183 protein-coding genes, 2 other RNA genes and 1 pseudogene are annotated in these 205,118 nt (G+C 64.6%); 118 read left to right on the forward strand and 68 right to left on the reverse strand.

The window, feature by feature from the left end; translation table 11 throughout:
* Nucleotides 1-173: 173 nt before the first annotated feature.
* Entirely contained in the window at nt 174-1,625 is a 1,452-nt protein-coding gene (locus AC0L3S_RS10540; protein ID WP_473279137.1) for a FecR domain-containing protein, read from the reverse strand.
* A gap of 272 nt (nt 1,626-1,897) precedes the next feature.
* The gene (locus AC0L3S_RS10545) at nt 1,898-2,677 is read right to left on the reverse strand and encodes a DUF2147 domain-containing protein (protein ID WP_473262951.1); all 780 of its coding nucleotides are present in this window, start codon (nt 2,675-2,677) and stop codon (nt 1,898-1,900) included.
* 609 nt (nt 2,678-3,286) lie between these two features.
* Here AC0L3S_RS10545 and AC0L3S_RS10550 point away from each other — a divergent pair.
* The 7 genes from AC0L3S_RS10550 (at nt 3,287) to AC0L3S_RS10580 (ending at nt 10,925) form a co-directional block, all read left to right on the forward strand.
* Complete coding sequence (locus AC0L3S_RS10550) at nt 3,287-3,715, forward strand: DUF2147 domain-containing protein (protein ID WP_473279000.1); 429 nt, start codon at nt 3,287-3,289, stop codon at nt 3,713-3,715.
* A 306-nt stretch (nt 3,716-4,021) separates the two neighbouring features.
* Nucleotides 4,022-5,212 carry an extensin-like domain-containing protein gene (locus AC0L3S_RS10555; protein ID WP_473279001.1) on the forward strand — a complete coding sequence of 397 codons (1,191 nt, stop codon included), beginning with the start codon at nt 4,022-4,024 and terminating at the stop codon, nt 5,210-5,212.
* 320 nt (nt 5,213-5,532) lie between these two features.
* Nucleotides 5,533-6,831 carry a M20 family metallopeptidase gene (locus AC0L3S_RS10560; protein ID WP_473279002.1) on the forward strand — a complete coding sequence of 433 codons (1,299 nt, stop codon included), beginning with the start codon at nt 5,533-5,535 and terminating at the stop codon, nt 6,829-6,831.
* Nucleotides 6,828-7,667 (forward strand): ABC transporter permease, encoded by an 840-nt coding sequence (locus AC0L3S_RS10565; protein WP_473279003.1) that lies wholly within the window; start codon nt 6,828-6,830, stop codon nt 7,665-7,667. The genes AC0L3S_RS10560 and AC0L3S_RS10565 overlap by 4 nt, the downstream gene beginning before the upstream one ends.
* Before the next feature lie 29 nt (nt 7,668-7,696).
* Nucleotides 7,697-8,707, forward strand: coding sequence for a taurine ABC transporter substrate-binding protein (locus AC0L3S_RS10570; protein WP_473279004.1), 1,011 nt, complete (start codon nt 7,697-7,699; stop codon nt 8,705-8,707).
* 62 nt (nt 8,708-8,769) lie between these two features.
* Complete coding sequence (locus AC0L3S_RS10575; RefSeq protein ID WP_473279005.1) at nt 8,770-10,149, forward strand: amidase family protein; 1,380 nt, start codon at nt 8,770-8,772, stop codon at nt 10,147-10,149.
* A 47-nt stretch (nt 10,150-10,196) separates the two neighbouring features.
* Nucleotides 10,197-10,925: a Crp/Fnr family transcriptional regulator gene (locus AC0L3S_RS10580; protein ID WP_473279006.1), complete on the forward strand. Its 729-nt coding sequence runs from the start codon at nt 10,197-10,199 to the stop codon at nt 10,923-10,925.
* 36 nt (nt 10,926-10,961) lie between these two features.
* Here AC0L3S_RS10580 and AC0L3S_RS10585 read toward each other — a convergent pair whose 3' ends face one another.
* The 4 genes from AC0L3S_RS10585 to AC0L3S_RS10600 form a co-directional block, all read right to left on the reverse strand.
* Nucleotides 10,962-11,339, reverse strand: coding sequence for a response regulator (locus AC0L3S_RS10585; protein ID WP_473279007.1), 378 nt, complete (start codon nt 11,337-11,339; stop codon nt 10,962-10,964).
* Nucleotides 11,340-11,354: 15 nt separating this feature from the next.
* Nucleotides 11,355-11,753, reverse strand: coding sequence for a response regulator (locus AC0L3S_RS10590; RefSeq protein WP_063996857.1), 399 nt, complete (start codon nt 11,751-11,753; stop codon nt 11,355-11,357).
* A 557-nt stretch (nt 11,754-12,310) separates the two neighbouring features.
* Nucleotides 12,311-12,646, reverse strand: a complete 336-nt coding sequence (locus AC0L3S_RS10595; protein ID WP_473262942.1) for a DUF6665 family protein — start codon at nt 12,644-12,646, stop codon at nt 12,311-12,313.
* 53 nt (nt 12,647-12,699) lie between these two features.
* On the reverse strand, nt 12,700-13,335 hold the full coding sequence (locus AC0L3S_RS10600; protein ID WP_473279008.1) for a TetR/AcrR family transcriptional regulator: 636 nt from the start codon (nt 13,333-13,335) through the stop codon (nt 12,700-12,702).
* A 194-nt stretch (nt 13,336-13,529) separates the two neighbouring features.
* Between AC0L3S_RS10600 and AC0L3S_RS10605 the strand changes: the two genes are divergently transcribed.
* The 4 genes from AC0L3S_RS10605 (at nt 13,530) to AC0L3S_RS10620 (ending at nt 20,048) form a co-directional block, all read left to right on the forward strand.
* Nucleotides 13,530-14,849 carry an HlyD family secretion protein gene (locus tag AC0L3S_RS10605; protein WP_473279009.1) on the forward strand — a complete coding sequence of 440 codons (1,320 nt, stop codon included), beginning with the start codon at nt 13,530-13,532 and terminating at the stop codon, nt 14,847-14,849.
* Between the two features lie 25 nt (nt 14,850-14,874).
* A complete protein-coding gene (locus AC0L3S_RS10610) occupies nt 14,875-16,461 on the forward strand; it encodes a DHA2 family efflux MFS transporter permease subunit (protein WP_473279010.1) in 1,587 nt (528 codons plus the stop codon).
* A 325-nt stretch (nt 16,462-16,786) separates the two neighbouring features.
* Nucleotides 16,787-18,586, forward strand: coding sequence for an ABC transporter ATP-binding protein (locus AC0L3S_RS10615; RefSeq protein ID WP_473279011.1), 1,800 nt, complete (start codon nt 16,787-16,789; stop codon nt 18,584-18,586).
* Between the two features lie 55 nt (nt 18,587-18,641).
* On the forward strand, nt 18,642-20,048 hold the full coding sequence (locus AC0L3S_RS10620; RefSeq protein WP_473279012.1) for an MATE family efflux transporter: 1,407 nt from the start codon (nt 18,642-18,644) through the stop codon (nt 20,046-20,048).
* Between the two features lie 71 nt (nt 20,049-20,119).
* Here AC0L3S_RS10620 and AC0L3S_RS10625 read toward each other — a convergent pair whose 3' ends face one another.
* The gene (locus tag AC0L3S_RS10625; protein ID WP_473279013.1) at nt 20,120-20,863 is read right to left on the reverse strand and encodes a sulfite exporter TauE/SafE family protein; all 744 of its coding nucleotides are present in this window, start codon (nt 20,861-20,863) and stop codon (nt 20,120-20,122) included.
* 230 nt (nt 20,864-21,093) lie between these two features.
* Here AC0L3S_RS10625 and AC0L3S_RS10630 point away from each other — a divergent pair, with 230 nt between their 5' ends.
* Nucleotides 21,094-21,360 carry a hypothetical protein gene (locus tag AC0L3S_RS10630; protein ID WP_473279014.1) on the forward strand — a complete coding sequence of 89 codons (267 nt, stop codon included), beginning with the start codon at nt 21,094-21,096 and terminating at the stop codon, nt 21,358-21,360.
* Between the two features lie 7 nt (nt 21,361-21,367).
* On the opposite strand, the gene AC0L3S_RS10635 is transcribed toward AC0L3S_RS10630, so the two are convergent.
* Entirely contained in the window at nt 21,368-22,738 is a 1,371-nt protein-coding gene (locus tag AC0L3S_RS10635; RefSeq protein WP_473279015.1) for an aminotransferase-like domain-containing protein, read from the reverse strand.
* A 49-nt stretch (nt 22,739-22,787) separates the two neighbouring features.
* Between AC0L3S_RS10635 and AC0L3S_RS10640 the strand changes: the two genes are divergently transcribed.
* Complete coding sequence (locus AC0L3S_RS10640) at nt 22,788-23,252, forward strand: DUF983 domain-containing protein (protein ID WP_473279016.1); 465 nt, start codon at nt 22,788-22,790, stop codon at nt 23,250-23,252.
* Nucleotides 23,253-23,324: 72 nt separating this feature from the next.
* The gene (locus tag AC0L3S_RS10645; protein ID WP_473279017.1) at nt 23,325-24,038 is read left to right on the forward strand and encodes an alpha/beta fold hydrolase; all 714 of its coding nucleotides are present in this window, start codon (nt 23,325-23,327) and stop codon (nt 24,036-24,038) included.
* A 227-nt stretch (nt 24,039-24,265) separates the two neighbouring features.
* Here the strand turns inward: AC0L3S_RS10645 and rnpB are convergent.
* Nucleotides 24,266-24,746, reverse strand: an RNA gene (gene rnpB / locus AC0L3S_RS10650) — RNase P RNA component class A.
* 148 nt (nt 24,747-24,894) lie between these two features.
* Between rnpB and AC0L3S_RS10655 the strand changes: the two genes are divergently transcribed.
* Nucleotides 24,895-25,248, forward strand: a complete 354-nt coding sequence (locus tag AC0L3S_RS10655; RefSeq protein ID WP_473262934.1) for a YciI family protein — start codon at nt 24,895-24,897, stop codon at nt 25,246-25,248.
* A 22-nt stretch (nt 25,249-25,270) separates the two neighbouring features.
* Nucleotides 25,271-26,503 carry an RNA polymerase sigma factor gene (locus AC0L3S_RS10660; RefSeq protein ID WP_473279018.1) on the forward strand — a complete coding sequence of 411 codons (1,233 nt, stop codon included), beginning with the start codon at nt 25,271-25,273 and terminating at the stop codon, nt 26,501-26,503.
* Nucleotides 26,504-26,622: 119 nt separating this feature from the next.
* On the opposite strand, the gene AC0L3S_RS10665 is transcribed toward AC0L3S_RS10660, so the two are convergent.
* On the reverse strand, nt 26,623-27,405 hold the full coding sequence (locus tag AC0L3S_RS10665) for an N-acetylmuramoyl-L-alanine amidase (protein WP_247358645.1): 783 nt from the start codon (nt 27,403-27,405) through the stop codon (nt 26,623-26,625).
* A gap of 525 nt (nt 27,406-27,930) precedes the next feature.
* Between AC0L3S_RS10665 and rsmH the strand changes: the two genes are divergently transcribed.
* From rsmH to recN, 18 genes are all read left to right on the forward strand, one after another.
* On the forward strand, nt 27,931-28,920 hold the full coding sequence (gene rsmH, locus AC0L3S_RS10670) for a 16S rRNA (cytosine(1402)-N(4))-methyltransferase RsmH (protein ID WP_473279019.1): 990 nt from the start codon (nt 27,931-27,933) through the stop codon (nt 28,918-28,920).
* 3 nt (nt 28,921-28,923) lie between these two features.
* Nucleotides 28,924-29,316, forward strand: a complete 393-nt coding sequence (gene ftsL / locus AC0L3S_RS10675; protein WP_027570696.1) for a cell division protein FtsL — start codon at nt 28,924-28,926, stop codon at nt 29,314-29,316.
* On the forward strand, nt 29,313-31,067 hold the full coding sequence (locus tag AC0L3S_RS10680; RefSeq protein WP_473279020.1) for a peptidoglycan D,D-transpeptidase FtsI family protein: 1,755 nt from the start codon (nt 29,313-29,315) through the stop codon (nt 31,065-31,067). The genes ftsL and AC0L3S_RS10680 overlap by 4 nt, the downstream gene beginning before the upstream one ends.
* Before the next feature lie 84 nt (nt 31,068-31,151).
* Nucleotides 31,152-32,624 (forward strand): UDP-N-acetylmuramoyl-L-alanyl-D-glutamate--2,6-diaminopimelate ligase, encoded by a 1,473-nt coding sequence (locus AC0L3S_RS10685; protein WP_473279021.1) that lies wholly within the window; start codon nt 31,152-31,154, stop codon nt 32,622-32,624.
* On the forward strand, nt 32,621-34,000 hold the full coding sequence (locus AC0L3S_RS10690) for a UDP-N-acetylmuramoyl-tripeptide--D-alanyl-D-alanine ligase (RefSeq protein WP_473279022.1): 1,380 nt from the start codon (nt 32,621-32,623) through the stop codon (nt 33,998-34,000). The genes AC0L3S_RS10685 and AC0L3S_RS10690 overlap by 4 nt, the downstream gene beginning before the upstream one ends.
* Nucleotides 34,001-34,164: 164 nt before the next feature.
* Entirely contained in the window at nt 34,165-35,268 is a 1,104-nt protein-coding gene (mraY, locus tag AC0L3S_RS10695) for a phospho-N-acetylmuramoyl-pentapeptide-transferase (protein ID WP_007600847.1), read from the forward strand.
* 7 nt (nt 35,269-35,275) lie between these two features.
* Nucleotides 35,276-36,676: a UDP-N-acetylmuramoyl-L-alanine--D-glutamate ligase gene (gene murD, locus AC0L3S_RS10700; protein WP_473279023.1), complete on the forward strand. Its 1,401-nt coding sequence runs from the start codon at nt 35,276-35,278 to the stop codon at nt 36,674-36,676.
* Between the two features lie 87 nt (nt 36,677-36,763).
* The gene (ftsW, locus tag AC0L3S_RS10705; RefSeq protein ID WP_473250435.1) at nt 36,764-37,915 is read left to right on the forward strand and encodes a putative lipid II flippase FtsW; all 1,152 of its coding nucleotides are present in this window, start codon (nt 36,764-36,766) and stop codon (nt 37,913-37,915) included.
* Nucleotides 37,916-38,098: 183 nt separating this feature from the next.
* Nucleotides 38,099-39,199: an undecaprenyldiphospho-muramoylpentapeptide beta-N-acetylglucosaminyltransferase gene (gene murG, locus AC0L3S_RS10710; protein ID WP_473279024.1), complete on the forward strand. Its 1,101-nt coding sequence runs from the start codon at nt 38,099-38,101 to the stop codon at nt 39,197-39,199.
* 137 nt (nt 39,200-39,336) lie between these two features.
* The gene (murC, locus tag AC0L3S_RS10715) at nt 39,337-40,740 is read left to right on the forward strand and encodes a UDP-N-acetylmuramate--L-alanine ligase (RefSeq protein WP_473279025.1); all 1,404 of its coding nucleotides are present in this window, start codon (nt 39,337-39,339) and stop codon (nt 40,738-40,740) included.
* A gap of 193 nt (nt 40,741-40,933) precedes the next feature.
* Nucleotides 40,934-41,854 (forward strand): UDP-N-acetylmuramate dehydrogenase, encoded by a 921-nt coding sequence (gene murB / locus AC0L3S_RS10720; RefSeq protein WP_473279026.1) that lies wholly within the window; start codon nt 40,934-40,936, stop codon nt 41,852-41,854.
* Between the two features lie 22 nt (nt 41,855-41,876).
* Nucleotides 41,877-42,863, forward strand: a complete 987-nt coding sequence (locus AC0L3S_RS10725) for a D-alanine--D-alanine ligase family protein (protein ID WP_473279027.1) — start codon at nt 41,877-41,879, stop codon at nt 42,861-42,863.
* A gap of 350 nt (nt 42,864-43,213) precedes the next feature.
* Entirely contained in the window at nt 43,214-44,254 is a 1,041-nt protein-coding gene (locus tag AC0L3S_RS10730) for a cell division protein FtsQ/DivIB (RefSeq protein ID WP_473279028.1), read from the forward strand.
* Nucleotides 44,251-45,573: a cell division protein FtsA gene (gene ftsA, locus AC0L3S_RS10735; protein ID WP_007613530.1), complete on the forward strand. Its 1,323-nt coding sequence runs from the start codon at nt 44,251-44,253 to the stop codon at nt 45,571-45,573. The genes AC0L3S_RS10730 and ftsA overlap by 4 nt, the downstream gene beginning before the upstream one ends.
* Before the next feature lie 87 nt (nt 45,574-45,660).
* Nucleotides 45,661-47,466, forward strand: coding sequence for a cell division protein FtsZ (gene ftsZ / locus AC0L3S_RS10740; RefSeq protein WP_473262922.1), 1,806 nt, complete (start codon nt 45,661-45,663; stop codon nt 47,464-47,466).
* A 360-nt stretch (nt 47,467-47,826) separates the two neighbouring features.
* Entirely contained in the window at nt 47,827-48,789 is a 963-nt protein-coding gene (gene lpxC, locus AC0L3S_RS10745; RefSeq protein WP_473262921.1) for a UDP-3-O-acyl-N-acetylglucosamine deacetylase, read from the forward strand.
* 296 nt (nt 48,790-49,085) lie between these two features.
* Complete coding sequence (locus tag AC0L3S_RS10750; protein ID WP_354172752.1) at nt 49,086-49,991, forward strand: outer membrane protein assembly factor BamD; 906 nt, start codon at nt 49,086-49,088, stop codon at nt 49,989-49,991.
* 13 nt (nt 49,992-50,004) lie between these two features.
* Complete coding sequence (gene recN, locus AC0L3S_RS10755) at nt 50,005-51,678, forward strand: DNA repair protein RecN (protein ID WP_473279029.1); 1,674 nt, start codon at nt 50,005-50,007, stop codon at nt 51,676-51,678.
* 90 nt (nt 51,679-51,768) lie between these two features.
* On the opposite strand, the gene AC0L3S_RS10760 is transcribed toward recN, so the two are convergent.
* The gene (locus AC0L3S_RS10760; RefSeq protein WP_007613521.1) at nt 51,769-52,056 is read right to left on the reverse strand and encodes a GIY-YIG nuclease family protein; all 288 of its coding nucleotides are present in this window, start codon (nt 52,054-52,056) and stop codon (nt 51,769-51,771) included.
* Between the two features lie 120 nt (nt 52,057-52,176).
* Here AC0L3S_RS10760 and ligA point away from each other — a divergent pair, with 120 nt between their 5' ends.
* Nucleotides 52,177-54,330: an NAD-dependent DNA ligase LigA gene (ligA, locus tag AC0L3S_RS10765; RefSeq protein WP_473279030.1), complete on the forward strand. Its 2,154-nt coding sequence runs from the start codon at nt 52,177-52,179 to the stop codon at nt 54,328-54,330.
* A 158-nt stretch (nt 54,331-54,488) separates the two neighbouring features.
* On the opposite strand, the gene AC0L3S_RS10770 is transcribed toward ligA, so the two are convergent.
* Both AC0L3S_RS10770 and AC0L3S_RS10775 read right to left on the reverse strand, forming a co-directional pair.
* Nucleotides 54,489-55,763 carry a multidrug effflux MFS transporter gene (locus AC0L3S_RS10770; protein ID WP_473279031.1) on the reverse strand — a complete coding sequence of 425 codons (1,275 nt, stop codon included), beginning with the start codon at nt 55,761-55,763 and terminating at the stop codon, nt 54,489-54,491.
* A 328-nt stretch (nt 55,764-56,091) separates the two neighbouring features.
* Nucleotides 56,092-57,921 (reverse strand): aminopeptidase P family protein, encoded by a 1,830-nt coding sequence (locus AC0L3S_RS10775; protein WP_473279032.1) that lies wholly within the window; start codon nt 57,919-57,921, stop codon nt 56,092-56,094.
* A gap of 188 nt (nt 57,922-58,109) precedes the next feature.
* Between AC0L3S_RS10775 and AC0L3S_RS10780 the strand changes: the two genes are divergently transcribed.
* Nucleotides 58,110-58,289 carry a hypothetical protein gene (locus AC0L3S_RS10780; RefSeq protein WP_473250447.1) on the forward strand — a complete coding sequence of 60 codons (180 nt, stop codon included), beginning with the start codon at nt 58,110-58,112 and terminating at the stop codon, nt 58,287-58,289.
* Nucleotides 58,290-58,313: 24 nt separating this feature from the next.
* Here the strand turns inward: AC0L3S_RS10780 and AC0L3S_RS10785 are convergent, their stop codons facing one another.
* Nucleotides 58,314-59,198 (reverse strand): 50S ribosomal protein L11 methyltransferase, encoded by an 885-nt coding sequence (locus tag AC0L3S_RS10785; protein ID WP_473279033.1) that lies wholly within the window; start codon nt 59,196-59,198, stop codon nt 58,314-58,316.
* A gap of 163 nt (nt 59,199-59,361) precedes the next feature.
* Here AC0L3S_RS10785 and AC0L3S_RS10790 point away from each other — a divergent pair, with 163 nt between their 5' ends.
* Nucleotides 59,362-59,517: a Flp family type IVb pilin gene (locus tag AC0L3S_RS10790; RefSeq protein WP_085395715.1), complete on the forward strand. Its 156-nt coding sequence runs from the start codon at nt 59,362-59,364 to the stop codon at nt 59,515-59,517.
* 278 nt (nt 59,518-59,795) lie between these two features.
* Here AC0L3S_RS10790 and AC0L3S_RS10795 read toward each other — a convergent pair whose 3' ends face one another.
* Nucleotides 59,796-61,433 (reverse strand): phytoene desaturase family protein, encoded by a 1,638-nt coding sequence (locus AC0L3S_RS10795; protein ID WP_473279034.1) that lies wholly within the window; start codon nt 61,431-61,433, stop codon nt 59,796-59,798.
* Nucleotides 61,434-61,581: 148 nt separating this feature from the next.
* Here AC0L3S_RS10795 and AC0L3S_RS10800 point away from each other — a divergent pair, with 148 nt between their 5' ends.
* Nucleotides 61,582-63,858: a fused MFS/spermidine synthase gene (locus AC0L3S_RS10800; protein WP_473279035.1), complete on the forward strand. Its 2,277-nt coding sequence runs from the start codon at nt 61,582-61,584 to the stop codon at nt 63,856-63,858.
* A gap of 88 nt (nt 63,859-63,946) precedes the next feature.
* On the opposite strand, the gene AC0L3S_RS10805 is transcribed toward AC0L3S_RS10800, so the two are convergent.
* On the reverse strand, nt 63,947-64,930 hold the full coding sequence (locus tag AC0L3S_RS10805; RefSeq protein WP_473279036.1) for a glycerophosphodiester phosphodiesterase: 984 nt from the start codon (nt 64,928-64,930) through the stop codon (nt 63,947-63,949).
* Nucleotides 64,931-65,088: 158 nt separating this feature from the next.
* Here AC0L3S_RS10805 and AC0L3S_RS10810 point away from each other — a divergent pair, with 158 nt between their 5' ends.
* Genes AC0L3S_RS10810 through AC0L3S_RS10820 form a run of 3 tightly spaced genes read left to right on the forward strand, consistent with a single transcriptional unit; the run spans nt 65,089 to nt 68,464 of the window.
* Nucleotides 65,089-66,048, forward strand: a complete 960-nt coding sequence (locus AC0L3S_RS10810) for an acyl-CoA desaturase (RefSeq protein WP_473279037.1) — start codon at nt 65,089-65,091, stop codon at nt 66,046-66,048.
* Between the two features lie 45 nt (nt 66,049-66,093).
* Complete coding sequence (locus AC0L3S_RS10815; protein WP_473279038.1) at nt 66,094-67,476, forward strand: MBOAT family O-acyltransferase; 1,383 nt, start codon at nt 66,094-66,096, stop codon at nt 67,474-67,476.
* A 25-nt stretch (nt 67,477-67,501) separates the two neighbouring features.
* The gene (locus tag AC0L3S_RS10820; protein WP_473279039.1) at nt 67,502-68,464 is read left to right on the forward strand and encodes a hypothetical protein; all 963 of its coding nucleotides are present in this window, start codon (nt 67,502-67,504) and stop codon (nt 68,462-68,464) included.
* A gap of 6 nt (nt 68,465-68,470) precedes the next feature.
* Here AC0L3S_RS10820 and AC0L3S_RS10825 read toward each other — a convergent pair whose 3' ends face one another.
* Nucleotides 68,471-70,171, reverse strand: a complete 1,701-nt coding sequence (locus tag AC0L3S_RS10825; RefSeq protein WP_473279040.1) for a fatty acyl-AMP ligase — start codon at nt 70,169-70,171, stop codon at nt 68,471-68,473.
* Between the two features lie 24 nt (nt 70,172-70,195).
* Nucleotides 70,196-70,450: an acyl carrier protein gene (locus AC0L3S_RS10830; protein ID WP_106945368.1), complete on the reverse strand. Its 255-nt coding sequence runs from the start codon at nt 70,448-70,450 to the stop codon at nt 70,196-70,198.
* A 221-nt stretch (nt 70,451-70,671) separates the two neighbouring features.
* On the opposite strand from AC0L3S_RS10830, the gene AC0L3S_RS10835 reads away from it, so the two are divergent.
* Together AC0L3S_RS10835 and AC0L3S_RS10840 are read left to right on the forward strand one after the other, a co-directional pair.
* A complete protein-coding gene (locus tag AC0L3S_RS10835) occupies nt 70,672-73,863 on the forward strand; it encodes a CHAT domain-containing tetratricopeptide repeat protein (RefSeq protein WP_473262906.1) in 3,192 nt (1,063 codons plus the stop codon).
* 60 nt (nt 73,864-73,923) lie between these two features.
* A complete protein-coding gene (locus AC0L3S_RS10840) occupies nt 73,924-75,180 on the forward strand; it encodes a zinc-binding metallopeptidase family protein (RefSeq protein WP_473279041.1) in 1,257 nt (418 codons plus the stop codon).
* Nucleotides 75,181-75,182: 2 nt separating this feature from the next.
* Here the strand turns inward: AC0L3S_RS10840 and AC0L3S_RS10845 are convergent, their stop codons facing one another.
* A complete protein-coding gene (locus AC0L3S_RS10845) occupies nt 75,183-75,953 on the reverse strand; it encodes a L,D-transpeptidase (protein WP_473279042.1) in 771 nt (256 codons plus the stop codon).
* A gap of 317 nt (nt 75,954-76,270) precedes the next feature.
* Between AC0L3S_RS10845 and AC0L3S_RS10850 the strand changes: the two genes are divergently transcribed.
* Nucleotides 76,271-76,594, forward strand: a complete 324-nt coding sequence (locus AC0L3S_RS10850; RefSeq protein WP_473279043.1) for a hypothetical protein — start codon at nt 76,271-76,273, stop codon at nt 76,592-76,594.
* Between the two features lie 49 nt (nt 76,595-76,643).
* Here the strand turns inward: AC0L3S_RS10850 and AC0L3S_RS10855 are convergent, their stop codons facing one another.
* On the reverse strand, nt 76,644-77,405 hold the full coding sequence (locus tag AC0L3S_RS10855) for an ABC transporter permease (protein ID WP_473262903.1): 762 nt from the start codon (nt 77,403-77,405) through the stop codon (nt 76,644-76,646).
* Nucleotides 77,402-78,325, reverse strand: a complete 924-nt coding sequence (locus AC0L3S_RS10860) for an ABC transporter ATP-binding protein (RefSeq protein ID WP_473262902.1) — start codon at nt 78,323-78,325, stop codon at nt 77,402-77,404. Before AC0L3S_RS10860 ends, AC0L3S_RS10855 begins: the two co-directional genes overlap by 4 nt.
* Nucleotides 78,326-78,603: 278 nt before the next feature.
* Between AC0L3S_RS10860 and AC0L3S_RS10865 the strand changes: the two genes are divergently transcribed.
* Together AC0L3S_RS10865 and AC0L3S_RS10870 are read left to right on the forward strand one after the other, a co-directional pair.
* Complete coding sequence (locus AC0L3S_RS10865) at nt 78,604-79,317, forward strand: hypothetical protein (protein WP_473262901.1); 714 nt, start codon at nt 78,604-78,606, stop codon at nt 79,315-79,317.
* Between the two features lie 402 nt (nt 79,318-79,719).
* Nucleotides 79,720-80,709, forward strand: coding sequence for a zinc-binding metallopeptidase family protein (locus AC0L3S_RS10870; protein ID WP_473262900.1), 990 nt, complete (start codon nt 79,720-79,722; stop codon nt 80,707-80,709).
* A 22-nt stretch (nt 80,710-80,731) separates the two neighbouring features.
* Here AC0L3S_RS10870 and AC0L3S_RS10875 read toward each other — a convergent pair whose 3' ends face one another.
* Nucleotides 80,732-81,583 (reverse strand): alpha/beta fold hydrolase, encoded by an 852-nt coding sequence (locus AC0L3S_RS10875; protein ID WP_473279044.1) that lies wholly within the window; start codon nt 81,581-81,583, stop codon nt 80,732-80,734.
* Between the two features lie 127 nt (nt 81,584-81,710).
* Here AC0L3S_RS10875 and AC0L3S_RS10880 point away from each other — a divergent pair, with 127 nt between their 5' ends.
* Both AC0L3S_RS10880 and AC0L3S_RS10885 read left to right on the forward strand, forming a co-directional pair.
* Nucleotides 81,711-82,328, forward strand: coding sequence for a CGNR zinc finger domain-containing protein (locus tag AC0L3S_RS10880; RefSeq protein WP_473279045.1), 618 nt, complete (start codon nt 81,711-81,713; stop codon nt 82,326-82,328).
* Nucleotides 82,329-82,456: 128 nt separating this feature from the next.
* Nucleotides 82,457-83,389, forward strand: a complete 933-nt coding sequence (locus tag AC0L3S_RS10885; RefSeq protein WP_473262896.1) for a LysM peptidoglycan-binding domain-containing protein — start codon at nt 82,457-82,459, stop codon at nt 83,387-83,389.
* Between the two features lie 66 nt (nt 83,390-83,455).
* Here AC0L3S_RS10885 and AC0L3S_RS10890 read toward each other — a convergent pair whose 3' ends face one another.
* From AC0L3S_RS10890 to AC0L3S_RS10915, 6 genes are all read right to left on the reverse strand, one after another.
* On the reverse strand, nt 83,456-83,734 hold the full coding sequence (locus AC0L3S_RS10890) for a hypothetical protein (protein ID WP_473262895.1): 279 nt from the start codon (nt 83,732-83,734) through the stop codon (nt 83,456-83,458).
* Complete coding sequence (locus AC0L3S_RS10895; RefSeq protein ID WP_473262894.1) at nt 83,731-83,970, reverse strand: hypothetical protein; 240 nt, start codon at nt 83,968-83,970, stop codon at nt 83,731-83,733. The genes AC0L3S_RS10890 and AC0L3S_RS10895 overlap by 4 nt, the downstream gene beginning before the upstream one ends.
* Nucleotides 83,971-83,996: 26 nt before the next feature.
* Nucleotides 83,997-84,314, reverse strand: a complete 318-nt coding sequence (locus tag AC0L3S_RS10900) for a hypothetical protein (RefSeq protein WP_473262893.1) — start codon at nt 84,312-84,314, stop codon at nt 83,997-83,999.
* Nucleotides 84,315-84,430: 116 nt separating this feature from the next.
* Complete coding sequence (gene hspD / locus AC0L3S_RS10905; RefSeq protein ID WP_473279046.1) at nt 84,431-84,886, reverse strand: small heat shock protein HspD; 456 nt, start codon at nt 84,884-84,886, stop codon at nt 84,431-84,433.
* A gap of 233 nt (nt 84,887-85,119) precedes the next feature.
* On the reverse strand, nt 85,120-86,193 hold the full coding sequence (locus AC0L3S_RS10910; protein ID WP_473262891.1) for a tartrate dehydrogenase: 1,074 nt from the start codon (nt 86,191-86,193) through the stop codon (nt 85,120-85,122).
* Nucleotides 86,194-86,214: 21 nt separating this feature from the next.
* Nucleotides 86,215-87,513: an MFS transporter gene (locus tag AC0L3S_RS10915; protein WP_473279047.1), complete on the reverse strand. Its 1,299-nt coding sequence runs from the start codon at nt 87,511-87,513 to the stop codon at nt 86,215-86,217.
* Nucleotides 87,514-87,666: 153 nt separating this feature from the next.
* Between AC0L3S_RS10915 and AC0L3S_RS10920 the strand changes: the two genes are divergently transcribed.
* Both AC0L3S_RS10920 and AC0L3S_RS10925 read left to right on the forward strand, forming a co-directional pair.
* Entirely contained in the window at nt 87,667-88,584 is a 918-nt protein-coding gene (locus AC0L3S_RS10920; protein WP_473279048.1) for a LysR substrate-binding domain-containing protein, read from the forward strand.
* Nucleotides 88,585-88,621: 37 nt separating this feature from the next.
* Entirely contained in the window at nt 88,622-89,446 is an 825-nt protein-coding gene (locus AC0L3S_RS10925) for an aspartate dehydrogenase (protein WP_473262888.1), read from the forward strand.
* A 223-nt stretch (nt 89,447-89,669) separates the two neighbouring features.
* On the opposite strand, the gene AC0L3S_RS10930 is transcribed toward AC0L3S_RS10925, so the two are convergent.
* The 9 genes from AC0L3S_RS10930 to AC0L3S_RS10970 form a co-directional block, all read right to left on the reverse strand.
* Nucleotides 89,670-90,980 (reverse strand): PQQ-dependent sugar dehydrogenase, encoded by a 1,311-nt coding sequence (locus AC0L3S_RS10930; protein ID WP_473279049.1) that lies wholly within the window; start codon nt 90,978-90,980, stop codon nt 89,670-89,672.
* Nucleotides 90,981-91,121: 141 nt separating this feature from the next.
* Entirely contained in the window at nt 91,122-91,331 is a 210-nt protein-coding gene (locus tag AC0L3S_RS10935; protein WP_007613466.1) for a hypothetical protein, read from the reverse strand.
* Nucleotides 91,332-91,609: 278 nt separating this feature from the next.
* Entirely contained in the window at nt 91,610-92,236 is a 627-nt protein-coding gene (locus tag AC0L3S_RS10940) for a methyltransferase family protein (protein WP_007600907.1), read from the reverse strand.
* 30 nt (nt 92,237-92,266) lie between these two features.
* Nucleotides 92,267-93,298, reverse strand: a complete 1,032-nt coding sequence (locus AC0L3S_RS10945; RefSeq protein ID WP_473279050.1) for an NAD-dependent epimerase/dehydratase family protein — start codon at nt 93,296-93,298, stop codon at nt 92,267-92,269.
* A gap of 29 nt (nt 93,299-93,327) precedes the next feature.
* Nucleotides 93,328-93,864, reverse strand: a complete 537-nt coding sequence (locus AC0L3S_RS10950; protein ID WP_473260644.1) for an Mpo1 family 2-hydroxy fatty acid dioxygenase — start codon at nt 93,862-93,864, stop codon at nt 93,328-93,330.
* A 154-nt stretch (nt 93,865-94,018) separates the two neighbouring features.
* A complete protein-coding gene (locus tag AC0L3S_RS10955; protein ID WP_473279051.1) occupies nt 94,019-94,690 on the reverse strand; it encodes an OmpA family protein in 672 nt (223 codons plus the stop codon).
* A complete protein-coding gene (locus tag AC0L3S_RS10960; protein ID WP_473260640.1) occupies nt 94,690-95,106 on the reverse strand; it encodes a hypothetical protein in 417 nt (138 codons plus the stop codon). The genes AC0L3S_RS10955 and AC0L3S_RS10960 overlap by 1 nt, the downstream gene beginning before the upstream one ends.
* Nucleotides 95,107-95,194: 88 nt before the next feature.
* Nucleotides 95,195-95,485: a type II toxin-antitoxin system HicB family antitoxin gene (locus AC0L3S_RS10965; protein ID WP_473279052.1), complete on the reverse strand. Its 291-nt coding sequence runs from the start codon at nt 95,483-95,485 to the stop codon at nt 95,195-95,197.
* Nucleotides 95,486-95,492: 7 nt separating this feature from the next.
* The gene (locus AC0L3S_RS10970; protein WP_473279053.1) at nt 95,493-98,048 is read right to left on the reverse strand and encodes an ATP-dependent helicase; all 2,556 of its coding nucleotides are present in this window, start codon (nt 98,046-98,048) and stop codon (nt 95,493-95,495) included.
* A gap of 241 nt (nt 98,049-98,289) precedes the next feature.
* On the opposite strand from AC0L3S_RS10970, the gene AC0L3S_RS10975 reads away from it, so the two are divergent.
* The gene (locus AC0L3S_RS10975; RefSeq protein ID WP_007613448.1) at nt 98,290-98,463 is read left to right on the forward strand and encodes a DUF1328 domain-containing protein; all 174 of its coding nucleotides are present in this window, start codon (nt 98,290-98,292) and stop codon (nt 98,461-98,463) included.
* 61 nt (nt 98,464-98,524) lie between these two features.
* Here the strand turns inward: AC0L3S_RS10975 and AC0L3S_RS10980 are convergent, their stop codons facing one another.
* The gene (locus tag AC0L3S_RS10980) at nt 98,525-99,031 is read right to left on the reverse strand and encodes a thioesterase family protein (RefSeq protein WP_473279054.1); all 507 of its coding nucleotides are present in this window, start codon (nt 99,029-99,031) and stop codon (nt 98,525-98,527) included.
* An 87-nt stretch (nt 99,032-99,118) separates the two neighbouring features.
* Between AC0L3S_RS10980 and AC0L3S_RS10985 the strand changes: the two genes are divergently transcribed.
* Both AC0L3S_RS10985 and AC0L3S_RS10990 read left to right on the forward strand, forming a co-directional pair.
* Nucleotides 99,119-100,543 carry an FAD-binding oxidoreductase gene (locus AC0L3S_RS10985; protein WP_063995261.1) on the forward strand — a complete coding sequence of 475 codons (1,425 nt, stop codon included), beginning with the start codon at nt 99,119-99,121 and terminating at the stop codon, nt 100,541-100,543.
* 50 nt (nt 100,544-100,593) lie between these two features.
* Nucleotides 100,594-100,956, forward strand: coding sequence for a hypothetical protein (locus AC0L3S_RS10990; protein ID WP_473279056.1), 363 nt, complete (start codon nt 100,594-100,596; stop codon nt 100,954-100,956).
* A gap of 171 nt (nt 100,957-101,127) precedes the next feature.
* Here the strand turns inward: AC0L3S_RS10990 and AC0L3S_RS10995 are convergent, their stop codons facing one another.
* Together AC0L3S_RS10995 and AC0L3S_RS11000 are read right to left on the reverse strand one after the other, a co-directional pair.
* Nucleotides 101,128-102,795, reverse strand: a complete 1,668-nt coding sequence (locus AC0L3S_RS10995; RefSeq protein ID WP_473279057.1) for a SulP family inorganic anion transporter — start codon at nt 102,793-102,795, stop codon at nt 101,128-101,130.
* A 275-nt stretch (nt 102,796-103,070) separates the two neighbouring features.
* Nucleotides 103,071-104,558 (reverse strand): caspase family protein, encoded by a 1,488-nt coding sequence (locus AC0L3S_RS11000; protein WP_473260626.1) that lies wholly within the window; start codon nt 104,556-104,558, stop codon nt 103,071-103,073.
* Nucleotides 104,559-104,614: 56 nt separating this feature from the next.
* Between AC0L3S_RS11000 and AC0L3S_RS11005 the strand changes: the two genes are divergently transcribed.
* The 4 genes from AC0L3S_RS11005 to AC0L3S_RS11020 are packed head-to-tail and all read left to right on the forward strand — an operon-like array spanning nt 104,615 to nt 108,893.
* A complete protein-coding gene (locus AC0L3S_RS11005; protein WP_473279058.1) occupies nt 104,615-104,953 on the forward strand; it encodes a hypothetical protein in 339 nt (112 codons plus the stop codon).
* A 33-nt stretch (nt 104,954-104,986) separates the two neighbouring features.
* Nucleotides 104,987-106,018 (forward strand): TRAP transporter substrate-binding protein, encoded by a 1,032-nt coding sequence (locus tag AC0L3S_RS11010; protein WP_473260621.1) that lies wholly within the window; start codon nt 104,987-104,989, stop codon nt 106,016-106,018.
* A gap of 7 nt (nt 106,019-106,025) precedes the next feature.
* Entirely contained in the window at nt 106,026-107,903 is a 1,878-nt protein-coding gene (locus AC0L3S_RS11015; protein WP_473279059.1) for a TRAP transporter large permease, read from the forward strand.
* A gap of 12 nt (nt 107,904-107,915) precedes the next feature.
* Nucleotides 107,916-108,893 carry an NAD(P)-dependent oxidoreductase gene (locus AC0L3S_RS11020; RefSeq protein ID WP_473279060.1) on the forward strand — a complete coding sequence of 326 codons (978 nt, stop codon included), beginning with the start codon at nt 107,916-107,918 and terminating at the stop codon, nt 108,891-108,893.
* A gap of 6 nt (nt 108,894-108,899) precedes the next feature.
* Here AC0L3S_RS11020 and AC0L3S_RS11025 read toward each other — a convergent pair whose 3' ends face one another.
* On the reverse strand, nt 108,900-110,066 hold the full coding sequence (locus tag AC0L3S_RS11025) for an ABC transporter substrate-binding protein (protein ID WP_473279061.1): 1,167 nt from the start codon (nt 110,064-110,066) through the stop codon (nt 108,900-108,902).
* A gap of 316 nt (nt 110,067-110,382) precedes the next feature.
* On the opposite strand from AC0L3S_RS11025, the gene AC0L3S_RS11030 reads away from it, so the two are divergent.
* The 5 genes from AC0L3S_RS11030 to AC0L3S_RS11050 all read left to right on the forward strand — a co-directional run bounded on the left by AC0L3S_RS11030 (nt 110,383) and on the right by AC0L3S_RS11050 (nt 119,015).
* Nucleotides 110,383-112,773, forward strand: a complete 2,391-nt coding sequence (locus tag AC0L3S_RS11030; protein ID WP_473279062.1) for a bifunctional diguanylate cyclase/phosphodiesterase — start codon at nt 110,383-110,385, stop codon at nt 112,771-112,773.
* A 136-nt stretch (nt 112,774-112,909) separates the two neighbouring features.
* Nucleotides 112,910-114,202 carry an MFS transporter gene (locus AC0L3S_RS11035; RefSeq protein WP_473279138.1) on the forward strand — a complete coding sequence of 431 codons (1,293 nt, stop codon included), beginning with the start codon at nt 112,910-112,912 and terminating at the stop codon, nt 114,200-114,202.
* 152 nt (nt 114,203-114,354) lie between these two features.
* Nucleotides 114,355-116,940: an EAL domain-containing protein gene (locus AC0L3S_RS11040; RefSeq protein ID WP_473279063.1), complete on the forward strand. Its 2,586-nt coding sequence runs from the start codon at nt 114,355-114,357 to the stop codon at nt 116,938-116,940.
* A gap of 127 nt (nt 116,941-117,067) precedes the next feature.
* Nucleotides 117,068-118,441, forward strand: coding sequence for an HD-GYP domain-containing protein (locus AC0L3S_RS11045; protein ID WP_473279065.1), 1,374 nt, complete (start codon nt 117,068-117,070; stop codon nt 118,439-118,441).
* Between the two features lie 118 nt (nt 118,442-118,559).
* Nucleotides 118,560-119,015, forward strand: a complete 456-nt coding sequence (locus tag AC0L3S_RS11050) for a hypothetical protein (protein ID WP_473279066.1) — start codon at nt 118,560-118,562, stop codon at nt 119,013-119,015.
* Nucleotides 119,016-119,090: 75 nt separating this feature from the next.
* Here the strand turns inward: AC0L3S_RS11050 and AC0L3S_RS11055 are convergent, their stop codons facing one another.
* From AC0L3S_RS11055 to AC0L3S_RS11070, 4 genes are all read right to left on the reverse strand, one after another.
* Nucleotides 119,091-119,516 (reverse strand): hypothetical protein, encoded by a 426-nt coding sequence (locus AC0L3S_RS11055; RefSeq protein WP_063995279.1) that lies wholly within the window; start codon nt 119,514-119,516, stop codon nt 119,091-119,093.
* A 16-nt stretch (nt 119,517-119,532) separates the two neighbouring features.
* Entirely contained in the window at nt 119,533-119,886 is a 354-nt protein-coding gene (locus AC0L3S_RS11060; protein ID WP_007600942.1) for a hypothetical protein, read from the reverse strand.
* A gap of 60 nt (nt 119,887-119,946) precedes the next feature.
* Entirely contained in the window at nt 119,947-120,483 is a 537-nt protein-coding gene (locus AC0L3S_RS11065) for a hypothetical protein (RefSeq protein WP_473279067.1), read from the reverse strand.
* A 188-nt stretch (nt 120,484-120,671) separates the two neighbouring features.
* Entirely contained in the window at nt 120,672-121,277 is a 606-nt protein-coding gene (locus tag AC0L3S_RS11070; protein WP_473279068.1) for a TetR/AcrR family transcriptional regulator, read from the reverse strand.
* 129 nt (nt 121,278-121,406) lie between these two features.
* Here AC0L3S_RS11070 and AC0L3S_RS11075 point away from each other — a divergent pair, with 129 nt between their 5' ends.
* From AC0L3S_RS11075 to AC0L3S_RS11090, 4 genes are all read left to right on the forward strand, one after another.
* Nucleotides 121,407-122,636 (forward strand): cytochrome P450, encoded by a 1,230-nt coding sequence (locus AC0L3S_RS11075; RefSeq protein ID WP_473260595.1) that lies wholly within the window; start codon nt 121,407-121,409, stop codon nt 122,634-122,636.
* Between the two features lie 139 nt (nt 122,637-122,775).
* Nucleotides 122,776-126,420 (forward strand): AsmA family protein, encoded by a 3,645-nt coding sequence (locus AC0L3S_RS11080; protein WP_473279070.1) that lies wholly within the window; start codon nt 122,776-122,778, stop codon nt 126,418-126,420.
* Between the two features lie 365 nt (nt 126,421-126,785).
* Nucleotides 126,786-127,904, forward strand: coding sequence for a DUF2336 domain-containing protein (locus AC0L3S_RS11085; protein WP_473279072.1), 1,119 nt, complete (start codon nt 126,786-126,788; stop codon nt 127,902-127,904).
* Nucleotides 127,905-127,962: 58 nt separating this feature from the next.
* The gene (locus tag AC0L3S_RS11090) at nt 127,963-128,214 is read left to right on the forward strand and encodes a hypothetical protein (protein WP_473279073.1); all 252 of its coding nucleotides are present in this window, start codon (nt 127,963-127,965) and stop codon (nt 128,212-128,214) included.
* A 206-nt stretch (nt 128,215-128,420) separates the two neighbouring features.
* On the opposite strand, the gene AC0L3S_RS11095 is transcribed toward AC0L3S_RS11090, so the two are convergent.
* On the reverse strand, nt 128,421-128,918 hold the full coding sequence (locus AC0L3S_RS11095) for a GNAT family N-acetyltransferase (protein ID WP_473279074.1): 498 nt from the start codon (nt 128,916-128,918) through the stop codon (nt 128,421-128,423).
* Nucleotides 128,919-129,079: 161 nt separating this feature from the next.
* On the opposite strand from AC0L3S_RS11095, the gene soxC reads away from it, so the two are divergent.
* The 5 genes from soxC (at nt 129,080) to AC0L3S_RS11120 (ending at nt 133,191) form a co-directional block, all read left to right on the forward strand.
* Nucleotides 129,080-130,351 carry a sulfite dehydrogenase gene (soxC, locus tag AC0L3S_RS11100; protein ID WP_473279076.1) on the forward strand — a complete coding sequence of 424 codons (1,272 nt, stop codon included), beginning with the start codon at nt 129,080-129,082 and terminating at the stop codon, nt 130,349-130,351.
* On the forward strand, nt 130,338-130,886 hold the full coding sequence (locus AC0L3S_RS11105) for a c-type cytochrome (RefSeq protein ID WP_473260574.1): 549 nt from the start codon (nt 130,338-130,340) through the stop codon (nt 130,884-130,886). Before soxC ends, AC0L3S_RS11105 begins: the two co-directional genes overlap by 14 nt.
* A gap of 10 nt (nt 130,887-130,896) precedes the next feature.
* Nucleotides 130,897-131,367 (forward strand): DUF302 domain-containing protein, encoded by a 471-nt coding sequence (locus AC0L3S_RS11110; protein WP_473260572.1) that lies wholly within the window; start codon nt 130,897-130,899, stop codon nt 131,365-131,367.
* 45 nt (nt 131,368-131,412) lie between these two features.
* Nucleotides 131,413-131,766 carry a hypothetical protein gene (locus AC0L3S_RS11115; protein ID WP_473260570.1) on the forward strand — a complete coding sequence of 118 codons (354 nt, stop codon included), beginning with the start codon at nt 131,413-131,415 and terminating at the stop codon, nt 131,764-131,766.
* A gap of 249 nt (nt 131,767-132,015) precedes the next feature.
* A complete protein-coding gene (locus tag AC0L3S_RS11120; protein ID WP_473279077.1) occupies nt 132,016-133,191 on the forward strand; it encodes a GAF domain-containing sensor histidine kinase in 1,176 nt (391 codons plus the stop codon).
* Between the two features lie 225 nt (nt 133,192-133,416).
* Here the strand turns inward: AC0L3S_RS11120 and feoB are convergent, their stop codons facing one another.
* The 7 genes from feoB to ssrA all read right to left on the reverse strand — a co-directional run bounded on the left by feoB (nt 133,417) and on the right by ssrA (nt 138,985).
* Nucleotides 133,417-135,288, reverse strand: coding sequence for a ferrous iron transporter B (gene feoB, locus AC0L3S_RS11125; protein ID WP_473260566.1), 1,872 nt, complete (start codon nt 135,286-135,288; stop codon nt 133,417-133,419).
* 20 nt (nt 135,289-135,308) lie between these two features.
* The gene (locus AC0L3S_RS11130; RefSeq protein ID WP_473260564.1) at nt 135,309-135,584 is read right to left on the reverse strand and encodes a FeoA family protein; all 276 of its coding nucleotides are present in this window, start codon (nt 135,582-135,584) and stop codon (nt 135,309-135,311) included.
* Between the two features lie 140 nt (nt 135,585-135,724).
* Nucleotides 135,725-135,979: a ribbon-helix-helix domain-containing protein gene (locus tag AC0L3S_RS11135; RefSeq protein WP_007600962.1), complete on the reverse strand. Its 255-nt coding sequence runs from the start codon at nt 135,977-135,979 to the stop codon at nt 135,725-135,727.
* Nucleotides 135,976-136,164 (reverse strand): DUF4169 family protein, encoded by a 189-nt coding sequence (locus AC0L3S_RS11140; protein WP_063995290.1) that lies wholly within the window; start codon nt 136,162-136,164, stop codon nt 135,976-135,978. The genes AC0L3S_RS11135 and AC0L3S_RS11140 overlap by 4 nt, the downstream gene beginning before the upstream one ends.
* Before the next feature lie 276 nt (nt 136,165-136,440).
* Nucleotides 136,441-137,898, reverse strand: a complete 1,458-nt coding sequence (gene fumC / locus AC0L3S_RS11145) for a class II fumarate hydratase (RefSeq protein WP_473279140.1) — start codon at nt 137,896-137,898, stop codon at nt 136,441-136,443.
* An 87-nt stretch (nt 137,899-137,985) separates the two neighbouring features.
* A complete protein-coding gene (locus tag AC0L3S_RS11150) occupies nt 137,986-138,504 on the reverse strand; it encodes an SspB family protein (RefSeq protein WP_473260562.1) in 519 nt (172 codons plus the stop codon).
* Nucleotides 138,505-138,618: 114 nt separating this feature from the next.
* Nucleotides 138,619-138,985: a transfer-messenger RNA gene (gene ssrA / locus AC0L3S_RS11155) on the reverse strand.
* An 84-nt stretch (nt 138,986-139,069) separates the two neighbouring features.
* Between ssrA and AC0L3S_RS11160 the strand changes: the two genes are divergently transcribed.
* From AC0L3S_RS11160 to AC0L3S_RS11210, 11 genes are all read left to right on the forward strand, one after another.
* Nucleotides 139,070-139,687, forward strand: a complete 618-nt coding sequence (locus tag AC0L3S_RS11160; RefSeq protein WP_473279078.1) for a chromate transporter — start codon at nt 139,070-139,072, stop codon at nt 139,685-139,687.
* Nucleotides 139,684-140,214: a chromate transporter gene (locus tag AC0L3S_RS11165; RefSeq protein ID WP_027519544.1), complete on the forward strand. Its 531-nt coding sequence runs from the start codon at nt 139,684-139,686 to the stop codon at nt 140,212-140,214. The genes AC0L3S_RS11160 and AC0L3S_RS11165 overlap by 4 nt, the downstream gene beginning before the upstream one ends.
* Before the next feature lie 95 nt (nt 140,215-140,309).
* Nucleotides 140,310-141,071, forward strand: coding sequence for a tripartite tricarboxylate transporter TctB family protein (locus tag AC0L3S_RS11170; RefSeq protein WP_473279079.1), 762 nt, complete (start codon nt 140,310-140,312; stop codon nt 141,069-141,071).
* 7 nt (nt 141,072-141,078) lie between these two features.
* The gene (locus AC0L3S_RS11175; protein WP_275173492.1) at nt 141,079-142,644 is read left to right on the forward strand and encodes a tripartite tricarboxylate transporter permease; all 1,566 of its coding nucleotides are present in this window, start codon (nt 141,079-141,081) and stop codon (nt 142,642-142,644) included.
* Nucleotides 142,645-142,868: 224 nt separating this feature from the next.
* Nucleotides 142,869-143,663, forward strand: a complete 795-nt coding sequence (locus tag AC0L3S_RS11180; protein ID WP_007613362.1) for a thymidylate synthase — start codon at nt 142,869-142,871, stop codon at nt 143,661-143,663.
* A gap of 5 nt (nt 143,664-143,668) precedes the next feature.
* On the forward strand, nt 143,669-144,154 hold the full coding sequence (locus AC0L3S_RS11185) for a GNAT family N-acetyltransferase (RefSeq protein WP_473260551.1): 486 nt from the start codon (nt 143,669-143,671) through the stop codon (nt 144,152-144,154).
* Complete coding sequence (locus AC0L3S_RS11190) at nt 144,154-144,663, forward strand: dihydrofolate reductase (protein ID WP_473260549.1); 510 nt, start codon at nt 144,154-144,156, stop codon at nt 144,661-144,663. The genes AC0L3S_RS11185 and AC0L3S_RS11190 overlap by 1 nt, the downstream gene beginning before the upstream one ends.
* Nucleotides 144,664-144,816: 153 nt before the next feature.
* Nucleotides 144,817-145,953, forward strand: a complete 1,137-nt coding sequence (hflK, locus tag AC0L3S_RS11195) for an FtsH protease activity modulator HflK (RefSeq protein ID WP_007600977.1) — start codon at nt 144,817-144,819, stop codon at nt 145,951-145,953.
* Complete coding sequence (gene hflC / locus AC0L3S_RS11200; protein ID WP_473260545.1) at nt 145,950-146,846, forward strand: protease modulator HflC; 897 nt, start codon at nt 145,950-145,952, stop codon at nt 146,844-146,846. The genes hflK and hflC overlap by 4 nt, the downstream gene beginning before the upstream one ends.
* Nucleotides 146,847-146,917: 71 nt before the next feature.
* Complete coding sequence (locus AC0L3S_RS11205) at nt 146,918-147,124, forward strand: DUF2065 domain-containing protein (protein WP_007613351.1); 207 nt, start codon at nt 146,918-146,920, stop codon at nt 147,122-147,124.
* Nucleotides 147,125-147,268: 144 nt separating this feature from the next.
* Nucleotides 147,269-148,768 carry a Do family serine endopeptidase gene (locus AC0L3S_RS11210; protein WP_473279081.1) on the forward strand — a complete coding sequence of 500 codons (1,500 nt, stop codon included), beginning with the start codon at nt 147,269-147,271 and terminating at the stop codon, nt 148,766-148,768.
* A gap of 138 nt (nt 148,769-148,906) precedes the next feature.
* Here the strand turns inward: AC0L3S_RS11210 and serB are convergent, their stop codons facing one another.
* Nucleotides 148,907-149,812 carry a phosphoserine phosphatase SerB gene (serB, locus tag AC0L3S_RS11215; protein ID WP_473279082.1) on the reverse strand — a complete coding sequence of 302 codons (906 nt, stop codon included), beginning with the start codon at nt 149,810-149,812 and terminating at the stop codon, nt 148,907-148,909.
* An 11-nt stretch (nt 149,813-149,823) separates the two neighbouring features.
* Here serB and miaA point away from each other — a divergent pair, with 11 nt between their 5' ends.
* The 11 genes from miaA to AC0L3S_RS11270 all read left to right on the forward strand — a co-directional run bounded on the left by miaA (nt 149,824) and on the right by AC0L3S_RS11270 (nt 161,517).
* A complete protein-coding gene (gene miaA / locus AC0L3S_RS11220) occupies nt 149,824-150,780 on the forward strand; it encodes a tRNA (adenosine(37)-N6)-dimethylallyltransferase MiaA (RefSeq protein ID WP_473279084.1) in 957 nt (318 codons plus the stop codon).
* A gap of 330 nt (nt 150,781-151,110) precedes the next feature.
* The gene (locus AC0L3S_RS11225; protein ID WP_473279085.1) at nt 151,111-152,886 is read left to right on the forward strand and encodes an acetolactate synthase 3 large subunit; all 1,776 of its coding nucleotides are present in this window, start codon (nt 151,111-151,113) and stop codon (nt 152,884-152,886) included.
* A 4-nt stretch (nt 152,887-152,890) separates the two neighbouring features.
* Nucleotides 152,891-153,874, forward strand: coding sequence for a threonine dehydratase (locus AC0L3S_RS11230; protein WP_473279087.1), 984 nt, complete (start codon nt 152,891-152,893; stop codon nt 153,872-153,874).
* 23 nt (nt 153,875-153,897) lie between these two features.
* A complete protein-coding gene (gene ilvN / locus AC0L3S_RS11235; RefSeq protein ID WP_007613340.1) occupies nt 153,898-154,440 on the forward strand; it encodes an acetolactate synthase small subunit in 543 nt (180 codons plus the stop codon).
* A gap of 3 nt (nt 154,441-154,443) precedes the next feature.
* Nucleotides 154,444-155,133: a class I SAM-dependent methyltransferase gene (locus AC0L3S_RS11240; protein ID WP_473279089.1), complete on the forward strand. Its 690-nt coding sequence runs from the start codon at nt 154,444-154,446 to the stop codon at nt 155,131-155,133.
* Nucleotides 155,134-155,202: 69 nt separating this feature from the next.
* Nucleotides 155,203-156,099 (forward strand): EamA family transporter, encoded by an 897-nt coding sequence (locus tag AC0L3S_RS11245; protein WP_473279090.1) that lies wholly within the window; start codon nt 155,203-155,205, stop codon nt 156,097-156,099.
* A 2-nt stretch (nt 156,100-156,101) separates the two neighbouring features.
* Complete coding sequence (locus AC0L3S_RS11250; protein WP_473260531.1) at nt 156,102-156,704, forward strand: LysE family translocator; 603 nt, start codon at nt 156,102-156,104, stop codon at nt 156,702-156,704.
* Between the two features lie 146 nt (nt 156,705-156,850).
* Nucleotides 156,851-157,870, forward strand: a complete 1,020-nt coding sequence (ilvC, locus tag AC0L3S_RS11255; RefSeq protein WP_007600992.1) for a ketol-acid reductoisomerase — start codon at nt 156,851-156,853, stop codon at nt 157,868-157,870.
* A 475-nt stretch (nt 157,871-158,345) separates the two neighbouring features.
* A complete protein-coding gene (locus AC0L3S_RS11260) occupies nt 158,346-159,197 on the forward strand; it encodes an SDR family oxidoreductase (RefSeq protein WP_473279092.1) in 852 nt (283 codons plus the stop codon).
* Nucleotides 159,198-159,259: 62 nt separating this feature from the next.
* Nucleotides 159,260-159,550, forward strand: a complete 291-nt coding sequence (locus AC0L3S_RS11265) for a DUF1330 domain-containing protein (RefSeq protein ID WP_018454346.1) — start codon at nt 159,260-159,262, stop codon at nt 159,548-159,550.
* 254 nt (nt 159,551-159,804) lie between these two features.
* On the forward strand, nt 159,805-161,517 hold the full coding sequence (locus AC0L3S_RS11270; RefSeq protein ID WP_473279094.1) for a sulfatase-like hydrolase/transferase: 1,713 nt from the start codon (nt 159,805-159,807) through the stop codon (nt 161,515-161,517).
* A gap of 56 nt (nt 161,518-161,573) precedes the next feature.
* Here the strand turns inward: AC0L3S_RS11270 and AC0L3S_RS11275 are convergent, their stop codons facing one another.
* Together AC0L3S_RS11275 and AC0L3S_RS11280 are read right to left on the reverse strand one after the other, a co-directional pair.
* A complete protein-coding gene (locus AC0L3S_RS11275; protein WP_473279095.1) occupies nt 161,574-163,133 on the reverse strand; it encodes a glycine betaine ABC transporter substrate-binding protein in 1,560 nt (519 codons plus the stop codon).
* Nucleotides 163,130-163,912 (reverse strand): ATP-binding cassette domain-containing protein, encoded by a 783-nt coding sequence (locus tag AC0L3S_RS11280; RefSeq protein ID WP_473279097.1) that lies wholly within the window; start codon nt 163,910-163,912, stop codon nt 163,130-163,132. The genes AC0L3S_RS11275 and AC0L3S_RS11280 overlap by 4 nt, the downstream gene beginning before the upstream one ends.
* Nucleotides 163,913-164,054: 142 nt before the next feature.
* Here AC0L3S_RS11280 and AC0L3S_RS11285 point away from each other — a divergent pair, with 142 nt between their 5' ends.
* Both AC0L3S_RS11285 and AC0L3S_RS11290 read left to right on the forward strand, forming a co-directional pair.
* Nucleotides 164,055-164,873: an ABC transporter ATP-binding protein gene (locus tag AC0L3S_RS11285; protein WP_473260515.1), complete on the forward strand. Its 819-nt coding sequence runs from the start codon at nt 164,055-164,057 to the stop codon at nt 164,871-164,873.
* Nucleotides 164,873-165,658 (forward strand): ABC transporter permease, encoded by a 786-nt coding sequence (locus tag AC0L3S_RS11290; protein WP_473260513.1) that lies wholly within the window; start codon nt 164,873-164,875, stop codon nt 165,656-165,658. Before AC0L3S_RS11285 ends, AC0L3S_RS11290 begins: the two co-directional genes overlap by 1 nt.
* A gap of 39 nt (nt 165,659-165,697) precedes the next feature.
* Here the strand turns inward: AC0L3S_RS11290 and AC0L3S_RS11295 are convergent, their stop codons facing one another.
* Nucleotides 165,698-166,147 (reverse strand): cupin domain-containing protein, encoded by a 450-nt coding sequence (locus AC0L3S_RS11295; protein WP_247288096.1) that lies wholly within the window; start codon nt 166,145-166,147, stop codon nt 165,698-165,700.
* A gap of 137 nt (nt 166,148-166,284) precedes the next feature.
* Between AC0L3S_RS11295 and AC0L3S_RS11300 the strand changes: the two genes are divergently transcribed.
* The 10 genes and pseudogenes from AC0L3S_RS11300 to AC0L3S_RS11345 all read left to right on the forward strand — a co-directional run bounded on the left by AC0L3S_RS11300 (nt 166,285) and on the right by AC0L3S_RS11345 (nt 178,927).
* Complete coding sequence (locus AC0L3S_RS11300; RefSeq protein WP_473279099.1) at nt 166,285-167,310, forward strand: ABC transporter substrate-binding protein; 1,026 nt, start codon at nt 166,285-166,287, stop codon at nt 167,308-167,310.
* Nucleotides 167,311-167,339: 29 nt separating this feature from the next.
* Complete coding sequence (locus AC0L3S_RS11305) at nt 167,340-168,044, forward strand: NUDIX hydrolase (protein ID WP_473279100.1); 705 nt, start codon at nt 167,340-167,342, stop codon at nt 168,042-168,044.
* A gap of 95 nt (nt 168,045-168,139) precedes the next feature.
* Nucleotides 168,140-169,462, forward strand: a complete 1,323-nt coding sequence (locus AC0L3S_RS11310; RefSeq protein WP_473279101.1) for an ABC transporter substrate-binding protein — start codon at nt 168,140-168,142, stop codon at nt 169,460-169,462.
* 31 nt (nt 169,463-169,493) lie between these two features.
* The gene (locus tag AC0L3S_RS11315) at nt 169,494-170,261 is read left to right on the forward strand and encodes an ABC transporter ATP-binding protein (protein ID WP_473279102.1); all 768 of its coding nucleotides are present in this window, start codon (nt 169,494-169,496) and stop codon (nt 170,259-170,261) included.
* 3 nt (nt 170,262-170,264) lie between these two features.
* A complete protein-coding gene (locus AC0L3S_RS11320; protein ID WP_473279104.1) occupies nt 170,265-170,969 on the forward strand; it encodes an ABC transporter ATP-binding protein in 705 nt (234 codons plus the stop codon).
* Nucleotides 170,970-170,982: 13 nt separating this feature from the next.
* Nucleotides 170,983-171,864 (forward strand): branched-chain amino acid ABC transporter permease, encoded by an 882-nt coding sequence (locus tag AC0L3S_RS11325; RefSeq protein ID WP_473279105.1) that lies wholly within the window; start codon nt 170,983-170,985, stop codon nt 171,862-171,864.
* On the forward strand, nt 171,861-172,880 hold the full coding sequence (locus AC0L3S_RS11330; protein WP_473279106.1) for a branched-chain amino acid ABC transporter permease: 1,020 nt from the start codon (nt 171,861-171,863) through the stop codon (nt 172,878-172,880). Before AC0L3S_RS11325 ends, AC0L3S_RS11330 begins: the two co-directional genes overlap by 4 nt.
* On the forward strand, nt 172,840-173,790 hold the full coding sequence (locus AC0L3S_RS11335; protein ID WP_473260493.1) for a polyphosphate kinase 2 family protein: 951 nt from the start codon (nt 172,840-172,842) through the stop codon (nt 173,788-173,790). The genes AC0L3S_RS11330 and AC0L3S_RS11335 overlap by 41 nt, the downstream gene beginning before the upstream one ends.
* A 957-nt stretch (nt 173,791-174,747) precedes the next feature.
* Nucleotides 174,748-177,078 carry a mechanosensitive ion channel domain-containing protein gene (locus AC0L3S_RS11340; RefSeq protein ID WP_473279110.1) on the forward strand — a complete coding sequence of 777 codons (2,331 nt, stop codon included), beginning with the start codon at nt 174,748-174,750 and terminating at the stop codon, nt 177,076-177,078.
* Between the two features lie 297 nt (nt 177,079-177,375).
* A pseudogene (locus AC0L3S_RS11345) lies at nt 177,376-178,927 on the forward strand (winged helix-turn-helix domain-containing tetratricopeptide repeat protein).
* Nucleotides 178,928-179,080: 153 nt separating this feature from the next.
* Here AC0L3S_RS11345 and AC0L3S_RS11350 read toward each other — a convergent pair.
* Nucleotides 179,081-179,425, reverse strand: coding sequence for a DUF1127 domain-containing protein (locus tag AC0L3S_RS11350; RefSeq protein WP_473279111.1), 345 nt, complete (start codon nt 179,423-179,425; stop codon nt 179,081-179,083).
* 112 nt (nt 179,426-179,537) lie between these two features.
* On the opposite strand from AC0L3S_RS11350, the gene AC0L3S_RS11355 reads away from it, so the two are divergent.
* The 6 genes from AC0L3S_RS11355 (at nt 179,538) to AC0L3S_RS11380 (ending at nt 185,796) form a co-directional block, all read left to right on the forward strand.
* Nucleotides 179,538-181,088: a winged helix-turn-helix domain-containing tetratricopeptide repeat protein gene (locus AC0L3S_RS11355; protein ID WP_473279112.1), complete on the forward strand. Its 1,551-nt coding sequence runs from the start codon at nt 179,538-179,540 to the stop codon at nt 181,086-181,088.
* A 276-nt stretch (nt 181,089-181,364) separates the two neighbouring features.
* The gene (locus AC0L3S_RS11360) at nt 181,365-182,363 is read left to right on the forward strand and encodes a Bug family tripartite tricarboxylate transporter substrate binding protein (protein ID WP_473260488.1); all 999 of its coding nucleotides are present in this window, start codon (nt 181,365-181,367) and stop codon (nt 182,361-182,363) included.
* Nucleotides 182,364-182,403: 40 nt separating this feature from the next.
* Nucleotides 182,404-182,850, forward strand: coding sequence for a hypothetical protein (locus tag AC0L3S_RS11365; RefSeq protein WP_473279114.1), 447 nt, complete (start codon nt 182,404-182,406; stop codon nt 182,848-182,850).
* A gap of 270 nt (nt 182,851-183,120) precedes the next feature.
* Nucleotides 183,121-184,773 carry an NAD-dependent malic enzyme gene (locus tag AC0L3S_RS11370; RefSeq protein ID WP_473279115.1) on the forward strand — a complete coding sequence of 551 codons (1,653 nt, stop codon included), beginning with the start codon at nt 183,121-183,123 and terminating at the stop codon, nt 184,771-184,773.
* Nucleotides 184,774-185,012: 239 nt separating this feature from the next.
* The gene (locus AC0L3S_RS11375; protein ID WP_473279117.1) at nt 185,013-185,528 is read left to right on the forward strand and encodes a septal ring lytic transglycosylase RlpA family protein; all 516 of its coding nucleotides are present in this window, start codon (nt 185,013-185,015) and stop codon (nt 185,526-185,528) included.
* A gap of 112 nt (nt 185,529-185,640) precedes the next feature.
* Nucleotides 185,641-185,796: a hypothetical protein gene (locus AC0L3S_RS11380; RefSeq protein ID WP_014493103.1), complete on the forward strand. Its 156-nt coding sequence runs from the start codon at nt 185,641-185,643 to the stop codon at nt 185,794-185,796.
* Between the two features lie 21 nt (nt 185,797-185,817).
* On the opposite strand, the gene AC0L3S_RS11385 is transcribed toward AC0L3S_RS11380, so the two are convergent.
* The 3 genes from AC0L3S_RS11385 to AC0L3S_RS11395 form a co-directional block, all read right to left on the reverse strand.
* The gene (locus AC0L3S_RS11385) at nt 185,818-186,123 is read right to left on the reverse strand and encodes a hypothetical protein (protein WP_473260468.1); all 306 of its coding nucleotides are present in this window, start codon (nt 186,121-186,123) and stop codon (nt 185,818-185,820) included.
* An 88-nt stretch (nt 186,124-186,211) separates the two neighbouring features.
* A complete protein-coding gene (locus tag AC0L3S_RS11390; RefSeq protein ID WP_473260466.1) occupies nt 186,212-186,484 on the reverse strand; it encodes a hypothetical protein in 273 nt (90 codons plus the stop codon).
* Nucleotides 186,485-186,614: 130 nt separating this feature from the next.
* Nucleotides 186,615-189,305 (reverse strand): flavin-containing monooxygenase, encoded by a 2,691-nt coding sequence (locus AC0L3S_RS11395; RefSeq protein WP_473279118.1) that lies wholly within the window; start codon nt 189,303-189,305, stop codon nt 186,615-186,617.
* A 261-nt stretch (nt 189,306-189,566) separates the two neighbouring features.
* Between AC0L3S_RS11395 and AC0L3S_RS11400 the strand changes: the two genes are divergently transcribed.
* On the forward strand, nt 189,567-189,743 hold the full coding sequence (locus AC0L3S_RS11400) for a hypothetical protein (RefSeq protein WP_245286308.1): 177 nt from the start codon (nt 189,567-189,569) through the stop codon (nt 189,741-189,743).
* An 80-nt stretch (nt 189,744-189,823) separates the two neighbouring features.
* Entirely contained in the window at nt 189,824-191,284 is a 1,461-nt protein-coding gene (locus AC0L3S_RS11405; RefSeq protein ID WP_473279120.1) for a carboxylesterase/lipase family protein, read from the forward strand.
* A gap of 17 nt (nt 191,285-191,301) precedes the next feature.
* Here the strand turns inward: AC0L3S_RS11405 and AC0L3S_RS11410 are convergent, their stop codons facing one another.
* Nucleotides 191,302-191,481, reverse strand: coding sequence for a hypothetical protein (locus AC0L3S_RS11410; RefSeq protein ID WP_027519499.1), 180 nt, complete (start codon nt 191,479-191,481; stop codon nt 191,302-191,304).
* A gap of 158 nt (nt 191,482-191,639) precedes the next feature.
* On the opposite strand from AC0L3S_RS11410, the gene AC0L3S_RS11415 reads away from it, so the two are divergent.
* The gene (locus tag AC0L3S_RS11415; RefSeq protein ID WP_473279123.1) at nt 191,640-192,434 is read left to right on the forward strand and encodes a DODA-type extradiol aromatic ring-opening family dioxygenase; all 795 of its coding nucleotides are present in this window, start codon (nt 191,640-191,642) and stop codon (nt 192,432-192,434) included.
* Nucleotides 192,435-192,529: 95 nt separating this feature from the next.
* Here the strand turns inward: AC0L3S_RS11415 and AC0L3S_RS11420 are convergent, their stop codons facing one another.
* From AC0L3S_RS11420 to glgC, 3 genes are all read right to left on the reverse strand, one after another.
* A complete protein-coding gene (locus AC0L3S_RS11420) occupies nt 192,530-192,790 on the reverse strand; it encodes a SemiSWEET transporter (protein ID WP_247500855.1) in 261 nt (86 codons plus the stop codon).
* A 244-nt stretch (nt 192,791-193,034) separates the two neighbouring features.
* On the reverse strand, nt 193,035-194,489 hold the full coding sequence (gene glgA / locus AC0L3S_RS11425; protein ID WP_473279124.1) for a glycogen synthase GlgA: 1,455 nt from the start codon (nt 194,487-194,489) through the stop codon (nt 193,035-193,037).
* Nucleotides 194,486-195,748 (reverse strand): glucose-1-phosphate adenylyltransferase, encoded by a 1,263-nt coding sequence (glgC, locus tag AC0L3S_RS11430; RefSeq protein ID WP_473279125.1) that lies wholly within the window; start codon nt 195,746-195,748, stop codon nt 194,486-194,488. Before glgC ends, glgA begins: the two co-directional genes overlap by 4 nt.
* Before the next feature lie 334 nt (nt 195,749-196,082).
* On the opposite strand from glgC, the gene AC0L3S_RS11435 reads away from it, so the two are divergent.
* Nucleotides 196,083-196,538 carry a hypothetical protein gene (locus tag AC0L3S_RS11435; RefSeq protein ID WP_473279126.1) on the forward strand — a complete coding sequence of 152 codons (456 nt, stop codon included), beginning with the start codon at nt 196,083-196,085 and terminating at the stop codon, nt 196,536-196,538.
* Nucleotides 196,539-196,742: 204 nt separating this feature from the next.
* Here the strand turns inward: AC0L3S_RS11435 and AC0L3S_RS11440 are convergent, their stop codons facing one another.
* Nucleotides 196,743-196,922: a hypothetical protein gene (locus AC0L3S_RS11440; RefSeq protein ID WP_473279128.1), complete on the reverse strand. Its 180-nt coding sequence runs from the start codon at nt 196,920-196,922 to the stop codon at nt 196,743-196,745.
* A gap of 202 nt (nt 196,923-197,124) precedes the next feature.
* On the opposite strand from AC0L3S_RS11440, the gene AC0L3S_RS11445 reads away from it, so the two are divergent.
* The gene (locus AC0L3S_RS11445; RefSeq protein WP_473279129.1) at nt 197,125-200,196 is read left to right on the forward strand and encodes an ATP-binding protein; all 3,072 of its coding nucleotides are present in this window, start codon (nt 197,125-197,127) and stop codon (nt 200,194-200,196) included.
* An 8-nt stretch (nt 200,197-200,204) separates the two neighbouring features.
* Here the strand turns inward: AC0L3S_RS11445 and AC0L3S_RS11450 are convergent, their stop codons facing one another.
* Entirely contained in the window at nt 200,205-201,299 is a 1,095-nt protein-coding gene (locus AC0L3S_RS11450) for a catalase family protein (protein ID WP_473279131.1), read from the reverse strand.
* Nucleotides 201,300-201,681: 382 nt separating this feature from the next.
* Complete coding sequence (locus tag AC0L3S_RS11455; RefSeq protein ID WP_473279132.1) at nt 201,682-202,662, reverse strand: ABC transporter substrate-binding protein; 981 nt, start codon at nt 202,660-202,662, stop codon at nt 201,682-201,684.
* Nucleotides 202,663-203,138: 476 nt separating this feature from the next.
* On the opposite strand from AC0L3S_RS11455, the gene AC0L3S_RS11460 reads away from it, so the two are divergent.
* Nucleotides 203,139-204,242: an ABC transporter substrate-binding protein gene (locus tag AC0L3S_RS11460; RefSeq protein ID WP_473279134.1), complete on the forward strand. Its 1,104-nt coding sequence runs from the start codon at nt 203,139-203,141 to the stop codon at nt 204,240-204,242.
* A partial coding sequence (locus AC0L3S_RS11465; protein ID WP_473279135.1) for an ABC transporter permease occupies nt 204,220-205,118 on the forward strand: 899 nt, incomplete at its 3' end. The genes AC0L3S_RS11460 and AC0L3S_RS11465, both read left to right, overlap by 23 nt.

The raw sequence follows: 205,118 nt of genomic DNA on the forward strand, positions 1-205,118 counted from the left end.
CCTTGGCCGGTGGCCACCGGCCAAGGCGCTAAGTCACTTCCATCGCACAAATGCTGGCCGTGCAGATACAAGGGGTTCTCTCCGCGCACGAATCTGTTGCAGTTGAGTTCGCTGAAGCAACCCCTCATCCGGCGCTTCGCGCCACCTTCTCCCACAAGGGGAGAAGGAAGAAGTCACCGCCGCTCCTTCTCCTTCGGGACCGGCGCTGGCCTTCGCGGCGCTGCGGGGCGTTGTGCGGCGGGGAGGCGTTGCTGGAATCCGCCCGGGCGCTGCAGGCCCGGCTGTTGAACTGCGGGCGGCTGGCCGGGCTGCATGCCGGTGCGCGGAAGTTGCGGCTGCACGTGGGGCTGCTGCTGCGTTCCGCCCGGCTGCGGCGGTACGACTCCGCCGGGCTGCGTCGGAAGCTGCCCACCGCGTTGCGGCCGGGTTTGCGGCGTGCCGTCAAGCTGCGTGCCTTGACCGGCGCGCGGTAGGCCTGCCGGACGTCCCGCGCCTTGCTTCTGGCCTTGTTGCTGCTGACCCTGACCCGCGTGCGGCGTACCGGGCTGCACGGCGCCGCCTTGGCCCTGCCGCTGCGGCGGCTGCGCGCCTTGACGGCCTGGCGTGCCTGGCTGTTGCGTCCCCGGACGGTTGTTCTGGCCGGGCTGACCGTTCGGCCGCTGCGGCTGTTGCGGCTGTTGTCCTGGCGCCGTGTTCGGCCGCAATTGTTGCTGTTGCGGCGGCTGGAACGGCCGCGGAATGCGCGGGCTCGCGGTCGGATTGGCCCGGCGGAAGTCGCGCTGCTCGGTGACGATCTGCCGGCCCGTGGTCTGCGCCAAATGCACCTGGCTGACGAAGCCGCGGTCGCGCGCGATCTGTTGTGGTGCGATCGTGATCGGCACCGCGGCAAACCGCATGACGCCGGCAGCGGCTGCGCCCGGGCGGATCGCAAAACCGCTCGCGCCTTGCGTCAGAGCGCCGAGCCGCGTCCCGCTCGTGCGGTCGTCGACGTCGATGTGTCCGACCCGGCCGTCGGCGTCGGGATAGAGCTTGATGTTGACGTTGTTGGTCTTGTTCGCGGCCGCGCCTTCCGGCACGTCGACGACGCCCGTGGTGCCGCGGATGCCCAGCGTCGCCGTCGGCGTCGTGATCTTCATGTCGCCAGTCTTTGCCACCGCCGCCGCGACGAAGGCGACCGTGCCCTTGCCGATGTCGAAGATGCCTGCGTTGTGCTTGCCGCCATCTTCATAGACGTAAGTGTCGATGGTGATCTTGGCGCTGGCCGAGAGGTTGAACGTGGTGGCGTCGTTGAAGGTGATGCCGAGCGAGGAGTTCGACGAAGTCTGCACGATGTCGTTGAGATAGATGTCGTCGCGCACCCGCAGCGGATAGGAATTTTTGTCCCGGATCACGGTCGCGATGCCCGTCACCGTCGCGACGTTGCCGATCGGCTCGACGGCGGCGGGCTGCGCCTCGGCCGCAGGAGCGGGTGAAGTCGATGGCGTCGGAGAGGGGGCGGGCGACGGCTGCGCTTGTGGCTGCGCCTGCGCAAACTCGATCGCATCGGATGCGAACGCAACGCTCGCGCCAGCCGGCGGCAACGCCAGCAGCACAAGCGCGAACATGAAGCGGCGCCAGGCCACGATAAAATTCACGAGGAGGTTCCGGTGAGAAACGCGAGGCGAGATCGACCGATATCAGCCTGATGCAGGTGAACGGCGGATGAATGTCTATCGCACGGAGGCCGTGAAGGTTCAAACGGTACGCGATGCTAGCTTGTGGCCAAGCCTGTCCATCGTCATGGCCGGGCTTGTCCCGGCCATCCACGCCTTGAAGCGCGGGACCAAGAACGTGGATGCCCGGGACAAGCCCGGGCATGACGAAGAATGTGGATGTGTTGGAGACGACACCTTTGGCTTCAGCTCACGCGCTTCCAGGTCTGGCCGCCGCAGAACATGCCGCCGAAGGCGCAACCCTGCACGCGCATCGCATTCGGGCCCTTCATCGCGATCGTCGAGTCGTAGTTGCGGCCGGAGTCGGGATCGTGGATGCGGCCGCTCCACTTCGCGCCGTCGGGCTTCATGTTGATCAGGATGCGCTCGTTGGTCTTCGCGGCGTAGCCGCAGAGATTGACGCCGCACTGTTCGACGCGAACATTGCCCTTGTTCTCTTCGGTGGCCCAGACGCCGATCGGCGTGTTGGCAGCCGCGACAGGCGCGGCGGGCACCGGGGCCGGAGCAACCGCGACGGGCGCGGGCGCAGCAGCGGGAGCGGGAGCCGCAACGGGCGCGGTCTGCGTCGTGGCGTCGTAGCCGGCGGACGGAGCAGCGGCAACCGTCGTTGCTGGAGCCGTGATGGCGGGCGCTGCCGGTGCGGTCGCCTGCACGGGGGCCTGCTGCACGGGCTGCTGCTGCTGCACCGGAGCCGGCGCGGGCTGCGCGGTCGTGGCCGGAGCCGGGGTGGTGTCGATGTCATCGTCTTTGGAGCCAAGGCCCTTGAGGTTGATGTTGTTCAGCTTGATCGGCTTGTCCGACAGGCCCGGCGCCACGATGGTCACGCAATTGAGCGAGGCGCAGTTGCGCGGCGTCTCGATGCGGATGTGCTGGCCTTCGATCTGGAACGAGAGCGAATTGCCGGCATGCGCGGCGGCGGTGGACGCGAGGAAGAGGGCGGTGGCGGCGATGGTGAGCTTGTTCATGACAACCTCCGAAAAATGTGCGGTCCCGATATGGACTGAAGTCGCGGGTGGATGAAGCGTGGTTCGACCCTACGCCGGCCTGGTCGGACCTTCTGTGATAGACGTCACAACGGCTCGCCGCCGCTCGGTGACGCAGCGCACATTCAGCCGCGATTGCATCTGCGTAACGTCGTCGCCACAGAGAGGGAGGCGCCGATGATGCGGCTTGTGACTTCGCTTGGCACATTGATCGCGCTGATGGCGATTGCGCCCGCAGCGGAAGCCGGCTCGTACGCGTTCTCGATCGGCGGTCATCGATTCCGGGTCGACTCGCCCAGTCATTGCCGATCGGCTTCCTGTCTCTCGGTTTCCTCCCATCGCAGCTTTCGGCCAGACGGCGATACGACACCGGCGCCGGTGCTTCCGCCGCCGCAACCGCTCTATCCCGTGGCTCCGGTCAGGCCGGCGCCAGCCATTGCGGTCGCGCCTCCACTGGCGCCGGCGGCTCCTGTCCTTGCCTTAGCGACGTCGCAGCCAATTGTCTTGCCGCAGGCGCCAAGCTCCAATCCGCCTCGGGTCGAGCTACCGCGGACGGATCCGCCGAAGACCGTCGCGCTCGATCCGCCGCGCATGGAGGCACCCGTCGTCGCGCCGAGGCCGGAGCTCGAGCAGGCCGTGACCAGCCCAGAGCGCGGCGACGACGAACTCGCCTATTTACCGCTCGGCGAGTGGGAGAGCGCAGGCGCCAAGGGCACGGTCCGCATCGAACGCTGTGGACCGGCCCTGTGCGGCTTCGCGGTGACGGAAGCATCGACCCGGGGCGAGAGCGTGCTCGTCAACATGAAGCCGAAAACCCACGACGTCTGGACTGGCAACATCTACAGCCGCTCCAGCGGCAGCACCTATTATGCCACGATGACGCTGAAGAGCTCCGGCAAGCTTCACGTTGAAGCCTGCGCAGTCGGCCATTTCTGGTGTTCCGGAAACGACTGGACGCGAGCCGAAGAGCGGCCGGAGAAGCTGATCACGACGTCGCGGCAGTGGAGCGCGCGGTCGTGAGGGAAGCGTTCGATACTTCCGACTGAAGCCGCTAGATCATGCCGAGCACGATGGCACCAACAAAGGCCATGGCGAGGTACGCGGTGATAACGCTCAGTCTCCCGGCGAACGTCATGATGTCGCTCCCGCTGTCGCGCCGCCTTGCGCGAGAGCGTCATGGTTAACAGAAAGTCGCTTTTCGAAAAAGTCAGCCTTGCTGTCACTCGTCACCGGCAGGGGCTCCTGCCGGCGCGGGCTGACATGGTTAAAGAATACTGAAATCAACACGTTGAAGAGTCTTTAAGTAAATTCACCGAACGTGCGTGCATGACGCGCGGAGTTCGTTTGTATCTCGTCGGCTCCATCGTCCTTGTTTCGTTAGCGGGTTGCGGACGCGGCGTCTTCCAGGCCGAACGTGAACCGTGGCGGGCCGAGGCCGAAGCCGCATGCCTGAAATCGGGCGCGGTGAAAGAAGGGCCGGATCTGGTTCGCATCGACCCGATCTCCGGGCCGGGCATGTGCGGCGCGGAGTTTCCGCTCAAGGTCGCCGCCCTCGGCGAAGCCTCGAGCAGCTACGGCTTTGCCGATGAGGATTTGCGTCCGCCCGGGAGCATCGGCAGCCAGCCGCGCTGGCCGGTGACGCAGCCACGATCGAATTACCCGCAGAGCCAGAACTATCCGCAACGCTCAAACTATCCCGAGACCGCGGTGCGCCAGCCGTCCGGCTATGGCGCTCCGCCCGGCCCAATGCCGTTGAATGCGCCCGGCGTGGCGCAACAGGAAGACGAGATCGACCTGCCGCCCGAGGGCACCGATGCCGCGGGCGCCTCGCGCTACATGAATGCGCCGAGCTATCCGGCACGGCCGGCGCCCTACTCGCAGGCGCCCGCGCAGCAACCGCTGCCGCGGCTCGGTCCGGCGCAGGGCAATCCCGTCACCGCCGTCGGCCCCGTTGCGATCAAGCCGGTTGCGACGCTGGCCTGTCCGATCGTCTCCGAACTCGACCGCTGGCTCGCCGACACCGTGCAGCCCTCGGCGATGCGCTGGTTCGGCACCCGCGTCGCGGAGATCAAGCAGATCTCGGCCTATTCCTGCCGCGGCATGAACGGCAATTCGCATGCCCATATCTCCGAGCACGCCTTCGGCAATGCGCTCGACATCGCCGCCTTCGTGCTCGCCGACGGCCGCCGCGTCACCGTGAAGGATGGCTGGCGCGGCATGCCGGAAGAGCAGGGGTTCCTGCGCGACGTGCAGTCGGGCGCGTGTGTGCATTTCACCACGGTGCTGGCGCCGGGCTCGAACGTCTATCATTACGATCACATCCACGTCGATCTGATGCGCCGCGCCAGCCGTCGCCTGATCTGCCAGCCCGCCGCCGTCTCCGGCGAAGAGGTCGCCGCGCGGGCGGGCGGGCGCAATCCCTATGCGAATGCACGCGATCCCTCCGTGACCGGCTCGCTGGGTACGCGCAAGAGCATGGCGCGCAAACACGAAGAGGACGAGTACGCCGACGATTGAGGATTGCGCATGATCCGTAGCCTGGATGGAGCGAAGCGCAGTCCGGGAAAGGCGTTCCCGCATTCCGCTTCGCTCCATGCGGGCTACGACCCCACGCCGGCCGGGCTCGCGCTGAGCCTTACCTGTTCAGCTGACACCGCGTCTTCGGCAGAGCGCATCTCGGGTGCAAAAATTTGCGCACGCGCAAATCTCACCTAAGTCATTGAAGTCAGAAAGACAATTGTGCTGCTGCGGGCTTTTTCGGCGGTTGGCACGGTCGCTGCAATGAGGAGGCTGCCACGAAGCGGCGCTGCCGGCGCCGTGAGCCAGCGGATCCCGCCATGCAGATGCCTGTCACCCCTCCTTATTCGGATCTCGAACAGCGCGTGCTGTCGCGCATCACGGAGGAGCGCTGGCTTGAACTCGCGTCCGAGCTGATCCGCACCGGCCAGCCCCGTTCCGGCAATCCGCTGGATCCCGATTTGCCGCCTGCCGAGGAAGAGGCGATCTCGATGCTGGTCGCGGGCAAGCTCGAAGCGCTCGGCATGGAAGTCACCAAGCACAGCGCGCAGCCGCACCGGCCGAACGTGCTCGGCGTGCTCAAGGGACGGGACGGCGCCCCCTCGCTCATTCTCAACGACCATCTCGACACCTATCCGGCGGTCGAGCCCGAGAAATGGCACATGACGGATTTCGATCCGTTCAAGGCGACGCGCCATGGCGATCTGCTCTATGCGCGCGGCACGTCCGACACGCGCGGCAACCTCGCTGCATCGTTGCTCGCAGTGCAGGCCCTGACCGAAGCGGGTGTGAAGTTCGATGGCACCCTGATGTGCTGCTACACCGTCGATGAAGAGCGGAACGGCACCGAGGGCTCCATCTACATGCTGAACAAGGTTGGCCTGACCGCCGACTACGAGATCACCGCCGAGCCGACCGCCTGGGGTGACGTCAACACGGACTGGGGCATGAACCTCTCGGTGGCCAATTCCGGCCACTGCCTGATCGAGCTCACCGTTCACGGGATCAAGTCGCACATCTGGCGACCGGACATCAGCGTCAACGCCATCATGGAAGCGGCAAAGCTGTTGCCGAAACTGAAGGACATGGCGTTCACGCATGTCCCCAGCAAGTTCATGGGACATACGCCGCCCTGCTGCGCCGTGGTGCGGATTCGGTCCGGCCTGCCCGGCGAGATGCAGTTCTCGCCGGATGCCTGCACCATCACGCTCGCCGTGGTCGGCATCGTGCCCGGCATGACGCTATCGAGCGTGATTGCGGATATCGAGCGCCTCGGGCGGGACACTTTTGCGGGCGTGAACGACGTCAGGGTCGAGGTGCGCCAGGTGCCCGGCTCGCTGTTCGTCAACGCGACCGAACCGGTGCCGGTCGAGGAGGAGCCCTGCCGCTCCTTGCGCGCGGTTTACCGGCGTCTGATGGGCCGCGAGCCCGGGGTCAACCGCAAGAACGCCTTCAACGACACGATCCGCTTCCGCGAAGCCGGCATCAATGCGGTGACGTTCGGTCCCGGAGAAGACGGCTGGGCCGTCGACAACGAGAACATCTCGATCACCAAGTCGGTGATGGCGACGCGGATCTACGCGCTGACCATCATGCAGATCCTGGGAGTGCGGACATGAGCGTCGAGGCGACCCACATGACGATTCCAATCCCGCCGGATCGCACGCGACGCGGCAGCTTGCGGCTGCGGCTTCCGAAGGTCTCGCGATCGGTGCTGCTCTCGACGCTGACCGTCGCCGTGCTGCTGGCCGGCTGGGCCATCGTCACGGAGATGGGCTGGGCCAACGAGCTGTTCCTGCCGAAGCCGCAGGCGGTCTGGGCCGCGTTCGTCAAGACGATGACGAAGGGTTATCAGGGCGCGACGCTGCTTCAGCATCTCGGCGCAAGCCTCTATCGTATCCTCACGGCCTTCACGCTGGCCTGCCTGATCGGCATCCCGCTCGGCGTCCTCATGGGCGTGTCGCGCAACGCCCGCGCGCTGCTCAATCCGTTGATCGAGTTCTACCGGCCGCTGCCGCCGCTCGGCCTTTATACGCTGCTGGTGATGTGGCTCGGCATCGGTGAGAGCTCGAAGCTGTCGCTGCTGTTTCTTGCCGGTTTGCCGGGCATCGTCATCTCGACGATCCAGGCCGTCACTAGCGTGGACCCGGTCTATGTGCGCGCCGCCCAGTCGCTCGGCGCGACCCGGCGCCACCTGCTCTTCCATATCTATTTGCCGGCGGCGGGACCGCTGATTCTCGCCGGCATGCGCATCTCGCTTGGATTCACCTACACCGTTCTCGTCGCCGCCGAAATCGTCGCGGCCTCCGCCGGCATCGGCTGGATGATCTGGGACGCCGCAAAATTCCTGCTCTCCGACGTTGTGATCATGGGGCTGATCGTGCTCGGCCTGACCGGCGTCGTGCTCGACCTCATGATGCGCGGCATCGCGAAACTGTTGATGCCGTGGGCCTGAATCCAATCCTGATCCTAGGGGAGACCTCCATGATGAAGAGACTGATTGCGACGCTCGCGGTTACCACGCTGGCGCTCACGGCCGCAGTCCGCGCCGAGGACAAGCCGGCGAAGGTGACCGTCGGCTATTTGAACCTCGTCAACGCGCAGCTGGTCACCAAGCATCTTGGCCTGCTCGCCAAGGAGATGCCGGGCGTCGACATCAAATACGTCAAGATCGGCGGCGGCGGCGACATGCTGCGCGCGATCGCCGGCAACGACGTCGACTTCGGCGGCCTCGGCAATCCGCCGACCGCGATCGGCGCGACGCGCGCGCTGCCGATCAAGGGCATCCTGGTGATCAACATGCTCGACTACGTCGAGTCGCTGGTGGTTCGCACCGACAAGAACATCACCTCGCTCAAGGACCTCAAGGGCAAGACGGTGGCCGCGCCGTTCGGCTCCACGACACACTACCTCCTGCTCCAGGCGCTCAAGGACGAGGGTGTCGATCCCGCCTCGATGAAGATTCTGGATCTCGCGCCGTCGGACATCGCGGCGGCCTGGCTTCGCGGCGACATCGACGCGGCCTGGTTCTGGGAGCCGAATCTCGGCAAGGCCGTGAAGAACGGCGGCAAGATCCTCGTCACCTCGGGCGAGATGGCCAAGCGCGGCTATCCAACCTGGGACATCGGCGTCGTCATGAACGCGTTCGCGGAGAAGTATCCGTCCTACGTCGACAAGTTCATCAAGGCGGAATGCGAAGGCATCGACTTCTGGCTGAAGAACCCGGAGAAGACCGCCGAGATCATCGCGGAAGAGCTTTCGCTGCCCATCGAGGACGCGCAGCGAATGATGAAGGGGACCGGAATGATCCCCTGCAACAAGCAGCTCACGGAAGAGTATCTCGGCACGTCCGCGAAGAAGGGCAAGTTTGTCGACACGCTGATCTCGACCGCCGATTTCCTGGTGAAGCAGGAGCGCCTGCCGAAGCTGCTGCCGCGCGCCGACTTCGAAGCCTTCATTCAGCCCGCCTATCTGGAGAAGGTGATCGGCCGCTAGGATCGGTGCCGGCGGGCTTGTCCCGCCGGCGCATTGCCAATTCCCGCAAGCACGTGACCGACATGAATCTCGCCCCTCGTCAACTCCGTGCCGCCTATCGCAGCGGCGAGCTCAAGCCGTCCGATGTTGCCGCGCATGTGTTGTCGCGCCTTGACGACGCCGACCAGAGCGGCGTTTGGATCTCGACGGCAAATCCCGAAGGCGTCATGGCAAGGGCGCGCGCGCTCGATGCCCGCATTGGCGAGATCGGGGAGCTGCCGCTCTACGGTCTCGTGTTCTCGGTCAAGGATTGTATCGACGTGGCCGGCGAGCAGACCACCTCGGCCTGCCCGGAATTCGCCTACACCGCGAAAGACACGAGCCCGGTTGTCGCCGACGCCGTCGCCGCCGGCGCGATCTATCTCGGCAAGACCAATATGGATCAGTTCGCGACCGGCCTCGTCGGCGTGCGCTCGCCCTATGGCATCGCCCGCAACCCGCACAATCCGGACTACATCCCCGGCGGCTCCAGTTCGGGCGCCGCGGTATCGGTCGCGACGGGCACATCGTCCTTTGCGTTCGGCACCGATACCGGCGGATCGGGCAGGGTGCCGGCGTCCTATTGCGGCGTGACCGGCTTCAAGCCGGCGCCCGGCGCCTTCAGTCAGCGCGGCATGGTCTACGCGTGCCGTAGCTTTGATACCATCTCGCTCTACACGCGCGACCCCCGCGATGGCCACGAGATCTATCGCGTGTTGGCGCGGCGCGATGTCGAGGACTGTTTTTCGCCGGAAGCTTTCGCCGGATGGACGGAGCAGGCTCCTCCAGCGCGGCCGCTCAACATCGCAACGACGCGTCCGGATCAGCTCAGCTTCTTCGGCAATGCGGAGACGGAGGCGCTGTTCGGCGACGGGCTTCGCAAGCTGCGGCAGCTCGATCTGTCGGTCGCATCGGTCGACTTCTCGCCGTTCATTTCGGTCAACGATCTGATGTTTTTCGGACCGTTCCTCGCCGAGCGGGACGTCTCGGTCGGCGCGTTCCTCGACGCCAATCCGGAGGCGGGCGTGAAGATCGTGCGCGACCTCGTCCTCGGCAGCCGGAAGTTCACGGCGGCCGACGCCTACCGTGCGCTCTACAAGGTCAAGGAGGTCCAGCGATCGCTGCGCGACTTCTGGCAAGTACACGACGCGCTGGTCGTGCCGACGGTCGGCACCGTGCTGAGCATCGATGACGTTGCGCGCGACCCGCTGACGGCCAACTTCAACAACGGCTATTACACCAATTACGCCAACCCGCTGGGCCTGGCCGCCATCGCCGTTCCGAACGCCGTCACCGCAGCCGGCGTGCCCTATGGCGTCACGTTCCTGGCGCCGGCCGGCCGGGAGCGCCTGCTCACCGATCTGGCTTGCGCTTTCATGGAGGCTTCGGCCGAGCCCGACCATCTGCGCCGCGTTGCAATCTGAGCGGAGACCTCCTAGCCTTCGAGCCGTCACTCGAAGGGAGACCGATCGTGGGGCGCAGCGATGCGCATGAGGTGGCCGATCCAGCTGAGCCGCGCGCCGAACTGCCACGGCCCGGGACCGGACGTTATGTGCTGAAGGCGTTGGACAAGCCCGATCTGGAGCTGGTGATGCGAACCGGCAGGCTCGCGACCTACCAGAACCGCGAATATCTGCTGCGGGAGGGCGAGCCCGCAAATGGCGTCCACATCATCCTGAACGGGATCGTCGAAAGCACCCATGCCGGCACGCAGGGGCGCGAATTGATGCTGTCCACCTGGGAGACCGGCGATTTCGTCGGCGCGCCCTATATCCTCGGCGATCACCGCCACAGCTGGTCGGCCCGCGCGCTCGGGCGGGTCGAAGCACTGCATCTCGACCAGGATGCGGTCCGCCGGTTGATCGCGCAGTCGCCGTCGTTCGCAGTCGCGCTGATCGAGTGTCTCGGCTTCAAGGGCGAGACCTATTCGATGCTGGCGCAGACGCTGGCGGGACAGAAGGCGGCGGAACGGTTGGTGCTGCTCCTGGTCAAGCTGTGCGAGAACGCGGCCCAGGACGAGAGCGGCCCGATCTCGCTCGGCCGCATCACGCAGGCCAATCTCGCGCGCATGATCGGCGCGACGCGCCAGTCGATCAGCCTGATCCTCAGCCGCCTCCAGGACGACGGCATCATCTGGACCGGCCCGACCAAGATGGTCGTCAACGATCTCGCCGCGCTCCGCAAGCAGGTGACCGACTAGGCGTGTACTCATACGATACCAGGCCGGCGCAATCGGCTAGATCGGCGCCAGGCTTTTGCTCGGCACTTGCGACAGTGCTGCATCAATGGCGGTTTGCAACTCTGCCAACAAGCAAGGCTTTGTCACAACTGGAGTGCCCCTGAATGCATCCGGCACTCCCGACGATCCGTATCCGCTCACGAAGAAAAAGGGCTTGCCTCGTCCCGCAAGTGCCGAGGCGATTGGCTCGATGGTGTCGCCGCCGAGATTGATGTCCAGGATCGCGAGATCGAACTCAGCATCCGTCGCTAGAACGGCACCTTTGGCGACGTTACCCGCTTCCGCAACAACTGAATGACCCGCCTCTTCAATCATCTCAACCAACATCATTCGGATGAGGGCTTCATCTTCGATGAGGAGAACTGAAGCAGACACGGATCTCGCCGTCTCTCAGGCGGGGCCCGTCTGCTGCGAGGCCGCGTTCAGGAGCTGAGAAACAGCCGAAACGACTTGCGCAGGCGCAAATGGTTTCTGAAGCAGAATGCTGTTTGGTACACCGAGTACCGGCCACTTATCGGCCGCGCCGCCTGTCATGTAAACCACGGGAAAGTGCGGGTCGATCTCACGGGCGGCTCTCGCGACTTCCCAGCCGTCAAGGCGACCCAGCAGATTGACGTCGGTGACGAGAGCTCGGTAAGGCTGACCACCCTTCAGAAGCGTGACGGCTTCCTCGCCCGTTTTCACGGTCGCGATTTGAAAGCCTCCCTCCGAGAGAGCCTCTTCGACGATAAGTTGGATCGTATCCTCGTCTTCGATCAACAGAATGGATGGAAGTTCCGTGGTGTTCACATCTTCCCCCTGCTTCACCCGCAACGTTACAAAGTGCACACAAGGGTCTTTGTTCCATTCACGGAACGCGAAAAGCGAACCAATTCAAGCGACACCCGGCACTCAGACTAGTACGTGCCATTCCGCCTGCGGCACCAATTCCTCTTCGAAATTTAATGCAGGAACATTCCTGCCATTGCCAAGTTTTCCCGATACCCTTCCCCAAGGGTGACCCCAATGGCCCCAGCTCATGCCCCCCAAGCCCCCCCCCGCGAGCTGGGGCCTATTTTTCCCTGCACTTGAGCTGATGCCGGGAAGAGCAGCCACTTCTTAAGTTGAGGATTATTCGCGCCCACGCCTCGACGACGTGTTGCCGACACACGGAGGACCTCAGCTGGTCTAGCCCCGAGTTGTGGTCCTTTTATCAGGCTCGTGCACTGTTATACCGAACTCGGAACGAATATTCGGCGCTTGAATCATTCCAAGTCAGCTAAGTGTCGGATGCCCCATCGTGTCGCGCTTCAACCAGCAGCTCACTGAGTGCACGCCCAAGCGCCGGGCACCGTAGCAAATCATTCTCACGCCGACTTGGACGGTGCCGGGACCAGGCCCATGCACAGCTGCACCTCGGCCGGGACATTGTAGGTTCGCATGATGTGCCGGCTGTCGCGCAGGCCGGTCGCCTCACGTTGCACCACGAACATCCAGAGCGCGTGGCCGGCTTCCATCACCAGCTTGCGCCTGGCTGGCTGCATCGAGGCCGGCACCTCGGGGAGGGCGTGGGCGGCGTCGAACTCGCGCAGGCGCGTCAGCGCCTGTTCGAGCGTGCGGCCCATCCGTCCGAGCGCGGAGGCCTGTTCCTGGACAATCTCGTAATGGAGGATATCGACCGGCGGGCGGAGATCACGGGACATGAGCTCAAATATAATGCTGCCGGAACGGCCTGCAACGCAGGCCCGGCTTGCCGCTACTTCGCCCGATACGCCGCCAGGAACATCCGCGTCGCGCTGTCGACGACTTCGCTCATGCGCTCTTCCGACGGCGCAGGTGCGGCCTGGAAGACGAAGGGCAGGAACAGCGTGGCCTTGCACAGTTCCATGAACTGCGACGCCGCCAGATCGCAATCGTCGATCGCGAGATCGCCGGAGGCGACATGAGTGTTGAGATAGTCGGAGAGGCGGTTGATGGATTTGTCCAGCACCCGCGCATAGTAGCGGCGGCCGAGATCGGGCATGCGCTCGGCGATCGCCATCACGGTGCGGATCGCGGATCCGCCGCCGGGCCGGCACAGCAGACGGTTGTAGGCCCGGCCGAAATCCTTCAGCGTGGTTTCAACATCGCGCGCGGGATCGAAATTGAACGCGACCTGCCCGTGCTGGAGCGCCTCCTGCTCGAGGATGGCTTCGAACAGCGCGCACTTGTCCGCGAAGTAGACGTAAAGCGTCCCCTTCGAGACCTGCGCCGCGCGGGCGATCTCGCCCATGCTGGCACCGTCAAACCCGAGATCCATGAACACCTTGCGGGCCCCGTCCAGGATCTGGCGGCGTTTGGAGCTGTCCTCCTCCTGGATGACGTGCACATGTTCGCGGCCGGCTACAACCATTGGTTCAGTGTCTCGGAAGGTTTTTGCATCGGTCCAGGATCATGAAACCGAAATAAAGGATTCGGGCCAGTAGGGTCCAACCGGGAATATTATCTATATTGACCGAACCGTTCGGTCAATGATATTTGGGATATGTGAGAGGGAACCGGCCGTGGGGCGGTTGTCCCTCATCGCGCTTTTTTGGGGAGGCCTCCATGGCCGTAGTGAGAGACCAGGCTGCGCGCGTCCTTCGCCCGGACGCCGTGGAGACGCCGACGCCCGCGGGTGGTGACGCTGCCACTGAGACGTCTGTGGCTCTCGCCGAGCAGTTGCGCTCTCATGTGGCCGAGGAAACCAAGCGCCGTCCCAGCGAGGCGCCGGAGAAGCCCGTGACCGACAAGCCGGCCGCAGCCCCAGACGCGCCCGCCGCCGCCGGCGCGCCGAAGTCCGGCAAGCGCAAATTCGTGATGATGGGAGTAGGGCTGGTGCTGGCGCTCGCGGCCGCGAGCTATGCCGGCTATTATACGCTGATCGGCCGCTTCTATGTCGCGACCGACGACGCCTATGTCCGCGCCAACAACACCATGCTGGGCGCGCGCGTTGCCGGCCACGTCTCCTCGATCCTCGCCGGCGACAACACGACGGTGCGCGCCGGCGACATCGTCTTTCGTATCGACGACGGCGACTACAAGATCGCGGTCGACGCCGCCGCGACCAGGATCGCGACCCAGCAGGCCACCATCGATCGCATCGGCCGCCAGGTCGCGGCGCTCGACAGCCAGGTCGCACAGGCCAAGGCGCAGCTCGTCTCCGCCGAAGCCGGCCTCAAGCGCGCCGACCTCGATTATGAGCGCCAGCAGGCGTTGAGCAACAAGGGTTTTGCCTCGCGCGCCACCTTCGAGAGCTCCGAAGCCGGACGCGACCAGGGCGCCGCCGCGGTCAAGGCTGCGCAGGCCGCCTACGATGTCGCGCTCAGCAATGTCGACGTCGCCAAGGCGCAGCAGGCCGAAGCGCAGGCGCAGCTCGCCGAGCTCAAGACCACGCTCGCCAAGGCCGAGCGCGATCTCGCCTTCACCGCGGTGCGCGCGCCGATCGACGGCACGTTCTCGAACCGCCTCGTCAGTGCCGGCGACTTCGTCGCGGTGGGCCAGCGGCTCGGCAATGTCGTGCCGCTCGACAACGTCTATATCGACGCCAATTTCAAGGAGACCCAGCTCAAGCGCATCCGCCCCGGCCAGCCGGTGACGATCAAGGTCGATGCCTACGGCATGCGCAAGTTCTCCGGCGTCGTCGACAGCATCGCGGCGGGCGCGGGCTCGGTATTCACGCTGCTGCCGCCCGACAACGCCACCGGCAACTTCACCAAGATCGTGCAGCGCGTGCCGGTCCGCATCCGCGTGCCGAAGTCGGTCGCAAAGCAAAACCTGCTCCGTGCCGGAATGTCGGTCACTGCGACCGTCGACACCAACAAGGGCGCGGCCGACGCCGACAGCGAGGTCGATCTCGACGACGCCACCATGATCCATCCGCAGTAGCGCGCCTGCGCCGCGAGGTCAGACCATGGCGAACGCCACGACCGCTTCACCTGCCATGATGGCGGATCCCGCTTCGGAGCGCATCGCGCCGAAGCGGTTGTTCGCTTTCATCATCATGGTGTTCGGGATGTTCATGTCGATCCTGGACATCCAGATCGTCTCGGCGTCCCTGAGTGAGATCCAGGCCGGCCTTTCAGCAAGCTCCAGTGAAGTCTCCTGGGTCCAGACCGCCTATCTGATCGCCGAAGTGATCGCGATCCCGCTGTCGGGATTCTTGTCGCGCGCCTTCGGCACGCGGCTGTTGTTCGCGATCTCGGCGGCCGGCTTTACCGTATCGAGCCTGCTCTGCGGCTTCGCCACCACCATCGAGGAGATGATCCTCTGGCGCGCGCTGCAGGGTTTTCTCGGCGCCGGTATGATCCCGACGGTGTTCGCCTCCGCCTACACCGTTTTCCCGCGCACCAAATTCCACATCGTCGGTCCCATCATCGGGCTCGTCGCGACGTTGGCCCCGACCATCGGGCCGACCGTCGGCGGCTACATCACCGACCTGATGTCCTGGAACTGGCTGTTCTTCATCAACATCGTGCCCGGCATCGGCATCACCATCGGCGTGCTGGCGCTGGTCGATTTCGACGAGCCGCATTTCGAATTGCTCGATCGTTTCGACTGGTGGGGGCTGCTGTTCATGGCCGGCTTCCTGGGCACGCTGGAATACGTGCTGGAGGAAGGCCCGCAATATGAATGGATGCAGGACCCTTCGGTCGCGATCTGCGCCTGGATCTGCGGCATCTCGGCGATCGCCTTCTTCTGGCGCGTCTTCACGGCGGCCGAGCCGATCGTCAATCTACGCACCTTTTCCAACCGCAATTTCGCGATCGGCTGCGTCCTTCAGTTCTGCATCGGCATCGGCCTCTACGGCCTGACCTACATCTATCCGCGCTACCTCGCCGAAGTGCGCGGCTATAGCGCACTGATGATCGGCGAGACCATGTTCGTCTCGGGCATCACCATGTTCCTGGTCGCGCCGGTGGTCGGGCGTCTCATGGCGAAGTACGACATGCGCTACATGATCGCGTTCGGGCTCGTCGTCTTCGCGCTCGGCTCCTACCAGATGACCTGGATCACGCGCGACTACGATTTCTACGAGCTGCTGATTCCGCAGATCCTGCGCGGCATCGGCATGATGTTCGCGATGGTGCCGACCAACAACATCGCGCTCGGCACGCTCGCGCCCGACCGGGTGAAGAACGCCTCGGGACTCTTCAACCTGATGCGCAATCTCGGCGGCGCGGTGGGGCTTGCCGTCATCAACACCGTGCTCAACGACCGCACGGACCTGCACATCACGCGCCTGCAGGAGCGCGTGACCTGGGGCAACGCGACCGCGACCGAAACCCTGACCATGTTCATGCAGAAGTTCCAGGGGCTTGGCGATTCCACCCTGATGGCGATGAAGCAGCTCAGCCAGATCGTGCATCGCCAGGCCGTGGTGATGGGCTTCGGCGATGCATTCTTCATCCTGACGCTGTTCTATCTCGGACTGACCCTGCTGGTCACGCTGTTGAAGAAGCCGGCCTCACCGTTCGGCGCCAGCGGTGACGCGCACTAATTTGCAACACTCGTGCGTGATCTCGCGCGAGCCCCGTTGCAAATCACCAATGACACATCTATAAAGCGCACCTCATTCAATCGAACCGGGAGGATTTGCATGATTTCGTCGCATTCGCAGATCGCACGCCCGCGCTCGATGATGTTCTGGCTCGGTATCTGCTCGGCCTCCTAGAGGCCTCTTCCGCCAGCTTCGATTGGGTTTCCAGTCCCGATCGCTCCGCTCCCCAAGTAAAGCCAATTTCAGGTGACGCCGTCTCGGCCCTCGCGGCTGGCCTGCGTCCATCAATGGAGCCGGCCCGCGCCATAAGCGGCCGGATGATGCCATGACCGCTCTGTCAAAAAGGCCCGCGGCGATACGCGTGGTGCTGCCCTTCGTGTTCCGGCACTGGCTGAAGCAGCCGGGGCGTACCCTCGTCGTGGCCGGCGGCTTGTTGGGCGCAACCATCGCCGACCTGTTCATGCCGGTCTTCTCCGGACATCTGGTCGACGCCCTGACGCGCGGCCCATCCGATCCCGCCGCGCGTCACGCGGCGCTGATGGCCCTGGGCGGTATCGTGGCGTTGGGCGCTGCCTCCATGGTGCTGCGGCTGACCGGCCTCCAGGCCATCGTGCCGTTCTCGCTGAAGATCATGTCCGAGGTCGCGCAGGAAGCCTTCATGCGCGTGCAACGCTTCTCGACCGACTGGCACGCCAACTCCTTCGCGGGATCCACGGTGCGCAAGGTCACCCGCGGCATGTGGGCGCTCGACCTGTTGAACGACACGATCTTGATGGCGCTGGCGCCGTCGCTGCTGGTGCTGATCGGGTCGATGATCCTGCTCGGCGTGCACTGGGCCTCACTCGGCGCGGTGATCGCGCTGGGCGCGCTGGCCTATGTCACGATGACGGTGCTGTTCTCGACGCGCTACATCGCGCCGGCCGCGCGCGTCTCCAATGCCTGGGACACCAAGGTCGGCGGCACGCTGGCGGATGCGCTGACCTGCAACGCGGTGGTGAAATCCTTCGGCGCGGAAGCGCGCGAGGATGCGCGGCTTGCCCGTGTCGTCAACCGTTGGCGCGTGCGCGTGCGGCGGACCTGGCTGCGCTACAACTACACCAATCTGGCGCAGCTCTCGGTGCTGCTGGCCCTGCGCGCCTCCGTGATCGGCGGCGCCGTGCTGCTGTGGATGTCGGGGCGGGCCTCGCCCGGCGACGTCACCTATGTGCTGACGAGCTACTACGTCATCCATGCCTATTTGCGCGACGTCGGAATGCACATCAACAACCTCCAGCGCTCGGTCAACGACATGGAGGAGCTGGTGGCGATCCACGACGAGCCGATCGGAATTGTGGATGCGCCGGACGCGCGGCCGATCGCGATCGAGCGCGGCGAGTTGGTGTTCGACGACGTCACGTTCCACTATGGCGGCGATCCCGTGCCGCTCTATGACGGACTGTCGGTCACGATCCGCGCCGGCGAACGCGTCGGTCTCGTCGGCCGCTCCGGCTCCGGCAAGACCACCTTCGTCAAGCTGGTGCAGCGGCTCTACGACGTGACCGGCGGCCGCGTTCTGATCGATGGGCAAGACATCGCCAAGGCCACGCAGCATTCGCTGCGCAGCCAGATCGCGATCGTGCAGCAGGACCCGATCCTGTTCCACCGCTCGCTCGCCGAGAACATCGCCTATGGCCGGCCCGGCGCCAGCCTGGAGGCGATCGAGCAGGCGGCACGGCTGGCCAACGCGCACGACTTCATCGTGCGGCTGCCCAAGGGCTACGGCACGCTGGTCGGCGAGCGCGGCGTCAAGCTCTCCGGCGGCGAGCGGCAGCGGGTGGCGCTGGCGCGCGCCTTCCTGGCCGATGCGCCGGTGCTGATCCTGGACGAAGCGACCTCGAGCCTCGATTCGGAATCCGAGGCGCTGATCCAGCAGGCGATGGAGCGGCTGATGCGAGGTCGTACCTCGATTGTGATCGCGCACCGGCTGTCGACGGTGCGCAGCCTCGATCGCATCCTGGTGTTCGACCACGGCGAGATCGTCGAGCAAGGCACGCATGCCAGGCTCGCGGCCAAGCCCGGCGGCATCTATCGCGGCCTGTTCGAGCGCCAGGTGGTGGAGCTCGGACAGATCGCAGCGGCGGAATGAGCGGCGCGGCCGACGGGACGAAAGTCCGCCGTCGCGCCGCCAGAGGATGGATGACATGAAGGACCTGACACGCGGCTCCATCGTGGGCCACATCCTGAGCATGGCGCCCCCGATCGTGGTTGGCATGATCACGATCATGATCTGCCAGCTCGTCGACCTGTATTTCGTGTCGGGACTGGGCGATGCGGCGATCGCGGGCGTCGCCGCGGCCGGCAATGCCGGCTTTCTCGTCAATGCACTGATGCAGGTGCTCGGCGTCGGCACGGTGGCGCTGATGGCGCACGCCGTGGGGCGCAAGGACCGGGGCGACGCCAACCTCGTCTTCAACCAATCGGTCGTCCTATCGGTGCTGTTCGGGCTCCTGACCCTGGTCGCAGGCTTCGCATTATCGCGCCCATATATGCGCGCGATCGCAGCCGATGAGGCCACGGTCGAAGCCGGCGCGATTTATCTGCTCTGGTTCATGCCGGCTTTGGCGCTGCAGTTTGCGTCGCAAGTCATGGCATCTGCGTTGCGGGCAACGGGCATCGTGCGACCGAGCATGGTGGTTCAAGCGCTTGCAGTGGCCATCAACATCGCGCTGGCGCCGGTCCTGATCTCGGGGTGGGGCACCGGGCACGCGCTCGGTGTTGCCGGAGCGGGCCTCGCAAGCTCGATTGCCGTCTTCATCGGTGTGCTCATGCTGCTGGTGTATTTCCTGAAACTGGAACGCTATGTCGCCCTTGATCCCGCGCAATGGCGGCCGCAGCTTCGACAGTGGAAGAGGATCCTCAATGTCGGCCTGCCTGCAGGCGGCGAGTTCGCGATGGTCTTCATCATCATGGCCGTGGGCTATTACGTGCTGAGCGTTTTCGGCTCGGCGGCACAGGCCGGATTTGGCATCGGGACGCGTCTCCTCGGTCTGATGCAGATGCCGGCGCTCGCTATCGCCCTTGCGGCAGGGCCGATCGCCGGCCAGAACTTCGGCGCCGGCAATGGAGCGCGCGTGAGGGAGACCTTTGTCAAGGCGGCGCTTGTCGCGACCGCCGTGATGATTGTTTTCCTGATCCCGGCGCAGCTCGTGCCTGGTCTGTTGCTTACCGGCTTCTCGAAGGATCAGGAGACGATGGCGGTTGCGTCGCTTTTTCTGCGTATCGTCTCGCTCAACATGGTGGCGCAGGGACTGATCTTCACTTGCTCAAGCCTGTTTCAGGGGCTCGGCAATACCAAGCCGGTATTGTTGACCTCGGCAACGCGGGTCCTCACCTATTCCCTGCCGTCGATCTGGATCTCGACGTGGCCGGGCTTTCGGATGGAGCATGTCTGGTATTTGTCGATCGCCACGACCACGCTGCAGGCTGCCCTGAGCGTGTGGCTGTTGCGCCGCGAGTTCGGAAAGCGCCTTGTGGTGCTCCGGGACGAGGAATCCCCGGAGCAGGCTGCGCCCGAGCCCGTGGCGTCTCCTGTACGCGCGCCCGCGTAGCGATCGCTTATCTGCGTGCTTGGGGTCGGGGTTGCCGGCGGCGTGGCGCTCACCGTGAAGAAAACACGGAGTTAGTGCGTGCCCAAACTGTTCCAGACGAGGCCGAGGCCCGACAGGAACAACAGACCGAGCACGACATCGCCGAAATGCTTGTCGCTCAGCGCGTGATAGACGCGCGCGCCGGCCCATGCGCCGATCAGCGTGCCCGGAAATGCGACCACCGCGAGCCACACCACCTTGAACGCGACGAGGCCCGAGGCGGTCTGCAACACCAAAGCGGTGGCGAGCACGGTGAAATTGAAGAGCTGGAAGATGCCGCGCCGCTCGTGCTTGTTCCAGCCGCGGATGTTGGCCCACAGGATCGGCAGCGGCCCCGACAATCCGGCAAGGCCACCAAGAATGCCGCCGGCGAAGCCGATCGCGCCGTCGGCAATGCGGCCGCCGAAGGTGATGGCGAGCGGCTTCTTGTTGAGGTACAGCGCGGTCGAGAAGATCAGCAGCAGCACGCCGACGCTCAGCTTGAACACTTTTGGATCGGCAGAGGCGACCAGCATGGTGCCCAGCGGCACGCCGATCAGTCCTCCAATCAGGAACGGCCAGACCAGCGAGAGATCAAAACTCTTCCACATCGACGGCAGCGTCGAGCTCTGCGCGATCACCGAGCAGATCAGCACCAGCGGCACCGCGAGCGAGGGCGGCAGCACGTAGAGCCAGATGCCGAGTGCCATCAGCGCCGTGCCGAAGCCGGCAAGGCCAGAGACGAAGCCCCCGGCGAGTGCGCCGAGCAGCAGCAGCGCGTAGGTGAGCATTTCCAACAGATTGTCCCTGTCGCCTGGGCGATCCCGAACTGTTGATCGCCATCGCTCGCATAGCACAGCTGCGGCCGTGCAGGTCAATTTCAAAACCGCACGCAAGCGTGATCCCCAATGGCGGGCGTTCGCGAAAGACAGGCCTACATGATGCTCGTACTTCAAACTGGGGTCCGCTCGACGCCATCATGCGGTTCGATCGGCCAGTCTCCCGACTGAACATATGGAGAAGGACGATGACCCGCAGGAAGATTGCCGTGGCAGCCGCGCTGGTCTCGGCGGCGGCCTTGATGCCGACAATGGCGCAGGCTCAGTTTTCCGAGCCCGCGGCCTATCAGGCCGCCCATCCGGACCGCGACGTTCTGAATGGCGGCCAGCTCACGCCCGCCGCGCGCGGGGCCCGCGGCCAGCAGGGAACGCCTGCTGATGCCTATGCATCGCAAGCTTATCCATCGGCTGTCGCGCCAGTCGTGCGCTCGCGGCATCGCCGTCAGCATCGATAGCTATTTGCTAGACGATCTGCCGGGTGTCGGCGGGCCTGTGCAGCGCGCTCACGAGGATGCGCAGCGCTTCCGTCAATTCCGCCCTGTTGCGCGCCGCGCCAAGCGAGACGCGTGCTGCATGTGGCGGTGGTCCGTCCACGGTGAAGGCCTCGCCGGCGACGAGTGCGAGTCCGTTCCGCAGGAGATGCGCCGCTAGGTCGGGTCGGCCCTCCGGCAGCCGCAGCCATAGATGATGAGCTGCGGGCTTGGCCTGGAACTCAAAGCCTTTGAGCGCCCGTTGCGCAAGCTGCTGCCGGCCGATCGCCTCGCTCCTGATGGCGGTGATGATGCGGTCGGCGATGCCGGTCTCAATCCAATGCGTCACCAGCGCGACCATCAGCGGCGCCGGCATCTGCACGGTCGCCTGCAAAGAGCTGCGCATCTCCCGCTGCGAGCTGCTGTCGGGCGTCACCAGATAGGCAACCCGCAGCGCGGGCGCGATGCATTTTGACAGCGTGGTCGCGAGATATGTCCGTTCCTGAATGAGATTGGCGATCGGCGATGCCGAGCGATCGAGCAGCCCGTAGGCGTCGTCCTCGATCAGAATCGTATTGGCATCGTTGATGATCTTCGCGATGGCGCTGCGGCGCTCGGGGGCAAGCGTCGCGGTGGTCGGATTGTGCAGCGTCGGAATGAGATAGACGGCTTTCGGCTTATGCGTGCGGCAAGCCTTTGCCAGCGCGCCGGGCAGGATGCCGCCGTCGTCCATGGCGACGCCGACGAGCTTGACGCCGAGGCGCGCGGCGGCGGCCTTGATTCCGGGAAAGGTGAGGGCCTCCGTGAGGATCACGTCGCCGGGGCGTGCGAGATGGGCGAGCAGGTTGAACAGGATCGTCTGCGCGCCGGGAAAGATCACGAGCCTGTCGGCGTGCGCATGCGGCACGCGTGCGCGCATCCAGCGCGCCGCGACCTCGCGCTCGTGTGCGCTGCCGCCGGGCGGCTGGTAGTTGAGATGCGCCGTCAGGCCCGATTGCGCGCGGATGGCTTCCATCCCGGCGATGATGCGCTCGTCGAGCTGCGCTTCGAGTGGCTGCGGCGGCACGTTCATCGAGAGGTCGATCGCGACGGGATGCGGCAGATCGACCGCGCGGCGCGCGCTGGTCTCCGACACGAACGAGCCCTGGCCGACCCGGGCTTCCATGATGCCGCGGCGCCGCGCCTCGGTGTAGGCGCGCGTCACCGTGGTGAGGTCGATGCCGAGCGCCTTTGCCAGCGCCCGCTGCGTCGGCAATTGTTGGCCGCGGACCAGCCGGCCGGCGGCGATATCGGCCTCCATGGCCTCGACGATGCGCTGATAGCGCGGCCCGCTCAGCTCCGAGATTGTAGGGGTCCAATCCATGCAATTAGCGCCCATATCCTTTGAATGTATGGATGCGAGATATTATTGTATGGATCGTAGAAAAGGAAGAGGTGGGGTCATGGCGACCGGTTCAGTCTCTCTGGCAAAAGCGATGTGGCGCGGATTTCGCGGGAAGTGCCCGAACTGCGGCGAAGGGCATGCGTTCGGCCGTTTCCTGAAGGTGGCGGATACCTGCGACCATTGCGGCGAGGAGCTGTTCCACCAGCGCGCCGACGATTTTCCGGCCTATCTCGTGATGGTCGTCGTCGGTCATCTCGTGGTGCCGGCAATCCTTGCCGTCGAAACCGCCTATGCGCCGGCCGTCTGGCTGCAACTGGCGGTGTGGCTGCCGGTGACCTTGTTCGCTTCGCTCGCGCTGCTGCAGCCGACCAAGGGTGCCATCGTCGGGCTGCAATGGCAGATCGGCATGCACGGTTTTGAGCCGGGCAAGCTGCGGCGCGAAGCTGGTCGGCCTGCACCCGCCCTCGTGAAGGTGAACGCGCGCGCGGCTTAAGGAGCCATAGCGTTTACATCGCGCGGTCGCCCGCTACACTCCATCGTACAAACAAGAACGACGGAAACGCCGATGGCCGCACGCTCAAAAACCTTCCTGCTTTGTCACGGCGCGTGGTCCGGCGGGTGGGCCTGGAAGAAGATGCATCCGCTGATGGCGCAGGCCGGCCACCGCCTGATTGCGCCGACCTATACCGGGCTCGGCGAGCGCGCGCATCTGGCCAGTCCCGCGATCGATCTCGACACGCACATCCAGGACATTTTCAACGTCATCAGGTTCGAGGATCTCGAGGACATCGTGCTCCTCGGCCACAGCTATGGCGGCATGGTCGCCACCGGCGTCGCCGATCGCGCGCGCGAGCGGGTGACGCAATTGATCTATCTCGACGCCTTCGTGCCGCGTGACGGCCAGTCGCTGTTCGATCTCAATGAGGGCGGGCGCGAGCCGATGCGCAAGGCTGCAAGCTCAGGCGACGGCTACCGCATCCCGCCGAACCCGCCGCCGCCGGATACGCCGCAGGCCGATCTCGACTGGCTCAACGCGCGCCGGATCAACATGCCGATCAAATGTTTCGAGACGAAGCTGAAGCTCGAACATGGCGAGCCGGCGATGCCGCGCAGCTACATCTATTGCACGCGCATTCCGCCGGGCGACGTGTTCGGGCAGTTCGCCAGGCGCACCAAAAGCGAAGATGGCTGGCGCACTTTCGAGCTCGATGCGAGCCATGCGCCGAACGTGACGGCGCCGGAGGCGTTGATGGGTGTGTTGGAGGAGATCGTCGGATAACTCACAGTGGTCATTCCGGGCCGTGCGCAGCACGAGCCCGGAATCCATTTCTCCAGAAACTTTGTGGCTTGATGGATTCCGGGTTCTCGCTTCGCGAGCCCCGGAATGACGAGAGCCCAAATGGTGAGGGGCTCGATGCGGTCAGCATCGAACCCCTCGTCACTTCTTGGTAAGACGCGTTTTCTTCACGCGAACCGGAAAGCCCACTTCGCTCGAAAACGCTTTAGGATATCAGCCGGCCTGTAAGCCGGGTTCTGTAAGGCACCGTCCGCTTGCGCGAACGATACGTGACGGCCATTCCTCTGGGACCATGTTTGCACATGGCCTCGAGCAACCTACCCGGACGGCGGGCCTGACATCGCCCCGCGGCGTTATCGCTTTCGCGAACAGCCCGCTACGCCGTCCCTATTCGGTTTTGCTCCCGGTGGGGTTTACCATGCCGGCTCCGTTGCCGGAGCCGCGGTGCGCTCTTACCGCACCTTTTCACCCTTACCCGTCTACGCAGCTGACGCTGCTACGACGTGGCAAGCCTTGCGGGCCTGCCTCGCCGAAGCCCCGAAGGGGCGAAGGCGGGCGGTTCGTTCTCTGTGGCACTTTCCCTGGGGTCGCCCCCGCCGGACGTTATCCGGCACCGTATGTCAAGGGAGCCCGGACTTTCCTCCCCGGCGGCCTTTCGGCACTTGCCGGAGCGGCCGTCCGGCCGACTGACGGCTTACGCATGAAGCATTTGTGTCGGTTCCGCAAGCTGATAACGCCATGCACGGTTCGCACGAAATAATTTATCCTGAAGATGTCGTTGGAAGCGTGGCCCGTTCGACTGGTTGTCGGTGATCCCAAGTGCAACAGGAGTTAAGCGATGCAGTATTTGCTGATGATCTACCAGAACGAAGCCGAGTACGCGAATATGCGTCCGGCTGCCGGCCAACAGATGACGGCGGAATATCAGACCTTCACGCAAGACATCATCCAGAGCGGCAATTTCAAGGCCGGCGACCGTTTGCAGCCGACCACGACCGCGACGACGGTTCGCGTGCGCGATGGCAAGACCCTGACGACCGACGGCCCGTTCGCCGAAACGCGCGAGCAGCTCGGCGGCTATTACCTCGTGGAGGCCAAGGATCTCGACACTGCGATCGAGATCGCGGCGCGGATTCCGTCGGCGCGCATCGGCTCGATCGAGGTGCGGCCGATCTGGGTCTACGACAAGTGATGGCGCAGCCGCACACCGTCACATGACACTGTCCGAGATCGACAAGATCTTCCGCGACGAGGCGGGGCGGGCGCTGGCCACGCTGATCCGCCTCGTCGGCGATTTCGATCTCGCCGAGGACGCGCTCCAGGACGCGTTTGCGGTGGCACTGGCGCGTTGGCCGGCGTGCGAGGTCCCCGACAATCCGCGTGCCTGGCTGGTCAATGTCGCCAGGCACAAGGCGATCGACCGTATCAGGCGCCAGGCCGTCTTCCGCGGCAAGGAGCAGGCGCTCGTGCACGAGCTCGAGCTGAACGCGCAAGCGCCCAACGAGCCGCCGGCCATGCTCGACGACGACATGCTGCGGCTGATCTTCACCTGCTGCCATCCTGCATTTGCGCCCGAAGTCCAGGTCGCGCTGACGTTGCGCACCGTCTGCGGGCTCTCCACGGCGCAAGTCGCGCGCGCCTTCCTGGTCAGCGAGGAGGCGATGGCGCAGCGTCTGGTCCGCGCCAAGCAGAAGATCAGGCTCGCCGGCATTCCCTATGAGGTTCCCGAGCGCGACACACTGGTGCCGCGGCTCGATGGTGTGCTTGCCGTGATCTATCTGGTCTTCACCGAAGGCTATGTGGCGACGTCGGGTGCGGATTTGATGCGGCCCGATCTTGTGGCCGAGGCGATCCGGCTTGGCCGCTTGCTCGACCGGCTGGTACCCGATCGCGCGGGGATCAAGGGCCTGCTGGCGCTGATGCTGCTGCACGATGCGCGCCGCGCAGGGCGCCAGACCGCCGCCGGCGACATCGTGCTGCTGGAAGAGCAGGATCGTTCGCGGTGGGAGCATGCGCAGATCGAGGAGGGGCTGCGTCTGGTGGACGACGCACTGCGCGTGCCCGGCCGGCCGCAGCCCTACGCCGTACAAGCCGCGATCGCTGCGCTGCATGCGCGTGCGCCGAGCTATGAGCAGACAGACTGGCCGCAGATTGCCGGGCTCTATGAAGTGCTGCTGCGGATCAATCCGTCACCGGTGATCGAACTCAACCACGCGGCGGCGGTGTCGATGATCGATGGTCCCGCGCGCGCACTCGATCTCGTGGATGCGATTACGGCGCGCGGCGGGCTTCATGGTTACGAGCTGCTGCCAGCGGTGCGGGCGGATTTGTTGCGGCGGCTCGGCCGGAACGAGGAGGCGCGCGAGGCCTATCGCTCGGCGACGGAGGCGACGCAGTTGGAGCCGCTGCGCCGGCTGTACGCGCGAAGGATGAGGGAGATGGAGTAGCTAGTTCCTCATACTCCGTCATTGCGAGGAGCACTTGCGACGAAGCAATCCAGACTGCTTCCGCGGAGGCAGTCTGGATTGCTTCGCTTCGCTCGCAATGACGGGGGTGGCAGTCGCCGTCACTTCGTCGCGACGGTCGTTGCCTCCTGAGGGAGACTCCCCAACAGCGCCTGCAAGGTCGACAGCGTCGAGTGATCCGCGACTCCATCCAGTCGCGCCGGGCGGAAATGGCGTTGGAACGCGGTGACGACTTCCATGGTCGCGGCGTCGTATTTTCCGGTGAGGGGAACGCCGTAGCCGTATCTGGCGAGCGCCTGCTGCAGGCTCAGCACTTCGTCGCTGATGGTGCCGAGCATCAGGCTCTCGCCGCGCACCACCGGCGCCGGCGTGACCCAGTGGCCGACACCGGAATTGGCCAGCGAATGCCACGGAAATTTTTCGCCGGGATCTTTCTTGCGCGCGGGCGCCACGTCGGAATGGCCGAGCACCCGGTGCGCGGGCACCTTGCGGCGGAGCATGATGCCGCGGCACAGCGCGATCACGGCGGCGATCTGGCGCAGCGGAAACTCCGGATAGCCCCAGTCGTGGCCGCGATTGACGATCTCGATGCCGATCGAGCAGGAGTTGATATCGTCCTCGCCGGCCCAGGCGGACACGCCGGCATGCCAGGCACGCCTGGCCTCCGGCACGCATTGCACGATGCGGCCGTCTTCCAGCACGACATAATGTGCCGACACCTCGGTGCCCGCGGAGCAGAGCCGCGCCAGCGCACCTTCGACGTCGGGCATGCCGGTGTAGTGCAGCACGATCATGTCGGGCTGCCGGCCCTTGTTGCGGTCGCCGTGGTTCGGTGAGGGGATGATGTCGGAGACGATCGAGGAGTCCGGCTCGAACGTCCGCATGCTCGCGGCGGCCTTGGGAACCGGGAGAACACGTTGACGCTTCGAATCAGATCCAGACGGCGTGGACGAACCGGACGACATAGACAGCTCGAGATAGAGAGAGTGTGTGGGCCAAGCCCTTCTCTTTACTATTCCTTTACCCTCGACCGTGCGCAATCGCGCGACGCGGTTAACGGATGCATTTTGGCGCATGTGTGTGGATGAAGCATCACCGCCGCGTCAGCTTTTCGACTTGTCGCGAGCCGATCAACGCTTTCTTAACGCTAAGGGCCGTTACTGAGAGATGAAGAGCCGACCCGCGTCCGGAGGCGGCCAAAGCGTATTTTGGCTCGAAATCCCATGGCTGCCCGACAAGTTCCAAGGGGAATACTGGGTTGGTGGCCCGGGGCGACCGGGCTCGGTAACCATGCTGGACGGGGATTGGGTCGTGGAACCGCCGCGACGCGGAATCATTCGAGGCGTTATGAGCTTGTTCGTCCCCGATCTCATTTGGGAGTCCGGCGGGGCGATCGGCAGGCTTGGCGCATGAGCTCGGCTCCGCATATCCCCGTTCTTGGCCGTGAGGCCATCGACCACCTCGCCCCACGCGAGGGCGGCGTCTATATCGACGCGACCTTTGGTGCCGGTGGCTACAGCCGTGCGATTCTCGACGTGCCGGGAACCCGGGTGATTGCCATTGATCGCGACCGTACTGCGATCGAGGGTGGCGCCGAGCTGGTCGCCCGCTCCGCGGGCAGGCTGACCCTCGTTGAAGATCGTTTCTCCAACCTCGCCGAAATCTGCGCGGCTCAAGGCGTCGATGGCGTCGACGGCGTCGTGATGGACGTCGGCGTGTCCTCGATGCAGCTCGACCAGGCCGGCCGCGGCTTCTCGTTCCGCCTCGATGGTCCGCTCGACATGCGGATGGGGCAGGCAGGCCCGACTGCGGCCGATGTCGTGGCGCGCGCGTCGGAAGGCGATCTCGCCGACATCATCTATCTCCTCGGCGAAGAGCGGCAGTCGCGCCGCATCGCCCGCGCCGTCGTCGCGGACCGTCAGGAGACGCCGTTCACGACCACGCGCGCGCTCGCCGATCTCGTCGGCAGGGTGGTTCGTTCCAAGCCCGGCGATATTCATCCGGCGACGCGGACGTTCCAGGCCCTGCGCATCTTCGTCAACGAAGAGCTCGAGGAACTCCAGAACGCACTCATCGCTGCCGAGCGTGTGCTCAAGCCCGGTGGTCGCCTCGTGGTCGTCTCGTTCCATTCGCTGGAAGACCGCATCGTCAAGAATTTCCTCGCCGAGCGCAGCAAGACGGGTGGCGGCTCGCGCCATCTGCCGGAAATGTCGCAGGCGGTGCCGAGCTTCCAGCTCCTGACGCGGCGGCCGGTGATCGCAGGCGAGGACGAAGTCGGCCATAACCCGCGCGCGCGCTCTGCAAAACTGCGCGCCGCCGAGCGCACCTCGGCGCCTGCACATGACGATCGCGAGCAATCGAACTGGCCAAAACTCTCCGACGTCATGAGAGGTGGCTAGCGCATGCGCTTCATCCACCTCCTCGTCATCGGCGCGCTGATCTTCGCGGCGGCCCATGTCTACCGGATCAAGATGGACTCCACGGCGCGGACCGAAAAGGTGCTGCGGCTGCATGCGGAGATCCGCGAGCAGCGCGATGCGATCGCGGCGCTGCGCTCCGAATGGGCCAAGCTCGATGCGCCCCTGCGCCTGCAAGGTCTGTCCGACCGGCATCTGCAGCTCAAGCCGGTCAACGGCACGCAATATGATTCACTGAAGAATTTGCCCGAGCGTCCGCCGCGGATGTTCAGGCCGGGCGAGCCGGATCCGATCGGGGCCATGCTCAACACCATCGAAGCCGCGAGCGATCCCGATAATGTGACGGGCTCCGTGCCTCAGCCCGAGGACAAGCCATGAGTGCTGTGACCCCGGCCAAACCGGCAGAAAAGCCGACCGAGCCTTGGCGGCAACGGCTGATCCGCAGCCTGCTTTATGGGCGCAACGTCGATCGCGCGGCCAAGGCGCGGGCGCGCGTCGGCTTGGCGATGCTGGCCTTCGGCGCGGTCTACGCCTTGATCGGCGGCCGGCTCGTGATGTTCGCGATCGGCGCCGACGCCCACGGTGCGCGCCGCGCCGCGGCGCAGGAGGTGGTCGCGACCGCGCGGCCCGACATCGTCGATCGCAACGGCGCGATCCTCGCGACCGACGTCAAGGCGTCGAGCCTGTTCGGCGAGCCGCGCCGCATCATCGACAAGGACGAGGCAATCGAACTTCTGACCGCCACCGTGCCCGACCTCGACGAGGCCGAGGTGCGCGAGCGCCTGAAGACCCGCAAGGGCTTCGTCTGGCTCAAGCGCGAGATTACGGCGAAGCAGCAGCAGGACATCCACAAGCTCGGCATTCCCGGCATCGGCTTCCTGCGCGAGAACAAGCGCGTCTATCCGACCGGCAACGAGGTCGCCCACCTCATCGGTCTCGTCAACATCGACAACCAGGGCATCGCCGGCATGGAGAAGTGGCTCGACAATCAGGGGCTCGCCGATCTCCACCGCGCGGGCTTTGCCACCGACCGGCTGCAAAAGCCGATCGAGCTCTCGGTCGATCTGCGCGTCGAGCACGCCCTGCGTGACGAGCTCTTGAAGGCCAAGGAGAAATACCACGCCAAGGCCGCCTCCGGGATCGTCTCCAACGTCAAGACCGGCGAGATCGTGGCGATGGTCTCGCTTCCGGACTTCGATCCCAACAATCCGAAGGAAGCGCACGACCCCGACCGCATCAATCGCCTGACCACCGGCGTCTACGAGATGGGCTCGACCTTCAAGGCGTTCACGCTGGCGATGGCACTGGATTCCGGCAAGATCAATTTGAACTCGATGTGGGATGCACGGGGAAACCTGCACTACGGCAAGTTCACCATTCACGACAGCCACGCGCTTGGACGCTTCATCAACACCAAAGAAGTGTTCACCTATTCGTCCAACATCGGCGCGGCGCGGATCGCGCTCAGCCAGGGCGTCGAGGCGCACAAGGCATTCCTCGCCAAGATGGGCCAGTTGACGCGGCTGCGCACTGAACTGCCGGAAAGCGCGGCTCCGCTGATACCGCGCCGCTGGGGCGAACTGAACACGGTGACCATCGCGTTCGGCCAAGGCATGTCGGTGGCGCCGCTGCAGGCTGTGATGGGCATCAACGCGCTGGTGAACGGCGGCTATTTGATTCCGCCGACCTTCATGAAGCGCACCGAATCCGAAGCGGCGGCGATGGCCAAGCGCGTCATCAAGACGGAGACCAGCGACAAGATGCGGTTCCTGATGCGGCTCAATGCCGAAATCGGCACCGCCAAGACCGCCGACGTCAAGGGTTACTATGTCGGCGGCAAGACCGGCACGTCCGAGAAAGTCATCAACGGCCGCTATGCCAAGAAGCGGGTGCTCAACTCCTTCACCGCGATCATGCCCTGCGACGATCCGAAATATCAGATCCTGATCATGCTGGACGAGCCCCAGGCGATTCCCGAGACGAAGGGTTTCATCACCTCGGGTTGGAACGCGGTGCCGACCGGCGGCAAGGTGATCGAGCGGATCGCGCCGCTTCTGGGTGTCGAGCCGCGGTTTGACCTGCCGCCGTCCGAGCGCCTTATTCTTGCAGCATCCAGGACAACCCAGTAATCAACCGGGTGGGCCGTTGCCGCTGCTGAGTCGGGATTTCCCGGCAGATTCGGTGTTCCGGTCCGGCATGTCGACTGGAAGACCATGAAGCTGCGCGACCTCCTCGATCAGGACGTTCAGGGCAACGACGCCGCAATCGAGCCCGCCGTCGCGGCGCTCGACGTAACCGGCGTTGCCCTCGACAGCCGCGCGGTCAAGCCGGGTCATCTCTTTTTCGCACTTGCGGGCAGCAAGACCGACGGTGCGCGCTTCATCGATGCGGCGATTGCCGCCGGCGCGGTGGCGGTTCTCGGCGACCATGCGCCTGATGGCTGCAAGGTGCCGTTCATCACAGTCGCCAATCCGCGCCGCGCGCTGGCGCTGGCCGCGGCAAAATTCTACCCCGCGCAGCCTGCGACCATCGCGGCGGTGACCGGCACCAGCGGCAAGACCTCGGTGGCGGCATTCACCCGGCAGATCTGGGAGCGGCTCGGGCACGCCTCCGCTAGCATCGGAACCATCGGCCTGGTCTCGCCCAAGCGCACCGTCTACGGCTCCCTGACGACGCCCGATCCGATCGCACTGCATCGGCAGCTCGACGAGATCGCGCGTGAGGGCGTCACGCATCTCGCCTTCGAGGCCTCTTCTCACGGGCTCGACCAATATCGCCTCGACGGCGTGCGCGTGTCCGCCGGCGGCTTCACCAATCTCTCGCGCGACCACATGGATTACCATCCGACCGTCGCGCATTATCTCGCGGCCAAGCTCAGGCTGTTCCGCGAACTTGTTCCGCCGGGAGGCGCGGCCGTGATCTCGGCCGATCATGATTGCTCGGCGGAGGCAATCGACGCGGCAAAGTCGCGCGGCTTGCGCGTGATGGCGGTCGGTCGCAACGGCGACGGGGCCGGCGAAGGCATTCGTCTCGCCGGTGCGGAGGTCGAAGGGTTTTCGCAAGTGCTCGCGCTCGAACATCGCGGCAAGCGGCATACGATCCGGCTGCCGCTGGTCGGCGAATTCCAGATCGAGAATGCGCTGGTGTCGGCCGGTCTCGCCATCGGCACCGGCAGCGACGCCGCAAACGTGTTCGCGAGCCTCGAAGGTCTCGAAGGCGCCAAGGGGCGGCTCGAGCGCGTCGGCGAGCGCAACGGTGCGCCGATCTTCGTCGACTACGCGCACAAGCCCGATGCGCTGGCGAAGGCGCTGCAGGCGCTCCGTCCCTACGCGAAGCGCAGGTTGGTCGTCGTGTTCGGTGCCGGCGGCGACCGCGATGCCGGCAAGCGTCCGATCATGGGCGAGATCGCGGCCGGCAACGCCGATGGAATCATCATCACCGACGACAATCCGCGCAGCGAGAAGCCGGAGGCCATTCGCGCCGAAATCCTCGCCGCCGCCAAGGGCGCCCGCGAAATCGGCGACCGGGCCGCGGCGATCCGCACAGCGATCGAGGAATTGCAAGATGGCGATGCGCTGCTCATCGCCGGCAAGGGCCACGAGACCGGGCAGATCGTCGGCGGAGAGGTGTTGCCCTTCAGTGATCACGAGGCGGTCGCCGCCGCATTAGCGTCGAGGATTGCATGAGCGCGCCCATATGGACGGTGGCCGAAGTGGCGCGCGCGCTGGGCGCCGCCGGATCGTTCCCGGACACGCCGATCGATCTCGTCACCCAGGACAGCCGGCTGGTGAAGCCGGGCAGCCTGTTCGTCGCGCTGAGCGGCACGCCGAGCGGCGGCTTCATCTCGGCCTTCGCCAGCGCGCGCGACGGCTGGGAGTTCGCGGACAAGGCGGAAGCCTCAGGCGCGGTCGCGATGATCGTGCCGCACGAGATCGCGGGCATCCGCGTTCCCCAGATCGTCGTCAAGGACACGCTGATGGACGGCCTCTGGGGCCTTGCGCGCGCGGCACGTGCGCGCTTCAACGGACCGGTGATCGGGCTCACCGGCAGCGCGGGAAAGACCAGCACCAAGGAATTCCTCGCGGCCTACCCCAATGCCTATGCCAGCCCGTCGAGCTTCAACAATTTCTGGGGCGTGCCGCTGACGCTGTGCAATGCGCGGCCCGATGCCAGTCTCTGGGTCGTCGAGATGGGCATGAACCAGGCCGGCGAGATCGCGCGGCTCAGCGAACTGACGCGGCCGACGGTCGCGCTGGTCGTCAACGTCCAGCCGGTGCATCTGGAGAAGCTTGGCTCGCTCGAAGCCATCCGCCGCGAGAAAGTGTCGATTGCACTCGGCCTGCCTTCGGAAGGCGTGCTGGTGCTGCCCGCCGGGATCAAGGCGCCGGACTGGAAGGGCAAGATCATACGCTTCGGCGACAAAGCCGAGGTGCACGAGGTCGCGCACGCGCCGCATGGCGACAGCTGGCAGGTCGTGGCCGCGCTTGGCAAGAAGGAGATCGCGTTCAGCCTGACGCCGGGCGCGCCGCACCGCGTCCAGAATGCGCTCGCCGCGCTCGCATCGATCCGTGCGGCGAACCTCGATGCGGCAACGCTTGCGATCAAGCTCGACCGCGTCGGCATCATGACCGGCCGCGGCGTCGAGCAGGCGGTCGGCGGCGTCACCGTGATCGACGACAGCTTCAACGGCAATCCGGCCAGCGTGGCCGCCGCGCTGCAAAGCCTGCAGGCGCGCAACACGACCGGCGGCCGCCGCATTGCGGTACTCGGCGACATGCTGGAGCTGGGTGATGGCGCGCCGGCCTATCACACCGAACTCGCCAGGCATCTCGACGGCATCGACGGCGTCTATTGCGTCGGGCCCCTGATGCGTCACCTGTTCGAGGTGCTTCCAACCGGCAAGGGTCTCGGCTGGCACGACGACCCCGTGACGCTGAAGCCGGGCGAGGTCGCAAATCTGCTGAGGGCAGGCGATGTCGTGGTTGTCAAGGGCAGCAAGAAGATGTTCTGGGTCAACAAGTTTGTGCCGGGCCTAGTGGCCGCCTTGCAGGCAAGGGCGTAAACTGCTTGGAAGGCGCTGTTCCCGAATCCCACCCTTTCCGGCGCGAAGCCGTTCGTTTTCTTTAGAGGTCGCCCGACCCCAGGATGAAGACCAGCGAATGCGCGTGAGGCAGGTTGACAAGGCCAAGATCAAGGCGCGTGCAAAGGCGCCATAGGACCGTCTGAATGTTTTACTGGCTGATCGAGCTCTCCAACACATTTCCGGGCTTCGGTGCCGTTCGCACCTTCCTGAACGTCTTCCGTTACATCACCTTCCGCACCGGCGGCGCCGTCGTCACCGGCGCGCTGTTCGTGTTCCTGTTCGGGCCCTGGATCATCGACCATCTGCGCATCCGACAAGGCAAGGGCCAGCCGATCCGGGCCGATGGTCCGCAATCGCATCTCGCCAAGAAAGGCACGCCCACCATGGGCGGGCTGATGATCCTGTCCGGCCTCACGGTCGGCACGGTGCTGTGGGCCAATCCGCTCAATCCTTACGTCTGGATCGTGCTGGCGGTGACGCTCGGCTTCGGCTTCGTCGGCTTCTACGACGATTATCTCAAGGTGACCAAGCAGACCACGACCGGCTTCGGCAGCAAGCTCCGCCTGCTGATCGAGGCGGCCATCGCGCTGGTTGCCTGCTACGCGCTGGTGCGGCTGAACCGCGATCCCGCGTCGACGGCGCTCACGATTCCTTTCCTGAAGGACACCGTGCTGCATTTCGGCTGGTTCTTCGTCGTGTTCGGCGCCTTCGTCATCGTCGGCGCCGGCAACGCGGTGAACCTCACCGATGGTCTCGACGGCCTCGCCATCGTGCCCGTGATGATCGCGACCGCGAGCTTTGCGATGATCGCCTATCTCGCCGGCAACGCGGTGTTCGCCGATTATCTCCAGATCAAATATGTCGCCGGCACCGGCGAGCTGGCCGTGCTCTGCGGCGCCCTGCTGGGCGCGGGCCTCGGCTTCCTCTGGTTCAACGCGCCGCCGGCCTCGATCTTCATGGGCGACACCGGCTCGCTCGCGCTCGGCGGCATGCTGGGTGCGATCGCGGTCGCGGTGAAGCACGAGATCGTGCTCGCGGTGATCGGCGGTCTGTTCGTGCTGGAGGCGGTCTCCGTCATCGTGCAGGTGGTGTCGTTCAAGATGACGGGAAAACGCATCTTCCGGATGGCGCCGATCCATCACCATTTCGAGCAGCTCGGCTGGACCGAGCCGCAGATCGTGATCCGGTTCTGGATCATCTCGGTGATGCTGGCGCTCGCCGGCCTGTCCACGCTGAAGCTGCGGTGAGCACTCGATGATCCCCGTCACGTCCTTTGCCGGCAAGACGGTCGCGGTGTTCGGCCTCGGCGGCTCGGGGCTCACGTCTTGCCACGCGCTGAAGGCCGGCGGCGCCGAGGTGATCGCCGCCGACGACAGCGCCGAGAACGTCGCCAAGGCCGCGCAAGCGGGCTTCATCACGGCTGACTTGCGCAACGTCTCCTGGGCGAATTTCGCCGCGCTGGTGCTCGCGCCCGGCGTTCCCCTGACCCACCCGGTGCCGCATTGGAGCGTGCTGAAGGCGCGCGAGGCCGCTATCGAGGTGATCGGCGACATCGAGCTGTTCTGCCGCGAACGGCGTCGGCACGCGCCGGATGCGCCGTTTGTCGCCATCACCGGCACCAATGGCAAATCGACCACGACGGCGTTGATCGCGCACCTGACCAAGGTCGCCGGCTACGACACCCAGATGGGCGGAAATATCGGCACCGCGATCCTGTCGCTGGAGCCGCCGGGCATGGGCCGCGTCCACGTCATCGAGATGTCGTCCTACCAGATCGACCTCACGCCCTCGCTCGATCCCTCCGTCGGCATTCTGCTCAATGTCAGCGAGGACCACATCGATCGTCACGGCACCATCGCGCACTACGCCGCGGTGAAGGAACGCCTCGTTGCCGGTGTGCAGGCCGGCGGTACCGCGATCGTCGGTGTCGACGACGGTTTTTGTCGCGACATCGCCGACCGGCTCGACCGTGCCGGCAAAAATGTGGTGCGCATCTCGGTCAGGAATCCGCTGGCCAGCGGCATCCATGTCGAGCATGGCAATATCGTGCGCAATTCGGGCGGCGCGCGCAGTGAAATCGCGGCGCTCGGCGGCATCGGTTCTCTGCGCGGTCTGCACAATGCACAGAACGCGGCGTGCGCCGCCGCCGCCGCGCTCGCGATGGGCATTGGCCTCGATGTCTTGCAGAACGGCCTGCGCAGCTTTCCAGGCCTTGCGCATCGCATGGAGCAGGTCGGCCGCCGCGGCAATGTGCTGTTCGTCAACGACTCCAAAGGCACCAATGCGGACGCCACCGCGCACGCACTGTCGTCCTTTTCGGACATCTTCTGGATTGCGGGCGGCAAGCCGAAGGCCGGCGGCATCACCGGCCTCACCGGCTACTTCCCGCGCATCCGAAAAGCCTATCTGATCGGCGAGGCCGCGCAGGAATTTTCCGGCACGCTCGGCACGCAGGTGCCGCACGAGATCAGCCAGACCCTCGACGTCGCGGTGGAGCAAGCCGCACGTGATGCGGAGGCGTCAGGCATCACTGATGCGGTCGTCCTGCTGTCACCCGCCTGCGCCTCCTTCGACCAGTACCGCAATTTCGAAATCCGCGGCACCAGGTTCCGCGAGCTGGTGCAGGCGCTGCCGGGCGTGAAGCCGGTGGTGTGAGGCAATTCCAATCATCCGCGTTTCCTTAACCCCCCGGTAACCAACCTCGGCGACCAATGGACCGACCTCTGTCCGAAAGCGGCCGCCATGCTCTCCCGTGAAGAACGCACCCCCTTTTCCGAGTGGTGGTGGACCGTCGACAAGCCGCTGATGGGTGCCATCCTGGCGCTGATGCTGACGGGCGTGATCCTGTCGCTGGCGGCGAGCCCGCCGGTTGCGACCCGCATCGGGCTCGATCCCTTCCACTTCTTCAGCCGCCACGTGCTGTTCCTGCTGCCGTCCTGCATCGTGCTGCTCGGGGTGTCCTTCCTGTCGCCGCGGGCGATCCGTCGCTCGGCGCTGATCATCTTCGCGGCCAGCATCATCCTGATCGTGTTGACGCTCGCGATCGGTCCCGAGGTGAAGGGCTCGCGGCGCTGGATCACGCTGATCGGCGTCAACATCCAGGCCTCCGAAATCGCAAAGCCGTCGTTCGTCGTCATCGCCGCCTGGCTGTTTGCCGAGTCCACCAAGCGGCCGGAGATGCCGGCGACCTCGATGGCGCTCGCGCTGCTCCTGATGCTGGTCTCGCTTCTCGTCATGGAGCCCGATTTCGGCCAGACCATGCTGATCCTGATGGTGTGGGGCTCGTTGTTCTTCATCGCGGGCATGCGGATGATCTGGGTGTTCGGGCTCGCCGGCCTCGGCGCTGCCGGACTGTTCAGCGCCTATCTTTTTGTTCCCCACGTCGCCGGCCGCATCAAGCGCTTCATGAATCCGGCTTCGGGCGACACCTTCCAGGTCGATACCGCCATGGAGGCCTTTTACAATGGCGGCTGGTTCGGGCTTGGACCGGGCGAGGGCATTGCCAAGCGCAGCCTGCCGGACAGCCACACCGACTTCGTGTTCGCGGTTGCCGCCGAAGAGTTCGGCATCATCCTGTGCCTCGCGATGCTGGCACTGTTTGCCTTCGTCGTCATCCGCACGCTGTCGCGCGCCTATGCCAATGAGGACATGTTCTCGCGCTTTGCGGCCTCGGGTCTTGCGATCCTGTTTGGCGTGCAGGCTGCGATCAACATGTCGGTCAATCTCCAGCTCATCCCGGCCAAGGGCATGACGCTGCCCTTCATCTCCTATGGCGGCTCCTCGATCGTGTCGCTGGCCTATGGTGTCGGCATGATGCTCGCGCTGACGCGGCTGCGCCCGCGCACCGAAGTCGAGGCGAGCGGCCACGCCGAGGCGATGCGCAGTTACGCGTGATTGCGTGTCCCGGACAAGCGCAGCGAAGCGGAGCGCAGAGCCGGGTCCCAGAATGTCGCAGCAATGGGCCCCGGTTCAGCAGCGCACCACGCCGCGAGGGGCGGCGCGTTGCACTGCGCCCGGGGCACGAGCATTGTGTGGGCGGCTCGCAATGACGGGGGAGACACTGTAAAACTCCTCCCCATGGACACCTCCCCCCTGATTCTTCTCGCCGCGGGTGGCACCGGCGGCCATCTGTTTCCGGCCGAGGCGCTCGGCGTCGAGCTGATCCGGCGCGGCTTCCGCGTCCGCCTCGTCACCGACGAGCGCGCGCTGCGCTACAGCGGCCTGTTCACCAAGGACATGATCGACGTCGTCTCGAGCGAGACTGCGCGCGGCCGCAATCCGCTGCAGCTCGCCTATGCCGGCCTGACGCTCGCGGCCGGCACGCTGTCCGCCTACAGCCTGATCAAGCGATTGAAGCCGGTTGCCGTCGTCGGCTTTGGCGGCTATCCGACGCTGCCGCCGCTGGTCGCCGCAAAATTCGCGGGCGTGCCCGGCATCATCCATGACGCCAATGCGGTGCTCGGCCGCGCCAACCGGTTTCTGTCGAGCCGCGTCCGTGCCATCGCGACGTCGTTGCCTGGCGTGCTCGACCGCGATCCGGCGCTATCGGGCAAGACAACGACGGTCGGCACGCCGATGCGCCCCGCAATTCTCGCTGCAGCCGGCGTGCCATATGCTGCGCCTGAAGTGAACGGTCCGCTGCGCCTGCTCGTCGTCGGCGGCAGCCAGGGCGCGCGCATCATGGCCGATATCGTGCCGGGCGCGATCGAACGCCTCGAGCCCGCGCTGTGGAGCCGGCTCATCCTCACCCAGCAGGTGCGTGACGAGGACATGGCGCGCGTGCGCGCGGTCTACGACAGACTGAAGATCAAGGCCGAGCTTGCGCCGTTTTTCACCGATCTGCCGGCACGGCTCGCCTCCAACCATCTGGTGGTGTCGCGCTCAGGCGCCGGCACCGTGGCCGAACTCGCTGCGATCGGGCGGCCCTCGATCCTGGTGCCGCTCCCGGGCGCGATCGACCAGGACCAGTTCGCCAATGCCGGCGTGCTGGCCAAGGTCGACGGTGCGATCCGCATTCCGCAAACCGAGTTTTCCTCCGATCGCCTCGCCGCCGAGATCTCCGCCTTCGCCGCCGAGCCCGCGCGTCTTGCCGCCATGGCGCAGGCCGCCCGCGGCGCCGGCCGGCTCGACGCAGCGGAGCGGCTGGCCGATCTGGTGGCCAAAATCGCGGGAATCTGACGCGAAATCAGCCAGAATTCCTACTTTTGCCGTCATGGCCGGGCTTGTCCCGGCCATCCACGTCTTGCAAGAAGTGGTAAGGATTCGTGGATGCCCCGGACAAGCCCGGGCATGACGAGGGAACTGCGGGATACGCCATGAGACTGCCGCGCGAGATCGGACCCATCCACTTCGTCGGGATCGGCGGGATCGGCATGAGCGGCATCGCCGAGGTGTTGCTCAATCTCGGCTATTCCGTGCAGGGCTCGGACGCCTCCGACAATTACAATCTCGACCGTCTCCGCAAGAACGGCGCGAAGGTCTCGGTCGGCCACAAGGCGGAGAACGTCGACGGCGCCGAGGTCGTCGTGGTTTCTACCGCGATCAAGCGCGACAATCCGGAACTGACGGCGGCGCGCGAACGGCGGATCCCGGTGGTGCGCCGCGCCGAGATGTTGGCCGAGCTGATGCGGCTGAAGAGCTGCGTCGCCATCGCCGGCACGCACGGCAAGACCACCACGACCACGATGGTCGCGACGCTGCTCGACGCCGGCGGCCTCGATCCCACCGTGATAAACGGGGGCATCATCAACGCCTACGGCTCCAACGCGCGTCTCGGTGCGGGCGACTGGATGGTGGTCGAAGCCGACGAGAGCGACGGCACGTTCCTGAAGCTGCCGACCGAGGTCGCGATCGTCACCAATGTCGATCCCGAGCATCTCGATCACTTCAAGACATTCGAGGCGGTGCAGGACGCGTTCCGCCATTTCGTCGAGAACCTGCCGTTCTATGGCTTTGCCGTGATGTGCATCGATCATCCCGTGGTGCAGAATCTTGTCGGCAAGATCGAGGATCGGCGCATCATCACCTATGGCGAGAATCCGCAGGCCGATGTGCGCTTCGTCGACCTGGCCCCGATGGGCGGCGGATCGAAGTTCAAGGTTACGTTCCGCGACCGCAAGACGGGCGCCGTGCATGAGATCTCCGATCTCATGCTGCCGATGCCGGGACGGCACAATGCCTCCAACGCAACGGCCGCGATTGCGGTCGCGCGCGAGCTCGGCGTGTCGGACGAGGCGATCCGCAAGGCGATCGCCGGCTTCGGCGGCGTCAAGCGCCGCTTCACCAAGACCGGCGAGTGGAACGGTGTCACCGTGATCGACGATTACGGCCATCATCCGGTCGAGATCGCGGCGGTGCTGAAGGCGGCGCGGGAATCCACCAACGGCAAGGTCGTCGCCGTCGTGCAGCCGCATCGCTATACCCGCCTGCAGTCGCTGTTCGAGGAATTTTTAACCTGCTTCAACGATGCGGACGTGGTGATCGTCGCCGACGTCTACGCCGCAGGCGAGGCGCCGATCCAGGGGATCAATCGCGATAATCTTGTCGCCAACCTGCGCGCCCACGGCCACCGCGAGGTGATCCCGCTGCCGGCGGCCTCCGATCTCGCCGGCATCGTCAAGGGCGTGGCGAAGTCGGGCGATCTCGTCGTGTGCCTAGGGGCCGGCAACATCACGCAATGGGCGTATGCCTTGCCGGATGAATTGAAGGCGCTGGGGTAGGCGCTCTCATGAGAGTCTCACATATAGCAACAAGGCAAACTGCGCTCCCTCCCCCCTTGTGGGGGAGGGCGGGGGAGAGGGGTGGCCGCGAACTCCGATCTCGCTCGGGGCTACCCCCCTCCCTGACCCTCCCCCACAAGGGGGGAGGGAACGGAAGAAGTGTGCGCTCTTCACCTGCAGTGAGCGTGCTCGCATGAGCTTCCCCGACATCACACCCTCGCTCAAAGCCGCGATGCCCGATCTTCGCGGCCGATTGCTCGCAAATCAGTCGCTCGCCGAGCTCACCTGGTTTCGCGTCGGCGGTCCCGCGCAGGTGTTGTTCACGCCGGCGGACGAGGACGACCTCGCTTATTTCCTCGCGCATCTCGCAAGCGACATTCCCGTCTACGTCGTCGGCGTCGGCTCCAACCTGATCGTGCGCGACGGCGGCATTGCGGGCGTGGTGATCCGTCTGGTGCCGCGTGCCTTCGGCGAGGCGAGCGCGAGCGCCGATGTCGTCACCGCGGGCGCAGCCGCGCTCGACAAGCGCGTGGCGGAAGTCGCCGCGTCGGCCAATATCGGTGGGCTGGAATTCTACTTTGGCATTCCCGGCACGATCGGCGGCGCGCTGCGCATGAATGCGGGCGCCAATGGCGGCGAGACCAGGGACGTTTTGATCGAGGCGCGAGGCGTCGGTCGCGACGGCACCAAGCACGTCTTCTCCAATGCCGACATGAAGTTCGTCTACCGCAACAGCGGCGTCGATCCCTCCATCATCTTCACCTCCGCGCGTTTCCGCGGCGAGATCAGGGATGTCGAGGCGATCCGCGCGCGCATGGCGGAAGTGCAAACCCATCGCGAGACCGCGCAGCCGATCCGCGAAAAGACCGGCGGCTCGACCTTCAAGAATCCGCCCGGCCATTCCGCCTGGAAGCTGGTCGACGCCGCCGGCTGCCGCGGTTTGCGCGTCGGCGGTGCCGAAGTCTCCGAGATGCACTGCAATTTCCTGATCAACACGGGCAATGCCACCGCGCACGACATCGAAGCGCTGGGCGAGACCGTGCGTGAACGGGTGAAGACGAATTCCGGAATTGAGCTACACTGGGAAATCAAGCGGATCGGAATTCCCGGCTAATTTGGACAAGCGACGAGAGAACATGCGCATCACCATCCTCTTCGGCGGCTCCAACCGCGAACGTCTGGTTTCGGTCGCTTCAGCCCAGGCGCTGCATCAGACGCTGCCCGAGGCCGATCTCTGGTGGTGGGACATCGAGGACAAGGTGCATGTCGTGCAGTCGAAGCAACTGCTCGAACATGCCCGCCCGTTCGAGGACGAGTTCAAGCCGGGCACGTCGGGCATTCCGCTGGAGCAGGCGCTCGACCAGGCCAGGGCGGAGAACCGCGTGCTGGTGCTCGGCCTGCATGGCGGGCGTGCCGAGAACGGCGAATTGCAGGTGATGTGCGAGGCGCGCGGCGTGCCTTTCACCGGATCGGGCTCGGCCTCCTCGCACCTCGCGTTCGACAAGTTCGCGGCCAAGCATTTCGCCGCGCTCGGCGGCGTGACGCCGCCGGCCAACATTGCGCTGGACCAGATCGATGAGGCCTTCGCCGAATACGGCCGGCTGATCGCAAAGCCTGCGAGGGATGGCTCGAGCTACGGCCTGATCTTCGTCAACGCCAAGCAGGATCTCGTCGCCGTCCGCAATGCCGCGAAGCACGAAGAGTACGTGGTCGAGCCTTACATCGCCGGCGTCGAGGCGACCTGCGGCGTGCTGGAGCGGCCGGACGGCACGATCATCTCGCTGCCGCCGATCGAGATCATTCCCGGCGAGGGCAGTTTCGACTACGCGGCGAAATATCTTTTGAAGTCGACCCAGGAGATATGTCCCGGCCGTTTCGCGCCCGAACTCACCGCCGCACTGAAGCAGCAGGCGATGCTGGCGCACCGGGCGATGTCCTGTACCGGCTATTCCCGTTCGGATTTCATCGTCTCGGACAAGGGGCTGATCTATCTCGAAACCAACACGCTGCCCGGCCTGACCAAGTCCTCGCTCTACCCCAAGGCGCTGAAGGCCGAGGGCATCGCGTTCGTCGACTTCCTGCGCGGCCTGGTCGAGCTCGCTGTGGCCGGTGTGCGAAAATAATTAGGACTGGTTAACGGCCGAACTGGCGAAACGGCCGGTTTTGGAACCCAAAACCGGTAAAATGCCGGATATTGCGGCATAAATGCCTCACAGGCCTGGGCAAAAAGCTCACGTCGTTAACGAACTTTACCTTTTGTTTACCAGGACGTCCGAAGGTTAACGCTGGCGGCGCATATGACGCTTTGGCTGCCGGCGCGTGGACCGTTGCGGGTGTTGTCACCCCTAGCGAACGCTCTGAAGGGGAGAGGTTTTCTTCTGCTGAAGACCAGCACCCGGCCCGGCAAGTCCGAGACGTCATGTTCGCCAGGACCCGCGCGATGTCGCGGGCAAACTGTTGACGAGCTCGTGCAATGGATGGAGCAGGAAGCCTCACTCGGTCGCTTTTCAGATCGCTGAGGCCCCAAGCTGACCTGAAGGCGGCCGCTATCGGAGCGGTCGTGCTTCTGCGCGAGTGGATGCAGGACAAGCGTCTGGAACGAGTTCACGGCGCGCGTGCTGCAGCCGAGGAAAAGATTAAAACCAAAGCCCGGGCCAAAGCCGTCATCGAGCGCGAGCCGCCGCCGCGGCTGGTCGCGCTGGTCGAGCGCTATCTGCCGCGCCGGGTCGGGATCAGCATGACGGTGCTGCTCCTGATCGGAAGCTGCGGCTTCGGTATCGTCAAGGGCGGCCATCTCCAGGATTTCATCACGGCGGTCAACGACACCCGTAACGCGCTGGCCAATTCCGCCGGCTTCCGCATCACCTCCGTCGTGATCAACGGCCGCAAGCAGCTCAGCCAGGACGAGATCCTCGCGATCGGCGGCGTCAGCGGCCGATCCTCGCTGCTGTTCCTCGACGCCGACGCCGTGCGCGACAAGCTCAAGGCCAATCCCTGGATCGCGGATGCAACCGTGCTGAAGCTCTATCCGGGCCAGCTCATGATCGAGCTCACCGAGCGCAAGGCGTTCGCGCTGTGGCAGGAGGCCGGCCGGCTCTCCGTCATCGCCGATGACGGCGCCGTGCTCGAACCCTATGTCTCGCGCCGCTTCCTGTCGCTGCCGCTCGTGGTCGGCAAGGGTGCCGAGACGCAGGCCCGCGATTTCCTCGCTTTGCTGGCGCGCTATCCGCAGGTTAATTCCATCACCAAGGCCGCGATCTTCGTCGGTGAGCGGCGCTGGAACCTGAGGCTCAAGGACGGCCTCGACATCCGCCTGCCCGAGCAGGACGTCGGCAACGCGCTTGCGATGCTGTCCAGGCTCGACAAGGAGGACAGGCTGTTCTCCCGCGACATCGTCGCGGTCGACCTGCGCCTGCCGGATCGGCTGGTGGTGCAGCTGTCCGAGGACGCCGCCAAGGCGCGCGACGATTTGTTCAAGGACAAGAAGAAGAAAAAGGCCGGGGACGCTGCATGACCGGTCTTGATCGCACCCAGACACCGAAGACACGCCCGATGCCGCACAAGCGCGGCGGCCTCGTCGCCTGCCTCGACATCGGCACCAGCAAGATCGCCTGCATGATCGCGCGGCTGAAGCCGTCGGCGCCGAGCGAAGCCCTACGCGACCGGACCCATGCGGTGGAGCTGATCGGCTACAGCCAGATCCAGTCCCGCGGCATGAAAGCCGGCGCCGTGATCGATCTCGGCGAATGCGAGCAGGCGGTGCGACAGGCCGTCGGGCTCGCGGAGAAAATGGCCAAGGTGCGGGTCGAGTCCGTGCTGCTGTCGGTCTCCGGCGGCCGGCTTTCCGGTCAGCTGGTCGAAGCTGCGGCCGACATCCGCGGCGGCGCCGTGACGCCGGCCGATGTCAGCCGCGTCACCTCCACCGGCATGCGCCACGCCACCGGGGAAGGCCGCACCGTGCTGCACGCGCTGCCGGTCGGCTACACGCTCGACGGCGTCAAGGGCATCCGTGATCCCCGCGGCATGGTCGCGCATCAGTTCGGCATCGACATGAACGTCGTCACCTGCGACGCCACCGTGGCGCGGAATCTGATGCTGGCGGTCGAACGCTGCCACATCAACGTCGAAGCCATGGCGGCAAGCCCCTATGTGGCGGGTCTGTCGGTACTGACCGACGACGAGGCCGATCTCGGCGCTGCCGTGGTCGAAATGGGCGCGGGCACCACCACGATCGCGGTCTTTTCCGGCGGCCGCTTCGTGCATGCCGCGGGTTTTGCGGTCGGCGGGCAACACATCACGATGGATCTGGCACGCGGACTCTCCGCGACCATTGCCGATGCCGAGCGAATCAAGACGTTATATGGGACCGTCATCACCGGCGGATCGGACTCGCGTGAGCTGATGTCTGTACCGACGGCCGGTGACGAGCAGGATCTGCCGCAGATCGTCTCCCGCGCTACCATCGCCAACATCGTCAAGCATCGTGCCGAGGAAGTCTTCGAAATGGTTCGGGACAAGCTGAAGGATTCGCCCTTCGCCTCGGAGCCCAACGGCCGTGTCGTGCTCTCGGGCGGGGCCTCGCAGCTCACCGGTCTCGTTGAGCTCGGAACGCAGATTCTCGGCCGGCCCGTGCGGGTCGGACGTCCGCTCGGTTTCGGCCGGCTGCCCAACGAGGCGAAGAACGCCGCCTTCGCGGTGCCGGCCGGACTGCTCGTCTACCCGCAATATGTTCACCACGAACATGTCGAACCGCGGCATACGCGGCAGCAGGTCAGGACGGGGACCGGCGGGTATTTCGGAAAGGTCGGACGATGGCTACGCGAGGGCTTCTGATGACTCCTTCCCGCAATATTCGATTTTCACCAACTCCCGCGGCCGCCGGCCGGGGCGAACCCACGCGCGCGTGATCGAGAGGCAAACATGACCATCAGCATCAATGTTCCTGATATTCACGAACTGAAGCCCCGCATCACCGTGTTCGGCGTCGGCGGCGCCGGTGGTAACGCCGTCAACAACATGATCACGGCGGGCCTTCAGGGCGTCGACTTCGTGGTCGCCAACACCGACGCGCAGGCGCTGACGATGTCGAAGGCGCAGCGCATCGTGCAGATGGGTACGGCCGCCACGCAAGGGTTGGGCGCAGGTTCGCAGCCGGTCGTCGGCGCGGCCGCAGCCGAAGAAGTTATGGACGAGCTCCGCGACCATCTCTCGGGCGCCAACATGGTGTTCGTCACCGCCGGCATGGGCGGCGGCACCGGCACCGGTGCAGCTCCCGTGATCGCCAAGATCGCGCGCGAGATGGGCATCCTCACCGTCGGCGTCGTGACCAAGCCGTTCCACTTCGAGGGCGGCCGCCGCATGCGCACCGCGGAAGCGGGCATCAACGAGCTGCACAAGGTCGTCGATACGCTGCTGATCATCCCGAACCAGAACCTGTTCCGGGTCGCCAACGAGAAGACCACCTTCGCCGACGCCTTCGCGATGGCCGACCAGGTGCTCTATTCGGGCGTTGCCTGCATCACCGACCTGATGGTCAAGGAAGGCCTGATCAATCTCGACTTCGCCGACGTCCGCGCCGTCATGCGCGAGATGGGCAAGGCGATGATGGGCACGGGCGAGGCCTCCGGCGACAAGCGCGCGCTGACCGCCGCCGAAGCCGCGATCGCCAACCCGCTGATCGACGACAGCTCGATGAAGGGCGCCAAGGGCCTCCTGATCTCCATCACCGGCGGCAAGGATCTCACCTTGTTCGAGGTCGACGAAGCTGCGACCCGCATCCGCGAGGAAGTCGACCAGGACGCCAACATCATCGTCGGCGCCACCTTCGACGAAGCCCTCGACGGCCTGATCCGCGTCTCGGTCGTCGCCACCGGCATCGAACAGGCCGCGATCGCCCGCAACAGTCAGGCGACCAGCGCTCCCGTCGCGAATCCTGCTCCGCAGGCGCAGCAGGCTCCCGCTGCTCCGGCCGCGGCTGCCGAGAGCCGTCTTGCCGATTTGACCGCGCGGCTGCGCGCCGACAATCAGCGCATGGCCGAGCGCGCCCAGAAGTTCGAAGCGCAGACCCCGGCCGCAGGATCGGGCCAGTTTGCTGCCGCTCCCGCGACTCCGCGTCCGAACGTGGAGCGCGCTGCGCTTGCCGCCATCGCCGCCGCCGTTGCGGACGTTCCGCAGGCTCCCGCGCCGATGCAGACCTATGGCGACGTCACCGTGCGCCCGATCGCGCAGAAGCCCACGCTGTTCCCGGAGCCCGAGCAGGCGCCGATGGCCATGCACGAGCCGATGACGCCGGAAACCTTCATCCCGCCGCAGGCCGAGCGTGCGCCGGTTCGCACACCGCGGATGCCGCGAATCGAGGAACTTCCGATGCCAGCCCAGGCCGAGCTTCGCCAGGCCCGCGGCGAGGTCGAGGAGGAGACCCCGCAGAAGACCCGGCTGTCGCTGCTGCAGCGCCTCGCCAATGTCGGCCTCGGCCGTCGTGACGAGGAGAGCGAGGCGCCGATCGCTGCCCGCACCGCCGGTCCCGCGATGCCGCCGCTGCCCGATCGCCGCCCCCAGAAGACCGTGGCGCAGCAAATCGCTTCCGCCGAGCCGGTGTCCGAGTATGCCCGTCGTCCCGCGCCGCAGGGCCTGGACATGCATGGCCGTCCCGCGCCTGTTGCCCCAGCGCCACAGGGAGACGACCATCTTGATATCCCGGCCTTCCTGCGGCGGCAGGCGACCTGAGGATTGTTACAATAAGGCAGACGAAAAAGGTCCCGGCGGGAAGCTTGCCGGGACCTTTTCTTTTGCCCCGTGCAGATCCGGATTGCGTAGCCAACCAACTGATTTTAAATAATTAATTACATATTCGATGGTTCAGTAAAACTACCGAAAACGGCCCCGAACTCTGCTCCAATTTGGTTAAGCCTTGGCGCGAATACGGCGGGTTTGGGGTAACAATCGGTAAAAAAGCGTGAGTTGGCGCTGTTTGAGGCAGTGACTATGGTTTGCCGTGACTTGGGGATACGGATTCGGAAGCGAGCGGTCTCAGCCGCTCAGTCGAGTTCAGTATAAGTCGCGGTGGTCGTAGTGGGGCGGTTCCTGATGAAATTTAGCCGGCAAACAACGCTTCGTGCGCAAGCCAGTGTGGCAGGCGTCGGCGTTCATTCCGGTCTTCCCGTCACGCTCACGCTTGGACCCGCGCCTGTCGACGCGGGCTTTGTTTTTATCCGCACCGGGCTTGAGGGAAGCGACCGCGAGGTTCAGGCCACCGCCGAGCAGGTGATCGCGACCGATTTCGCCACCGTCCTTGGTGATCGCGACGGTCCGCTGGTTTCCACCGCCGAGCATGTGCTTGCTGCACTGCGGGGCATGGGCGTCGACAACGCCATCATCGAGATCGACGGGCCGGAAGTGCCGATCATGGACGGCAGCGCCGCGGCCTTCGTTGCGGCGATCGACCAGGCCGGCATCGTGACCCAGCCGGCACAGCGCCGCTTCATTCAGGTTTTGAAGCCGATCTCGGTCAAGATCGGCGACTCCTTCGGCGAGATCAGGCCCTATGCCGACGGGTTCCGCGCCGAGGTCGAGATTAACTTCACCAATCCTGTCATAGGCCAGCAGAGCTACGCCTTCGACCTCAACCCGGAGCGTTTCCGCCGCGAAGTCGGCCGGGCCCGGACTTTCGGTCTGATGTGCGACGTTGCGCGGCTCTGGAGCGCCGGCTATGCGCTCGGCGCCTCCTTCGACAATACCGTCGTGTTCGACGAGGAGCGGCTGCTCAACACCGAAGGCCTGCGCTACGCCGACGAATGCGCCCGCCATAAGGTGCTGGACGTGATTGGCGACCTCGCGCTGGCCGGTCTGCCGCTGCTCGGCGCCTACCGCTCGGTACGTGGCGGCCACAAGCTCAACCACGCCGTCCTGACCGCGCTGCTCGCCGACCGCACCGCCTGGCGGGTGGTCGAGGGCGAGGCAGCCCGCCGCACCACGCGTCCGGTGGCCGAAACCGGTCGCGGCATCGTCGGTGGCCGGATCGCCGCGGTCTACGGGCCCGACGTTTCCTGAAGCGATACCTTCCCGAAGAGAGACGTTTCCTGAAAGAGAGACGGGTCCTGAAGAGACCCGTTGCGATGGCCGTTCGGCGGCGGCTTTCCCCGCGAAACTCCTGGTAACGATGATCGGCTAGGATTGCGGCGCGTTCGCCTTAATCCGGGCGGAATGCCTGCCTATCCGGTTGGTTGAAGATCGTTTTTCGGTTACATCGGCGTGGTCGCACGGCAGGCACCACGGTTATATTTCGCGCCCAGGACGGGGTTCATGGGCTGGCGGAAACCGCACCACAGGGCGTCAGGGCAATACTCATGTCGGCACAGCGTATGACGCGCGGATATCTTCAAGTCCCGTCTCGAGAGGTCTCGTCTCGAGTCCGTGGGCTGCTTCAGGTTGTCGCCCTCTTCGTGCTCGCGCTGCCGCTGGCCGGCTGCGGCACCGGCGCGCTTTGGGACAAGTTCACCGCCAAGGACGACACCTTCGTCGAGGAGCCCGCCGACAAGATCTACAATGAGGGCCTGTACCTCATGAACGAGAAGAAGGACATGAAGGCGGCGAACAAGAAGTTCGAAGAGGTCGACCGCCAGCATCCTTATTCCGACTGGGCTCGCAAATCATTGCTGATGTCGGCCTACGCGTCCTACCAGGGCGGCGACTATGATAGTTGTATCGGCGCGGCCACCCGCTACGTCACGCTGCATCCCGGCAGCCCGGATGCGGCCTACGCGCAATATCTGATTGCCGCCTCGCATTACGACCAGATTCCGGACATCAGCCGCGACCAGACCCGCACCGAGAAGGCGATCGCCTCGCTGGAAGAGGTGGTTCGCAAATATCCGACGTCCGAATACGCGACCTCGGCCAAGGCCAAGATCGAAGGTGCGCGCGACCAGCTCGCCGGCAAGGAAATGAATGTCGGCCGTTACTACGCGCAGAAGCGCGACTACACGGCGGCAATCAACCGCTACAAGGCCGTGGTGACGCAGTACCAGACCACCCGCCACGTCGAAGAGGCGCTGTACCGCCTGACCGAGGCCTATATGGCGATCGGCATCGTTGGCGAGGCCCAGACGGCCGCTGCCGTGCTCGGGCACAATTTTCCTGACAGTCGCTGGTACAAGGACGCCTATAATCTTGTAAAATCAGGCGGTCTCGAACCGAGCGAGAATCAGGGGTCCTGGATTAGCAAGACCTTCAAGAAAATGGGTCTCGGCTAGGAAATAGAATTCCATGCTGGCGCGTCTGTCGATCCGTGACATCGTCCTGATCGAACGGCTCGATATCGAATTCGCAACGGGCCTCGCGGTTTTGACCGGCGAGACCGGTGCGGGCAAATCCATCCTGCTCGATGCCTTTGCGTTGGCGCTCGGCGGCCGCGGCGATGCCGGCCTCGTGCGGCATGGGGCGGAGCAGGGGCAGGTCACTGCCGTATTCGATATCCCAAAAAACCATCCCGCGGCCAAAATCCTCGCGGAGAACGGGCTGGAGGATACCGGCGAGATGATTCTCCGCCGGGTCCAGCTGGCCGACGGCCGCACCCGCGCCTTCATCAACGACCAGGCGATCAGCGTGCAGACGCTGAAGGCGGTCGGGGCCGCCCTGGTCGAGATCCACGGCCAGCACGACGAGCGCGCGCTTGTCGATGCCGCCACCCACCGCCGCCTGCTCGACGCCTTCGCCGGTCTCGAAAAGGACGTCTCGGCGGTCGAAGCGCTCTGGGACGCGCGCCGCACCGCCAACAATGCGCTGGAGGAGCATCGCGCCGGCATGGAGCGCGCTGCGCGCGAAGCCGACTACCTCCGTCACGCCTCGGACGAATTGAAGCAGCTCGCGCCCAAGGACGGCGAGGAGACCTCGCTGGCTTCGAGGCGCACGACCATGATGCAGGGCGAGAAGATCGCCTCCGACCTGCGCGAGGCGCAGGAGGCGGTCGGCGGCCACCATTCGCCGGTCGCCTCGCTGTCGGCGGCGGTGCGCCGGCTGGAGCGTCGCGGCGTCAACTCGCCGGCGCTGGTCGAGCCCGCGGTCAGGGCGATCGACATCGCGATCAACGCGCTGGAGGAAGCCGACCAGCATCTCCAGGCGGCGCTTGCCGCGACCGATTTCGATCCCTCGGAGCTCGAACGCATCGAGGAGCGGCTGTTCGCGCTTCGCGCAGCGTCGCGCAAATATTCGACGCCGGTCGACGGGCTCGCCGCGCTTGCCGCCCGATATGCCGCCGATGTCGTCCTGATCGATGCCGGCGCCTCACGGCTGAAGAAGCTGGAGCAGGCCGCGATCGAAGCCGATGCGCGCTATGCGGCGGCGGCCAAGAAGCTGTCGATGGCGCGGCAGAAATCCGCGGAGAAGCTCAACAAGGCCGTCAATGCCGAACTCGCGCCGCTCAAGCTCGAACGCGCCAAGTTCATGACCCAGGTCCAGACCGACGAGGCAGCTCCAGGCCCGCAAGGCTTCGACCGCGTCGAGTTCTGGGTGCAGACCAATCCGGGCACCAGGCCGGGGCCGATGATGAAGGTCGCCTCCGGCGGCGAGCTGTCGCGTTTCCTGCTGGCGCTGAAGGTCGTGCTGTCCGACCGCGGCTCGGCGCCGACCCTGGTCTTCGACGAGATCGACACCGGCGTCGGCGGCGCGGTCGCGGACGCGATCGGCGGGCGGCTGGCGCGGCTCGCCGGCAAGGTCCAGGTGATGGCCGTGACGCACGCTCCGCAGGTCGCCGCCCGTGCCGACCAGCATCTGCTGATCTCCAAGGATGCGCTGGACAAGGGCAAGCGCGTCGCCACCCGCGTCAACGCACTCGCCGCCGACCACCGCCGCGAGGAGATCGCGCGGATGCTCGCCGGCGCCGAGATCACCGCCGAGGCCAGGGCTGCCGCGGACCGGCTGCTCAGGGCGGCGACGGCTTGATTGCCACCGTCATTCCGGGGCGCACGAAGTGCGAACCCGGAATCTCGAGATTCCGGGTCTGGTCCTTCGGACCATCCCGGAATGACTCTTTCAATTGCAGATCGACTCGTAACGATCATCCCAATTCGGATTGTCTTTCTCGATCAGTTGAATCTTCCATGCGCGCTTCCACTTCTTCAGCTCTTTTTCGCGCGTTATCGCCGAGACTGGGTCATCATAAGTCTCGAACCAAACCAGCCGCGTGATGTTGTATTTCGCCGTGAAGCCCGGAACGGCTTTGATTTGATGCTCATAGACGCGCCGTATGAGGTCGTTGGTGACGCCCACATAGATTGCTCCGTCGCGTCGGCTTGCTAGGATATAGACGTAATACGCCATGACTCCCGAGCCTTTCTCAACTGTCATTCCGGAGTGTACGAAGAGCGAGCCTGGAATCTCGAGGTTCCGGGTCTGGTCCTTCGGACTATCCCGGAACGACGAGGCACAACCATAAGTATAATGACAAGAGCAGCAAAATCGAAACCAACACCGCTTCGCGACGTCGCCGACCTCACCAAGGCGCAGGCCAAGGTCGAGCACATGCGGCTCGCGCTCGAGATCGAGGGGCATAACGAACGCTACTACCAGGACGACGCGCCCACCGTCACCGACGCCGATTATGACGCGTTGCGCCAGCGCTTCAACTCGATCGAGAAGCGTTTTCCGGAATTCGTCAGTGCGGACTCGCCGTCGCAGAAAGTCGGTGCGGCACCATCAGGCCGCTTCAAGAAGGTGCGGCATGCCGTTCCCATGCTGTCGCTCGACAACGCCTTTGCGGAAGAGGATCTGCGCGATTTCGTCGGCCGCATCGTGCGCTTCCTGAAGCTCGACGACGACAGGATCGATTTCTCCGCCGAGCCGAAGATCGACGGCCTCTCGATGTCGCTGCGCTATGAGGGCGGCGAACTCGTCACCGCGGCGACGCGCGGCGACGGCGCGGTCGGCGAGGACGTCACTGCCAATATCCGCACCCTCGAAGACGTGCCGCAAAAGCTGAAGGGACGCAACGTCCCCGATATCTGCGAGGTGCGCGGCGAGGTCTACATGACCAAGAAGGCGTTCCTGGCGCTCAACGAGCGGCAGAAGGCGGAAGGTGGCACCATCTTCGCCAATCCGCGCAACTCGGCCGCGGGCTCGCTCCGGCAGAAGGATCCGACCATCACCGCCTCGCGCCCCCTCGGCTTCTTCGCCTATGCCTGGGGCGAGATGAGCGCGATGCCGGAGGGCACGCAGAGCGGCATGATCGGTTGGTTCGAGCGCTGCGGCTTCAAGACCAACCCGCTGACCAGGCTCTGTCACTCCGTCGAGGAGCTGCTCGCGTTTCATCGTGCGATCGAGGAACAGCGCGCAAAGCTCGACTACGACATCGACGGCGTCGTCTACAAGGTGGACCGCATCGACTGGCAGGAACGGCTCGGCTTCGTCTCGCGCACGCCGCGCTGGGGTATTGCCCACAAATTCCCGGCCGAGCGCGCCACCACGGTGTTGCGCGATATCGAGATCCAGGTCGGCCGCACCGGCTCGTTCACGCCGGTGGGCAAGCTCGAACCGGTCGGCGTCGGCGGCGTGATCGTGCAGAACGTCACGCTGCACAACGAGGACTACATCAAGGGCATCGGCAACAAGGGCGAGGTGCTGCGCGAGGGTCGCGACATCAGGATCGGCGACACCGTCGTGATCCAGCGCGCCGGCGACGTCATCCCGCAGGTGGTCGACGTCGTCCTCGATAAGCGGCCGAAGTCTGCCAGGGAATTCCAGTTTCCGAAGAAGTGCCCGTGTCCGCTGCATACCGACGTCGTGCGAGGAGAGACGGCCGCTGGCGAAGAGGAAGCACGCGCCCGTTGTACCGGCGAGTTCGCCTGTCCCTATCAGAAGATCGAGCATTTGAAGCTGTTCGTGTCGCGGCGCGCCTTCGACATCGACGGCTTGGGCGAGAAGCAGCTGCAGTATTTCTTCGACGAGGGTTTTGTGAAGGAGCCAGCCGACATCTTCACGCTGGAAAAGCGCAATTCGAAACTCAAGCTGGAAGACATCGAGGGTTACGGTGCGACCTCGGTGCGCAATTTGTTTGGCGCGATCGAGAGCCGTCGCAAGATCGCGCTGGAGCGCTTTATCTACGCGCTCGGCATGCGCCATATCGGCGAGACCACGGCGCTGGCGCTGGCACGCGGCTACGGCTCCTGGGACGCCTTCCACGATGCCAGCCTCAAGGTTGCCCAAGGCGACGAGGAGGCGATGGCCGAGATGGATGCGCTCGACCAGATCGGCGAGACCGTGATCAAGAGCATCGCCGACTATTTCGGCGAGAGCCACAATCGCGGCATCGTCGAGCGGCTCACCAGGGAGGTCGAGATCATCGACGCCGAGAAGCCGAAGAGCAACTCCGCCGTCGCCGGCAAGACCGTGGTGTTCACGGGCTCGCTGGAGAAGATGACGCGCGACGAGGCCAAGGCCACCGCTGAGCGGCTAGGCGCAAAAGTGTCCGGATCGGTGTCCAAGAAAACCGATCTCGTCGTCGCCGGCCCCGGCGCGGGTTCGAAGCTCGCGGAAGCCAACAAGCATGGCGTCAAGGTGCTGACCGAGGACGAGTGGCTGGCGCTGATCGGGGAGTGAGGAGGGCGCGCTGGCGCGTCTCGCTCCGCTGTCATTCCCCGCGAAGGCGGGGAATCCAGTATTCCAGAGATTGTACAAGGGTACGGAGAAGCCACGGCGTACTGGATCCCCCACTTTCGCGGGGGATGACACTGAGGTCGTTGCGACCGTCCCGCTCCTCACATCATCCCGCTCTCTTCCTCCTCCGCCTGCCCGATCAGTGTCTCGCTCACCAGCACCTCGCGGCGGGGGACGACGAAGATCATCGTGCAGGCGCAGAGCAGGGAGACCGCCAGCACCGCGGCGGTGAGCGGCAGCGTGGTCGCGGAATGGCCGCCGAGATAGGCGCCGAATTGTGACATCAGCGCGCCGATGCCCTGCTGGAGAAAGCCCATCGCACCTGATGCGGTGCCGGCGGCCTCGGGACGGACGCTGATCGCGCCGGCGGCGGAGTTCGCCATCACGAAGGCATTGCCGACCATCACGATCATCTGCGTGCCGAACAGCCAGGCGGGCGCCTCGTTCCAGCCGGTGAAGCTCCACAGCAGGTTCAACAGGCTGCCGCAAAGCTGGAGCGCGAGGCCGAACCAGATCAACTTCTCCAGCGAGTGCCTGGGCGCGAAGCGCACGCAGAGCAGATTGCCGACCAGATACGCAAAACCCGTCGTCGCGAACCACGCGCCGTATTCGGCGCTTGTCCTGCCCATCTGCGTCACCACGATATAGGGGCCGCCGCCGGCGAAGGTGAAGATGATCTGCGAGGCCAGCACCTGGCACATCACGTAGCCGACGAAGGCGCGGTTGCGGATCAGGATGCCGACATCGCCGCGAAAGCCGCTGCCGGCGGCGCGGTCTCGGCGCGTCTCGGGCAGCGCGAATGCGATGCCGACGGCGACGATGATCGCGGCGATGGTGATGGCGTAGAAGATCGCGCGCCAGCCGAATGCGGTTTCGATCAGGCCGCCGGTGAGCGGGGAGACCATCTGCCCGATCATCAGCGCCGCGACCACGAGGCTGATCATCGAGGCGACGCGATCGCGCTCGTAGATGTCGCGGATGATGGCGCGGCTCACCACCATGCCGGCGGCGCCGCCCAGCGCCTGGAAGAACCGCGCGGCGATCAGCTGCGGCAGGGTTTCCGCGAAGATGCAGCCGACGCTGGCGACCACCATCAGCGCCAGTCCTCCGAGCAGCACCGGGCGCCGCCCGAAACGGTCCGACAGCGGGCCCATGATGAGTTGCGACAGCGCGATGCCGACCATGTACAGCGACACCGTCATCTGCGCGACCGAGATGTCGCTACCAAATGTCGTCGCCAGCACCGGCAGCGCCGGAACCAGCATGTAGAGCGAGATCGGCGCGATCCCGGTCATGACGACGAGCAGCAGCAACACCAGGCGCGAGGTCGCGAGGTTCTTCGCCGTTTCCGGCGGCTTGCTGATCATGCCGTGCATTGCGTGTCCGTCTCGTAGAAATTCGAATCGGACTGTAGCGTGCGCGCGCAAGACGGATATCGGCGTTTCGGAATGCGGCTATACGGATTCCGGGACGGTTATGATCACAGCGCGACGGTGGCGAATTGGGCGCGGTGCGCGCGTCAAAAACTCGGTGTCATCGCCCGGCTTGACCGGGCGATCCAGTATTCCAGAGGCAGTCGTGATTGAATCGAGAGGCCGCGGCGTACTGGATGCCCCCGCTTTCGCGGAGCATGACAGCTGTGGTGGAGAAGCAGCCTTGCGCAAATCGCGTGGTGCTATGCGTCGAGCCCGTGTAATGACGCGCTTACGCCTTCAGTTCTGCCGTGGCCTGGTCCAGCCAGGCCTTCGTCGTCGCATCCAGCGCCGGCCGCACCTCGGCCCTGACGCGCGCGTGGTAGGCGTTGAGCCAGTCGAGTTCGTCCTTGCCCAGCATGCCGACATCGATCAGCCGGCGGTCGATCGGCGCCAGGGTCAGCGTCTCGAACGCGTTCATCGATTTTTCCGCGCCCTTGATGTCGGCAGCGACCACCAGTTCGAGGTTCTCGATGCGGATGCCGAAACCGTCGGTCTTGTAGTAGCCGGGCTCGTTGGACAGGATCATGCCGCGCTTCAGCGGCGTGGTGCCGAGCTTGGATATCCGCGCCGGTCCTTCGTGCACCGAGAGATAGCTGCCGACGCCGTGGCCAGTGCCATGCTCGAAATCGACGCCGGCGGCCCAGAGATATTGCCGTGCCAGCGTGTCGAGCTGCGCGCCGGTGGCGCCGTCGGGAAAGATCGCCCGCGCGATCGCGATGTGGCCGCGCAGCACACGCGTGAAACGGTCGCGCATCTCGTCGGTCGGCTCGCCCACGGCCATGGTGCGGGTGACGTCGGTGGTGCCGTCTTCATATTGCGCACCTGAATCGATCAGCAGCAGATCGCCGGGCACGATCCGCCGGTTGCTCTTGCGGGTGACGCGGTAGTGCACGATGGCGCCATTCGGGCCGGTGCCTGATATGGTCGGGAACGACACATCCTTGAGCGCGCCGGTGTCGCGGCGGAATGTCTCCAGCGCCTCGACCGCATCGATCTCGGTGAGCTTGCCGCTTGCCGCCTCGCGGTCGATGAAGGCGAGGAAGCGCGCCAGCGCCACGGCGTCGCGCCGGTGCGCCGTTTGCGTGCCCTTGATCTCGGTCGGGTTCTTGACCGCTTTGAGCAGCGCGATCGGATCGCTGCCGCGCACCGGCTTGCCGCCGGCGCCCGTGATCAGCCGGCTAAGCGCGTCGGCCGCGGTCGCATTGTCGAGCGCAATCGATCCACCGCTCTTGGCGAGCGCCATCAGCGTCGGCGCCATTGCATCGGGCTCGCGCACGTCGGCGGACTGCTCGAGATGGTCGCGGGTCAGATTGGATAGCTTGCGGTGATCGATGAAGATGGTGGGACGGCCGTCCTTCGGTACCAGCGCATAGGACAGCGGCAGCGGCGTATGCGCGACGTCGGCGCCGCGGATGTTGAAGGTCCAGGCCACGGCATGGCTGTCGGATAGCACCAACGCATCGACGCCGAGCTTGCCGATCTCGCTCCTGATCTGCGTCAGCTTCTCGGCTTCAGTCACGCCGGCATGTTGCATCCCGTGCACCGTGACCGGCGCAATCGGCGGCTGTGGCCGGTCTTGCCAGATCGCGTCGACCGGATTGCTGTCGACGGCGACCAGCTCGGCACCGGCCTTGGTGCAGGCGGCGGACAAACGCTCGGCTGCCGCAAAAGTGTGCAGCCACGGATCAAATCCTAGGCGGTCTCCGGCCTTCAGGTGTGCCGACATCCAGCTTTCCGGCGGCGGATCGATCAGAGATTCCACGGCCCAGGCCCTTGAATCGACCTGCTTGGCCGCCTGGATCGTGTAGCGGCCATCGACGAACACCGCAGCCTCGTGCGTCAGCACCACCGCCAGTCCCGCCGAGCCCGTAAAACCGGTCAGCCAGGCCAGGCGCTCTTCCGACGGCGGCACATACTCATTCTGCTGCTGATCGGCGCGTGGAATCACGAAACCGGTCAGCTTGCGGCGGGCGAGTTCTTCACGGAGCGCGGCCAGCCGCGCCGTCAATGCGACGCCGGCCTCGGGCTCCTCGAATGTCTGGAAGTGCGCTTCGAACATGGTGGATCACTTTAGGATCATGCGGATCGCTCCGCAATGTAGACGCATTTGAGGTCGCATCTGGCATGGACTGTGCTTGAACAAGTTCCATTCGAATTGAGTGGAGTACAGGATGCGGCACTTGCGCTTCGTCCGGATAACAGGGAAATTCGAGCAAGTTGTTCATCTCAACGACGAGGGGACACTCGATGCCAGCGTTCACGTTTGAGAAGATTACGCCGCCGGTGCGCCGCGCTCCGACTGCGGCAACACCGAAGAAACCGCGCGGCCTCATCAACCAGATGATCGACCGTTTCGCCGAACGCCGCGCGAGGCGCGCCTCGCAGGCCGAGCGCACGATGCGCCGGGACGAGAAGGCGTCAAAGTAGCGGCATCTACGGCAGCACCCGTACTCACCCCATCTTCCGCAGCAACAGGCTGCTCCACCCCTCGATCCGCAAGTGCTTCAGAGGCACGAGGCCGCGTGCGCGGTAGGCGGCGATCACGGCGGGCACCTGGGGCGTCAACAGGCCGGATAGGATGACGCGCCCGCCAGGGGCGAGGTGTCGCGTCAACGGGCCCGCCAATTGCCGTAACGGATTGGCAAGGATGTTCGCCAGCACCAGGTCGAACGGGCCGCATCTGCCAAAATCAGCCGCTGCGAAGCCGGTGGCGCGGATCACGCGCACATTGTGACCGACCTCGTTCAACAAGGCATTCTCGGCTGCCACCTTGACCGAGGCCGGGTCGATGTCGGAGGCCAGCACCGCGCGATGCAGCGCCTTCGCCGCCGCTATCCCCAGCACGCCGGTCCCGGTGCCGAGGTCGAGCACGCGGCCGGGCCGGGTGCTTTTCAGGACATGGTCAAGCAGGAGTAAACAGCCGCGTGTGGTGCCGTGATGGCCGGTGCCGAAGGCGAGAGCCGCCTCGATCTCGATGGCGAGCTTGTTCGGCGCCACGCGATCGCGGTCATGGCTGCCGTGGACGACGAAGCGCCCGGCCGGCACCGGCACGAGATCTTCCAGGCTCGACTTGACCCAGTCCCTGGCTTCGACGGTGTCGAAGGCCAGCGTGTCCGCGATCTCATTTCCTGCTGAGGTTGCAACGAGTTCGCGCAGCCACGCCCGGTCCGGCGCGTTCGCGAAATGCAGCGCGACGTCCCACTGTCCGTTCGGCTGCTCGAACGCGGCGACCGCCGCATCGTCCTCGAAGAACATTTCGGTGAGGACGTCGACAATGCGCTTGGCGGCGATCTCGCTGCCGATCGAAAAACTGACGCGATGGGTGGAAGGCTGCATTCTCAGGGTTCCGTCCGGTTCAATTTTTGGAACTTTTGTTCCCAATTTTTCGCATAACTTGGGTTCAGGAGATTAACCCGCCCGCAGGTTGTATCCCGTACATTTCCGGGTGTTGGGCAACCCACACAGCTTGAAATAGAATAGGAGGCGAGACTTGAAGCGCATGATTTTGAAGTTCTGGACCGACGATTCAGGTGCAACCGCAATCGAGTACGGTCTGATCGCAGCCGGTATCGCGCTGGCGATCATCACCGTGGTGAACGGCCTGGGCACCACCATGAACGACAAGTTCACTTCGATTAGCAGCTCCTTGAAGTAATTTCCGCCTTCCATTTCCCGGCGGGGCCAATTCTCCATACGACTGCTTCCGAGCCGCGCCCGTCGGGGGAATTGCCCCCTGGCGGGCGAAGTCGTTTTTGGGGATTGGCTTGCAATAGGGTGCCCACAGGCTATCCGCGGGTTTGTCCGGACTTTGTCCACGGATTATCCCGCCGTTCATCCCCGGATTTTCCACCAATTTGCACCAGGCTTGGAGGGGCGTAACCCACCGCCCTTTCACAGCTCTGCCAACAGTCTGTCCACAGCTTATCCACGGGCTTATCCACGGGTTCCGAACAGCGACCGGTGATCCCTCAGGATCGCCTGCGCGGCGTTGTGGCCGGGGGCGCCGGTGACGCCGCCGCCGGGGTGGGCGCCCGAGCCGCAGTGATAGAGGCCCTTCAGGGGCCCCCGATAGTCGGCGTGGCCCAGCATCGGCCGGGCCGAAAACAGCTGGTTCAGCGAGAGCGCGCCGTGGAAGATGTCGCCCCCGAGCAGGCCGAACTGCCGTTCGAGATCGAGCGGTGACAGGATCTGGCGGCCGAGCACGCTCGTCGCAAAACCCGGCGCGTATTTGTCCACCGTCGCGATCATGAGGTCGGCGACCTCGTCGCGATGGTCGTCCCACGACTTTCCATCGGGAAGCTCCGGCGCGACGTGCTGGCAGAACAGGCTCGCGACATGGTGTCCTGCGGGCGCGAGCGTGTCGTCGAGCGTCGATGGGATCAGCATTTCCACGACGGGCTCTCGGCTCCAGCCGTGCGCCCGGGCATCGAGGAAGGCGCGGTCCATGTAGCCGAGATCAGGGGCCAGGATGATGCCCGAGGTGAGATGATCGCCGTCGCCCGGCAGCGCCATGAACGAGGGCAGGCGGTCCAGCGCCACGTTCATGCGGAAGGTGCCGGAGCCGTTCTTCCAGTGCCGGATGCGGTCGAGGAAGGTTTGGGGAAGCGCATCGGCGGCGACCAGCCGCGTATAGAGCAGCTTCGGATTGACATTGGCTGCGACATATTTCGCGCGGATGGTCGTGCCGTTCTCCAGCGCCACGCCGACCGCGCGGTCGCGCTCGACGACGACCTCGCGCACGCCCGCGTCGGTGTCGATCACGACGCCGCGGTCGCGTGCGGCGCGTGCCATGGCCTGCGTGATCGCGCCCATGCCGCCGATGGCGTGACCCCAGACCCCCTTCTTGCCGTTCACCTCGCCGAAGGCGTGATGCAGCATCACATAGGCCGAGCCCGCGGCGTAAGGGCTGGCATAATTGCCGACGATGGCATCGAAGCCGAACAGCGCCTTGACCAGATCATGCTCGAAACGTTCATCCAGCATCTCGCCGGCCGAGCGGGTGAAGAGATCGAGCAGACTGCGGCTCTGCTCCAGCGACAGCCCACGCAGGATGTTGGCGCTCTGGAATGCATTCACGGCTTCGCGGATCGAGGCCGTGCCGAAGCCATCGAGCAAATTTGGCGGCGCGCGCAGCACGAATTGCCGGAGCACGTCGGCGATATCTTCCAGGTTGCGCGAAAACCCGTCGAGCGCATTTGCGTCATGCGCGCTCAGCCGTGCGACGGACGCCTGCGTCCGCCCCTCGCCGGTGAGGAGATAGCTGCCGTCGGGGGCGGGCAGAAAATTCTGCGCGCGCCGTTCAACGATCCTGAGGCCCTGTTCGGCCAGCTTCAAGTCGCGGATCACCTGCGGATTGAGCAGGCTCACGGTGTAGGCTGCGACCGAATTGCGGAAGCCCGGATGAAACTCCTCCGTGACCGCGGCCCCGCCGACCACCTTGCGGCGCTCGACCACGCGCACACGCAAGCCGGCCATCGCGAGATAGGCCGCGCAGGTGAGGCCGTTATGGCCAGCGCCGATGATGACGACGTCGGTTTCGGTCATGAAGGGGTCAAGCTGCTCCACGCTCATTCCGGAACGGTCGGAACGACCCGGCCCAGAATGACATCTGTATATCAAGCATTTCCCGCTGCAACATCAGGAGACCCTTTATTGCCCGTTCAGGCGCCTTGTGCTCCATTGCGCGCGCCCGGCGCCCGCCGGAGATGCTGGAGCTTCCATGGATTCGATCGTGCAACCCGCCACGGAGCTGCCGTCCTCGTCACGCAACCGGCTGCTACTGACGGTCTACACCGCCGCGATCTTCGTCAGCGCGCTGTTGCTATTCTCGGTGCAGCCGCTGTTCACGAAGATGGTTTTGCCGCGGCTCGGCGGCTCGCCGGCGGTGTGGTCGGTGGCGATGGTGTTTTTCCAGTCGCTGCTGCTCGCGGGCTACGCCTATGCGCATGTGTTGATGCAGGTGAGGAACCGCATCGTTCCCGTGGTGGTGCATCTCCTGCTGCTGATCGCGGCCTTCGCCACGCTGCCGCTCGGCATCGCCTCGGCCTATGGCGATCCGCCCGCTTCGGGCTACGCAATCTGGCTGCTCGGCCTGTTCGTGATCTCGATCGGGCTGCCGTTCTTCGCGCTCGCCGCCAACAATCCGTTGCTGCAGGCCTGGTTTGTCCGCACCGGGCATCCCGCCGGACATGATCCCTATTTCCTCTATGCGTCCTCCAACATCGGCAGCTTCCTCGCCCTGCTGTCCTATCCGTTCCTGCTGGAGCCGATGTTCACGCTGCACACGCAGAACCGGCTCTGGACCGGCGGTTACGGCATTCTGATCGTCCTGATCGCCGCATGCGGCGTGCTGCTGTTGCGCTCGCCGAAGCTCGCCATGGTCGATGCGCGAACCGAGGATTTGAATGCGCCGGCGCCCGGTTTCATGACGCGGCTGCGCTGGATATTCCTCGCCGGCGTGCCGTCCGGCCTGCTCATCGCCGTCACCGCGCACATCTCGACCGACGTTGCGGCCGCGCCGCTGCTGTGGGTGCTGCCGCTGTCGCTGTACCTCTTGACCTGGGTGGTGGTGTTCCAGTCGCGGCCGCTGCTGCCGCACAAATGGATGCTGATGCTGCAGCCGGTCGCGATCGCGGGCGTCGTCTTCCTGCTGGCGTTCGGCGGCGAACAGAATTTGCTGCTGACGCTCGGCGGGCATCAATTGTGCTTCTTCGTCATCGCGATGGCCTGCCACGGCGAATTGGCGCGGACACGGCCGGCCGCGAAATATCTCACTGGATTCTATGTCGCGCTGTCGTTCGGCGGCATGGTCGGCGGCCTATTCGCGGGGCTCGTCGCGCCGTTCACATTCTCCTGGATCGCCGAATATCCGATCCTGATCGCACTGGCCGCGCTGTGCCGGCCGCCCGCGAACGAGCGGCTGGCGGGCATCGTCAAATGGTACTGGCTGGCGCTTGCAGCGCTCGTCATAGTGCTCGTTGCGCCGTCCTTCACGACGGGCGGGCTGTCGAGTTGGTTCGAGGATCACCGCGTCTGGGCGGCCGGCGGCGTCGGCGTGCTCGCCGCGCTGCTGGCGCTGACGGTCAACGCCGGCCGCTGGAAGATATTCGCCACCATCGCGCTCGCGCTGGCGTTGATCCGGGTTTATCCGGCGGACGAAGGCCGCGTCACCACGGTGCGCAGCTTCTTCGGCGTGCACAAGATCGTGGTAACGCCCGGCGGCTATTTCCACGTGCTGATGCACGGCACCACGATCCACGGCGCCGAGCGCTTCCTCAACAATGACGGCACGCCGGTCACCGGCCGGCCCGAGCCGATCACCTACTATCACAGGGATGGCGGCATCGGTCAGGCCGTCAGCGCGATTCGGGAGCGCAAGGGCGCGCCGTTGAAGGTCGCGGCTATCGGCGTCGGATCGGGCACGCTCGCCTGCGCCGCCGAGCCAAACGAGAGCTGGACATTCTTCGAGATCGATCAGTCGATGGTCGACGCGGCAAGCGATCCGAAGAATTTCCGCTACATCTCGAGCTGCATGCCGGGCCTGAAGCCGGTGATCGGAGATGCCCGTCTCACCTTCGCGAAGGAGCCGGACGGCGCTTATGATCTCGTCATCGTCGACGCCTATTCGTCGGATGCGATCCCGATCCATCTTGCGACAGAAGAGGCGATGAAGATCTACAAGGACAAGCTCGCTCCGCACGGCGCCGTGGTGATGCACGTCTCCAACCGCCACCTCGATCTCGAGACCGTCGTGGTCGGCATCGCCGATGCCAACGATCTCAAGAGCTGGGTCTACAACGAGGATTCGGGGCGCGATGGCGACTACATCTTCTCGACCGACGTCGTCATCTCCGCCCGAGAGGATGCCGACGTCGGCAGGCTCGCATCGTCCAAATCTTGGGAGCAGACCGAAGCCGACGACAGGGTGCGGGTCTGGACCGACGATTACTCCAACATTCTGGGCGCGCTGTACCGGCGTTTGCGGGATGGGGAGTAGGGACGACATGGCAACACTCTCGTGCTCCGGACGCAGCGCAGCGCTTCTTTAGCGATGCGCTGCAGAGCCGGGGACACGAGACTTGCTTCTACGGCTCCACCGGGCTCCCCGCGGGCAACGCAATTGCCTTCTCGCCCGCGACTTGCCGCAACAAATCGGGCCTGTCGGAGATGATCCCGTCGACGCCGATCTCGATCATGCGCACCATGTCTTCACGCTTGTTGACCGTCCAGACCACGACCCGCAGCCGGAGCGCATGGGCCTCGGCGATCAGCGCCGCGGTCACATCGCCGAAATAGGGCGACCAGATCGCGCCGCCCGCAGCCTTGATGGTTCGGGGCAGCGACCCGCCGTGATCGGCCGGGCTGAATCCCGCCGTCCAACCGGTCGCCTTGTCCAGCGCCACCGTCTGGCCCGAGCCGCGCTGGAGCGTCAGGTACACCGTCGGCATCTTCGGGGCCCGCTGCTGGACCAGCAGCAGGGTCCGCCAGTCGAACGACTGGATCATGACGCGGTCGGAGAATTTTTCGGCTTCGATCAGGGCGAGCAGTCTGGTGACGAAAGCTTGGGGATCGAGCGTTTCGTCGGGATGGTTCGGATCGATCTTGGTCTCGATGTTGAAGCGCACGCGCGTATTGCCGGATTTGCGCACCAGCGCGAACAGCTCGCTCAAGGTTGGAATGCGGGTCCCCGGCATGGCGCGTTGGTCGGGGAATTGCTTCGCGTAAGGACTGTCTGGCCGGATCTGGCCGACGTCGTAGGTCCTGACGTCGGCGAGCCGCAGTTTTACGAACGGCGTGCCGGGGGCCGCGACATAGGCGCCGCTCGCATCCCGTGTGATATCGGGATTAAGCCCGCGCTCATGCGACACGACGACTTCGCCGTCAGCGGTGATGCCGACGTCGAGCTCCAGCGTGTCCACGCCCATCGACAGCGCGTTGGCGAAGGCCGGAAGCGTGTTTTCCGGCAGCAGTGCCCGCCCGCCGCGATGAGCCTCCGAATCGAATGCCATGGCGGGTCCCGCAATGAGAGGTAATAGCACGATCAAGATCGTCGCAGCACGTGACGGCATGGCGGCTCGTGGGGCAAGCGGAAAGGGATATTTGAACGCATTTGGGCGTGTCCGGCCCATAGTATAGGCTTTCGGGGCTGTTGAAAGCTTCGGCGGTGACTTGGGTTGCGGCCGCCGCGGGGGTATGTACTCATAGTCGGCGCCCTGGAATCCCGCCCGTGCAGCAGCAACGCGATCATCGAATTATCCGTAGCCGGCATTTTCGCCGGATGCAGCGCCGGCATTTCATCATCTTCGACGTTTTGCCCTTCCTCGGCACGCTGCTGGCGCTGGCGCTTCTGCTCTACCGCCCGATCGGCGCGATGGAGCTTGGCCTGTTTGTCGGCTTTTGGCTGGTCACCGGCCTCGGCCTCACCGTCGGCTATCACCGGCTCTTCACCCACCGCGCCTTCGCGACCTCCACGGCGATGAGTGCGATCCTGGTCGTGATGGGATCGATGGCTGGCCGCGGTCCCATGCTGTCCTGGGCGGCAATGCACCGCCGGCACCACGAATTGTCCGATCACGACGGCGATCTGCATTCGCCGCGGCTGCACGGGGAGGGCGCGTTCGGCCGCCTGCGCGGCTTCCTGCACGCGCATTTGACCTGGATGATCGAACACGATTATCCCAACGTTGCGCATTATGTCCCGGACCTGATGGCGGATCGCAGGCTGGTTGCCGTCAACAGCTACTACTACACTTGGGTCGGTCTTGGCCTGGTGCTGCCGGCCGCGATCGGCGGCCTCGCCACCATGAGTCTTTGGGGCGCACTGACCGGCTTGCTCTGGGGCGGCGTGGTGCGCATGTTCGTGGTCGAGCAGACCATGTCGGCCATCAATTCCGTGATGCACAGCTTCGGCGCGCAGCCCTTCGTCACCCGCGACGACAACAGCCGCAATCTCGGCGTGATGGCCTGGCTTGCCTGGGGCGAGGGCTGGCACAACAACCACCACGCCTTTCCCTATTCCGCGGCCTTCGGCCTGCGCTGGTTCGAGTTCGATCCCGGCTTTGTCTTCATCCGCGCCCTGGAAGCGCTCGGATTGGCCTGGGACGTCAAGGTGCCGAGCGAGGAAAAGATTGCGCGACGCATGCTGCGGCAGCCGGGCGACGCTGCGCCCGACCTCGAAACGGGCTGAGCATCATCCGCCGGCTCACGCCGGCGATGGCGCGGCTGTGAACCGATGCTGTTCAACGACTATCCCTTTCTCCTGGTCTTCCTGCCCGCGGCGCTGCTGATCTATCGCCTGGCCGATCCCTATCCGCAGTTGCGCATCGGTGTGCAGGTTGCGCTGTCGCTCACCTTCTATGCCTGGGGCAGCCCGTCCTTCATCCTGCTCCTGATCGGCTCCATCGCGATCAACTGGCTCGCTTCGGTCGCTTATGGGCGCGTGAAATGGCCGGCGGTGCTGACGCTGGTGATCATGCTTGATCTCGCGCTGCTGGCGCTGTTCAAATACGCCAACTTCCTTCTCGCCAATCTCGGTCTCGTGCTGGGTACGAGGTTGCCGGTGCTCGAGGTCGGGCTGCCGCTCGGTATCTCCTTCTTCACCTTCCACCACATCATGTATCTGGTCGACCTGAAGCGCGGCAGGGCGCCGCTCTATGCGCTCGACCGCTACGCGCTCTACATCGCCTTCTTTCCGCAGGCGATTGCCGGCCCGCTGGCGCGCTGGTCGGAGGTGATGCATCAGTTCGGCAGGCAGGTCTACGTTCCGGGCTGGCAGCGCCAGTTTTGCGTCGCGACCTGTTTCATCGCGATCGGCCTGTTTGAAAAAATCGTGATCGCCGACGGCCTCGCGCATCTGCTCGATCCCATCTACGTGCAGGCAGCGAACGGGCCGCTCGCGAGCGGTGACGCCTGGCTCGCCTTCTGCTTCTCCTTCCAGATCCTGTTCGATTTCTCCGGCTATTCCGACATCGCGATCGGCCTCGGCCTGCTGTTCGGCGTGCAGCTGCCGTACAATTTCAATGCGCCGCTGCGCTCGACCAACATCCAGGATTTCTGGCAGCGCTGGCACATCACCCTGATGCTGTTCCTCCGCGATTACGTGTTCTATCCGCTGGTCAATCTGCGCCTGTTGCCGCGGCGCTGGCTGCCCGTGCAGTTCTTCGGCGCGATGATGATCACGATGGCGCTGTGTGGCCTGTGGCACGGCGCGAGCTGGACCTTCGTGCTGTGGGGCCTGCTGCACGGGCTTGCGCTGGTCGCCTGCACGCTGTGGCGTCGCTATGGCCCGGAGTTCCCGTCATGGCTCGGCTGGGCGCTCACCGTGTTGTTCGTACTCGCGACCGGCGTGATCTTTCGTGCGGGATCGGTGGAGGCGGCCTGGCACGTCTTCTGCGGACTGGTTTCGCCGCTGCCGCTCGAGCGCGGAAAGCATTTGTGGCCGCTGATTGTAGCGCCGCTGTTCGCCTTCCTGCTGCCGGCGAGCCAGGACATCGTGGCGGTGCTCACGCGCCGTCCCAATCCGTGGCTCGCGGGCCTGCTCGGTCTCGGGCTGTTCGCACTGCTGCTTCACATGGGTGGTCGGGATCTCCATGACTTCGTCTACTTCAAGTTCTGAGACCGACCCCGGCTGGGGCCGGAGCTTGATCGCTTGTCTGGGCACGCTGATCGGGGCTGCGCTGCTGGTGCTCGCACTGATGGTGGCGGTCGATCCCTATGACAGCGGCAAGCTCGGCCTGCTCGGTATCGACGGCGTCGATAATCGCCTCACCCAGATCACGGCTGCGAGCCGCGCGCGGAATCCGGATTTCAATGCTGCGATCCTGGGCAACTCGACGGCGCAGATGATCGAGCCGACGGAATTGTCGCGCGTAACCGGCCTGCGGTTCGTACAGCTCTACATGACCGGTGCGTTTCCCCGCCAGGAGCTCGCAGTGCTGGACTTCTTCCTGCGGAATCACCGGGAGGTCGGCGCACTGGTGATCGTAACCGACCCCGGCTGGTGCGTGCATGCACGGGCCAAGGAGGAGGGCGGCGTCCCGTTTCCCGACTGGCTCTATGACAGAAGCGTCGTCACCTACGCAGCACGGCTGATCTCCTGGCAGGCGGTCGAGCACGCTTTTCAGCGGATCAGTATCGGGCTTGGCCGGCGACCACGGATGAACCCGGACGGCTTTGTCAGCTATGAGGACATCTGGCCGCCGGGTCAATTCAAGGAAGTCGGCTGGCCCAGGGATCCGGCGCCGTCACTTTCAGCCGAGATGCGGGCGGCATTTCCCGAGATCGCTGCGCTGGCAGCTACCGTCAGGACATTGCCGGCCGATGTGCCCGTCGTCATCATCGTGCCGCCGACCTTCGCAACCACCGTGCCGAAGCCCGCCACGGAAACCGCCCTGGAGCGCAGCGCCTGCGACGCCGCGCTCAAAAAAGTGGTCGCGGGCCGACCGCGCAGCAATTTCATCAGCTATCGCGTTGACAATGATCTCACGCGCGACCGCGCCAATTTTGCCGACTTCATCCACTATCGCCCAATCCTCGCGCGCAAGATCGAGCAGGGGATCGCTGCGAGCCTGCGCGATGGAGAGAGCGCGAAGATCGATTTCTGAATCGTCTCAGCCGAGCTGCTCGAATCCGCCATCGAGCCAGAGCTTGCGTGCGAGCTTGCGCTGGATCTTGCCGCTGGTGGTCTTCGGCAGAGTGCCGGGCCGGATCAGCGCGATGTGACGCGCGGAGAGCTCGTGGTTGTCGGCGACGGCCTCGCGAATCCGGCCCTTGATGGCTTCGGTGTCGATTGAGTGGCGCGCGGTGCGCTCGATTTCCTGGACGATGACGAGTGCCTCCTCGCCGCTCTCGTCGGGCACCGAGAACGCCGCGCCGCAGTTTTCGCGCAAAGCTTGGTCGAGGGATTGCACCGTGCGCTCCAAATCCTGCGGATAATGGTTGATGCCACGGATAATGATGAGGTCCTTGATCCGTCCGGTGACGAACAATTCGCCGGTGGCGTCGAGGAAGCCCAGGTCGCCGGTGCGCAGCCACGCCCCGTCTTCGCCGGCAATCTGCGCATTGAGCCCCTCGCGCGTCGCCTCGTCGTTGCGCCAATAGGCGCGTGCGACATTGGGGCCGTTCACCCATATTTCACCGACCCGGTCGGCCGGCAGGCGCGTCTGGTCGTCCGCGTCAACGATGGCGATCCGTTCGGCGGTCAGCGCGCGGCCGCAGCCGACGGCGATCTGGGTATCTTCGGCGCTGGAGGGCGGCTGCGCCGCATGCGCCTGAAGCGCCGTGCGGCTCACGCTGCGCGTGACATGATCCTCGCCACGGCGTCCGCCGGAAATCAGGAGCGTCGCTTCCGCCATTCCGTAGGCGGGATACATCGCGCGCGGATCGAAGCCGTGCGGCGCAAATGTCTGGACGAACCGTTCGATGGTTTCCGCATGCACCGGCTCTGCGCCGTTCAGCGCGATCCTGAGCGAGGACAGGTCGACGCCCTCCATCTGGTCGGCGCGATAGCGGCTGACGCAGAGGTCGAAGCCGAAATTCGGGCTGCAAGCCACTTCCGCGCGAAAATGCGAGATCGCGCGCAGCCAGCCGAGCGGCCGCTGCATGAACGCATTCGGTGCCATCAGCACGCAGGTCGCCCCAACATAGAGCGCCTGCAGTGCGTTCAGGATCAGCCCCATGTCGTGATAGAGCGGCACCCAATTGACGTAAGTCGATTGCCGGGTGTTGCCGAGCGCGAGCCGGATCATCTCGAGATTGGCGAGCAGATTGGCGTGGCTCACCATCACGCCTTTGGGCGCGGACGTCGAGCCGGAGGTGTATTGCAGGAAGGCGATGTCGTCCGGCGCCGGCTCGGGCAGTTCGATCGTCTCACCGTCGGCCGCCGCGAGATCGGCCTCGATCCAGCGAATGTGCTCGTGCGCGAAGCGTGCCCTCAGATCACCACGGAGCGAGGCGGCCGAATTGGTCAGCGCCACCGTCGGCGTGCAATTGGCGAGGATCGCGCCGCTGGCATCGCGCGCGCTGTTTCTCCGCGGCATCATCATCGGCACGGCGATGATGCCGGCCATCAGGCAGCCGAAGAACGCCACCATGAACTCGATGCCGGGCGGAAACACCAGGATGGCGCGGTCGCCGGGCCGCGCCGCGGCGTTCAGGCGCGCCGCGAGCGTGGATGCGAAGTCATGCAACTGGCGGAAGGTGAGGACAGCTTCCTCCGTTCCGCGATCGGAGACGAAGACATAGGCGCGGTCGTCGGCCTGCTCCGCCGCACGCCGGGCCAGCAGTGCCACGAGCGAGCGGAAGGTTTCCATTGGCAACGCCGGCTTCAGCCGCCCTCAGGCGGCGGGGCGGATTGCGCGCTTGTCGGTGAGAAATCGCGACAGCGCCTCAACGGTCGGATGGTCGTAAAAGTCGTCGGTCGATAGTTCGAGGTCGAGCTTCTCTTCGAGTTCCATCATGAGGTAGACCAGCATCGCCGAATCGAGCCCGAGACGGCTGAATTTCGTGCCGATGTCGACGCGGTCCTTCGAAATTCGCAGGATATTTGCCAGGGCGGTAACGCAGAAATCCGAAATCTGCTCGCGTGTCATGTCATGTCCCAGAAACAATGGGAACGACAATACGGGCGACGCCAAGGTTGTCAATTTGGTCGAAACCCCGCCGCGTTGAAGGTTGTGGACTGTTGCTTTCCTGCGTCGCCCGGTTGCTCAATCCATGCCCATAGTGGCGCGATTTCCCGCGGTCGACAGCGGCCGCCGCGACCCGTATGCTTCCAAAATTGCAAGTACGACGCGCGTGACGGGATTTTCGCATGAGCCGTGCCCGCTTGTTCGTCCCATTTTTTCTTGTGGTTCTTTTGGCTCCGGGACTGGCTTCTGCACAGCGCGGCGATGATTTCGATTCGCTGCTCGCGCAGATGAACGCGGCGACGCAGACCGCGCGCTGGGCCGACGGGCTCGCGGCCGCCCAGAAGCTCGAAAACCTGGTGCGCCGCGGGCAGGGTGCCGGCAGCATGAACTATGCCGGCGTGCTGCACAACGAGGGCATGTTCCTGCACAACCTCGGCCGCTACCCTGAGGCCATCGACAGGCTGAATGCGGCGCTCGCCATCAAGCTGCGCAACAACGACGTCGCCTCGACGCTACGCACCTCGCACATCCTGGTCGGATCGCTCGGCATGCTCGACCGCCGCGCCGAGGCGACCAATGTGGCCGAACGCGCGCTCGCGCTGGGCACCGGTGCTTTCGGCGCCAATGACGTGCGCCTCGCGGACACGCTGGCCGCGCTCGGTGGCCTCGCGCGTGACAAGGAGAATTTCAAGGAAGCGACCGGCTATTTCGAGCGGGCGCTCACCGCACTGCAAGCCGCCAATGCGCCGCCCTCCGACGTCGCCTCGGCAATGGACCATCTCGGTGACATCTATGGCCTGCTCGGTCGCTTCGACGACGGCGAGCGGCTGCTGAAGCAGGGGCTCGATCTGCTGGACCGCAGCCTTGGCAGAGGCGCCGAGGCCGCGCCGAACTACGACAAGATGCTCAACGATCTCGGCAACCTTTATTCGGACGCAGGCCGCCTGACGGAAGCCGAGGCGGTGATGCGGCGCTCGCTCGCGATCAACCGGGCGCGCAACGGTGATGCGCATCCGAACGTCGCGGCCGTCACCGGCAATCTCGCCACCGTGCTCGAGCACGAAGCGCGCTACGCCGAGGCGGAAAAGCTCTACCAGCAAACGCTTCAGGCCTATGAGCGGATCTACGGCCCGAACCATCCGACCACCGCGGTCGGGCTGAACAATCTCGCCAATGCCTATTCGGCTCAGGGCAGGAACGAGGCGGCCGCAGGCCTTCGGGAGCGTGTGCTCGCGATCTACGAGAGGGCCTTTGGCCCCGACAGCCCCGATGTCGGTCGGGCCCTGAACAATCTCGCCAACAGCTATGCCAGCCTCGGCCGCAACGATCAGGCGCTTGGTCTCTACCGCCGCTCTCTGGCCGTGATCGAGCGCAAGTTCGGCGAAGGCAGCGGCCCGACCGCGCTTGCCGCCGGATCGCTCGGGCAGGCGCTAATGGACGCCGGCCAGATCGACGAGGCACGGCCATATCTGCTGCGCTGCCTCGAGATCGACGAGCGCGTGCCCGGTGGCAAACATCCCCAGCTCGTCAAGGATCTGCGCGCCGTCGCGCTACTGGATCTCAAGACCGGCAATTTGATCGACGCGCGCAGCCGGCTCGACCGCGCGCTCGCGATTGCGCGGGACAGGCTCGGGCCGCGCCATCAGGGCACCATCGTAACCCTGATCAACCTCGCCGACGTCGATCGCCGCGAAGGCAAATGGCCGGACGCCCTGGCGCGGCTGCGGTTGGCAGCCGCCGCGCTCAACGCGCAGCGGAATACGCAATTTACCCGTTTCACTGAGCTCGATCCCTGGCTGATCGAGGCGATCTGGCGCGTTACAGACGGCAAGCCCGACGACGCGGCAAAGGACGAGGCTTTTGGCGCCGTGCAACGCGCGCATGAGACCAGCGCGGGCGCCGCACTGGCGCAGATGGCGGCGCGGTTCGGCGCCGGCAATGACGCGATCGCAGGATTGGTGCGACGGCAGCAGGACCTGAAGGCGAGCCTGGCGGCACTCGACAAGCGTGTGACGTCCGAACTCGGACAGGCGGATGGCAAGCGCAACGACGCACTGATCGCGAGCCTGCGCACGCAAACGGCTCAGATGCAAAAATCGCTTGACGATGTCACGGCCCAGCTCGATCGCAGTTTTCCGGCTTACGCCGATCTGGCGAGCCCGCAGCCGCTTCCGATCGCGCAGGCGCAGAGCCTGTTGAAGCCGGACGAGGCGCTGCTGACATTCATCGCGCTCAGTGACAAGACCTACGCCTTGGCCGTGACGCGCGAGACGAGCGCGTTGCGCCAGATCGCACTCGGCAACCGCGAGATAGGCGACCGTGTCGCGCATCTGCGGCAGGGGCTCACCGATCCGGAGGCGGCAAAGGCGTCGTTCGACCTCGATGCATCCTTCGAGCTCTACACCGCGCTGTTCGGCCCGATGTCGGTCGATATCGCCGGCAAGCCGAAACTGCTGATCGTCCCGGTCGGCGCGCTCACCAGCCTGCCGTTTCACGTGCTGGTGACGAAGAAGCCGGACACTATGTCCGCCGATCGTTACCGGCAGGCGGCGTGGCTGCTCGACGAGCGCGCCATCACGGTGCTGCCGTCGGTGCCGAGCCTGCGCGCGCTGCGGAGCTTTGCCAAGGACTCGCGGGCGCAAAAGCCGTTCATCGGGTTCGGTGATCCCGTGTTGCAGCGTTCGCCGGGTGACAAGCGTGCTGGGCGCAACGTGCAGCCGTATCAGAGCTATTATGACGGCACGGCCGTCGATCTCGATCGGCTGCGCACCGGCCTGCCGGCATTGCCGGAGACGGCGGGCGAGCTCCGGGCCGTGGCGCGCGCGCTCGGCGCTTCGCCGCAGGAGGACGTCAAGCTCGGCCCGGCGGCAACCGTGACCAACGTGAACACCTTGCCGCTCGATCAATATCGCGTCGTCGATTTTGCCACCCACGGCCTTGTCGCCGGCGAGGTCAACGGCCTCAGCGAGCCGGCGCTGGTTCTGACGCTTCCCGAAAAGCCCACCAGCGACGACGACGGTTTGCTCACCGCGAGCCGCATCGCCAAGCTCAAGCTCGACGCTGACTGGGCGGTGCTGTCGGCCTGCAACACCGCCGCCGGCGACAGGCCGGGCGCGGAGGGTCTCTCAGGCCTTGCGCGCGCATTCTTCTATGCCGGCGCACGCGCGCTGCTGGTCTCGCACTGGCCGGTGGATTCCGATGCGGCGGTGCGCCTGACAACGGGAGCATTCTCGGAGCTCACCGCGCATCCCGGCATCGGCCGCGCCGAGGCGTTGCGCCGGTCGATGAAGGCGCTGATTGCCGACCGGTCGTCGCCGCGCAACGCCGATCCGGCGGTGTGGGCGCCGTTCGTGCTGGTCGGCGAGGGTGGTTGACGACGGCCGTGGAAGGCGGAAACTGCCCCTCAAGAAGCATTGGTTCCGGGAGCCATTTGCATGCGGCTTATCTTCATCGCGACGATGGCGGTTCTCATGGTTGGTCAGGCGGCAGCCGAGGATGTGCTTTCGGGCGCGAGCCTCTACGCCGACGTCGCGCGCTACGCCTCGTTCGGCCTGCATCGCTTCGGCTCGCCCGGCGACCGCGCCACCGCCGACTGGATCGCCGCTGAGCTCAAGACCGCCGGATTCGAGGTCAGGTCCCAGCCCGTCGTGCTTGGCCGGCAATATGTCGTCGAGCAGGCCAGCGCCGAAGCGGCCGGCACGTCTGTCGAGGCGACGCCGTTCTGGTGGCCGCCGGTGGACAAAGCGAGCTTTCATCTCGCCACGCCGCTGGCGCGAGACGGTGATGTCGCCGGAAAAATCCTTCTGCTCGATCTGCCGTTCGATCGCGGCGCCTATCTCGGCCCTGCCCATCGCGCGGCGATCGCGGAGGCCGTGGCGAGGAGGCCGGCGGCCATCCTGCTGACGATCGGCAATCCCGCGGATGACCGTTTCGCCTACAACGTCACGCAGGAAGATGCGCCCTGGCCGGTGCCGGTGATCGTGGTCGGCGCCAAGACGCGCGGTACATTCGAGCGGGCGCTTGCGTCGGGCGCGCCAGTGACACTGGACGTCAAGGGCCATTACGAGCGCGATGTCGCCAGCCGCAACGTCATCGCCGAGGTCGGCGCGGGGCCGACCATCGTCGTCTCGACGCCGATGACCGGCTGGTACACTTGCGTGTGCGAACGTGGGCCCGGCATTGCCAACTTCCTTGCGCTGGCGCGCACGATCGCCGCCGAAAAATGGCCGGCGCATTTCGTCTTCATTGCGACCGCAGGCCATGAGATCGGCCATGGCGGCATGGAGCTGTTTCTGAAGAACGGGGCGCCGGCGCCGAAGGAAACGCTGGCGTGGATTCATTTCGGTTCCTCGAACGCCTGCTACGCCTTCGCTGAGGGCGCCCGCACCGATCGGCCTGAGGAAGAGCGATATCTCGTGCTGAGCAAATCCGCCGTCGCGCTGACGGATGAGGCCTTCGCCAAGGTCGACGCAAAACGGTTGGTGACGGAGAAGCAGGCGGTCGGCGAACTGCGCGACGTGCATGCGGCGGGCTACGCCAATTTCCTCGGCATGGCCGGCCGCCATCGGACTTTCCACACACCGTCCGACGATCTCGCCGCGACCGGACCCGAGATTCTCGAGCCGGTCGCCCGTGCCTTCGTCCAGGCTGCGCGAAAAATCGTCGAGCCCGGCAACGCCGCGTCCAGATAGCGTCAGTTCTGGTAGTAATAGCCACGCGGTTGGTAAACCTGCCGGGGCTGCGGCTGATAATAGGTGCCGTTGCCCTGGTTGTAATATTGCTGCGGCTGCTGCTGATAGACCTGTGCGTCATAGAGCGGGCGGCTGCCGCGCGGCGCGGGGTAGCGCGCGCCGGTGTCGCTGCCGTCGGCCGGATAGATGTAGTTGTCGTCCTGCGGCATGTAGCGGCGGGCAGGTGCGGCCGGAGGCGTCAGGTTCACGGGATCGCTTGATGTGGCGTATTGCTCTTCGGCGGGCAGCGGCGCGCGGGCCACTGCCGTCGGGTTGCGGCCACGCGGATTGCGCGCCAGCGCCACCTGCGCCGAGCCGGTCAGCGTCACCGTGGTGTTGAGCACGCCCTGCTGCTGCACCAGCGCGTAGAGCGTCGTGGCATTCTGGCGCGACAGCCGCACGCAGCCATGCGAGGCGGGCGTGCCGAGCCGACCGACCGAGTCGGTGCCGTGGATGGCGTGCCCGACCTTGGTGAAGAAGATCGCGTGCGGCATCGGCGCGTCGTCGAATTCCTTGGAATAGTGATCCTCTTCCATGCGGAAGGTGCGGAACGCGCCGTTCGGCGTCTCCCGCGACGGGATGCCTGTCGACACCGGCCAGTGGTAGCGCGCGACGCCGTCGACGGCGACGGTCATCTGCTGATTGTCCTTGTCGACGGTGATCTCGACCTTGGCCTGCGCGGTGCCCGCGCTCAAAAGCATCAGGGAGGTGAAAGCAATAAAAAACGAACGCATCTGACTTCTGGCCTCCGGCCTGTTCACACTAGGCGCCGCGGCTCTCCGTCCCCCGGCGTGCACTATGCCTGCAATCCGGCTTTCGTTCCAGCGGGCTGCAAAGCTAACCTTATTGCCATCGTTAACGGGACGCCCGGCGTAAGCAAGGCCGCTTAGCGCCGCAAAGCCAGCGGCGGCGCTGACATTTTCGCGAGCGGAGATGCGTTCACAACGCCGACAATTCATCACAATGGTGCAACCATTTGGCTGCATCGGCATTAGAAGTAACCTGCCTCGACCGGCGGCTTCCGCGGCCGGTTTTACCTTTGGGAATGAAGATGAACAAAGTTTGCGTCGCCGCCGCTTCACGGCCGGCTGGTCTGCCTTTCCGTCTGCTCTTCGCCGGCGCCGCCGTTCTGGCCGCGCTGTCCTGCTTCCCCCAGCCTGGCCATGCCCAGGGCATCGTTCGGGGCGCACAGGAAGGTTCTTATGAAGGCAACCGGATCGCCGGCCCCGTCGGCGGCGTGGTGGGTGGCGCGGTCGGCGCGGGTGTCGGCGGTGCCGTGGGCGCGGTCGAGGGGGTGTTCGGCATTCCCCATCGCGGCCACCGTCGCTGCCGCGGCTATTACGACGGATACAACCGCTTCCACTGCTATCGGTAACCCCTGGCGATTCCGGGGCGCGCGCGTGCCCCCGGAATGACGGCAAGGATCAGTTCTTCAACCGATACCCCGTGCGGAAAATCCACCAGATCACGACCAGACAGATCACCAGGAATGCCGTCGTCATGCCGATGCTGACGGCCACGCTGACGTCCGCGATCTCGTAGAAGCTCCAGCGGAAGCCGGAGATCAGATAGACGACCGGATTGAGCAGCGCCACCGTGCGCCAGGCGGGCGGCAGCATGTCGATGGAATAGAAGCTGCCGCCGAGGAAGGTCAGCGGCGTCACCACCAGCATCGGGATCATCTGCAGCTTTTCGAACCCGTCGGCCCAGATGCCGATGATGAAGCCGAACAGGCTGAACGTTACCGCCGTCAACACCAGGAAGGCCAGCATCCAGACCGGATGATGGATGTGCAGCGGCACGAACAGTCCGGCGGTGGCGAGGATGATCAGGCCGAGGATGATCGATTTGGTCGCGGCCGCGCCGACATAGCCGAGCACGATCTCGAAATAGGAGATCGGCGCCGACAGGATCTCGTAGATCGTGCCGGTGAATTTCGGGAAGTAGATGCCGAACGAGGCGTTGGCGATGCTCTGCGTCAGTACCGAGAGCATGATCAGGCCCGGCACGATGAAGGTGCCGTAGCTGACGCCCTCGACCTGGCTAATGCGCGAGCCGATCGCGGCGCCGAACACCACGAAATACAGCGAGGTCGAGACCACCGGCGAGACGATGCTTTGCAGCAGCGTGCGCCAGGTGCGCGCCATTTCGAACAGATAGATGGCGCGGACAGCCCGGTAGTTCATGACGCCCTCACGAGATCGACGAAGATGTCCTCGAGCGACGATTGCGTCGTGTCGAGATCGTTGAAGCGGATGCCGGCGGTGCGGAGGTCGCCGAGCAGACTGGTGATGCCGGTGCGCTCGCCCTTGGTGTCGTAGTCGTAGACCAGGGTCGCGCCGCCGTCGCAGAGGTCGAGCTCGTAATGCCTGAGGCTCTCCGGCAGCGCATCGAGCTTGGCCTGCAGATGCAGCGTCAGCCGCTTCTTGCCGAGCTTCTGCATCAAAGTGGCCTTGTCCTCCACCAGCACGATCTCGCCCTTGTTGATGACGCCGATGCGGTCGGCCATCTCCTCGGCTTCCTCGATGTAATGCGTGGTCAGGATGATGGTGACGCCGGATTGCTGGAGCGTGCGCACCACCTCCCACATGCCCTTGCGCAGCTCGACGTCGACGCCGGCGGTCGGCTCGTCCAGGAACAGGATCTGCGGCTCGTGCGACAGCGCTTTGGCGATCATCACGCGGCGCTTCATGCCGCCGGAGAGCGTGATGATCTTACTGTCCTTCTTGTCCCACAGCGAGAGGTCCTTCAGCACCTTCTCGATATGATCGGGGTTCTTCGGCTTGCCGAACAGCCCGCGGGAGAAGCTCACCGTCGCCCACACGCTCTCGAAAGCGTCCGTGTGCAATTCCTGCGGCACCAGCCCGATCAGCGAGCGCGCCTTGCGATAGGAGGTCTGGATGTTCTCGCCGCCGACGAGGACCTTGCCTTCGCTCGGATTGGCGATGCCGCAGATGATCGAGATCAGCGTGGTCTTGCCGGCCCCGTTGGGGCCGAGCAACGCGAAGATTTCGCCGCGCTTGATGTCGAGATTGACGTTCTTGAGCGCCTTGAAGCCGGACCCATAGGTCTTCGACAAACTGGCGACGGAAATGATGGAGGACATGATGGCCGCAAGTCTGAGGGGATAAGGCTGGGAGGGGGGCTGGAACCAGCCGTGAGGGGCGGGTCAGCGGAGCCCTGAGATAGGAAGGGCCTCGCGCGGCTGCAATTAGCTGGAGAAGAATGGCCTCAAAACAGGCCCTTCCGTGGCAGGTTTCGGGCAAGTGTTGCGCGATGGTCACGGCTTGCTGCTAAGATCGTCGTTCACGCGGCTCTTTGTTGCGTCTGCGAGCAGGCCATGGCTACGATTCCGGCCGAAGCATATTCCCAGGGAAAAGATCGATGACACCGAACGGCCGTCACACCGCTGGCGCCAGCCAGTTGTCCGCCCTCCGTGCGTGGGCGATGGGCCTGCTCCTGCTGTCAGCTGTTGCCATCAGCCCGACCACCGCCAAGGCGGCGCCGAGCCAGGCTGCGGTCGCGACCACGCATGTCTATCTGCTCCGCGGCGTGCTCAACATCTTCTCGCTCGGGCTCGACACGATCGGCGCCCGGCTCCAGGCGCAGGGCATCCCGGTGACCGTCGCGAATTTCGTGTCCTGGTCCTCGCTCGCCGATGAGGCCGCAACCGCCTACAAGGCCGGCCGGCTCAAGACCATCGTGCTGGTCGGGCACTCCTCCGGCGCGACCGCGCTGCCGGACATGATCGCCAAGCTCAACCGTCTCGGCGTGCCCGTGAAACTCGCGATCGGGCTCGACTCCGTGTTCAAGACCAAGCTGTCGACCGGCGCGGAGCGCTACATCAACATCTATATCGGCGACGGCCCCGGCGAGCCGGTGAAGCGCGCGGACGGTTTTCGCGGCAAGCTCGACAATGTCGACGTCCGCGGGTCCGGCGTCGGCCACATCTCGATCGACAAGAACGAGGCGATCCAGCGCCGCGTGATTGCCGAGATCGACGCCGCAATCATGCGCTCGCGCGCACCTGCTCCCGTTGCCGAACCCGGCGCGCCCAGGTCCGCCCGCTCGGCGGCGGCAACGGCTCCCCGGAATTAACCCCTTCGCCGCAAGCCGTTGAATTGACAATGCCGCCGTCATGCCGACGGCGGCATTGTCGTATCTGCAGAGCCAAACTCGATCACCTGCCGGTCGAAGGAAGGGAACTCGGCACACGATCTGGTGTTGTCACACCATGACAAGGAAACGAAACGTCGGCCCCATGGCGGTTCAGCCCGAGCGAGCGTGGGCCGGTCGACCTGTTTCCGAAAATGTCCTTGAGAAAAGGCCGCAGCCTCAATCGAGCCAATTGAGCGCGAAGCGAGCCGGCCTGTTGAGGCAGCACGCGCTCCGAACGCAGCGTGCGCTGCTCGCCGGCAACAGCGACGGTCGCAAGCTATAAGAGTTCCTCTAATTGACAGGCCGGTTTTCCGGCGTGCCGTCTGTCTGGGGCTAGTCCACGTGAAGTTTTTTCAGTGCCCGTCATGCCGCCATCCTGTCTCGTTCGAGCACGTCGCGTGCACGAATTGCAGCACCGAGCTGGCGTTCGATTCCTCGCGCATCGAGATGACAAAACTTGCATCCCATCAAGCTTGCCGCAATCGCGAGATCATCGGCTGCAATTGGTCTGTCGAGGGCGCGGACTGGTATTGCGGCTCGTGCCGCCTCACGCGTACGATTCCAGACCTCGGCAGCACCAGAAACGTCATGCTCTGGCGCCGCATGGAGGAAGCCAAGCGCCGTCTCCTCTATGATCTCGGCCGCCTCAGGCTTCCGCTCGCATCGCGCACCGGCGAAGCATTGGCTTTCGACATTCTCTCGGACGAGGTCAGTCCGATCCTGACGGGGCATCTCTCGGGCCTCATCACGCTCAACCTTGCCGAGGCCGACGATGTCGAGCGAGAATCTCGCCGCGTTGCATTCCGGGAGCCGTACCGCACGCTGCTCGGGCATTTCCGGCACGAGATCGGTCACTTCTATTGGGACCTGCTCGTCGACGGCACGACATTCCAGGCCCCGTTCAAGCTGATCTTCGGTGACCAGGCGCAGGACTATCAGGCCGCGATCAACTCCTATTACAGCCGCGCCGATCGTTCATACGACCGAAGCGGCTTCATCAGCGAGTACGCCACGTCCCACCCCTGGGAGGACTGGGCGGAAACGTTCGCGCATTTCCTGCATATCGTGTCGACGCTCGACTCGCTGGCAGGTTTGCCGTTGGCGCTGGACGAGCGCGCCCGCCAGACCCTGACGGATCCCTATCTCGAGAGCGACTTCGAGGCACTCCTGGCACTGTGGATGCCGCTTGCCCGCAGCATCAACGAACTCAACCGCTCGCTCGGGATGAGCGACGCATATCCCTTCGACATATCGCCGGCGGTCAAAGGCAAGCTGCATCTCGTCCACATGGCGATCAGCGCATTCCGCGATCAGCAGAGCTTGGCGGCGTAAACGTCGCGGCGGACAGCCCCCGTTACGTCAGGAAGATACGAATGCTGTCCGCGATCTCCTTCGCGTGCGTCTCCAGCGCGAAATGACCGGTGTCAAAGAACTGCACCACGGCGTTCGGATTGTCGCGCTTGAACGCTTCGGCGCCGGGCGGAATGAAGAACGGATCGTTCTTGCCCCAGACCGCGAGGAACGGCGGCTTGTGCTTGCGGAAATAGTCCTGGAAGGCGGGGTAGAGCGCGACGTTGCTCTTGTAGTCGCCGAACAGGTCGAGCTGCACGTCGTCCGACCCCGGGCGCGCAAGGTAGAAATTGTCGAGGTTCTGGCCGTCCGGTGACACGGTCATCGGATCGGGAACGCCATGCGTGTACTGCCAGCGCGTCGCTTCCGGCGTGAGGAGCGCGCGGAGCGCGTTGCGATTGGCCGGCGAGGGATCCTGCCAATAGGTCTTGAGCGGAGTCCAGTTGTCGCTGAGGCCATCCTCATAGGCGTTGCCGTTCTGCGATATGATCGCCGTGATCCGCTCGGGGTGACTGAGCGCAAGCCGGAAACCAGTCGGCGCGCCGTAATCGAAAACGTAGACCGCGAACCGGTCGAAGCCGATCAGTTCGGTGAAGCGTTCGATCACGCGCGCGATGCTATCGAACGTGAAACGGAAGCTTTCGCGCGAAGGCATGTCGGATTGGCCGAAACCGGGAAGGTCCGGCGCCACGATATGAAACCTGCCCGCCAGCAATGGGATGAGGTCACGAAACATGTGGCCTGCGCTCGGGAAGCCGTGCAGCAGCAAGAGTTTTGGCGCGCCGACAATGCCGGCCTCGCGATAGGCCACCTTGAATCCGTCGACATCCGCGCTGCGGTACGTAATTGCGGCCATGGCATTCTCCCTTGGATATAACCGTACAAAAGCTATTTGAGAGGTTACTTCGCGCTTACGTAACTTGTCAATGACGCTTTAACTGGTTATCTTCGTCCATGTTCTCCCGACCGGCCAAGGACCGCTCATGGACCGCCCGCCCGCCATGTTCATCGCCGACTCGCTCGGCCTCGACTTTCTCAACTCGGTGGCGACACCGGTCGATACGCCGGTGGACTGGATCGACGATGGTCATGGCCTGATCGACTGGCTGGCGCAGGCGAAGCTGGTGCCGCCGGATGATCTGCACGCGCTGACGGCCCGCGCCACGCCGGACGAGCTGGACAAGGTCGCGGATCAAGCGCGCGCCTTGCGCGAATGGTTCAGGGGGTTCGTGCGCAAGCATGCGGGCCGGCCGCTCACGCCAGATGCATTGCGCGAGCTCGGTCCCTTGAACAGCCTGCTGGAGCGCGATGAATCCTTCAGTCAGATCGAGCCCGGACATGACGATGGCGGCGCTCTCGCATTGCGAATGAAGCGGCGCTGGCGATCGCCGGAAGCGCTATTGCTGCCGGTTGGCGAAGCCATGGCGAAGTTCGTCTGCGACGAGGATTTTTCGAACGTCAAGGCGTGCGAGGGCCACAACTGCACCATGCTGTTCGCCGACCACACGCGCAGGCGCGCCCGGCGATGGTGCATCATGGCGGTCTGCGGCAACCGCGCGAAACAGGCCGCCCACCGCAGCAGGCTCAAAAGCATGCAGTGATTGGGCGTCGAGATGCTCAAATCAGCGGCGATCGAGCCCTGGTTCCGTGCCCCAAATTCCACCCAATCGGCCGTCACTAAGCGCGTTTGGGGGAGGCTGCAGCCTCCCGGAGTGGGACTGCTGGACTGATGATCGATTTGAGGCGACTTCTCGCGCTGGCAGCCGTTGCGCTGCTTGCTTTCAGCACCGGGACGGCCGTTGCCTCACCTGCCAAGACGAAGCCCGCCGCGGCCGCACCCGCCGCGCCGCCGCCCCCACCGTTCGAGCCATTGCCGCCGCCGAAGATTTACTTGTTCCGTGGCGCCATGGGGCCGTTCTTCTCCACCGGCATGGACCGGCTCGAAGAGAAGCTGACGCAGGCCGGCTTTTCGGCCAACGTCTATGAATTCACCATCTGCCGATGGATCGGCGATCGTGCCATCTCCAGCTACAAGGAAACGCCGGCGCCGATCGTGCTGATCGGGCATTCGATGGGCGGGCTTTGCTCGATCGTCATCTCGGAGATGGCGGCCAAGGAGAACATCCCGATCAGCCTCGTCATCACCATCGATCCCGCGCATGCGACCGGCGACGTGCCGCTCAATGTCGAGCGCTTCATCAACATCTACCTCTCCGACAGCGTTCTTGGCGGCGGCAACGTGGTCGCTGTGCCGGGTTATCGCGGTCACTATGCGAGCTATGATTTGAAGGAGAACGCGCGGGTCAGCCACATCAACATCGAGAAGTCCGACGACATCCACCGTCAGATCGTCGACATGGTCGCGCAGTTGCCGCGCATCCCGCCCCAGACGCAGGTCGATGCCGTGCCCCTGCGTTATCTCGTGCCGGCGAATACGCTCGTCGAATTGTGGGACAGTGGCGTGCGGCTACCGGTGCGCCGCGGCGACACCATGGAGAGCATCGCGGCAGCCAATCGCGTGCCGCTGTGGTCGCTCGCCCAGAGCAACTCGCTGCCGGAGAACGCGACGCTTACCCCCGGCCAGTCCATCATCGTCCCGCGCCACCTGACGCCGCCCGACCCGACAGCCGCCATGGCGACCCCACCGCCCGGACGGCGGTAAGCGTCAGCAACGGAGATGGCCGGGATGGGCTTGGCTGATGCCAGGCACCATCCCACGCGGCCCCTGTCATTCACGCATCTTGTGTCGCGGCAGCCATCTTGATGCTGATGTCGCCAGGGAGGAGCGCGCCGTGGCGGAAGCCCGGCCCGCCGGGCGATAGGGCGCGGCGAGAAGCATCAGAAACAATGCCCTTTCAGCCGCATATTTTGCGGCGGGTCGGCCATTTTCGAAGCCGTGCATGACCAGGCGTCCTTCCGTCGTGCAGACACGCCACCGCCATGTCCTTCGACCGCATTTCTTCAGGAACACTTCGAAGGTCGGGAGGTGTTCGGGCATGTCGATCACCCGTGGCTGCTTGCCGTCAGGCGCGTGGTTGCGTTCCCCATCGCGCCGTTCGGAGCCTGAAGGGTGAGCGGAAAGGCAGACACAGCGAGCTTCTCGATCGCCGAGCGCTCCTCGGACACACGTCTCTCGATGAACCGCCGTTCGAACTCGGTCAGCTCGGTCTTGAGCAACCGCTGATAGCGGCTGATGTTGCTGCGGTGGCCGCGCAACAAGGCCAGCTCTTCATCAACCATCATCGTAATCCCCGTCGAGCTGTCGTTGCCTACGCTGCGAGGCCGGTTCGCTCGACCGATCGTGTGCGGACCGGCTTGCCGCCCGGAGGTCCCTTCGGATGGTGGTCGAGGCTCGCGAGCGCTTCCAGAATTTCGTCGATGGTGACGGTTTTGCCCGAGCCGGGCATCTCCCGCAGTGCCGGACTCGAGGCGACACTGGCTGCGTCCGAAGCCCAGGACGCGAGGATCGCGCGCTTCTCGCGGATCGACAGAGTTGGATCGGCTATGACGTCGCGGGGATGATCATAGACAGAGCCAGGGTGCAGTATCGCGTTCAGATCGATGATGTTGTCGACATGATCGAGCATGAGAGGTCCTCCTCCTTTCTCTAAACCTCTGACTTGCATTCGGGTACGCAGTCGAAGGCCATGGTCGATCCCGCCCGGCGATCGGGCGGGATCACCAGGTCTCCGACAGACCGAATTCAGGCGGCTTTGCCCTCGAGTTGATGCACGTTGGCGGACGGCGCGGCATTGATGGCAATTCGCCGCGGCTTCATGGCTTCAGGGATTTCCCGGACCAGTTCGATCTTGAGCAGGCCGTTCTCGAACGAGGCGCTGTGCACCTGAACATAATCGGCCAGGTTAAACTGCCGCTTGAACGGCCGTGCGGAAATGCCCCGGTAGAGATATTCGCGTTCGGTTCTGTCCGGCTTGTTTCCCTCGACGGTCACCGCGTTCTGCTCGGCCGTCACCGCGACCTCGTTGGGCGAGAAGCCCGCAATCGCAAGCGAAATCTGGTAGCGATCCTCGCCGAGACGTTCGATGTTGTAGGGGGGATAGTTGTCCTCGCCGGCACGCTGTGCCGTTTCAACGAGGTCGAAAAGGCGGTCGAAGCCAACGGTCGAACGCCACAAGGGAGAGAAGTCGTAAGTGCGCATAGCCAGATCCTCCAAGGAGCAAAATGGATACGAACGACACCGGACACGACCGGTGCCCGTCTCAGCTTCCCGACCCACCAGGCGTCGGGAACACCACCTCTCGGCGGCAGCGGAAAAATAAAAAAAGCCCGTTCTGGTTTCAAGAGGGGCTCCAAAATTTTTTGGAATCCCTGGCGCCTCCGGCTCCAACCCTCTCCCCGCAAGAATGGGGGAGGGAGGAGACGCAGCTCGGACTAGACGTTCGATCCGTGGATTGCCTCGATCACGGCATCCGTCACGTCCTTCGTCGTCGCCGTGCCGCCGACGTCGGGTGTCAGCACGCCGGCTGCACATACTTTCTCCACCGCCGCCATCAACCGCACCGCGGCATCCTTCTCGCCCAGATGCTCGAGCATCTGCGCGCCGGTCCAGAACGTCGCGACCGGGTTGGCAATGCCCTTGCCGGTGATGTCGAAGGCCGACCCGTGGATCGGCTCGAACATCGAGGGGAAGCGGCGCTGCGGATCGATATTGCCGGTCGGCGCCACGCCGAGGCTTCCCGCCAACGCGCCGGCGAGGTCGGAGAGGATGTCGGCGTGCAAATTGGTCGCGACGATGGTGTCGAGGCTCTTCGGATGCAGCGTCATGCGCACCGTCATGGCGTCGACCAGCATCTTGTCCCAGGTCACATCAGGGAATTCGACCGCGACCTCGGCGGCAATCTCGTCCCACATCACCATGCCATGGCGCTGCGCGTTCGACTTGGTCACCACGGTCAGGAACTTGCGCGGACGCGACCGCGCGAGCTCGAACGCATAGCGCATGATCCGCGTCACGCCGACGCGGGTGAACACCGCGACCTCTGTGCCGACCTCTTCCGGGAGACCCCTGTGGGCGCGGCCGCCCATGCCGGCATATTCGCCCTCCGAATTCTCGCGCACGATCACCCAGTCGAGGTCGCCGACGCCGACATTGCGCAGCGGCGAGGCGACGCCCGGCAAGATCTTGGTCGGCCGCACATTGGCATATTGGTCAAAGCCCTGGCAGATCGGCAGGCGCAGGCCCCACAGCGTGATGTGGTCGGGCACGTCGGGCGCACCGACCGCGCCGAAATAGATCGCGTCGAACTTCTTGAGCTCCGCGAGGCCGTGGGCCGGCATCATGACGCCGTGCTTCTTGTAATAGTCCGAACCCCAGTCGAAGGTCTTGATGTTGAAGGCGAGGTCGCCGCTGCGTTTGGCCAGCGCCTCCAGCACGCGAACGCCCGCGGAGATGACCTCGGGGCCGATGCCGTCGGCGGGGATCGCTGCAATCGAATGGGTACGCATGGGAGTGCTCCGTTTCAGATATCAATGGGATTGTGTGACGGGTTCGACGGGCGCGGTCTTCACGCGTGACAATAGCAGGGTCAGGACCGCGGAGAGAACCAGCAGGCCGGCAACGAAGTAGAGTCCGCCGACGAAACTGCCGGTCTGGTCCTTGATCCAGCCGATCATGGCGGGACCGACAAAGCCGCCGAGATTGCCGATCGAGTTGATCGTGGCGATTCCCGCCGCCGCAGCAGGGCCGGAGAGGAACAGCGTCGGCATGCTCCACAGCGGTGGCTTCGCCGAGGAGATGCCGATGTTGACGAGCGCCAGCGCGATCAGCACGGTCACGACGCCGGTCGCAAGTCCGGCAAAGGCGAGCCCCGCCGCCGCGAGCAGGCAGGCCAGAACGACGTGCCAGGTGCGCTCGCCGGTGCGATCCGAATGGCGCGCCCACAGCACCATGGCGACGACGGCGGCGCTCGCCGGCAGCGCGTTGAGGAATCCGACCTGGAGCGAGGACAAGCCGAACTGCTTGATGATCTGCGGCGCCCAGACGCCGAGCGTGTAGAGGCCGGCCGAGGTGCCGAAATAGATCAGCGCCAACGCCAGCACCCGCGGATCGGCGAGCCCGCGCCAGATGCTGTGCTTCGAGGTCGCAGCCTTGCTGGTGGTCTCCACGTTCATGGTCTCGACCAGCCAGCGCCGCTCGTCATCCGCGAGCCATTTTGCTTTCTCCGGCCGGTCCGTGAGGAATGCCAGCACCATGAATCCCAGCAGCACCGCCGGCAGCGCCTCCAGCACGAACAGCCATTGCCAGCCCTTGAAGCCGAGCATTCCGTCCATCTCCAAAAGCGCGCCCGAGACTGGCGATCCCAGCACGGTCGAGAGCGGCGCCGCCGCCATGAACAGCGCAGTCACCGCGGCACGCTGGCGTGCCGGGAACCAATAGGAGAGATAGAGGATAATGCCGGGAAAGAACCCGGCCTCGGCGACGCCGAGCAGGAAGCGCAGCACGTAGAAGCTGTTCGGGCCCTGCACGAAGGCCATCGCGGCCGACACGATGCCCCAGGTGATCATCACCCGCGCAATCCAGATCCGCGCGCCGACCTTGTGCAGAATGATGTTGGAGGGCACCTCAAACAGGAAGTAGCCCCAGAAGAAGATGCCGGCGCCAAAGCCGTAGACGGTCGGCGACAGGCCGATGTCCTTGTTCATCGTCAGCGAGGCGAAGCCGATATTGACGCGGTCGATGAAGGCCACGAAGTAGAGCAGCATAATGAAGGGAACGATGCGCCATGAGATCTTGCGCAGCACGCGCGTCTGAATCTCGCTCGCCATCCCAGCCTCCCTAATTCCCGGTATTCGTTGTGACGGCGGACCCTGAAGGTCCACTTCGAAGGCCAAGCTAGGCGGGAGCGGCTGGGGGACTCAATCGGCACTGGTTTATACAAAAAAATGATATAATCCCGTCACAGGATCAGAGGACAGCGAATGGAATTGCATCAGTTGCGATGCTTCGTGGCGGCGGCCGAGCAGTTGCATTTCGGCCGCGCGGCGCAGCATCTCCAGATGATGCCCTCCGCGCTCGGCCGCCAGATCAAGCTGCTGGAGCAAGATCTGGACACGCGGCTGTTCGCGCGGACGACGCGGGCGGTGTCGCTGACGGAAGATGGCGCGACGCTGCTGCGCGATGCCCGTGCCATTCTCGCCCGCGTCGAGGCGATCGAGACCAATCTGCGCAATCGCTCGCGTGCAGGGGCTGCTCGAAAACTCCGGGTCGGCGCCATCGACAGTGCCGCGGCGGGGCTGTTACCGGCATTGCTCCGCGACTTCCGCGCAAAGCACCCTGATATCGCGGTGCAGCTTCTGGAGGAGAAGACCGTCCGGCTGCTGCCGAAGATCCTGACCGGCGCGCTCGATCTCGCCTTCGTGCGTCCGCCGGCTCAGCGGGACAAGCGGCTCGAATTCCGCGATCTGCTGCAGGAGACAGCCATCGTGGCCTTCCCGCAGCGCCACGCGCTGGCCAAACGCAAGTCGATCACGCTGGCGGAGATCGCCGGCGAAGCGATGCTGGTGCCGGACCGCCGCTCGCGGCCGCACAGCCACGACCTCACGATAAGACTGTTCGAGCAGGCAGGCCTCACGCCACGCATCGTGCAGGTCGCCGACGAGAAGCAGACCATCATCAATCTCGTCGCAACCAGGCTCGGGGTCGCGATCGTGCCGCGCTGGTCCACGCGGATGGCGGTATCAGGCGTGCGCTTCGTGCCGCTGCGGCCAAAGCAGATCGGACCCGTCGGCCGGCTGCCGCTCGCGGCCGCATGGCTGCGCGGCTCGCGCGACCCGGCCCGCGACGCGATGCTGTCCGTGCTCGAGACGCGCCTGCGCAGCTATGCGCGCGACGCCTGAGGCGCTATGACATCGGCTGGGTGAGAGGGGTAATGCGATGACTGAACGGCAAGCTTCGAACGAACTGCGGGTCGCCATCGCGGGGCTCGGCTCGATCGGCACCAAGATAGCGACCGCGCTCGATGAGGGCATCGAGGGATTGACGCTCTCGGCCGTGGCGGTGCGCGACCCCGCAAAGCATCAGAAATTGCTCGGCAGCCTGCGTCGTCCGCCATCCGTACTGCCGCTCGACCAGCTCGGCGACGTCGCCGACATCGTCGTCGAATGCGCGCCGAGCAGCCAACTGCGTGCGATCGTCGAGCCCGCAGTGAAACGCGGCAAGGCCGCGGTCGTTGTCAGCGTCGGCGGGCTGCTCGACAATTTCGATCTTGTCGATCTCGCCCGCGCCAATGGCGGCCGCATCCTCGTGCCGACCGGCGCGCTGATTGGGCTCGACGCCGTCAACGCGGCTGCGATCGGCACCATTCATTCGGTGAAGATGGTCACGCGCAAGCCGATTGACGGATTGAAGGGCGCGCCGTTCATCGTCCAGAACAACATCGATATCGACAATCTGCGCGAGCCGCTCAAGCTGTTCGAGGGCACCGCGCGGGAGGCTGCGAAAGGCTTTCCGGCCAATCTCAACGTTGCGGTCGCGCTGTCGCTCGCGGGCGTCGGGCCGGATCGCACCCAGGTGCAAATCTGGGCCGACCCGACCGTCACGCGCAATGTTCATCGCATCGAGGTCGAGGCGGATTCGGCGCGTTTCTCGATGTCTATCGAGAATATCCCGTCCGAAAATCCCAAGACCGGATTGATCACGGCCCTGTCGGTGATCGCGCTGCTCCGCAAGCAGCGCGCCACGCTCAGTGTTGGGACGTGAGTTTCAAAGCGTGACGAGTTGAGGTCGAGTCAAGTTCGACCAACAGCATCGCTCTCTCCGTTCCCTCCCCCCTTGTGGGGGAGGGGCAGGGAGGGGGGGTGCCACGCGGGGATTCTCTCCATCGCGCACCGACCCTCGGTGCATCGTCAACAATCGGCACCTCTTGCTGGGCTACCCCTCTCCCTAGCCCCTCCCCCACAAGGGGGGAGGGAACGCGCCTTCGTCAGGGGTACGCCCCCGTCACACGCCAGATCACGTTGCCGACGTCGTCGGCCATCAGCAGCGACTTCTTGTCTGGACCGATCACGACGCCGACCGGGCGGCCGTAGGATTCTTTCTCGTCGGGCGCGAGGAAGCCGGACAGGATGTCGCGTGCGGGACCCGAAGGCTTTCCGTTCTCGAACGGGATGAACACCAGCTTGTAGCCGGACAGCGTACTGCGATTCCACGAGCCGTGCTGGCCAATCGCCATGCCGTCCGGGAAGCCCGGCAGCGTGCCCGCGGGCATCCAGCACAGGCCGAGCGAGGCGGTATGGCCGCCGAGCGCGTAGTCCGGCGTGAGCGCCTTGGCGACCATCGCCGAATCCTGCGGCACGCGATCGTCCACCGTCTTGCCCCAGTAGCAATAAGGCCAGCCGTAGAAGCCGCCATCGCGCACCGAGGTCAGATAGTCCGGCGGCGTTTCGTCGCCGAGGCCGTCGCGCTCGTTGACGACGGTCCAGAGCACACCGGTCGTCGGCTCCCAGGCGAGACCAACCGGGTTGCGCAGGCCGGCGCCGAAGATGCGGTGCGTGCCGGCGACGAGATCGAGCTCGTAGACGGCGGCGCGGCCTTCCTCGACTTCCATGCCCATCTCGGCGATGTTGCTGAGCGAGCCGACGCCGGCATAGAGCTTCTTGCCGTCCGGGCTTGCGAGCAGGCTGCGGGTCCAGTGGCCGCTCGGCTTGAAAGTGGTGAGGCGCTTGCCAGGCACGGTGATGCGATCGGCATTCGCCACGTACGGGAAGGCCATTACGCCGTCGGTGTTGCCGACATAGAAGGTGTCGCCGACCAGCGCCATGCCGAACGGCTGGCTGAGATTTTCCATGAACGCGCCGCGATACTCCGCGACGCCGTCGCCGTCCTTGTCGCGCAGCAGCGTGATGCGGTTGGCGCTGACGCCGAGCGCGGCGGCGCGCCGCATCGTCGCCTGCATCGCGTAATGAAACACCGACCGCGGCGCCCCCGCGATCTGCGTCGCCTCCGCGATCAGCACGTCGCCATTGGGCAGCACCTCGATCCAGCGCGGATGGTCGAGACCGGTCGCGAACGCATTGACCTTGAGCCCGGGTGCGACCGTCGGCTTCTGTCCCTCGCTCCAGCCCCGCGCCGTCGGCATCTTCAGTGTCGGGATGGCGCCTTGCGGCTTTGCTTCGGGAATGGCGGGCGACTGGCCCCAGGCCGGCGCAGGCACTGTGCCCGACAGCTTTCGCCATTGCAGCGCGATGCCACCGAGAAGCGCAACGAACTGCGCAAAGATGCTGGAAAAAGTCATGAGAGGCCCCTGTTTGCGCGCGCATCCAACGGGCTGGCGGGGCAGACGTCAACCTGTGCGACGGGCCGCGGGGCTCTATTCCCGTGGAATGGCTGCCGTTCGATTTTGCATGGGACGAATGCCGACGGGGTGTGCCGGAGATCAGCGGCCGATCTGCCGCTCCGCCCGGCGCGCCGCGCGAAAATCATCGAGGTGATGGATGTTCGGCGCAAGCGCCGCCTCCCGGGACAGCAGATGATAGACTCGCGCCACCGTGCGCTGCTTCTGCTTCGGCCGCCCGGGCGGCAGCGCCCGCGCCTTGCGGACGGCGGCGATCGCGTGCTCGCGAAAATAATCGTATGCGTCGGACATGGCTCGATGCTCTGCGGTGTGTGGCAGGTATCGAGGCTAACGGGCGCAGGCAGCAGGGGTTCCTGGAAGCAGGTGTGTTGCGCACACAGCTTCCTCAACGTCGTCCTGGCGAAAGCCAGGACCCATACCGCGGAATCCATCGATTGCGTGCGGCCTCGGGTTCCGGGCAATCCTCGCCAAACCGCTCCCTGGGGTAATGGGTCCTGGCTTTCGCCAGGACGACTCCGGAGGTGCAGCCGCGCTAAGCTTGCGATGACAGCGTGAAGCGATACCCGCTCTCAGCGTGGCGATAGGAACGGGATGATCATGGGCACGCGGCGGCAATAGGCGCCGTAGGCGTCTTCGCCGAGCTCCTTGGACAGGAACACTTCTTCCATCCGACCCTTCTGCCACATGCCGAGCGAGATCAGGATGGCGCCGAGCATCGCCGTCACCGTGCCGACCGCGATGCCGGTCACCAGCATGCCGAGGATCAGGCCGGTGTAGATCGGATGACGCACGATGCCGTACGGGCCGGTGTCGATGACGCGGTGGTCTTGCTTGTGAGTGATGGTGTTGGACCAGAATTGTCCGAGATGCAGCCGTCCCCACCAGGTGAAGGAGATGCCGGCCAGCACGATCAGCGCCACGACGTAGACAGCTGTATTGCTGAACACCCAGAGCGGCTTCTCGCCGAGCACTTCGGCGGTCCACGGCGTGAACAGGATGCCGCCGACCAGGATCGGGATGCGATAGCGGCCGGACTCCAGCGTCATCACCTGCTTCTGGGTGCGGCCCTGCCAGAACGAGGCGCCGACCCAGCTTGCGAGCCAGGCAAGCCAGATCAGGGCGAGCAGTTGCGTTGGCCAAGTCGTGGTCCAACCACCCCAGGCGACAGAGAGAAGCTTGCTGAAATCGAAGGACATGCGGAAAGGTTCTTTGGGTTGGGCGGCAGCTCAGCTGGCGCGCGAGGAGAGCGCGTGATGCTCGATGGCGCCGGAGGCAAGCGCGCCGCCGCGGGCGAGAAGATGGGTGATGGTTTCGCGCAGGACCGGCTCGATCGGGCGCGGCGCGTAGCCGAGCTCGGTGCGCGCCTTGCCGATCGAGAGGTCGCTAGCGGCGAGCGCGATGCGCACGCCCTCGGCGGTGCCGTTGGGCGGCCGGCGCGTGATACGATCGGAGAGATATTCGAGCATGATGCCGGACAGCTCGGCCATCTTGCCGGGAACGACGACCGGGAATTGCCGGCGGCCGCTCATGGCGGACATCATCCGCAGAATCTGGCCGAGCCTGACGCAGTCGCCGCCGAGGATGTAGCGCTGGCCGTTACGCCCGCGCTCCATGGTCAGCACGAGGCCCGTGGCGACGTCGCGGACGTCGACGAGATTGACCGGGAAGTCGAGATGCGGCTGCACTTTCTTCTGCAGGAAGTACCACAGCATCGCGGTCGGCGGCGTCAGATTATGGTCGGCCGCACCGATCGGCATGGTCGGGGTGCCGATCACCAGCGGGAAGCCCGCGGCCGCGGCCTTCGCGGCGCAATGCTCCGCCAGCGATTTCGACCGCGTGTAGGCGCCCGGCATCGCCTCGGCCGGCTGCAGCGCCTCTTCGGCGGGCACACCGTTGAGGTCGGAATAGGGGAACAGGATCGATTCCGTCGAGCAATGCAGGAAGCGCGAGACCCCGCGCTTCATCGCGGCCGCGAGCACGATCTCGGTGCCGCGGCAATTGACGTCGTGAAAGGCCTGCTTGTCGGCGACCCACATGCCGGGCAGGCCCGCGAGGTGATAGACCTGATCGACCCCAGCAATCGCGGCATCGACCGCGGCGCCGTCGAGCACCGACCCTTGGGCATATTCAACGTCGGCATACGGCGTGGCCGGCGCACGGACATCGAGAACACGCACCCGCTGCCCACGGGCGCGGAGCGCTTCTACAAGATGATGTCCGATGAAGCCGCTGCCACCGGTAACCAGTACGAGAGCCATGCAGTAGGTTTGCTGTTTCGCGTCTAGAACTATCGGGTTGAAAGGGAATTGGTCGGAGCAGGCGCCAGAATCGCGGCAAGGTCGCGACGGAAGCCCAATGCAATGAATAATTTTGCCATGACAAACATCGGTCCAAGCAGAAAATGCGTGGGGTGGTCGACCATCGACGGCTGCCGTTCCTCGAAAACCTTGTGGCCGACGATCTGCGCAGCGACGCCAAGTCCGATCAGCACCGCAAAAATCGACCACATCATGACGATCGAGACCTGATTGCCGATCGCGGTTGCGACCAAAAGCAGCACGATCATCGCGGCGAGGATGCCGACCCCGATCCCGGCGTCCAGCATCAGCCAGTAGACCAGCACCGGCAGGGCAAGAATTACGGCCAGGGTGACCTCGATCCCGAACAGCGGGAAATGCACCAGCGTCAGCGGCAGCACGGCGCCGGTGAAGAGCAGGAGGATGCCGACCACGTGCATCGCGCAGTTCCAGGGATCGCGATGATATTCGACGTAGTCGGCCAGTTGGTGTTGAAAATAACTGGCCATCTCGGTCTCGTGCAGCATGGGGTCGGGGAGGGCGAAAAAAGCCTATAGCACCTGATAGGGCGGTGCACAAACCGGTGCGATTGTCGCGCGAAGCCGCGCTGTCGCGCTGTGAGACAGGTCACAAAACGATCACGACTTCAAAGGGTTCCGTCAGGCGCCGTGGGCCGTCCGCTCAGTGCTTCTTGGCGGGCTTTTTCGCCGCAGGCGCAGGTGTCGCAGCCGGATGCGCAGGCGCTTCCTCCGGTACCTTGGCGTAGGTCAGGATTTGCAACTGGCCGTTGACGGCCGAGCTTGGCTTGGCCCGGTCGAGAAACTGCTCCTCGCCGAGGCCGATCGGATGCAGCCGCTTGGTCGAGATTTTGAACGTGTTCACCAGCACGTCGCGAATCGCGTCCGCCCGGCGCTGGCTCAGGATGGCGTTGGCCTCGCGCGTCTTCGCGTTGGATTCGACATGACCGACGATCAGGAACGTGTAGGGCAGCAGCGAGGCATGCACCAGCGCGTCAGCGAGGCGCCCGACGGTCTGGTACGACGCCGGCTGGATGATCGGCGTGTCGGCGTCGAACTGGATCTGCGCGGTGAAGGTCGGCAGATTGACCAGATCAGGCGCGATCAGCGGCCGGTTCACCGGACCCGGATCGTTCTTGATCCTGGCCTTGGCCCGCTCCATCACCTGCAGCTTCAGCGCGGGAAGATCGATCTCCGCGGGCTGTTCGAAATGGTTGAGCTTGCCGACAATGTCATCGCGGGTCGGCGGCGCCGTCTGCGCTTCGGCTGTGCCCGCGAGCAAAGCGAGGCCGAGCGCGATGCATATTCCGGCGTTGGAAAGCCTGTTCGCTGGCATCACCGATACCCCGCGTCGTCGACGGCCTTCAGGCAGTTGTTGCTGATGCCCTTGGGCGTCGAGACCAGGCAGGGGACCGCCTTGCTGGTCTCCTTGGTCGAGCCGCCGCAGACCTTGACGATCTCGCGCTGGCAGGCGTTCGCCACCGTGACGCGGGCCGCGACACGCTTCTGGATGGCATCGAAGGCGCCGAGATAGTCGCTCTGGCACTGCTGGGAGAGCACGTCGCGGTTGCGCGACAGGCACTCCTTCAGGCGGGTCGAATCCGGGTTGACGCCGCGGCAATTCGCGACGATTTCCGCACCGCAACTTTTCGCCAGCATCCCGATCGAGTCGCCAAAGCTCATGGTCTCCGCCGCTGCAAGCGACGGCATACCCAATGCCAGCAAGATCAGTGTGATGGAGCCCCGGACCATGGCCGCATCTGATACGGGGAAGTTCGCGGTGGTCAAGGGCTGTTCGGGCGAGAAGTGTCGAGAGTCCGACCAGTGCGGCGAACAGTCCTCACTCCGTGGCCTCAGTGAGGGGCGGCCATTCGATCAGGGCGACTGTGTGCTTCCCGAGCTCGTCGGCCACATCAGGGTCGGCCTTGAGCTCGTCCAATGTCCGCGGCGGGGGAAGCTGGCGGCCGTCCGCGACCAGTTCCTGTGCATAGAACGCGAGTGCCTCGGGCGCATTCTCCAGGGCCTCATCGACGTCGTCGCCGCCGGAAATGCAGCCGGGCAGGTCGGGAAACCACACGCCGACGGCTTCGTCGGGGCCGGCGTCCTGGATGATGGCGATGTAGTGCGGCATGCGGGCCTCACGCCCGCTGCACAAAGCTGTCCACGACCTTCTTCTCGCCGGCCTTGTCGAAGGCGATGGTGAGCTTGTTGCCGTCGATCCTGGTGACGCGGCCGTAGCCAAATTTCTGGTGGAAAACGCGGTCGGAGAGCGAGAATTCCGAGGTCGTGCCGGTGGATTTGGCCACCAGCTCGCCCTCGATCGTCAGGGGCCCGCGGCGGCGCGAGGAGAAGCTGCCGAAATCGGGCGAGGACGACTGGGACGAAAACGACGAGGCCTGTTCCTCGAAGCTGCCGCGGCCGCCATTGCCGCCCCCGCCGCCGCCACGATTGCGATTGGCCTGGGCGCGCTGCCAGCCCGGGGTCGAATAGGTGGAGCCGAACGCTTCCATGTCGTCGAAGCGGGAGGCGCCGTAGCCGCCGGTGCCGCCCCAGGCGGAGCCGCCCTTGGATTCCGTGATCTCGACATTGGCCGCCGGCAGTTCGTCGAGGAAGCGCGACGGGATCGTGGTCGACCAGGTGCCATGGATCCGCCGGTTGGTGGCAAAATAGATCTTGGCGCGGCGGCGGGCGCGGGTCAGGCCGACATGGCCGAGCCGGCGCTCTTCCTCAAGTCCGGCGCGGCCCTGTTCGTCCAGCGTCCGTTGGCTCGGAAACAGGCCTTCTTCCCAGCCGGGCAGGAACACGTTGTCGAACTCCAGACCCTTGGCCGAATGCAGCGTCATCAGCGACACCGCGTCCTCATCGGCGCCGCTGTCGCGGTCCATCACCAGCGAGATGTGCTCCAAAAACCCTTGCAGGTTCTCGAACTCCTCCATCGAGCGCACCAGCTCCTTGAGGTTCTCGAGCCGGCCCGCGGCGTCCGCCGAGCGGTCCTTCTGCCACATCTCGGTGTAGCCGCTCTCGTCGAGCACGATCTGGGCGAGCTCCGTGTGCGACGTGACCTCGCGCTGGGCGCGCCAGCGGTCGAACTGGGCGACGACGTCGCGCAAGGAGCCGCGGGCCTTCGGCTTCAGCTCGTCGGTCTCGACCACCGCGCGCGCCGCCTCGAACAGCGGAATGCGGCGCTTGCGGGCGTGGTCGTGCAGCATCTGCACGGTGGCATCGCCCAAGCCGCGCTTGGGCGTGTTGACGATGCGCTCGAAGGCGAGGTCGTCGGCCGGTGAATTGATGACGCGCAGATAAGCCAGCGCATCGCGGATTTCGGCGCGCTCGTAGAAGCGCGGGCCGCCGATGACGCGATAGGGCAGGCCGAGCGTGACGAAGCGGTCTTCGAACTCGCGCATCTGGTAGGAGGCGCGCACGAGAATCGCGATCTCGTTGAGCTTGTCGCCCTGACGCTGGATCTGCTCGATCTCCTCGCCGATGCCGCGGGCTTCCTCTTCCGAATCCCACGAGCCCGTCACCGTGACCTTCTCGCCGTCATGGTCTTCGGTGCGCAGCGTCTTGCCGAGCCGGCCCTCGTTATGGGCGATCAGGTGCGAGGCGGCGGCGAGGATGTGGCCGGTCGAGCGGTAGTTGCGCTCGAGGCGGATGACCTTGGCGCCGGGGAAATCATGGTCGAAGCGCAGGATGTTGTCGACCTCCGCGCCGCGCCAGCCATAGATCGACTGGTCGTCGTCGCCGACGCAGCAGATGTTCTTGACGTGTGTTTTTTCTTGCGCCGGAGGCGGCGCCTCATCGTCATTCTCGGCATCACTCGGCGGAGACTCGATGGCTTGCCGGGGCAAGCCGGGCAATGACGGATTGGACGATGGCGCCTGCGAGAGCAGCCGCAGCCACAGATACTGCGCGACGTTGGTGTCTTGATACTCGTCGACCAGGATGAATTTGAAGCGCTGCTGGTACTGCCGCAAGATATCCGGGTGCTCGCGGAAGATGCGGATGTCCTCGAGCAGCAGATCGCCGAAATCGGCGGCGTTCAAAATCTTCAGCCGCTCCTGGTAGCTCGCATAGAGCTTGCCGCCCTTGCCGTTGGCGAAGACGGCCGCTTCGCCTGACGGCACCTGCGACGGCGTCAGGCCGCGGTTCTTCCAGCCGTCAATCAGGCCGGCGAGCATGCGCGCGGGCCAGCGCTTGTCGTCGATGTTGTCGGCTTGCAGGAGCTGCTTCAACAGCCGCACCTGATCGTCGACGTCGAGCACGGTGAAGTTCGACTTGAGCTGCGCCAGCTCGGCGTGGGTGCGCAGGATACGCCCGCCGATGGAGTGGAAGGTGCCGAGCCACGGCATGCCTTCGACCGCATGGCCGAGCATCTGGCCGAGCCGGTGCTTCATCTCCCGCGCGGCCTTGTTGGTGAAGGTCACTGACAGGATTTCGGAGGGGCGGGCGCGGCCCTGGCTCAGGATATGGGCGATGCGCGTGGTCAGCACGCGGGTCTTGCCGGTGCCGGCGCCGGCCAGCACCAGAACCGGGCCGTCCAGTGTCTCCACCGCCTCGCGCTGCTCCGGATTGAGCCCGGACAGGTATTGCGGGCCCACCGAGGCGCGCGCACGCGCGGCAATGCCGCCGGCTGCGGGCTGGTGGTCGGGGACACTCTGGGACGTGATCTTGCTCGGCTCGGTCATGCGAATCATTTGCCCCACGTTGGCACCGCGGGGTGGTGAAAGGGGAGCCTTCTTAACAGGGATTGGTCCCTATATGGGGCCGCGGACGGGGGTTTTCCACGTGCGCGGAAAGCCAATTTGTTCCTGCGGGTCAGGCGAATTTCCGGCCCCAGCGGCCCGGAACCATTGTTCCGAGTCGGCGATTGGTTCTGCAAGTGAGGCGCGTCAGCCGCGCCGATCGCAGAGAGACATCGAAACAGAGGTTCGGATCATGCTTAGCTGGGTAGTTACGTTTCTGGTTATCGCCCTGATCGCCGGTATTCTGGGCTTTGGCGGCCTCGCCGGCGCGTCGATCGAAATCGCCAAGATCATCTTCTTCATCGCGGTCGTGTTGTTCCTGGTCTCGGCCGTTGTCGGTCTGGCCCGCGGCCGTACCAGGGTTTAGCGCGGTCTGATTTGGTGCATGATCTTGCCGGAAACCGCTTCGCACTTTTCCGGATCATGCACTACCGCTTCGAGGGCATCGCCACGTTCCGGCCGATGCCCTCGGGTCGCGGCACGCCGCTATGAGCCTTGACCACCGCCGCAATGCGCTCACGGATGTCCGCTGGAAAGGCCGCCACCTTTCGTGAGCCCATGTTGATGTGAAGCGACATGTTTTCGGAGGTCGCAGACAACCAGCCCTCGGTGGCGTGTCGCAGCTCCTGGAATGTGTGCAGCCGCTTGTCGTCGGCTTCCAGCAGCCAGACCGAGACCTGCACGGGATCGCCGAGGTGGATTTCGCGCAAATACCGCACGTGGCATTCGGCAGTGAAGGTCGAACCGCCGCGCTCCTTCATGTAGCCCGGACCGATCCCGAGCGTCAGCCACATCTGGTCGATCGCGCGGTCGAACATCACGTTGTAATAGGCCATGTTGAGGTGGCCGTTGTAGTCGATCCATTGCGGCTCGATCTGCATGATCGACGCGCGGAACGGTGCGCCCTCGATCGTTGTGGCAGCAGTCTGCGGCATGTGTCCTTCCCCAGCTATGCGTCCGGTCGCTTGACTTGACCGGTGAGATGTCCTTTGCCACGGTTCGTCTCGTCGGGAGGAACGTCCGTGGGTACGACCATCACCAATAATCCGCCGCGGCCGGCGCCGAAAGCCCTCGCGAGCGCGCTGGAGCAGCTTGCCGCGCGGTTCGGCAACCGCCTCATTACCTCGCAGGCCGTCCGCGAGCAGCACGGCCATACCACCACATGGATCGTGAACCAGCCGCCGGACGGCGTGGTGATGGCGCAGGAGACCGCCGACATCCAGGACGTGGTGCGGATCTGCGCGAAAAACGGCGTGCCCGTCATCGCCTTCGGCACCGGCACCTCGCTAGAGGGCCAGGTCAACGCACCCGCCGGCGGCATCTGCATCGACCTGCGCGACATGAACAAGGTGCTCGCGGTGCATGCCGAGGACCTCGACTGCGTGATCCAGCCCGGCGTCACCCGCAAGGCGCTCAACGAGCATCTGCGCGACCAAGGCCTGTTCTTCCCGATCGACCCCGGCGCGGACGCTTCCCTCGGCGGCATGGCCTCGACCCGCGCCTCCGGCACCAACGCGGTGCGCTACGGCACCATGCGCGACAGTGTGCTGGCGCTGAAAGTGGTCCGCGGCGACGGCGAGATCATCACGACCGGCACGCGTGCGAAGAAATCATCCGCCGGCTACGACCTGACGCATCTGTTCGTCGGCGCCGAGGGCACGCTCGGCATCATCTCGGAACTGACCATCCGCCTGCGCGGCATCCCCGATACGATCGCGGCCGGTGCGGTGTCGTTCGAGACCGTGCACGGGGCGTGTCAGGCCGTGATCCTGGCGATCCAGACCGGCATTCCCGTGGCGCGCATCGAGCTGCTCAACGCCGCGCAGGTGCGGGCCTGCAACGCCTATTCGAAGTTGACGCTGCCGGAAACGCCGCTGCTGCTGATGGAATTCCACGGCAGCGAGATCGAGGTCGGCGAACAGTCCAAGGCTTTCGGCGAGATCGCAAAGGACTGTGGCGGCGGCGATTTCTCCTGGACCACCAAGCCGGAGGATCGCACAAAATTGTGGCAGGCACGGCACGACGCCTATTGGTCGGTGAAGGCGCTGCGGCCGGGCGACAGCATCGGTGTGGTCGCGACCGACGTCTGCGTGCCGATTTCGCGGCTTGCCGAATGCGTCGGCGAGACCGAGGAAGATCTCAAGCGTCTCAACCTGTTGTCGCCGATCGTCGGCCATGTCGGTGACGGCAATTTCCACTGTTCGCTGGTCTGCGACACCAACGATGCCGACGAGATGGCGCGCGGCGAAGAGTTCATGCATCGGCTGGTCGAGCGCGCGCAGGCGATGGACGGCACCTGCACCGGCGAGCACGGCATCGGCCAGGGCAAGCAGAAATATCTCAAGGCGGAGCTCGGCCCCGAGGCGATCGACGCGATGCGGGCACTGAAGAAGGCGCTCGATCCGCAGAACATCTTCAATCCCGGCAAGATCGTTCCGGAGGCGTAGCGCGCAGGCTCACCGCCGTTTATGCTCGCTCCCTCACCACGGAGCAGGCAATGCAGTGGTTCGCCCGCAAGACGCGCCGGGACATCTGGGACGAAGCGATCGAACGGCCGCTCGGCGACATCGAGGCTGCCGAGCGTATCCGCGCGATCTGTGACGCCGCTGCGGCGAGCGCGGCAGGGTCCGCGCGCCACGACAAGCGCGACAGCGAGCGCTACGAGCGCGCGGCGAAAGTCGCGATGGAAATCGCGATGAAGATCTCGGATGGGCTGATGCGCGACGACGCAGTGCGTCGCATCGTCGATCTCTGCATGACAGCGAACGACCTCAAGACGGCGCAAATCCTGTTTCGCGCGATCCATGCCAGCTGGATCCGCGAAACGGTGCAGCGGGATCATCCGACATTGGCGCAGTGAGCGGTGCGCTCCCACCCCCGCTTGCGGGGAGGGTCGGGGAGAGGGTGTCTCCGCAACGGGACAATCCCCAAGGGGACAAAGCCCTCACCCGGCGCTCCGCGCCGACCTCTCCCGCAAGCGGGAGAGGTTACAGCGAGTTCGCGGCTCGACCTGCGCGAACCAAAGCTGTTCCTATTTCGCCAGCTTGCGCACGGCCTCGTCGACACTGTGGAAGACGTTCTCCCGGGGCAGGGCCTCGAACAGCCTGAACCGCTCGAATGCGTCCTGCGCACGCACCGATTCCAGCCGGGCCAGCGCGACCGTGACGCCCTGTTCACTGCAAGCCCTGAAGACGTCGAGCAGGATCTGCGCGGCAGTGAAGTCGATCTCGACCATGCCGCTCGCCTCCAGCACCAGCAGCTGCGGCGGCGTTGCGCCGAGCACCTTGGTCACGTCGCTGCGAAAGCCGGGCGCGTTGAGGAACGACAGCGGCGCCTGCAGCCCGATCACGGCGACACCGGCGATGCGCTCGCCGGCGATGTGGGGATGCGCCGGCCACCAGATCGTGGTGCCCGGCACGCGCTCGAACTCGACCAGCCGCGCGCGCGTCGTGCTCCAGATGCCGTGCAGCAGCGACAGCACGATGCCGAGGAACGCGCCTTGCTGGATCGGCAGCACGATGATCAGCGCGGCGGTGGCGGCGATCAGAAGGAATTCGCTTGGGGATTGGCGATAGATCGTGGCGATCTGCTTCACGCGGATGATGCGCAACGCGACGAACAGCAGGATGCCGCCGAGGGCCGCGTCCGGAACGTGCTGCAGCAATCCCGTTCCAAACGCGAGCAGCGCCAGCACGATGGCAGCGGCCGCAAGGCCCGCGAGCTGCGATTGTCCCCCGGTCTCGGCGACAATGCCCGTCCGCGGCGGGCTGGCATTGACTGGAAACGCGCCGAACAGGCCCGACAGCACGCTGCCGGCGCCCGCGCCGAGAAAATCGCGATCGACATCGGCCGGCTTGTCGGGATCGGACGGGAACGAGCGCGTCGTCGCCGCGGTCTGCACCATCACCACGACCGTGATGACAAAGGCGAGCGGCACGAGGCGGACCCATTGCTCCGGTGCAAGCTCGGGGAAGGTCGGCCGCGGCAGCGTCCCCGGCACGGCGCCTACGACATTGACGCCCTTGCTCTCGAGGCCGAGCACGATCGTGGCCAGGGTCGCGGCGACGAGCCCGATCAGCGCGCCCGGAATTTTTGCGCTGATCTTCTCGGCCAGGAAGACCACGGCCAGCACACCGAAGCCGATGCACAGCGTGAAGGGATTGGTGCGGCCGAGCTCGCTTGCGAGCACGCCGATGCGATCGAGCGTCGGCCCGTTCGGCGAGTCCAGACCCAGCACGCCCGGCAATTGCGAGACGATGATGTGGACGGAGATGCCGGCGAGGAAGCCGACCATGACGGGCACGGACAAGAGATTGGCGATGCCGCCGAGGCGGAAGGCGCCGCCGGCCAGCATCATCGCACCGACCATCAGCGCCAGCGCGATCGCGAGGCCCTGATACTCAGGCGAGCCGGCGGCGGCCAGCGCCGCCAGTCCGCCGGCGAAAATCGGCGTGATCGTGGAATCGGCGCCGCAGGACAGGAAGCGGTTGCCGCCGAGCATGGCAAAGCCGAGCGAGCCCGCCATGAAGGCGAAGAAGCCGATCTGCGGCGCGAAGCCGCCGAGCCGTGCCGTGGCCATCTGCTCGGGAATCGCGATCGCGGCCAGCGTCAGCCCAGCCATCAAATCGCCCGGCAGCGAATAGGACGCGAGTGAGCGAAACAGCGGCCAAGCTGGCTTGGCGTGAGCGTCGTGCGGCATCGATGTGGAGTCCCCGGAAAGCCTGGCGTCAGTCGGTTAGACTACAGCATTTCCGTATCGGGAAGCAGCAGACGCAGTTTATCTCCATCCGTCGTCATTGCGAGCGCAGCGACTTGTCCGCCGAAGCTTTAGCGAAGGCGGAAGCAATCCAGGATCCCTCCGCGGAAAGACTCTGGATTGTTTCGCGGAGCCTGTCATCGGGGCGCGCTTCGCGCGGACCCGACGGCCCGCAATGACGGAGGACAGATTTGTCCTCCGTACTGCGAGAGGTCGTCTCAGTAACGGCCGCGGTCGTTGTGATAGTCGCCGCCGCGGCCGCCGCCCATACCCATGCCGATTCCGACACCTATTCCGATGCCTTGCATGATGGCGCCGGGCGGCGGGCCGCGATCCGGCGGCGGCGCGCGCTCGTAGATCACCTCATCAGGCGGCGGCCGGCGTTGCCTGGGGGGCGTGTCGACGACCTTGCGCTTCGGCGGCGTGTCGTCGACGCGCTTCTTGATCACGGGAGCGACCGCCGGGTTGATCGGCGTTGCCGGTGTCGAGGGCGTCGAGCACGGGCAGGTCGGGGCCATTGCGACGGCGACCGGGGCAGGAGCGGCCGCGACCACAGCAGGCAAGACGTAGTTGCGGTTCTGTACGCGGAGCAACAGCCTGCGTGCGGTCGCGGCCAGATCGCTGTTGTCCCAGTTGGCCAGATAAGCCTCGAACGAGGCGCGGGTGTTGATCGCGGTGGCGCGCTCCCACGCCAGCATCTGGCGCCGGCGCTCCACAATCGTGCGCAGCCGCGGCGTACGGGTGTCCTGAGCATACAACTCGATATAGGCCTGATAAGCCGGCACGGTGTCGTCGGTGATCACCATCTCATAGGCGACCATGGCCGGCTTGCCCTGCAAGTCCTTGCGCCAGTCCTCGAGGCTGCGCGTGCCGCTCGCAAGTGCCATGGAGGATGCGCCAGGAAGCGCAGCCTGACTGCCGCTGCTGTCGCCGCCGAAGAACTTGAAGTCGGTCGTCAGCGACGAGCTTTCCCAGGGGATCTGGCGTCCGTCGGTCGATTGCGCCACGGCGACGCGAATGCGCTTGAACACTTCTTCGATCGGCAGATTGGGCTGCTTGGCGACGGTCAGCGCCGCGGTGGTGTAGGGACTGTCGATGCCGGAGCCATCCTCGGCTTCGGAGCCCGGCGAGGTCGAATAGGAAATGAAGGAGCCCGGCGCGCCGGCCTTGGTGTCGACGATCGCAAGCCCGTGTCCGGCGCCACTGAGCGCCGGGAACGGATTGTTGCGGCAGGCATCGAGCATGAAGATGCGGGCTCGTGTCGGCAGCGCGCCGAGCGTGTTGAGCAAATCGTTGAGCCGTACGCCCTGCAGCGGAATGTCGGCTTCGCGCTTGGGGTCGAGATCGACGGGAACGAGATAGTTTTCGCCGTCGATCTGCAGGCCGTGGCCGGCATAGAACACCAGCGCGACGGTGTCGGCGCCGCTGGCGCTGACCTTGCCGGCGAAATCCGAGATCGCCTGACGCATGTCGTTCTGCGCCAGATTGGATGCCGTGGTGACGGTGAAGCCGGCATTGCCGAGCAGCTCCGTCATGCCCTTGGCGTCGTTGGCTGCGTTGGGCAGTTCCGGCACGGTGCGATAGGCCGATTGACCGATCACGAGTGCGAGCCGTGCTTCGGCCGCGGCCTCCGTCGGAATCGTCAATTGCGTGAGCGCGAGAAGACCGGATGCAAGAAACAAATTGCGAAGAACTGGACGGCGCATGGTGTCACCTCCATCGGCAATGCGCGCGATGATGTCACCTTTTTTAGGTGGCCGCCATGCGTCTGTCTGTGCACTGGATCACGGTTGAGCTGCGGCAAAATGGGGCAGGAGGTCTGTCAGAGCCAGTGCGGCATCGTTCTGGCTCCATCCATGTGAATTGCGCATTGATCCATGCGCCAATTAGATTGATGCCCAATGCTGCGCGAAAGCATCTTCTCGCACATCGGGTCCATGCCGATCTGATCGAGAATCCCGCAAAAAACATGGCTGTTTCGCCGCGCGCGGATGCCGTCGATCTTCGCGACGCGCCGCTTTGCGGCGGCTGGCCGCAAGCCTTGCCTGCGCCGCCGCTTTGGCCATACAGTCCGCGCAACGGGCTGCGGCAACGACCGTAGCTCGAAAAATAATAATTGGGGAGAAACCGCATTATGTCCATCGTGCCCGTGAACCGTCGCGCGTTCATCAAGTCGTCGACGGGACTTGCCGCCGGCCTCGTGTTTTCCCCCGCACTCATCGGCCGCGCCGAAGCCGCGACCTTGAAGCTGAAATGCTCCTCCTCGCTGCCGAACGATCCCAAATTCGCCAACGGCCGCGTCTATTACGACAATCTCGTGAAGAACCTGAAGGCGAACGGCCTCGGTGAGCAGGTCGAGGTCGCGTTCTTTCCCGACAACCAATTGGGTCAGGAAATCGACGTCATCAACTCGGTGAAGCTCGGCGTCATCGACCTCATGGTATCGGGCTCGTCGATCTCGGCCAATCTGGTGCCGCTGGTCGGCACCTACGACCTCGGCTTTCTGTTCTCGAGCTTTCCGCAGCAGACCAAGGCGTTCGACGCCGGCGCCGCCAAGCCGATCGAGGACGCGCTGCTCAAGGGCAGCAACATCCGCATCATCGCCTGGGCCTATAATTTCGGCTCACGCAGCGTACTTGCGAGGAAGCCCGTGAAGACGCCGGAAGATCTCGCCGGTCTCAAGATCCGCACCTTGCCCAATCCCGTCATCACGGAATGCCTGCGCCTGATGGGCGCCGCCGCGACGCCGCTGGCTTTCGGCGAAATCTACACGGCATTGCAGGCCGGCGTGCTGGACGGGCTGGAGCACGATCCGCCGACCATCCTGGCGAGCAAGTTCTTCGAAACGGCGAAATTCTATTCACTGACGCAGCACAATTTCTCGCCGCTCGCGATCTATTTCAGCGACACGACCTACAATCGCATGGATCCGAAGCTGCGCGAGGGTTTCCTGGATGCCGCGAAGAAGGCTGCGGCCGACACGCGCACCCACGGGCTCGCGGTCGAGAAGGAGGCGTTGTCGGCTTTGACCGAAAAGGGCGTGACGGTGGCCGAATGCGACCGCGAGGCGTTCAAGAAGCGCGTCGCGCCGCAGATCGAGAACTTCATCAAGGCGCGGCCGGACTCCAAGGCCGTCATCGACATCATCCGCGCCACGCAGGCCTGACGTGGCAATGACAGCTGCCGTACCTCTCTCGGGCGGCCGCCACGGGAGTATCGCCCTGCTGCTTCGCGTCAGCGACGCGATCGCGGCCATTTTGCTGGCCGCGGATCTCCTCGTCGTCTGCGGTTCCGTGCTGCTGCGCTTCTGCTTCAACGCGCCGGTGGAGTGGTCCGACGACGTCGCACGCGGACTGATGGTCGGCTCGGCCTTCTTCGGCGCGGCGAGTGCGCTCGCGCGCGGCGAGAATGTCGGCGTCTCCTTCTTCCGCGACCTGGCTCCGGTACGGTTGCGCGCGCTGGTCGATGCCGCAAGTGCGCTGCTGGTGGTGCTGATCTCGGGCTACGTCGCCTACAATTCCATCAAGCTCGGTTCGCTGACGGCGGGCCAGACCACCGGGTCGGGCCTGCCGCTGGAGCTGACCTTCTACCCGATGGGCGCCGGCGCGCTGTTGATGACGGTGTTCGCGATCGACCAGCTCTGCGCCAGGCCGCTCCCTGACATCGTCAGAGGCCTCATCGCGATTGCCGTCGTGACCGGCCTCTATCTCGCCTGGGATTATCTGTCGCCCGCCACGGTGCCGTCGGCGGGAACGCTTATGCTGATCGGTTTCTTCGCGACGTTGGTCGGCGGGTTGCCGATCGGCTTTGCGCTGGCGCTGGCCGCGCTGATCTTCATCTGGGTCGAGGGCGCACTGCCCGGCGTGATCTTCGCCCAGCAGATGGCGCGCGGCATCGACAATTTCGTGCTGCTCGCGATCCCGTTCTTCATTCTCGTCGGCTACCTCATGGAAGCCAACGGCATGTCGGTGCGGCTGATCGAGCTGTTGCAGCGCGGGGTCGGGCGCATGCGCGGCGGCCTCAACGTCGTGATGGTGGCCTCTATGGTGCTGTTCTCCGGCATCTCCGGCTCGAAGATGGCCGATGTCGCCGCTGTCGGCTCCGTGCTGATTCCGGCCGCACGCCGCTCCAGGCAGAACCCGGGCGGCGCCGTGGCGCTGCTCGCAGCCTCCGCAGTGATGGCGGAGACCATTCCGCCCTGCATCAATTTGATCATCCTGGGCTTCGTCGCGAATTTGTCGATCGGCGGCCTGTTCGTCGCAGGGCTGTTGCCGGCGGCGCTGATGGCGCTGGCCTTGATCGCCGTCTCCATCATCTTCGGCAAGACTCCAACTGAGACTCCAACTGAGACTCCGGTTGATGCCGAGGACATGGCGCCGCAGATGCCGGTGTCGGGCCTGTGGAGCGGCGCGATCGCCTCGTTCGGCCTGATCTTCATGATCTTCTTCGGCTTCAAGAGCGGCTTTGCCACCGCGACGGAAATCTCGGCCTTTGCCGTGGCCTATGCGCTCGTCGTCGGCAGTGTCGTGTTTCGCGAGCTCAGCTTCACATCGGCCGCGCACAGTTTTGTGCAGGGGGCGACGCGCGCGGGGCTCGTGCTGTTCATCGTCGCGGCGGCGCAATCGCTGGCTTTCACGCTGACCCTGCAGCAGGTGCCGCATGCGGTCGGCGATTTCATGCTGGGATTGTCCAAGACCTCTGGCACCTGGCTGTTCATCCTGCTCGCGATCGGCGTGCTGATCGTGATGGGCTCGGTGCTGGAGGGCGCGGCCGCGCTGATCATCTTCGGGCCGCTGCTGCTGCCGGTGGCCGTGCAGCTCGGTATCGATCCCCTGCATTTCGGCGTCGTGCTCGTGATCGCCATGGGCATCGGCCTGTTCGCGCCGCCGCTCGGGCTCGGGCTCTACGGCGCCTGCCTGATCGGCAACGTGCCGATCGAGCAGACGGTGAAGCCGATCATGGGCTATCTCGGCCTGCTGTTCCTTTGCCTGCTGGTGATCGCGTTCGTGCCATGGCTCAGCACGGCATTGCCGCGCGCGTTCGGCTATTGAGGGAGTGTTGCCGTGAAAGTCCTGCTGGCCCACACGCCGGAGATGCGCCGCAATTACTACGGTGATCGCAGCCTGAGCGGTTTGCGCGCGGCCGCCGAGGTGGTCCTGCACGAGAGCGATGAGACGCTGGTCTCAGACAGCCTCGTGCGCGCTGCCAAAGATGTCGACATCATCGTGGCCGATCGCATGACCGAGGGGCGCGGCGAGATCTTTGCGCAACTGCCGCGCCTGCGCGCCTTCGTCCGCTGCGCCGTCGACATCCGCAACGTCGATGTCGAGGCCGCCTCGAACGCCGGCGTGCTCGTGACCCGCGCCGGGCCCGGCTTCGTGCAAGCGGTCGCCGAGCTCGCGCTCGGCTTCATGGTCGATCTCTCCCGCGGCGTATCCCGGGCGACGGCCGACTACCAGGCCGGCCGCAAGCCGGAGGCGCGGATGGGCCGTCAGCTCGCCGGCAGCAAGATCGGCATCATTGGCTATGGCAGCATCGGGCGCTATCTCGCCGAGATCGCCAAGGTGATGCGCATGGAGGTGCTGGTCGCAGATCCCTTTGCGACCGTGAGCGACAGCGCCATCCGGCAGGTCAGCCTCGACGAGCTCCTCGCCGATTCGGACTATGTCGTCTGCCTTGCCATCGCCAACGAGCAGACCGAGAATCTGATAGGCGAGGCGGCGCTGGCGGGCATGCAAAGGCATGCCGTATTCATCAATCTCTCGCGCGGCAACCTCGTCGACGAAGCGGCGCTGGCGAAGGCGTTGCTCGCGAATCGCATCGCGGGTGCCGCGATGGATGTCGGCCGCGCGCCCGACCAGATGCCGAGCCCGGAGCTTGCGAAGTGTCCCAACGTCATCGCCACACCCCATGTCGGCGGACTGACGCCGCAGGCGATCGAATATCAGTCGCTGGAAACCGTGCGCCAGGTCGAAGCGATCGTGAGAGGCGAAGCGCCGCAAGGTGCCGTGAACGCCGACCGCTGGACGCGGCGTCCCTGATCGACGCTACAGCCGGTCCACCGCTTTGAACGTCCCGTCCTTCTGGATCACCGTCAGAAACACCTTCGGTGGCGCGTCGAGCATGCGCATGCCGACGGTGACGATGCTGCCGCTGATGTCGAAACGGCCGACATCGTTGATGGCGCGCAGCAGGTTCGCGCGCGTCGGTTGCGGCCCGGCTTGTTCCAGCGCCGCGGCCGCGAGACGGCCGGCGATGTAGCCTTCGAGCGACACGAAATTCGGCGTCAGCGTTGGGTCGAACGCGGTTTGCGCGGCCTGATAGTCAGCGACGAGCTTGAGCGAGCGATCCCAGGGAAGCGGCACGACCTGCGAGACGACGACGCCTTCGCCCTCGGGGCCGAGCTCATTGGCGAGCGCATTGGCGCCGACGAAGGAGATGTTGACGAAAGTCGGATTGGCGCCGCTGCGGTGCGCGAGCTTGATGAACTCAGCACAGGGACCGTAGGTCCCGACCATGACGATCGCCTCGGGTTCGACGCGCTTGATCGTGCGCCAGGCTGACGCGACGGCGCGGGTGTTGCGCTCGAAGGTGCCTTCGGCTGCGAGCTCGAGACCGCGTTTGGCAAGCGCGCGCTTCACGCCGGAAAGACCGTCGCGCCCGAAGGAATCGTCCTGGTAGAAGATGGCGATGCGGGTGAAATGGCGATCCTCCGTGAGGTGCTTGATCCATGCCTCGGCCTCGGCGCCATAGCTCGCACGGATGTTGACCACGTTCGCAAGCTCGAGGTCGCGCAAGAATTCGGCGCCGCTGAACGGACCGATGAAGGGCACGTTCCTGGCGCTGGTGATCGGTATCGTCGCCACCGCGGTCGGTGTGCCCACCGCACCGATCAGTGCGAACACCTTGTCGTCCTCGATCAGCCGCAGCGTCTGCGCTACCGAGCGGTCGGGATCGTAGCCGTCGTCGCGGCTGATGAGCTGGAGGTTGCGGCCGTGGACACCGCCCTTGGCGTTGATCTCGGTGAAGGCCGCGACGATGCCCTGCCGCATCCGCTGTCCGAGTGCGGAGGAGGGACCTTCGAGTGCTGCGGCCTGGCCGAACAGGATCGCATCCTCGCTGACGCCGATCTCGTCGGCTTTCGCCGGCAGCATGATTGCCGCCAGGAGGGCGACCGTCATGACGATGCATGTGGCAGATCGAGATCGATACATCAGGAAAAGTCTTGCCGGGTGCGGTGAGTAGCTTCGGAAAAGCTATCGCCGCGGGATGAATCGGCGATGTATCGACGGCTCCGTACTACTCCGGGGAAACCGGCAACTTGCTTCGACAAAGTCCGGATCATCCTGCACTTCATTAACTAAGCCGGCTAATGCGGAAAAGCCGGGTTCCGAAATTGTGCAGTTCTTAACCGCGGTCCTGTTCCGATAGTGGCTCCGGCGGCTCAACCAGAGGTTCGGTTGGCCGGGAGAGGGGACGGCGATTTCTGCAATGGGCGGTCGGGATCAGAACGATCAGGATCGGGGACGTATGACCGGATGGTGGCGTGCTGCGCCGCTGCTCGGGCTCTATCGCCCTGCGCTCGTCGCGGTCGGAATCGGTCTTCTGTTTTCGGTCGTGGCTGCGGCCGCCGTGGCGCGATGGGAAGGCCGCGTCAACAAGATCGAGTTCGAGAACGCGGCCGAGACCGAAGTGATCGTCATGCAGAACGGCATGGGCGAGTACATCTCCAGGCTCGTCGCGCTGCGCACGCTGTTCGAATCGACCAACCAGGAGATCACCCGCAGCGAATTCGAGACCTTCAGCACCCGCCTGTTCGAGCGCCACCCCGGCATGCTGCGCATCTCCTGGGTGCCGCGCGTGAACCGCAAGGAGCGCGCAGAATACGAGGCCGCAGCGATCACGGACGGCGTGTCCGGCTATCGCATCAAGTCGCTCCAGGGCGATGCGTTCGCGACCGCGCCGCAGAGCGACGAATATTTTCCGGTGCTCTACTCGACCCAGCCGAAGACGTCTCCGGTCTACGGCATGGACTACGCGACCATTCCGGAGCGCCGCGCGGTCCTCGAGCGCGCACGCGACACCGACCGGGTCTCGACCATTCGCACCCGCCTCTTCGAGCCGAAGGCGGGCGGCCGGCTGCCAGACGTCCTCGTCGCCATTCCGGTCTACGCCAAGGGAACGTCGCGCGACACGGTGGTGGACCGGCGCCGCAATCTCGCCGGCTTCGTCGTCGGCGTCTTCGACCTGCCGCTGCTGATCCAGTCCATTCGCGTGACGACCGGGGCAAGCCCCGCGGTCAGCGTCAACGTCTATCCGCCGTTTACGGGGCAGATCGTCGGTTTGGAGGACATGCTGCCGGATTATTCGTCGGCCGCCACGGCGCCGCAGTCGATGCGGGACGTCGCACGGGCCCTGCACTGGTCGGGCAATCTCAAGATCGGCGACATGGATTGGCAGGTGCGGGCGGTTCCGGCTGCCGGCGGTCCGCTGGAGACGACTTACGATCGCGCGGGCGCGGTGCTGATCGTCGGCATGCTGCTGACGCTGTCGCTTTCGACCTATCTCATGCTCGCAAGCCGCAATTCGCAGCGGCTGTCGCTGGCGAACCGGCGGGTGCTCGAACTCGCCCAGACCGACATCCTGACCGGATTGCCGAACCGCGCCTTCTTCCTCGCCCGGCTCGACGAGCTCAATGGCCGTTTGAAGGACGGCGGTCCGACCTTCTCGATCCTGATGCTCGACCTCGACCGCTTCAAGAACGTCAACGACTCGCTCGGTCACGGTGCCGGCGATGCGCTGCTGCGTCAGGTCGCCCAGCGGCTGAAATCCGCTTTGCGCGAAAGCGACGTGCTGGCCCGGCTCGGCGGCGACGAATTCGCCATCATCCAGGAAGCTTGCGAGGATCAACGCGTCTGCCCGACCGAACTGGCGGGACGGATCGCCAAGCTCGTGGCCGAGCCGTTCCTTCTTCCCGGACACCGCGTCGAGATCGGCACCAGCATCGGCATTGCGATCGCGCCCGATCACGGCAGCGACCAGGAGCAGCTGCTGAAGAAGGCCGACCTGGCGCTCTACCGCTCCAAATCGTCGGGCCGCAACTGCTTCACCATCTACGACAAGGCGATGTCGGCCGAGCTCGAGGCGCGCAGCACGCTGGAAGGCGATCTGCGCGACGCCATCGCGCGGTGCCAGCTCGAGGTGCACTACCAGCCGTTCGTCGACGCCCTCAGCGGCGCGCGGCGCGGCTTCGAGGCTTTGGTGCGCTGGAGGCATCCGACGCGCGGCTTGATTGCACCGGACCAGTTCATCGCACTTGCGGAGGAGACCGGGCTGATCGTGCCGCTCGGCGAGTTCGTGCTGCGACGCGCCTGCGCGGACGCGGCCGGCTGGCCCACCGACCGCGCGGTCGCCGTCAACCTGTCGCCGATCCAGTTCAAGGAGGCCGAGCTGTTCGAGATGATCAGCGCGGCGCTCGCCGATTCCGGGTTGCCGCCGCAGCGGCTGGAGATCGAGATCACGGAATCCGTGCTGCTGGAACGTGGCGTCGAGAACCACGCCTTCATGGAGCGGCTGAAGAGCATCGGCATCGCGCTCGCGCTCGACGATTTCGGCACCGGCTATTCGTCGCTCAGCTATCTGACCGCGTTCCCGTTCGACAAGATCAAGATCGACAAGTCGTTCATCCGCAACCTCACGCATCAGCCGCGCAGCTCCGCCATCATCTCCTCGATCGTGACGCTGGCGCGCGGGCTGGACATGTCGGTCACCGCCGAAGGCGTCGAGACCCGCGAGGAGTACGAGCGGCTGACGGCGCTCGGCGTCAATTTTGCGCAAGGCTATCTGTTCGGCCGCCCGCACCCGATCGAACGGATCCTGTTCGACGTGCCCGTCAAACCATCCCAACGCGACGCGGCCTGAGCGCGCGCCTCGAAGGATGGGCCACGGGAAACCGCTCTCGAATCCATCGCGCTCTCGCTCAACGGTCATGCGCGAAAAACGCTTGACCCGGGCTGTCCCGGATGGTCGGAAGGACCGTCCAGGGATGAAACACACAATGCGGCTTCCGTTCTTCTACGGCTGGGTCGTGGTCGCGGTGACCTTCGTCACCATGGCCATCGGCGTCAACGCGCGCACCGCCTTCTCACTGTTCTTTCCTCCCATCATCTCCGAATTCGGCTGGGAGCGCGGCGTCACCGCGGGCGCCTTTTCCTTCGGCTTCGTCGTATCGGGCATGGTCAGCCCGCTGATCGGCCGGCTGATGGACCGCGCCGGCCCGCGTGCGGTGATGGAGCTCGGTGTCGTTCTGATGGGAGGCGGACTGCTGCTCGCGCCGCTTACGAGCCAGCCCTGGCATCTCTATGTCACCATCGGCGTCATGGTCGGCGCCGGGTCGGTGTGCCTCGGCTATTCCGGCCAGTCGCTGTTCCTGCCGAACTGGTTCATCCGCACGCGCGGCCTCGCCATCGGCATCGCCTTCGCCGGGGTCGGCATCGGGTCGGTGACGCTGCTGCCGTGGGTGCAGCACATGATCGAAGGGACCGGCTGGCGCACCGCCTGCACCGCGATGGGCCTGATGATCCTGATCGTGCTGGCGCCGATCAATCTGTTCCTGCATAGGCGCCCCGAGGATATCGGTCTGCGGCCTGACGGCGATGCCGCGCCGGCCGCGGGCGCCGCAAAACCGGCCTCCAACATCGTCGATCCCGTCTGGGCCCGGACCGAATGGACGCTCCGAACCGCTGTCGCCACGACGCGGTTCTGGTGGATCGCGCTCGGCTATTTCTGCGGCCTCTACATCTGGTACGCGGTGCAGGTGCACCAGACCAAATTCCTGCTCGACATCGGCTTCAGCCCGGGTGTCGCGGTGTGGGCACTCGGCATCGTCAGCCTGCTCGGCATTCCCGGCCAGATACTGCTCGGCCATGTCTCCGACCGGATCGGGCGGGAATGGGTGTGGGCGATCAGCTGCGCCGGTTTTGCGATCTCTTTCGCGGCGCTGATGGCTCTGAAATTCCAGCCGTCATTGTGGCTGGTCTACCTCATGGTGTTCACGCAAGGCGCGCTCGGCTACGGCCTGACCTCGATCATGGGCGCGGTGGTGTTCGAGATTTTTCAGGGCAAGCACCAGGGCAGCATTTTCGGCACGATCATGCTGGCAGCATTGGCCGGTGGCGCCGCCGGTCCCTGGGTCACCGGCTTGCTTTACGATCGGGCCGGCGACTACACGCTCGCCTTTGGCGTTGCCATCATCGTGAGCGGATTGTCGGCGCTCTCGATCTGGCGAGCCGCGCCGCGCAAGGTGCGCGCCGTCGCGGGCAAGCTTCAGGCGGAAGCCGGCGCCGAATAGGTTCCGTACGCAGCGGATTACCTTCGCTTCTTTTGCGGAATGTTAAGCATGTCGCGTCTTGGCGCGGTGCGAGGGGACTGCAAGAACGTCTTGGACACCATCGCGGCGCTAGCCTCGGTTGCAATATCTTCCCGATGCCCCCGGGTCTTGCGATGTCCGTTTCCGATTGTGCCATGACAGAAACTCCGGACGTGCTGTTGGCCGCGCTCGAACGCGCCGACGAGGGCATCGTCATCGTCGACAGCGCGCATCGCATCACGCATTTCAATGCCGGTGCAGAGCGGATCTGGAATCTCGCACGCGCTGAGGTGCTCGGCCGCGATTCCGAAATTCTCACTCTCAAATGCCTTCAGGCCGAACCGTGTGCGGAATTCCGTGACGAGATCAGCCTGGTGCGCCGTGACGGCAGCCGGATCCGCGCGGCCATCTCGCTTTCATCCATTGCAAGTGGCGGCATTGCCTATCGCATCGTGTTCGCGCGCGACGTCACCGCGGACGCCGAACGCCGCGTCAGGATCGGGCTTCTCCACGCCGTCTCCGACCAGACCAACCGCGCGGTGCTCATCACCGACACCAACCAGAACATCGTCTATGTCAATTCCGCCTTCACGACGCTGTTCGGCTACACCAGCGAGGAGGCCGAGGGCCGCCGCGCCAGGGGGTTGATCGCCGGCCGCCACACCGATCGCAAGGCTGTTGCGAAACTCGTCAAGCGCCTGATGCATGGCGGCCACCGCGGCGAGATCGAGATGCTCGCCTATGACAAGGACGGCGAGGAGATCTGGGTCTGCGCCCGCATCGATGCCTTCCGCGACAAGAAGGGCCAGGTCAAGCACTTCTTCGCGCTGCTCGAGGATATCACCGAGGCCAAGCAGCTGCGCTCGCTGCAGCAGCTCATCATGGGCGCGCTCGCTGATGAGGTTCCGATCGGCGAGATCGCCGACCGGCTGTGCCGCCGTGTCGAGCAGATGGCGCCCGACGTCGTCTGTTCGCTGCTGCACGTCGACGCCGCGGGCCTGATCCATCCGCTCGGCGGTCCAAGCCTGCCCGAGGACTATTCCCGCGCACTGGAGGGCATTGCCATCGGGCCCAATGTCGGCTCGTGCGGAACCGCGGCCTTCTACGGCGAGCCGGTGCTGGCGACCGATCTGGAGACCGACCCGCGCTGGCAGCCCTACAAGGCGATGCCGCTCGCGATTGGCCTGCGCGCATGCTGGTCGACGCCGGTCAAGGCCAAGGACGGACGGGTCATCGCCACCTTCGCCTTCTACTACCGGGAACCCCGCGCGCCGAGCAATTGGCATCGGCGCATCGTCGAGGCCTGCGTCAATCTCGGCGCCTTCGCGATCGAGCGCAAGGAAGCGCGCGCCGAGATCGCGCGGCTCGCCTATCACGACATCCTCACCGGCCTGCCGAACCGCGCGCAATTGCGGCGCCTGATCACCACCGCCATCGATGCCTGCCCGACCGGCAGCCACGTCGCGCTGGCCTTCCTCGACGTCGATCATTTCAAGGACGTCAACGACACGCTCGGTCATGCCGCCGGCGACGAGCTCCTGATCCAGCTGGCGCAGCGCCTGCGCGAGCAGATCGGACCCGAGGACATGCTGGGGCGGCTCGGCGGCGACGAGTTCGTCATCCTGCTGCCGCGGCGCAACGCCGAGGGTGCCGAGCGCGTCGCGGCCGGAATCACCGAAGCGCTGGCCGCGCCGCTGCGGCTCGGCTCCAGGCAGCTGCAGATGTCGGCGAGCATCGGCGTCAGCCTCTATCCCGATCATGCGACCGACATCGACACCCTGATGCAGCAGGCGGACGCGGCCATGTACATGGCCAAGCAGGCGGGACGTTCGACCCATCGCCTGTTCAGCGCCGAGATGAACGGGCTCACCGAGCAGCGGCTGGCCTTGATTGCGGCGCTGCGCCGCGCCATCGCCGAGGGCGCGCTGACCCTCCGCTATCAGCCGCAGATCCGCAGCTGCGACGGCGCGATCCATGGCGTCGAGGCGCTGGCGCGCTGGCATGATGCCGAGCTCGGCGACGTCTCGCCGGCAAAATTCATCCCGCTCGCCGAAGAGTGCGGCCTGATCGAGCAGATCGGCCTGTGGTCGGTGCGCGAGGCCTGCCGGCAGATGGCGAGCTGGCGTCGCGCCGGGCTCGACATTCCATCCGTGTCGGTGAACCTGTCGCCGATCAATTTCCGCAACGTCACGCTGGCCGCGCGGCTCAAGGACATCCTCGCCGAATACGATCTGCCGGCGGACGCGCTGATGCTCGAGATCACCGAGGGCGCGTTCATGCAGGACAGCGTCGCCGCGCTCGAGACGATGAACGCGATCCGGGAGCTCGGCGTCGGGCTTTCGGTGGACGATTTCGGCACCGGCTATTCCAGCCTCAGCCGGCTCGCCCATCTGCCGATCCGCGAGCTCAAGATCGACCGCAGCTTCATGCGCGACATCGAGCGTGACGCTGGCGCGCTCGCGATCGCCACCGCCGTGGTGCGCGTCGGGCAGGGCCTCGGCATGACCGTCGTCGGCGAAGGGGTCGAGACCGAGGCGCAACGCAAGGTGCTGGCCGAACTCGGCTGCGACGTCGTGCAAGGCTTTCTTTACGCGCCCGCGCTCGCGCCTGTAGCCTTCGAGCGCTGGCTGATCGAGCACTGCGCCGAGCAGGCGCAGGCGATGTTGGCTCGTCTCGACATTGCACCGGCCGGCGCGCCCACGGCGAAGCGGTCGGCGTAGGGCGTCACTTCGAACAGATCACCCCCCAAACAAACCTCTTGTTAATCCTCTGGTGATCAGTTGATCGGCTGGTGATGTGATGTGATCCGCGTCTTCACAGGCCGAACCAGCCCCGGAGCCCCCGTCGATGGACCCCATCCTGCACGCCCCCAAGCCGCTCGATCGGATCACGCTTTCCGAACTGCTGGGTGCGCTGAGCCACGCACTCGATCTCTCCGAGGGGCAGCCGGCCGGACATTGCGTGCGATGCAGCCGCATCGGCGTCTTGATCGGCAGGGAGATCGGCCTCGACGAGGACGCGATAGTCGAACTTTACTACGCGCTGTTGCTGAAGGATCTCGGCTGCAGCAGCAACGCTGCGCGCATTTGCGAGCTGTATCTGACCGATGATCTCTCCTTCAAACAGGATTTCAAGCTCATTGACGGCAGCCTGCCGCAGGCGCTGCGTTTCGTGCTGGGCCATACCGGGCTGAAAGCCGGCCTGGCCGAACGGTTTCGCGCCATCGTCAACATCTTCCAGAACGGCGGCGAGATCGCGCGCGAGCTGATCGAGACGCGCTGCCATCGCGGCGCCGACATCGCCCGCAAAATGCGCTTCTCCGAGCCGGTCGCCGACGGCATCAAGAATCTCGACGAGCATTGGGATGGCGGCGGCAAGCCGCTCGGCCTTGCCCGAACGGCCATCCCGATTTATTCCCGCCTCGCATTGTTGGCTCAGGTGGTCGATGTGTTCTACATCGCGAACGGTCCCGAAGCCGCCCTTCGTGAGGCCCGGAATCGAGCCGGAACCTGGTTCGATCCAGACCTGGTCGCCGCTTTTGAGCGCATCGCGGCGCGGCCTGGATTCTGGGACATGCTCGGCACTGAAGATGGGCCCGAGACTGTGCCTCTGCTGCCGCAGCAGGCGAGCGTGCCGGTGGATGAGGACTATCCGGATGACATCGCGGCTGCCTTCGCCCAGGTGGTCGATTCCAAAAGTCCCTACACCAGCGGCCACAGCGAGCGCGTCACGCTCTTTACCGATATGATTGCGGAGCAGTTGGAGTTCACTGCCGAGCGGCGCCGCTGGCTCAAGCGGGCCGCGCTGTTGCATGACATTGGCAAGCTCGGCGTCAGCAACGCAATCCTCGACAAGCCGGGTAAGCTTGACGACCACGAATGGGAGATCATGCGCAAGCATTCCGCGCATTCGGAAGCGATCCTGTCGCGCATCGGCGCGTTTGGCGATCTCGCGCCGATCGCCGGGGCGCATCACGAGCGGCTGGACGGCAAAGGCTATCCCCGCGGGCTCGTGGGAGACCAGATCTGCCTGGACACCCGAATCATCACAACCGCGGATATCTTCGATGCGCTGACCGCGGACCGGCCGTATCGGGCTGCGATGCCGGTGACGAAAGCTCTTGCGATCATGTCGGAGATGATCGGCACCCAAATCGACGCGGACTGCTTTGCGGCTCTTCGCCGGGCTCTTGGACGTGTGGACGAGACGCTCGCGGCTTGACGAGGATCCGTCGTCATCCGGGCTTGCAACGTCCGGCGCAACGCGCGTTCATGCCGCGGAAAGGAACGTCCGGCGTTTCCCCACGTTGTCGGCCCACCAGCGCAAACCGGGCCATACGATGAAGAAGATCGCCACCATCCTTGTGATGCTCTCTGCCTTGCCGGCTGCCGCCGGTGCGGAGAGTTGGAGCGGCTATCGCATTCCCGAGACCGGGACCAGTGTCGACATCCCTTCGTCCATCTTCACCGAGCAAGCCGGTCGGCCCGACGGCTATGGCATGCAGTACCGGACCAGCGACGGCCGGGCGGATTTGACGGTGCAGGCCGTTCCAAGCGACGGCAGCTCACCGGCGGCTTTCCTGGCGCGCAAGAATCCGCCGTCCGGCATCACCTACAAGCGCATCACGCCGCGCTTCTTCGTGGTCTCCAGCACCCGGGGCGGCAAGATCTGGTACAACCGCTGCAACTTTGGCCGCCGCTACGTGCATTGCGTGCTGATCAACTATCCGGCCGCCGAAAAGCGGCAGTGGGATGCACTCGTGACCCGCGTCAGCCACACGCTGAGCGGCGGTTGATCCGTTCACTAAGAAAAACCTGCTCACAAAGAAAAACTGCCCGCAAATCGCGGGCAGCAGTCTCGTGAGGATGGTTCAGCGCAAATTGGTCGATGTCGTCGACATGGTCGGCTTGGAGCCCGGCACGTGCGACATGGTCTTGGTGGTGGACCCGACCTCCTCGCCCGCCTTCACTTTGGTGCGGGTGTGGGAGCGGCTGAACGTGCCACCCTCATGCGCCTGCGCGCGCGCATTGGAATTGAGCACCGGACCGTTGCCCTTGTTCATGCTGGTGCCGGACTGCGCCTTGCCGTTCGCAGACGCGGCGCTGCCGCCCGCTGCGATCGACGAGCCGGTCTGCCCGGAGCCCGACGTCGACGTGCCGCCGGTGCCGAGTGTGCTGGCCGAGGTGCCGCCGGCCGCAGCCGAGCCGCCGGTGCCACCAGTCATGCTGGTTTGCGCAGACAACGGCGAGGCGGCGAGCAGGAGTGCGACCGACGAGGTCGCGATCAACATTCTCATCTGTCAAATCCTTTTGCTATGGCGACGATGTCGAGATGGTGCAGCCGTTGACTGTGACGGTGCTCGCGCTGGTCGAACCCGGGCCGCCGGCCGTCGAGGACGAACTCGACACGTTGCCGCCACCGGCCTGGACGTGCACCGACGATCCGCCGGCCGAGCTCGAGCTCGACAGCGAGCCGCTCGATGAGGTCGAGCCGGTTGTGCCTGAACCCGATGAGCCCAGCGCGGTAATGCTGCCGTCGGGATGTTTTTCGACCGTGACACGGCAGGTCTCGCCGGACGCGGTCTTGCCGGTTTTCTGCATGGTCTCCCCCACGGCGGCGCTGCTCATCAAAGTCAAAACTGCGATCGCAACGATTGATCTGTTCATGCCAGTCCTCCTCAGGAAGGACGAAGGAGCGGCATTGCTGCCGCTCCGCCGGCCGGGATGTCAGTCCTTGTCCTTCTTCATCTCGTCCTTGTGGTGGCCTTTGCCCTTTTCCATGCCCATGTCGCTGGAATGTCCGGCGGAGGAGCCGGCCGCTCCCACGGTCGAGCCGCTCTTGCCGCCGCCGGCCGACGAGCCGCCGGTGCCGAGCGTCGATGCCGAGTTGGAGCCGGAGCCGGCCGCAGAGCCGCCCGTGCCGACGCTGGACGAGCTCTTGCCGCCACCCGCCGACGAACCGCCGGTGCCGAGCGTCGAGGCCGAGCCTGAGCCGCTGCCGGAGCCCGCGGCGGAGCCGCCGGTGCCGATCGACGAACTGCTGGTGCCGTCACCGGCCGACGAACCGCCGGTGCCAAGCGTCGAGGCCGAGCCCGATCCGCTGCCCGAACCCGCCGATGAACCGCCGGTGCCGACGGTCGAGTTGCTGGTGCCGCCGCCGGCTGACGAGCCGCCCGTGCCGACCGTCGAGCTCGACTGCGCCATCGCGAGCGCCGTACCGGCCAGCAGCGCAGCTGCGGCCGCACTCAATTTCAGAATCCTCATCGTTGTCTCCTCCAATGATCAAATTGCCAAAACAGGCTCGGGATAAAGTGGTAAGCCGCACAAACGTTCCTTGGATGGGTACGACGAAGTGGAAAATGCGCGCGCGTGATCCTGGCCAGGTTCCAGCTGCGAAGCGCAGCGAACCAATGTCGAGCGGGAACAGCGAAGTTCTGAAAAAAGCGCTAGTCCTACGACAATCCCGTCCTGCGCCGCAGATCCGTGATCGCGCGCAGAAAGCTATCGGCCGGCGTCGTCTCCGGATCGATCAGGCGGTGCAGGCGAAAGCCGTCTTCCAGCGCCAGCACGACGGAGGCCATCCATGGCGGATTGAGCGTGTCGCTCTTCGCGTTGCTCTTCAGCGTGGCCTCGACGATGTCGGCGACCAGCTTGCGCCGCGCCCGCAGCCGCTTTGCAAGCTCCGGTCGGCGCTTCTCGGCGCGCGCGACAAACAGGATCATCTCCATGTGCAGCAGGGGCGAGCGGCCGAGCGGGTCCTGCTTCGTGCGATCCATCGCCTTCAGCGCTGCGATGAAGTCGTCGAGATTGTCGTGCTGCGCGAGGATGTCCATGTTGCGCCGGATCGACTGCGCGACATGGTCCTCGAGCATGGCGATGATCAGTTCGTCCTTGCTCTTGAAGTTGGAATAGAACGCGCCCCGGCTGAATCCGGCCGCCGCCGCGATCGCCTCGATGCTGGCGCCGCCGATGCCGTCCTCCTCGAACACGCGCGCAGCCGCCTCAAACAGCCTGTCGCGCGTGTCGTCCCTGGTCGGCCTGGTTCTCACCCTTGACATCGGAGCAGGTTAGGGCAGAATGCAACTCGATACAACAATGTATCGAGTTGATAATTCAGGGATGGTTACGCTGCGCAACGGGGGCCGCCCGGCGTATGCGATTCATGCGGCAACCGACATGAGGTCACCATGAACGAGCATGTGCAAGGCACCGGCGGTCCGCTGTTCAATCCGCTGTCGCCGGACTTCATCCGCGATCCCTATCCGCATTATGACCGGCTCCGCGCGATCTATCCGATTCACGTGACGCCGTTCGGCCAGTTCGTCACGAGCCGCCATGCCGATGTCAGCCTCGTGATGCGCGACAAGCGCTTCGGCAAGGATTTCGTCGGCCGTTCCAAGCGCCGCTATAGCGAAAAGATCATGGAGGAGCCGGTCTTCCGCAGCATGAGCCACTGGATGCTGCAGGCCGATCCGCCCGACCACACCCGCCTGCGCGGCCTCGTCGTGAAGGCCTTCACCGCCCGCCGCGTCGAGGACATGCGGCCGCGCATCCAGCAGATCGTCGACCAGACCATCGATGCCGTGACCGACCGCGGCCACATGGACCTGATCGAGGATTTCGCCTTCCGCCTGCCTGTCACCATCATCTGCGACATGCTCGGCATTCCCGAGGACCATCGCGAGACTTTCTATAACAGCTCGCGCGATGGCGGACGGCTGCTGGACCCCGTGCCGCTCTCGCAGGAGGAGATCGCCAAGGGCAACGCCGGCAACATGATGGCGCAGATGTATTTCCAGCAGCTGTTCGAGCTGCGTCGCAAAAATCCCGGCGACGATCTCATCACCCACCTCGTGCAGGCCGAGGAAGACGGCAACAAGCTCAGCAACGAGGAACTGACCGCCAACATCATCCTGTTGTTCGGCGCCGGCCACGAGACCACGGTCAATCTGATCGGCAACGGCCTGCTGGCGCTGCATCGCAATCCGGACCAGCTCGCGCTGTTGAAGGCGCAGCCGGAGCTGATGGTGGGCGCGATCGAGGAGTTTCTGCGCTACGATTCCTCGGTGCAGATGACCGGGCGGGTCGCGCTGGAGGATATCGACGATCTCGGCGGCGCCAAGATCCCCAAGGGCGAGACCGTGCTCTGCCTGCTGGGGTCGGCCAACCGCGACCCCGCGGTCTATCCTGACCGCCCCGACCGGCTCGACGTCACCCGCCAGAACGTGAGGCCGCTGTCGTTCGGTGGCGGCATCCATTTCTGCCTGGGGGCCCAATTGGCCCGGCTCGAGGCCGAGATCGCCATCGCCACGCTGTTGCGGCGGCTGCCCGATCTGCGCATCGACGACCTCGAAAACCCGGAATGGCGGCCGACCTTCGTGCTGCGCGGCCTGAAGCGGCTACCTGCGAGCTGGTGATAGCTGCCCGCGTTAACCTCCGCGCGCAACAGTCGCTGTGACTTCGCCACACTTCCCCCTATATAAGGGGCTGTTCCGGTACGTCTGAGGCCCTGCGGCTCAGGCAAGGCCCGCATCCGGTTTGGCCGAGGGGAGACCCGTGCAGACGACGCTGCTCGGATTGGCGATTGCCTTTATCTTAGCGCTGCTGGCCGCTCTGATCGGACCTTACTTCGTCGACTGGAACCAGTTCAGGCCCCAGTTCGAAGCAGAGGCCGGCAGGATCATCGGCGTGCCGGTGCGGGTGGCGGGCGAGCTCGACGCGCGGCTGTTGCCGGCGCCGACGCTGCGGCTGCGCGGGGTCACCTTCGGCGGCAACAACGATCTCGGCCGCCTGCGCGCCGACAAGCTCGACGTCGAGTTCAGCCTGAGCTCGCTGATGCGCGGCGAATGGCGCGCCACCGAGCTTTCGGTCAACGGCATGGCGGTCGATCTCGGGCTCGATGCGCGCGGGCGGGTCGATTTGCCCTCCACCGCGAGCGGCAGCTTCAATCTGGCATCGCTGACGATCGAGCGGCTGAACCTCACCGGCCGCATCGCCCTGCATGATGCCGCCAGCCGTTCGACGCTGGAGCTCAACGACATCGCCTTCTCCGGCGACGTGCGCTCGCTGGCCGGATCGGTGCGCGGCGATGGCAGTTTTGGCCTCAGCGGCGTGCGCTATCCGTTCCGCGTCTCCTCCGGCCCGAGCGCCGACGGCAACGCCACGCGCCTCCATCTCAACATCGATCCCGGCGAGCGCGCCGTCCTGGCCGATCTCGAAGGCGTGCTCGCCTTCGACAACCGCCTGCCGAAATTCGACGGCGCGCTGACGCTCGCGGTGCCCGCGCCGAAGAAGCCGGGCGAGGCAGGGCCGATGCCCTGGAAGCTCACCACCAAACTCAATGCCGATCCGGCCGGCGCCAAGTTCGAGCAGGTCGATGCCAGCTTCGGGCCCGAAGACTCCGCGCTGAAGCTCGGCGGCGTCGGCGATATCAGGTTCGGGACTTCGCCGCTGCTGCGTGCGGTGCTGTCGGCGCGCCAGGTCGATGCCGACAAGCTGACGGCCAAGAACGATGCAGAGCCGCAGCGCATCCTTCCGGCGCTCCGCGCAGGGCTAGCCGCAATCCCGCAGGCGCCGATCCCGGCACAGATCGAGTTCAACTCCGACCAGATCATGCTCGGCGGCCGGCCGCTCCAGAACATCACGGCCGAGCTTGCAACCGACGGACGATCCTGGACCTTCCAGCGGCTCGAGCTGCGCGCGCCAGGCCAGACGCAGCTCTCGCTCAACGGCGCGACGCCAGGCGCCGACAGTTTCAGCGGCCGTCTCAGCGTCGATTCCTCCGATCCCGATACGCTAGTGGCATGGCTCCAGGGCCGCAGCGAGGTCAACCGCCGCAGCACGCGGCCGCTGCGCCTTGCCGGCGACGTGACCATCGCCGCCAACCATTTCGCCATCGACAGGCTGAAGGCCGAGATCGAGGGCGGCGCGGTCGAAGGCCGCATCGCATTCGTCCAGACCGGCGCGAGCAAAGGCTCGCGGATCGACGCGGAGCTCAAGGCCGACCGCCTCGACCTCGATGCCGCCGCGAGTTTTGTGCGCGCGCTTTCGGGGCCGCAGGGCGAATGGCCGGAGGAAGCGAAGCTGTCGCTCGATATCGGCCGCGCGATCTCGGCAGGCCAAGAGCTGCGGCCGTTCACCGCAAAACTCGGCTACGGCCCGGCATCGCTCTCGCTGGAGCAGTTGCGGTTCGGCCAGGCCAGCGGCGTGACCACGGAAGCGAGCGGCAGCTTCGACCGCGCCAAGGCCATTGGCAAGCTCGCGCTGAAATCCTCCGCCAACTCGCTGCGCGATCTCACCGCACTGCTCGAGCCGTTTGCGCCGTCGGTGCGCGCGCGCTTCGACGCCATCCCGTCGCTGCCAGGTGCGACCCGCCTCAAGCTCGACCTCAGCCTCGACAAGAACACCGAGCACGCCGATCGCAACGACGCGCGCGCGGTGGTCGAGCTCGACGCGCCGCAGCTCAAGGCGACCGCGACGCTGGCCGCGCAGACGCCGGTGGCCGCCGTCAGCGGCATCGATATCGAGCGCTTGCGCAACAGCGACTTCACGCTGGATTCGAAAGTCTCGACACCACAGGGAAGTGCGCTGCTGGCGTTGCTCGGGCTCGATCGCGTGGTGGCCGCAGGCGAGGGCGCTTCGCAGTTCGAAGGCCGCTTGAGCGGCGCGTGGCGCCATCAGTTGCAATTGAATGCAAAACTTAGCGGCGGCGGGCTGGACGCGGACGCACAAGGCAACGTCGAATTGTCGGAGCCGAAAGGCAGCGTGAATTTGCGCGTGCGCAACGCCAATCTGGCCCCGCTGTTCGGGACCAGCCCCGCCGATAAATCGGTGCAGAGCGTCAATCTGTCCTCGCGCGTCGGCCTCTCCGGCAACCGCCTGACCTTCAACGATCTCGACAGCACCTTGGCCGGCTCGCATCTGCGCGGTCATCTGGCGGTGACGCTCGATCAGGAGAAGACCGTCGACGGCGAAGTCGGCCTCGATTCGCTCGACCTCGTGCCGGCGCTCGCGATGGCCATCGGCGCGGCCGGACACGATGCCAATGCGCCGCTGAGTGCCGGCCTTCTCGGCGGCTGGCGCGGCCGCGTCGCCTTCCAGGCGTTGCACGGCACGTTGCCCGGCGGCATCGAGCTGCGCCCCTTCGGCGGTACGGTCCGGAGCGACGGGCAGTCGCTCGCGCTCGACGCGCTGAAGGGCGGCGTCGGCGGCGGCGAGATGTCGGCAAGCCTCGATGCGCGCAATGGCGCCAATGGTCTGACGTTGAACGCGCGTATCGAGCTCGGCAATGTCGACGCGGCGGCGCTGCGCTATCGCGACCTCGCGCTGCCGAAGGGGCGCGCCTCGGCGCAGATGGCGCTGACCAGCCAGGGGCGCAGCGTCGCGGCGCTCACCGGTGCGCTCGCCGGCAACGGCACGGTGACGCTCGAATCCGCCGAAATCTCCGGCCTCAATCCGCGCGCCTTCGAGATCGCCATCCGCGCCAGCGACGGCGGCCAGGTTTCCGACGACAACCGGCTGCGGCAGCTGGTCGAGCCCGCGCTGTCGGCGGGCCCGATTGCAGTGGCCTCGGCGCAGATCCCGTTCACGATCCGCGACGGGCGCCTGCGCGTCGGCGCAACGTCGCTAGAGGCGAAGAACGCGCGCGCCATCGTCTCCGGCGGCTACGACATCCCCGCCGACCAGGCCGACATCCGCGCCAGCCTGACGCCGATCATGACCGGGCTCTCTGGCGCGCCGCCGGAAATCCAGCTGTTCGCGGCCGGTCCCCCCGACAGGCTCAACCGCACGGTCGATGTCGGTCCGCTGTCCTCGTGGCTTGCGGTGCGCACGATCGACCGCGAGACGCGCCGACTGGACGCCATCGAGCGCGGCGAGCCGCCGCCGGCGACCGCCGCGCTGCCGACACTGGTGTCGCCCGAACCCGCGCCGGAGCCGTCATTGCCGGATGTGCCGATGCCCGGCCGCGATCCGCGCCGTGCGCCGCCGCCGAAGACCAAGGCCGATATCAGGGTCGCGCCGACACCCAAGGCGCCGCAGGCCGCTCCCGCAGCGCCAAGCCCTCCACTGACAAGCCCGCCGCTCGCCAGCACGCAGATCGCGCCGTTGCCCCCGCCGATCGACGTCAGGCCGGCCCCGGGCCCGCCCCCCGCAAAGCCCAAGCCAAAGCCGCCGCTGGTCCTGACGCCACAGAATCCGTAGGCGATAGTCCGTCATGCCCGGGCTTGTCCCGCCTGCGCGGCCGAAGCCGCTTCGGCGAGGCGAAGGCCCGGGCATCCACGTTCTTCGTCCTAAGCGGTGAGACGTGGATGGCCGGGACAAGCCCGGCCATGACGCCGTAGAGGCATCAGTGCCCCAAGCCTTTTCAGCAAGCGGGAGAGGGGGCGCAGCTTGCTCGTGACGTGCCGGTAAACCCATTCCCTCGCTTTTTAACGAATTTTGCTCGGCAAAACTGATCTGCCGACTTTACCGGATTCTCGCGTTTGTTCCCTAGTCTCTGTTCCCAGAGGAACTCGGCGTCCTGCCGGCACAAGCAGGATGGCTAGCCAAGAACTGGGGTCATCGGGATGAACGGCGCGACAACACTTCTGCAGGATCTGGACGACGCGATCGCACGCGGCACCGACGAAAGCCGGAACAAGGCGTTGTGGCACGCGACCGACATTCTGATCACCGGCCGCTACAGCGACGACGAGATCAGCACGTTCGGCGAAGTCATCGGCCGGCTCGCCGACGAGATCGAGGTTGCTGCGCGGGTGCAGCTCTCCGAGGTGATGGCAGCCTGCGATCACGCTCCGCTCAATGTCATTGCGCAACTCGCGACCGCCGACGAGATCGAGGTCGCCGGTCCCGTGCTTCGCGACTCCAATCGTCTCGACGAGAAGCTGCTGGTCGAGAGCGCCATGACCAAGAGCCAGTCGCATCTGCTCGCGATCGCCCAGCGCAAGTCGATCGGCGAGGCCGTCACCGACGTGCTGGTCAAGCGCGGCGACCAGGAGGTCGTGACGTCGGTTGCCAAAAACGAGGGCGCGCGCTTCTCCGGCTCGGGCCTGCTCCACATGGTTCGCCGTGCCGAGGGTGACTCGATTCTTGCCGAGCAGCTTGGCCTGCGCAAGGATGTGCCGCGCCACATCTTCCAGCAACTGATCTCGAAGGCGTCGGAAGACGTCCGCCGCCGGCTCGAGCACGAGCGCCCGGAAATGATGGCGCAGATCCAGAGCTCGGTCAGCGACGTCACCGGCGACCTGCACTCCAAGTTCGGCCCGTCCTCGCGCAGCTATTTCGTGGCCAAGCGCGTGGTGACGACGCAGTACCGGCAGGGCAACCTCAACCAGGAATCGATCTCGAACTATGCGCGCCAGCACCGCTTCGACGAGGTGCAGATCGGCCTGTCGCTTCTGTCGTCGCTGCCGGTCGACGTGATCGAGCGTGCGATGATGGACCGCAATCGCGAGATGATCCTGGTGCTGTGCAAGGCGCTCGATTTCTCCTGGGACACCACCATGTCGCTGCTGTTCCTCGGCGCCAAGGATCATCTGATCACGGCGCGCGAGCTCCACGACAACGAGCGCGATTTCGGCAAGCTCAAGATCGAGACCTCGCGTAGCGTCTTGAAGTTCTACCAGTCGCGCAAGACCGGCTCCGATCCCGTCACGGGTCGTCAGCCCGAGCTGCAGGTGCACTGAGCGGTACACCGAACAGGTACACCGAGCATCATCCGGGAATTGGCAGGGAGTATTTGCAATGTTGCCTCAATTCGGCACCGCCGTTCGCAAGAATCCGAACAAGAACCTCAACAAGGCCGCAGCCGGCGAGATCGGCGGCGGAGCAGCGGACCAGGCCTCGGTCGATGCCGCCTGGCTGGTGCTCGAAGCCGCCAACGACCTCGGTGACCACGCCGCGATCGAAGCCTGCCGCCGCGTCATCGACGCCGAGCTGAACGGCACGGCGGCCGGCAGCGCGGATGTCGATCTGGTGTTGGGGTATTTCAGGTAGGGCACCTGAGGCGTCCGCTCTATCCGCGTTACGTGGCTGTTTCCACATCGTCATTGCGAGCGCAGCGAAGCAATCCAGAATCTTCCCGCGGCGGCGGTCTGGATTGCTTCGCTGCGCTCGCAATGACGGAGAGCATGGCACCGCCGTCGCTCCTTCGATGGCACATCACTGCGCCGACAGCGACCCATCCTGCGAACTTGCGTCTCTCACCGCCGGATTCGGTAGATCACGACGTCTTCGCCGTGACGGAATGTGCTTCGCTCGAAGAGATAGTTGGCCTTCTCCAGCACGCGGCGCGATGCGCCATTGTCGACATAGACCAGGCCGATCAGAGACGGCAGCTGGTGGTGTACCAGTCCGATATCGGTCAGCGCGGTCGCGGTTTCGCTTGCAAGGCCACGGCCCCAGAATTCGCGCTTGAACGCGTAGGCAATCTCGATCTCGTCGATATCGTCCACCAGGATGTGCCGGATGCCCGCTCGCCCGGCGAATGCCCCGTCTTTCGTTCGCAGCACCCACAACCCGAAGCCATGCTGGTCCCAATGCGCCATATTGGTGTCGAGGTAGGTCTTCGTCCTCTCCGCCGAACGGACGCCGCCGAGATAGCGCGACACTTCCGCATCGAGATGCAATGCGACGAGGTCGGCGAGGTGATCTTCACGAAGCCTCTCGGCAGTCAGGTTCTCGGTGCTGAAATGATCCATGGACCCGGATAGCCGCTTTCGGAGCAGGGCAAGATGACGCGCCTTCGCGCCCCTCATGATTTCTAACAGATCCTAACGGGCAATTTCGGCGGCATCCGGTCAATGTCCCCATGGAAAAGCGGTGGAGTTTCCAAATCAGCACGAAAGTCGACGGAGATTGCATGACCTCCAAATCGGAAATCGAATCACTGCAACGGCCCGCGAGCGTCTCGCGCCGTGGTTTTGTGGGAGGCCTGTCGGCGGGCGTCCTGGGGGCGGTCGCGACCGAAGCGGCGGCCGCGGAAACGCTGGCCGAAATCCCCGATCGCGGGCCCGGTGCCGATCTCGGCGCCTACAGCGAACGGTCGCGCTTCGTCAAGATCGATCGCATTCCCGAAGCAGGACCAGGCAAGCGCAACGTCGACCCCGGTGATGCCATCAACTCCAAGACGCCGCATCAGAAGCTGGTGGGCAACATCACGCCGACCGATCTGCATTACGAGCGCAGCCATTCCGGGGTGCCGGACATCGATCCCGCGCAGCACCGTCTGCTCATCCATGGCCTGGTTCAGAAGCCGCTGGTGTTCAGCGTCGACGATCTCAAGCGGATGCCGTCGGTCACGCGCGTGGTCTTCATCGAATGCACCGGAAACGGCTGGGAAAACTGGAAGAAGGCGGACCCTGATCTGACGGTGCAGAACACGCACGGCCTCGTCAGCACCAATGAGTGGACCGGCGTTCCGCTGAAGTTCCTCATGGGTCTCGCGGGCAAGGAGAAGAACTCGAACTGGATGCTCGCCGAGGGAGGCGACGGCGCCGGCGTCGACCGCAGCATCCCGCTGACCGACGAAATCGTGAACGAGGCCTTTGTGGCCTACGGTCAGAACGGCGAACCGCTGCGCCCCGCGCACGGCTTTCCAGTGCGGTTGGTGATGCCGGGCTTCGAGGGTAACCTCAACATCAAATGGCTGCGCCGTCTCAAATTCGGCACTGAGCCCTGGATGACCCGCTGGGAAACGGCACGCTACACGCAGCTGCTTGCCAGCGGCAAGGCCCGCCAGTTCCAGCTGAGGATGGAAACCAACTCCGTCATCACGCAGCCCTCCGGCACGATGCAGATCCAGCCCGGCTACAACATAATCTCCGGTCTCGCCTGGAGCGGCCATGGCAAGATCGCCAAGGTCGAGATATCGACTGACGGCGCGAAAACCTGGAATCAGGCGCAGCTGAATCAGCCGGTGCTGTCGAAGGCCCAGGTTCGATTTCAGATAGATTGGGTCTGGGACGGCAAGCCGACACGGATCGTGAGCCGCGCGACCGACGAGCAAGGCAATGTTCAGCCGGACCGGCAGTCCTTCATCGCCGCGATGGGGAGCAATGCGCTGTTCCACTACAACGCCCAGCAGACCTGGAGCATCGACGAGGCCGGGAGGGTCCGCAATGTCCTCGCATGACAATCGGCTTGTCGCAGCGGCTCTCACGCTCGGCCTGCTCGCGGCGCCCGCATTTGCATTCGATTTCGGCCGTCCCGCGACTCCGGAGGAGATCAAGCTATGGGACATCGACGTCGCACCCGATGGCAAGGATCTGCCTGTCGGCAGCGGCACGGTTGCGCAGGGTAAGCAGGTCTTCGCCGACAATTGCGCGGCCTGTCATGGCGACAACGGCGAGGGCGGGATCAAGGATCGTCTGGCCGGTGGACAGGGCACACTCGCCTCCAGCGCGCCCGTCAAGACCGTCGGCAGCTTCTGGCCGTATGCGACGACCTTGTACGACTACATTCACCGCGCGATGCCATATCCCACACCGGGTTCGCTCAGCACCGACGACACCTATGCCGTCACCGCCTACATCCTGAGTCTGAATGGCATCGTTCCCCCCGACGGCAAGGTTGATAAGGACAGCTTGCCGAAGATCAAGATGCCCAACCGCGACGGCTTCATTCCGGACCCGGAATTCGACCCGGCAAAACTATTCCGCAAGAAATGAGCGTGTGATCATGAGGGTTTCGGCGCTGGTCAAGATCCTCGCTTTGGTTGCTGCGACATGTTTATGGGAGACCCAAGCAATGGCCGTCGATGGACTGATCACGATCAGGAGCAGTTTCGGGCCTGAAGAGACGATGATGCGGCTGGAGGCCGAGGTGACGGCCAAGGGCCTCACAATATTCGCCCATGTCGATCATGCCGCGGGTGCCGCCGCTGCCGGCCTGCCGTTGCGCCCGACCAATCTCATCATCTTCGGGAACGCCAGGGGTGGTACGCCATTGATGCAGCAGTCGCAGACCAGCGGCATCGATCTGCCGCTGAAGGCGCTGATCTGGCAGGACGAGCAAGGCGCGACCTGGTTGTCGTACAATGATCCGGCGTATCTCGCCGGGCGTCACGGCATCGGCGAGCCGGCCAAGGCTGCAATTGTCGCTATGACGGCGGCCCTGCACGCGATCGCGACCAAGGTCACCGCCCGCTAGCGCAATGGGACGGCCGCGCGACGCGTGCGCCATGAGGAGAGATCCATGAACAGCACAGACGGGCAACCGGAATCACCCGCTCCCGGAGACGGCAAGATCGCCAGATGGCTGGTCATAGCGGTGTTATGCGCCTTCCTCGTCGGTGCCGGCGCGCTCGGCTATCTCGGCTGGTTCAGCACGACGACGGAGGTGCCAGCATCGGGTTATGTCGCACTGGTGCTCGGTGTCGTGTTTTCGCTGGTCGTCGGCATCGGCTTGATGGCGCTGGTGTTCTACAGCAGCCGCAAGGGTTACGACGAACCGGCGGTGCTGATCCAGGAGCCGGAGAGCGATTCGAACGAAGAGGACGTCAGCTCGGGCTCCAGTACATCGACCGAGCGCACCGAGCGGGTACGCTGAGCCGGATAGCTCGATTTGAATTCCGGGATGATGCTAAGTGCACTTGCTGGTGCTCATCTCGGAAGCCTCTCGGCGCTTAGCCTCCCAGTACTGAATTGTTCCATTGGAACAGATAGCCGCTTCAATGGTGGAGCGTCGGGTGACATTGACGCGGAATAACTTGGCTGGCAGTGCTTTTCACCGTGGCAAGGACGCGCTTTAGTTGGGGTGACGGTCTTCCCCGGGCGAATGTTCCGAAGCGGAGTGGCAATGGATTTCGAGCGCGACATAGCCAAGGTCAGCGGAATCGCTGCGGTCTCGACCATCCTGGACGTGGTCAGCCGGACCACCGGCATGGGGTTTACCGCCGTTGCCCGCGTCACCGAGGACAGGTGGATCACCTGTGCCTCGCGTGACGAACTTGCGTTCGGGCTGAAGCCCGGTGACGAGCTCAAGGTCGAGACCACGATCTGCCATGAGATCCGGCAAAGCCGCGAGGCGGTCGTCATCGAGAATGTCAGCGAAGACGCCGCGTACTGCACGCATCACACGCCTGCGCAATATGGCCTCCAAAGCTACATCTCCGTGCCGATCATTCTTCCCGATGGTTCATTCTTCGGAACTCTTTGCGCGATCGATCCGAAGCCGCGCAAGCTTCGGACCCCCGAGATCATCGGCATGTTCAAGCTTTTTGCGGAGCTGATCGCGTCTCATCTCGACGCGGCCGAGCGCGTCGAACTGATCGAGAACAGGCTCGCGCTGGAACAACGCAATGCCGAACTGCGTGAGCAGTTCATCGCCGTGCTCGGTCACGACCTGAGAAACCCTCTCGCCTCGATCCAGGGCGGCCTGCGGCTTCTGAACAAGAAGGTCGATGACGAGGGGAAGAACTGGATCAACCTCCTGCAGGGAAGCGTGGCCCGGATGGCGGGCCTGATCGACAATGTCATGGACTTCGCCCGTGCGCGGCTCGGCGCCGGGATGCAGCTCAAGCTGAAAGAACAGCCACTCGAGCCTGTCATCAAGCAGATTGTCGCGGAGTTCGAGAACGTGCATCCGGATCGCGTCATCGAAACGGTCGTCAACGTTCCGGGACCTATGAAAATCGACGCCGACCGCATAGGTCAGATGCTGTCCAATCTTCTCGGCAACGCGATCTCCTATGGCGCCGCCGACAAGCCGATCAGGGTGCTGGCGCAGGCGATCGGCGCTGGCTTTGATCTCAGCGTTGCCAACAAGGGCGCGCCAATTCCGGCTGATGCGATCCCGCGCCTTTTCACGGCGTTCGATCGCGGCGACGTTCTGCCGAACCAGAAAGGGCTTGGGCTCGGACTGTACATCGCCCAGGAGATCGCGCGCGCCCATGGCGGGTTGATCGTCGCTTCGTCGATGCGGGATGAAACGGTGTTCACTGCGTCGTTCCCGGCAACACAGGCCAGCGGCTGAGAAGGCGTGCCAAGCTCCGGTATCTTGCCATCACCGAGCGTCTCGCCAATTCTCTGACAATACCATCATGCGCCTGTTTTGCCCGACGGCGCAACCGGCCTTGTGTGCCGCGTTGGTCCTGGCCAGCTACGCTCAGCTGATTTTAGCACACGCGTAAGCCATTGATTTCACAACCCCCGTCTACTGTGCATGGGGTTGTTTTAGCGCTTTTAGTTTCGAGAGAGGCTACCCCGCCCCGAACGCGACCGCGACATTGTAGGTCAGAAGGCTCGCGGCATAGGCCAGCACCAGCATGTAGAAGAAGGTGACGGCCATCCAGGTCCAGCTTCCGGTCTCGCGCCGGATCACGGCGAGCGTGGATGCGCATTGCGGGGCGAAGATGTACCAGGCGAGCATCGACAGCGCAGTCGCGAGCGACCATTTCGTCGCCAGCACCTGGCCGATCTGCTCGGCCGCTTCCTTGCCGCCTTCGATCGCATAGACGGTGCCGAGCGCTGCGACCGCGACCTCGCGCGCCGCCATGCCCGGGATCAGCGCGACCGCGATCTGCCAGTTGAAGCCGACCGGCGCCAGCAGCGGCTCGAGCGCCTTGCCGATGATCGCGGCCAGGCTGAAGTCGATCGCCGGTTCGGTGGCGCCCGCGGGCGGCTGCGGGAACGAGGCCAAGAACCAGATCAGCACCATCATCGAGAAGATCGTGGTGCCGGCGCGGTGCAGGAACATCTTGGCCCGCGTATAGACGCCGATCGCGATCGATTTCAGCCGCGGCATCTTGTAGTCCGGAAGCTCCAGCATGAAAGGCGCCGGCGCATAGTCGCGCAGCATGAAGAACTTGATCAGGAACGAGACGGCAAGCGCGCTGATGATGCCGGCTGCGTAGAGGCCGAACATCACGAGGCCCTGGAGGTTGATGAAGCCCCAGACCTCTTTGGCCGGAATGAAGGCGGAGATGATCAGCGTGTAGACGGGAATGCGCGCCGAGCAGGTCATCAGCGGCGCGATCAGGATCGTGGTCAACCGGTCGCGCTTGTTGTCGATCACGCGCGTCGCCATGATGCCGGGGATGGCGCAGGCAAAGCTCGACAGCAGCGGAATGAAGGCGCGGCCGTGCAGGCCGGCACCGCCCATGATGCGGTCCATCAGGAACGCGGCGCGCGCCATGTAGCCGAAATCTTCCAGCAGCAGGATGAACAGGAAGATGATGATGATCTGCGGCAGGAACACGATGACGCTGCCGACGCCTGATATCACGCCGTTCTGAAGGAAGCTCTGCAGCAGGCCTGCCGGCAGGGTGGCGTGCACGAACTCGCCGAGGGAGTCGAAGCCGGAGTTGAGCAGCTCCATCAGCGGCTGCGCCCAGGCGAACACCGCCTGGAACATCACGAACAGGATAGCCGCGAGCACGATCAGCCCGCCGACGGGATGCAGCACGATCGCGTCGATCCGCGCGGTCCAGGTGTCGGGCCGGCTGGGCAGGCTGACGCAATCGGCGATGATGCGGTCGGCTTCGCGCTGGGTGGCGCGCAGATCGGCCACGCTGAGCGCCCGCCAATTGTTTTCCCCCGGCTCGGCCGCGAGCTTTGCCGAAATCTCGTCGGTCAGCGACAGCAGGTCGGCCGTGCCGCCCTTGCGCACCGCGATCGAGGTGACCACGGGCACGCCGAGCTCCTTGGCCAGCCGCGCGACGTCGACAGTGATGCCGCGGCGAGTCGCGATATCGAACATGTTGAGCACGAGGATCATCGGCCGGCCGGTGCGCTTGAGCTCGAGCAGCAGGCGGATGGTCAGGCGTAGATTGGTGGAATCGGCCACGCACAGCACGAGGTCGGGCAGGGTCTCGCCGGAAGCCTTGCCGAGCACGAAGTCGCGGGTGATCTCCTCGTCCGGGCTGCGCCCGCGCAGCGAATAGGTGCCGGGCAGGTCGACCACGGAGACCTGGCGCCCCAAAGGCGTGACGAAGAAGCCTTCCTTGCGCTCGACGGTGACGCCTGGATAGTTCGCGACCTTCTGCCGGCTGCCGGTCAGTGCATTGAACAGCGAGGTCTTGCCGCTGTTTGGCGTGCCCACCAGGGCGAGATGAAGTAGGGGCAATTCCATGGAGTTGGGGTCCGGTCGCCTCAGGCGACGATGATGGCCATGGCTTCGCGACGGCGGACCGCGATGGTGATGCTGTCGACCCGCACGGCGATGGGGTCGCGCCCGACCAGCCCCTCGTGCAGGACCTCGACCCGTGCGCCCTCGACGAAGCCGAGCTCGATCAGCCGGCTCTCGAGCTCGATGTCCGAGAGCGCCGAGCCTGCGTCCTTGGGGGAAAGGTGCTGGATGACGCCGGTATAGCCGCGCTGGGCCAGGCCCAGCGGCATCTGCGGACGCGTATCATGGGTGTCGGTCATGCCCTGTATTTTCAACGCAGGGCATCGAGGTCAAGCGCGCTCGGTCGCTGAAACTGCACCTTAGAGTGATTTTAAAGTACCAGCTTCGTGACGGAGGTGATTGGCGCCAAGATCGGGCGCCAAGCTCGGCACCAAGACGGCTACTGGGCCGGGACCTTTTCCGCCTGGATGGCGGCCATGGCGCGGCTCTTGAAGTAGTCGAGCACGAACAGGCGGATCGCCGAGGACAGGTTGCCCTGCTGGCGGTTGCCGTCGATCTCGCCGACCAGCTCGGACAGCGTCATGTTGCGCAGGCCCGAGATCTCCTTCATGCCGTTCCAGAACGCCTCTTCCAGGCTGACGCTGGTCTTGTGACCGGCGACGACGATCGACCGTTTCACGACGGGCGACTTCATGGCTGCTCCTCGCGATCGATCTGGTGCTGGTCCAGGTGCGCCTTCGCCTGGTCCGCGCGCGTCTCCTCCGCCGACCGCTCCGCCTTCGTGCGGCCGAACTTCGTTCGGTTGGCGTCCGCCTGCTTCGCCGTGGCTTCCCGCTCGGCGCGCTTCCGGAAACGATTCAGGTTGATGACGTTCGCCATGTCGCGTCTCCATCATCCGATCCTCCGTGGGCAGGATGAAACATTCAGAAACTGTGCGCCGCACTGCGCCCAATGAGACTTGATCGCCATTCGCTTGTCCTCGTCAATCGACCCTTGGGCCATCAAACGATGAATTCCGCCCCGTGGGGGCGGAGGGGCTGCATAACACGCAATCCCGCCGCGACATTGACGGTAATCAAATCCCGTCCTTTAAGCCCTACATTTAATGGAGCCAGGGGCTCCGTATCATTACGGATGGCTATCGGAATTCGGAATTTATCCCGGGCTTGTCATTTTCTCGGGGCGCACCAGGCGGTCGAACTCCTCCGCCGAGACGAAGCCGAGCCGCAGCGCCTCTTCCTTCAGGGTGGTGCCGTTGGCATGCGCCGTCTTGGCCACCTTGGCCGCGTTGTCGTAGCCGATCTTGGGAGCGAGCGCCGTCACCAGCATCAGCGAACGCTGCATCAGCTCCCTGATGCGCTTCTCGTCGGCGCGGATGCCGCTGACGCAATGCTCGGTGAAGGAGCGCGCGGCGTCCGCCATCAGCCGGATCGAGTGCAGCATGTTGTAGGCCAGCACGGGCTTGTAGACGTTGAGCTCAAAATGGCCCTGGCTGCCGGCGACCGTGATCGCGGTGTGATTGCCGAACACCTGGCAGCACACCATCGTCATCGCCTCGCACTGCGTCGGATTGACCTTGCCGGGCATGATGGAGGAGCCCGGCTCGTTCTCCGGCAGCATCAGTTCGCCGAGGCCCGACCGCGGACCCGATCCGAGCAGGCGGATGTCGTTGGCGATCTTGAACAGGCCTGTCGCGACCGAATTGATGGCGCCGTGCGCCAGCACATAGGCGTCGTTCGACGCCAGTGCCTCGAATTTGTTGGCCGCGCTGGTGAAGGGCAGCTTCGTAATCCCGGCAACGTGCTTTGCGAACAGTTTTGCAAAGCGCGGCTTCGAATTGAGGCCGGTGCCGACGGCGGTGCCGCCCTGCGCCAGCGGATAGAGCTCCTTCACCGCGACCTTGAGCCGGGCGATTCCGCTTTCGACCTGCGCGGCATAGCCGGAAAATTCCTGGCCGAGCGTCAGCGGCGTTGCGTCCTGGGTGTGGGTGCGGCCGATCTTGACGATCTTTGCGAACTCCTTCTCCTTCTTGCGCAGGGCACGCAGCAATTCCCCGAGGGCAGGGACGAGATCGGCGGTGATGCGGCTTGCCGCCGCGATGTGCATCGCGGTCGGGAACGAGTCGTTCGACGACTGGCTCATGTTGACGTGATCGTTGGGATGCACCGGCTTCTTGGCACCGAGCTCGCCGCCCAGGAGCTCATTGGCGCGGTTGGCGATGACCTCGTTGAGATTCATGTTGCTCTGGGTGCCCGAGCCGGTCTGCCACACCACCAGCGGGAAATGATCGTCCAGCTTGCCCTCGATCACCTCGCGCGCGGCGCGGATGATGGCATTGGCGCGGCGCTGGTCGAGCAGGCCGAGCTCCTGGTTGGTCTGCGCCGCGGCGAGCTTGACGATGCCGAGCGCATGCACGAGCGAGATCGGCATGCGATCGATGCCGATGCGAAAATTCTGCCGCGAGCGTTCGGTCTGCGCGCCCCAATAACGGTCGGCGGGGACCTCGATGGGGCCGAAGCTGTCGGTCTCGGTGCGGGTCGCCGGGCGCGAGGAGCCGTCGGTCTTCGAGCGGGAAATCTTCGAGCGGGAAGTTTTGGCCATGAGCACATCCATTCCGCCGCGCGAAATGCCACGCGGCCTCTTCATGTGCCTCTATATAGGGAGTTTGGCCGCCTGCGACGGGCGCCAGTCCGATCTAGATCATTTCTTGCGGAAACGATCCAATCGCACGACTTCGGCGCCGCCCTGGTTCGGAGCCGCCGGTTCTTCGGCGCCTTCTGCGGGCTCAGTGGCAGGCGTCGGCACCGCGACCGCGGACGGGGCGGGAGCGGCCGGCAATGTCTCGGCCGAGACGTCGGCGACATCGGAGGTCTCGAACTGGAGACCGAATTTGACGGACGGATCGAGGAAGCTCTTGATGGCGCTGAACGGCACAATCAGCCGCTCCGGAATGCCGCCGAAGGACAGGCCGACCTCGAAGCGGTCTTCGAGCACGGTCAGATCCCAGAACTGGTGCTGCAGGATGATCGTCATCTCTTCCGGATATTGGGCCAGCAGCCGCGACGACAGCTTCACGCCCTCGGCCTTCGACACGAAGGTGATGAAGAAATGATGCTCGCCGGGCAGTCCTTGGGACGCGGCGTCGGTCAGCACCTTGCGCAACACGCCGCGCAGCGCGTCGCGGGCCAGCACATCGTATCGGATATGATCGGTCGCCATGGTGGTCCTGTTGCATTCCAGGAGCTGGGCCCTGCCGGCCCGACTCGCCAAGCTGCAATAGTACCGCGCCTGACGGGTCAACAGGAGTCCCCGCGGGGTAGGAAATAAGAGGTAAGTGGAGGCTTCTGTTGCCAGGTGCCTCCGAACCCCGCCTAACGGAGCTTAACCCGTTAGGACTTCAGAATGGTCTTTCAAACTGCGTTACGCAGCCTGAGCAACCGGAGCAAAGTTGTCGTTGGCAACTATTGCATAGCCCGATAACGGCGGAACAATACCGGGAAAAAGAACGCCCTTTACGCCCTCGTCGATCCTATTTCGCCCCCGCCAAAGCCCGCTTTCAGGGCTAGCCCGCTGGTGGGCTTTGGTGGAGGCGCCGGGTACCGCCCCCGGGTCCGAATGGTTTATTGCGACGACCGTTTATTTCCATAGCCGGCGAACCGGCACTCCCAATATAGGGGGCAAAGGTTTCAAATAACAGGTGTTTCGAGCGACCATTCCGAGGTTCGCTTGGGATAGGTTCCCGGCAGGCTTGGCCGCGCGCCGGCCGGCGTTCTAAGCTCCTGACATGTCCGAGGATTCCGCACCGGCTGCCCAACAACCAGTTCAAGAGCCGGACCGGCCAGCCACTCGCGCCGTTCCGCCCGGGCTGCTGGCGCTGTTTCTGGCCTTCGCGCGGATGTCGCTGGCGGGCTTCGGAGGGGTTTTGGTATTCGCCCGGCAGGCCATCGTCGAACAGCACCGCTGGATGACGGCGGACGAGTTCAACGAGACGTTTGCGCTCTGCCATTTCCTGCCCGGGCCGAACATCGTCAATCTGTCGATGGTGTTCGGCGCGCGGCTGCGCGGGATCGCCGGCGGCATTGCCGCCTTTGCGGGGCTGTTGCTGCCGCCCACGCTGATCATGACGGTGCTCGCGATCATCTATGCCCGGTTCGGCGATGTGGAGGTGCTGCGCCGCATCCTCACGGGCATCTCCTGTTCGGCCGTCGGTCTCTTGATCGCGGTGGTCTTCCGGATGATGACGCCGCTGCTCAAGCGGCTGGACGCCGTCGCGCTCATCCTGATGCTGGGCGTCTTCCTCGCCATTGGCGTCTTTCGCCTGCCGCTCCAGGCCGTGCTTTTGGTTGCGATCCCCGCCAGCGTCGGCGCCATTTTCCTGATGCGGCGGAAGGTAGCAGCATGAACGCGGAGAACCCGATCTGGGCGCTGATCTCGACCTTCGGTCTGATGTCGCTGTTCGCGGTCGGCGGTGCCGCGGCGGCGGTGCCCGAGATGCACCGCATCGCGGTCGACGTGCATCACTGGATGACCGACAAGCAGTTTGCCGACGCCTATGCGATCGCGCAGCTCTCACCAGGTCCGAACGTGCTTATCGTCACGTTAATCGGCTATGCCGTCGCCGGCATCCCCGGCGCCCTGGCGGCGACCTTGGCCATGTGCCTGCCCACCGCGCTGCTTGCCTATTATGTCAGCCGGCTCCTCAACCGGCCGAGCCAATCGCGCTGGCCCGGGCTGATCCAGGCTGCACTGGTTCCGCTCTCGATCGGCCTGATGGCGGCGAGCGCCCTGATCCTCGCCGAGTCGACCGATCGCACGCTTGCTGCGCTGCTTCTGACCGCGACGGTTGCAGTGGTCGCATCCGTCTCGCGCATCAATCCACTATGGATTTTGCTGGTCGGGGGCTTGTTGGGTTTTGCTGGCATTGTGTAATGAAAATGGCTAGGCAAGGATCCGGGCGGGGGCATCGATTTCCAGCCGATTAGAACAACAGTGCTCGTGGCTTACGGGTCGCGGAGGAGACATGCATGGCCGATACGATGGGCCACTCGGCGACAGCCAACCGAAACACCTCGGTGGTGATCAGCTTTTGTCTGCTGGCCATAGCGCCGCAGATTTTCGAGTTCATCTGGTCGTTCGGGACGATCTTTGGCTGGGGCGCGGGACGCGGCCCGGCCGCCGTGGTGATCAGCCACGCTACGGCGCTGCTCGCGGGCGCGCCCGGCGCGTTGCTCGGGGCGGCAGGCGGTGACACGAAGAAGGCGTCATCCGATGTGCTGCTGGCGCTGATCTATTCCTATCCGATCTTTGCGGTGGCGATTCTCACATTCTTCATGACGATCAGGTCGGCGCAGGACTATGTCGGCGGGATCGTGCTGATGGCGCTCGCCTTGTTCGCACTGTGGGCCTCCAGCGATTTGCAGGGGATGCGCGGCTTCTCCTTTGGTGCCGGCACGGCGCCGCGGATGTTTGGTGGGCTGCTCGTCGCACTGGGCGCCGGCATCGCGTTGACGGGACTGCTGACCGACGGGCCGGGCATGGCGCACTATGCCTGGCGCGGGCCGCTCTTCGTGATGGTCTCGATCGTGTTCTTCGCACTGGCGATTCGTCCCCTTGGGGTGGTGGTTACGGCATTCACGAGCTTCCTGATCGCGGCGATGGGCACGCATGAGACGCGCTGGGTCGAAGCGATCATCGTCGGCGCCTGCCTGACGCTCGGCTGCGCGCTGCTCTTCCCCTACGTGCTCGGGCTGCCGATGCCGATGTTCCCGCGCTTCCTGGTTCAGTGAGGGTGTGATGTTCGATCTCTTCCACAATCTGGGCCTCGGTTTCGGTGTGGTGTTTCAGATATCCTGGTGGTCACCCTGGTGGCTCTACGGTCTGTCGCTCCCGATCTCGATCAATATTCTCATGTGCCTGATTGGCGCATTGGTCGGCACGCTGGTCGGCGTGCTGCCCGGTATCGGTACCGTCGCGACCGTGGCGATGCTCCTGCCGATCACGTTCGGATTGCCGCCGGTCGGCGCCCTGATCATGCTCGCCGGCATTTATTACGGTGCCCAGTACGGCGGCTCCACCACTTCGATCCTGGTCAACATTCCCGGTGAGGCGACGTCGGTCGTCACCGCCATCGACGGCCACCAGATGGCAAAGCAGGGCCGTGCCGGCCCGGCGCTGGCGATCGCGGCGATCGGCTCGTTCTTCGCCGGCTGCGTCGCGACCGTGCTCATCGCCGTGCTCGGTGCGCCGCTGACAAAGCTCGCGCTGGCGTTCGGCCCGGCCGAATATTTCTCGCTGATGGTGCTCGGCCTGATCTTCGCGGTGGTGCTGGCCAAGGGCTCGGTGCTGAAGGCGATCGCGATGATCGTGTTCGGCCTGATGCTGTCGATGGTCGGCTCCGACATCGAGACCGGCGCCTCGCGCATGGCGTTCAACATTCCGGAGCTTGCCGACGGTCTCGGCTTTGCGACGGTGGCGATGGGCGTGTTCGGCTTCGCCGAGATCATCCGCAACCTCGACGCCGGCGCCGAGATGAACCGCGACTTGGTGCAGCAGAAGATCACCGGCCTGATGCCGACCAGGAAGGACCTGATCGACTCGACGCCCGCGATCCTGCGCGGCACCGTGCTCGGCTCGATCCTCGGCATTCTGCCGGGTGGTGGCGCTGTCATCGCGTCCTTTGCGTCCTACACGCTCGAGAAGAAGATCGCCAAGAACCCGTCGCGGTTCGGCCGCGGTGCGATCGAGGGCGTTGCGGCGCCGGAAAGCGCCAACAATGCCGCGGCGCAGACCTCCTTCATCCCGTTGCTGACACTCGGCATTCCGCCCAACGCCGTGATGGCGCTGATGGTGGGTGCGATGACCATCCACGGCATCGTGCCGGGTCCGCAAGTGATGCAGAAGCAGCCGGAGCTGGTCTGGGGCATGATCGCCTCGATGTGGATCGGCAATCTGATGCTGATCATCATCAACCTGCCGCTGGTCGGAATCTGGGTGCGACTGTTGCGCGTCCCCTACCGGCTGATGTTCCCCTCGATCGTGATCTTCTGCGCGATCGGCATCTACTCGGTGAACAACGCGCCGGTCGACGTCATCCTGGCAGGCGTGTTCGGTCTGGTCGGCTACTGGCTGATCAAGCACGATTTCGAGCCGGCGCCGCTGCTCCTCGGAATGGTGCTCGGACCGCTGATGGAAGAGAATCTTCGCCGCGCGCTGCTGATCTCGCGCGGCGACTGGAGCGTGTTCCTGACGCGTCCGCTGTCGGCCGTGCTGCTCGCGATTGCGGCCTTCCTCCTGGTGCTCACGGTGCTGCCCGCGTTGCGTGCCAAGCGCGACGAGGTGTTCACCGAATCCGAAAACTAGGGTCGCAGCGCCTGCGTCGGGCGCGCCGTGGCTCGAACCCAAGTTGGCAAGTTGGCCAGCCGGATCAATCTGATAGACGAGGGGCGGGACGCTGAGTTCCGCCCCTTGTCGTTTGCACCGGGAACGCTCACTTTTCCGGGTATAATGCGTATGGATGGCGAATCGCCGCTGTCGCAGCGTGGGGGCGGCCGCTAAATTCGCCGCCTCCCCAAAGGCTCACGCACATGCACCAGTATCAGGACCTGCTCGAGCGGATTCTTTCAGACGGCGCGGAAAAGACCGACCGCACCGGTACCGGCACGCTGTCGGTGTTCGGCCATCAGATGCGATTCAACCTGTCCGCCGGTTTTCCGATGCTGACCACCAAGCGCCTGCCGCTGAAGGCGATCGTGCATGAGCTGTTGTGGTTCCTGAAGGGCGATACCAACATCAAATATCTGCGCGACAACGGCGTCACCATCTGGGACGAGTGGGCCGACGCCAATGGTGATCTCGGCCCCGTCTACGGCCATCAGTGGCGCTCCTGGCCCGCGCCGGACGGACGCAGCATCGATCAGATCGCGAACGTGATCGACATGATCAAGCGCAATCCGGACTCGCGCCGCCTGATCGTCTCGGCCTGGAATCCGGCCGAGGTCGACAAGATGGCGCTGCCGCCGTGCCACTGCCTGTTCCAGTTCTACGTCGCTAACGGCAAGCTGTCGTGCCAGCTCTATCAGCGTTCGGCCGACGTGTTCCTCGGCGTGCCCTTCAACATCGCCTCTTATGCGCTGCTCACCATGATGGTAGCGCAGGTCACGGGCCTGAAGCCCGGCGACTTCGTGCATTCGTTCGGTGACACTCATCTCTATTCCAATCATCTGGAGCAGGCGAAGCTCCAACTCACGCGCGCGCCGCGCGCGCTGCCGGTGATGCGGATCAACCCCGATGTGAAGGATATCTTCTCCTTCCGTTACGAGGACTTTGAGCTCGTCGGCTACGATCCGCATCCGCACATCAAGGCCGCGGTCGCGGTCTGAAGCCGATGTCGCTCAACATTCGCCGTGTGCGTCCGGGAGAGGCCGGGCTGGTTCTCGCTTTCATCCGCGAACTCGCCGAGTACGAAAAGCTTTCGCACGAGGTCGAGGCGACCGAGGCTGACATCGCCGACGCACTGTTCGGCGAGAGACCGCAACTCCATTGCGCCCTCGCTGAGTGGAACGGCGAGCCAGTCGGCTTCGCGGTGTGGTTTGCGAATTTCTCGACATTCAGCGGCCGCCACGGCATCTATCTCGAAGATTTGTATGTGCGGACGTCGCATCGGGGCAGGGGCCTCGGCAAGGCACTGCTCGTGCACCTCGCCAGGGAATGCGTCGAGAACGGCTGGTCGCGGCTGCAATGGGCGGTGCTCGACTGGAACGCGCCGTCGATCGCGTTCTACAAGTCGCTCGGGGCCATCATGCTGGAGGACTGGACGCTGTGCCGCGTCACCGGGCCCGCGCTGACACGGCTTGCCGGGAGCGCGACCTGATGGAGATCGTCTTCGTCGTCGCGATCGCGGAGAACGGCGTCATCGGCGCCGGCAACGCGATGCCGTGGCGAATGAAATCCGACATGGCGCGCTTCAAGGCGCTCACGATCGGCAAGCCCGTGATCATGGGCCGCAAGACCTTCGAATCCCTGCCCCGGCCACTTCCGGGCCGCACCAATATCGTCGTCACGCGCGATGCGGATTATCGCGCCGCTGGCGCCATCGTCACGACATCGACTGTCGACGCAGACGCCGTCGCGCGCGGCGATGCCCTGCGGCGTTCGGTCGCCGAGATCACCGTGATTGGTGGCGCCGAAATTTATCGGCAATGGCTCGATCGCGCCGATCGCCTCGAGCTCACCGAAGTGCATGCGCGGCCCGAAGGCGACACGCATTTCGACATCGACAGGGCAGAGTGGGATGAGGTTGAGCGCATCCGTCATCCTGCCGGACCCCAGGACAGCGCCGACTACTCCTATGTGACATATCGTCGGCGGGCGGGCCATTAACCGCATTTGCCAATGTTAACATTGACTTTTCTGCTCCCAAGCTTAGCTCGGAGGGCGGCGAGGGCTGCGTTGTAAGGGACCTGCCTGTCCCCTATAAAGCCGGACCGGATAAAGCGGGCGGGGGCAATTTCACCCTGCCGAGGAGAGCGTCGAATGCCGTGGAAGAATCAGGGCGGTGGCCCATGGGGCTCGGGTCCGAAGGGGCCATGGGGCAACGGCCCGCAGCCGGTCGGGCCAAGGCCGCCGGATCTGGAAGACCTTCTGCGGCGCGGCCAGGATCGCCTCCAGCAGATCATGCCGGGCGGGTATTTCTCCGGCATCGGTATCACGCTGATCGTGCTGCTCATCGTCGCGTTCTGGCTGCTGTCGGGCTTCTTCCGGGTGCAGTCCGAAGAGCTCGGCGTCGTGCTGCGCTTCGGCAAGCATGTCCGCACCGTCGAGCCCGGCCTGAACTATCATCTGCCCTATCCGATCGAGACAGTGCTGCTGCCAAAGGCGTTGCGCGTTTCCACCATCTCCATCGGCATGACGCTGATCGACGATCCGGCGCGGCGCGGCCGTTCCATTCGTGACGTGCCCGAAGAGAGCCTGATGCTGACCGGCGACGAGAACATCGTCGACGTCGACTTCACCGTACTCTGGCGCATCAAGCCCAATGGTGTCGGCGATTTCCTCTTCAACATCCAGAATCCCGAAGGCACCGTGAAGGCGGTCGCCGAGAGCGCGATGCGCGAGGTGATCGGCCGCTCGCAGATCCAGCCGATCCTGACCGGCGCGCGCAACGTCACCGAACAAGGCGTGCAGGAACTGATCCAGAAGACCCTGGACAGCTACGGCGCCGGCATTCAGATCAGCCAGGTGCAGATGCAGAAGGTCGACCCTCCGGCGCAGGTGATCGACGCCTTCCGCGACGTCCAGGCGGCGCGCGCCAATCTCGAGCAGCTGCAGAACGAGGCGCAGACCTATGCCAACCAGGTCGTGCCGCAGGCACGCGGACGTGCGGCGCAAATCATGCAGGCCGCCGAAGGCTACAGGGAGCAGACGGTCGCCGAGGCCAAGGGCCAGAGCTCGCGCTTCCTGAAGGTTTACGAGGAATACAAGAAGGCGCCCGACGTGACGCGTGAACGGATTTATCTGGAGACGATGGAGCGCGTGCTCGGCGGCTCGGAAAAGCTGATCTATGACGGCGGCCAGTCGGGCCAGGGCGTCGTGCCTTATCTGCCGCTCAGCGAGCTGACGGCCAAGCGGCCGCCCGCAACCGGCCAGCAGACGACCGGAGGCAACCGATGAGATCTCCGGTTACAGGCATCGTCACGCTGCTCGGCCTCCTGCTCGTCGTGATCGTGGGCTACATGTCCCTGTTCACGGTGGCGCAGACCGAGCAGACCATCGTGCTGCAGTTCGGCAAGCCCGTCGACGTCGTCACCGCTCCCGGCCTGCACTTCAAGGCGCCGTGGAATTCGGTGATCAACATCGACAAGCGCATCCTCGATCTGGAGAACCCGTCGCAGGAAGCGATCGCGTCCGACCAGAAGCGGCTCGTGGTCGACGCCTTCGCGCGTTACCGCATCAAGGACGCGCTGCGCTTCTATCAGAGCATCGGCTCGATCCAGGCCGCCAACATCCAGCTCACCACGCTGTTGAACGCGGCGCTGCGCCGGGTGCTCGGCGAGGTGACCTTCATCAACGTGGTCCGCGACGACCGCGAGAAGCTGATGCAGCGCATCCGCGATCAGCTCGACCACGAGGCCGACGGCTACGGCATCCAGGTCGTCGACGTCCGGATCCGCCGCGCCGATCTGCCGGAGCAGAACAGCCAGGCGGTCTATCAGCGCATGAAGACCGAACGCGAGCGCGAAGCCGCCGAGTTCCGCGCGCAGGGCGGCCAGAAGGCACAGGAGATCCGCTCCAAGGCCGACCGCGAGGCGACCGTGATCGAGGCGGATGCAAGGTCGCTGGCCGAGCAGACGCGCGGCGTTGGCGATGCCGAGCGCAACCGTCTGTTCGCCGAAGCCTACGGCAAGGATGCGGATTTCTTCGCCTTCTACCGCTCGATGACGGCCTATGAGAACGGGCTGCGCGCGAACGACACCCGCTTCCTGCTGCGCCCGGACTCGGATTTCTTCCGGTTCTTTGGTAACCCGTCCGGCAAGACGGCGACCACGACGCCGGCGAAGCCGTAAGTGAGACAAGGGCGGCAGGTCTGGCCGCCCTTCGTCCAGACAAGAACAGCACAACGGGAGGTTCCAATCCGATGAGGTCCATTGCGTTCACCGACTTCCTCATCGGTTTGGGCATCCTGTTCGTGCTGGAAGGCTTGATGTTCGCGGCAAGCCCGGCCTGGATGCGCAAGGCCATGAAAAGCGCGATGGCCACGCCGGACAATGTCCTGCGGGCGGTTGGCATTGGTTCGGCCGTGGCCGGCCTGATCCTGATCTGGGTTATGCGACGTCCAATTTAGCCGTCGCACCAACGCCAAAGTGAAGGCGAGGGACCGGTTTTCGCCTTATTATCCGGGTCTTGAGGCCCGTTAAGGTCCGCGCTTGCGCCGTCCCCCCGTTCGAGCGCAGTCTTGACGTCGAATCCTTGTTTCCTGGAGATCACAATGACCGCTGCCACCATTGCCCCGACCCGTTTGCGCTTAGGGCTGGCCGCGCTCGCCGTCGGCGCTTTCAGCGCATTCGGCACACCGGCCTATGCGCGCGGACCGGATGGCATCGCCGACGTCGCCGAGAAGGTGATCGACGCGGTCGTCAACATCTCGACCTCGCAGACCGTCGAGGCCAAGGGAGGCGGCGGCGGCAATGCCATGCCGCAACTGCCGCCCGGCTCGCCCTTCGAGGAGTTCTTCGACGACTTCTTCAAGAATCGCAAGGGTCCCGGCGGCGGCAGCAAGGGCGGCGAGAACGGCCCCGCGCCGCGCAAGACCAACTCGCTCGGAAGTGGCTTCATCATCGACACGTCAGGCGTCGTCGTCACCAACAACCACGTCATCGCGGATGCTGACGAGATCAACGTCATTCTCAACGACGGGACCAAGATCAAGGCCGAGCTGGTCGGAGTCGACAAGAAGACCGACCTTGCCGTGCTCAAGTTCAAGCCGTCGAAACCGCTGGTGTCGGTGAAGTTCGGCGATTCCGACAAGCTGCGCCTCGGCGACTGGGTCGTCGCGATCGGCAATCCTTTCAGCCTCGGCGGCACCGTGACGGCCGGTATCGTCTCGGCGAAGAACCGTGACATCTCGTCAGGTCCCTATGACAGCTACATTCAGACCGACGCCTCCATCAATCGCGGGAATTCCGGCGGTCCGCTGTTCAACCTCGATGGCGACGTCATCGGCGTCAACACACTGATCATCTCGCCGTCCGGCGGCTCGATCGGCATCGGCTTCGCCGTACCGTCGAAGACGGTCGCAGGTGTCGTCGACCAGCTCCGCCAGTTCGGCGAATTGCGCCGCGGCTGGCTGGGCGTGCGCATCCAGAGCGTCACCGACGAGATCGCCGAGAGCCTCAACATAAAGCCGCCGCGCGGCGCGCTGGTTGCCGGCATCGACGACAAGGGCCCGGCCAAACCGGCCGGCATCGAGCCCGGCGACGTCGTCGTCAAGTTCGATGGCAAGGACGTCAAGGACCCCAAGGATCTCTCTCGCGTGGTCGCGGACACCGCGGTCGGCAAGGAGGTCGACGTCGTCATCATCCGCAAGGGTCAGGAGGAGACCAAGAAGGTCACGCTCGGGCGCCTCCAGGATGCCGACAAGGTGCAGGCCGCAGTGAAGACCGACGAGCCCGCGCCTGAAAAGACTGTGACACAGAAGGCGCTCGGCCTCGATCTCGCGGCGCTGAGCAAGGATCTGCGTACGCGCTACAAGATCAAGGACAGCGTCAAGGGCGTGGTCGTCACCAATGTCGACGCCAATTCGGATGCCGCCGAGAAGCGCCTCTCTACCGGCGACGTCATCGTCGAAGTCGCGCAGGAGGCCGTCTCCAGCGGCGCCGACATCCAGAAGCGGGTCGACCAGCTCAAGAAGGACGGCAAGAAGTCGGTGCTGCTGCTGGTGTCGAACGCCGACGGCGAGCTGCGCTTCGTGGCGCTGAGCGTGCAGTAGGCGCACGAGTCGCCACACATTCACTGTCATGTTCCGCGAAAGCGGGGCATCCAGTACGCTGCGGCTTTTCCGTATCCTCGCCCTGTCTTTGGAACACTGGATCACCCGCTTTCGCGGGTGATGACAGTGGAGAGGAGACTACCCCTCCACGAACTCCTCGCGCCGATACCCCTGCGCATAGAGCAGCGCAGTGAGATCGCCGTGATCAATGCGCGCCGCCGCAGCGGCGGCAACTGCGGGCTTGGCGTGATACGCCACGCCCAGGCCCGCCGCCTGGATCATCGCGAGATCATTGGCGCCGTCGCCGACCGCCAGCGAGTCCACGTCGTCGAGATCGAACGATTCCATCAGATCCACCAGAGTCGCGAGCTTTGCCGCGCGCCCCAAGATCGGCTCCTTCACCTCGCCGGTGAACTTGCCGTCGCGGACGACGAGCTCGTTGGCGCGGTTCTCCTGGAAACCGATCCTGGTGGCGACCGCACTGGTGAACAGCGTGAAGCCGCCGGAGACGAGACAGGCATAGGCGCCATGGGCGCGCATGGTCGCGACCAGTTCGCGGCCACCCGGCGTCAGCGTAATGCGCTTGGCCAGCACCTCGTCGACGGCACTGGCGGGGAGGTCCTTGAGCAGCGCGACGCGCTCGCGTAGCGCCGGCTCGAACTCGACCTCGCCGCGCATCGCACGCTCGGTGATGGCTGCCACATGGGCCTTCACCCCGACGAAATCGGCGAGCTCGTCGATGCATTCCTGGCCGATCATGGTGGAATCCATGTCGGCGAGAAAAAGCTTCTTGCGCCGGAAGCCGACTGGCTGCACGACGATGTCGATGGGGAGGTCGCCGCGAAGTTCGCGGAGCCGCTGCTCGATGGCGTGACGGTCGCCTTCGAGGTTACTGTCGGCGCCGAAGGGGATGTCGACTGCAACCCCGTCGAACAGCCAGTGCGCGGGAGCTGCCTGAGGCAGCACGGCGCGGGCGCCGTCGACGATGGTCGAATCGAGCGCGGGATTATTCGGATTGCAGATCAGCGTGGCAACGAGGGACATTTGAGGTTTTCGTGAGCGAGGGGAAAGTCGGCAGAAGGCATGTTGGCAAGGCGGTGCTTATCGCAGGCCCGACCGCAAGCGGCAAGTCGGCGCTGGCGCTCGAGCTTGCGCTCGCTGCGGGCGGGGTGGTGATCAATGCCGATTCCATGCAGGTCTACCGTGACCTCCGCATCATCACCGCGCGCCCCTCACCTGGCGACGAGGCGCAGGTGCCTCATCGCCTCTACGGCCATGTCGATGCGGCCGTGAATTTTTCGGCTGGCGCCTGGGTGGGCGAGGCGGCCAAGGCGCTCGAAGAGGCGCAAGCCGAAGGCCGCCTGCCGATCTTCATCGGCGGCACCGGGCTCTATTTCAAGGCGCTGACGGCGGGTCTCTCCGTGGTGCCGCCGATCCCCCCCGAGGTGCGCGAGGACGTTCGAGCGCGGCTGGAGCGGAACGGCGTCGAGGCGCTGCATGCGGAACTCGCAGCCTCCGATCCGCGAGCCGCCGCGCGATTGAACCTGCGTGATCGCACGCGCATTGCGCGCGCGATCGAAGTGGTCGAAGCCACCGGCCGTTCGCTGCTGGACTGGCATCATGAGGGCCAGCCGCCACTCTTGCCCAAGGACAGTTTTCGCGCGGTGTTCCTCGCGCCCGAGCGCGACGAGCTCTATGCGCGCATCGACGCCCGCTTCGACGCCATGTTGGGGGCTGGCGCGCTGAAGGAGGTCGAGCGTCTCGCCGCCCGAAATCTCGATCCGCTGCTGCCGGCGATGAAGGCTCATGGTGTGCCGGCCCTGATCCGGCATCTGCGCGGTCAGCTCAGCCTGGAGCAAGCGGCCAGCATCGGCCGAGCCGATACCCGCCACTACGCCAAGCGGCAGTTCACCTGGTTCCGGCACCAATTGCCCGAATTCGAGTGGGTGAAGCCGGAGCAGACGAGGGGCTGGTTGGCCGCGGCCGTGAATGCGGCCCGCGACCCCGGCTGACACGCTTTTGTGCCTCGGCTCCCGAATTTACCTCTCGCCCAACCCCGGGAACACCGCTACACTGCCAAAATCGCGCGGGAACGGCCGCATTGCCTTGACATCGAGGCGCTGGCCGCTATGTTTCGCGCAACCTTTGGGAAGCCGGGCACCTGCCATGCGTAACATTATTACCAAACTCCTTATCGCCGTCGTACCCAGGCACACCGCCGGGGGTGGCTAGCTGCCATCCACATGACAGGCGGTGTGCATGGGGCCCTCTTCGGGGCCTTTTTTATTTCCGAAAACCCGACACGAACGAAGCCGCTGACAACAGCGCATCCGGAGCAAGCCATGAGCGACAAGAGCCACGATCCGAACCAGATGACCGGCGCCGCGATGATCGTCCGCGCGCTCATCGATCATGGCGTGACCGACATTTTCGGCTACCCCGGCGGCGCGGTGCTCCCGATCTACGACGAGATCTTCCAGCAGAGCGAGGTCCAGCACATCCTGGTCCGCCACGAGCAGGGCGCGGGCCACGCGGCCGAGGGCTATGCGCGTTCGACCGGCAGGCCGGGCGTTGCACTGGTGACCTCCGGCCCCGGCGCCACCAACATGGTGACGCCGCTCACCGACGCGCTGATGGACTCGATCCCGTTGGTCTGCATCTCCGGCCAGGTGCCGACGCATCTGATCGGCAACGACGCGTTCCAGGAATGCGACACCGTCGGCATCACGCGCCCCTGCACCAAGCACAACTGGCTGGTGCGCGACGTCAACGATCTCGCAAAGGTGCTGCACGAGGCATTTTACGTTGCGACCACGGGTCGGCCGGGCCCTGTGCTCGTCGACGTGCCGAAGGACGTGCAGTTCGCGACCGGCACCTATCATCCGCCGCGCAAATCCGACGTGCATCGCTCCTACGCGCCGCGCGTGAAGGGCGATGCGACTCAGATCCGCAAGGCCGTGGCGCTGCTCGCAGGCGCCAAGCGCCCCGTGATCTACAGCGGCGGCGGCGTCATCAATTCCGGTCCCGAGGCAACCAGGCTGCTGCGCGAGCTGGTCGAGGTCACCGGCTTTCCGATCACCTCCACGCTGATGGGCCTCGGCGCATATCCTGCGTCGGGCAAGAGCTGGCTCGGCATGCTCGGCATGCACGGCACCTACGAAGCCAACATGACAATGCATGATTGCGACGTCATGTTGTGCGTCGGCGCGCGCTTCGACGACCGCATCACCGGCCGCGTCGACGCGTTCTCGCCGGGTTCGAAGAAGATCCACATCGACATCGACCCGTCTTCGATCAACAAGAACATCCGCGTCGACTTGCCGATCATCGGCGACTGCGGCAACATCCTCGGCGACATTCTCCAGGTGTTCAAGGCGGAGGCGAAGAAGCCCGACATCAAGGCGTGGTGGCAGCAGATCGCGCAGTGGCGCGCCCGCAACTCGCTCTATTACAGGAAGAGCAACGACGTCATCCTGCCGCAGCACGCGATCCAGAGCCTGTTCGAGGCGACGCGCGGCAAGGACACCTACATCACCACCGAGGTCGGCCAGCATCAGATGTGGGCCGCGCAGTTCTACGGCTTCGAGGAGCCGCATCGCTGGATGACCTCGGGCGGTCTCGGCACCATGGGCTACGGCTTGCCGGCCGCGGTCGGCGTGCAGGTTGCCCATCCCGACAGCCTCGTCATCGACATCGCGGGCGATGCCTCGGTGCAGATGACGATGCAGGAGATGTCGACGGCGGTGCAGTACGAGCTGCCGATCAAGATATTCATCCTGAACAACCAGTACATGGGCATGGTGCGGCAGTGGCAGCAGCTGCTCCATGGCAACCGCCTGTCGCACTCCTACTCGGAAGCGATGCCGGACTTCGTCAAGCTCGCGGAAGCCTATGGCGGCGTCGGCATCCAGGTGCACAGGCCCGGCGATCTCGACGGCGCCATCCAGGAGATGATCTCGGTCAAGCGCCCGGTGCTGTTCGACTGCCGCGTCGCGTCGCTGGAAAACTGCTTCCCGATGATCCCCTCCGGCAAGGCGCACAACGAGATGCTGTTGCCGGAGCAGGCGAACGACGAAGCCACCGCAAAGGCGTTCGCCGGCGGCAAGGCGCTGGTGTGATGTGATGTTCGACCTGAACGAGCTCGAACGCGCGCATGCGATCGTGGGGCAGGCGGTGCCGGCAACGCCGGCGCACGCCTGGCCGCTGCTCGCCGAGCGGCTGGGCACGCAGATCGTGGTCAAGCACGAGAATCATACGCCGACGGGCGCCTTCAAGGTGCGCGGCGGGTTAGTCTATCTCGATCGGTTGAAGCGCGAACGGCCGAACATTCCGGGCATCATCTCGGCGACGCGCGGCAATCATGGCCAGAGCCTCGCCTTTGCGGCGAGCCGCCATGGCGTGCCTGCCGTGATCTATGTGCCGCGCGGCAATTCGGTCGAGAAGAACCGCGCGATGAAGGCGTTTGGCGCCGAACTCGTTGAGCACGGCGAGGACTTTCAGGCCGCACGCGAGGAAGCCGGGCGCCACGCGCAGTTCGCCGGGCTGCACATGGTGCCGTCTTTCCATACGGACCTGGTGCTGGGCGTGGCGACCTATGCGCTCGAATTGCTCTGGGCCGCGCCGGATCTCGACATTCTCTATGTGCCGATCGGGCAGGGCTCGGGGATCTGCGGCTGCATCATGGCGCGCGATCTGCTCGGCCTGAAGACCGAGATCGTCGGGGTGCAGTCGACCGAGGCGCCGTCCTATGCGCTGTCGTTCGCGGCGGGCCACGTCGTGACCACCGAGACCAGCAACACGCTCGCGGACGGCATGGCGACGCGGATTCCCGATCCGGAAGCGCTCGCGATCATCCTCAAGGGCGCATCGCGTATCGTCCAGGTGACGGACGATGAGATCGCGCTTGCGATCCATGCGCTCTGGACCGACACGCACAATCTCGCCGAAGGCGCCGGCGCCGCCGCGCTCGCCGCGGCGCTTCAGGAAAAGGCAGGTCTGTCGGGCAAGCGCGTCGGTCTCGTGCTGTCCGGCGGCAATATCGATTTCGATCTGTTCCGCGGTTGGGTCGGGACGGATGCGCCGGTCGCTCGTCGGGCGACGGCGTAACGACGAGAATGAAGGGGACGACAATGAACCAGCCCGCATCCGCCTATTTCATCGAAGAGCGCCACGACCCGAACGAGACGCACACGCTTTCGGTGCTCGTGCAGAACGAGCCCGGCGTGCTCGCGCGCGTCATCGGCCTGTTCTCAGGGCGCGGCTACAACATCGAGAGCCTTACGGTCTCGGAGACCGAGAGCCAGAAGCATCTCTCGCGCATCACCATCGTCACCACGGGAACGCCGATGGTGATCGAGCAGATCAAGCATCAGCTCGACCGCATGATACCTGTGTATCGCGTCGTCGACATGACGCTGACGAAACGCTCGATCGAGCGCGAGCTTGCGATGGTCAAGGTGCGCGGGCAGGGCGAGCATCGCGTCGAGGCGCTGCGGCTGGCGGACGCGTTCCGCGCCCGCGTGATCGACGCCACCACCGAAAGCTTTGTGTTCGAGATCACAGGCAATACAGACAAGATCAATCAGTTTATCGACCTGATGCGTCCGCTTGGCCTCGTCGAAGTGTCGCGCACCGGTGTTGCCGCGATTGGTCGCGGGCCTGAAGGAATGTGAACCATGTTGGCGCGCGACTGGTATTACAACGAGCGGAACCGGATGGGGATCGGGCCTGCAGTGGCCTCGATCTACGACAGTCGCGACGATGCCGATCTACGCGCGCGCGCCGCGCTAAAAATGCTCGGCGTCCAGCGCGGCTGGCGCATCGCCGACATCGGTTGCGGCAACGGCGTGCTCGCGACCGAGGCGGCGCTGATGGGCGCCGAGGTCGACGCTATCGACATCTCGCCCGCGATGCTGGCGCTCGCCGAGATCTACGCGCGCGACCGCAAGGCGCCCGTACGCACGCAGTCCGCCGGCCTGCTCAGCTTCGCCTACCGGCCGGAATCCTATGACCTGATCGTCAGCGAGTTCACGCTGCACCATCTGCCGGATTTCTGGAAGGCGGTGGCGATGTCGCGGATCTATCGCGCGCTCAAGCCCGGTGCGACGTTCTATTTGCGCGACATCGTCTACGCCTCGATGCCCGATGCGCTCGAGCGAGACGTCGATCAATGGGCCGACTTTGAGATCAAGAACCACGATGTCCCGCGTGAAAGCGTCGTCACCCACATGCGCGACGAGTATTCCACTTTTGGCTGGGTCATGGAGCGGATGCTGACCGACGTCGGCTTCACGCTGGTCTCGGCCGATTACCACGCCCCGATGCACGGCACTTATCTGCTGCGGAAACCCAATTCTTCCACGTAACGGCCGGCGAGCAAGGCTCGACCAGAACAACAAACAGGGCTGCACGACAGGGCAGAACCGGGAACGACAATGAAGCCGGCCGACATCCTCATCGCCATCCTGGTGGCGGTCATCTGGGGGCTTGCCTTCGTGGCGAGCCGGATCGCGCTCGACGAATTTTCGCCGGAGCTGATGACGGCGATGCGCTTCACCATTGCCGCGGTCCCGTGCCTGTTCATTCGCAAGCCGAAGGTCGCCTGGCCGCTCCTGATCGCGATCAGCTTAACGCTCTTTCTCGGCCAGTTTCTGAGCCAGGCCTATGGCATCGCCCATGGCGTGCCGGTGGGGCTGACTAGCGTCGTCGTGCAGAGCCAGGCGCTGTTCACGATCGGCTTTGCCGCCATCGCATTCGGCGAGCGGCCGACGCCGGTGCAGACGCTGGGCATCGCCATCGCAGCAATCGGCCTTTTGATGATCTGCGGCACGGTCGGCTATGATTTCAGCGTCGGTGCTTTCGCCGTGCTGATGATCGCGCCGGTCAGCTTTGCGGTCGGCAATATCCTGCTGCGTGGGGCCCGCGGCGTGCCGATGTTCGATCTGTTCGCCTGGTTGTGCCTTGCCACCGCGGTGCCGCTGTTCGCGCTCACGCTGGTCGTCAACGGACCGACGCCGACCTGGCAGTCGCTGATCCACATGTCGCTCACCGGCCTCATTTGCATGCTGTTGATCGGCGGCATCTCCACCAGCATCGCCTATTGGCTGTGGGGCCGGCTGCTGCGTGACTATCCCACCGCGCAAGTGGTGCCATTCGCGCTGCTGGTGCCGTTCGTCGGCTCGGCTGCGTCCAGCATCGTGTTCGGCGAGCGGTTCGGCCCGCTGCGCCTCGCCGGCATGCTGACCGTGATCGGCGGTATCGCGGTGATGGTGCTGGCGAAGCGTCCCGAGGCGGTATCCCAGAGAACCACAGCCGAAGGCCGTGTGAGGTGAGCATGTCCCAGTCGCTGCTGTATGCCTTCCTCGCCTTCATGGCCGTGATGTATTTCACGCCTGGGCCGAACAACATCATGTTGCTGTCCTCCGGGCTGACTTATGGCTTCCGTCGCACGATTCCCCACATCGCCGGCGTCGTCATCGGCTTCGCCTTCATGATTTCAGCTGTCGGCCTCGGGCTCGGCACAGTGTTTCTGGCCTATCCGATCCTGCAGACCATTCTGAAATATGCCGGCGCGGCCTATCTGATCTATCTTTCCGCCGTGATTGCTTTGTCCGGCCCGACCACGCCGGAGGGCGAGACCGGCCGCGGCCCGATGACCTTCTGGGGCGCGGCGATGTTCCAGTGGATCAACGCCAAAGGCTGGGTGATCGTGATCGGCACAATCACCGCCTACGCGGCGATTGCCCAATTCCCCATCAATATCGCGATCCAGACCCTGGTCAGCCTACTCGTCGGCGCGGTCTCGACCGTGGTCTGGGTCCTGTTCGGCACTGCACTGCGGCCGGTGCTGACCTCCGAGCGGCTGGTCCGCGCCTTCAACATCCTGATGGCCATCCTGCTGCTGGCGTCCCTCTATCCCGTGATCATGGATGCATGATGCCCCGGCTTTCCATGCAGAAACGGGTTTCCCAGGGGGCCGAAAATGCTCTAGACAGCCCCCGAAATCCGCAAATTCACCGTCCGAGACCTGACTGACAAGACCTGACCAACGGCCGATTCCGGCCCCTGAACGAGGAAACGACCATGCGTGTTTATTACGATCGCGACGCCGACCTGAACCTGATCAAGGGCAAGAAGGTCGTCATCGTCGGCTATGGCAGCCAGGGCCACGCCCATGCGCTGAACCTGAAGGATTCCGGCGTCAAGGACGTGGCGATCGCGCTCCGCAAGGGTTCGGCCTCGGCCAAGAAGGCGGAAGCTGCCGGCTTCAAGGTGATGGAAGTCGCCGAGGCCGCCAAATGGGCCGACCTCGTCATGATGCTGACCCCGGACGAGCTCCAGGGCGACATCTACCGCGAGCACCTGCACGACAACATGAAGAAGGGCGCAGCGCTCGTCTTCGCGCACGGTCTCAACGTCCACTTCAACCTGCTCGACCCGCGCGCCGATCTCGACGTGCTGATGATCGCGCCGAAGGGCCCCGGCCACACCGTTCGTTCCGAATATCAGCGTGGCGGCGGCGTGCCCTGCCTGATCGCCATCGCCAAGGACGTCTCGGGCAACGCCCACGACCTCGGCCTGTCCTACGCCTCCGCCGTCGGCGGCGGCCGTGCCGGCATCATCGAGACCACCTTCAAGGAAGAGTGCGAGACCGACCTGTTCGGCGAGCAGGTTGTGCTCTGCGGCGGTCTGGTCGAGCTGATCAAGGGCGGTTACGAGACGCTGGTCGAAGCCGGCTACGCCCCGGAGATGGCCTATTTCGAGTGCCTGCACGAGGTGAAGCTGATCGTCGATCTGATCTATGAAGGCGGCATCGCCAACATGAACTACTCGATCTCCAACACCGCGGAGTACGGCGAGTACGTCACCGGTCCGCGCATCGTCACCGACGAGACCAAGAAGGAGATGAAGCGGGTTCTGAACGACATCCAGTCCGGCAAGTTCGCCCGCGACTGGATGCTCGAGAACAAGGTCAACCAGACCTCGTTCAAGGCGACCCGCGCCAAGCTCGCCGAGCACCCGATCGAGGAAGTCGGCGCCAAGCTGCGCGACATGATGCCCTGGATCAAGAAGGGCGCGCTGGTCGACAAGAGCAAGAACTAAGCCGCGGTCGTTCGGATGCGGCGTATCGGTTACGCCGCATCTGGACACGCGAGCGAAAACACAAGCTTCGCTCGCCAAACCAATTCTTAAATCTTCGCGACTATATTCGAGCGAGATCGCAACCAGCGGTCTCGCTCTTTTCGTCTCGCGCGAAGCATTGCTGCTTCATTCAAATTCTTCGCGAGCTAAAGTGCTCCCCGAGCACGAAGAACTGACGCTTAAACCACATTCTTGGTCTCGCGTTGTTTTTCGGAGTTTCCTGGAAGCTCCCGATCCTCAAAAGCCGAGCGTCTTCAGAGTCAAGGATTCGGCTCTTCATCCATATCTTCATGGTGCAATCGATCTCACGCCGCGACGTTCGCGCCTCGCTTCACCTTAAGAACTGACATCTGGGGCGTCTCCTTGACCGGTGGACGGCATTGCGTCCCGGCACCTTTCCCCTGCATGATCGCGGGAGCTCTTGGGGGGAAAGATCATGCGATCCGTCGTCGTCACCGGCGCGTCCACCGGCATCGGCTGGGCCATTGCGAAGTTTCTGGTCGGGCGCGGCTATCGTGTTTTCGGTAGTGTCCGCAAGCAGGCCGATGCGGATCGGCTCACGGGCGAGTTCGGTACGAACTTCGCGCCGCTGCTGTTCGATGTCACCGACGAGGCGGCGGTCCTCGCTGCTGCGCGAAAAGTCCGCGAGGCGCTGGGCGGCGAGACGCTGGCCGGTCTCGTCAACAACGCCGGCGTCGCGGTCGCCGGTCCCGTGCTCGAATTGTCGGTCGACGACTTCCGCCGGCAGATGGAGATCAATGTCATTGGCCCGGTCATCGCGACGCAGGCCTTTGGGCCGCTACTCGGCGCCGATCCGTCGCTGAAGGGGCCGAAGGGCCGGATCGTGATGATCAGCTCGGTCGCGGGCAAGAACGGCAATCCCTTGTCGGCGCCTTACAGCACCTCCAAGCACGCCATCGAAGGCCTGTCGGAGAGCTTGCGCCGCGAGTTGATGCTGTTTGGCATCGACGTCATCATCGTCGCCCCCGGCGCGGTGAAGACGCGGATCTGGAGCAAGGCCGAGCAGATCGATCTCTCGGTCTACCAGAACTCGCCTTATCTGCCGGCGCTGAACAAGGTCAGGGCGTTCATGATGAAGCTTGGCGAGACCGGGCTGCCGGCCGAGCGGATCGCCGAGGTCGTTTTCGAGGCGCTCACCGCCGAGAGGCCCAAGGTTCGCTACCAGATCACGCCGGACCCGATGCGGCATTTGATGACGGCCACGCTGCCCAAGCGTGTGGTCGACCGCATCATCGCCAAGCGGCTCGGGCTGCTGCCGCAGGGCTGAGCCTCCGAGGTGAGACCATTGCCAGACAGGTGTTCGATTTCCGATCGTGGGAGCGTCTTGAGATGCCGGCTTATGTGATTTTCGACGTCGAGATCAGGGATTTGCAGCAGTACCAAAGCTTCATGTTGGGCGTGAAGCCCGCCCTGGAGGCCGCTGGAGCCAGATATCTGGCGCGCGGGGGCGCCCACAAGGTTTACGAGGGAGATTGGCAGCCCCGCAGGATCGTTTTGCTGGAATTCCCATCCGTCGCAGCCTGGGAGGCGTTCTACACAGGCGCGACCTACCAGGGGCTCAAAGCGGTCCGGGACGCTTGCAGTTCTGCCCGCCTGGTCAGCGTCGAGGGCCTCGACTAGACGGCAAGTCGGTTCTGCACTGCGGGATTGCTCTGGCGGGACGAATTGGGCGCGGAGACCGCTGGGCTTCCGCTAACATTAATGGGCTTCCGCTAACATTAAGCGAAGGTCGGATCGCGCCACGCGTTGCTTGTCCGTGACCGTTCAATTACAGTTTTATGACACGGTGCAGGCCTTCCGGCTGCGCCGAACGCCGCAGGCCCGGTCAGCCGGCTCGGCAATCGCCTTGCCGGACCAGCAGTTGCGTGTCGTCGATGGCGTCCGCGCCCAATCCAGGTCCTTCTGCCACGACCGCCGTGCTGGCGAGCGTCGCCGCGCTCGGCATCTGGCGGCTGCTCGCGGTTGCGGCGCCGCATCTCGCCGCGCTCGTCCTGATGTACGAGACCGAGACGGATTTCGGCGCACGCCTCTCCTTCGTGCTGGCCTGGGGTATCCTCAACTTCTTCTGGATCGCGCTGCTGCGGCGGCCGGCGCTCTCGGGTGCGCTGTCGCTGACCATGGTCGTGGTGCTGGTGCTGCTGTCGCGGCTGAAGCACGACGTCGTGCAGATGACGGTCAACTTCATCGACCTGATGATGATCGACCGCGACACGGTCGCGTTCCTGTTCACGATCTTCCCGAATTTGCGCTGGTCGGTGATCGGGGCCGGCCTCGTCACGCTGCCGCTGATGTATGCGCTGTGGTGGCTCGACCCATTCCGCATACGCAGGCTGCCGGCGCTCGCCTGCAAGCTCGCCTGCCTCGCCGCGCTGGTCGGCTATTCGCTCTATCATCCTGACGAGGCCTGGCGCGGCTACTACGATGACGGCTATCTCTCGAAGTTCTTCCGCTCCGGCGTCAGCGCGGTCTCTGACTTCGCGCAATACGGCTTCATGGAGTCGGCCGCTTCGACCAACGAACGGCTCAACATGCCGCTGGTCGATGCCTGCCATCCCGCTGGCCGGCGGCCGAACATCATCATGGTCCATGATGAATCGAGCTTCGACATCCGCACCGCGCAGGGCATCAAGGTGCCGGCCGGCTACGGCAACCACTTCAAATCCTGGGACGGCAAGGAGCGCGCGTTCCTGGCCGAGAGCAATGGCGGGCCGAGCTGGTTCACCGAATACAATGTGCTCGCGGGGTTGTCGTCGCGCTCGTTCGGCCGCTTCGCCTATTTCGTGACGCGCATCGCAACAGGCCGGGTCGAGCGCGGCCTGCCGCTGGCGCTGCGCCGCTGCGGCTACGACACGATGTCGCTCTACCCCGCCTATGGCGGCTTCATGGCCGCGCGCAGCTTTCAGATGACGACCGGCATCGAGCGCTTCCTCGACTCCAGGGATCTCGGCGCCAAGGATGTCGAGCCCGATAGCTTCTTCTACGACAAGGCGCTCCGGTTGATGGGTGAGCGAACGCCGAACAAGCCGCTGTTTACCTTCATTTACCTCGGCGCCAATCATTTTCCGTGGGAGACGCGCTTCCGCCCGGATCTGCTGCCGAACTGGCGCGCACCGGGCAATGTGCCGTCCATTGACGAATATCTGCGCCGGCAGGCGATGAGCGCCGAGCAGTACAAGGCTTTCCTCGTGGGCCTGAAGAAGAAATTTCCCGGCGAACCCTTCCTGATCGTGCGCTACGGCGATCACCAGCCGGAATTCGCGCCTTCTATCCTCGAGCCCGGGCTCGACGAGGGTGCAATCGGCAAAAAGCTTGACGCCTACGATCCGCGCCTCTACGCGACCTATTACGCGATCGACGCCGTCAATTTCGAGCCGGTGAAGAGCGAGGCCGTGATGGATACAGTGGATGGTCCGTATCTGCCGCTGGTCATCCAGGAAGCCGCCGGCATCCCGCTCGATCCATCCTTCGCCGAGCAGAAGGAGATCATGCTCCGCTGCAAGGGCATCTTCTACGGCTGCAAGGACGGTGCGGAAGCGAGCCGGCTGAATCGGCTGCTGATCGATGCGGGGATGATCAGGGGGCTGTAGCGTCTCTCCAACGTCGTCCCATCCTTCGCCAGGACGACATCGAATGAATGGCGCGGCTACCGCCCACCCACCTTCTCCCACAACCATTTCGCCACCGCATCCGGCGACGAATTCGCGTCATTGCCGGCGGCGCGTAAATTGGCTTCGCGCATGGTCGCGATGTCGATCTTGCCGAGCAGCGGCTTCAGCGCGGCCTGCAGCCGCTCGTCGCCGGCGCGCTTCGGAGCCAGCAGCAGGATGGCATCGTAGGGCGGGATCGCGTGCCTGGGATCGTCGAGCGCAACGAGATCGTATTTTGCGATCAGCCCGTCGCTGGTGTAGCCCGCGATGACATCGACCTCGCCGCTGGCGACGGCCGCATACATGAAATCCGGCTGCATCTGGCGCTGGGCGCGGAACGAGAGCCCATAGGCCTTTTGCAGCGCCGCCCATTCGGGTCGCGAGAAGAACTCATAGTCGCCGGCGATCGACAGGGTCGAAGCATGCGCGGCGAGATCGGCGATGGTGCGGATGCCAAGCGCCTCCGCCCGCTTCTTCGGGATCACCAGCGCATAGGCATTCTCGAAACCGAGCTCGCCGAGCAGGGTGATGTTCTCTTTCGCAAGTGTCGTCTGCAGCTCAGCCAACAGCTCCGCGCGCGGCTTGATGTCCGTGCGGTGAAGCTGATTGGCCCAGAGCGTGCCGGAATAATCGACATAGAGATCGATGTCGCCGGCTTTCAACGCCTCGAAGATCACGCTCGAGCCGAGACCGGATCGTGCGACGGCGGAAAGACCGGCCGCCTGCAGCCGATCCCGCATCAGCGCCGACAGCACATATTGCTCGGCAAAGGTCTTGGCGCCGACGACATAGCTCTGTGATGAGCGGCCCATCGTCGGCACCAATGTTGCGGCGACCAGTGCCGCGATCCCGGCCCCGCCAAGCGCCGTACGCACGCGGCTGCGCCCGCGCAGGCCGCTCTCGATCAGGCCGAGCAGTTGATCGACGGCGAGCGCCAGCAGGGCCGAGGCAAAGCAGCCGAACAGCACGAACACCCAGTTCTGGGTCTGCAGCCCGGCAAAGATGTAATTGCCGAGGCTGGTCTGCCCGATCGGGGTCGACAGCGTCGCGGTGCCGATCACCCACACTGCGGCCGTACGGATGCCAGCCATCATCACCGGGAGGGCCAGCGGCAGTTCGACCATCACCAGCGACTGCCGTGCGGTCATGCCTACTCCCTGAGCGGCTTCGATCAGCGCGGGATCGATGCCGTTGAGGCCGGTGATGCCGTTGCGCAGCACCGGCAGCATCGAATAGAGCGCCAGCGCCAGCATCGCTGGCAGGAAACCGAAAGCGGAGAAGGAGACGCCGAACCAGGCAAGCGTCACGGAGGCCGCGAGCAGCAGGAGCGGGTAGAACAGCGCGAGCAGCGCCAGCCCGGGCACCGTCTGCACGATGCTGGCGAGCGCGAGCAGGACGGCGCGCGGGGTGGGGCGGTTGCGGGTCAGGATCGCCAGCGGCAGGCTGACGATCAGGCCGAGCGCAAGTGCGGCGAGACTCACCCGGACGTGGTTGCCGAGATAGTCGGGCAAATGCGCCAGCGCCTCGCCCCAGCGCGGATCGGTGAAAAGGCTCATGCCGCCCCGCTCTGTGGCAGCAGCGCGTTCAATCGTTCGACCTGGCGTCGCGGCGTCCGTAGCAGCTCCAGCACGTAGGCGTCGCCGCTTTTCGAGAGCTCCACTGGCGTGCCCTGCGCCAGCAGCTTCCCGCTGCGCATCACCGCGATGCGGTCGGCCAGCAAAATCGCTTCCGTCATGTCGTGGGTGATCATCACGGTGGTCAGGCCGAGCTTGCGGTGCAGCTCGCGAAAATCGTCGCCGAGCGCATCGCGGGTGAGGGGATCCAGCGCGCCGAATGGCTCGTCCATCAGCACGATGCGGGGCCGTGCCGCAAGCGCGCGTGCCACGCCGACGCGCTGGCGCTGGCCGCCCGAGAGCGCATCCGGCAATCGCTCGCGATGCGCGGCCCGGTCGAGCTGCACGAGCTCGAGCAACTCATCGACCCGCGTTGCGATATCCGCCGCCGGAACGCCGAGCAGTCTTGGCGTGATCCCGATATTGTCGGCGACGCTCAGATGCGGGAACAGTCCACCGCTCTGGAAGACGTAGCCGATGCGGCGCCGCAGCGCGACCTGATCGACCGATTGCACGTCGTCGCCCTCGACGGTGATCGTGCCGCCATCCGCCTCGATCAGACGGTTGGCGAGCCGCAGCAGCGTCGTCTTGCCCGAACCCGAGCCGCCGACAACGGCGACAAATTCGCCTTCGGCGATGTCCAGTGACACATCGTCCACGGCCTTGAGCGCGCCGAAGCTCTTGGTGACGTGGGCATAGCCGATCATTGGCCTGGACGGCATCGGGCGGGGCTCACTGCGCTGACCCGCCCCAAGGATTGAGGGAGGGAGGGGATGACAAGGCCCATGCGTAGCACGCTTGGCGCCTTGATTGAACTTGGCCGCGCGAGCGGCTAAGGCATCGGACCAAATTCGGAGGGAATACATGGCGACGCCTACGGCAGTGGCGCTGGAAGATGCCAAGGTCGCGTTCCAGCTGGGGGACGGGCGGGTCTATACAGCGGTGGAGAAGGCGAATCTGACGGTCGGAGAGGGCGAGTTCGTCGCCATCGTCGGCCCGACCGGCTGCGGGAAATCGACGCTGCTCAACGTCGCGGCCGGGCTGCTGAAGCCGGCTGCCGGGAGCGTCAGGATATTCGACCAGCCGCTCGCCGGGCTGAACCGAGATGCCGGTTATCTGTTCCAGGCCGATGCGCTGTTCCCCTGGAAGACCGCGCTCGACAATGTCGCGATCGGGCTCGAAGTCAGCGGCACGCCGCGCAGCGAGGCGCTGCCGCGGGCGCAGAAATGGCTGACCTCGGTCGGCTTGGGCGCCTTCGCCAACCGTTATCCGCACATGCTCTCGGGCGGCCAGCGCAAGCGCGTGGCGCTGGCTCAGGTGCTGATCCGCGATCCAAAGATCCTGCTGATGGACGAGCCGTTCGGGCCGCTGGATGCGCAGACCCGGCAGGTGATGGGCAACCTCCTGCTCGACCTCTGGAATGCCGATCGCAAGGCCGTGCTGTTTGTCACCCATGATCTGGAAGAGGCGATCGCGCTCGCCGACCGGGTCGTGATCATGTCGGCGGGGCCGTCCTCCCGCATCATCGGCGACTGGCGCGTGAGCCTGCCGCGTCCGCGCGACATTTTTGAAGTGCGGCTGGACAAGGAGTTCCATGCGCTTCATCGCGAGATCTGGAGCGTGCTCAAGGACGAGGTCATGAAGGGCTACGCGCAATCCACGCAAGCGGCGGAGGCGGTCTGATGTCGCGGGTGACGCTGCTTGCGCTGCAAGTGCTGGTCGCGGTGGTCTGCCTCGCGCTGTGGCAATTGCTGTCGACCGTGCCCGTGTTCGGCAAGATATTGCTGCCGCCGTTCTTCTTCTCCAACCCGGTCGATGTCTTCGCCCAGATCGTCAAATGGTTCTCGTCCGGTGTGATCTGGAAGCATCTCGGCATTACGCTGACGGAATCAATCCTGGCCTTCGTGATCGGATCGGCCGGTGGCGTGCTGATCGGCTTCTGGTTCGCGCGCCAGCCGCTGGTCGCCGCGGTGTTCGATCCCTACGTCAAGATGGTCAACGCACTGCCGCGTGTCGTGCTGGCGCCGATCTTCGCGTTGTGGCTTGGGCTGGGCATCTGGTCCAAGGTCGCGCTCGGCGTGACGCTGGTGTTCTTCATCGTGTTCTTCAACGTCTATCAGGGCGTCAAGGAGGTCAGCCGCACGGTGCTCGACAACGGTCGCATGCTCGGCATGAGCGAGCGGCAGCTGATGCAGCACGTCTATTGGCCGTCGGCGCTGTCGTGGATGTTCTCCTCGCTGCATACGTCGGTGGGCTTTGCCGTGGTCGGTGCGGTCGTCGGCGAATATCTTGGATCGGCGGCGGGGCTCGGCTATCTCATTCAGCAGGCCGAAGGCGTATTCGATGTCGCCGGCGTGTTCGCCGGCATGTTCGTGCTGTCGGCCTTTGTCATCCTGATCGACTTTGGCGTCACCTTGGTGGAGCGGAGACTACTGGTCTGGCGCCCGACCGTGGACGGGCGCGGCTAGACTGCAAGGGGGCTCGCATCGGCGCGAGCCCCGGATTGATCAATCCAGCAGCTTGGTGTCGTCGGGGGCCTGCGGCGGCGTCTTGATCGCGATCGCCTTGACCTGTCCGCTGATCGGCTTGGTGCCGCCATGCGGCGTCCCCTTCGGGATGATGACGAGGTCGCCTGGCTTCACCGTGACTTCCTTGTCGCCGAACCAGATCGTGCCGGTGCCCTCCAGAATGTACTGGATCTCGTTGGTGTTGGGATGCATGTGCTTGGGCACATTGCCGACCTGGATCGAGATGGTGGCGCCGTCGGCGCTTGCGAACATCTTGGAACGGAAGCCGACGGCGTTGGCGTTCCCGAGCGCGTCGCCCTCCATCTCGCCGGTGTGAATGATCTGCGGAGTGATGTTCTCCGCGGCCAGCGCCGGCCGCAGCAGGTGGGTTGCGCCGCACCCGGCGGCAAAAGCGGTGGCGATCGACAGTCCGATTGCAAGGCGATTCATGGATGATCCTCCCCATCAAGAATTGTTCTTGTGGGCTCATGCTATTGCGCCGAAAGGCCGATGGCCAGCGCCTTCGGTCCTGCTTCTCAAGCCAGTCCGGCTGCTCTATGGTGCCGCCAGCCGAACGGAGGAAACCAATGAAGAACACGATAGCCAGGCTCGCGGGCGCGCTGCTCGCGCTGACCCTCACCACCGGTCTCGCCGCCGCGCAAAGCAAGGTCACCATCGCGATCGGCGGCGGCTCCTGCCTGTGCTACCTGCCGACGGTGCTGGCAAAACAGCTCGGCGAATACGACAAGGCCGGCCTCAATGTCGAGCTCGTGGACCTCAAGGGCGGCTCGGACGCGCTCAAGGCCGTGCTCGGCGGCAGCGCCGACGTTGTCTCCGGCTATTTCGACCATTGCGTCAACCTCGCGGCCAAGAAACAGGAGCTTCAGGCGTTCGTCGTCTATGACCGCTATCCCGGCCTCGTGTTGGTGGTATCGCCGTCGCACACCAACGAGATCAAGTCGATCAAGGACCTCGCCGGCAAGAAGGTCGGTGTCAGCGCGCCAGGCTCCTCCACGGACTTCTTCCTGAAGTATATGCTGAAGAAGAACGGGGTCGATCCCGCCAGCACCGCCGTGATCGGCGTCGGCCTCGGCGCCACTGCGGTCGCCGCGATGGAGCAGGGCCAGATCGATGCGGCCGTGATGCTCGATCCGTCGGTGACCGTGCTCCAGGGCAGCCACAAGGATCTGCGCATCCTCTCGGACACCCGCACGCAAAAGGATACGCTCGAGACCTTCGGCGGCGAATATCCGGGCGGCGCGCTGTATTCGACCGCGGCCTGGGTGGCCGGCCACGAGAAGGAGACGCAGGCGCTCACCAACGCGATCCTGGGTACGCTCGCCTGGATCCACTCGCACTCGCCCGAGGAGATCATGGTGAAGATGCCGGAGGAGACCGTCGGCAAGAACAAGGACCTGTATCTCGCGGCACTCAAGAACACGATCCCGATGTACTCCGAGACCGGCAAGATGGACCCGAAGGGCGCGGATGCCGTGCTCGCGGTGTTCAGCGTCGGCTCGCCCGAGGTCGCCAATGCCAAGATCGACGTCAGCAAGACCTTCACCAACAAGTATGTCGAGCAAGCCAAGAAGACCACGGGAAGCGTCAAATAACTGACGCGAAGGCGTGGTCATCAGGCGTCATGACATCACCCATCATTCATCGGGTCACGACGCTTGAACTTGCCGTCCGGCCGATCGTCTGGGCATTCGCGGAGGAGCGGCGCGCCGAGATCGCCGCGCATTTCGCCGAGAAGCAGCGTGAGCGACCAAAGCTCTGGAACGGCCGCGTCCTGCTCGGGCTCGATGCAAGGTTCGCCGACGGCCATCTCTCTGCGACCTATTTCGAGACCGATTTCGCCAGCTTCCTCGCCTGGCGCGACTGGGGCTTTCCCGACAAGGCGGTGTTCAACGGTTTTGGCATGGGCGCGCTGCGCACCTCCGACGGCGCCTTCGTCATGGGCGAGATGGCGCAGCACACCGCCAATGCGGGCCGGATCTATTTCCCGTCGGGCACGCCCGATCTCGACGACGTCAGGGGCGACACGCTGGACATTCCCGGCAGCGTGATCCGCGAGCTCGAGGAAGAGACCGGCCTGACCGCGGCCGACTATCGGGTCGAGCCGGACTGGCACTGCGTCGTCACCGGCCCAACGATTGCGATGCTGCAAATTATCAACCTGGACATGCCGGGTGATGTGGCGCGTGCGCGGATCGAAGCCAATCTGGCGGGCGAGGCCGAGCCAGAGCTCTCGGCAATCCATCTCGTGCGCGGGAAGAGCGATCTCACGCCGTCCATGCCGCGATTTGTCACGGCCTTCGTCGAGCAGCAGTTCGCATCGCGCTGATGCGCGAGGCTTGACATCGCTGCGCTCAGCCCATGTGATGGGCAGAAATATAAAACCAAAAAGAATGCAATGCACAATCGTCCAGGGAGGTTTTGATGCGCGTGCGCAGGGCTGCCCGTCTGGTACGTGGGCTGTTGGTCGCGATATCGGCCACCGGCTTGATGGCTTCGGCCGAGGCCCAAGAGAAGGCTCAAGAGAAGAAGATCAAGATCGGCGTCGTGTTCGACCTGACCGGGCCGCTCGCAGGCGGCGGGTCCGAGCTCAATTATGTCGGCGCAAAGATCATCCTCGACCACTTCGCCAAGACCGGTGTCGAGGGCTACAAGATCGAGGCGGTCTATGCCGACGCCCAGAGCAAGCCCGACATCGCGATCAACGAATCCGTCCGTCTGCTCGAGCAGGAAAAGGTCGACATGGTGCTCGGCTTCTTCTCCTCGGCACAATGTGTGCCGGTGGCGGCCCGCGTCGAGCAGCTCAAGAAGTTCATGTGGATGACGACGTGCATCTCGTCGGCCGTGTTCAACGAGAAGGGCTACAAATACGTCTTCCGCCCCCAGGCGAGCGGCGACCAGTTCGGCATGATGACGATGGACTTCATCGCGCAGAACGCCAAGGCGAAGTTCGACAAGGAGCCGAAGGATCTGCGCGTCGCCATCATTCACGAAGACGGCGCCTATGGCGTCGACGTGTCCAGGGGCAACGAGGCCGGCGCGAAGAAGGCGGGCTTCAACGTCGTGATGAAGGAGGGCTATTCGGCCACCGCGCCCGACCTCTCCGCGTTGGTGACCAAGTTGAAGCGCGCCAAGCCCGACGTCATTTTCCACACCGGCTACAACCCCGATATCACGCTGTTGCTGCGTCAGGCGCGCGAGCAAGGGCTGAAGTTCGGCGCGCTGATGGGACACGGTGCGGGTTACGGCGTCTATGAGAAGCTGAAGGAAGGCATGGGGGCGGATGCCACCTACATCTTCAACACCGACCCGATCTCGATCTGGCTTGCCAACCAGAAGACCATGGATCCCAAGCTCCCGCCCGTGATCAAGACGGTCGGCGAGGAGTTCGACAAGATCCGGCCCGGCGTCGCCATCCGCTCGGCGCATGTCGGCATCGGTGCGTCCAACACTTATGTGTTCATGAATGACGTCCTGCCGCGCGCGATCAAGAAGTATGGCGGTGTCGATCCGGATGCGCTGCGCAAGGCTGCGCTCGACACTGATATTCCGGAAGGGGGCACCATGCTCGGCTTCGGCGTCAAGTTTTACGGCGAGGGCACGCCGATGGCCGGGCAGAACGAGCGCTCGTTCCCGGTCGTGATCCAATACATCGACGACAAATCCTCCGTGGTGTGGCCCAAGAGCCAGGCGCAGCGCGAGGCCGTGCTGCCGTTGCCCAAGGGCACCACCTACAGCAACCAGTAGCGCAAATGCGCGCAGAGAGGAGAGCGGGACGGTGCTGGAAGTCAGCGGGCTGGTGAAGCGGTTTGGTGGCTTCACCGCCGTCAACAATGTGTCGTTCAAAGTCGACCAGGGCGAGATCCTCGGCCTGATCGGCCCCAACGGCTCGGGCAAGAGCACGATCTTCAATATGCTATCGGGCACGCTGGCGCCGACGTCCGGTTCGATCCAGTTCGACGGCTCCGAAATCGCAGGCCTTCCGCCGCACCGGATCATCAACAGCGGCATCGGCCGCACCTTCCAGATCCCGCGCCCGTTCCGCCGCCTGACGATCTTCGAGAACGTCGCGCTCGCCGGCTTCTACGGCCAAGGCCGCCACAGCCGCGTCAAGGCCGAGGAGGCGGCCGAACGATCGCTCGCCATGGTGGGCCTGCCGACCGACCGCCATGCCAGTGTCGACGGTCTGGGTGCAGCGGGGTTGAAAAAACTGGAGCTGGCGAAAGCACTCGCTACCGCGCCGAAACTCCTGCTGGCCGATGAGAGCCTCGGTGGCCTCGACGAGGCCGAGATGGGTCAGGCGGCCGACATGCTGCGCAACATCCGCGACGAACTCGGCATCACCATCATCTGGGTCGAGCACATCATGGGCGTGCTGATGCGCGTGGTCGATCGCGTCATGGTGCTCGATCACGGCGAGAAGATCTCGGAAGGGTTGCCGAGTGCCGTTGCCGGCGATCCCCGTGTCATCGAGGTCTATCTCGGCACCGATGCCGAGACCACGCAGGCCGCGGCCGCCGCAGCGCGCCGCCGCGCGGGAGGGTAGCCGATGCTGGAGCTCCGCGGCGTCAATGCCGGCTATGGCACGTTCCAGGCACTGTTCGACGTCGATCTCGACGTGAAGGCGGGTGAGGCCGTCGGCGTCATCGGGCCGAACGGCGCCGGCAAGACCACCTTGATGCGCGTCATCTCCGGGCTGATCCGCCCCTCGCGCGGTTCGATCAGAATGGAAGCCGTCGACGTCGTGGCCACGCCGCCGCACAAGATCGTCAGCCTCGGGATCGCGCACGTGCCGGAGAACCGGCGGCTGTTTCCGCAGCTATCCGTCGACGACAATCTCAAGATGGGCGCGTTCATGAAGGAGGCGCGCGGCCACTATGCCGAGCGGCTGGACGTGGTGTTCGAGCTGTTTCCGCGCCTGAAGGAGCGCCGCCACCAGATGGCCGGCACCATGTCCGGCGGTGAGCAACAGATGTGCGCGATCGGTCGCGCGCTGATGTCGAATCCAAAGCTGCTGCTGCTCGACGAGCCGTCGGCGGGGCTCGCGCCGGTCGTGGTGCAGCAGGTGTTCGAGCTGGTGAAGCGGATCCGTGCCAGCGGACTGACCGTGCTGATCGTCGAGCAGAATGTGCAGCAGGTGCTGAAAGTGGTCGACCGCGCCTATCTGATCGAGGCGGGTACGATCAGGTCCTCAGGCACCTCGGCCGAGATGCTGGCGAGCGACACGGTCAAGGAAGCGTATCTCGGGGTGTGAGGTTCATGCGGGCATGCAAGCATTTCTGGACATTTTCGACATCTACCTGCTGGAGGCCGTGATCAATGGCATCCTGCTCGGCGGCGTGCTGGCGCTGCTCGCGCTCGGGCTCAATTTGATCTTCGGCGTCATCGACGTGACCTGGATCTGCTACGCAGAGCTGGTGATGATCGGCATGTACGCGATGTATTTCCTGGTGCAGTATTACGGCATCAGCTATTTCCTCGCCGCGCCGCTCACCATCCTGCTGGTCGCGGTGCTCGGCGCGGCGCTGCATTACCTCGTGATCGCGCCGCTGCTCACGGCGCCGCCGATCAACCAGTTGCTCGCGACCGGCGGAGTGCTGTTCGTGCTGCAGAGCTCTGCCACGGTCGCCTTCGGCATCGACTTCCGCAACCTCGGCATTCGCCTGCCGGTGCTCGCCTTCGGCGACATGAATTTCAGCTACGCACGACTTCTGTCCTTCCTGGCGGCGCTGGTCGGCATGGTCGCGGTCTATCTGTTCATGACCCGGACGTTCACCGGCACCGCGATCCGGGCGATCTCGCAGGACCGGCAGATCATGGCGCTGATGGGCGTCGACACCAAGCGCATCTATCTCATCACCTCCGCGATCGGCGGGGGGCTGGCCGGGCTAGCAGCGTGCTTGCTGGTGCTGCAATATGACGTGCATCCCTTCGTCGGCCTGTCGTTCGGGCCGATCACCTTCCTGATCTGCGTGCTCGGGGGCTTAGGCAATTTCATCGGCGGCTTCATCGCCGCCTTCGTGTTCGCCGAGATCATCTCGCTCGGCGGCCTGTTCTCCGATCTCGAATGGGGCTATGTGCTCGCCTTCGCCTTCTTCATCGTCATGATGTTCATCCGGCCCGCGGGCCTGCTCGCGAGGCGCCGATGATGGGGCGGGGACGGCTTGCAGCTTGGGGGATCGGATTGGCGGCGCTGGTCGCACTGCCTTTCGTCTATCGCGATCCCTATCATCTGCACATCCTGGTGCTGATCCTGATCTGGTCGTTCGCCTATACGTCATGGTCGATGATGGGGCGGTTCGGCCTGGTCTCGCTCGGCCATGGCGGTTTCATGGGCATCGGCGCCTATGTCACCGCGCTACTCTGGAATCACCTGGGCTGGTCGCCCTGGATCGGCATCCCCATCGGCATGGTCGCGGCCGGCGCACTGGCGCTGATCGTCGGCTATCCCTGTTTTCGCTTTCGTATCACCGGGCACTATTTCGTGCTGGTGACGCTCGCGCTCTCCGGCATCGTGCTCCAGGTCATCACCGCGACGCGCGACTACACCGGCGGCTCGCTCGGCTATACGCCGAACCGGGCCGCGGGCAACAAGCTCTGGTCGCTGCAATTCGACGACAAGATCACCTGGTACCTGATCGCGCTCGGGGTCTGGCTGTTCGGCATCGTGGTCTGGCACTGGGTCGACCGCAGCATGGCGCGCTACGCACTGGAGGCGATCTCGGAGGACGAGGACGCCGCGGCCGCCGCCGGCGTCGACGTCACCGCGGAGAAGCTGAAGATTACCCTGCTCAGCGCGCTGATGACGGCGCTCGCCGGCGCGCTCTACTGCCAGTACCAGATGTTCATCACGCCCGACACCGTCAGCGGCATCGCGGTGTCGCTCCAGATGGTGTTCGCGGCCATCGTCGGCGGCCTGTTCGTCTCGCTCGGCCCGACCTTCGGCGCTGTCATCACGATTATGCTGGCCGAGACCCTGCGCATCGGTTTCGGCACCAAGGCAGTCGGCTGGGACAATCTCGTCTACGGCGTGCTGCTCGTGCTGTTCATCATATTCCTTCCGAAGGGCATCCTTGGTAGCTTGCTCGAACGATTGAAGCCGCAACGCAAGGTGCCCCGCGCTCATGAGCAAGAAGCCGTCCAAATCGCTCGCCCAGGAACTTGACCGCTACATTACGCCCTTCCGCTACGACGGTTCGGGCAAGTTTCATCTCAAGGAGCACAAGACCGACGAGAAGGGCGATCTCGACAAGGAGAAGGCGCAGGAGCTTCTCGAGGCCAACAAGAAGAGGCTGATCGCGTTTCAGGAGAAGCTCTACGCCCAGGATCGCTGGTCGGTGCTGATCGTGTTCCAGGCGATGGACGCCGGCGGCAAGGATTCTGCGATCAAGGCGATCTTCGAAGGCATCAATCCGCAGGGCTGCGCAGTCAGTGCCTTCAAGGCGCCGAGCAGCAAGGAGCTCGATCACGACTTCCTCTGGCGCCACGCGGTCGCGCTGCCGGAGCGCGGCCATATCGGCATCTTCAACCGCTCCCATTACGAGGAATGCCTGGTGACGCGCGTGCATCCGGAAATCCTCGCCAAGGAGAAGCTGCCGCCAAAGCTCGTCACCAAGAACATCTGGAAGGAGCGGTTCGAGGACATCTCTGCCTGGGAGCGCTATCTCTCGCGCAACGGCACCGTGGTGCTGAAATTCTTCCTCAATTTGTCCAAGGACGAGCAGCGCGAGCGCTTCCTCGACCGGCTGGAGGATCCGTCAAAGCAGTGGAAGTTCTCCATGGACGACATCAAGGAACGCGCGCTGTGGCCGCGCTACCAGGCGGTCTATCAGGACATTGTCCGGCACACGGCAACGCCTCACGCGCCGTGGTATGTCGTGCCGGCCGACCACAAATGGTTCGCCCGCGTCGTGATCGGGTCGGCCATCGTCGCGGCGCTCGAACAGCTCGATCTGCGCTTCCCCCGCGCCGACAAGGCCTCGCTGGGCGAATTCGACGAGGTGCGCAGGGCGCTGGAGAAAGAGGAGAAGGCGGACAAGAAACAAAAAACGCGAAAACAACCCCATGCACAGTAGCCGGGGATAACGAAATCAATGGCTTGAAGGTCAGATCGAGAGATTGCGGATTTCTCGAAGAGGTTTGACTCGTCGGGCAAAACAGGGGTATGATGTCATCATCCCCAATCCCTCTGTACCCACGCGCAACCCGTAGCAGACGCGCTCTACATTTGCGGGAAGGGCAGTCTTGTAACTCGTCCACTTCTCGTGTTCGGCAGCGGCGTGTCCGTCGCGCCGGAATGGAACGCGTCCTCAAATGTGATACCGCGGCCGTTGATCGTGCTTGACAGTCTTGCGTCACGGGAGGACCATCGCAATGGTCGCAAACAAGCGACGCGCAACGTCCACATCAAGAGCAAGGGGAGGTCTATGACACCACCTCCGCAGATCCAGCCGCGTTAAGTGCGATGGAGCTCGTTCGGACTATCGCATAGCGGCAGAAATCGCGAACGGCACGCCGGGCCAAGGTCTAGTGGGCTGCATCAGTGTGGCATAGCCCCTACCTGCCCGGCGCTGTACCCTGCATCACATCGATTGCATCACAGCGATCATGTCGGATGGCCGTGACTAGGCCGCCGCGCTTTTGACATCCTGCTTCTCTCCTCCTCCTCATCGCGTCATTCCGGGCCGACTCCCGGAATGACGCAGGGTGACCGCATATCAGGGCGAGCGCACATGACATCTCAGCGGCGCCTGAGCGAGCGCCTCGTCCTTCGAGACGACCGCTTCGCGGTCTCCTCAGGATGAGGCTCAGCTGCATCCATCTCCATTGAAATGCTGCCGCATACGGATCCCTCGGCTTGAAATCGCGGTTCCCGCTTCCTGCACCGCGGCAAATGCCAAGAGAATGTCGCCTCATTGGCCAACTTCCGACACAGCGCCGGGGCGAATAGCGTCGATCCGACATGATGCATGTGCTTCGGCGGTGACGGTCCCGACGTCGCCGTCGCATTCATTTTTCCCAGGGAATCCCTCGTGTCGCATAAGCTTGCCTCCGCGCTTCTTGCCGCGCTCTTGATCGCGATTTCGTCTCTCTCCAGCGTCAGCGCCGCGCCGCCTGCGCCGGCGACAAACAGCGCTGCCACGGTGTCGCCCGAGGAGGCCAAGCGGGCGCTGGAGACGCTGCAGGACGACAAGAAGCGTGGGCAGATGATCGATACGCTGCGCGCGATCGCCAATGCGTCTGGTGCACAGCAGTCCGCGCCCGAGCCAAAATCGCCGATCCCGTTGGCGGCCGACGGCCTCGGTGCGCAGCTCATGCTCACCGTGTCCGAGGAAATCGGCGAAATTTCGCGAGACGTCGCCGATATGGCCAGGACGCTCACGCACTTCCCGGCGTTCTATTACTGGATCGTGCGGACCGCGAACGATCCCGCGGCCTACAATCTCCTGATCGAGATCGCCTGGAAACTCGCGCTGGTGTTCGGCTGCGCCTTTTGCGCCGAATGGGTGATGTTCCGTCTGATCCGGCGCCCCGTCGTGTTCCTGGAAGGGCGCATGCCGCAAACGGCGCGCCTGCCGGTGCAGGTGTTGCCCATTGCCGATCCGCCGTCGTCGGTGGCCGATGTCACCCCCGCGCCCGAACTGTATAGGCGCCGCCACAGCCTGGCGCGGGCCTGGCAGATCATGCTGCGGCTGCCCCTCGTGCTGGGACGCTTTCTGCTCGAACTGCTTCCCGTGTTGGTCTTTGTCGGCGTCGCCACGGCGCTGCTCGGCACCGAGATCGGCGAGTCCACCACCGTCCGCCTCGTAATCCTCGCGGTCGTCAACGCCTATGCGTTCTCGCGCGGGCTCATCTGTGTGGTCCGTGTGCTGGCGGGACCGTTCGGCTTGTTTCCGGTCAAGGCCGAAACCGCCGCCTATATCGAGATCTGGGCGCGCCGCATCGTCGGTGTCGCCGTCTCCGGCATCGCCGTTGCCAACGTTGCGCTGCTGCTCGGCCTGCATCGCGCCGGCTATGCCGCGCTCTTGCGCATGGTGATGCTGGTCGTTCATCTCTTCGTCGTCGTCATCATCCTGCAATGCCGCCGCCAGGTCGCCGAAGCCATCCGCGCGCCGGCCGACCGGCAGGGGATCGCGGCGGGACTGCGCAACCGCATCGCGGGCGGCTGGCACTATCTTGCCATCGCGCTCGACCTGGCGCTGTGGGCCGTGTGGGCGCTGAACATTCGCAACGGCTATTCGTTGCTGCTGCAATATTTCGTCGGCACCATCGCGGTGGCGCTGATCACGCGCGTTGCCATCATGCTGACGCTGGGCCTGATCGACCGCGGCTTCCGCATCAAGCCGGAGATCCTCCAGCGCTTTCCGGGCCTCGAGATCCGCGCCAACCGCTATCTGCCGCTGCTGCGCAAGATCGTATCTGGCGTCATCGCCTTCATCGGCCTGGTGGCCGTGCTCGAAGTCTGGGGCGTCGATGCCATCGTCTGGTTCTATGGCGGCCAGATCGGCGGCCGGCTGATCTCGGCGGTGGTGACGATCGGACTTGCCGTATTCATTGCAGCTGCGATCTGGGAAGCCAGCAACGCGCTGCTGGACCGCCAGATCAATTCGCTGTCGCGGGACGGGCACTATGCCCGCGCCGCGCGGCTGCGGACTTTTCAGCCGATGCTGCGGACGGCCTTGCTGTGCGTGATCGCCACCGTCGTCGGCCTCACGGCGCTCAGCGAGATTGGCGTCAACGTCGCGCCGCTGCTGGCGGGCGCCGGCATCGTCGGCATCGCCATCGGTTTCGGTTCGCAAAAACTGGTGCAGGACCTCATCACCGGCCTATTCCTGCTGCTGGAGAACACCGTGCAGGTCGGCGACAGCGTCAGCGTGTCCGGGCTCTCGGGCGTGGTCGAGAACGTCTCGATCCGCACGATCAGGCTCCGGGCTGGCGACGGTGCCGTGCACATCGTGCCGTTCAGCGCGGTCACCACCATCACCAATGCCAGCCGTGGCGCTGGCAATGCGTCCGTCAGCGTCAACGTCGCCTACAAGGAGGATACCGATCGCGCTGGTCAGATCCTCAAGGACATCGTCGACGAGATGCGCCGCGAGGTCGAATTCCGCAGCCTGATCCGCGGCGATCTCGATCTCTGGGGCATCGACAAGGTCGACGGCGCCATGGTGTCGATCGTCGGCCAGATCCGTTGCACCGAGGCCGGCCGCTGGCCGGTGCAGCGCGAATTCAACCGCCGCATGAAGCAGCGTTTCCAGCACAACGGCATCGAGGTCGCATCCGCCACCCAGACCATCCTGATGCACATCGCGCCGCCGACTGATGGCGCCGCTCATCTGACGCCAAGGCGAGCGGCAGGATAGGGCGTGCCCATAAACATCGGCTTACCAATCCAAAGCGGAAGTCTCCCACCTTGCGTGTGATCGGCGGCTCGTGACCCATACCAGAAGTCGGCTTGTCCCAATGTTGCATCTAGTCGTGTTCGCCTGCGCTCCAATCCCTGTTGGTAGCAGGCTTCAGGTGTTCATCCGGCGGATCGATGCCTCGGCCAAGGCATGAGAGGTTAAGCTTGACGTTCCGCTTACTTTTTCCTTACCGGCAGCTTATCCTTAGGCTCGGCACTGAATCTGTGACCGGCGGCAGCCTAAGGGATTGGCAGCTTGCGTTATCTCTTTGAGGAATACGCATTTGACACCGAGCGGCGCGAGCTACATCGCGGGGCGAACGTCGTCCCTGTCGCTCCACAGGTCTTCGATCTACTCGACTACCTTATCCGCAACAGGGAGCGCGTCGTCAGCAAGGACGATCTCATCAACGCCATTTGGAGCGGGCGGAGCGTGTCCGAAGCCGCGCTCACGACGCGCCTTAATGCTGTCCGCACTGCCATTGGCGATTCCGGTGAAGAACAGCGATTGATCAAGACACTGCCGCGCAAAGGCTTCCGTTTCGTCGGAACAGTGCGTGAAACGACAGACGAGGCAATAGGCGATGCTGCTGTGCAGGGGCAGGCACCAGATCTCTCGCTCCCCGAGAAAGCCTCTGTGGCCGTTCTCCCTTTTGTCAACCTGAGCTCCGATCCGGAACAGGACTACTTTGCTGATGGAATGGCCGAGGACATCATCACTGCGCTGTCTCGGTTCAAGGCTCTATTCGTCATCGCACGCAACTCGAGTTTCACGTACAAAGGGCGCGCCGTCAACGCGAAGCAGATCGGGCGCGAACTTGGGGTGCGCTACATCCTAGAAGGCAGCGTCCGCAAAGCTTTGGACCGTATTCGCATCACGGGACAGCTTGTCGACGCCGCCACCGGGGCTCATCTTTGGGCCGACCGGTTTGAGGGTGAGCTCGGCAACGTCTTCGATCTGCAGGATCAAGTGACTGAGAGCGTGGTTGGAGCGATCGCACCGACCGTGGAAAAAGCGGAGATCGAGCGCGCCAAGCGTAAGCCAACGGAAAGTCTCGACGCGTATACTGTCTATTTGCGCGGATTGGCTAGACACTATCAAATTGACCACAGCCGGCAGGCGATTGAGGACGCATTGCGTCTATTCAACACCGCGACTGAACTCGATCCGAATTTTGCGGCCGCGTATGGCCGTGCTGCCTCTTGCTACGCATATAGTAAGGGCATTGGCTGGTTCTCAGGCACGACGGAAGAGATTGACGAAGTAAAACGACTCGTCAAACGCGCGGTCGAGTTGGGCAAAGATGACGCGATCGCGCTCAGTGCGAGCGGATGGGCTTGCGCCTATATCGTTGGCGATTTCGAGCAAGGGGCCGCCCTGATCGACCGTGCACTTTTGCTGAATGTCAATTTGGCTGAGGCATGGCACTTCAGCGGTTGGGTGAAAAATTGGCTCGGCGAGCCGGTGCCGGCGGTCAAATGTTTCGCGCGCGCCATGCGTCTGAACCCATTGGATTCGAGGATGGCGGGCATGCGAACCGGGACCGCGTATGCGCATTTCCTGCTAGGCCGGTATGACGAGGCGGCGTCGTGGGCGGCACTGGCGTTGCAATACAATCCGGAGTTTCCGGCTGGATTGCGCGTGGCCGCCGCGAGCAACGCGATGGCCGGCCGCATGGAAGAGGCACGCAAGGCAATAGCTCGGCTCCGGCGAGTTCATCCCACGCTGCGCGTGTCAATCATACGGCACCTGGTGCCTCATCGACGGATATGAAGAAGGGCTAAGGAAAGCCGGATTGCCAGAGTAAGCCGGTTCACTTGTGCAAACGGGGTGATCGAGCGCGAGGCGCAATGTCTGCGATTGGCCCGTTAGCGAAGTACCGGCACACCTCGACTGGGTCCCGCTTAGTGAGGCATGTCGGACCAGATTTGCTCGGGGTGAATTCTTCGCACTTTGACCCTTATCGGAAGTCGATGGGCCCGATTTGGCCGTCGAACGTTGGCAGATATCGCACCCATTCGGCGGATCGGATGCCTCGCGGGTCGATACCTCGGTTCGAAGCGACGTAGTCGATCTCGCCGCGCGTTGTGCCGATATCCATTAGCTCCCTGTCACTGAGGTCTGACAACGTGGCTCGTAACCTATGGCGTTCGCGCCGTTCTTGAAAAGCATCCCAACATCTCTTGAAAAGGTTGGAGACGCCGTAGGCCAAAGCTGCCATCTGTCCCAACCCTGTTGCACCGTAGGTCGTGCTCATCGGGGTACCTTCTCTGGTTGTTCTACCCAGACGAGGGTGCCAAGGCATGGGAGGGCGCGCTTGACATTCGGCTTACATTTTCCTCACCGGCGGCATACTCTTTGCGTTCCGAGCCGTCCGAGTGGCCGAATGATCGGAGGCCTCACGAGGAGTTGGCAGCTTGCGCTATCTTTTCGAGGAATACGCATTCGACACCGACCGGCGCGAGCTGCATCGCGGGGCAGACCTCATCCCAGTCGCGCCACAGGTATTCGATCTGCTCGATTACCTGATCCGCAACAGGGAGCGCGTCGTCAGTAAAGACGACCTCATCAATACCGTTTGGAATGGGCGCAGCGTTTCGGATGCAGCACTGACGACGCGGCTGAATGTTGCCCGAAGCGCAATCGGCGATTCCGGGGAGGAACAACGCCTGATCAAGACGTTGCCGCGCAAGGGATTCCGTTTCGTCGGACAGGTGCGCGAGTCGCGAGAAGCTGCGGGCCCAAGTCCCGGCGATGTGCCCGAGGGTGCTCTTGCGGTTCCCGACAAGCCCTCCATCGCTGTGCTTCCGTTCGAGAACATGAGCGGCGATCCCGAGCAGGAGTATTTTGCTGATGGGATGGTTGAAGAAATCATCACGGCGCTTTCTCGTTTCAAAGGGTTGTTCGTGATCGCTCGCAATTCGAGCTTCGCGTTCAAAGCCAAAGCCGTCGATGTGAAGGAGGTCGGACGCAGGCTTGGCGTACGCTATGTCCTTGAGGGGGCTGTACGCAAAGCGTCGGGGAAGGTGCGCATCACAGGGCAGTTGATTGATGCGGTGACGGGCGCGCACATCTGGGCGGACAGGTTCGAGCGTGACCTGACAGACGTTTTTGCTCTCCAGGACGAAGTCACGGTCGCCGTTGTCTCAACCATTCAGCCAAAATTGTTTCAAGCAGAAATTGAGATGGCGACGCGACGGCGACCGGAGAACCTCACCGCATATGATTTTTATCTCCGCGCTCTGCAGCAGTCTAGCCTAACGACCCGCGAAGGGTTGGCCGAGGCGATAAGGCTGGCTCATCGCGCTTTGGAGCTAGACCCTCGGTACGGCTTAGTCGCGGCTATGGCAGGCATCTGGCACATGGTCAACGTCATCTTAGGCTTTGCTACCGATCCTCAATTCGACAGGAAGGAGTCAGTTCGGCTTTCTCGCTTGGCATTGAGCCTCGACGATAGTAATCCATTTACATTAGCAACGGCTGCTTTAATCTCAGCGTACATGGTCGGCGATATTGAAAGTGCGATCGAAATGGCTGACCGGGCGGTCGCGCTCAACCCAAATTCATGGGACACATGGAACTGCAGAGGCTGGGTATATAACTATGCGGGGCTGCCGGAGGAAGCGGTCCGAAGCTTTGAACGTGCCATGCGCATGAGCCCGGTCGACCCGCGGCTACACACAACCTTTGCTGGGATGGGGTTGGCCTTTATCGAGCTTGGTCGTTTTGACGAGGCGATCGTCGGAGGGAAGAAAGCCCAACGTCTGAACCCCCACTTTCCGGCAGCTTACCACTGTCTCGCATCCGCTTTCGCTCATCTCGGACGCGATGCCGAGGCCCGTGAGGCGGCTGCGCGTGTGCTTGAGGTCGATCCTTCCTTTACAATTACTTCGCGGATCGCTCGCGGCGGGCAATCAAACGCGAAGCTACTAATTGAGGGTCTTCGGAAAGCGGGGTTGCCCGAATGAGCCCGCGCACGTCCGCGCCGATGGGCTGATCTATAGGGCGCGATTTGCTGCGATGCATGAGTCCGCTTCTGGCCCAACTCGGACCTAGGATGAGGTGCCCCAACACGGCCGGTATCGGAGGCAGAGCGGACCTCACACGAAGTGCAGCGCGGGTTTATGAGTACATGTCCTAAGCGGTCCGGCATCATTTCCGGCTTGCCTCCATCCGTCCGGCAGCGTTCACTCCGGCTCCAGCCCCCTGACAACATGCGGGCGACAAAAGGGTGGGAGAGACTGATGCGGGGGCGGTGGGCTGGACTGCGCGATTATGTGATCGCCATTTGTGCGTTGCTCGGATGTGCGGCGTGGACTGCTCCTGCGAGCGCCCAGCCGTTTCCGTCCCGCCCCATCACCCTCGTGGTGCCGTTCGCGGCGGGCGGCCCGACCGACACGCTGGCGCGGATCCTGTCCGAACGCATCGCCGCCGAATTGCACGCGACAATCGTCGTTGAAAACGTGGCGGGCGCGTCCGGCAGCATCGCCGGCGCCCGCGTCGCGCGCGCAACGCCTGACGGCACCACGATCACGATCGGCCATTGGGGCACGCATGTGCTCAACGGCGCCATCTTCAAGCTGCCCTATGACGTGATCGCCGACTTCGAACCGGTCGCGACGATCGCGATGGGCACGCAGCTCATCGTCGGCCGGAAGTCGCTCGAGGCCAACACTCTGAAAGAGATGATCGCGTGGCTGAAGGCCAATCCCGGCAAGGTGACTGCCGGTACCGCCGGCGCCGGCACGGGAGCGCACGTCGCCGGTGTCTTCTTCAAGGAGAGAACCGGCACCGACTTCCAGTTCGTGCCCTATCGCGGCGCGGGGCCCGCCATGATCGACCTCGTGGCCGGGCAGATCGACATCATGTTCGATCAGGCCTCGAACTCGCTGCCGCACTACAAGAACGGTGCGATCAAGGCGTTCGCGGTGACGTCGCCGACGCGGCTCGCCTCCGCGCCCGATATCCCGACTGTCGACGAGGCGGGGCTGCCCGGCCTCTACATCTCCTATTGGCACGGCATCTGGGCACCGAAGAACACGCCGAAGGAGATCGTCGCAAAACTCAACGCGGCCATCGTCGCCGTGCTCGCCGACGCTTCCGTCAAGCAGCGGTTCGGCGAATTGGGGCAGGAGATTCCTCCGCCCGATCAGCAAACGCCCGCAGCGCTCGGAGCCTTCCAGAAGGCCGAGACCGAGAAATGGTGGCCGATCGTGAAGGCCGCCGACATCAAGGCGGAGTAGCGCTGTCACCTAGCGCGTGTACTCATCAAAGCGGGCCGCCTTGGCTCAGGTGACGGGTCAACCTGCCGGCAACCATATCGACAGGAGACGCGAGCGTATCCACGGAGACAAGCACAGATTGCCAATGCGTCTCGCGCAAAGTTTGCCATGTTTCCGGGAAGCGCAAACCATGTTGCCCGCAGATTACGTTTTTGGCCTGGCTAGCGCGCTAGTCCTCACGTTCAACCTTTACTTTGGACCTCGTATCAAGCGCGAACGGGTTGCAATGCAGTGGGGCCGTAACGGCGAGCCGACGTGGTACGCCCCAAAATGGATGGTGATGTGGGGAATGATCGCCTTCATGGCGGCTGTTCGGCTGTTTATTTGGCTGGCTTCCACATACGCGCCGCAACGTGTGCACGGTTTCGAGCTGGGCATAGTCATTTTCTCGGTAATTGCCGCAGGCTCCCACCTCTTCGTGTTGATGAAGGCGAGAGCGGCACGGTGAACGAGATTGCGCAAGTCGGCTACGGGGTCACACGTCGCCGATCGCGCTCCAGGTGATACCTTAGCTTTGCCTTGGCGTTTGTGAGTACACGTCCTAGGCGGCCCCCTCATGCCGAGGAGCGCCAGCCTTGCGGCGTTAACCTTTGCCTCTCACGAAACCTCGCTGCGGTGCGGGATCACGATCCTTGCCGCAGGCTTCTGCGTCCTTGATCTCGGGTGAGCGCTGGCCGACAATGACCGCCCTTCAATAAGAAACTCCCTGGGGGAATTCGTGAATAGACCGGCTCGGGTCAGCGCCCATTCGACATCGTCCGATTCCGTGCACGGCATGGCGCTGCTGCGCGATCCCCTGCTCAACAAGGGCACCGCCTTCACCGCGCAGGAGCGCGATGCGCTCGGCCTGCGCGGCTTGCTGCCGCCTTGCGTGCTGACGATGGAGACCCAGGTCGAGCGGGTGCTCGTCAATCTGCGCACGCTGCCGACCGATCTCGAAAAATATGTCGCGCTGAATGCGTTGCATGATCGCAACGAGGCGCTGTTCTTCCGCGTCGTCGTCGACAATATCGACGAGATCCAGCCGATCATCTACACGCCGACGGTCGGGCTCGCCTGCCAGAAATACGGCCTGATCTTCCAGCGCCCACGCGGCATGTTCATCTCCTCGCGCGATCGCGGCCAGATCGGCGAGATCCTGAAGAACTGGCCCTATCCGGCCAAGCTGATCGTCGTCACCGATGGCGAGCGCATCCTCGGCCTCGGCGATCTCGGCGCCAATGGCATGGGCATTCCGGTCGGAAAACTCTCGCTTTATTCGGCCTGTGCCGGCGTGCATCCCGAAACGTGCCTGCCGATCGTGCTCGACGTCGGCACCAACAACGAAGAGCTGCTGAAAGACCCGTATTATCTCGGCTTGCGCGAGCGGCGGCTCACGGGCGAGGCCTATGACAGCTTCGTCGACGAGTTCATGGTCGCCGCGCGGAAGACCTTTCCCGGTGTGTTGATCCAGTTCGAGGATTTCGCCAATCATTCGGCGTTCAAGCTGCTGCACAAATACCGCGATGAGGCCTGCGTCTTCAACGACGACATCCAGGGCACGGCTGCGGTGGCGCTCGCCGGCCTTTTTTCGGCCCTGCGCGTCAATGGCGGCAAGCTGAAGGATCAGCGAATCCTGTTCCTCGGCGCGGGCGAGGCCGCGACCGGCATCGCCGATCTCGTGACGTCCGCCATGATGGCGGAAGGTGCCTCTGAAGCCGAGGCGCTCCGCCGCAACTGGCTGGTGGATTCCCGCGGCCTCGTCGTCGGCGGCCGTGAAGGCCTGTCCGGTCACAAGCTTCGTTACGCCCATGCCGACCAGGCGCCGATCGCCGACTTCCTTACCGCGATCAGGACGCTGAAGCCGACGGCGATCATCGGCGTTGCCGCGGTCGGCGGCGCCTTCACGCCCGACGTGCTCAAGGCGATGGCCGAGCTCAACGAACAGCCGATCGTGTTCGCGCTCTCCAATCCGACCTCGAAGGCCGAATGTTCGGCGGAGGACGCCTACCGCTACACCGGGGGCCGCGCGCTGTTTGCCTGCGGCAGTCCGTATGACCCGGTCAAGCTCAACGGCCGCACCTTCGTGCCGCGCCAGGGCAACAATTCCTACATCTTCCCGGGCGTCGGTCTCGGCGTCATCGCCAGCCGCTCGCGGCTGGTGACGGACGAGATGTTCATGGCGGCCGCCCATACGCTCGCCAATTGCGTCGGCAAGGACGATCTTGCGCAGGGCAGCCTTTACCCGGCGCTGCCGCGCATCCGCGAGGTCTCGGTCCGCATCGCCGCCGCCGTTGCCGATGTCGCTTTTCAGCGCGGGCTCGCGGACGGCCCCGCGCCCAATGACGTGAAGGGACTGGTTCAGTCGCAGATGTACGAGCCGCAGTACTAGCGCTTACATTCAAGCCGGACTCGCGGAGGCGGCTCCTCACCACTCCCTCTCCCCGCAAAAACGGGGGAGAGGGAGTGAGAGAGGTGCTCGCGAAAGAATCTGTCTCGATTCAGGACAAGCCAGTGTGGTGGAATCGCCACAGCTAAACCGAAACGGCTGCGGCCGCAGGCGCGCTTTCGTTCCGACAAGGTTCTGCCCTCATTGCCCGCCGAAACTCGGGGCCATTCGGAGGGCGCATCATGTCTTGCTTTGCACGTGCCGAAACTGCCCGGATCTCGCCGGCAAGCCTGTGCCGGATCCTGCTCGCCATCATCGGTGCGGCGTCGCTTGCGGCGTGTGCGCAGTCGCCGGTCGGCCGCCAGAAGGCCGATCTAGGCACCCACCGCCAAGCCGCTGTCGAACGACCGCACAGGGTGGCGGCGCTGCATCCGCGTCCGATCAGCCGAGCGCGCGTCCCTGACGGTGACGCAAAGCAAAGCGTCTCGCACGGCATCGCCAGCTTCTATTCGGATACGGAGACGGCGAGCGGCGAGAGGTTCGACAAGAACGAATTGACCGCGGCCCATCCCAGCCTGCCGTTCGGCACCAAGCTGCGCGTCACCGACGTCTCATCCGGCCGTTTCGTGACCGTCAGGATCAACGATCGCGGTCCGTATGTTCGCGGACGCGTGGTCGACATCTCTCCCTCCGCGGCCGAGGCGCTCGGCATGGTCGACAAGGGTGTCACCAATGTCCGGCTCGATGTGGTGCGATAATTTCCAGCTGCATCGATCCGAAACGCTGTGCTTAACCGGCTGTTAGCCGCCTCCAGCCACGATGGATACCCGAGCAATTCGGGACTCCAAATCGCACTCTTGGGAGCGACGTTTGAACACGATCCAGTATCTCGAAGATCAGGCCGCACGCGCCGAGCGGCTGGCCAAGCGGATCACGGATACGTTGACGATCGAAAAGCTCCTGACCTTCGCAGGCGAACGCCGCCGCGAGATCGAGGTCATCGCCGGCAAGTACCGGCGCGCCTGATTTTCATCATCCCATGCACGCTCAGCTGTGGCTCTCGACGAAGTCGCTGAGATAATCGGGTAGCGTCACGCCATCGATGTCACAGCGCGCCCGAATCTCGCCGGCGACCTCGGTCGAGATATCCTTCATCCAGTGCTCGAGCGTGTTGAACGAGATGACCCTGACGGGGTCGTTGAAGCAGCCGGCGACAAGCTCGCCGATCGTGGCGTCGAGATCGCTTCGCTCGATAGGGATTTCGGTCGCCTTGTCGAGGCGATCGATCACCACGAACAGGGTCTGGTCTGCGCCATAGGGCACGACCGGGGCTGGCACGCCGGCTTCAAGCATGTGAGGCACTCACGCCTTCGTCTCCGATCACCATCAACGGGAAAAACCGGAAGAAGGTTCCTGCGCTCAGCCGGTGCTTCTGCGGGGATCAGAGAAATTCTCTCAGCCGCGCCAGCTCCGTGATGTGCTCGGGCGAGAGGATGTCGGTGACCAGCGGCGGCTGCGCGATCGTGCGGATCTCATAGAGATGCCTGGTCGCCGCCGGTTTCGCCATGAACGCCGAGATGCATTCGTCGAGCGTGCCCTCGATCACCTGGTAGGACGCTCGGTCCGACCGTCGCTGGTTCGCAAGCGATGGCCATTTATGCAGCACCGCAAGGACACCAAAATCGACCTTTGAATCCGCAATCACATCCCCCATCGTCCCGCCTCACGCAAAAAGAACCCCGGCACACGATCGTGCGTACCGGGGCCTACACCGATTACTGCATCTCAATGCCACAGCACCAAACGCCATGACCGGGAAATAGTTCCCGGCCAATTGTTCGCTTTCAGCTCGCGGCCGCCGCGATCCTCTGTCCGGGATTGGTGCGGCCGTGGCTGGTCTCATCGCCGCGACCAACTTCGGGCGGCAGCCCGGCGAACCGCCGCAAGGCCTCGGCCATCTGCACCCGGCCCGGCGCGCCGGTGATGATCACGTCCACCATCGTGAAGGACGAATGGAAATGACCGGGCGCCTTGAGCTGCTCGACCGGGACGCCGGCGGCTGCCATCGCCTCGGCATAGGCGATGCCTTCGTCGCGCAGCGGATCGAATTCGCAGGTGACGACGAAGGCCGGCGGCAGTCCTGCGACCTTGCCGCGGAGCGGCGAGACGCGCGGATCGGTGCGGTCGGCCGGCGAGCAATAGAGGTCCCAGAACCAGTACATCAGCGAACGGGTCAGGAAATAGCCGGTCGCATTGTCGTTGTAGGAGGGGCGGTCGAAGCTGCAGTCGGTGACCGGGCAGATCAGGAGCTGGCCCGCGATCTCAGGGCCGCCGCGATCGCGTGCAAGCTGGCAGGTGACGGCGGCGATGTTGCCGCCGGCACTCCAGCCCGCGACCAGCACCGGGCCCGGCCTGCCGCCGAGCTCGGCGGCGTGCTCGGCAATCCAGCGCGTCGCCGCATAGCCGTCTTCGGCCGCGGTCGGGAAACGATGCTCGGGCGCATGACGATAGCCGACGCTGACGAGCATCATGCCGGTTCGCCGCACCATGTCGCGGCAGAACGGCTCGTCCGACTGCTCGTCGCCGAGCACCCAGCCGCCGCCGTGGAAATAGACCACCACGGGATGCGGCCCTGATGTTGCCGGCTTGTAGACCCGATAAGGCAAGGGACCGTCGGCGCCGGGCAGCGTGCCGTCGACGATCTCGCCGATCGGCCGTCCAGCGGGACGGCCCTTGTTGAACTCATTGACGAAGGCGCAGGCGCCTTCCGCACCCATCGACTCGATCGGCGGCAGGTTGAGCGATGCCAGCAGGTTGAGCACCAGCCGCACATCGGGCTGGAGGCGCACCACCTCGCCGTCATTGCATTGCGCGGCGACGTTGGGACCGGTCAGCTTGAAGCCGAGCATGCCGCGGCTGACCACCTCGTCGCAGATGCTGCGATAGGGACCGACGCCGCCGGTATAGGGCATCAGGCCCTGCACCTTGCCGGGCACGTTGGCGCCCGTGTACCAGGTGTTGGCGAGCCGGTGCAGCGTCACCATCGAGCAGTCGGCCATGTGCCTGTTCCAGCCGGCCTGCGCCGTCTCCGTCGGCTCGATCGTGGTGAACCCGGCGTCGCGCAATGCTGCGAGGCGGTCGACGACCCAGTCGACATGCTGCTCGATCGACACCGCCATGTTCGACAGCACCGACGGGCTGCCGGGTCCGGTGATCATGAAGAAGTTCGGAAAGCCTGCGACGGTGAGCCCGAGATAGGTCTGCGGCCCCTGCGCCCAGACGTCGGTGAGCGACTTGCCGCCACGTCCGGTGATCGGATGCACGGCGCGGATCGCGCCGGTCATGGCGTCGAAGCCCGTCGCGAACACGATCACGTCCACGTCGATGCTGCGCTTGGCCGTGGTAATCCCACTGGCGGTGATCGCCTTGATCGGCTCCTGGCGCAGATTGACCAGCGTGACGTTCGGCCGGTTGTAGGTCGCGTAATAGTTGGTATCGAGGCAGGGGCGTTTGGCGCCGAACGGGTGATCGTCTGGGACCAGCGCCGCGGCGGTCTCGGGGTCTATGACGGCAGCGCGGATCTTCTCGCGGATCAGGTCCTGGACGATCTTGTTGCCGTCGATGTCCACCGCCTGGTCGGCCCAGAGCTGGGTCAGGATGTGGATGAGGTCGCCAGCCGCCCAGGCGCGTTCGAACCGCTCACGACGTTCGGCATCGCTCAATTGCCAGCTCACGACCGTCTGCTGCGGATAGGGCACGCCGGCCATGGACTGGCGCGCCTGCTCGCGATAGGCCGCGCGATCGCCTTGCAGCAGGCTCATGCGATCGGAAGGCGCAGGGCCGTTATGGGCCGGCAATGCGAAATTCGGCGTGCGCTGGAACACGGTCAGGTGTGCGGCCTGCTCGGCGATCAGCGGGATCGACTGAATGGCCGACGATCCCGTGCCGATTACCGCGACGCGTTTTCCCGCGAGATTGACGCCGTCATGCGGCCAGCGTCCGGTGAAATAGACCTCGCGCTTGAAGTCCTTTACGCCGTCGATCTCCGGCGGCTTCGGCGCCGAGAGGCAGCCGGTGGCCATGATGTAATGGCGGCAGGAGACCGGCGCGCCATTGTCGGTGGTCAGCTGCCAGCGTTCGGTCGCCTCGTCCCATTTCGCTTCGGTGACCTTGGTCTTGAAGCGGATGTCAGGCCTGAGATCGTAGCGGTCGGCGACGAAGCCGAGATAGCGCAGGATTTCGGGCTGGGTCGCGTATTTCTCCGACCAGGTCCAGGCGGTCTCGAGGTCGGGATCGAAGGTGTAGCTGTAGTCGATGGTCTGGATGTCGCAGCGCGCGCCGGGATATCGGTTCCAGTACCAGGTGCCGCCGACATCGCCGGCTTCTTCGAGGCCTACCGCCGTGAGGCCGGCCTTGCGCAGCCGGTGGAGAAGATAGAGGCCGGCAAATCCGGCACCGACCACGGCGACATCGACCTGCTGACTGGTTCCGCGCCCCGCGACAGAGGCACGTGCAGCAACCATTGCATCAGGCATGGCATTTCCTCCCGTGTGTTTTGTTTTGCCGGCAGGCTATCGCTGCAGGTTCGGCTTGTCATCAGAACAAGTGCAATCTTCGGTGGCCGTTTGCGGCGTCATCGTGGCTGCGCGAACGTTGCTTCAATGCACGCATCGCGATGCACAATGGCCGTGATTACCCGGGCTAATCATGTACGATCCGTCTGTGTATGCTTGCGGCTACAAGCCACGCGTTCTCAGGGCGTCATGACAGAGTTGAGTGAGCGGACCAAAGCGAACATGGACGTTGTCCTGGAGGAGACGTGCCGCCAACTGCCGCACGGCGGTGATCACGACAGCCGCAGGTTCATCGCCGAGCGGCTGATCGAGGCGGCGCGGTCCGGTCACACCACGCTCGGTGAGCTCGGCATCATCGCACGCCACGCACTGGCGGAGCTTGCCGCCAAGCGGAGCTAGGCGCAGCCGCAGCGCTTGCCTCGCAGCGGGCCACGGACATAACCTGCTCAAATCCTTCCGCGCATCGAGATGCTCCGAAGATGCGGTCCGTGTTCGCGCTGTTTGCGACGTCTCTGGTCCTCTGTTGCGCCGGCCCGGCCGTGGCCCAGCCGGTCGGCCAGTTTCCATTTGCGCTGACGCGCGAAGGACAGATGCTTGGCGCCGTCGAAGGCGAAGTAGCCTCGTTCAAGGGGCTGGCTTATGCGGCCGCGCCGATCGGGCCGCTGCGCTGGCGTCCGCCGCAGGCCGCGCCCGAGAGTTCGGAGATGCGCACCGCCTATGCGTATGGCGCGCCGTGTCTTCAGCCGTCGCTGCCGGGATCAAGCGAGGATTGCCTGACGCTGAACGTGTTCCGGCCGTTCGGGGTCGACGGCCCGCTGCCGGTGATGATGTTCATCCACGACGGTGCTTTCGTCAGCGGCACCGCGAACGATCCGCTGTTCGACGGTGCCAGGCTCGCGCAGGCCGGCCTCATCGTGGTGACAGTGAATTTTCGCCTCGGCGCGTTCGGCTGGCTCAGCGATCCCGCGCTGTCGGAAGATGGCTCCGGCAATTACGGCCTGATGGACCAGATCGCGGCGCTGCATTGGGTGCACGACAACATCGCGGCCTTCGGCGGCGATCCCACCAACGTCACCTTGTTCGGCAGTGGCGCAGGCGCGACCTCGATCGCGCTGCTGATGCTGTCTGAGCAATCGCGCGATCTCTTCCGGAAAGCCATTCTGCAATCGATCCCCGGCCGTGCGCGCCTGCGTTCGGCACAAGAGGCCGAGATTGTGGGCCGGCAATTCGTGGCGGCGCTGGGGCGACAGGCCGACTTACGCACAACCGAACCGCAGCGCCTGCTTGCCGTCGAAAAGCATCTGTTGGAAAAATCGCCGCGCAGCTTCGGGCCGACGATCGATGGACGTCTGGTGAGCGAGGAGGTCGCCGCGGGCTTCGCGGCCGGACATGAGAGCCGCATTCCCCTGATCATCGGCTCGAACGACGACGAGACCGGTTTCGACGGCGAGCTGGATATCCGGGAAGAGCTGGCATCGTCAGGCACCACCAGCGATGAGCTGCGCAGGCTCTATCCGGACCTCGCCAGACCTTCCGGCCGCGCGGCAAGGTTCTACACCGACAGGGTGTTCTCCGAGCCGGTAAGATTGCTGGCGCGCCTGCATGCCGCAAGCGGTGCGCCGAGCTTTCGATATCGCTTTGCCTATGTGCCGGAGGCACGGCGCGCAAACGCCGAGGGCGGTCACGGGCGAGAATTGCAGTTCATCTTCGGCGTCGAAGGCATGCCAGGTGCGGGCATCCTGTCACGAGCCGATCGCGAGGTCGCAAATCGCATGCGCGCCTACTGGATCAATTTCGCCAGGAGCGGCGATCCCAACAGTCCGGACCTGCCCCATTGGGACGCGGCTGCAGGCAGCGATCGCCTGCTGCTGATCGCGAACGATCGCATCGCGAGCGGAGACGACCCCTGGTCGGAGCGCCTCGACCGGTTCGGGCGTTAGGGCAGGTTGAGTTGGACTTAAGCCGCGAGCTCGACCCGCGGCGCCGGGCTCAGCCGGTCTTCCTCCAGATAATCCATCGCACCGTCTTTCTCGACGGCGTAGAACTGCTGGCCTTCCTTCGACCTGTAGGCGGCGCGCACGACGCCGCGGCGGCCCTTGTCACTGTTGACGACGTCCCCCAACGCAAACTTCTTCATTTCACGTCCCTGGCTGCTGGCCGACTCCTTCGGCTACGCCGAGGATTCTGGGCGGAAAATCGTTAACGTCTTGCTAACCATACCGGTTTGCCTATGCTCACGGCCGATCGCGCGGGCAGCTCGCACGCGCATGTCGCCAATGAAACGAGCCTTCGCCCATGGTGCGATTTCCGACCTTCTTCCTGTCGCATGGCGGCGGTCCCTGGCCCTTCATGGAAGACAGGCGGGTGCAATATGCGAAGACCGCCGAGGCGTTCGGCCGGCTGCCGCAGCTCTTGCCGGAGAAGCCCAAGGCCGTGCTCGTCATCACAGGACATTGGGAGGCTGACGCCTTCACCGTGTCCACCTCGGCGCATCCGCCGATGGTGTACGACTATCACGGTTTCCCCGAGCACACCTATCACCTCAAATATCCCGCGCCGGGGCGGCCCGAGCTCGCCGCCGAGGTGAAGGCGCTGCTCATTCGCGCGGGCGTCGATTGCCGGGAGGATCCCAACCAGGGGTTCGATCACGGCACCTTCGTGCCGCTCGGGCTGATGTATCCGAACGCCGACATGCCGATCGTGCTGCTGTCGCTGAGATCGAGTTACGATCCGGCCGAGCACATCAGGGTGGGGCAGGCGATTACTTCACTGCGGGACGAAGGCATTCTGATCGTCGGCAGCGGGCTGACCTATCACAACATGCGCGGGTTCGGCCGCGCGGAGTCGAAGCCGGTCTCGTATGATTTCGAGGCCTATCTGAACGAGGCGATCAGCCACAAGGATGCGGCGCGCCGCAATGCGATGCTGGTTGACTGGGAGAACGCACCGAGCGCGCGCCTGGCCCATCCGCGCGAGGACCATCTGCTGCCGCTGATGGTGGCCGCCGGCGCCGCCGGCAGCGACGTGGGCAAGCGCGTCTTCGTCGACGAGGTCGCGAATGTCGCGATGGCGTCGTACGTGTTCGGATGAATCGTAGGGTGGATTAGCTAAGCGTAATCCACCATCGGCGGCAGTGAAGGCGGCGGAGTACGCCTTCGGCTAATCCGCCCTACGCAGCTCCGAGCTCATCCGTATTTCAGCTTCATGAACAGGATGCCGCCGGCGAGCACCATGGTGACGGCGTTGGCGGCGACGAGGGGCGCATCGCCCGACAGCAGGCCGTAGACGAGCCAGAGCGCCAGCCCCAGCACCATGACCAGGAACATGCCGAGCGAAATATCGCCGGTGGAGCGGGTCTTCCACACTTTGATGGCTTGCGGCGCGTAGGCCACGGTGGTGCAGGTCGCGGCGGCAAAGCCGATCAGCTTGATCAAGAACGGGTCCATGACGGCTCTATAGCATTGATTCGACGATGGTGATGGGTCTGGAACGGCGATCCAGGCGACAGCCTGTGCGCGCGCCTCGTCCTTCGAGACGGCGCTTACGCGCCTCCTCAGGATGAGGCCAAGCAGCACCGGGGCTGTCAAAATCGCTGCCGCGTACTCCGCCCTCATCCTGAGGAGCTCGCGGAACGGGCGTCTCGAAGGATGGGCCCGCAGGAACGCTATTCAAAGCGACACGCCTGTCTCCTCAGGCGCGCGCGGTCATGAGGCCACGATAGAGCGCGGCATAGTCACCGGCGCGGTTGCGCCAGGACACGTCGGTCGCAAGGCCGCTCAGTTGCAGCCGGCGCCAGGTCAGCTTGTCGTGAAAGGCGATGTTGGCCTTGCGCAGCGTGCCAGCGAGGGCATCCGCGGTGACGGGTGCGAACTTGAAGCCGGTGGCATCGTGACCCGATTTGTCGGCCTCGCCGATATCGACGATGGTATCCTCGAGGCCGCCGACGCGCGAAACGATGGGCACGGCGCCGTAGCGCAGCGCGCAGAGCTGGGTCAGGCCGCATGGCTCGAACCGCGAGGGCACGATGAGCGCGTCCGAGCCGGCCTGGATCAGATGGGCCATGATCTCGTCATAGCCGATCACGACCCCGATGCGGCCGGGGTTCGCGCGCGCAACGGCCTGATAGCGATCCTGCAGATCGCGGTCGCCGCTGCCGAGCAGCGCGAGCTGCATGCCTTCGCGCAAAATGGTCGGAATGGCTTCGAGCAGGAGATCGAGCCCCTTCTGCCACGACAGGCGGCTGATGACGCCGAGCAATGGCGCTTCGTCCGAGGAATCCAGATTGAACTGTTGCTGAAGCACCGCCTTGTTGGCGGCCCGGAACGTGAGGTCCTCCGCGCCGAAGCGGTAGGCGATGTGCGGATCTTCTTGCGGATTCCAAACGGATACATCGATGCCGTTGAGGATTCCGCTCAGCACGTTGGCGCGGGCGCGAAGCAGGCCGCCGAACCCCATGCCGCCCTCGTCGGTCTGGATCTCCAGCGCATAGGTCGGCGAGACCGTGGTGATGCGATCAGCGAATTGCAGGCCCGCCTTCAAAAAACTGATGCCGCCGAAATATTCGAGGTCGTTGACGCCATAGGCGCGCCAGGGCAGGCCAATCGAACCGATCAGCTCGGGCGCGAACTTGCCCTGATAGGCCATGTTGTGGATGGTCATCACAGTGGCGGGCCGCGGACGGTTGTCGTAATGCAGATAGGCCGGCGCGAGCCCGGCCTGCCAGTCATGGGCATGCACCACGTCGGGCACGAAGGCGGGAACGAGGCCGTGGCCGATATCGGCCGCGATACGCGACAGCGCGGCAAACCGCACGCCATTGTCCGCCCAGTCGACGCCTTCGGGCGTCACGTAGGGGTTGCCAGGCCGTGCGTAGAGATGCGGCACGTCGAGCACGAACAGATCGAGTCCGTCATGCGAGCCGGCGAGCAGACGTCCGGGTCCGCCGAAATAATCCGGCCAGCGCCGGATTTCGTCAGCTCCCCCCAGCACCCGCATCACGTCGGGATAACCCGGCATCAAGGTGCGCATCTCGACGTCGTGCGCCTTCAGCGCAATCGGCAGCGCGCCCGCGACATCGGCGAGGCCGCCGGTCTTGACGATAGGATAGACTTCAGAGGCGACCGCGAGGACGCGAACAGGCGTCATGTATTGAGCCTGTCGAGCATCGGCTGGGTGATGAGCGAAATGCCCTGCTCGGTGGTGCGGAAGCGTCTTGCGTCCAACTCGGGATCCTCGCCGACGACGAGCCCTTCCGGGATCTCGACGCCGCGATCGATCACGACGTTCTTCAGGCGCGCGCCGCGGCCGACATTGACGTAGGGCATGATCACGGCGTTCTCGACATTGGCGTAGGAGTTGACGCGCACGCCGGTAAACAGCAGTGAGCGCCGCAGCGAGGCGCCGGAAATGATGCAACCGCCCGAGACCAGCGAGCTCACGGCCTGGCCGCGCCGGCTCTCCTCGTCGTGGACGAATTTTGCCGGCGGTGTGATCTCCGAGTACGACCAGATCGGCCAGGCGCTGTCGAACAAATCGAGTTCGGGGACCACGTCGGTGAGGTCGATATTGGCGGCCCAATAGGCGTCGACCGTGCCGACGTCGCGCCAATAGGCGCGGGGGTCGCGGCCGGAGCGGACGCAGGAGGTCGAGTACTGGTGCGCCATGGCGCGGCCGTTCTTGACGAGGTAGGGGATGATGTCCTTGCCGAAATCGTGGTTGGAGTTCGGATCCTCGGCGTCGCGCTTGAGCTCCTCGAACAGGAATTTCGCGTCGAACACGTAGATGCCCATGCTGGCCAGCGAGACGTCCGGCTTGCCCGGCATCGGCGGCGGATCTTTCGGCTTTTCCAGGAATTCTTTGATCCAGCCGTTCTCGTCGATATGCATGATGCCGAAGCCGGAAGATTCCTGGCGCGGCATCTCCAGGCAGCCGACGGTAACGTCGGCGCCGCTGTCGACATGCTGGCGCAGCATCACCTCGTAATCCATTTTATAGATATGGTCGCCGGCGAGAACCACGATGAAGCGGCAGGCGTGGGATTCGATGATGTCGATGTTCTGGTAGACCGCGTCGGCCGTGCCGACATACCACATGTTTTCGGAGACGCGCTGGCTCGCGGGGAGGATGTCGAAGCTCTCGTTGCGTTCGGGACGGAAGAAGTTCCAGCCCATCTGAAGGTGCCGGATCAGGCTGTGCGCCTTGTACTGGGTCGCGACTGCGATGCGACGGATGCCAGAGTTCACCGCGTTCGACAGCGCGAAATCGATGATGCGGGATTTTCCGCCGAAATAGACCGCGGGCTTGGCACGCCGGTCGGTCAGCTCCAGGAGCCGGCTGCCGCGTCCGCCGGCCAGGACGAACGCCAGCGCCTGACGGGCAAGCGGCTCGGGTCTCGCGGCACTCATGTCATTCTCCCACAACTCTGGCGCTCGCGAGAAGCCTCCCGGCCGCGCTCATTTGGAACCGATAGTAATGGCACGAATAGTAAATCGGGAAGGTGGTTGTTGGTTGCGAATGCGCCGGAAGCTTAATGCTTTGCCGCGGTGATCGGGCCCCAGGCACCGTCTTGCCGGTGTCACACGCGGTGAGGTTGTCGAGCCCGTCGGTACCGGTTGATCAGAATGGAGGCATGTGTCTTGTGCGGTGCACGCAAAACTCGAGGCTTTGACCTCGCGCCAGGATGCCCGATGATGGCGCTGCGATCCATCTCCAAGCCAAACGTCAGAAAGGAGTAAGACGATGAGGGTCTGGAAAACGGCAGCTGCCGGTTCGCTCGCCGCAGCGGTGATGGCGGGGGGAATTCAGCAGGCGGCGGCGGCTCCGCTGCCCACCAATGTCGCAACCATGAAGGCCGCCGTTGGCGATGATGTCACGCAGGTGCACTGGCGCGGCCGAGGATTTGGATGGGGTCTCGGCGGCCTTGCCGCTGGCGCGATCATCGCAGGTGCCATCGCCAGCAGCGCGCCTTACGGCTATGGCTACTATGGCGGCGGGCCCTACTACGGCGGCTACGGATACCCAGGGCCGGGCTATGGTTACGGCTATGGTTACGGCTATGGTTATGCGCCGGCCTATTACGGCTATGGTCCGGCCTATGCCTATCCGCGCTACTATCGGCCTTACCGTCCGTATTTCGGCCCTCGTTACGGCTACTACCGGCCGTATTACCGGCACTATCACCGCGCGTATTGGTGATCGATCAAACGGGTGGACCCGCTCGCCGCAGGGCGACGACGCTGAAGAGGTTTGAGGGCCGCTGGACGCAAGCGGCCCGATCGGCTTGCGCGCGTTGAACCCGGTGATGCGGCACGACGAGCCGGCCATGCCCGGCCGCGACAATCCCGACGCAGATCGCGACGATGATCGCGATCTCGATGCACCATTCGAGCGGTCCCGACCTCATGGCAGGGCGATGGTGTTGGCGAGGTCGGGCCCGGACAGGCCCGGGCCGCCGCACGCAAGATAGATGGCGAGGAGGAAGATGCGGCTGAGGACTGTGAGGCCCAATATGACCCTGACGTCGTAATGGCGAATCGCAAAAGCGAGAGGCGGGATCGCCAAATGTCTTAAAATGCTCATGGCCAACTCCTTGCCAAAATTCAGGCATCGACTGCCTGTCGACGGAAATGACAGCGTGATGAAAAGGCCGTCCGACGCCTTGCCGGCGTCTCTGAAATGGACAGGCCAATGCTAGTGCCGGCGCAGGGCGCAGGTCTTTATCGCGTCCTTACATTTGGCTGAGCTTTCCCTTAAGGTGGGGGAGCATCCGGGGGTTGGAGCCGTGCGTACAGACGCGCTTGCCTTTGGTGAATTCCGCCTCGACCGGGCCAACGCGCTATTGTGGCGAGGCGGGGAGCGGATCGCGCTGGCGCCGAAGCCGTTCGAGGTTCTTTGCCATCTTGTCGGTCGGCCCGGTGAGCTCGTCACCAAGGAAGAGTTGCTCGACGCGGTCTGGTCCGATCTCCACGTCAGCGAGTCGAGCCTCGCGGTTGCCGTGAACGCGCTCCGCTCGGTGCTCGGCGACGACAGGCAATCGCCCAATTACATCGAGACCGTCACGCGGCGCGGCTATCGCTTCATCGCTTCGGTCGCGACCGCCGACTTGCCTCCGGCCGAGCGGGCGGCCGAGGAGGAGGCGGCGTCCGCCACGGAGCAGGTGGTCGATCGACGCCGGCACTGGAGGGTCGGGCGCAACGGGGCACTCGATACGCTGGACAAGGCGTTGCAACTCGCCCGTACCGGACAGCGTCAGGTCGTCTTCATCACCGGCGAGGCCGGGATCGGCAAGACCACCCTCTTGCAAATGACGCTCGACAGGATGAACCAGCAGGGACTGGGCGTGCTGCACTGTAGCTGCAACGAGTTGTTCGGCACCCATGAGGCCTTTCTTCCGCTGATCGGAGCCCTGAACGAGTGCTGCCGTCGAACCGATGGAGCATCGCTGCTGACGTCGATCCGCGAGCACGCGCCGACCTGGCTCGCACAAATGCCCGGATTCCTCGGCGAAGCAGACCGGGCCGCATTCCAGCGCGAGGTCTTTGGCGCAACCCGGGAGCGCATGCTGCGCGAATTTGCCGATCTCATGGAACATCTCGCCGTCAGCCGGCCATGGGTGATCATCCTGGAAGATCTGCACTGGAGCGACTTTGCCACCGTGGATGTGCTCTCCCGGCTGGCACGGCGGGATCGGAGGGCGGCAATCCTCGTGCTGGCCACCTACCGGCCGATGGAAGTCGCCGTCGGCGGACATCCCATCCGTGCGGTTCACCAGGACTTGCGGATTCATGGACACGCCACCGAGCTCGCGCTCGATCGACTGACCGGGACCGACGTCGAGCGCTATCTGTCCCTGCGCTTCAGCTCGGCCGATTTTGCCAAAGAGCTGGTCGAGCGTATCTTCGCGCGAACCGGCGGGCATCCTCTGTTCGTGTCGTCTCTGCTCGATCATCTCGTGGCGCAGGGCGCGCTTGTCGAGCACGAATTGGGCTGGCGGCTGGTCAGCGAAGACGCGGCCTCGCATGACAGCATGCCGGGCGATCTGGAAGGAATGATCAAGCAGCAGATCGATCACCTCACCGTGGACGAGCGCTGCCTGCTCGAGGTCGCCAGTGCGGCGGGAGCGGAGTTTTCCGCGCTCCATATCGCCGGTGCGCTCGACCGTCCCGTGCTGGATGTCGAGCAGATGTGCGAGGACCTGGCGCGGACCGATCGCATTATCGTCGTGGCCGGCATGACCGAGTGGCCGAACGGAGGCGTCTCCGGTCGCTATACGTTCCGGCACGCGCTTTACCAGGAGCTCCTCTATCAGCGGCTTGCGCCGGCGCGCCGCACCAAAACCCATGTGCTGCTTGGGGCGGGGCTCGAGCAGGGCTATGGGCCGCAGGCTGCGGAGATCGCCGCCATTGTCGCGCGTCACTTCGAACTGGGCCGCGATTTCCCAAAAGCGATACATTATCTGGGCGCGGCGGCCGAGGGCTCGGCGCGAAGGTTCAGCACGCGCGAGGCAGCCAATTACCTGTCCCGCGCTTTGGAACTGGTGCCGCATCTGCCGCCGGAGTTTCGGGTGACGACACGTCTGAAGTTGCTGCTTCAGCGCGCCTGGGCCTGGCGAGCCAGTGGAGATTTCCTGAATTCCCTGCAGGATCTCAACGCAGTCGTCGCGCACGCGGCGGAGAACGGGCACGTGCGCGAAGAGGTGAACGCACTGGTCGATCTCAGCAGATTTTGTCTCTACGTCGATCGACGCCAGAGCCTGCCTGTTGCGGAACAGGCTCTTGTCAAGAGTAGGGCGATCGACGACGCGGCATTCAGCGCTCTGGTGCAGGGGAACGTTGCCAATTTGAAGCTGATGCTCTGCGGCTGGGATCGCGAGAATGCGGATCTTGCCGAGCATGCGTCGGCGCTGATCACCGGAGAGCAGGATCTGAGCATGCGGCTGCGACGCTGCTCGATGGAGATGGTGCTGGAGTTCCTGCGCGCGAATTATCCGGCCTGCTGCGATGCGACGACCAGGGGAAAGGAGCTCGCCCGTCTGGTCGGTGACGTCTATCTGTTCGTGCTCTATGAATCGGTCGAGGCGTTTGCCCAGATTTATCTCGGTGAATGGGGGCGGGCGCAACGAAACGTCGTCTCCGCGTTGGCCATCTCGGAGCGGAATGCAAATCCGCAGGCCGTCGCGCTGTGTCATCTCACGATCGGATGGCTGTATTCCGAGGCGGAGGAATATGGCAGCGCGTCACGGCGTGCGGAGGATGCACTCGGCCCGATGATCGAGGCCAATCCGTTCACCTTCTTCGTTGGCAGGAACCTGCTGGCGCGAGCTTATGTCAAGATGGGCGACCTCACTCGGGCGCGGCAGCATCTCGATGCGATGGAGCGGCGAATGGAGGTCGATCGGGTGCCGATGGAGTCGCTGGTCATCCCCCATTATTGGCTCACTTGCTGCGACTATTGGATCGCGACCGGCGATCTGGATCGCGCCCAGAGTTCGGCCAGCCAGTTTCACGAGGTGACGAGCGCGGCACCCGACCGGCCGTTTCTCGCGCTGTGCTACGAGGCCATGGCGAGAATTGCGATCCTGAAGCAGGAGACGCAACTCGCCGGCGCGCATTTGTCGACGGCCATTTCGATTCTCCGGCATACCAGGCTGCCGCACGCCGCCTGGCGCGTTTATCGCACGACAGCGGTGCTCTATGGGAGCCTCGGACAAGCGCAAAGGGCTGCCAAGTGGCGGGACCGCTCCAGCCAGGTGATCGCATCGCTGGCGGAGACGCTTGATCCCGGCGATCCGCTGCGCTCGGCGTCCTTTTTCGACGCAGGCCGGCACACCCGGCCCGATATTGCGGGACGGTGATCGTCGTCTCAAACCGGCAGGTCCGCGATCTCTCGCGGTTCTTCGGGCGGTTGCTTGACCATGCCTTGATTTTGCTGCTGCCGCAGCGTGCGGGAGGCACTGTAGGCATCCCTGCGCAATCGCATGATCGAGCCGAGCGGCTGATGCGCGGCCAGACATCGCCATGGATCGAACGAAAGCACCTCGTCGGAATAGACCCGACGTGCGGGGCTGTCGGCGGTCTGGCGCGGAAGCGTGATCTTGCCGAGTGCTTGCGGCGGCGCGACGTCCTCGGGCCAGTCGATCGAGGCATCTTCGATCGGTGTTCGCTCCAGGTCGGTGCAGAGCTGGGCAGATAATTCGTACTCGGCCGCATTGTCCTTGAAGAAGGCAACGACGCTGTTCAGCACGGCATCATCGGAATCGTGACAGGGCTGGCCGGTGAGTTGGCGAACCGAGGCCGAGATCGGCACCAGGCGAAGCCTTGCGATATAATCGCCAAACCGCAATGCTCCCTCTGTGTGAAAGGTTTCTCCGAGGATGTTGCTGCCGGCATCACCGAGCGCTTTCAAGACGATCGGGATCGGAATGCCTGTTCTGTCCGATGCGGCGACCAGCGCGCGCGCGAGAAAGCCTATGGGTACGTACGCCAGATCAGGCAGGAACAGGGTGCGCTCGACATGGTGCTGTGCGCGCATATAGGCCATCGCATCCGCGAAATAGCTGGGGTGATTGACGAGCAGAAGATCCTGGTTCGTCGTATCGTCGTCGCCGAGCGCCTTGGGCCCAGTCACACCCAGGACCTTGATGGCAAACCCCCGCGGCGAACGTACGCGATCGCTCCTGTTGAATGCGGTGGAGAGGCGGACGATGATCGGGAAGTGGCCAGCCTGCTTGAACAGGCCTTGGCGCAGATGATCCGGCAAATCGTCGTAGACGATCAGTTCGCCCCGGAGATAGCCGGCGCCCTTGGCGTGCTGCTGTCGGGTCCCGTGCTTGTCTTTGCGAAAAGTGAGATCGCTCGTTCGCGAAATCGAGGCAACGATCTCCTCGACGGCGGCCGCTTCCTCGGGCCGGATTTGTTCGACGGACGGATCGTAACGAAGATACTGATCGGCTGACATGGCGCTGGTCTCCAGCCCGAAGGTCGCCTTCCCATTGCAAGCGTCGACGGCCGCAGGGCGGATCACTGTAAGCCCGTCCAGTCGCGATCGGCAACCCGAGAGCGAGTTGTGATTGCCTGGACAAGCCGCGGGGATGAGGCATCCTGTTACCGACGCGATCACACGGTCGATGCTAGGCCAGCGGCGTCTCGGAAGTCCTTATGGGCTCCTTATGTTGTCCTGATGTTTTCCTTAAGGCCGGGGCGGGGAGCGGAGACGCTGGACGGCGTCTAAAGCGATAGCCACACGATCAGGCTCATGCAGGCGAAATGCGCGAGCACGATCGCGGCGAGATGCAGCGGGCCGGCCTTGAGGCGCAGCGCGCGCATCCCGCCGCCTCCGCCTAGTTCGATCCCGCGGCCGCAGCGGTGAAGCTGCGATCGACGGCTTTGCTGACGTCGAGCTTCTTCGGCAGGATGCCGTAGCGCGTCGAGCGGTCGGAGGCTTCCTGCACCTCCTTCACGACGTTCTCGTCGATCGGAATCGGGCTGGTGCGTTGCGCGGTGTAGGCCGAGAGCAGCACGTCCTCCGGCAGCTTGGTCAGCTCGGACGTGCTCTTGGCATATTCGCCGAGATGATCCAGCGACCACAGCCGCGCCTTGTTCAGCCGCTGCACGAGGTCCTGCACCGCCGCGCGCTTGCTGGCGATGGCGTTGTCGGAGGCGACGATGAAGGTGATGGTCGGCGTCAGGCCTTCGCCGTTGGCGATCACGCGGGCTTTGTCCTTGAGCGTCGCGAAGGAGACGTAGGGCTCCCACACCGCCCAAGCGTCGATCGAGCCTGCGACCAATGCGATTTTGGCGTCGACCGGGCCGAGCGGCGCGAACGTCGCATCCTCCAGCTTCATGTTCGCCTTCTCCAGCGTGGCGTCGATCAGAAACTGGCCCCAGCCGCCGCGCGTGCCGGCGAGGCGTTTTCCCTTGAGATCGGCCGGCGATTTAATCGGCGAATCCTGGCGCACGAGAATGGCTTGCGTCTTGGCATCCGACCTGGTGCCGCCGATCGCCTTGATCGGCGCGCCGGCCGCGTAAACGGAAAGGAACGAGAGGTCGCCGGTATAGCCGACGTCGAGCGCGCCGGCGTTGAGCGCTTCGAGGATCGGCGCGGCCGCGGGAAATTCCGACCACTCGATTTTGTAAGGCAGATCCTTCGCGTAGCCGGAGATATCGAGCAGCGAACGATTGCCGCCCTTCTGGTCGCCGACCCGCAGCACGACTGCATCGGCTGCGAACGACGCCGCGGCCGTCGACAGGGTGATGGCGGCGGCAAGCAGCGATGCCGCGAGCCGGCGCGTGATGGAATGATCGAGGGAGTTGATGCTCATGTGGCCTGTCTTGTTGCTTTGCCCACGACGCGTGAGCGAACGATGCAGCGAGACGATCAAGTCTATGGTTGCGCGATGCGCGGTCAATGAAATGGCTAACCGTATTGCGCGCGCGATCCGGAAGGACGTTTCAGCGAGGCGCTGATTTCGAGAACGTGCGGTATGCGCCACCGATGCTGCGCAAAAATGAAGCAGGAGAGGGAGTGGCCTCACGCTCTATCAATTGATCCATCGACGGAAATCCTTTCATCGTCCTTGCACGCACCGATGGAGAGAATGACCTCGCTTCGCGCCACATTCGAAATTCCATTTCATTGACGATACGGCGAACGCGCCGCATGATTTGCGCATCGCATCAAGGCGCCGCAGCAGGCGCCGGCGAGAAGATTTTCTCTCGACGCAGCTCCGCACGGAACAGGCGCAACACAAGCTGTTGTGCCGATGGCGGAGCCGTGCCAGCGCAGGAGTGGAGACGGATGAACGACGACGATAAGCGCGACGGATCGAGGCTCGACCGTCGCCATTTGCTCCAGGCGGGGTTAGCTGCGGCATTCGCCGCGCCGCTCGGTGCCTTCGGTGCGGCACAGGCCTTTGCGCCGCGGGGCATCGCGCCCGGCGTCGATCTCTCGGAGTTTCCGCTGTGCCGGACGGCGTCGGATGCGCCCGTGCTCACCGGCGCGCCGCGCAAGCTCAAGCTGTCCTGGAACGCGGGCGCGGTGTGTCTCGCTCCGGTGCCGGTCGCCATCGAGCACGGCTTCTTCCAGAAGCACAATCTCGATATCGAACTCATCAACTATTCCGGTTCCACCGACCAGCTGCTCGAGGCCATCGCAACCGGCAAGAGCGATGCCGGGCTCGGCATGGCGCTGCGGTGGTTGAAGCCGCTGGAGCAGGGCTTTGACGTCAAGATTGCCGCCGGCACCCATGGCGGCTGCATGCGGGTCCTGACCCGCGCCGATTCCAGCGTGAGCAAGCTCGCCGACCTCAAGGGCAAGATCGTCGCGGTCGGCGATCTCGGCGGCCCCGACAAGAATTTCTTCTCCATTCAGCTCGCCAAACTCGGTATTGATCCGAACAAGGATGTCGACTGGCGCGCATATCCCGGCAACCTTCTCAACGTTGCTGTCGAGAAGGGCGAGGTGCAGGCATTCCTGTCGTCCGACCCGCTGGGTTATCTCTGGCTCAAGGACAGCCAGTACAAGGAGGTCGCCTCCAATCTCGATGGCGAATATCGCGACAAGAGCTGCTGCATCCTCGGCCTGCGCGGCAGCCTGGTGCGCGAGGAGCCGCAGGTCGCGCGTGCCCTGACGCAGGCGCTGCTCGATGCCGCGATGTTCACCGCGCAAAATCCATCCGTGACGGCGAAGTCGTTCCAGCCTTACGCGCCGAAGACCGCATCGCTCGCGGATATCGAGGGCATGGTGCGCTACCACACCCACCATCATCATCCCGTCGGCGAAGTCCTGAAGCGCGAGCTCAAGGCCTATGCCGACGATCTCAAGAGCGTGCAGGTGTTCAAACAGAGCACCGACACGGCCAGATTCGCGGAGCGCATCTATGTCGACGTATTCGCTGTCTGACGGCCTAGCTTCCGGCGCGCCGCGTCTCTCGCGCTCGCCGTGGCTTGCGAGCTGGATCCGGGACTCCGGTGTCGGCATTCTCGCCAGCGTGGCGTGGATTGTCTTCGGGCTGTCCTGCCTGTGGTGGGAGGACGTTGGCGACTGGTCGCGGACGCATTCGCTCGGCATCGCCGCGTTTGTCATCGCGGCCATCGCGCTGTTCGGGACTGTCGGCGCCGATTATCTCGGCTCGGCGGGCCGGGCCTTGCGCCAGCGCGCGCCGTGGCTCGCGCTGCTCGGCGTTGTCCTGACCCTGTGGGAAGTCGCGACGGCGAAATTCGCATGGCTGCCATTGCCGTTCTTCCCGCCGCCGCAGTCGATCATCGAAGTCTACACCGACGATCTGCCAAAACTGCTCGACAGCGTGTTCGCCTCGGTCAAGCTCCAGCTCGGCGGCTATCTGTTCGGCGCGACGGTCGGGTTCCTGACCGGCGTCTCGATCGGCTGGTCGCGCGCGGTCGGCTATTGGGTGCACCCGGTGCTGCGCTTCATCGGCCCGCTGCCGGCGACCGCCTGGCTGCCGATCGCCTTCTTCACGTTCCCGTCGAGTTGGAGCGCATCGACCTTTCTGATCGCGCTGGCAACCGGCTTCCCGGTCACTGTGCTGACCTGGTCGGGTGTCGCGAGCGTGAGCAACGCCTATTACGACGTTGCGCGGACGCTCGGGGCAAAGCCGTCCTTCCTGGTGCTGAAGGTCGCGATCCCCGCGGCGTTGCCGCACGTTTTCGTCGGCCTGTTCATGGGGCTCGGCTCGTCCTTTGCCGTGCTCGTCGTCGCCGAGATGATCGGCGTCAAGGCCGGGCTCGGCTGGTACCTGCAATGGGCGCAGGGCTGGGC

The organism is Bradyrhizobium sp. Ken01 (assembly GCF_055807355.1).

Bases quoted from the DNA above. Each gene is read 5' to 3' on its own strand.
- AC0L3S_RS11395 (WP_473279118.1), bottom strand. From the start codon at position 189,305: ATGCCTGATGCAATGGTTGCTGCACGTGCCTCTGTCGCGGGGCGCGGA.
- AC0L3S_RS10880 (WP_473279045.1), top strand. From the start codon at position 81,711: ATGGACCGCCCGCCCGCCATGTTCATCGCCGACTCGCTCGGCCTCGAC.
- recN (WP_473279029.1), top strand. From the start codon at position 50,005: ATGCTGGCGCGTCTGTCGATCCGTGACATCGTCCTGATCGAACGGCTC.
- AC0L3S_RS10910 (WP_473262891.1), bottom strand. From the start codon at position 86,193: ATGCGTACCCATTCGATTGCAGCGATCCCCGCCGACGGCATCGGCCCC.
- AC0L3S_RS11010 (WP_473260621.1), top strand. From the start codon at position 104,987: ATGTCCATCGTGCCCGTGAACCGTCGCGCGTTCATCAAGTCGTCGACG.
- AC0L3S_RS11030 (WP_473279062.1), top strand. From the start codon at position 110,383: ATGACCGGATGGTGGCGTGCTGCGCCGCTGCTCGGGCTCTATCGCCCT.
- AC0L3S_RS11035 (WP_473279138.1), top strand. From the start codon at position 112,910: ATGCGGCTTCCGTTCTTCTACGGCTGGGTCGTGGTCGCGGTGACCTTC.
- murB (WP_473279026.1), top strand. From the start codon at position 40,934: ATGAGCTTCCCCGACATCACACCCTCGCTCAAAGCCGCGATGCCCGAT.
- ftsA (WP_007613530.1), top strand. From the start codon at position 44,251: ATGACCGGTCTTGATCGCACCCAGACACCGAAGACACGCCCGATGCCG.
- AC0L3S_RS10560 (WP_473279002.1), top strand. From the start codon at position 5,533: ATGCAGATGCCTGTCACCCCTCCTTATTCGGATCTCGAACAGCGCGTG.
- AC0L3S_RS11130 (WP_473260564.1), bottom strand. From the start codon at position 135,584: ATGACCGACACCCATGATACGCGTCCGCAGATGCCGCTGGGCCTGGCC.
- AC0L3S_RS10760 (WP_007613521.1), bottom strand. From the start codon at position 52,056: ATGGCGTATTACGTCTATATCCTAGCAAGCCGACGCGACGGAGCAATC.
- AC0L3S_RS11390 (WP_473260466.1), bottom strand. From the start codon at position 186,484: ATGGGGGATGTGATTGCGGATTCAAAGGTCGATTTTGGTGTCCTTGCG.
- AC0L3S_RS11050 (WP_473279066.1), top strand. From the start codon at position 118,560: ATGAAGAAGATCGCCACCATCCTTGTGATGCTCTCTGCCTTGCCGGCT.
- AC0L3S_RS11245 (WP_473279090.1), top strand. From the start codon at position 155,203: ATGAAGCCGGCCGACATCCTCATCGCCATCCTGGTGGCGGTCATCTGG.
- AC0L3S_RS11070 (WP_473279068.1), bottom strand. From the start codon at position 121,277: ATGTCAAGGGTGAGAACCAGGCCGACCAGGGACGACACGCGCGACAGG.
- AC0L3S_RS10975 (WP_007613448.1), top strand. From the start codon at position 98,290: ATGCTTAGCTGGGTAGTTACGTTTCTGGTTATCGCCCTGATCGCCGGT.
- AC0L3S_RS11160 (WP_473279078.1), top strand. From the start codon at position 139,070: ATGTCCGAGGATTCCGCACCGGCTGCCCAACAACCAGTTCAAGAGCCG.
- AC0L3S_RS11000 (WP_473260626.1), bottom strand. From the start codon at position 104,558: ATGCGCCGTCCAGTTCTTCGCAATTTGTTTCTTGCATCCGGTCTTCTC.
- AC0L3S_RS11330 (WP_473279106.1), top strand. From the start codon at position 171,861: ATGATGGGGCGGGGACGGCTTGCAGCTTGGGGGATCGGATTGGCGGCG.
- AC0L3S_RS11095 (WP_473279074.1), bottom strand. From the start codon at position 128,918: ATGGATCATTTCAGCACCGAGAACCTGACTGCCGAGAGGCTTCGTGAA.
- AC0L3S_RS11280 (WP_473279097.1), bottom strand. From the start codon at position 163,912: ATGCCGTCCAGGCCAATGATCGGCTATGCCCACGTCACCAAGAGCTTC.
- AC0L3S_RS11295 (WP_247288096.1), bottom strand. From the start codon at position 166,147: ATGAATCGCCTTGCAATCGGACTGTCGATCGCCACCGCTTTTGCCGCC.
- AC0L3S_RS10805 (WP_473279036.1), bottom strand. From the start codon at position 64,930: ATGCCGTCACGTGCTGCGACGATCTTGATCGTGCTATTACCTCTCATT.
- ilvC (WP_007600992.1), top strand. From the start codon at position 156,851: ATGCGTGTTTATTACGATCGCGACGCCGACCTGAACCTGATCAAGGGC.
- AC0L3S_RS11405 (WP_473279120.1), top strand. From the start codon at position 189,824: ATGCGGTCCGTGTTCGCGCTGTTTGCGACGTCTCTGGTCCTCTGTTGC.
- AC0L3S_RS10545 (WP_473262951.1), bottom strand. From the start codon at position 2,677: ATGAACAAGCTCACCATCGCCGCCACCGCCCTCTTCCTCGCGTCCACC.
- AC0L3S_RS10875 (WP_473279044.1), bottom strand. From the start codon at position 81,583: ATGGCCGCAATTACGTACCGCAGCGCGGATGTCGACGGATTCAAGGTG.
- AC0L3S_RS11140 (WP_063995290.1), bottom strand. From the start codon at position 136,164: ATGGCGAACGTCATCAACCTGAATCGTTTCCGGAAGCGCGCCGAGCGG.
- AC0L3S_RS10690 (WP_473279022.1), top strand. From the start codon at position 32,621: ATGAGCGCGCCCATATGGACGGTGGCCGAAGTGGCGCGCGCGCTGGGC.
- hspD (WP_473279046.1), bottom strand. From the start codon at position 84,886: ATGCGCACTTACGACTTCTCTCCCTTGTGGCGTTCGACCGTTGGCTTC.
- AC0L3S_RS10930 (WP_473279049.1), bottom strand. From the start codon at position 90,980: ATGACTTTTTCCAGCATCTTTGCGCAGTTCGTTGCGCTTCTCGGTGGC.
- AC0L3S_RS11210 (WP_473279081.1), top strand. From the start codon at position 147,269: ATGACCGCTGCCACCATTGCCCCGACCCGTTTGCGCTTAGGGCTGGCC.
- hflK (WP_007600977.1), top strand. From the start codon at position 144,817: ATGCCGTGGAAGAATCAGGGCGGTGGCCCATGGGGCTCGGGTCCGAAG.
- AC0L3S_RS11230 (WP_473279087.1), top strand. From the start codon at position 152,891: ATGTTCGACCTGAACGAGCTCGAACGCGCGCATGCGATCGTGGGGCAG.
- AC0L3S_RS11335 (WP_473260493.1), top strand. From the start codon at position 172,840: ATGAGCAAGAAGCCGTCCAAATCGCTCGCCCAGGAACTTGACCGCTAC.
- AC0L3S_RS11410 (WP_027519499.1), bottom strand. From the start codon at position 191,481: ATGAAGAAGTTTGCGTTGGGGGACGTCGTCAACAGTGACAAGGGCCGC.
- AC0L3S_RS10565 (WP_473279003.1), top strand. From the start codon at position 6,828: ATGAGCGTCGAGGCGACCCACATGACGATTCCAATCCCGCCGGATCGC.
- AC0L3S_RS11110 (WP_473260572.1), top strand. From the start codon at position 130,897: ATGAGGGTTTCGGCGCTGGTCAAGATCCTCGCTTTGGTTGCTGCGACA.
- AC0L3S_RS10980 (WP_473279054.1), bottom strand. From the start codon at position 99,031: ATGCCGCAGACTGCTGCCACAACGATCGAGGGCGCACCGTTCCGCGCG.
- AC0L3S_RS11415 (WP_473279123.1), top strand. From the start codon at position 191,640: ATGGTGCGATTTCCGACCTTCTTCCTGTCGCATGGCGGCGGTCCCTGG.
- AC0L3S_RS10960 (WP_473260640.1), bottom strand. From the start codon at position 95,106: ATGGTCCGGGGCTCCATCACACTGATCTTGCTGGCATTGGGTATGCCG.
- AC0L3S_RS11290 (WP_473260513.1), top strand. From the start codon at position 164,873: ATGTCGCGGGTGACGCTGCTTGCGCTGCAAGTGCTGGTCGCGGTGGTC.
- AC0L3S_RS11460 (WP_473279134.1), top strand. From the start codon at position 203,139: ATGAACGACGACGATAAGCGCGACGGATCGAGGCTCGACCGTCGCCAT.
- AC0L3S_RS10615 (WP_473279011.1), top strand. From the start codon at position 16,787: ATGACCGCTCTGTCAAAAAGGCCCGCGGCGATACGCGTGGTGCTGCCC.
- ftsW (WP_473250435.1), top strand. From the start codon at position 36,764: ATGCTCTCCCGTGAAGAACGCACCCCCTTTTCCGAGTGGTGGTGGACC.
- AC0L3S_RS10835 (WP_473262906.1), top strand. From the start codon at position 70,672: ATGAGCCGTGCCCGCTTGTTCGTCCCATTTTTTCTTGTGGTTCTTTTG.
- AC0L3S_RS11420 (WP_247500855.1), bottom strand. From the start codon at position 192,790: ATGGACCCGTTCTTGATCAAGCTGATCGGCTTTGCCGCCGCGACCTGC.
- AC0L3S_RS10610 (WP_473279010.1), top strand. From the start codon at position 14,875: ATGGCGAACGCCACGACCGCTTCACCTGCCATGATGGCGGATCCCGCT.
- ftsZ (WP_473262922.1), top strand. From the start codon at position 45,661: ATGACCATCAGCATCAATGTTCCTGATATTCACGAACTGAAGCCCCGC.
- mraY (WP_007600847.1), top strand. From the start codon at position 34,165: ATGTTTTACTGGCTGATCGAGCTCTCCAACACATTTCCGGGCTTCGGT.
- AC0L3S_RS10915 (WP_473279047.1), bottom strand. From the start codon at position 87,513: ATGGCGAGCGAGATTCAGACGCGCGTGCTGCGCAAGATCTCATGGCGC.
- AC0L3S_RS10815 (WP_473279038.1), top strand. From the start codon at position 66,094: ATGCTGTTCAACGACTATCCCTTTCTCCTGGTCTTCCTGCCCGCGGCG.
- ilvN (WP_007613340.1), top strand. From the start codon at position 153,898: ATGAACCAGCCCGCATCCGCCTATTTCATCGAAGAGCGCCACGACCCG.
- AC0L3S_RS11150 (WP_473260562.1), bottom strand. From the start codon at position 138,504: ATGGCGACCGATCATATCCGATACGATGTGCTGGCCCGCGACGCGCTG.
- AC0L3S_RS10925 (WP_473262888.1), top strand. From the start codon at position 88,622: ATGACTGAACGGCAAGCTTCGAACGAACTGCGGGTCGCCATCGCGGGG.
- AC0L3S_RS10655 (WP_473262934.1), top strand. From the start codon at position 24,895: ATGCAGTATTTGCTGATGATCTACCAGAACGAAGCCGAGTACGCGAAT.
- AC0L3S_RS11240 (WP_473279089.1), top strand. From the start codon at position 154,444: ATGTTGGCGCGCGACTGGTATTACAACGAGCGGAACCGGATGGGGATC.
- AC0L3S_RS11090 (WP_473279073.1), top strand. From the start codon at position 127,963: ATGTTGCCTCAATTCGGCACCGCCGTTCGCAAGAATCCGAACAAGAAC.
- AC0L3S_RS11175 (WP_275173492.1), top strand. From the start codon at position 141,079: ATGTTCGATCTCTTCCACAATCTGGGCCTCGGTTTCGGTGTGGTGTTT.
- AC0L3S_RS10730 (WP_473279028.1), top strand. From the start codon at position 43,214: ATGGATGGAGCAGGAAGCCTCACTCGGTCGCTTTTCAGATCGCTGAGG.
- AC0L3S_RS11435 (WP_473279126.1), top strand. From the start codon at position 196,083: ATGAGGGTCTGGAAAACGGCAGCTGCCGGTTCGCTCGCCGCAGCGGTG.
- AC0L3S_RS11225 (WP_473279085.1), top strand. From the start codon at position 151,111: ATGAGCGACAAGAGCCACGATCCGAACCAGATGACCGGCGCCGCGATG.
- AC0L3S_RS10900 (WP_473262893.1), bottom strand. From the start codon at position 84,314: ATGCTCGATCATGTCGACAACATCATCGATCTGAACGCGATACTGCAC.
- AC0L3S_RS10920 (WP_473279048.1), top strand. From the start codon at position 87,667: ATGGAATTGCATCAGTTGCGATGCTTCGTGGCGGCGGCCGAGCAGTTG.
- AC0L3S_RS10575 (WP_473279005.1), top strand. From the start codon at position 8,770: ATGAATCTCGCCCCTCGTCAACTCCGTGCCGCCTATCGCAGCGGCGAG.
- AC0L3S_RS11040 (WP_473279063.1), top strand. From the start codon at position 114,355: ATGTCCGTTTCCGATTGTGCCATGACAGAAACTCCGGACGTGCTGTTG.
- AC0L3S_RS10665 (WP_247358645.1), bottom strand. From the start codon at position 27,405: ATGCGGACGTTCGAGCCGGACTCCTCGATCGTCTCCGACATCATCCCC.
- AC0L3S_RS10640 (WP_473279016.1), top strand. From the start codon at position 22,788: ATGGATCGTAGAAAAGGAAGAGGTGGGGTCATGGCGACCGGTTCAGTC.
- AC0L3S_RS10635 (WP_473279015.1), bottom strand. From the start codon at position 22,738: ATGGATTGGACCCCTACAATCTCGGAGCTGAGCGGGCCGCGCTATCAG.
- murD (WP_473279023.1), top strand. From the start codon at position 35,276: ATGATCCCCGTCACGTCCTTTGCCGGCAAGACGGTCGCGGTGTTCGGC.
- fumC (WP_473279140.1), bottom strand. From the start codon at position 137,898: ATGGATGTGCTCATGGCCAAAACTTCCCGCTCGAAGATTTCCCGCTCG.
- AC0L3S_RS10825 (WP_473279040.1), bottom strand. From the start codon at position 70,171: ATGGAAACCTTCCGCTCGCTCGTGGCACTGCTGGCCCGGCGTGCGGCG.
- AC0L3S_RS10885 (WP_473262896.1), top strand. From the start codon at position 82,457: ATGATCGATTTGAGGCGACTTCTCGCGCTGGCAGCCGTTGCGCTGCTT.
- AC0L3S_RS10970 (WP_473279053.1), bottom strand. From the start codon at position 98,048: ATGATTCGCATGACCGAGCCGAGCAAGATCACGTCCCAGAGTGTCCCC.
- AC0L3S_RS11205 (WP_007613351.1), top strand. From the start codon at position 146,918: ATGAGGTCCATTGCGTTCACCGACTTCCTCATCGGTTTGGGCATCCTG.
- AC0L3S_RS11190 (WP_473260549.1), top strand. From the start codon at position 144,154: ATGGAGATCGTCTTCGTCGTCGCGATCGCGGAGAACGGCGTCATCGGC.
- AC0L3S_RS10780 (WP_473250447.1), top strand. From the start codon at position 58,110: ATGCCAGCGTTCACGTTTGAGAAGATTACGCCGCCGGTGCGCCGCGCT.
- AC0L3S_RS11250 (WP_473260531.1), top strand. From the start codon at position 156,102: ATGTCCCAGTCGCTGCTGTATGCCTTCCTCGCCTTCATGGCCGTGATG.
- AC0L3S_RS11300 (WP_473279099.1), top strand. From the start codon at position 166,285: ATGAAGAACACGATAGCCAGGCTCGCGGGCGCGCTGCTCGCGCTGACC.
- AC0L3S_RS10725 (WP_473279027.1), top strand. From the start codon at position 41,877: ATGCGCATCACCATCCTCTTCGGCGGCTCCAACCGCGAACGTCTGGTT.
- AC0L3S_RS10800 (WP_473279035.1), top strand. From the start codon at position 61,582: ATGGATTCGATCGTGCAACCCGCCACGGAGCTGCCGTCCTCGTCACGC.
- AC0L3S_RS11115 (WP_473260570.1), top strand. From the start codon at position 131,413: ATGAACAGCACAGACGGGCAACCGGAATCACCCGCTCCCGGAGACGGC.
- AC0L3S_RS10990 (WP_473279056.1), top strand. From the start codon at position 100,594: ATGCAGTGGTTCGCCCGCAAGACGCGCCGGGACATCTGGGACGAAGCG.
- AC0L3S_RS10660 (WP_473279018.1), top strand. From the start codon at position 25,271: ATGACACTGTCCGAGATCGACAAGATCTTCCGCGACGAGGCGGGGCGG.
- AC0L3S_RS11060 (WP_007600942.1), bottom strand. From the start codon at position 119,886: ATGAACAGATCAATCGTTGCGATCGCAGTTTTGACTTTGATGAGCAGC.
- AC0L3S_RS11325 (WP_473279105.1), top strand. From the start codon at position 170,983: ATGCAAGCATTTCTGGACATTTTCGACATCTACCTGCTGGAGGCCGTG.
- AC0L3S_RS11310 (WP_473279101.1), top strand. From the start codon at position 168,140: ATGCGCGTGCGCAGGGCTGCCCGTCTGGTACGTGGGCTGTTGGTCGCG.
- AC0L3S_RS10895 (WP_473262894.1), bottom strand. From the start codon at position 83,970: ATGATGGTTGATGAAGAGCTGGCCTTGTTGCGCGGCCACCGCAGCAAC.
- AC0L3S_RS11165 (WP_027519544.1), top strand. From the start codon at position 139,684: ATGAACGCGGAGAACCCGATCTGGGCGCTGATCTCGACCTTCGGTCTG.
- AC0L3S_RS10840 (WP_473279041.1), top strand. From the start codon at position 73,924: ATGCGGCTTATCTTCATCGCGACGATGGCGGTTCTCATGGTTGGTCAG.
- AC0L3S_RS10770 (WP_473279031.1), bottom strand. From the start codon at position 55,763: ATGCACGGCATGATCAGCAAGCCGCCGGAAACGGCGAAGAACCTCGCG.
- AC0L3S_RS11400 (WP_245286308.1), top strand. From the start codon at position 189,567: ATGGACGTTGTCCTGGAGGAGACGTGCCGCCAACTGCCGCACGGCGGT.
- AC0L3S_RS11450 (WP_473279131.1), bottom strand. From the start codon at position 201,299: ATGTCAGCCGATCAGTATCTTCGTTACGATCCGTCCGTCGAACAAATC.
- AC0L3S_RS11055 (WP_063995279.1), bottom strand. From the start codon at position 119,516: ATGAGAATGTTGATCGCGACCTCGTCGGTCGCACTCCTGCTCGCCGCC.
- AC0L3S_RS11440 (WP_473279128.1), bottom strand. From the start codon at position 196,922: ATGAGCATTTTAAGACATTTGGCGATCCCGCCTCTCGCTTTTGCGATT.
- AC0L3S_RS11385 (WP_473260468.1), bottom strand. From the start codon at position 186,123: ATGCTTGAAGCCGGCGTGCCAGCCCCGGTCGTGCCCTATGGCGCAGAC.
- AC0L3S_RS11045 (WP_473279065.1), top strand. From the start codon at position 117,068: ATGGACCCCATCCTGCACGCCCCCAAGCCGCTCGATCGGATCACGCTT.
- AC0L3S_RS10995 (WP_473279057.1), bottom strand. From the start codon at position 102,795: ATGCCGCACGACGCTCACGCCAAGCCAGCTTGGCCGCTGTTTCGCTCA.
- feoB (WP_473260566.1), bottom strand. From the start codon at position 135,288: ATGGAATTGCCCCTACTTCATCTCGCCCTGGTGGGCACGCCAAACAGC.
- AC0L3S_RS10555 (WP_473279001.1), top strand. From the start codon at position 4,022: ATGACGCGCGGAGTTCGTTTGTATCTCGTCGGCTCCATCGTCCTTGTT.
- AC0L3S_RS11260 (WP_473279092.1), top strand. From the start codon at position 158,346: ATGCGATCCGTCGTCGTCACCGGCGCGTCCACCGGCATCGGCTGGGCC.
- AC0L3S_RS10550 (WP_473279000.1), top strand. From the start codon at position 3,287: ATGGAGGCACCCGTCGTCGCGCCGAGGCCGGAGCTCGAGCAGGCCGTG.
- AC0L3S_RS10680 (WP_473279020.1), top strand. From the start codon at position 29,313: ATGAGTGCTGTGACCCCGGCCAAACCGGCAGAAAAGCCGACCGAGCCT.
- AC0L3S_RS11025 (WP_473279061.1), bottom strand. From the start codon at position 110,066: ATGTATCGATCTCGATCTGCCACATGCATCGTCATGACGGTCGCCCTC.
- AC0L3S_RS10790 (WP_085395715.1), top strand. From the start codon at position 59,362: ATGATTTTGAAGTTCTGGACCGACGATTCAGGTGCAACCGCAATCGAG.
- AC0L3S_RS11350 (WP_473279111.1), bottom strand. From the start codon at position 179,425: ATGCCTTGGCACCCTCGTCTGGGTAGAACAACCAGAGAAGGTACCCCG.
- AC0L3S_RS11320 (WP_473279104.1), top strand. From the start codon at position 170,265: ATGCTGGAGCTCCGCGGCGTCAATGCCGGCTATGGCACGTTCCAGGCA.
- AC0L3S_RS11185 (WP_473260551.1), top strand. From the start codon at position 143,669: ATGTCGCTCAACATTCGCCGTGTGCGTCCGGGAGAGGCCGGGCTGGTT.
- AC0L3S_RS10775 (WP_473279032.1), bottom strand. From the start codon at position 57,921: ATGTTCGAAGCGCACTTCCAGACATTCGAGGAGCCCGAGGCCGGCGTC.
- AC0L3S_RS11135 (WP_007600962.1), bottom strand. From the start codon at position 135,979: ATGAAGTCGCCCGTCGTGAAACGGTCGATCGTCGTCGCCGGTCACAAG.
- hflC (WP_473260545.1), top strand. From the start codon at position 145,950: ATGAGATCTCCGGTTACAGGCATCGTCACGCTGCTCGGCCTCCTGCTC.
- AC0L3S_RS10945 (WP_473279050.1), bottom strand. From the start codon at position 93,298: ATGGCTCTCGTACTGGTTACCGGTGGCAGCGGCTTCATCGGACATCAT.
- AC0L3S_RS11360 (WP_473260488.1), top strand. From the start codon at position 181,365: ATGCGGGGGCGGTGGGCTGGACTGCGCGATTATGTGATCGCCATTTGT.
- AC0L3S_RS10570 (WP_473279004.1), top strand. From the start codon at position 7,697: ATGATGAAGAGACTGATTGCGACGCTCGCGGTTACCACGCTGGCGCTC.
- glgA (WP_473279124.1), bottom strand. From the start codon at position 194,489: ATGACGCCTGTTCGCGTCCTCGCGGTCGCCTCTGAAGTCTATCCTATC.
- AC0L3S_RS10830 (WP_106945368.1), bottom strand. From the start codon at position 70,450: ATGACACGCGAGCAGATTTCGGATTTCTGCGTTACCGCCCTGGCAAAT.
- AC0L3S_RS11180 (WP_007613362.1), top strand. From the start codon at position 142,869: ATGCACCAGTATCAGGACCTGCTCGAGCGGATTCTTTCAGACGGCGCG.
- serB (WP_473279082.1), bottom strand. From the start codon at position 149,812: ATGTCCCTCGTTGCCACGCTGATCTGCAATCCGAATAATCCCGCGCTC.
- glgC (WP_473279125.1), bottom strand. From the start codon at position 195,748: ATGAGTGCCGCGAGACCCGAGCCGCTTGCCCGTCAGGCGCTGGCGTTC.
- AC0L3S_RS10965 (WP_473279052.1), bottom strand. From the start codon at position 95,485: ATGCCGCACTACATCGCCATCATCCAGGACGCCGGCCCCGACGAAGCC.
- lpxC (WP_473262921.1), top strand. From the start codon at position 47,827: ATGAAATTTAGCCGGCAAACAACGCTTCGTGCGCAAGCCAGTGTGGCA.
- AC0L3S_RS10630 (WP_473279014.1), top strand. From the start codon at position 21,094: ATGACCCGCAGGAAGATTGCCGTGGCAGCCGCGCTGGTCTCGGCGGCG.
- AC0L3S_RS11105 (WP_473260574.1), top strand. From the start codon at position 130,338: ATGTCCTCGCATGACAATCGGCTTGTCGCAGCGGCTCTCACGCTCGGC.
- AC0L3S_RS10795 (WP_473279034.1), bottom strand. From the start codon at position 61,433: ATGAGCGTGGAGCAGCTTGACCCCTTCATGACCGAAACCGACGTCGTC.
- AC0L3S_RS10935 (WP_007613466.1), bottom strand. From the start codon at position 91,331: ATGTCCGACGCATACGATTATTTTCGCGAGCACGCGATCGCCGCCGTC.
- AC0L3S_RS10600 (WP_473279008.1), bottom strand. From the start codon at position 13,335: ATGGTTGTAGCCGGCCGCGAACATGTGCACGTCATCCAGGAGGAGGAC.
- AC0L3S_RS11085 (WP_473279072.1), top strand. From the start codon at position 126,786: ATGAACGGCGCGACAACACTTCTGCAGGATCTGGACGACGCGATCGCA.
- AC0L3S_RS11285 (WP_473260515.1), top strand. From the start codon at position 164,055: ATGGCGACGCCTACGGCAGTGGCGCTGGAAGATGCCAAGGTCGCGTTC.
- AC0L3S_RS10620 (WP_473279012.1), top strand. From the start codon at position 18,642: ATGAAGGACCTGACACGCGGCTCCATCGTGGGCCACATCCTGAGCATG.
- soxC (WP_473279076.1), top strand. From the start codon at position 129,080: ATGACCTCCAAATCGGAAATCGAATCACTGCAACGGCCCGCGAGCGTC.
- AC0L3S_RS11075 (WP_473260595.1), top strand. From the start codon at position 121,407: ATGAACGAGCATGTGCAAGGCACCGGCGGTCCGCTGTTCAATCCGCTG.
- AC0L3S_RS11375 (WP_473279117.1), top strand. From the start codon at position 185,013: ATGTCTTGCTTTGCACGTGCCGAAACTGCCCGGATCTCGCCGGCAAGC.
- rsmH (WP_473279019.1), top strand. From the start codon at position 27,931: ATGAGCTCGGCTCCGCATATCCCCGTTCTTGGCCGTGAGGCCATCGAC.
- AC0L3S_RS10685 (WP_473279021.1), top strand. From the start codon at position 31,152: ATGAAGCTGCGCGACCTCCTCGATCAGGACGTTCAGGGCAACGACGCC.
- AC0L3S_RS11065 (WP_473279067.1), bottom strand. From the start codon at position 120,483: ATGAGGATTCTGAAATTGAGTGCGGCCGCAGCTGCGCTGCTGGCCGGT.
- murG (WP_473279024.1), top strand. From the start codon at position 38,099: ATGGACACCTCCCCCCTGATTCTTCTCGCCGCGGGTGGCACCGGCGGC.
- AC0L3S_RS10750 (WP_354172752.1), top strand. From the start codon at position 49,086: ATGTCGGCACAGCGTATGACGCGCGGATATCTTCAAGTCCCGTCTCGA.
- AC0L3S_RS10940 (WP_007600907.1), bottom strand. From the start codon at position 92,236: ATGTCCTTCGATTTCAGCAAGCTTCTCTCTGTCGCCTGGGGTGGTTGG.
- AC0L3S_RS10785 (WP_473279033.1), bottom strand. From the start codon at position 59,198: ATGCAGCCTTCCACCCATCGCGTCAGTTTTTCGATCGGCAGCGAGATC.
- ligA (WP_473279030.1), top strand. From the start codon at position 52,177: ATGACAAGAGCAGCAAAATCGAAACCAACACCGCTTCGCGACGTCGCC.
- AC0L3S_RS10595 (WP_473262942.1), bottom strand. From the start codon at position 12,646: ATGTCCCGTGATCTCCGCCCGCCGGTCGATATCCTCCATTACGAGATT.
- AC0L3S_RS11270 (WP_473279094.1), top strand. From the start codon at position 159,805: ATGGCGTCCGCGCCCAATCCAGGTCCTTCTGCCACGACCGCCGTGCTG.
- AC0L3S_RS11170 (WP_473279079.1), top strand. From the start codon at position 140,310: ATGGCCGATACGATGGGCCACTCGGCGACAGCCAACCGAAACACCTCG.
- murC (WP_473279025.1), top strand. From the start codon at position 39,337: ATGAGACTGCCGCGCGAGATCGGACCCATCCACTTCGTCGGGATCGGC.
- AC0L3S_RS11455 (WP_473279132.1), bottom strand. From the start codon at position 202,662: ATGAGCATCAACTCCCTCGATCATTCCATCACGCGCCGGCTCGCGGCA.
- AC0L3S_RS10955 (WP_473279051.1), bottom strand. From the start codon at position 94,690: ATGCCAGCGAACAGGCTTTCCAACGCCGGAATATGCATCGCGCTCGGC.
- AC0L3S_RS11005 (WP_473279058.1), top strand. From the start codon at position 104,615: ATGCGTCTGTCTGTGCACTGGATCACGGTTGAGCTGCGGCAAAATGGG.
- AC0L3S_RS10850 (WP_473279043.1), top strand. From the start codon at position 76,271: ATGAACAAAGTTTGCGTCGCCGCCGCTTCACGGCCGGCTGGTCTGCCT.
- AC0L3S_RS11120 (WP_473279077.1), top strand. From the start codon at position 132,016: ATGGATTTCGAGCGCGACATAGCCAAGGTCAGCGGAATCGCTGCGGTC.
- AC0L3S_RS10855 (WP_473262903.1), bottom strand. From the start codon at position 77,405: ATGAACTACCGGGCTGTCCGCGCCATCTATCTGTTCGAAATGGCGCGC.
- AC0L3S_RS10860 (WP_473262902.1), bottom strand. From the start codon at position 78,325: ATGTCCTCCATCATTTCCGTCGCCAGTTTGTCGAAGACCTATGGGTCC.
- AC0L3S_RS11265 (WP_018454346.1), top strand. From the start codon at position 159,260: ATGCCGGCTTATGTGATTTTCGACGTCGAGATCAGGGATTTGCAGCAG.
- AC0L3S_RS10645 (WP_473279017.1), top strand. From the start codon at position 23,325: ATGGCCGCACGCTCAAAAACCTTCCTGCTTTGTCACGGCGCGTGGTCC.
- AC0L3S_RS10865 (WP_473262901.1), top strand. From the start codon at position 78,604: ATGACACCGAACGGCCGTCACACCGCTGGCGCCAGCCAGTTGTCCGCC.
- AC0L3S_RS10605 (WP_473279009.1), top strand. From the start codon at position 13,530: ATGGCCGTAGTGAGAGACCAGGCTGCGCGCGTCCTTCGCCCGGACGCC.
- AC0L3S_RS10845 (WP_473279042.1), bottom strand. From the start codon at position 75,953: ATGCGTTCGTTTTTTATTGCTTTCACCTCCCTGATGCTTTTGAGCGCG.
- AC0L3S_RS10950 (WP_473260644.1), bottom strand. From the start codon at position 93,864: ATGCTGCACGAGACCGAGATGGCCAGTTATTTTCAACACCAACTGGCC.
- AC0L3S_RS11275 (WP_473279095.1), bottom strand. From the start codon at position 163,133: ATGAGCCTTTTCACCGATCCGCGCTGGGGCGAGGCGCTGGCGCATTTG.
- AC0L3S_RS11015 (WP_473279059.1), top strand. From the start codon at position 106,026: ATGACAGCTGCCGTACCTCTCTCGGGCGGCCGCCACGGGAGTATCGCC.
- AC0L3S_RS11305 (WP_473279100.1), top strand. From the start codon at position 167,340: ATGACATCACCCATCATTCATCGGGTCACGACGCTTGAACTTGCCGTC.
- ftsL (WP_027570696.1), top strand. From the start codon at position 28,924: ATGCGCTTCATCCACCTCCTCGTCATCGGCGCGCTGATCTTCGCGGCG.